This window comes from Alsobacter ponti (assembly GCF_024294805.1).
GTDB lineage: Bacteria > Pseudomonadota > Alphaproteobacteria > Rhizobiales > Beijerinckiaceae > Alsobacter > Alsobacter ponti.
In genome coordinates, this window is sequence record NZ_JANCLU010000004.1 from 57,672 (window position 1) to 283,422 (window position 225,751).

Annotated in this window: 205 protein-coding genes, 1 tRNA gene, 1 other RNA gene, 1 pseudogene and 2 riboswitches (1 of these 210 running past the window's edge); of the genes and pseudogenes, 112 read left to right on the forward strand and 96 right to left on the reverse strand. The window is 70.5% G+C overall.

Annotation, left to right across the window (positions count from 1 at the left end; genetic code table 11):
• The 8 genes from NK718_RS05425 to NK718_RS05460 all read right to left on the reverse strand — a co-directional run.
• Positions 1-130, reverse strand: partial view of a thiamine pyrophosphate-dependent enzyme gene (locus NK718_RS05425; protein WP_254739383.1) — the beginning only. It extends 2,015 nt beyond the left edge of the window; the window shows 130 of its 2,145 coding nt (coding positions 1-130); its start codon is at positions 128-130; the stop codon falls past the left edge of the window.
• A 147-nt stretch (positions 131-277) separates the two neighbouring features.
• Complete coding sequence (locus NK718_RS05430; protein WP_254739385.1) at positions 278-1,069, reverse strand: cyclase family protein; 792 nt, start codon at positions 1,067-1,069, stop codon at positions 278-280.
• A gap of 38 nt (positions 1,070-1,107) precedes the next feature.
• Entirely contained in the window at positions 1,108-2,481 is a 1,374-nt protein-coding gene (locus NK718_RS05435) for an FAD-binding oxidoreductase (protein WP_254739387.1), read from the reverse strand.
• A complete protein-coding gene (locus NK718_RS22085; RefSeq protein WP_254739389.1) occupies positions 2,478-2,993 on the reverse strand; it encodes a V4R domain-containing protein in 516 nt (171 codons plus the stop codon). Before NK718_RS22085 ends, NK718_RS05435 begins: the two co-directional genes overlap by 4 nt.
• Positions 2,990-3,826: an HpcH/HpaI aldolase family protein gene (locus NK718_RS05445; RefSeq protein WP_254739391.1), complete on the reverse strand. Its 837-nt coding sequence runs from the start codon at positions 3,824-3,826 to the stop codon at positions 2,990-2,992. The genes NK718_RS22085 and NK718_RS05445 overlap by 4 nt, the downstream gene beginning before the upstream one ends.
• 11 nt (positions 3,827-3,837) lie before the next feature.
• A complete protein-coding gene (locus NK718_RS05450) occupies positions 3,838-4,350 on the reverse strand; it encodes a flavin reductase family protein (protein ID WP_254739393.1) in 513 nt (170 codons plus the stop codon).
• Between the two features lie 2 nt (positions 4,351-4,352).
• Complete coding sequence (locus NK718_RS05455; RefSeq protein ID WP_254739777.1) at positions 4,353-5,447, reverse strand: LLM class flavin-dependent oxidoreductase; 1,095 nt, start codon at positions 5,445-5,447, stop codon at positions 4,353-4,355.
• Positions 5,447-6,190, reverse strand: a complete 744-nt coding sequence (locus tag NK718_RS05460) for a GntR family transcriptional regulator (protein WP_254739395.1) — start codon at positions 6,188-6,190, stop codon at positions 5,447-5,449. Before NK718_RS05460 ends, NK718_RS05455 begins: the two co-directional genes overlap by 1 nt.
• A gap of 278 nt (positions 6,191-6,468) precedes the next feature.
• Between NK718_RS05460 and NK718_RS05465 the strand changes: the two genes are divergently transcribed.
• From NK718_RS05465 to wrbA, 4 genes are all read left to right on the forward strand, one after another.
• Positions 6,469-7,005, forward strand: coding sequence for a MarR family winged helix-turn-helix transcriptional regulator (locus NK718_RS05465; protein ID WP_254739397.1), 537 nt, complete (start codon positions 6,469-6,471; stop codon positions 7,003-7,005).
• 59 nt (positions 7,006-7,064) lie between these two features.
• Entirely contained in the window at positions 7,065-9,080 is a 2,016-nt protein-coding gene (locus NK718_RS05470) for an ATP-binding protein (protein WP_254739399.1), read from the forward strand.
• A 143-nt stretch (positions 9,081-9,223) separates the two neighbouring features.
• Entirely contained in the window at positions 9,224-10,696 is a 1,473-nt protein-coding gene (locus NK718_RS05475; protein ID WP_254739401.1) for a hypothetical protein, read from the forward strand.
• A gap of 184 nt (positions 10,697-10,880) precedes the next feature.
• On the forward strand, positions 10,881-11,480 hold the full coding sequence (gene wrbA, locus NK718_RS05480; protein WP_254739403.1) for an NAD(P)H:quinone oxidoreductase type IV: 600 nt from the start codon (positions 10,881-10,883) through the stop codon (positions 11,478-11,480).
• A 29-nt stretch (positions 11,481-11,509) separates the two neighbouring features.
• On the opposite strand, the gene NK718_RS05485 is transcribed toward wrbA, so the two are convergent.
• The 3 genes from NK718_RS05485 to thiM are packed head-to-tail and all read right to left on the reverse strand — an operon-like array spanning position 11,510 to position 14,044.
• A complete protein-coding gene (locus tag NK718_RS05485) occupies positions 11,510-12,598 on the reverse strand; it encodes a TRAP transporter substrate-binding protein (protein ID WP_254739405.1) in 1,089 nt (362 codons plus the stop codon).
• Positions 12,595-13,224, reverse strand: coding sequence for a thiamine phosphate synthase (gene thiE, locus NK718_RS05490; RefSeq protein WP_254739407.1), 630 nt, complete (start codon positions 13,222-13,224; stop codon positions 12,595-12,597). Before thiE ends, NK718_RS05485 begins: the two co-directional genes overlap by 4 nt.
• Before the next feature lie 7 nt (positions 13,225-13,231).
• Positions 13,232-14,044, reverse strand: a complete 813-nt coding sequence (thiM, locus tag NK718_RS05495) for a hydroxyethylthiazole kinase (protein WP_254739409.1) — start codon at positions 14,042-14,044, stop codon at positions 13,232-13,234.
• Positions 14,045-14,090: 46 nt separating this feature from the next.
• Positions 14,091-14,188, reverse strand: a riboswitch (TPP riboswitch).
• A 150-nt stretch (positions 14,189-14,338) separates the two neighbouring features.
• Here thiM and NK718_RS05500 point away from each other — a divergent pair.
• Positions 14,339-16,816 (forward strand): sensor histidine kinase, encoded by a 2,478-nt coding sequence (locus NK718_RS05500; protein WP_254739411.1) that lies wholly within the window; start codon positions 14,339-14,341, stop codon positions 16,814-16,816.
• A 369-nt stretch (positions 16,817-17,185) separates the two neighbouring features.
• Here NK718_RS05500 and NK718_RS05505 read toward each other — a convergent pair whose 3' ends face one another.
• From NK718_RS05505 to NK718_RS22090, 4 genes are all read right to left on the reverse strand, one after another.
• Positions 17,186-17,785, reverse strand: a complete 600-nt coding sequence (locus NK718_RS05505) for a UdgX family uracil-DNA binding protein (RefSeq protein WP_254739413.1) — start codon at positions 17,783-17,785, stop codon at positions 17,186-17,188.
• A gap of 53 nt (positions 17,786-17,838) precedes the next feature.
• Positions 17,839-19,236 (reverse strand): serine/threonine protein kinase, encoded by a 1,398-nt coding sequence (locus NK718_RS05510; RefSeq protein ID WP_254739415.1) that lies wholly within the window; start codon positions 19,234-19,236, stop codon positions 17,839-17,841.
• 10 nt (positions 19,237-19,246) lie between these two features.
• Positions 19,247-19,987, reverse strand: a complete 741-nt coding sequence (locus NK718_RS05515; RefSeq protein WP_254739417.1) for a metallophosphoesterase family protein — start codon at positions 19,985-19,987, stop codon at positions 19,247-19,249.
• A gap of 64 nt (positions 19,988-20,051) precedes the next feature.
• The gene (locus tag NK718_RS22090; RefSeq protein WP_254739419.1) at positions 20,052-20,414 is read right to left on the reverse strand and encodes an Hpt domain-containing protein; all 363 of its coding nucleotides are present in this window, start codon (positions 20,412-20,414) and stop codon (positions 20,052-20,054) included.
• A gap of 306 nt (positions 20,415-20,720) precedes the next feature.
• Here NK718_RS22090 and NK718_RS05525 point away from each other — a divergent pair, with 306 nt between their 5' ends.
• The 4 genes from NK718_RS05525 (at position 20,721) to NK718_RS05540 (ending at position 26,059) form a co-directional block, all read left to right on the forward strand.
• The gene (locus tag NK718_RS05525; protein WP_254739421.1) at positions 20,721-21,545 is read left to right on the forward strand and encodes an inositol monophosphatase family protein; all 825 of its coding nucleotides are present in this window, start codon (positions 20,721-20,723) and stop codon (positions 21,543-21,545) included.
• 61 nt (positions 21,546-21,606) lie between these two features.
• Complete coding sequence (locus NK718_RS05530) at positions 21,607-22,656, forward strand: ABC transporter substrate-binding protein (RefSeq protein WP_254739423.1); 1,050 nt, start codon at positions 21,607-21,609, stop codon at positions 22,654-22,656.
• An 83-nt stretch (positions 22,657-22,739) separates the two neighbouring features.
• Positions 22,740-24,965 (forward strand): ABC transporter permease, encoded by a 2,226-nt coding sequence (locus tag NK718_RS05535; protein ID WP_254739425.1) that lies wholly within the window; start codon positions 22,740-22,742, stop codon positions 24,963-24,965.
• A 23-nt stretch (positions 24,966-24,988) separates the two neighbouring features.
• The gene (locus tag NK718_RS05540; RefSeq protein WP_254739427.1) at positions 24,989-26,059 is read left to right on the forward strand and encodes an ABC transporter ATP-binding protein; all 1,071 of its coding nucleotides are present in this window, start codon (positions 24,989-24,991) and stop codon (positions 26,057-26,059) included.
• Positions 26,060-26,066: 7 nt separating this feature from the next.
• Here the strand turns inward: NK718_RS05540 and NK718_RS05545 are convergent, their stop codons facing one another.
• The 6 genes from NK718_RS05545 to NK718_RS05570 are packed head-to-tail and all read right to left on the reverse strand — an operon-like array spanning position 26,067 to position 33,348.
• Positions 26,067-26,504, reverse strand: coding sequence for a RidA family protein (locus NK718_RS05545; protein ID WP_254739429.1), 438 nt, complete (start codon positions 26,502-26,504; stop codon positions 26,067-26,069).
• Entirely contained in the window at positions 26,501-27,694 is a 1,194-nt protein-coding gene (locus NK718_RS05550; protein ID WP_254739431.1) for an acyl-CoA dehydrogenase family protein, read from the reverse strand. The genes NK718_RS05545 and NK718_RS05550 overlap by 4 nt, the downstream gene beginning before the upstream one ends.
• A gap of 10 nt (positions 27,695-27,704) precedes the next feature.
• On the reverse strand, positions 27,705-28,544 hold the full coding sequence (locus NK718_RS05555) for an enoyl-CoA hydratase family protein (protein ID WP_371877222.1): 840 nt from the start codon (positions 28,542-28,544) through the stop codon (positions 27,705-27,707).
• A gap of 11 nt (positions 28,545-28,555) precedes the next feature.
• The gene (locus NK718_RS05560; RefSeq protein WP_254739435.1) at positions 28,556-29,344 is read right to left on the reverse strand and encodes an SDR family NAD(P)-dependent oxidoreductase; all 789 of its coding nucleotides are present in this window, start codon (positions 29,342-29,344) and stop codon (positions 28,556-28,558) included.
• Positions 29,341-31,659 (reverse strand): bifunctional salicylyl-CoA 5-hydroxylase/oxidoreductase, encoded by a 2,319-nt coding sequence (locus NK718_RS05565; protein ID WP_254739437.1) that lies wholly within the window; start codon positions 31,657-31,659, stop codon positions 29,341-29,343. The genes NK718_RS05560 and NK718_RS05565 overlap by 4 nt, the downstream gene beginning before the upstream one ends.
• Before the next feature lie 42 nt (positions 31,660-31,701).
• Entirely contained in the window at positions 31,702-33,348 is a 1,647-nt protein-coding gene (locus NK718_RS05570; protein ID WP_254739440.1) for a benzoate-CoA ligase family protein, read from the reverse strand.
• A 286-nt stretch (positions 33,349-33,634) separates the two neighbouring features.
• Here NK718_RS05570 and NK718_RS05575 point away from each other — a divergent pair, with 286 nt between their 5' ends.
• From NK718_RS05575 to NK718_RS05595, 5 genes are all read left to right on the forward strand, one after another.
• Positions 33,635-34,834, forward strand: a complete 1,200-nt coding sequence (locus tag NK718_RS05575; RefSeq protein ID WP_254739442.1) for a pyridoxal phosphate-dependent aminotransferase — start codon at positions 33,635-33,637, stop codon at positions 34,832-34,834.
• 44 nt (positions 34,835-34,878) lie between these two features.
• Positions 34,879-35,682 carry an ABC transporter substrate-binding protein gene (locus tag NK718_RS05580; RefSeq protein WP_254739444.1) on the forward strand — a complete coding sequence of 268 codons (804 nt, stop codon included), beginning with the start codon at positions 34,879-34,881 and terminating at the stop codon, positions 35,680-35,682.
• A 153-nt stretch (positions 35,683-35,835) separates the two neighbouring features.
• Positions 35,836-36,510 (forward strand): amino acid ABC transporter permease, encoded by a 675-nt coding sequence (locus NK718_RS05585; protein ID WP_254739446.1) that lies wholly within the window; start codon positions 35,836-35,838, stop codon positions 36,508-36,510.
• Between the two features lie 161 nt (positions 36,511-36,671).
• The gene (locus tag NK718_RS05590; protein WP_254739448.1) at positions 36,672-37,862 is read left to right on the forward strand and encodes a fumarylacetoacetate hydrolase family protein; all 1,191 of its coding nucleotides are present in this window, start codon (positions 36,672-36,674) and stop codon (positions 37,860-37,862) included.
• 22 nt (positions 37,863-37,884) lie between these two features.
• Complete coding sequence (locus tag NK718_RS05595; protein WP_254739450.1) at positions 37,885-39,333, forward strand: aldehyde dehydrogenase family protein; 1,449 nt, start codon at positions 37,885-37,887, stop codon at positions 39,331-39,333.
• Positions 39,334-39,427: 94 nt separating this feature from the next.
• Here the strand turns inward: NK718_RS05595 and NK718_RS05600 are convergent, their stop codons facing one another.
• The 4 genes from NK718_RS05600 to kdgD all read right to left on the reverse strand — a co-directional run bounded on the left by NK718_RS05600 (position 39,428) and on the right by kdgD (position 44,493).
• Positions 39,428-40,198 carry a FadR/GntR family transcriptional regulator gene (locus NK718_RS05600; protein WP_254739452.1) on the reverse strand — a complete coding sequence of 257 codons (771 nt, stop codon included), beginning with the start codon at positions 40,196-40,198 and terminating at the stop codon, positions 39,428-39,430.
• A gap of 69 nt (positions 40,199-40,267) precedes the next feature.
• Entirely contained in the window at positions 40,268-41,425 is a 1,158-nt protein-coding gene (locus tag NK718_RS05605) for an enolase C-terminal domain-like protein (RefSeq protein WP_371877223.1), read from the reverse strand.
• An 80-nt stretch (positions 41,426-41,505) separates the two neighbouring features.
• Entirely contained in the window at positions 41,506-43,449 is a 1,944-nt protein-coding gene (locus tag NK718_RS05610; RefSeq protein WP_254739454.1) for an ABC transporter substrate-binding protein, read from the reverse strand.
• A gap of 108 nt (positions 43,450-43,557) precedes the next feature.
• Positions 43,558-44,493 (reverse strand): 5-dehydro-4-deoxyglucarate dehydratase, encoded by a 936-nt coding sequence (kdgD, locus tag NK718_RS05615; RefSeq protein WP_254739456.1) that lies wholly within the window; start codon positions 44,491-44,493, stop codon positions 43,558-43,560.
• A 337-nt stretch (positions 44,494-44,830) separates the two neighbouring features.
• Between kdgD and NK718_RS05620 the strand changes: the two genes are divergently transcribed.
• From NK718_RS05620 to NK718_RS05640, 5 genes are all read left to right on the forward strand, one after another.
• Positions 44,831-46,504, forward strand: a complete 1,674-nt coding sequence (locus NK718_RS05620) for an ABC transporter substrate-binding protein (RefSeq protein WP_254739458.1) — start codon at positions 44,831-44,833, stop codon at positions 46,502-46,504.
• 118 nt (positions 46,505-46,622) lie between these two features.
• Entirely contained in the window at positions 46,623-47,561 is a 939-nt protein-coding gene (locus tag NK718_RS05625) for an ABC transporter permease (RefSeq protein ID WP_254739460.1), read from the forward strand.
• Positions 47,558-48,466 (forward strand): ABC transporter permease, encoded by a 909-nt coding sequence (locus NK718_RS05630; RefSeq protein WP_254739462.1) that lies wholly within the window; start codon positions 47,558-47,560, stop codon positions 48,464-48,466. Before NK718_RS05625 ends, NK718_RS05630 begins: the two co-directional genes overlap by 4 nt.
• The gene (locus NK718_RS05635; protein ID WP_254739464.1) at positions 48,459-50,483 is read left to right on the forward strand and encodes an ABC transporter ATP-binding protein; all 2,025 of its coding nucleotides are present in this window, start codon (positions 48,459-48,461) and stop codon (positions 50,481-50,483) included. Before NK718_RS05630 ends, NK718_RS05635 begins: the two co-directional genes overlap by 8 nt.
• A 48-nt stretch (positions 50,484-50,531) precedes the next feature.
• Positions 50,532-52,343 carry an ABC-F family ATP-binding cassette domain-containing protein gene (locus tag NK718_RS05640; RefSeq protein ID WP_254739466.1) on the forward strand — a complete coding sequence of 604 codons (1,812 nt, stop codon included), beginning with the start codon at positions 50,532-50,534 and terminating at the stop codon, positions 52,341-52,343.
• Positions 52,344-52,373: 30 nt separating this feature from the next.
• Here NK718_RS05640 and NK718_RS05645 read toward each other — a convergent pair whose 3' ends face one another.
• From NK718_RS05645 to NK718_RS05665, 5 genes are all read right to left on the reverse strand, one after another.
• Positions 52,374-53,132, reverse strand: coding sequence for an SDR family oxidoreductase (locus NK718_RS05645; RefSeq protein ID WP_254739468.1), 759 nt, complete (start codon positions 53,130-53,132; stop codon positions 52,374-52,376).
• A gap of 7 nt (positions 53,133-53,139) precedes the next feature.
• Positions 53,140-54,009: a carbohydrate ABC transporter permease gene (locus NK718_RS05650; RefSeq protein WP_254739470.1), complete on the reverse strand. Its 870-nt coding sequence runs from the start codon at positions 54,007-54,009 to the stop codon at positions 53,140-53,142.
• 11 nt (positions 54,010-54,020) lie between these two features.
• Positions 54,021-54,902: a carbohydrate ABC transporter permease gene (locus NK718_RS05655; protein WP_254739472.1), complete on the reverse strand. Its 882-nt coding sequence runs from the start codon at positions 54,900-54,902 to the stop codon at positions 54,021-54,023.
• An 80-nt stretch (positions 54,903-54,982) separates the two neighbouring features.
• Entirely contained in the window at positions 54,983-56,353 is a 1,371-nt protein-coding gene (locus tag NK718_RS05660) for an ABC transporter substrate-binding protein (protein ID WP_254739474.1), read from the reverse strand.
• 255 nt (positions 56,354-56,608) lie between these two features.
• Positions 56,609-58,024, reverse strand: coding sequence for a sodium:proton antiporter (locus NK718_RS05665; RefSeq protein WP_254739476.1), 1,416 nt, complete (start codon positions 58,022-58,024; stop codon positions 56,609-56,611).
• Positions 58,025-58,203: 179 nt separating this feature from the next.
• Between NK718_RS05665 and NK718_RS05670 the strand changes: the two genes are divergently transcribed.
• Positions 58,204-58,995 (forward strand): class II glutamine amidotransferase, encoded by a 792-nt coding sequence (locus NK718_RS05670; RefSeq protein WP_254739478.1) that lies wholly within the window; start codon positions 58,204-58,206, stop codon positions 58,993-58,995.
• A gap of 192 nt (positions 58,996-59,187) precedes the next feature.
• Positions 59,188-60,462 (forward strand): FecR family protein, encoded by a 1,275-nt coding sequence (locus NK718_RS05675; RefSeq protein ID WP_254739479.1) that lies wholly within the window; start codon positions 59,188-59,190, stop codon positions 60,460-60,462.
• 166 nt (positions 60,463-60,628) lie between these two features.
• Here the strand turns inward: NK718_RS05675 and tal are convergent, their stop codons facing one another.
• Positions 60,629-61,603 carry a transaldolase gene (gene tal, locus NK718_RS05680; RefSeq protein ID WP_254739480.1) on the reverse strand — a complete coding sequence of 325 codons (975 nt, stop codon included), beginning with the start codon at positions 61,601-61,603 and terminating at the stop codon, positions 60,629-60,631.
• A 251-nt stretch (positions 61,604-61,854) separates the two neighbouring features.
• On the opposite strand from tal, the gene NK718_RS05685 reads away from it, so the two are divergent.
• Positions 61,855-62,292, forward strand: coding sequence for an RbsD/FucU family protein (locus NK718_RS05685; protein ID WP_254739482.1), 438 nt, complete (start codon positions 61,855-61,857; stop codon positions 62,290-62,292).
• Between the two features lie 48 nt (positions 62,293-62,340).
• Complete coding sequence (locus NK718_RS05690; protein WP_254739484.1) at positions 62,341-63,177, forward strand: amidohydrolase family protein; 837 nt, start codon at positions 62,341-62,343, stop codon at positions 63,175-63,177.
• Positions 63,178-63,192: 15 nt separating this feature from the next.
• Here the strand turns inward: NK718_RS05690 and polA are convergent, their stop codons facing one another.
• Positions 63,193-66,195 (reverse strand): DNA polymerase I, encoded by a 3,003-nt coding sequence (gene polA, locus NK718_RS05695; RefSeq protein ID WP_254739486.1) that lies wholly within the window; start codon positions 66,193-66,195, stop codon positions 63,193-63,195.
• A 161-nt stretch (positions 66,196-66,356) separates the two neighbouring features.
• On the opposite strand from polA, the gene NK718_RS05700 reads away from it, so the two are divergent.
• From NK718_RS05700 to NK718_RS05720, 5 genes are all read left to right on the forward strand, one after another.
• Entirely contained in the window at positions 66,357-67,358 is a 1,002-nt protein-coding gene (locus NK718_RS05700) for an HlyD family secretion protein (RefSeq protein ID WP_254739488.1), read from the forward strand.
• Positions 67,348-70,083, forward strand: a complete 2,736-nt coding sequence (rbbA, locus tag NK718_RS05705) for a ribosome-associated ATPase/putative transporter RbbA (protein ID WP_254739490.1) — start codon at positions 67,348-67,350, stop codon at positions 70,081-70,083. The genes NK718_RS05700 and rbbA overlap by 11 nt, the downstream gene beginning before the upstream one ends.
• A gap of 1 nt (position 70,084) precedes the next feature.
• Positions 70,085-71,209, forward strand: coding sequence for an ABC transporter permease (locus NK718_RS05710; RefSeq protein ID WP_254739491.1), 1,125 nt, complete (start codon positions 70,085-70,087; stop codon positions 71,207-71,209).
• Positions 71,210-71,290: 81 nt separating this feature from the next.
• A complete protein-coding gene (locus NK718_RS05715; protein ID WP_254739492.1) occupies positions 71,291-72,811 on the forward strand; it encodes an ABC transporter substrate-binding protein in 1,521 nt (506 codons plus the stop codon).
• A gap of 185 nt (positions 72,812-72,996) precedes the next feature.
• Positions 72,997-75,369 (forward strand): xanthine dehydrogenase family protein molybdopterin-binding subunit, encoded by a 2,373-nt coding sequence (locus NK718_RS05720; RefSeq protein ID WP_254739493.1) that lies wholly within the window; start codon positions 72,997-72,999, stop codon positions 75,367-75,369.
• Between the two features lie 34 nt (positions 75,370-75,403).
• Here the strand turns inward: NK718_RS05720 and NK718_RS05725 are convergent, their stop codons facing one another.
• From NK718_RS05725 to NK718_RS05745, 5 genes are all read right to left on the reverse strand, one after another.
• Positions 75,404-76,795 (reverse strand): dipeptidase, encoded by a 1,392-nt coding sequence (locus NK718_RS05725; RefSeq protein ID WP_254739494.1) that lies wholly within the window; start codon positions 76,793-76,795, stop codon positions 75,404-75,406.
• A 28-nt stretch (positions 76,796-76,823) separates the two neighbouring features.
• Positions 76,824-77,894, reverse strand: coding sequence for an ABC transporter ATP-binding protein (locus tag NK718_RS05730; RefSeq protein ID WP_254739495.1), 1,071 nt, complete (start codon positions 77,892-77,894; stop codon positions 76,824-76,826).
• A gap of 4 nt (positions 77,895-77,898) precedes the next feature.
• Complete coding sequence (locus NK718_RS05735) at positions 77,899-78,705, reverse strand: ABC transporter permease (RefSeq protein WP_254739497.1); 807 nt, start codon at positions 78,703-78,705, stop codon at positions 77,899-77,901.
• Position 78,706: 1 nt separating this feature from the next.
• Positions 78,707-79,528: an ABC transporter permease gene (locus NK718_RS05740; protein ID WP_371877224.1), complete on the reverse strand. Its 822-nt coding sequence runs from the start codon at positions 79,526-79,528 to the stop codon at positions 78,707-78,709.
• Positions 79,529-79,613: 85 nt separating this feature from the next.
• The gene (locus NK718_RS05745; protein ID WP_254739499.1) at positions 79,614-80,648 is read right to left on the reverse strand and encodes an ABC transporter substrate-binding protein; all 1,035 of its coding nucleotides are present in this window, start codon (positions 80,646-80,648) and stop codon (positions 79,614-79,616) included.
• A 151-nt stretch (positions 80,649-80,799) separates the two neighbouring features.
• On the opposite strand from NK718_RS05745, the gene NK718_RS05750 reads away from it, so the two are divergent.
• On the forward strand, positions 80,800-81,759 hold the full coding sequence (locus NK718_RS05750; protein ID WP_254739501.1) for a nucleoside hydrolase: 960 nt from the start codon (positions 80,800-80,802) through the stop codon (positions 81,757-81,759).
• 344 nt (positions 81,760-82,103) lie between these two features.
• On the opposite strand, the gene NK718_RS05755 is transcribed toward NK718_RS05750, so the two are convergent.
• Entirely contained in the window at positions 82,104-82,589 is a 486-nt protein-coding gene (locus tag NK718_RS05755; protein ID WP_254739503.1) for an OsmC family protein, read from the reverse strand.
• A gap of 381 nt (positions 82,590-82,970) precedes the next feature.
• Between NK718_RS05755 and NK718_RS05760 the strand changes: the two genes are divergently transcribed.
• The 5 genes from NK718_RS05760 (at position 82,971) to NK718_RS05780 (ending at position 88,263) form a co-directional block, all read left to right on the forward strand.
• On the forward strand, positions 82,971-83,732 hold the full coding sequence (locus tag NK718_RS05760) for a transglutaminase-like cysteine peptidase (RefSeq protein ID WP_254739505.1): 762 nt from the start codon (positions 82,971-82,973) through the stop codon (positions 83,730-83,732).
• Positions 83,733-83,898: 166 nt separating this feature from the next.
• Positions 83,899-86,148, forward strand: a complete 2,250-nt coding sequence (locus tag NK718_RS22140; RefSeq protein ID WP_254739507.1) for an ATP-binding protein — start codon at positions 83,899-83,901, stop codon at positions 86,146-86,148.
• Positions 86,145-86,501, forward strand: a complete 357-nt coding sequence (locus NK718_RS05770) for an Hpt domain-containing protein (RefSeq protein ID WP_254739509.1) — start codon at positions 86,145-86,147, stop codon at positions 86,499-86,501. The genes NK718_RS22140 and NK718_RS05770 overlap by 4 nt, the downstream gene beginning before the upstream one ends.
• A gap of 116 nt (positions 86,502-86,617) precedes the next feature.
• Entirely contained in the window at positions 86,618-87,322 is a 705-nt protein-coding gene (locus tag NK718_RS05775) for a response regulator transcription factor (protein WP_371877231.1), read from the forward strand.
• Between the two features lie 218 nt (positions 87,323-87,540).
• Complete coding sequence (locus tag NK718_RS05780) at positions 87,541-88,263, forward strand: helix-turn-helix domain-containing protein (protein ID WP_254739511.1); 723 nt, start codon at positions 87,541-87,543, stop codon at positions 88,261-88,263.
• Positions 88,264-88,783: 520 nt separating this feature from the next.
• On the opposite strand, the gene NK718_RS05785 is transcribed toward NK718_RS05780, so the two are convergent.
• Positions 88,784-89,494 (reverse strand): ribonuclease activity regulator RraA, encoded by a 711-nt coding sequence (locus tag NK718_RS05785; protein WP_254739513.1) that lies wholly within the window; start codon positions 89,492-89,494, stop codon positions 88,784-88,786.
• Between the two features lie 156 nt (positions 89,495-89,650).
• Between NK718_RS05785 and NK718_RS05790 the strand changes: the two genes are divergently transcribed.
• Both NK718_RS05790 and NK718_RS05795 read left to right on the forward strand, forming a co-directional pair.
• Complete coding sequence (locus tag NK718_RS05790) at positions 89,651-89,917, forward strand: GlsB/YeaQ/YmgE family stress response membrane protein (protein ID WP_254739515.1); 267 nt, start codon at positions 89,651-89,653, stop codon at positions 89,915-89,917.
• Positions 89,918-90,010: 93 nt separating this feature from the next.
• On the forward strand, positions 90,011-90,400 hold the full coding sequence (locus NK718_RS05795; protein WP_254739517.1) for a DUF883 C-terminal domain-containing protein: 390 nt from the start codon (positions 90,011-90,013) through the stop codon (positions 90,398-90,400).
• Positions 90,401-90,417: 17 nt separating this feature from the next.
• Here the strand turns inward: NK718_RS05795 and NK718_RS05800 are convergent, their stop codons facing one another.
• A complete protein-coding gene (locus NK718_RS05800) occupies positions 90,418-91,044 on the reverse strand; it encodes a transglutaminase-like cysteine peptidase (protein ID WP_254739519.1) in 627 nt (208 codons plus the stop codon).
• Positions 91,045-91,316: 272 nt separating this feature from the next.
• Between NK718_RS05800 and NK718_RS05805 the strand changes: the two genes are divergently transcribed.
• The gene (locus tag NK718_RS05805) at positions 91,317-91,526 is read left to right on the forward strand and encodes a cold-shock protein (RefSeq protein WP_254739521.1); all 210 of its coding nucleotides are present in this window, start codon (positions 91,317-91,319) and stop codon (positions 91,524-91,526) included.
• A 235-nt stretch (positions 91,527-91,761) separates the two neighbouring features.
• Entirely contained in the window at positions 91,762-93,153 is a 1,392-nt protein-coding gene (hemN, locus tag NK718_RS05810) for an oxygen-independent coproporphyrinogen III oxidase (protein ID WP_254739523.1), read from the forward strand.
• Positions 93,154-93,163: 10 nt separating this feature from the next.
• On the opposite strand, the gene NK718_RS05815 is transcribed toward hemN, so the two are convergent.
• The 3 genes from NK718_RS05815 to NK718_RS05825 all read right to left on the reverse strand — a co-directional run bounded on the left by NK718_RS05815 (position 93,164) and on the right by NK718_RS05825 (position 95,104).
• A complete protein-coding gene (locus tag NK718_RS05815; protein ID WP_254739525.1) occupies positions 93,164-93,568 on the reverse strand; it encodes a hypothetical protein in 405 nt (134 codons plus the stop codon).
• A gap of 98 nt (positions 93,569-93,666) precedes the next feature.
• The gene (locus tag NK718_RS05820) at positions 93,667-94,506 is read right to left on the reverse strand and encodes an EamA family transporter (protein WP_254739526.1); all 840 of its coding nucleotides are present in this window, start codon (positions 94,504-94,506) and stop codon (positions 93,667-93,669) included.
• Between the two features lie 79 nt (positions 94,507-94,585).
• On the reverse strand, positions 94,586-95,104 hold the full coding sequence (locus NK718_RS05825; RefSeq protein ID WP_254739528.1) for a GNAT family N-acetyltransferase: 519 nt from the start codon (positions 95,102-95,104) through the stop codon (positions 94,586-94,588).
• 155 nt (positions 95,105-95,259) lie between these two features.
• Here NK718_RS05825 and lepA point away from each other — a divergent pair, with 155 nt between their 5' ends.
• On the forward strand, positions 95,260-97,065 hold the full coding sequence (gene lepA / locus NK718_RS05830; RefSeq protein ID WP_254739530.1) for a translation elongation factor 4: 1,806 nt from the start codon (positions 95,260-95,262) through the stop codon (positions 97,063-97,065).
• Positions 97,066-97,171: 106 nt separating this feature from the next.
• Entirely contained in the window at positions 97,172-98,038 is an 867-nt protein-coding gene (gene mepA, locus NK718_RS05835; protein WP_254739532.1) for a penicillin-insensitive murein endopeptidase, read from the forward strand.
• A 374-nt stretch (positions 98,039-98,412) separates the two neighbouring features.
• Here the strand turns inward: mepA and msrA are convergent, their stop codons facing one another.
• Both msrA and NK718_RS05845 read right to left on the reverse strand, forming a co-directional pair.
• The gene (gene msrA / locus NK718_RS05840; protein ID WP_254739534.1) at positions 98,413-99,072 is read right to left on the reverse strand and encodes a peptide-methionine (S)-S-oxide reductase MsrA; all 660 of its coding nucleotides are present in this window, start codon (positions 99,070-99,072) and stop codon (positions 98,413-98,415) included.
• Between the two features lie 81 nt (positions 99,073-99,153).
• Positions 99,154-99,474 (reverse strand): hypothetical protein, encoded by a 321-nt coding sequence (locus tag NK718_RS05845; protein ID WP_254739536.1) that lies wholly within the window; start codon positions 99,472-99,474, stop codon positions 99,154-99,156.
• 170 nt (positions 99,475-99,644) lie between these two features.
• Here NK718_RS05845 and NK718_RS05850 point away from each other — a divergent pair, with 170 nt between their 5' ends.
• The 5 genes from NK718_RS05850 (at position 99,645) to NK718_RS05870 (ending at position 103,698) form a co-directional block, all read left to right on the forward strand.
• Positions 99,645-100,046, forward strand: coding sequence for a hypothetical protein (locus NK718_RS05850; RefSeq protein WP_254739538.1), 402 nt, complete (start codon positions 99,645-99,647; stop codon positions 100,044-100,046).
• A 447-nt stretch (positions 100,047-100,493) separates the two neighbouring features.
• Positions 100,494-101,477, forward strand: coding sequence for an aliphatic sulfonate ABC transporter substrate-binding protein (locus NK718_RS05855; RefSeq protein ID WP_254739540.1), 984 nt, complete (start codon positions 100,494-100,496; stop codon positions 101,475-101,477).
• Between the two features lie 48 nt (positions 101,478-101,525).
• A complete protein-coding gene (locus NK718_RS05860) occupies positions 101,526-102,368 on the forward strand; it encodes an ABC transporter permease (protein WP_254739542.1) in 843 nt (280 codons plus the stop codon).
• Complete coding sequence (locus NK718_RS05865) at positions 102,368-103,153, forward strand: ABC transporter ATP-binding protein (protein ID WP_254739544.1); 786 nt, start codon at positions 102,368-102,370, stop codon at positions 103,151-103,153. The genes NK718_RS05860 and NK718_RS05865 overlap by 1 nt, the downstream gene beginning before the upstream one ends.
• A 32-nt stretch (positions 103,154-103,185) precedes the next feature.
• A complete protein-coding gene (locus tag NK718_RS05870) occupies positions 103,186-103,698 on the forward strand; it encodes an OsmC family protein (protein ID WP_254739784.1) in 513 nt (170 codons plus the stop codon).
• A 20-nt stretch (positions 103,699-103,718) separates the two neighbouring features.
• Here NK718_RS05870 and gshB read toward each other — a convergent pair whose 3' ends face one another.
• The 3 genes from gshB to rsmI all read right to left on the reverse strand — a co-directional run bounded on the left by gshB (position 103,719) and on the right by rsmI (position 106,075).
• On the reverse strand, positions 103,719-104,663 hold the full coding sequence (gshB, locus tag NK718_RS05875) for a glutathione synthase (protein WP_254739786.1): 945 nt from the start codon (positions 104,661-104,663) through the stop codon (positions 103,719-103,721).
• 105 nt (positions 104,664-104,768) lie between these two features.
• The gene (locus NK718_RS05880) at positions 104,769-105,146 is read right to left on the reverse strand and encodes a YraN family protein (RefSeq protein WP_254739546.1); all 378 of its coding nucleotides are present in this window, start codon (positions 105,144-105,146) and stop codon (positions 104,769-104,771) included.
• Positions 105,143-106,075 carry a 16S rRNA (cytidine(1402)-2'-O)-methyltransferase gene (gene rsmI / locus NK718_RS05885; RefSeq protein WP_254739548.1) on the reverse strand — a complete coding sequence of 311 codons (933 nt, stop codon included), beginning with the start codon at positions 106,073-106,075 and terminating at the stop codon, positions 105,143-105,145. Before rsmI ends, NK718_RS05880 begins: the two co-directional genes overlap by 4 nt.
• Positions 106,076-106,269: 194 nt before the next feature.
• Here rsmI and NK718_RS05890 point away from each other — a divergent pair, with 194 nt between their 5' ends.
• Positions 106,270-107,475, forward strand: coding sequence for a penicillin-binding protein activator (locus NK718_RS05890; protein ID WP_254739550.1), 1,206 nt, complete (start codon positions 106,270-106,272; stop codon positions 107,473-107,475).
• Between the two features lie 17 nt (positions 107,476-107,492).
• Here NK718_RS05890 and hemW read toward each other — a convergent pair whose 3' ends face one another.
• From hemW to rph, 3 genes are all read right to left on the reverse strand, one after another.
• Positions 107,493-108,656, reverse strand: a complete 1,164-nt coding sequence (gene hemW / locus NK718_RS05895) for a radical SAM family heme chaperone HemW (RefSeq protein WP_254739552.1) — start codon at positions 108,654-108,656, stop codon at positions 107,493-107,495.
• A gap of 82 nt (positions 108,657-108,738) precedes the next feature.
• The gene (gene rdgB / locus NK718_RS05900) at positions 108,739-109,368 is read right to left on the reverse strand and encodes an RdgB/HAM1 family non-canonical purine NTP pyrophosphatase (protein WP_254739554.1); all 630 of its coding nucleotides are present in this window, start codon (positions 109,366-109,368) and stop codon (positions 108,739-108,741) included.
• 2 nt (positions 109,369-109,370) lie between these two features.
• A complete protein-coding gene (gene rph, locus NK718_RS05905; protein WP_254739556.1) occupies positions 109,371-110,084 on the reverse strand; it encodes a ribonuclease PH in 714 nt (237 codons plus the stop codon).
• 143 nt (positions 110,085-110,227) lie between these two features.
• Between rph and hrcA the strand changes: the two genes are divergently transcribed.
• Both hrcA and NK718_RS05915 read left to right on the forward strand, forming a co-directional pair.
• The gene (gene hrcA / locus NK718_RS05910) at positions 110,228-111,307 is read left to right on the forward strand and encodes a heat-inducible transcriptional repressor HrcA (protein WP_254739558.1); all 1,080 of its coding nucleotides are present in this window, start codon (positions 110,228-110,230) and stop codon (positions 111,305-111,307) included.
• Between the two features lie 189 nt (positions 111,308-111,496).
• Positions 111,497-111,586 (forward strand) — tRNA-Ser (locus NK718_RS05915).
• A 432-nt stretch (positions 111,587-112,018) separates the two neighbouring features.
• On the opposite strand, the pseudogene NK718_RS22145 reads toward NK718_RS05915, so the two are convergent.
• A pseudogene (locus NK718_RS22145) lies at positions 112,019-112,291 on the reverse strand (hypothetical protein); the annotation flags it as partial.
• Positions 112,225-112,857, reverse strand: a complete 633-nt coding sequence (locus NK718_RS05920) for an NADPH-dependent F420 reductase (protein ID WP_254739560.1) — start codon at positions 112,855-112,857, stop codon at positions 112,225-112,227. The gene NK718_RS05920 and the pseudogene NK718_RS22145, both read right to left, overlap by 67 nt.
• Before the next feature lie 128 nt (positions 112,858-112,985).
• On the opposite strand from NK718_RS05920, the gene NK718_RS05925 reads away from it, so the two are divergent.
• The gene (locus tag NK718_RS05925; protein ID WP_254739788.1) at positions 112,986-113,867 is read left to right on the forward strand and encodes a LysR family transcriptional regulator; all 882 of its coding nucleotides are present in this window, start codon (positions 112,986-112,988) and stop codon (positions 113,865-113,867) included.
• 187 nt (positions 113,868-114,054) lie between these two features.
• On the opposite strand, the gene NK718_RS05930 is transcribed toward NK718_RS05925, so the two are convergent.
• Positions 114,055-114,381 carry a DUF6968 family protein gene (locus tag NK718_RS05930; protein WP_254739562.1) on the reverse strand — a complete coding sequence of 109 codons (327 nt, stop codon included), beginning with the start codon at positions 114,379-114,381 and terminating at the stop codon, positions 114,055-114,057.
• A gap of 109 nt (positions 114,382-114,490) precedes the next feature.
• Positions 114,491-115,153, reverse strand: coding sequence for a DUF1003 domain-containing protein (locus tag NK718_RS05935; RefSeq protein WP_371877225.1), 663 nt, complete (start codon positions 115,151-115,153; stop codon positions 114,491-114,493).
• Between the two features lie 96 nt (positions 115,154-115,249).
• Here NK718_RS05935 and NK718_RS05940 point away from each other — a divergent pair, with 96 nt between their 5' ends.
• From NK718_RS05940 to NK718_RS05950, 3 genes are all read left to right on the forward strand, one after another.
• Positions 115,250-115,573, forward strand: coding sequence for a hypothetical protein (locus NK718_RS05940; RefSeq protein WP_254739564.1), 324 nt, complete (start codon positions 115,250-115,252; stop codon positions 115,571-115,573).
• A riboswitch (cobalamin riboswitch) is annotated at positions 115,557-115,750 on the forward strand. Its footprint overlaps the gene before it by 17 nt.
• Before the next feature lie 112 nt (positions 115,751-115,862).
• Positions 115,863-116,048 carry a CbtB domain-containing protein gene (locus tag NK718_RS05945; protein WP_371877226.1) on the forward strand — a complete coding sequence of 62 codons (186 nt, stop codon included), beginning with the start codon at positions 115,863-115,865 and terminating at the stop codon, positions 116,046-116,048.
• 7 nt (positions 116,049-116,055) lie between these two features.
• Positions 116,056-116,754 carry a CbtA family protein gene (locus tag NK718_RS05950; RefSeq protein WP_254739566.1) on the forward strand — a complete coding sequence of 233 codons (699 nt, stop codon included), beginning with the start codon at positions 116,056-116,058 and terminating at the stop codon, positions 116,752-116,754.
• Between the two features lie 117 nt (positions 116,755-116,871).
• Here the strand turns inward: NK718_RS05950 and NK718_RS05955 are convergent, their stop codons facing one another.
• Positions 116,872-118,956, reverse strand: coding sequence for an ATP-dependent helicase (locus tag NK718_RS05955; RefSeq protein ID WP_254739568.1), 2,085 nt, complete (start codon positions 118,954-118,956; stop codon positions 116,872-116,874).
• A gap of 171 nt (positions 118,957-119,127) precedes the next feature.
• Between NK718_RS05955 and NK718_RS05960 the strand changes: the two genes are divergently transcribed.
• Positions 119,128-119,340 (forward strand): hypothetical protein, encoded by a 213-nt coding sequence (locus tag NK718_RS05960; protein ID WP_254739570.1) that lies wholly within the window; start codon positions 119,128-119,130, stop codon positions 119,338-119,340.
• A gap of 54 nt (positions 119,341-119,394) precedes the next feature.
• Positions 119,395-119,709: a c-type cytochrome gene (locus NK718_RS05965; RefSeq protein ID WP_254739572.1), complete on the forward strand. Its 315-nt coding sequence runs from the start codon at positions 119,395-119,397 to the stop codon at positions 119,707-119,709.
• A 7-nt stretch (positions 119,710-119,716) separates the two neighbouring features.
• On the opposite strand, the gene NK718_RS05970 is transcribed toward NK718_RS05965, so the two are convergent.
• A complete protein-coding gene (locus NK718_RS05970; protein WP_254739574.1) occupies positions 119,717-120,412 on the reverse strand; it encodes an NnrU family protein in 696 nt (231 codons plus the stop codon).
• A gap of 166 nt (positions 120,413-120,578) precedes the next feature.
• Here NK718_RS05970 and NK718_RS05975 point away from each other — a divergent pair, with 166 nt between their 5' ends.
• From NK718_RS05975 to NK718_RS06005, 7 genes are all read left to right on the forward strand, one after another.
• Complete coding sequence (locus NK718_RS05975; protein WP_254739576.1) at positions 120,579-121,760, forward strand: NnrS family protein; 1,182 nt, start codon at positions 120,579-120,581, stop codon at positions 121,758-121,760.
• 132 nt (positions 121,761-121,892) lie between these two features.
• Entirely contained in the window at positions 121,893-122,120 is a 228-nt protein-coding gene (locus NK718_RS05980; protein WP_254739578.1) for a DUF1289 domain-containing protein, read from the forward strand.
• A 105-nt stretch (positions 122,121-122,225) separates the two neighbouring features.
• Complete coding sequence (gene ccoG / locus NK718_RS05985; RefSeq protein WP_254739580.1) at positions 122,226-123,713, forward strand: cytochrome c oxidase accessory protein CcoG; 1,488 nt, start codon at positions 122,226-122,228, stop codon at positions 123,711-123,713.
• A 114-nt stretch (positions 123,714-123,827) separates the two neighbouring features.
• A complete protein-coding gene (locus tag NK718_RS05990; RefSeq protein WP_254739582.1) occupies positions 123,828-126,638 on the forward strand; it encodes a [protein-PII] uridylyltransferase in 2,811 nt (936 codons plus the stop codon).
• Positions 126,639-126,735: 97 nt separating this feature from the next.
• Positions 126,736-127,371, forward strand: coding sequence for a nucleotide exchange factor GrpE (grpE, locus tag NK718_RS05995; RefSeq protein WP_254739584.1), 636 nt, complete (start codon positions 126,736-126,738; stop codon positions 127,369-127,371).
• Between the two features lie 20 nt (positions 127,372-127,391).
• Entirely contained in the window at positions 127,392-128,024 is a 633-nt protein-coding gene (locus tag NK718_RS06000) for a trimeric intracellular cation channel family protein (protein WP_254739586.1), read from the forward strand.
• 57 nt (positions 128,025-128,081) lie between these two features.
• Positions 128,082-128,420 carry a hypothetical protein gene (locus NK718_RS06005; RefSeq protein WP_254739588.1) on the forward strand — a complete coding sequence of 113 codons (339 nt, stop codon included), beginning with the start codon at positions 128,082-128,084 and terminating at the stop codon, positions 128,418-128,420.
• Positions 128,421-128,424: 4 nt separating this feature from the next.
• On the opposite strand, the gene NK718_RS06010 is transcribed toward NK718_RS06005, so the two are convergent.
• The 9 genes from NK718_RS06010 to dnaK form a co-directional block, all read right to left on the reverse strand.
• On the reverse strand, positions 128,425-128,937 hold the full coding sequence (locus NK718_RS06010) for a GNAT family N-acetyltransferase (RefSeq protein ID WP_254739590.1): 513 nt from the start codon (positions 128,935-128,937) through the stop codon (positions 128,425-128,427).
• Positions 128,934-129,554 (reverse strand): 2,3-bisphosphoglycerate-dependent phosphoglycerate mutase, encoded by a 621-nt coding sequence (locus tag NK718_RS06015; protein WP_254739592.1) that lies wholly within the window; start codon positions 129,552-129,554, stop codon positions 128,934-128,936. The genes NK718_RS06010 and NK718_RS06015 overlap by 4 nt, the downstream gene beginning before the upstream one ends.
• 19 nt (positions 129,555-129,573) lie before the next feature.
• A complete protein-coding gene (dapB, locus tag NK718_RS06020) occupies positions 129,574-130,386 on the reverse strand; it encodes a 4-hydroxy-tetrahydrodipicolinate reductase (protein ID WP_254739595.1) in 813 nt (270 codons plus the stop codon).
• An 81-nt stretch (positions 130,387-130,467) separates the two neighbouring features.
• The gene (locus NK718_RS06025; protein WP_254739597.1) at positions 130,468-130,773 is read right to left on the reverse strand and encodes a DUF1330 domain-containing protein; all 306 of its coding nucleotides are present in this window, start codon (positions 130,771-130,773) and stop codon (positions 130,468-130,470) included.
• Positions 130,770-131,084, reverse strand: a complete 315-nt coding sequence (locus tag NK718_RS06030; RefSeq protein ID WP_254739599.1) for a DUF1330 domain-containing protein — start codon at positions 131,082-131,084, stop codon at positions 130,770-130,772. The genes NK718_RS06025 and NK718_RS06030 overlap by 4 nt, the downstream gene beginning before the upstream one ends.
• A 77-nt stretch (positions 131,085-131,161) precedes the next feature.
• Positions 131,162-131,872 carry an orotidine-5'-phosphate decarboxylase gene (gene pyrF, locus NK718_RS06035; RefSeq protein ID WP_254739601.1) on the reverse strand — a complete coding sequence of 237 codons (711 nt, stop codon included), beginning with the start codon at positions 131,870-131,872 and terminating at the stop codon, positions 131,162-131,164.
• A 76-nt stretch (positions 131,873-131,948) separates the two neighbouring features.
• Positions 131,949-132,860: a class I SAM-dependent methyltransferase gene (locus NK718_RS06040; protein ID WP_307730333.1), complete on the reverse strand. Its 912-nt coding sequence runs from the start codon at positions 132,858-132,860 to the stop codon at positions 131,949-131,951.
• Positions 132,861-132,943: 83 nt separating this feature from the next.
• A complete protein-coding gene (gene dnaJ / locus NK718_RS06045; protein ID WP_254739603.1) occupies positions 132,944-134,080 on the reverse strand; it encodes a molecular chaperone DnaJ in 1,137 nt (378 codons plus the stop codon).
• 211 nt (positions 134,081-134,291) lie between these two features.
• Positions 134,292-136,205 (reverse strand): molecular chaperone DnaK, encoded by a 1,914-nt coding sequence (dnaK, locus tag NK718_RS06050; protein ID WP_254739605.1) that lies wholly within the window; start codon positions 136,203-136,205, stop codon positions 134,292-134,294.
• A gap of 269 nt (positions 136,206-136,474) precedes the next feature.
• Between dnaK and NK718_RS06055 the strand changes: the two genes are divergently transcribed.
• Positions 136,475-137,413 carry a hypothetical protein gene (locus NK718_RS06055; RefSeq protein WP_254739607.1) on the forward strand — a complete coding sequence of 313 codons (939 nt, stop codon included), beginning with the start codon at positions 136,475-136,477 and terminating at the stop codon, positions 137,411-137,413.
• Positions 137,414-137,419: 6 nt separating this feature from the next.
• Here NK718_RS06055 and NK718_RS06060 read toward each other — a convergent pair whose 3' ends face one another.
• A complete protein-coding gene (locus NK718_RS06060; RefSeq protein WP_254739609.1) occupies positions 137,420-138,316 on the reverse strand; it encodes a methylated-DNA--[protein]-cysteine S-methyltransferase in 897 nt (298 codons plus the stop codon).
• A gap of 72 nt (positions 138,317-138,388) precedes the next feature.
• Positions 138,389-138,925, reverse strand: coding sequence for a DUF2244 domain-containing protein (locus tag NK718_RS06065; RefSeq protein WP_254739611.1), 537 nt, complete (start codon positions 138,923-138,925; stop codon positions 138,389-138,391).
• 42 nt (positions 138,926-138,967) lie between these two features.
• Between NK718_RS06065 and nth the strand changes: the two genes are divergently transcribed.
• Positions 138,968-139,774, forward strand: coding sequence for an endonuclease III (gene nth, locus NK718_RS06070; protein WP_254739613.1), 807 nt, complete (start codon positions 138,968-138,970; stop codon positions 139,772-139,774).
• 7 nt (positions 139,775-139,781) lie between these two features.
• Here nth and NK718_RS06075 read toward each other — a convergent pair whose 3' ends face one another.
• Entirely contained in the window at positions 139,782-140,597 is an 816-nt protein-coding gene (locus NK718_RS06075) for an undecaprenyl-diphosphate phosphatase (protein WP_254739615.1), read from the reverse strand.
• A gap of 201 nt (positions 140,598-140,798) precedes the next feature.
• Here NK718_RS06075 and NK718_RS06080 point away from each other — a divergent pair, with 201 nt between their 5' ends.
• The 3 genes from NK718_RS06080 to NK718_RS06090 are packed head-to-tail and all read left to right on the forward strand — an operon-like array spanning position 140,799 to position 143,469.
• A complete protein-coding gene (locus NK718_RS06080) occupies positions 140,799-141,491 on the forward strand; it encodes a glutathione S-transferase family protein (protein WP_254739617.1) in 693 nt (230 codons plus the stop codon).
• A complete protein-coding gene (queG, locus tag NK718_RS06085) occupies positions 141,488-142,609 on the forward strand; it encodes a tRNA epoxyqueuosine(34) reductase QueG (protein ID WP_254739792.1) in 1,122 nt (373 codons plus the stop codon). The genes NK718_RS06080 and queG overlap by 4 nt, the downstream gene beginning before the upstream one ends.
• Positions 142,606-143,469 carry an SDR family oxidoreductase gene (locus NK718_RS06090; RefSeq protein WP_254739619.1) on the forward strand — a complete coding sequence of 288 codons (864 nt, stop codon included), beginning with the start codon at positions 142,606-142,608 and terminating at the stop codon, positions 143,467-143,469. The genes queG and NK718_RS06090 overlap by 4 nt, the downstream gene beginning before the upstream one ends.
• Positions 143,470-143,472: 3 nt before the next feature.
• Here NK718_RS06090 and olsB read toward each other — a convergent pair whose 3' ends face one another.
• From olsB to NK718_RS06105, 3 genes are all read right to left on the reverse strand, one after another.
• Complete coding sequence (olsB, locus tag NK718_RS06095; protein WP_371877228.1) at positions 143,473-144,423, reverse strand: l-ornithine N(alpha)-acyltransferase; 951 nt, start codon at positions 144,421-144,423, stop codon at positions 143,473-143,475.
• Between the two features lie 151 nt (positions 144,424-144,574).
• The gene (locus NK718_RS06100; protein ID WP_254739621.1) at positions 144,575-146,722 is read right to left on the reverse strand and encodes an ATP-binding protein; all 2,148 of its coding nucleotides are present in this window, start codon (positions 146,720-146,722) and stop codon (positions 144,575-144,577) included.
• Positions 146,723-146,845: 123 nt separating this feature from the next.
• The gene (locus NK718_RS06105; RefSeq protein WP_254739623.1) at positions 146,846-148,366 is read right to left on the reverse strand and encodes a YifB family Mg chelatase-like AAA ATPase; all 1,521 of its coding nucleotides are present in this window, start codon (positions 148,364-148,366) and stop codon (positions 146,846-146,848) included.
• A gap of 237 nt (positions 148,367-148,603) precedes the next feature.
• Between NK718_RS06105 and NK718_RS06110 the strand changes: the two genes are divergently transcribed.
• Complete coding sequence (locus tag NK718_RS06110) at positions 148,604-149,683, forward strand: HD-GYP domain-containing protein (protein WP_254739625.1); 1,080 nt, start codon at positions 148,604-148,606, stop codon at positions 149,681-149,683.
• On the opposite strand, the gene mutS is transcribed toward NK718_RS06110, so the two are convergent.
• On the reverse strand, positions 149,680-152,412 hold the full coding sequence (gene mutS, locus NK718_RS06115) for a DNA mismatch repair protein MutS (RefSeq protein ID WP_254739627.1): 2,733 nt from the start codon (positions 152,410-152,412) through the stop codon (positions 149,680-149,682). The genes NK718_RS06110 and mutS overlap by 4 nt on opposite strands.
• 140 nt (positions 152,413-152,552) lie before the next feature.
• Between mutS and NK718_RS06120 the strand changes: the two genes are divergently transcribed.
• The 3 genes from NK718_RS06120 to hrpB all read left to right on the forward strand — a co-directional run bounded on the left by NK718_RS06120 (position 152,553) and on the right by hrpB (position 157,994).
• The gene (locus NK718_RS06120; RefSeq protein WP_254739629.1) at positions 152,553-154,844 is read left to right on the forward strand and encodes an NADP-dependent malic enzyme; all 2,292 of its coding nucleotides are present in this window, start codon (positions 152,553-152,555) and stop codon (positions 154,842-154,844) included.
• 2 nt (positions 154,845-154,846) lie between these two features.
• Positions 154,847-155,461, forward strand: coding sequence for an HAD family hydrolase (locus tag NK718_RS06125; protein WP_254739631.1), 615 nt, complete (start codon positions 154,847-154,849; stop codon positions 155,459-155,461).
• A gap of 67 nt (positions 155,462-155,528) precedes the next feature.
• Positions 155,529-157,994: an ATP-dependent helicase HrpB gene (hrpB, locus tag NK718_RS06130; RefSeq protein WP_254739633.1), complete on the forward strand. Its 2,466-nt coding sequence runs from the start codon at positions 155,529-155,531 to the stop codon at positions 157,992-157,994.
• A gap of 4 nt (positions 157,995-157,998) precedes the next feature.
• Here the strand turns inward: hrpB and NK718_RS06135 are convergent, their stop codons facing one another.
• Together NK718_RS06135 and NK718_RS06140 are read right to left on the reverse strand one after the other, a co-directional pair.
• Positions 157,999-158,394 carry a methylglyoxal synthase gene (locus tag NK718_RS06135; protein ID WP_254739635.1) on the reverse strand — a complete coding sequence of 132 codons (396 nt, stop codon included), beginning with the start codon at positions 158,392-158,394 and terminating at the stop codon, positions 157,999-158,001.
• Positions 158,395-158,415: 21 nt separating this feature from the next.
• Positions 158,416-159,285: a DUF1194 domain-containing protein gene (locus NK718_RS06140; RefSeq protein WP_254739637.1), complete on the reverse strand. Its 870-nt coding sequence runs from the start codon at positions 159,283-159,285 to the stop codon at positions 158,416-158,418.
• A gap of 180 nt (positions 159,286-159,465) precedes the next feature.
• Between NK718_RS06140 and NK718_RS06145 the strand changes: the two genes are divergently transcribed.
• Genes NK718_RS06145 through NK718_RS06185 form a run of 9 tightly spaced genes read left to right on the forward strand, consistent with a single transcriptional unit; the run spans position 159,466 to position 168,443 of the window.
• Positions 159,466-160,458: a BMP family lipoprotein gene (locus NK718_RS06145; RefSeq protein WP_254739639.1), complete on the forward strand. Its 993-nt coding sequence runs from the start codon at positions 159,466-159,468 to the stop codon at positions 160,456-160,458.
• Positions 160,455-162,014: an ABC transporter ATP-binding protein gene (locus NK718_RS06150; RefSeq protein WP_254739641.1), complete on the forward strand. Its 1,560-nt coding sequence runs from the start codon at positions 160,455-160,457 to the stop codon at positions 162,012-162,014. The genes NK718_RS06145 and NK718_RS06150 overlap by 4 nt, the downstream gene beginning before the upstream one ends.
• The gene (locus NK718_RS06155) at positions 162,011-163,111 is read left to right on the forward strand and encodes an ABC transporter permease (RefSeq protein WP_254739643.1); all 1,101 of its coding nucleotides are present in this window, start codon (positions 162,011-162,013) and stop codon (positions 163,109-163,111) included. The genes NK718_RS06150 and NK718_RS06155 overlap by 4 nt, the downstream gene beginning before the upstream one ends.
• A 3-nt stretch (positions 163,112-163,114) precedes the next feature.
• On the forward strand, positions 163,115-164,086 hold the full coding sequence (locus tag NK718_RS06160) for an ABC transporter permease (RefSeq protein WP_254739645.1): 972 nt from the start codon (positions 163,115-163,117) through the stop codon (positions 164,084-164,086).
• 1 nt (position 164,087) lies between these two features.
• Positions 164,088-164,516 (forward strand): cytidine deaminase, encoded by a 429-nt coding sequence (locus NK718_RS06165; RefSeq protein ID WP_254739647.1) that lies wholly within the window; start codon positions 164,088-164,090, stop codon positions 164,514-164,516.
• A complete protein-coding gene (locus NK718_RS06170; protein ID WP_254739649.1) occupies positions 164,513-165,349 on the forward strand; it encodes a purine-nucleoside phosphorylase in 837 nt (278 codons plus the stop codon). Before NK718_RS06165 ends, NK718_RS06170 begins: the two co-directional genes overlap by 4 nt.
• Entirely contained in the window at positions 165,342-166,106 is a 765-nt protein-coding gene (deoC, locus tag NK718_RS06175; protein ID WP_254739651.1) for a deoxyribose-phosphate aldolase, read from the forward strand. Before NK718_RS06170 ends, deoC begins: the two co-directional genes overlap by 8 nt.
• 3 nt (positions 166,107-166,109) lie before the next feature.
• Complete coding sequence (gene deoA / locus NK718_RS06180) at positions 166,110-167,447, forward strand: thymidine phosphorylase (RefSeq protein WP_254739653.1); 1,338 nt, start codon at positions 166,110-166,112, stop codon at positions 167,445-167,447.
• A 51-nt stretch (positions 167,448-167,498) separates the two neighbouring features.
• The gene (locus tag NK718_RS06185) at positions 167,499-168,443 is read left to right on the forward strand and encodes a 2-hydroxyacid dehydrogenase (RefSeq protein WP_254739655.1); all 945 of its coding nucleotides are present in this window, start codon (positions 167,499-167,501) and stop codon (positions 168,441-168,443) included.
• A 4-nt stretch (positions 168,444-168,447) separates the two neighbouring features.
• Here NK718_RS06185 and NK718_RS06190 read toward each other — a convergent pair whose 3' ends face one another.
• The 4 genes from NK718_RS06190 to NK718_RS06205 form a co-directional block, all read right to left on the reverse strand.
• Entirely contained in the window at positions 168,448-169,323 is an 876-nt protein-coding gene (locus NK718_RS06190; protein WP_254739657.1) for a C40 family peptidase, read from the reverse strand.
• Positions 169,320-169,670 carry a MarR family transcriptional regulator gene (locus NK718_RS06195; protein WP_254739659.1) on the reverse strand — a complete coding sequence of 117 codons (351 nt, stop codon included), beginning with the start codon at positions 169,668-169,670 and terminating at the stop codon, positions 169,320-169,322. Before NK718_RS06195 ends, NK718_RS06190 begins: the two co-directional genes overlap by 4 nt.
• Positions 169,671-169,748: 78 nt before the next feature.
• Entirely contained in the window at positions 169,749-171,140 is a 1,392-nt protein-coding gene (locus tag NK718_RS06200) for a leucyl aminopeptidase family protein (RefSeq protein ID WP_254739661.1), read from the reverse strand.
• A 36-nt stretch (positions 171,141-171,176) separates the two neighbouring features.
• Positions 171,177-173,039, reverse strand: a complete 1,863-nt coding sequence (locus NK718_RS06205; protein WP_254739664.1) for a glycosyltransferase — start codon at positions 173,037-173,039, stop codon at positions 171,177-171,179.
• 285 nt (positions 173,040-173,324) lie between these two features.
• Between NK718_RS06205 and NK718_RS06210 the strand changes: the two genes are divergently transcribed.
• From NK718_RS06210 to NK718_RS06220, 3 genes are all read left to right on the forward strand, one after another.
• The gene (locus NK718_RS06210) at positions 173,325-174,020 is read left to right on the forward strand and encodes a transporter substrate-binding domain-containing protein (protein WP_254739666.1); all 696 of its coding nucleotides are present in this window, start codon (positions 173,325-173,327) and stop codon (positions 174,018-174,020) included.
• 110 nt (positions 174,021-174,130) lie between these two features.
• Positions 174,131-175,849: a lysine--tRNA ligase gene (locus tag NK718_RS06215; protein ID WP_254739668.1), complete on the forward strand. Its 1,719-nt coding sequence runs from the start codon at positions 174,131-174,133 to the stop codon at positions 175,847-175,849.
• A gap of 1 nt (position 175,850) precedes the next feature.
• Positions 175,851-176,597 (forward strand): TSUP family transporter, encoded by a 747-nt coding sequence (locus tag NK718_RS06220; RefSeq protein WP_254739670.1) that lies wholly within the window; start codon positions 175,851-175,853, stop codon positions 176,595-176,597.
• Between the two features lies 1 nt (position 176,598).
• Here NK718_RS06220 and NK718_RS06225 read toward each other — a convergent pair whose 3' ends face one another.
• On the reverse strand, positions 176,599-177,231 hold the full coding sequence (locus tag NK718_RS06225; RefSeq protein WP_254739673.1) for a S24 family peptidase: 633 nt from the start codon (positions 177,229-177,231) through the stop codon (positions 176,599-176,601).
• A gap of 146 nt (positions 177,232-177,377) precedes the next feature.
• Here NK718_RS06225 and NK718_RS06230 point away from each other — a divergent pair, with 146 nt between their 5' ends.
• Positions 177,378-177,719: a DUF952 domain-containing protein gene (locus tag NK718_RS06230; protein WP_371877229.1), complete on the forward strand. Its 342-nt coding sequence runs from the start codon at positions 177,378-177,380 to the stop codon at positions 177,717-177,719.
• Positions 177,716-178,807, forward strand: coding sequence for a quinone-dependent dihydroorotate dehydrogenase (locus tag NK718_RS06235; protein ID WP_254739675.1), 1,092 nt, complete (start codon positions 177,716-177,718; stop codon positions 178,805-178,807). Before NK718_RS06230 ends, NK718_RS06235 begins: the two co-directional genes overlap by 4 nt.
• On the opposite strand, the gene NK718_RS06240 is transcribed toward NK718_RS06235, so the two are convergent.
• Entirely contained in the window at positions 178,804-180,159 is a 1,356-nt protein-coding gene (locus NK718_RS06240; protein WP_254739677.1) for an MATE family efflux transporter, read from the reverse strand. The genes NK718_RS06235 and NK718_RS06240 overlap by 4 nt on opposite strands.
• Before the next feature lie 4 nt (positions 180,160-180,163).
• The gene (locus NK718_RS06245) at positions 180,164-180,433 is read right to left on the reverse strand and encodes a DUF6460 domain-containing protein (RefSeq protein WP_254739679.1); all 270 of its coding nucleotides are present in this window, start codon (positions 180,431-180,433) and stop codon (positions 180,164-180,166) included.
• Positions 180,434-180,539: 106 nt separating this feature from the next.
• On the opposite strand from NK718_RS06245, the gene NK718_RS06250 reads away from it, so the two are divergent.
• The gene (locus tag NK718_RS06250; RefSeq protein WP_254739681.1) at positions 180,540-181,481 is read left to right on the forward strand and encodes an alpha/beta hydrolase; all 942 of its coding nucleotides are present in this window, start codon (positions 180,540-180,542) and stop codon (positions 181,479-181,481) included.
• Between the two features lie 17 nt (positions 181,482-181,498).
• Here the strand turns inward: NK718_RS06250 and NK718_RS06255 are convergent, their stop codons facing one another.
• Positions 181,499-182,143: a response regulator transcription factor gene (locus NK718_RS06255; RefSeq protein ID WP_254739798.1), complete on the reverse strand. Its 645-nt coding sequence runs from the start codon at positions 182,141-182,143 to the stop codon at positions 181,499-181,501.
• A 203-nt stretch (positions 182,144-182,346) separates the two neighbouring features.
• Between NK718_RS06255 and NK718_RS06260 the strand changes: the two genes are divergently transcribed.
• Together NK718_RS06260 and NK718_RS06265 are read left to right on the forward strand one after the other, a co-directional pair.
• A complete protein-coding gene (locus NK718_RS06260; protein ID WP_254739683.1) occupies positions 182,347-183,747 on the forward strand; it encodes a hypothetical protein in 1,401 nt (466 codons plus the stop codon).
• 141 nt (positions 183,748-183,888) lie between these two features.
• Positions 183,889-184,755: a tetratricopeptide repeat protein gene (locus tag NK718_RS06265; RefSeq protein ID WP_254739685.1), complete on the forward strand. Its 867-nt coding sequence runs from the start codon at positions 183,889-183,891 to the stop codon at positions 184,753-184,755.
• A gap of 6 nt (positions 184,756-184,761) precedes the next feature.
• Here NK718_RS06265 and NK718_RS06270 read toward each other — a convergent pair whose 3' ends face one another.
• Together NK718_RS06270 and NK718_RS06275 are read right to left on the reverse strand one after the other, a co-directional pair.
• Complete coding sequence (locus tag NK718_RS06270) at positions 184,762-185,625, reverse strand: prephenate dehydratase (RefSeq protein ID WP_254739687.1); 864 nt, start codon at positions 185,623-185,625, stop codon at positions 184,762-184,764.
• A 20-nt stretch (positions 185,626-185,645) separates the two neighbouring features.
• Entirely contained in the window at positions 185,646-186,392 is a 747-nt protein-coding gene (locus NK718_RS06275) for a 3-deoxy-manno-octulosonate cytidylyltransferase (protein ID WP_254739689.1), read from the reverse strand.
• A 242-nt stretch (positions 186,393-186,634) separates the two neighbouring features.
• Here NK718_RS06275 and NK718_RS06280 point away from each other — a divergent pair, with 242 nt between their 5' ends.
• From NK718_RS06280 to upp, 8 genes are all read left to right on the forward strand, one after another.
• Positions 186,635-187,192 (forward strand): c-type cytochrome, encoded by a 558-nt coding sequence (locus tag NK718_RS06280; protein ID WP_307730334.1) that lies wholly within the window; start codon positions 186,635-186,637, stop codon positions 187,190-187,192.
• Positions 187,193-187,444: 252 nt separating this feature from the next.
• Positions 187,445-189,316, forward strand: coding sequence for an extracellular solute-binding protein (locus NK718_RS06285; RefSeq protein WP_254739691.1), 1,872 nt, complete (start codon positions 187,445-187,447; stop codon positions 189,314-189,316).
• Positions 189,313-191,169: an extracellular solute-binding protein gene (locus tag NK718_RS06290; protein WP_254739693.1), complete on the forward strand. Its 1,857-nt coding sequence runs from the start codon at positions 189,313-189,315 to the stop codon at positions 191,167-191,169. Before NK718_RS06285 ends, NK718_RS06290 begins: the two co-directional genes overlap by 4 nt.
• 27 nt (positions 191,170-191,196) lie before the next feature.
• Positions 191,197-192,312 carry a microcin C ABC transporter permease YejB gene (locus tag NK718_RS06295; protein WP_254739695.1) on the forward strand — a complete coding sequence of 372 codons (1,116 nt, stop codon included), beginning with the start codon at positions 191,197-191,199 and terminating at the stop codon, positions 192,310-192,312.
• A 62-nt stretch (positions 192,313-192,374) separates the two neighbouring features.
• Entirely contained in the window at positions 192,375-193,508 is a 1,134-nt protein-coding gene (locus NK718_RS06300; RefSeq protein ID WP_254739802.1) for an ABC transporter permease, read from the forward strand.
• A 16-nt stretch (positions 193,509-193,524) separates the two neighbouring features.
• Positions 193,525-195,153, forward strand: a complete 1,629-nt coding sequence (locus NK718_RS06305; protein ID WP_254739697.1) for an ABC transporter ATP-binding protein — start codon at positions 193,525-193,527, stop codon at positions 195,151-195,153.
• Between the two features lie 2 nt (positions 195,154-195,155).
• Positions 195,156-196,385, forward strand: coding sequence for a phosphopentomutase (locus NK718_RS06310; RefSeq protein ID WP_254739699.1), 1,230 nt, complete (start codon positions 195,156-195,158; stop codon positions 196,383-196,385).
• Positions 196,386-196,492: 107 nt separating this feature from the next.
• Positions 196,493-197,122 carry a uracil phosphoribosyltransferase gene (gene upp, locus NK718_RS06315; protein WP_254739701.1) on the forward strand — a complete coding sequence of 210 codons (630 nt, stop codon included), beginning with the start codon at positions 196,493-196,495 and terminating at the stop codon, positions 197,120-197,122.
• 54 nt (positions 197,123-197,176) lie between these two features.
• Here the strand turns inward: upp and ggt are convergent, their stop codons facing one another.
• The 4 genes from ggt to NK718_RS06335 form a co-directional block, all read right to left on the reverse strand.
• On the reverse strand, positions 197,177-198,928 hold the full coding sequence (gene ggt / locus NK718_RS06320; RefSeq protein WP_254739703.1) for a gamma-glutamyltransferase: 1,752 nt from the start codon (positions 198,926-198,928) through the stop codon (positions 197,177-197,179).
• A 68-nt stretch (positions 198,929-198,996) separates the two neighbouring features.
• On the reverse strand, positions 198,997-199,770 hold the full coding sequence (locus tag NK718_RS06325; protein ID WP_254739705.1) for an ATP-binding cassette domain-containing protein: 774 nt from the start codon (positions 199,768-199,770) through the stop codon (positions 198,997-198,999).
• A gap of 1 nt (position 199,771) precedes the next feature.
• Entirely contained in the window at positions 199,772-202,042 is a 2,271-nt protein-coding gene (locus tag NK718_RS06330) for an ABC transporter permease (RefSeq protein ID WP_254739707.1), read from the reverse strand.
• A 78-nt stretch (positions 202,043-202,120) separates the two neighbouring features.
• Positions 202,121-203,203 (reverse strand): substrate-binding domain-containing protein, encoded by a 1,083-nt coding sequence (locus NK718_RS06335; RefSeq protein ID WP_254739709.1) that lies wholly within the window; start codon positions 203,201-203,203, stop codon positions 202,121-202,123.
• A 304-nt stretch (positions 203,204-203,507) separates the two neighbouring features.
• On the opposite strand from NK718_RS06335, the gene NK718_RS06340 reads away from it, so the two are divergent.
• The 4 genes from NK718_RS06340 to NK718_RS06355 are packed head-to-tail and all read left to right on the forward strand — an operon-like array spanning position 203,508 to position 206,791.
• Positions 203,508-204,272, forward strand: a complete 765-nt coding sequence (locus NK718_RS06340; RefSeq protein WP_254739712.1) for an SDR family NAD(P)-dependent oxidoreductase — start codon at positions 203,508-203,510, stop codon at positions 204,270-204,272.
• A 34-nt stretch (positions 204,273-204,306) separates the two neighbouring features.
• On the forward strand, positions 204,307-205,197 hold the full coding sequence (locus NK718_RS06345) for a 2-dehydro-3-deoxygalactonokinase (RefSeq protein WP_254739714.1): 891 nt from the start codon (positions 204,307-204,309) through the stop codon (positions 205,195-205,197).
• A gap of 47 nt (positions 205,198-205,244) precedes the next feature.
• A complete protein-coding gene (locus tag NK718_RS06350) occupies positions 205,245-205,889 on the forward strand; it encodes a 2-dehydro-3-deoxy-6-phosphogalactonate aldolase (RefSeq protein ID WP_254739717.1) in 645 nt (214 codons plus the stop codon).
• Positions 205,886-206,791, forward strand: coding sequence for a ribokinase (locus NK718_RS06355; protein WP_254739719.1), 906 nt, complete (start codon positions 205,886-205,888; stop codon positions 206,789-206,791). The genes NK718_RS06350 and NK718_RS06355 overlap by 4 nt, the downstream gene beginning before the upstream one ends.
• 33 nt (positions 206,792-206,824) lie before the next feature.
• On the opposite strand, the gene NK718_RS06360 is transcribed toward NK718_RS06355, so the two are convergent.
• From NK718_RS06360 to NK718_RS06370, 3 genes are all read right to left on the reverse strand, one after another.
• Positions 206,825-207,463 (reverse strand): TadE/TadG family type IV pilus assembly protein, encoded by a 639-nt coding sequence (locus tag NK718_RS06360; protein ID WP_254739721.1) that lies wholly within the window; start codon positions 207,461-207,463, stop codon positions 206,825-206,827.
• Positions 207,463-208,020: a TadE/TadG family type IV pilus assembly protein gene (locus tag NK718_RS06365; RefSeq protein WP_254739723.1), complete on the reverse strand. Its 558-nt coding sequence runs from the start codon at positions 208,018-208,020 to the stop codon at positions 207,463-207,465. Before NK718_RS06365 ends, NK718_RS06360 begins: the two co-directional genes overlap by 1 nt.
• A 122-nt stretch (positions 208,021-208,142) precedes the next feature.
• The gene (locus NK718_RS06370; protein WP_254739725.1) at positions 208,143-208,628 is read right to left on the reverse strand and encodes a pilus assembly protein N-terminal domain-containing protein; all 486 of its coding nucleotides are present in this window, start codon (positions 208,626-208,628) and stop codon (positions 208,143-208,145) included.
• 255 nt (positions 208,629-208,883) lie between these two features.
• Here NK718_RS06370 and NK718_RS06375 point away from each other — a divergent pair, with 255 nt between their 5' ends.
• The 9 genes from NK718_RS06375 (at position 208,884) to NK718_RS06415 (ending at position 217,517) form a co-directional block, all read left to right on the forward strand.
• Entirely contained in the window at positions 208,884-209,042 is a 159-nt protein-coding gene (locus NK718_RS06375; RefSeq protein ID WP_254739727.1) for a Flp family type IVb pilin, read from the forward strand.
• Positions 209,043-209,061: 19 nt separating this feature from the next.
• On the forward strand, positions 209,062-209,568 hold the full coding sequence (locus NK718_RS06380; protein ID WP_254739729.1) for an A24 family peptidase: 507 nt from the start codon (positions 209,062-209,064) through the stop codon (positions 209,566-209,568).
• Between the two features lie 124 nt (positions 209,569-209,692).
• Positions 209,693-210,475, forward strand: coding sequence for a Flp pilus assembly protein CpaB (gene cpaB, locus NK718_RS06385; RefSeq protein WP_254739731.1), 783 nt, complete (start codon positions 209,693-209,695; stop codon positions 210,473-210,475).
• Between the two features lie 28 nt (positions 210,476-210,503).
• Positions 210,504-211,949 carry a type II and III secretion system protein family protein gene (locus NK718_RS06390; RefSeq protein WP_254739733.1) on the forward strand — a complete coding sequence of 482 codons (1,446 nt, stop codon included), beginning with the start codon at positions 210,504-210,506 and terminating at the stop codon, positions 211,947-211,949.
• 40 nt (positions 211,950-211,989) lie between these two features.
• Positions 211,990-212,724 carry a CpaD family pilus assembly protein gene (locus NK718_RS06395; protein ID WP_254739735.1) on the forward strand — a complete coding sequence of 245 codons (735 nt, stop codon included), beginning with the start codon at positions 211,990-211,992 and terminating at the stop codon, positions 212,722-212,724.
• Entirely contained in the window at positions 212,724-213,977 is a 1,254-nt protein-coding gene (locus NK718_RS06400) for a CpaE/TadZ family protein (RefSeq protein WP_254739737.1), read from the forward strand. The genes NK718_RS06395 and NK718_RS06400 overlap by 1 nt, the downstream gene beginning before the upstream one ends.
• Positions 213,978-214,060: 83 nt before the next feature.
• On the forward strand, positions 214,061-215,524 hold the full coding sequence (locus NK718_RS06405; RefSeq protein WP_254739739.1) for a TadA family conjugal transfer-associated ATPase: 1,464 nt from the start codon (positions 214,061-214,063) through the stop codon (positions 215,522-215,524).
• Between the two features lie 18 nt (positions 215,525-215,542).
• Complete coding sequence (locus NK718_RS06410; protein ID WP_254739741.1) at positions 215,543-216,526, forward strand: type II secretion system F family protein; 984 nt, start codon at positions 215,543-215,545, stop codon at positions 216,524-216,526.
• A 13-nt stretch (positions 216,527-216,539) separates the two neighbouring features.
• Positions 216,540-217,517 (forward strand): type II secretion system F family protein, encoded by a 978-nt coding sequence (locus NK718_RS06415; RefSeq protein WP_254739743.1) that lies wholly within the window; start codon positions 216,540-216,542, stop codon positions 217,515-217,517.
• A gap of 16 nt (positions 217,518-217,533) precedes the next feature.
• On the opposite strand, the gene nudC is transcribed toward NK718_RS06415, so the two are convergent.
• Positions 217,534-218,472, reverse strand: coding sequence for an NAD(+) diphosphatase (gene nudC, locus NK718_RS06420; protein ID WP_254739745.1), 939 nt, complete (start codon positions 218,470-218,472; stop codon positions 217,534-217,536).
• 12 nt (positions 218,473-218,484) lie between these two features.
• The gene (locus tag NK718_RS06425) at positions 218,485-218,901 is read right to left on the reverse strand and encodes an HIT domain-containing protein (protein WP_254739747.1); all 417 of its coding nucleotides are present in this window, start codon (positions 218,899-218,901) and stop codon (positions 218,485-218,487) included.
• 123 nt (positions 218,902-219,024) lie between these two features.
• Here NK718_RS06425 and ffs point away from each other — a divergent pair.
• The 4 genes from ffs to recR all read left to right on the forward strand — a co-directional run bounded on the left by ffs (position 219,025) and on the right by recR (position 222,036).
• Positions 219,025-219,121, forward strand: an RNA gene (ffs, locus tag NK718_RS06430) — signal recognition particle sRNA small type.
• A 69-nt stretch (positions 219,122-219,190) separates the two neighbouring features.
• Positions 219,191-221,086: a DNA polymerase III subunit gamma/tau gene (locus NK718_RS06435; RefSeq protein WP_254739749.1), complete on the forward strand. Its 1,896-nt coding sequence runs from the start codon at positions 219,191-219,193 to the stop codon at positions 221,084-221,086.
• 19 nt (positions 221,087-221,105) lie between these two features.
• Positions 221,106-221,426: a YbaB/EbfC family nucleoid-associated protein gene (locus tag NK718_RS06440; protein WP_254739751.1), complete on the forward strand. Its 321-nt coding sequence runs from the start codon at positions 221,106-221,108 to the stop codon at positions 221,424-221,426.
• Between the two features lie 7 nt (positions 221,427-221,433).
• A complete protein-coding gene (gene recR / locus NK718_RS06445; RefSeq protein WP_254739753.1) occupies positions 221,434-222,036 on the forward strand; it encodes a recombination mediator RecR in 603 nt (200 codons plus the stop codon).
• Between the two features lie 19 nt (positions 222,037-222,055).
• Here recR and NK718_RS06450 read toward each other — a convergent pair whose 3' ends face one another.
• Positions 222,056-224,260: a CHASE2 domain-containing protein gene (locus NK718_RS06450; RefSeq protein WP_254739755.1), complete on the reverse strand. Its 2,205-nt coding sequence runs from the start codon at positions 224,258-224,260 to the stop codon at positions 222,056-222,058.
• A gap of 57 nt (positions 224,261-224,317) precedes the next feature.
• Positions 224,318-225,520, reverse strand: coding sequence for a FecR family protein (locus tag NK718_RS22065; protein ID WP_371877230.1), 1,203 nt, complete (start codon positions 225,518-225,520; stop codon positions 224,318-224,320).
• Positions 225,521-225,751: the final 231 nt, after the last annotated feature.

Consider the following 225,751-nt stretch of genomic DNA (forward strand, 5'->3'; position numbering starts at 1 on the left):
AGCCGCCGACATAGGACACGCCCGCCTGCAGCAGCGCCTTGGTGATGGCGAGGATGCCCTCGCCATGGAACTCGTCGCCATCGCCGAGATAGAGGCTCTTGACCTCTTCCTTGAAGGACCGTTCGGCCATCGTCGCAACTCTCGAACAGGGCTGGGCCTGACGGCCCCGGCCGCGGGGGAATGGAGGGGACGCCGCGCGGCGCCGCCGGTCGTCTCGGGAGCGCCGCGCGGGCGCTCCAGGCCCCGGGCGGCGCGCGCCCGGAGCCCGATGCAAGCCTCAGTCCACGTCGTCCTCGTGGACGAGCGCGAGCACGCGCAGCGGGCTGCCCGAACCGCGCTCGATCTTCAGCGGCGCGGCGATCAGCACCGCGCCGGTGGGCGGCAGCTTGTCGAGGTTGGTGAGGCTCGCGAGGCCGAACTTGTTGGCCCCGTGCATCAGCGCGTGCGCCGGGAAGGCGGGCTCGAACGAGAAGGCCTGGCCGGCGTCGGTGCCGACCGCCTCGACGCCCCAGCCGTTGACGTCGCGCTCCTCGATGAGGAAGCGCACCGCGTCGGCGTTCGGGCCGGGCACGTGCGGGCCGTCCTCCTTCATGTTGAGGAACTTCGCCGGGTCGGTGCGCTTCGACCAGTCGGTGCGCATCAGCACCCAGCACCCCTTCGGAATCTCGCCGTGCTCCTTCTCCCACGCCTTGATGTGCTTGGGGGTGAGCAGGAAGCGCTCGTCCTTGGCCGCCTCCTTCGAGCAGTCGATGACCACCGCCGGGGCGACGAAGCGCTGCACGTCGACCGTGTCGGTTGCGCCGTCGCGGTAGTCCTTGCCGGTCACCCAGTGGATCGGCGCGTCGAAATGCGTGCCGGTGTGCTCGCCGAGCGCGATGTTGTTCCAGTACCAGGCCGGGCCGCGGTCGTCGTAGCGCGAGATTTCGGAGATCTCGAACGGCTTGGTCGGCGCGAAGGGCGGCGGCAGCTGGATCACCGGCGTCGAGGGACGCAGCGTCTGCGTCAGGTCGACGATCTTGATCTTCTCCTTGGCGATGGCCTTGGCCAGCTTCATCAGCATGTCGGACATATGGCTCCCCTCCTGATTTCCATGTCTTGCGCCGCGCGTCAGAGCACGCGGCCGGGATTGAGAATGCCCAGCGGGTCGAGCGCCTGCTTGACGGTGGCCATCAGCGCCAGCTCGGGCCCGGTGCGGGTCATCGAGAGATAGGGCTTCTTCATCCGCCCGATGCCGTGCTCGGCCGACACCGAGCCGCCGAGCGAGGCGGTGAGGTCGTAGACGAGCTTCTCGATCTTCAGCTTCGCCTCCGGCGTGTAGCGCGGCGGCATCGCGTTGATGTGCAAATTGCTGTCGGCGACATGGCCGAACACCACCCAGATCACGCCATCGACCGCGTTCGGCATGTCGCGCCGCAGCGCCGCGACGGCCTCGGGCATGCGGTTGAGCGGGATCGACACGTCGAAGCCGATCTGCTTGGGCAGGTGCTTGCCGTACTCGTAGACGCTCTCGCGCAGCGCCCAGAGCTTGTCGCGCTCGGCGCGGGATTTGGCGACCACGGCGTCGCGCACCAGCCCCGCCTCGTACATCTCGCCGAGGAAATTTTCGAACGCCTCCGGCCCGGCGTCGCCGGTGGGGGCCTCGACCAACAGGTAAAGGTCGTGGCCGCGCTCGATCGGCGCGGGCACGCCGATCGTGGTCGTGGCGATGCCGTAGAACTCGCTCCACATCGCCTCGAACACCAGCAGCCCGCCCGGCAGCGCCTTCTCGGCGGCGCGCAGCACCTTGATGGCGTCGGAGACGTCCTTCACCGCCAGCACCGCGGTCTGGATGTTGCGCGGCCGCGCGTGCAGCGACAGCACCACCCGCGTCACCACGCCGAGCGTGCCCTCGGAGCCGATGAACATCTGCGTCCAGTCGTAGCCGGCGTTGTTCTTCATCATCTTGTTGAGCGAGCGCACGACCCGCCCGTCCGACAGCACCACCTCCAGCCCCAGCACGTTCTTGCGCGCCATGCCGTAGCGCAGCACCTGGTTGCCGCCGGCGTTGGTGGAGACGTTGCCGCCGATGGTGCAGGAGCCGCGCGCGCCGAGGTCGATGCCGCACATCAGCCCGGCTTCCTCGGCCGCCCGCTGGATCAGGTAGAGCGGCGTGCCGGCCAGCGCCGTCAGCGTGCCGGAGGCGGCGTCGACCTCCTCGATGCCGTTCATGCGCTCCAGCGACAGCGCCACCTCGCCCTCGCCGGGATGCGCGCCGCCGGCGAGACCCGTCATGCCGCCCTGCGTCACCACCGGCTGGCGGTGGCGGTGGCAGATGGCCAGCGCCTTCGACACGTCGTCGGTGGAGCGCGGCAGCAGCAGCGCCAGCGGCCGCTGCGGCTCCAGGCCCACCTGGTCGGCCCAGTTGCGCTGCGGAATGTCGTCGCCGACCTTGACGAGGTCGGGGCCGAGCGTGGCGAGCAGTTCCTGGACGGCTGCGTTCATAGCGGTCGGGCCTCGAAGCGGCAGAAGGGCGCGCCGGTCGCGGCGCACTGGGTCTCGATGACGGAGGCGGGGCGGTCGAAGATCAGCGTCGCGACCGCGCGCGCCATGCCGACAATGGCATGGCAGACCGGAATGGGCGAGGGGCCGAAGCCGGCCGCGAAGGGGCTGTTGCGCACCTCCAGCGCCATGGCGTCCGGCCGCGCGGCGAGGTCGAGCTCGAACCGCCAGATGCCCCAGCCGAGCTGCGGGGCGGTGGCGGCCACCACCTGCGCCAGCGCCGGGCCCTCGCCGCCGTGGCGGCGATAGGCGCGGGCGCTGTCGGAGCCCTGCTCGAAGATCGACGCGCCGAGCGCCTCCAGCGCCGGGCCGCGCATCGACTCGGGCAGGTTGCGGAACACGCCCATCAGCGCCTCGGGGCGGATCAGCATGTAGCGCCGCGTCTCGTCGAGAATCTCGCCCTTGGCGGCGTCCCAGACCAGGCGTTCGCGGAAGGGGGGCGGAGGCGTCGTCACGGGCGCGCCTCCCCGTTCAGCGCCGGCGGCGCGCCGTACACGCCGTCCGGCGGCAGCGCCGCGGCGGGGGCGGCTTTCTCGCGCGCCGCGAAGCCGGACGTGGCCTGCGCGAAGCCCTTGCCGAGCACGTCCATGTCGTTGGCGGTGACCACCATCCGGTAGCCGCGCTCGCGCTTGGCGCGGGCGGCGTCGAGCGAACCGGTGAAGGTGCCGCACAGCGTGTATTCCGCCTGGCAGGCGGCGTGGACCTTCGAGCACGCCACCTCGTGGCGCGCGTCGAAGTTCGGGAAGGTGCCGAGCGACAGAGCGAGGTCGCCGGTGCCGATGAACACCATGTCGACGCCCTCGACGGCGGCGATATCGCGGGCGTTCTTGACGCCCTTGGCGGTCTCCACCATCACGCACACCACGATGGCGCGGTCGGCGGCGTGGACGTAGTCGACGAAGTCGCCGAGCGGGCGGATGCCGCCGCCCGAGCGCGAGCCGCGCGGCGGGTAGCGCGCCGCGTCCACCGCCCTGCGCGCCTGCTTGGCCGTCTCGACCAGCGGCACGATGACGCCCTCGGCCCCGGCGTCGAGCGCCTGGCCGATGGCGACCGGGGAGTTCTCGGCGACGCGCACCAGTACCGGGATGTCGGAGGGCACGACGCCGATGGCGGCCTCCATCGAGGCGCGCTCCCACAGGCCGTGCTGGACGTCGAGCACGATGGCGTCCGGCCGGGCGCGCGCCGCGATCTCGGTGAGCGCGACGCTGCCGAGCGCCAGCCAGATGACGCCCAGCGTGTCGCCCTTGTCGAGGCGGTAGCGCAGGGTGGGGCGGTGGGGGTCGAGCATGGGGGATGTCCTCAGCCGGCGCTCAGGTAGCGGCCGTCGCCGTAGAGCAGGGGTTTGGCGTCGCGCCGCCCGGGATGCACGTCGATGACGCGCCCGACGACGATGTGGTGCGAGCCGTAGTCCATCACCTGGCCCACGACGCATTCGAAGGAGACGCGCGCGCCGTGCAGCACCGGCACGTCGTGCTCGCTGCGGCTCCATTGGCCGTAGACGAAGCGGCCGGCGCCCTTCACCGGCTTCTGCCCGCCGAAGGCCTGGGCCACGTCCTCCTGGTCCTCCGTCAGCACGTTGACGCTGAACTCCGCGTCCACCGCCAGCGCAGGGGCCAGCGCCGCGCTGCGGTTCACGCACACCAGCAGCGAGGGCGGGTCGGCGCTGAGCGAGCACACCGCCGTGGCGGTGAGGCCGGCGACCGTGCCCTGGTGGCCCTGCACGGCCACCACCGTCACCGCGCCGACGAGCGAGCGCATGCCCAGCTTGAAGGCGGCGGCGCCGGCGGCGCGGTGGGCGGGGGTGGCTGTCATGCTCAGTTCACGCGCAGCCCGGCCTGGCGCATCAGCGGCAGCACCCGGTCGCAGAAGAAGGGCAGCTCGTAGGTGTAGTTGACGAAGGTGAGCGCCGAGCCGGCATAGCCCTCGTCGGCGATGCGCAGCATGTCCTCGACGATCTTCTCCGGCGTGCCGACCAGCGGGTAGCTGCCCGCGCCGCCGGCGAAGCGCTGGCGGTAGAGGTCGTAGGCGTTCTTGTCGTGGGAGTTGGAGAACTCCTTCTTGCCCGCCATGTGGGCGTCGACGGCGGCGTGGTCGGCCTGGGCCACGGCGTATTTGTGGTAGTAGTCCTCCGCCTCCTTCTGCGTCTCGCGGCAGACGACGTGGCACACCGTGTAGATGCCCACCTCGCGGTGGACGCGCGCGGCGCGCTCGCGGATGTCGGCGACGTGGCGGCGGCCGTCCTCGATGTCGGTGAAGGTGGAGAACAGGAAGTCGCAGTTCTTCGCGGCGAAGTCGCGGCCCGGCCCGCCGAAGGCGGCGTTCATGGTGACGGGGCGCGGCACCTGCAGGCTCGCCGGGCGGCTCACCACGCCCTTGAGGTCGTAGTACTCGCCCTTGTAGTCGAACGGCTCGTTGGAGGAGTAGGCGCGCTCGATGATGTCGACCCACTCGGCCGCCTGCACGTAGCCCTTCTCGCCGAGCGAGACGCCGAACATGGCGAACTCCTGCGGGTTCCAGCCGCAGACGATGTTGAGCCCGGCGCGGCCCTTGCTGATGTGGTCCACCGTGGCCAGCGCCTTGGCGGCGTAGAGCGGATGCACGATGGGCACGTGGACGGTCATGAACAGGCCGATGTTCTCGGTGGCCGACGCCAGCCCCGCCGCCCAGGTGAACGTCTCGAACGACCACTCGCGCACGCGGTTCTTGCCGCCGAAGCCCTTCCACCGGGCGATGGGCAGGAAGAACTCCAGCCCCGCCCGGTCGGCGATGCCGACGGCGTTGAGGTTGTCGTCCCAGCGGGCGCGCCAGCGCTCCGGCACATCGGTGATGGCGAGCCCGCCGTCGGCGTTGGCGGAGAACACGCCGAGCTTGAACCGGTTGGGGCCTTTGAGCGGGTGGGGCTTGACGATCATCGCGTGGATTCCCGGGACGGGCTGGTCGAAGGGGGAGAGCGGCGCTCCGCCTCGAGCTGCGCCTTCCTCACCTTGAAGAAGGCCTGCTCGGCCGAAGCCATGAACTGCGTCATGCGGTCGGCGGCGACGGCGGGGTCGCGGCGCATGAAGGCGTCGTAGAGCGTCTCGAGCCCGTCGGCCACCACCTTGCGCGTCACGCGGTCGGTGAGCGTGCCGAGGCGGACGGTCTGCACGTGGTCGACGAAGCGGGCGATGGTGGTGGCGAGGCGCGCGTTGCGCACCGCGCCGAGCCAGGCGGCGCGGAAGCGGATATTGGCGCCGATCAGCCGCTCGGCGTCGTCGTCGGCCAGCGCGGCGCGGGTCTCCTCGATGGCCAGCGTCAGCTCGCGCCGCGCCGCGTCGTCGAGGTCGCGCGCGGCGTTGGCGGCGGCGCGCGGCTCCAGCAGGCGGCGCACCTCGAAGATGTCGCTGATGTCGTCCAGCGTCAGGCGCGGCACGGTGAAGCCGCGCGTGGTGCCCACCAGGTAGCCCTCGTTGGCGAGGCGCAGCAGCGCCTCGCGCGCCGGCATGCGCGAGGTGCCGTAGGCGGCGGCGATCTCGGTGTCGACGAGGCGGTCGTCGGGGCCGATCTCGCAGCGCTGCAGGCGCGCCCGCAGATCGCCGTGGATGCGCTCGCTCAGGCTGTCCGGCTTGCTCAGCCGGATCGGCGCGTCGCCGTTCGGCAGCGGCTTGCGGGGCATGGCGGGGGTCCCGGGATGCTCGATCCGAATACCGTATACGGTTGCCGCGCGGCCCGTCAATCGGCTGATCTCGCGCCGCATCATGCCTCGATCATGCGGCCCGATCCGGCGGCCGGCGCGGCGCTCCGGGCGCGGCTTGCGGCGTGAAAACCGGGCCCGTTCCGCCCTCCGCCGCCGGGCCGCGCGCCCGGCCTGGCGCGCCCGCATGAGGGGCGGTGTCGGCGCGGAGGTTTGACAGCGGCGTCGCGAGCGGCGAAGACCGTTGCGGAGACAACGCCATGACCGAGAGTCGGAACCGGGGCTCCGCGCGGGCCGCCCGCCGCGAGCCGATCATCGCCGAGGAGGGCGCGGCGGCGCTCGACCTGGAGTCGCGGCTGCGCGACGACCACCACCAGTCCGTGCGCCTGTGGCTGCGTCTGCTCTCCTGCACCAACATCATCGCGGCCGAGTTGCGCCGCCGCCTGCGCGAGCAGTTCGACTGCACGCTGTCGCGCTTCGACCTGATGGCCCAGCTCGAGCGCGCGCCCGAGGGGCTGTCGATGTCGGAGATCTCGCGGCGGATGATGGTGACCAACGCCGCCATCACGGGGCTGGCCGAGCGGCTGGTGAAGGACGGCCACGTCGAGCGCTCCGGCGACGCCGCCGACCGCCGCGCCGTCCGCATCCGCCTCACCCCCGCCGGCCGCGACTACTTCCTCGCCATGGCCCACCGCCACGAGGCCTGGGTCGTCGAACTCTTCTCCGGCCTCTCCGAAACCCAAAAAGGCCAGCTCCGCGACCTGACGGCCGAGCTGAAGACGCAGCTGAGGCGGTAGGGGGAATTTTTGCTTTAACCATTCATGGATTTCTAGCGTGCCGGATTTGGGGGTAAGTGATGTCGGATGCGCACTACAGGGTCCGAGTCGAAGGCGACCACCTGAAGAAGATTGCGAGCGCAAGGCCCAGCCAGGCAGTGGCTGAACTCATCTGGAACGCAGCTGATGCCGACGCCACTCGAATAGACATCGAGATCGAGACCGACGACATTGCCATGCGCTCGGTTACTGTCCGAGACAACGGCCACGGCATACCTTTCTCCGAGGTTGAGGCCGTATTTGGAAAGCTGGGCGGCTCCTGGAAGGCTCACGGAAACCGATCGAAGATAAAGGGCCGAATTCTTCACGGAAAGGAGGGCAAGGGACGCTTCAAGGCCCTCGCTCTGGGTCGCGTTGCGGATTGGACGGTTCGATACCGAGAGGGCGAAAAGCTGCTCGGTTACAAGATTACGGTGTTAAGAGACGACCTCGTGGACGTGCGCGTCACTAAGCCGAAGGAAGTGGACCTTGCGCTGGGAACGGGCGTGGAAGTCCGGGTCACGGAGCTCGACAGAAACTATCGCTCTCTCGATCCACAATACGCGGCCCAAGCCCTCTCTGAAATATTCGCACTCTACTTGACAGACTATACTGACGTAGGAATTTACGTCGAAGGGGAACGTCTTGATCCTTCCAAGCTGATTGCTGGACGCAAGGTGATCCATCTCGCGCCGATAGTAGATGAATCGAAAGAGTACCCCGCCGAGGTCGAAGTCATAGAGTGGACGTCGGCCGCAGAACGCTGGATTTTTCTCTGCGGTCCCGAAGGTTTCCCCTTCCATCGGGTAACGCCGAAATTCCATACGCCGGGTTTCCAATTCTCCGCTTATTTGAAGTCACCCTACGTCAGCGCTCTGCAGGAGCAGGGTATCTTAGACCTAGCGGAAATGAGCGCTCCACTTCAGGCGGCTTACGATGAGGCGTCCGCTCGCATCAAGGAGTACTTCCGCACAAAGGAGATCGCGGCTGCACAATCCGAAATCGAGCAGTGGAAAGCCGAGGAGATATACCCATATCGCACCGAGCCAGCGACAACCGTAGAAAAGGCTGAGCGACAGGTGTTCGACATCGTGGCGTTGAATGTCAACAAGCACCTCCAAGACTTTGCCGGGCAGAGCAAACGCACGAAGGCTTTTCAGCTTCGAATGCTCAGGCAGGCAATCGAACGCGGCCCAGACGAGCTTCAGCACATCCTCACTGAAGTGCTGGACCTGCCGGAGAGGACACAGAAAGAGCTGTCAAAGCTCCTAGAGGAGGCAGACCTCGCAAACGTGATCAGTGCATCAAAGCTGGTGGCTGATCGCCTCAAGTTCGTGCACGGCCTTGAAGCGGTGCTCTTTGAATCCGATAGCAAGAAACTCCTCAAGGAGCGAAGCCAGCTTCACAGAATTATCGCTGAAAACAACACTTGGATTTTTGGCGAGGAATTCAGTCTTACTGTTGACGATCAGTCCCTATCGGAGGTTCTGCGAAAGCATCGCAGTCTCATCGGTGATGCCACTATAATCGACCAGCCTGTCAAGCTCATCGACGGACGGGTGGGGATTGTTGACCTAATGCTCTCGAGGTCCGTTCCGCAGAACCATGCAGATGAGCGTGAGCACCTCGTGGTTGAACTCAAGCGCCCTTCTGTCAAGATCGGTGCCGAAGAGATCACCCAAATTCAAAAGTACGCATTCACGGTTGCGAATGACGAGCGATTTCGTCACCTGAACACCCGTTGGAGCTTCTGGGTCCTCTCCAATGACCTAGACGCATACGCCACTCATCAGACTCGGCAGATGGGCAAGGCAAAGGGCCTCGTGTATCAGTCCGACGACGGAAGAATTGAGGTCTGGGTGAAGACGTGGGCGGAGGTAATTGCCGCATGCAAGTCGCGGTTGAGGTTCGTTCAGGAGCACCTTCAAGCCAACGTGGATAGGGAAAGTTCCCTCAAGTACTTAAAGCGGACTTATGCAAAGTATCTTGCTGGTATTTCTGAGACGCCCGAAGGTGAGCGAACCGCTTCTGAGGTGGAGGAGGGAGTGGCACAATGACGCTCGGGAAGCTCAGGCCCCGATTATGACCGAAGAAGAATTTGCCGTGCGCCCCCCGGCGGGCCAACGCCGACGACCACGGAAGCCATAGGTTAGAGCTAATGGGTGATCACCGGAGACCTATTTAGAAGTTTGGAAAGCAAATGGGTGAAGCAAAGCGCAGGGCTATACAGCGAGAAAAGAGACATGCGTTAAGCCGCGCCATGAAACGGGAACGATTTGACCTATACGCGTTGGGCACACGACGTGCCTTGACGCGCTTGATGGGCGTCGAGTTGCAACATTGGAGCGACATCGGGGAACGCGTAATTGGTTCAGTTGTGTTGGATGTTACCGATCTTGATTTCGGCTGGGTTTTGCTCGCTAGGGACAAGATCGGACGATTCCGGTGCGTCGACTTGGAAACATCATTGACGTCGGAACAGGTTGCCGTGGACAAGCTCCGGGACAGGATCGGCCGCGCGGTCGAAGAAGGCGACTTTCTTGCCCTGGGTGATCAAGGTGATGAAACGAACTATCCAACGGACGTACTAGCCCTGCCGACAGGCACTGATCCAGATAAGCTCCACGCTTTCTTTAGACTGCTGCTCGACACACCCGGCCGCCATCCAGCGCGATCGGTGTTCAAGGAAATTGGCCCTTGGTTGGCCCCTACAGATCCTCATTTCGTGAGAGAGTTTCAGTTCACCCAATTCGACCAACGCCTTTGGGAGATGTACCTGTGGGCCGCTTTCCGGGAACTCGGATTTGATGTCACTCAACCGGAAGCGCCTGATTTTCTCTGCGAAGCGCCTGGGATTGCATTTACAGCTGAAGCCACGACCGTCAGCCCATCGACGAAAGGAGTTCTTGCTGAGCACCCCGATCCCAAAACCCCGGACGAGATGAAAAGTTTCTTGGCGGAATACATGCCGATGAAGTTCGGCTCAAGCTTAACGAGTAAGCTCGCCAAGAAGGATAAGGATGGCCGAAACTATTGGGAGCGGGGCGACGCTTCGGACAAACCTTTTCTGTTAGCCATAGCAGATTTCCATATCCCGGGCGGGGCGGACGAGATCGGATCAATGACCTACACGCACTCTGCTCTTTGGCCCTACTTATACGGGCATAGGGTCGAGTGGGAAATGATCGAGGGGCAACTGGTCGTTCGCGCGGTAAAGACACCGAATCATAGTTACAAGGGCAAGATCATTGAGACCGGCTTTTTCGATCTCGCCGGTGCCGAAAATATCTCAGCGATCATATTTTCGAATGCGGGCACTATTGCAAAGTTTGACCGCATGGGAATCGTCGCAGGTTTCATCCCAGAGGGGTTCAAATATATGCGGGCCGGATTCCGATTCAACCCAGCGCTAAACGCCGTGCACCCCACGCCTTTTATGGAAGAAGTCGGCAGTCCTGATTACGTCGAACACTGGTCGGATGAGCTCCAGATATTTCATAATCCCAACGCGAAGCGACCCTTGGACGAGAAAATTTTCGAAGGTATAACACAACACTTCTTCAGGGACGGCCAGCAGTACTCCCTCACGCCGGATGGTGTGGTTCTGGCTTCGCAGACAATTATCCTCGGTCCCAAAACCGGCGGCAAACAAGCTGCGCCGGACGGGAAGTGATGTGAATAGGCAGAGGCGGGAGGCGAACCCCTCGCGCAAGGTCCACCCAGCTCACGCCCACCCCCTTGGCATCGCCGCAAACTTTGCCTTGCGCGGGGGAGGGTTGTCCGGGGGCGCGAACGGGGCGATGTGAGGCGCATCGAGGCCGGGTTGCCCGGCGCGTTCGTTTCACCGGGAGTTTGCGATGACCAGGGTTCTCGTTCTCTATTATTCCGCCTACGGCCACATCGAGACGATGGCCAACGCCGTCGCCGACGGCGTGCGCGAGGCCGGTGCGGAGGCGGTCGTCAAGCGTGTGCCCGAGCTGGTGCCGCGCGAGATCGCCGAGAAGTCCCACTTCAAGCTCGACCAGCCCGCCCCCGTCGCCGAGCCCTCCGAGCTCGCCGACTACGACGCCGTCATCGTCGGCGCCGGCACGCGCTTCGGCACCGTCGCCAGCCAGATGCGCAATTTCTGGGACCAGACCGGCGGCCTGTGGGCGCAGGGCAAGCTGGTCGGCAAGGTCGGCGCGGTGTTCACCTCCTCCGCCACCCAGCACGGCGGCCAGGAATCGACGATTCTGGGCTTCATCCCCACCCTGCTCCACCACGGCATGGTCGTCGTCGGCCTGCCCTACAGCTTCGCCGGCCAGACCGGCATGGGCGAAATCCTCGGCGGCTCGCCCTACGGCGCGTCCACCATCACCGGCGGCGACGGCAGCCGCCAGCCCTCCGCCGTCGAACTGGACGGCGCCCGCTTCCAGGGCCGCCACGTCGCCACCGTGGCCGCGAAGCTGAAGGGCTGAGCGGCGGGCGGGGCCAAAGCCGGGGCGGACTATCCGCCCCGGATCGCCTGGGCCATGTAGCCCTGCACGCGGCCCCAGGCGCGGCCTTTCGCCGTCGACTGCCGCCACGAGGCGACGATCTCGCCGGCGAGCGGGGTCTTGCCCGCCATGCGGTCGATCACCGCGTCGGCGGCCTTGCGCGCGGCGGCCAGCACGTCGGGCGTGAAGGGCGTCGGCCGCGCGCCCTGCGCCAGCAGCTCGCCCAGCGCCTCGGCGTTGCCGCGCTCGGCGTCGGCGAGGCCGGCCTCGTGCTCGGCCATGCACGCGGTCTCGACGATCGCCCGCAGATCGGCCGGCAGGGCCTCCCACGCCTTCAGCGACACCAGCGCCTCGGCCGCGCCGTTCGGCTTGTTGAAGCCCGGCATGTAATAGATGGGCGCGACCTTGTGCAGCCCCAGCGGCAGGTCGTTGGCGGGAGACAGCAGCTCCACCGCGTCGATGACGCCGCGCTCCAGCGCCGGGTAGACGTCGCCGGGCGGGATCGCCTGCGGCGTCGCGCCGAGCTCCAGATAGACGTCGCCGCCCAGCCCCTGCACGCGGATGCGCAGGCCCTTGAGGTCGGCGGCGCTCCTCACCTCCTGCCGGAACCAGCCGCCCATCGACGGGCCGGTGTTGCCGGCGAGGAAGGCGCGCACGCCGAACGGCGCGTAGAGCCGGTCCCACAGCGCCTGCCCGCCGCCGAACAGCACCCAGGCGAGGTGCTCCGTCGGCCCCGGCCCGAACGGCGCGGTGGTGAACAGGGCCGCGCCGGGGGCCTTGCCCTCCCAGAAGAACGAGGCCGTGTGGCCCATCTCGGCGACGCCGTTCTGCACCGCGTCGAGCACGGCGAAGGCCGGCACCAGCTCGCCCGCGCCGAACAGGTCGACGACGAGCCGCCCGTCCGACATCGCGGCGATGCGCTCGGCCAGCCGGCGGGCCGAGACGCCCGGCCCCGGCAGGTTGCGCGGCCACGAGGTCGCCATGCGCCAGCGGCGCGGCGCGTCGGCGCGCGCCACGCGCGGGGCGGCGAGCGCGCCAATTCCCGCGCCGGCGAGCCCGGCCAGCGCGGCGCGGCGGCCGGGGCGGGTGTTATCGCTCATCGCGGCGCCCTCCCGGCGAGCCAGCGCGCCGCCGCCTCCGGGTCCGCCGCGGCGCAGATGGCGGAGACGACGGCGATGCCGTTGACCCCGGTCGCGCGCACGGCGGCGGCGTTGCTAGCCCCGATGCCGCCGATGGCGACCGTCGGCAGCGGCGCGATCCGCGCCAGCGCCGCCAGCCCCGCGACGCCGAGCGGCGGGTCGTGGTCGGGCTTGGTGGCGGTGGCGAACACCGGCCCGACGCCCAGATAGTCCACCACGTCCAGCGGCGCGGCGGCGAATTCCTCCGGCGTCCCCGCCGACAGGCCGACGATGGCGTCCGGCCCCATGCGCTCGCGCACTTGGCGCGGGTCGGCGTCGTCCTGGCCGACATGCACGCCGTCCGCGCCGATCCAGCGCGCCACCTCGACGCGGTCGTTGACGATCAGCGGCACGCCCAGCGGCCGCAGCACGGCGATGAGCGCGCGCGCTTGCTCGGCGAACACGTCGTCCGGCGAGGTCTTGTCGCGCAATTGCACGAGGCTGACACCGCCGCGCACGGCCGCGCGCACCAGCTCGGGCAGGTCGCGGCTGGCGGTCAGGCCGGGGTCGGTGACGAGGTAGAGGGAGAGGTCGAAGCGCGGCTTCATGGGCGTCTCACGGGGCGATGCGGGCGTCGCGGGCGAGGTCGTCGGGACCCAGCGCCGCGAGCGCGTCGAACAGGCGGACCTGGAAGGTCCCGGGGCCGACGTCCCCGGCCCCGGCGCGCTCGCCGGCCAGGCCGAACAGCACGAGGGCGGCGACGGCGGCGTCGAAGGGCGGCGCGCCGGCCCCCAGGCAGGCGGCCAGCACGGCGCCAAGCATGCAGCCCGTGCCGGTGACACGCGCCATCAGCGGATGGCCGTTGTGGACGTGCAGCTCGCGCTCGCCGTCGCTGACGAAGTCGACGAAGCCGGTGACGGCGACGACGCAGCCCTGCTCCTGGGCCAGCGCGCGCGCCGCCTCGCGCGCCGCCTCGCTGACGCCGGCTTCGGAGTCGACGCCCGCGCCGTCGGTCTCGCCCCAGGCCAGCGACAGGATCTCGCGCGCATTGCCGCGGATCACGGTGGGCCGCGCGCCGGCCAGCTCCCGGGCGAGGTCGTGGCGCCAGGGGCTGGAGCCGACGCCCACCGGGTCCATCACCCACGGGATACCGCCGGCGCGCGCGGCCGCGGTCGCCAGCCGCATCGCCTCGGCGCGCCAGCGCGTCGGCGTGCCGAGGTTGACGACCAGCGCCGCCGCGCCGGCGGCGATCCCGGCCGCCTCCTCGGGCGCGTGGGCCATCACGGGCGAAGCGCCCAGCGCCAGCAAAGCGTTGGCGGTGGAGTTCATGACGACGTCGTTGGTGATGCAGTGGACGAGCGGGCGCACGCGGCGCACGGCGGCGAGCGCGGCGGCGACATCGGGCTGGTGTGGGGCGGTGGCGGTCACGCTGTCCCTGCTCGATCTCGGCGCAGGGGGTGAGCCGCGGCCTCGCGGCCCTCGGCTCCGCCTTGTCCCTGCGCCGGCATTACCCGGATCCGGTTCGATGGGTCTGATCTCAGCCGCGTCGCCGCAGCACCCCATGGCGGACGGAATGTAGTCAGGACGGGTCGCCGCCGCAAGCGCGCGCCGCCGCGCTCAAGCCGGGAGCGGTTCAGGTTCCGCTTGCGGCTTGGGCTGCGCTTGTCTTAACTCGCTTGGGTTGCGTCCGGGGGCGGAGGTGGTCAGCGGTCCGGCATGGCGATGAACTCCTCACCGACGCGCGACGGCGGCCGGCCGCTACGCTCACACCTGATGTTCTATGGGCTGTCGATCGTCGTCCCGGTGCTGGTGTTCGCGGGCCTCGTCTTCATCCAGTTCGAGCGCACGGAGCACGAGCGGCTGCGCGAGCGGGTGCGCGAGGTTGCGACGAACGTGGCCGTGGACATCGACCGCGAGTTCGAGAACGCGATGGGCACGCTGACGGCGCTGGCCAGTTCCCCGGCGCTCGCCACCGGCGACATGGCGCGTTTCGACGAGCAGGTCCGCAGCGTGCAGCAGGCGACCGGGCTCAACTTCGTGCTGCGCGACATGACCGGGCAGCAGGTCGTCAACACGCGGCGTCCCTGGGGCTCGGCGCTGCCGCGCGTGCCGCTGATCGACATGGATTTCAAGGTCATCGCCACGCGCAAGCCGGTGGTGTCCGACATGATCGTCGGCGCGGTGCTGAACGCGCCGGTCTTCCTCGTCAACGCGCCGGTGTTCCGTGACGGCCAGCTCGTCTACCTGCTCAACATGGCGTTCGATTCGAACCGCTTCGTCGAGTTGCTGCGCCGCGAGTCGACGCCCGACGGCTGGGTCGTCACGGTCGCCGACGGCCAGATGAACATCGTGGCCCGCTCGCGCCTCAACGAGCGTTTCGGCGGGCGGAAGGTGCCGGAGGTCTATCGCTCCGCCATCGAGAGCGTCGGCGTGTGGGAAGCGACCGACCTCGAGGGCCGCCCGGTGATCGGCGCGACGGCGCGCCTGAACCAGGCGCGATGGTTCGTGTGGGCCGCCGCCCCGCGCGTCGCGCTCACCGCCCCGCTTTACGACACGCTGCTGCTGCTCGCCATCGCGGGCGCGGCGCTCACCGGCATGTCGCTCGTGCTGGCCGTGGTGCTGAGCCGCCGGCTGAGCAAGCCGGTGCGGGCGCTGGCCAGCCAGGCGTCCCGCATGGGGCGCGACAAGCGCGTGCATGCGCTCGACTCGCCGGTGCGCGAGATCACCGAGGTGTCGCGGGCGCTGGCCGACGCCGCCGGCGCGCTCGCCGCGCGCCGCCGCGAGCTGCGCGAGGCGGTGACGGAACTGGAGAGCCTCTACGGCACCGCGCCCATGGGCATCGCCCTGCTGGACCGCTCCGGCGTCGCGCTGCGCATCAACCGCTGGCTCGCCGAGGTCAATGGCGGGTCCGTCGAAGAGCTTCTCGGCCGCCCGATCTGGGACGTCTCGCCGGCGCTGCGCCCCGTCATCGAGCCGCTGGTCGCGCGCGTCTTCGCCACCGGCGAGGCCGTGCAGAACGTCGAGCTGTCGGGCGTGACGAGGACGCGTCCGGGCGAGCTGCGCCATTTCGTGGCGCATTGCTATCCGGCCAAGACGCAGGAAGGCGCGGTCGAGGCGGCCGGCGTCATCGTGGAGGACGTGACGGACCGCCGGCGCGCCGAGGCGTCGGCGCGCGAGAGCGACGCCCGCCTGCGCCGCCTGCTCGAGGCCAATCTGTTCGGCATGGTCACCATCTCCGGCGACCGCGTCGACACCGCCAACGAGGCGTTCCTCGCCATGGTCGGCGCGACGGCCGAGGACGTGGCTGCCGGCCGGCTCGACTGGCGGGCCATGACGCCGCCCGAATACGCGGCGGCGGACGAGAAGGCGCTGGAGGAATTGCGTGAGAGCGGCGCGTCCCGCCCGTTCGAGAAGGAGCTGATCCGCCCCGACGGGAAGCGCGTGCCGATCCTGATCGGCGCGGCCCGCCTCGACCGGCCGGACCACGCCATCTGCTTCGTCGTCGACCAGACGGAGCGCCGCGAGCGCGAGGCGCACCAGTTTTACCTGATGCGCGAGCTGACCCACCGGACCAAGAACATCCTCAGCGTCGTTCAGTCGATGGCGTTGCAGACGGCGCGCAACCTGCCCAATCTCGACGAGTTCCACCGCCGCTTCGCCGCCCGCCTCCAGGGCCTCGCCGGCTCGCACGACCTGCTGGTGCAGCAGGACTGGACGGGCGCCTCGATCAACGACCTCGTGCGCTCGCAGCTCGGCCACTGGGCGGACGCCATCGGCAGCCAGATCGAGGTGGGCGGGCCGCTGCTGCTGCTCACCCCCGAGGCGGCGCAGAACATCGGCATGGCCCTGCACGAGCTCTCCACCAACGCCGCCAAGTACGGCGCGCTGTCGATCCCCAGCGGGCGCGTGCGCATCTCCTGGGCCATCGAGAAGCGGCCGGACGGCGACAGGCTGGTGATGCACTGGACCGAGCGCGACGGCCCGCCGGTGACGAAGCCCGACCGCGAGGGCTTCGGCCACGTGGTGATGGCCCGCATCGTGGCCCGCGCGCTGGACGGCACGGTCGACCTCGACTTCGCGCCGGACGGCCTGCGCTGGACGCTGGAAGTCCCGGCCCGCTTCGCGCGGCCGTTCGGCCCGGTGGAACCCTCTGCCGCCGAGGCCAGGCCCAGTCCCGGCGCAGCCGCCGCCGGCGGATAGGGCCGCGTGCGCGGGCGGAGCCCGCCCGCCCCAAAGGGCGGACGCCAGTCCGCCCGTCCCCGGACTGCCGGAGCCCTTGGCGGAGGCAGATCCGGGGTCCAGCGCATGGATGATGCCGCGAAGCGGCGCTCCATGGAAAAGGCCGTCGGGACGCGCTTCGCGCGGCACATTCCGCTAGACCCCGGATACCCCTCCGCTGACGCTGCGGGGTTCCGGGGACGGGCGGGCCGGTGGCCCGCACTTTCGGGGCGGGCTTGCGCCCGCCTTGTAAGCTGTCGCTGCTCCGGGGGGCCGGGTACGAGCGGGGAGGCCCGCGCTCAAAATGGGCAGGCGTGTCCGCCCGTGGCCCGCCAGCCGCCCCGCCCCACTTCACACCACACCGGCGAGGCGGGCGGCTTCGCGCAGGTCGGCGACGAAGCGCGCCGTGTCGCGGCGGCGCGCCTCGGCGTCGGGCTGGCGCAGCAGGGAGGAGGGGTGGACGGTGACGAAGCCGGCGCGCCCGTCCGGCCAGCGCGTCGGCCCGCGCGACGCCGCGATGGTGAGGGCGCGCCCGGCGAGCGCCTGCAACGCCACCGCGCCCAGCGCGACGACGAGGCGGGGCCCGACCAGGGCGATCTCCTGTTGAAGCCACCAGCGCTCGCGGCTGATCTCGCCGGCTGTAGGGCGGCGGTGCAGGCGCTTCTTGCCGCGCTCGGCGAAGTGGAAGCGCTTCACCGCGTTGGTCACGAAAGCGTCGTCGCGCGCCACGCCCGCCTCGGCGAGCGCGCGGTCGAGCGCCTGCCCGGCGGGGCCGACGAACGGCCGGCCCTCCACGTCCTCGCGGTCGCCGGGCTGCTCGCCCACGAACAGCAGCGGGGCGCGCTCGCGCCCCTCGCCGGGCACGAAGCGGCCGACGCCGGGCCCGTTCGGCTCCAGGCCCGCCATGGACTCGTAGAGCCCGGTCAGGGTCGCCGGTTCGGCCTCTCTCATGCCGTCCTCCCGCACGCGGCGACAATTCTCCCGCCCATCGGGGGTTCCGGCGGTCAGGGCTGGGCGAGGCGCACCACCGTCACGGTGCAGGGGGCCTCGGCCACCACCTGGGCCGAGACGCTGCCGAGATAGCGGCGCAGCGCCGAATTGGCGCGCGCGCCCATGACGATGTGGTCGACCTGGTTCTTGCGGGCGTACTCGATCAGCGCCGCCGCCGCGTCGACCGCTTCCAGCACGTGGACGCTGACGCGCTCGTCGTCGAGGCCGATCGGCCGCGCCCAGTCCTTCAGCGCGATGAGGCGCTGCACGTAGAGATTGTTGCCCTGCGCGTCGACGCCCGACTCCACCTGCAGGAGCGCCGTCTTGAGGATGGTGACGCAGGCGAGCCGCGACTGCGGGTCGACGTCGAGCGCGCGCCGCGCGTGGATGCGCAGCAATTCGCCCAGCGCGTCGACGCCGTTGCCGAGGTCGACCGCCGCCATGACGATGGGCGCGCCGACCACCTGCTCGGAGATCGGCGGCTTGCGCTCCCAGCGCGGGTTGCCGGAGCGCAGCCAGCGGCGCAGCACGGTGAGCGGGCCATCGGCGCGCCACCTCTTGCCGCGCTCGGTCACCGTCACCTGGTCGGGGTGCTGCAGGGCGAACGCGACCTGCGCGGGGGTGGCGTAGCGCTGGTAGGGATCGACCTCGAGGCAGCGCAGCACGATTTCCTGCAGCCAGTCCGGGCAGGCGGGGTTGAGCTTGCGCGGCGGCGTCGGGTCCTTCCACAGCCGCCGCTTCATGCCGGCCTTGCGCTGCGGGTTGCCGAACGGCAGGCGGCCGGTGACCAGCTCGTAGAGGATGACGCCGAGCGCGAAGACGTCGCTGCGCGGCTCGGTGCGATCGCCCTCGATCTGCTCCGGCGCGATATAGGCGCCGGTGCCCATCGGCACGTCGGATTCCTCGCCCAGCAGGTCCGGCAACTCGTCGTGGCGGGACAGGCCGAAATCCAGGAACACCGCGTCGCCGCCCGGCCCGATCATGATGTTGGCCGGCTTGAGGTCGAGGTGCAGGACGCGCTGGCGATGCAACTCCTGCAATCCCCGCGCGATGCGCGCGCCCAGCTCCGCGACCCGCTCGGGCGGCAGCGGCGCGGCGTCGGCGATCTCGGCGAGGTTCTGGCCCTCGACTTTCTCCATGACGAGATAGGGCGTGCGCGAGAGGTCGGCCGCCGCCACGAAGCGTGGCACGTGCGCGCCCGTCAGGCGGGGCAGGATCATCCGCTCCACCTCGAAGCCGACGATGGCGGAGACGTCCTCGCCCTCCGCCAGGGACGGCAGCTTCATCACCATCGGCGTCGGGTCGCCGTCGCGGCTGACCAGCCACAGGCTGCTCATCGGCCCGTTGTGGATGCGGCGCTCCAGCCGGAATCCGTCGATGATGACGCCCTCGGCGGGCCTGATACTCGGCATCGATGCTCCCCTAGCGACCGTTGAGCAGGCGCGCGGCGAGCGACTCGGGAAGGCCGGCGGCGCGCACCCTGGCGGCCGCGGCGTCCGCGTCGTACGGCACGCGCGCCATCGTCAGTTCCGGGGGAGAATCGGACAGAAGGCCGTAGCAGGCGGCCGGGTCCCCGTCACGCGGCTGGCCCACCGCGCCGAGCACGGCGAGCCAGCGCCGCGTGCGGCTGAGCGGCACCGGCTTGTCGCGCGGCGGCAGGAACGCCACCGGCGGGCGCATCGGCGCCATGTGATAGAGCATCGGCGAGTGGGTGTGGCCGCACAGCGTGAGGCGGTAGGGCGTGGCGCGCAGGCTGCGCTCGGCGTCGATCTCGCTGCGCACATAGCCCCAGTCGCCCGGAGCCCAGCCATTGGCGTGCGTCCACAGCACGTCGTCCTCGACGACGGTCAGCGGCAGCGCGGCGAGGAAGGCCTTCTGGCGGTCATCGAGCTGGCCCCGCGTCCACTGGATGGCGCGGGTGGCGTCCGGGTTCATGCTGGCCTGGAGGTCGCCCACCGCCTCGTCGTGGTTGCCGCGCACGGCGAGCGCGCCGGCGGCGACCTCGGCGGCGACCGTGTCGACGCAGAAGCCCGGGTCCGCCCCGTAGCCGACCATGTCGCCGAGGAACACCAGGCGCTCCGCCCCACGCCGTCGCGCGTCGGCGAGGCAGGCGGTCAGCGCCTCGCGGTTGGCGTGGATGTCGGCGAAGATGGCCGTGAGCAAGGCGGACGTGACCTCCCGTTTGCCCACAGCATCGCGCCTGCCCGGCGCTCTGGCTAGAAAGACTTTATTCCGACGCCGCGCCGCCCCTGCCGCGCAGCTCGGCGATCAGCGCCAGCGTGCGGTCGCGCATCTCGGCGAGCGCCACCATCTCGCGCTCGACCTCCTCGCCGCGCCGGACCTTGTCGTGCAGCGCGCGACAGGCGCGGGCGAGGCCGGCGAAGCCCAGCATGCCGGCGGCGTTGAGGATCTCGTGGGCGTGGCGCGACAGCGCGTCGAGGCCCTGGTCGAACGCGCCCAGCCGCTCGGCGATCTGGTCGGCGAGCCGGCCCATCACGTCGGTCGTCTGCTGCCGCCCCAGGGCCTCGCTGATCGTAGCGAAGGCGTCGGGGTCGAAGAGGTCGGGGCTCGGGAGCTGTCGGTGGGTCACTCTGTCGCGTTCCGCGCGTCGGTGTGGAATGTCGGCTGGAGCTTGACCAAAGTCCAGTTTGGTTAGCATTGGCTGAATCCGTTCGGAATATCGCGGAATACGGCCTCCGAACCGTCAAGACATTGGAACGCATTTTATTCGACGCGACCATCGCGCCGAACACGGCGTGAAGAACCCGTTTCCACGCCGCCGTGGCGGGGGCTTTGGAACAACGAAGCGGCGCGAAGGCCGTTGACGACGGCGCGCCGCCGGTCCATCGCTGGAGCCGCCGGGCCGGGTCGCCCGGCCGTTCGGGGGCACTCAAAAATGACGACGACGACGCCGGCCACGGCCGGGAGGGAGGCGAATCCGCGCCTGCGCGCCGCCTGCGAAGTGGCGCTCGAGGCCGGCGCGCTGGCGCTGGCCCGGTTCCGCGACAAGGGCTCGATCCAGGTCTCCTTCAAGGGCCACCAGGACTACCTGACCGAGGTCGACGGGCTGGTCGAGCGCCTGATCATCGAGCGGCTCTCCGCCCGCTTCCCGGAGGACGGCTTCATCGGCGAGGAGGGCGGCGGTTCCGGCAGCGCGCGGGTCTGGGTCATCGATCCCATTGACGGAACCTCCAATTTCGCCCGCGGAATCGGCCATTTCTGCGTCTCCATCGCCTATGTCGACGATCGCGGGCCGGCCCTCGGCGTCATCTACGATCCCACCCGCGACGAGCTGTTCGCCGCCGAGCGCGGCGGCGGCGCGACGCTGAACGGCGCGCCCATCGCGGTGTCCGGAATCGCCGATCCGAGGCGCGCCTCCGTCGAGTGCGGCTGGAGCATGCGCCGCCCCATCGGCGACTACATCGCGCTGATGGGCCGGGTGGCCGAAATGGGCGCCGGGCTCTATCGCCTGGGCTCCGGCGCGCTCGGCATGGCCTATGTGGCGGCCGGCCGCACCGACGCCTATTGCGAGCTGCACATCAACTCGTGGGACGTGCTGGCCGGCCTCGTGATCGTCGCGGAGGCCGGCGGAGCGGTGAGCGATTTCACCGCCGGCGACTACCTGGCGAACGGGAATCCCGTGCTGGCCTGCTCGCCGGCCCTGGCCGAGAAGCTGGCCCGCGCCACCGGTATCCCCATGGATCGCGGACAGTCGTGTTGACGCCGCGTGCGGCGCGTTCCAATCTCGCGAGCAACAACAAGAACTTCCGGGGAGATATGACATGCATGTGACATCCAAGAGCGCCCGGCTGGCGGCGCTGTCCGCCGTCGCGTCGGCGACCGCCCTGTTGGCCGGCTCCGGCCCGGCCGCGGCGCAGGGCCAGCTCACCGTCTATTGCGGCGTGCAGGAGGAGTGGTGCCGGCCGATGGTCGACGCCTTCGAGAAGCAGACCGGCATCAAGGTCTCGATGACCCGCAAGAGCTCGGGCGAGATCTACGCCCAGGTGAAGGCCGAGTCGGCCAACCCGAAGGGCGACGTCTGGTGGGGCGGCACCGGCGACCCCCACATGCAGGCCGCCGAGGAGGGCCTGACCGAGGAATACAAGTCGCCCAAGCTCTCGGAGCTGAACGACTGGGCGGTTCGCCAGTGGGAGCAGTCCAAGGGCCGCGCTGTCGGCATCTATTCGGGCGCGCTGGGCTACGGCGTCAACACCAAGATGCTGGCGCAGAAGGGAATTCCCGAGCTGAAGTGCTGGGCGGACCTGCTCAACCCGAAGCTGAAGGACGAGGTGCAGGTCGCCGACCCGAACTCGTCGGGCACCGCCTACACGATGCTGGCGACCATCGTCCAGATCATGGGCGAGGACAAAGGGTTCGACTACTTGAAGGCGCTGCACAAGAACGTCAACCAGTACACCAAGTCGGGCGCCGCGCCGGCCAAGGCGGCGAGCCTCGGCGAGACCACGGTGGGCATCGCCTTCCTGCACGACCACGTGACCATGATCGTCGACGGCGCGCCGGTGAAGGCCGTCGCGCCGTGCGAGGGCACGGGCTACGAGATCGGCTCGATGTCGATCATCAAGGGCGCCCGCAACCTGGACAACGCCAAGAAGTGGTACGACTGGGCGCTGACGCCCGAGGCGCAGAAGCTCGGCGCGGCGGCCAAGTCCTTCCAGGTGCCGTCCAACAAGGCGACGCCGGTTCCCAAGGAGTCGCCCAACCTCGCCGAGATCAAGCTGATCAACTTCGATTTCGCGAAGTACGGCTCCTCGGCCGAGCGCAAGCGCCTGCTGGCGAAGTGGGACGCCGAGGTCAAGAACCTGCCGAAGTAGGACCCGGCCCGGCGCGCGTCCCCAAGGGCGCGCGCCTCGCCGACTTCCGCGCGTCCCTTCTCGAACGCTGACAGCGAGCCCGCGTGAAACGCACCACCTCGGCGCGCATCGACGCCGCCGGACTTACGATTGTCGCCTGGGCGGCCTTCGCGCTGGCGCCCTGGCACTGGCTCGACTTCTCGGGGGCGGGGCCGAACTGGTCGACCTATCCGCTCGGCGGCGCCGGCTCCGGGCTGGCGCTGGCTCTCGCCCCGGCGCTGGGATGGTCCGGCGAGTGGTGGCTGCTGCCGATCCTGGCCCCTCTGGCGCTCGCCTCGGCGGCGTCGCTCCCCGGGCGGGACGCCCGTGTCCGGGCGGGGCTGCTGATCGCGGCAGGGGCGCTCGGCCTCGCGCTGACGCTCGGGCAGGGCTTCGCGGTGGGACTGCGCGGGTGGAACGCGCAATGGCTCGCGGCCCTCTTCGGCGCACCCGGCCCGCGCCAGGAAGGCATGGGCCTGGGGGGCGTCACTGTTCTCGCCTGCTTCCTGTTCATGCTGTGCCGGGGCCTGGCGGGACGCGGCTGGTGCCGCGGCGACGCCTTCGTCGTCACCTCCATCGGCACCGTCGTCGCGCTGATCCTGCTGTTCGTGTTCTATCCGGTCGGCAAGATCCTGGTCAGCGCCGTACAGGACAATGACGGCGTGTTCGCGCCCTACGAGTTCGTCGCCAAGTTCGCCGACCGGTCGATCTGGGGGCTCGACTGCGTCGGCGGCAATCTGCGCTGCGGCGTCGCCTGGAACACGCTGCTGCTCGGCGTCCTCGTCGGGCTCGGCAGCACGGCGCTCGGCCTCGCCTTCGCGCTCATCGCGACGCGGTCCGGATTTCGGGCCAAGGGCGCGTTGCGCATCCTCTCCGTGCTGCCGATCATCACGCCGCCCTTCGTCATCGGCCTCGCGCTCATTCTGTTGTTCGGCCGCTCGGGAGTGGTCTCCACCACGCTGTCGGCGTGGTTCGACATTCCGCCGACGCGCTGGATCTATGGCCTGCCCGGCGTGCTGATCGCGCAACTCCTCGCCTTCACGCCGATCGCCTTCCTCGTCCTCGTCGGCGTCGTGCAGGGCATCAGCCCGTCGCTGGAGGAGGCGTCGCAGACGTTGCGGGCCGACAGCTGGACGACGTTCCGAACCATCACCCTGCCGCTGATGCGGCCCGGCCTCGCCAACGCCTTCCTGCTCGGCTTCGTCGAAAGCCTGGCGGATTTCGGCAACCCGCTGGTGCTCGGCGGCAATTTCGAGGTGCTATCGACCAAGATCTTCTTCGCGGTGGTCGGCGCGGCGACGGATCAGGGCCGCGCGGCGGTGCTGTCCATCGTGCTGCTCGGCTTCACGCTCGCGGCCTTCTGGCTGCAGCAGGTCTGGCTCGGCAAGAAGGTCTACACGACGGTCGGCGGCAAGGGCGATTCCGGCCTGCCGACGCCGTTGCCGCGCTTCGTGGCGTGGGCGTGCTACGCGACGGCGCTGCCCTGGGCGGCGTTTACCGCGGCGGTGTACCTGCTCATCCTCGTCGGCGGCTTCGTGCGCAGCCTGGGCCGCGACTACACGCCGACGCTGAACCACTACCTCACGGCCTTCCGCATCGACAGCGGCGCGTCCGGCCTGCGCTTCACCGGCAGCGCCTGGGACAGCTTCTTCGCCACCGTGCAGGTGGCGGCGCTCGCCGCGCCGGTGACGGCCGCCATCGGCCTGCTCACGGCGTGGCTGCTGACGCGCGAGAGCTTCAGCGGCAAGCGCGCCTTCGAGTTCGGCACGCTGCTCAGCTTCGCGATCCCCGGCACGGTCGTCGGCGTCAGCTACATCCTGGCCTTCAACGTGCCGCCTTTCGAGCTGACCGGGACCGGGCTGATCCTGGTGATCTGCTTCGTGTTCCGCAACATGCCGGTGGGCGTGCGCTCCGGCGTCGCCACGCTGAGCCAGATCGACAAGTCGCTCGACGAGGCGTCCCTGACGCTGGGCGCGCGCTCCTTCACTACCGTGCGGCTGGTGGTGCTGCCGCTGCTGCGACCCGCCATCGTCGCCGCGCTGGTCTATTCCTTCGTGCGCGCCATGACGGCGGTGAGCGCCGTCATCTTCCTCGTCTCGGCGCAGTACAACATGGCCACGACCTACATCGTCGGCCGCGTCGAGGCCGGCGAGTTCGGCCTCGCCATCGCCTATTCCTCCGCCCTCATCGTGGTGATGCTGGTCGTCATTCTCGGCATCGAGGCCGCGGTCGGCCAGCGCAGGCTGGGGCGGCGCGAGGCGACGCCGGTCGCCGCGGTGGCGGGCGGGTAAGTCATGCAGTCAGGATCGTCGCGATGAGCAAGGCCCCGGCCTCGGTGGAGTTCCGCAACGTCAGCAAGCGCTACGGCGCGGTGACGGCTGTGGACGACGTGTCGTTCGGCATCGAGCCGGGCACGCTGGTGACGCTGCTCGGCCCCTCCGGCTGCGGCAAGACCACCACGCTGCGGCTGATCGCCGGCCTGGAAATGGCGAGTTCGGGCACCATCTCGATCGGCGGCGTCGACGTGACGCGGCTGTCGGCGGCCGACCGCGACGTCTCGATGGTGTTCCAGTCCTACGCGCTGTTCCCGCACATGAGCGTGCTGGAGAACGTCGCCTACGGCCCGACGGTGCAGGGCGCGCCGAAGGCGCTGGCGCGCGAGATGGCGATGGAGAAGCTGGCGCTGGTCGGCCTTTCGGGGCTGGAGAAGCGCGCCCCCTCCGAGCTGTCGGGCGGCCAGCAGCAACGCGTCGCGGTGGCGCGCGCCCTGGTGCTGGAGCCGCAGGTGCTGCTGTTCGACGAGCCGCTCTCCAACCTGGACGCCAAGCTGCGCCGTCGCGTCCGCGAGGAGATCCGCGAGCTTCAGATCAAGCTCAACCTCACCGTCGCCTACGTCACCCACGACCAGGAGGAGGCCCTGGCCGTCTCCGACCGCATCATCGTGATGTCGAACGCCCGCATCGCGCAATCCGGCACGCCCTACGAGCTGTACGAGGAGCCGGCGAGCCTGTTCGTGGCCGATTTCATCGGCGACGCCAACATTCTCGACGCCGAACTGGTCGAGGAGCGCGGCCCGCGCGCCCTCGTCCGCCTCGGGCCGATGGAGTTGGATCTGCCGCGCCGCGGCGCCACGGCGGGGCCGATCAAGCTCGCCGTTCGCCCCGACGCGCTGCGGCTGGCCCCGGCGGACGGCGACGGCGCGGGGCGCGGCGTCGACGGACGGGTCGCCAAGGCGGCCTATCTCGGCAAGCAGCGCGAATACACGGTGGCGACGCCGGTGGGGGACCTCTTCATCGTCGACAGCGGCCGCACGCCGGCGCGGCTGGTGGACGCGCCCGTACGCGTCGCGTTCAGCGATTCCGGCATCGTGGTGCTGCCGCGCTGAGGCGGCGTCAGTCCGGCACCACCGCCGTCGCCTGGATCTCCACCAGCGCCTCGTCCTCGATCAGCCCGGCCACCTGCACCGCCGCCATCGCCGGGTAGTGCCGTCCGATCACGTCGAGATAGGCGCGGCCCAGTTCGCGGCGGCGGGCGACGTATTCCTTCTTGTCGAGCAGGTACCACGTCATGCTGACGATATGCTCGGGCCCCGCGCCGCCCTCGCGCAGGATGGCGACGATGTTCTCCAGCGTCTGGCGCGTCTGGCCCACGAGGTCGTGCGCCTCGAACACGCACTGGCCGTTCCAGCCGATCTGGCCGCCGAGGAAGATGGTGCGCCCGCGCGCCGCCACGCCGTTCGCGTAGCCGATCGGCTTGGCCCAGCCCTGGGGCTGAAGGATCACGTGCCCTTCGCGGGCTGTGTCGATGGCCGTCATGGTCTCGCCCTTCATCGGGGTCCCCCGTCCTTGAGCAGTTCGCGCGCGACGATGAGCTTCTGCACCTCGGTCGCGCCTTCGTAGATCCGCAGCGCCCGGATCTCGCGGTAGAGCCGCTCGACGATTTCGCCGGAGCGCACGCCGCGCCCGCCGAACATCTGCACGGCCCGGTCGATCACCGCCTGGGCGTTCTCGGTCGCCGTCATTTTCGCCATGGCGGCTTCGCGGGTCGTCGGCAGGCGCTGCACGTCGCGCCGCCACGCGGCGCGGTAGGTGAGCAGGGCGGCGGCGTCGACCTGTGTCGCCATGTCTCCGAGCGCCGCCTGGGTGAGCTGGAGATCGGCCAGCGTCGCCCCGAACATGCGGCGGGCCCGGGCGTGCGCCGTCGCCTCGTCGAGCGCCCGGCGCGCGAAGCCCAGCGCGGCGGCGGCGACCGAGGCGCGGAAGATGTCGAGGGTGCGCATGGCGATCTTGAAGCCCTCGCCCGGCGCGCCGATCCGCCGCGCCGCCGGGATGCGGCAGCGGTCGAAGCGGATGCGCGCGAGGGGGTGCGGCGCGATCACCGGAATGCGCTCGACGATCTCGAAGCCGGGATCGTCGCGAAACACGACGAACGCCGAAATGCCGCGCGTGCCGGGCGCCTCGCCGCTGCGCGCGAACACGGTGTAGACGTCGGCGATGCCGCCGTTGGAAATCCAGGTCTTCTCGCCGTGCAGCACGTAGTCGTCGCCCTCCGGACGCGCCTCGCAGCTCATCGCGGCCACATCCGACCCCGCCTCGGGCTCCGACAGCGCGAAGGCGGCGATCATCGCGCCTTCGGCCACGGCGGGCAGCACGCGCGCGCGCAGCTCCGGCGAGCCCGCGAGCGAAATGGCCCCTGAGCCGAGCCCCTGCATGGCGAAGGCGAAGTCGGCGAGCCCGTCGGCATAGGCCAGCCGCTCGCGGGCGATGCACAGCAGGCGGGAATCGATCTCATCTCGCGCGCCCCCGAAGGCGGCCGGCACGCAGGGGTCGAGCAGGCCGGCTTCGCCGAGCGTCGTCACCAGCGCGCGGCAGGCGGCGTCCGTGTCGTCGTGGTCGACGGCGTCGAGACCGCCCTCGACGATCCACGCGTCGAGGCGTTCGGCGAAAACGCGATGCTCCGGGCCGAAGAAGGGCCATTCCAGATGGGCGAGGCTCGGCCGTGGGGCGGAAGCGGGGTGCATGTCGATCGCCTCAGTCGCCCTGGAAGATCGGCTTCGCCTTGGCGGCGAAGGCCTCGAAGGCGCGGCGGAAGTCCTGCGTCATCATGCAGATGGCCTGCGCCTGAGCCTCCGACTCGACCATCTCCTCGATGCCCATCGCCCATTCCTGGTTGAACATCGTCTTGGTGATCCCGTGCGCGAACCACGGCCCGTCGGCGAGCCCGCGCGCCACGCCCTGGGCCTGGGCCAGCAAGTCTTCGGGCGCGTGCAGGGCGTTGTAGAAGCCCCACGCCTCGCCTTCCTGGGCGGTCATGGCGCGGCCGGTGAACAGCAGCTCCGCCGCCCGCCCCTGGCCGATGACGCGCGGCAGCAGGCCGCACGCGCCCATGTCCGCGCCGGCCAGCCCGACGCGCGTGAACAGGAAGGCGGTGCGGGCGCGCGGCGTCGCGTGGCGCAGGTCGGAGGCGAGGGCGAGGATCGCGCCGGCCCCGGCGCAGACGCCATCGACGGCTGCGATGATGGGCTGCGGGCACCGGCGCATGGCCTTCACCACGTCGCCGGTCATGCGCGTGAAGGCGAGCAGGTCCGGCATCGTCATGCGCGTCAGAGGCTCGATGATCTCGAACACGTCGCCGCCGGAGCAGAAATTGCCGCCCTCGCCGGCCAGCACGATGGCGCGCACGTCGCTGGCGTAGACGAGGCCGCGGAACAGGTCGCGCAGCTCGGCGTAGGATTCGAAGGTGAGGGGGTTCTTCTTGTCGGGCCGGTTCAGCGTCAGCGTCGCGACGCGGCCGTCCGCGTCGGTGCTCCACTGGAAGTGCCGCGCCTGGTAGTCGCGGAAGGGGCGCAGCGTCTCGCGCATCGTGTCCATCGTTTGCATCCTCATCCGGTCATGACTTCGCCGCCGGCGACGGCGATCGCCTGGCCGTTGATGGAGGCCGCGCCGGGCGAGCACAGCCACGCGACGGCGTCGGCCACCTCCTCCGGCGTCACCAGGCGGCCCTGCGGGTTGGCCCGGGCGAGCGCGGCGCGCGCCTCGTCGGGCGACCGGCTGGTCTTGGCCACGATGGCGTCCACCGCGCCCTCGAGCAGCGGCGTGTCCGTATAGCCCGGGCACACGGCGTTCACGGTGACCCCGGTCTTCGCGAATTCGGTCGCCAGCGCGCGGGTCAGCCCCACGACGCCGTGCTTGGCGGCGACGTAGGCGGCCACGTAGGGATAGCCCGTCAGACCGGCCGTGCTGGCCAGCATCACCACGCGGCCGTCGCGGCGCGCGGCCATGCCGGGCAGCGCCGCCTGCGCGCAGAGAAACGCGCCGGTGAGATTCACCGCCAGCGTGGCGTTCCAGTCGGCCAGCGAGACGCGCGCGAACGGCGCGCTCGGCGCGGCGCCGGCGTTGCAGACGAGGATGGCGAGCGGCCCGCGCGCCGCCTCGGCCGCGCGCACGCCCGCCGCCACGCTGTCTTGGTCGGTGACGTCCATCGTGACCGCCCCGTGAAGCTCGGCGTTGGCGAGCGTCCGTCGGGTCGCGTCCAGCCGGTCGAGCCGGCGGCCCGCCAGCGTCACGGCGGCGCCATCGGCGGCCAGACGCGCCGCGATGGCCGCGCCGATGCCGCTGCCCGCGCCGGTGACCAGCGCGTGGCGGCCCGCCAACGGCGGCGCGGCGCTCACTTCGGCCCCGCCGCGGCGCGCGCCAGGTTGGCCTCGTACTGGCCGCGCGCGGTGCGGTACTGCTTCGGCCAGGCGAGACCGCCATAGCCGATCTTCGCGGCCTCGTGCAGCGTCCAGGACGGGTCGGCGAGATGCGGGCGGGCGATCGCGCACAGGTCGGCGCGGCCCGCCGCGATGATCGAGTTGGCGTGGTCGGCCTCGGAGATCGCGCCCACCGCGACGGTCGGGATGCCGACCTCGTTGCGGATGCGGTCGGAGAACGGCGTCTGGTAGAGGCGGCCGTAGACCGGCTTGTCGCCCTTCAGGGTCTGGCCGGACGAGCAGTCGATCATGTCCGCCCCTGCCTGCTTGAACAGGCGCGCGAAGATAACCGCGTCGTCCGCCGTGTTGCCGCCGGGATACCAGTCGTGGCACGAGATGCGGACCGAGACGGGCTTGTCCTGCGGCCACCCCTCGCGCACGGCCCGGAACACCTCGAGCGGGAAGCGCGCGCGGTTCTCGTGCGATCCCCCGTACTCGTCGGTGCGCAAATTCGTGAGCGGCGAGAGGAAGCTGGCGAGCAGGTAGCCGTGCGCGCAGTGCAGCTCGAGCACGTCGAAGCCGATCTCGACGCCGTAGCGCGCGGCGCGCACGAAGTCCGCCTTGACGCGGTCCATGTCCTCGCGGTTCATCGCGCGCGGCGTCTGGCTGTGGGGAAGATAGGCGATCGGCGAGGCGGAGATCAGCGGCCACGCGCCCGCCTCCACCGGCTCGTCGCCGCCGCCCTCCCACGGGCGCTGCGTCGCGCCCTTGCGGCCGGCGTGGCCGAGCTGCAGCCCGGCGCGCGCGTCGGAATTCTGGCGCACGAAGTCGACCACGCGCCGCCACGCCTCGGCCTGCCGGTCGTTCCACAGGCCCAGGCAGCCATGGGTGATCCGCGCGTCCGGAGAGGGGCAGGTCATCTCGCCGAACACCAGCCCCGCGCCGCCCATGGCGCGCGCGCCGAGGTGGACGAGGTGGAAGTCGTTCGGCACGCCGTCCTCGGCGGAATAGACCGCCATCGGCGACACCACGATCCGGTTGGGGATGGTCACGCCGCGCAGCTTGAACGGCGTGAACATCGGCGGCGGCGGGGCGGAGCCGTCCGCCACCTCGACGCCGGCGCGGCGCGCGAACCAGCGCTCGTAGCCCTCCAGCCACTCCTTGTCGCGCAGCCGCAGGTTCTCGTGGCTGATGCGCTGCGAGCGGGTGAGCAGCGAATACATGAACTGCTCGGGCTCCAGCGTGTCGCAATAGCGCTCGCCGACGACCTCGAACCACTCCATGGCGTTGCGCGCCGCGTTCTGGATGCGCGCCACGTCGACTCGGCGGACCTCCTCGTAGGCGTCGAGCACGGCGGGGATCCGGTCAGCCGTATCGCCCAGGATCTTGAACTGGTTGACCAGCTCGATGGCGTCCTCCAGCGCCAGCTTGGTGCCGGAGCCGATGGCGAAGTGCGCGGTGTGGGCGGCGTCGCCCATCAGCACGACGTGGCTGCGTCCGTTGAAGGTCGACCAGCGGTCGCAGATAAGCCGGCCGAAATTGAGCCAGGCCGAGCCGCGCAGATGGCGCGCGTTGGTTTCGAGCCGCGCGCCGTCCAGCACCTCGGCGAACAGGTCCTCGCAGAAGGCGATGGACTGGTCCTGGTCCGCCTTGTCGAGCCCGTGGGCGCGGAACACCTCCTCCGTCGTCTCGACGATGAAGGTCGAGGTGGTGTCGTCGAACTTGTAGATGTGCGCCTGGAACCAGCCGTGCTCGGTCTTGCGGAAATCGAAGGTGAAGGCGTCGTAGAGCTTGCGTGTGCCGAGCCAGATGTAGCGGTTCGGCCGCATCACCATGTCGGGCCGGAACTCCGCCTCGTACTTCACCCGGATCCTGGAGTTGACCCCGTCGGCCGCGACGATCAGGTCGGCGTCCGGGTAGTCGGCGTCGCTGTCGACGTCGGTCTCGAACACCAGCTCGACGCCGAGTTCCTCGCAGCGCGCCTGCAGGATGTTGAGCAGGCGCTTGCGGCCGATGCCGACGAAGCCGTGCCCCGTCGTGCGCATCTTGCGGCCCTGGATGATGACCTCGATGTCGTCCCAGTGGTTGAAGGCCTGCTCGATGTCGGCCGCCGTCTGAGCGTCCCAGCGGCGCATGTTCTCCATCGTGGCGTCGGAGAACACGACGCCCCAGCCGAACGTGTCGTAGGGCCGGTTGCGCTCGACGACGCGGATGTGGTGCTCGGGGTTGAGCGCCTTCATGAGCAGGGCGAAATAGAGCCCAGCCGGACCACCCCCGATGCAGACGATGCGCATGCTCGTGTCTCCTGGCCGTGCGGCCGTGTGTCCCGCGCGAGGTCAGCCCGAATCGCGGGAGGAATTCGGTGTGGCGGAGGCGGCGGCCATGTCGCGCAGCGCCGCGCGCCTCAGCTTGCCGGTGTCGGTGCGCGGCAGCTCCGTGACGAACTCGATCACGCGCGGATACTTGTAGGGCGAGATCTCGGCCTTAACGTGCTCCTGCAGCTCGCGCGTCAGCGCGGCGTCCGGCGTCACGCCGGGGGCGAGCACGACATAGGCCTTCACCGCCTGGCCGCGGTCGATGTCGGGCTGGCCCACCACTCCGCACTCCTTCACGGCAGGGTGGGTGAGCAGGGCGGTCTCGACCTCCGGCCCGGCGATGTTGTAGCCGGACGAGACGATCATGTCGTCGGAGCGCGCCTGGTACCAGAAATAGCCGTCGGCATCCCGGACATAGGTGTCGCCGGTGATGTTCCAGCCGTTCTGCACGTAGGTGGCCTGACGGTCGTCGGCGAGGTAGCGGCAGCCCGTCGGCCCGCGCACGGCGAGCCGCCCTGGCGTGCCGTCGGGAACCTCCTTGCCGTGCGCGTCGATCACCTTCGCCACGTAGCCCGGCACCGGGCGGCCGGTCGCGCCGGGGCGCACGTCCTCCGGCGTCGAGCCGATGAAGATGTGCAGCATCTCGGTGGCGCCGATGCCCTCGACGATGGGCAGGCCGGTGGCCTCGCGCCAGGCCTCGAAGGTGGGGCGCGGCAGCGCCTCGCCGGCCGAGACGCACAGGCGCAGGCTCGAAATGTCACGGCCCGCCAGCATCGGGATCATGGCCCGGTAGGCGGTCGGCGCGGTGAAGCAGATGGTGGGACGGAAGGTCTCGATGCCGTCCAGCAGGTCCGGCGGGCCGGCTTTCTCCAGCAGCACGGTCGACGCCCCGGCGCGCAGGGGAAACAGCACCAGACCGCCCAGCCCGAAGGTGAAGGCGACGGGAGGCGAGCCGATGAACCGGTCCTCGGGGCGCGGGCGCAGCAGGTGCCGCGCATAGCCGTCGCAGATCGCCAGCATGTCGCGGTGGAAGTGCATGGTGCCCTTCGGCACGCCCGTCGTGCCCGAGGTGAAGCCGATCAGGCACACGTCGTCGTCGGCGCTGTCAAAGGCGGCGAAGTTCGGCGAGGCGGCGTCCGCCAGCGTCTCCAGGCTGTCCGGCCCGCCGTCGCCGAACGTCACGACGGTGGCGAGCTCCGGCACGGTCGCGCGGGCCTTGTCGAGCTCGGCGGTGAGGCGCGCGTCGCAGACCGCGAGCCCGATGCGCGCCTTCGCGGCGATCGTGGCCAGCTCGCGGGCCCGCAGCAGCGGCATGGTGGCGACCACGACGCCGCCGGCCTTGATGACGGCGAGATAGGTCGCGACCATCATCGGGTTGTTGGGCGCGCGCAGCAGCACGCGGTTTCCGGGCGCCAGGCCGAAGCGGTCGACCAGGACGTTGGCGATGCGGTTCACGCGCTCGGCCAGCTCGGCGTAGCTCCAGTTCACCCCCGGCGCGAGGATGCACGGGCTGTCGCCCCGACCCGCGGCGACCTGGTCGTCGACGAGCGCGACGGCGCAGTTGAAACGCTTCGGGTACTGGAACTCCGGGCGGTCGAGGAGGAACACGGGCCACTGCTCGCGCGGCGGAAGATTGTCGCGGGCGAAGCTGTCGACGGGCCTGGGCATTGGCGGGCCTCCACGGATCGCGAGCACGAGGTCGGCGGGCCGTCGCGGCGCGCCCGAACTATTTAACATCTAAAATAACCAGGAGGCGAGTTGTCAAGCGTGCGCCGGGGCTCTGGCCTCCCCGCGCGTCCTTGACAGGGCGTGAGATATTTTATCTGTTAAACAAATACGGAGACCGCCGGGGCTCCCGCCATGCCGGCGCGCGCAGCAGGATCGGGCTCTCCCGGCGGCCAGCGGCGGCGCGAAGGCCGCCCCGCCCGTCCCCGCGCGACGACAAGGACTCGCCATGGCCCCGCTGCTGCGTAACGCTCTCCCGGAAGACGCCCTGCGTCATGCCCGCCCCCAGATCCAGGACCTCTCCACCGAAAACATCGCGGAGCTGGCCGTGCGGGCGCGCGAACTGGGCGGGGTGATCCCGCTCTGGTACGGCGAAGGCGACCTGACCACGCCCGAATTCGTGCGCGACGCCGCCAAGGCGGCGTTCGACGAGGGCATGACGTTCTATATCCCCGACATGCGCGGCTACCCGCCGCTCACGGCGGCGCTGTCGGAATACCAGACCCGGCTGCACGGCCGCGCCATCGCGCCGGAACGCTCCACGGTCACGCCGAGCGGCATGCAGGCGCTGCTGATGGCGATGGAACTGGTCGCCGACGTCGGCACCAACATCGTCTATGTCGAGCCGCAATGGCCCAACATCCGCAACGTCATCCACCTCGTCGGCGCCGAGCCGCGCCCGGTGGCGCTCGATCTGGTCGACAACGACTTCCGGCTGGACCTCGACAAGCTGTTCGCGCGCTGCGACGCGCGCACCCGCGCCATCCTGTTCTCCACCCCGGCCAACCCGACGGGCTGGGTGTGCAGCCGCGAGGAGTTCGAGGCGCTGCTGGAGTTCAGCCGCAAGCGCGGCATCTGGATCATTTCCGACGAGGTCTACAACCGGCTCTATTTCCGCGAGCCCTTCGTGGCGCCGTCCATCCTGTCGCTGGCGGAGCCCGAGGATCTGGCCCTGTCGGTCAACAGCTTCTCCAAGGGCTGGGCGATGACCGGCTGGCGCGTCGGCTGGCTGACCCATCCCGCCTCGGTGGCCCCGCAGATCGCGCAGATGACGCAGCTCATGAACAGCGGCACGGCGGGACCCGTGCAGGCGGGCGCGCTGGCGGCGCTGACCAAGGGCGAGGGGCTGGTGACGACGATGCGCGAGCGCTGCCGCGCCGGCATCGACCTCGCCTACGGCATCCTGTCCAAGAACCCCACTTTCCAGCTTCCGGAAAAGCCGCGCGGCGGCATGTACGTGTTCTTCTCGCTGCCGGGCACACCCAACTCGCGCGAGGCCTGCATGAAGATTCTGGAGAGCTCGCGCGTGGGGCTCGCCCCCGGCTCGATGTTCGGGCAATCTTCGACGAGTTTCGTGCGAATGTGCGTGTGCCGCGACCCGGTGCAGCTCGAGGCGGCCCTGGAGCGCATGGCCCACGCGCTGAAGTGACGGACTGACGCAAAGCCCCGCAGTGGGCCTATGGGAGGGTGACGATGATCGCAGGACGCAGGACTTTCATGATGGCCGCGCTCGGCGCGGTGGGCCTCGCCGCCATCGCGGCGGGACCGGTCGCGGCGCAGCAGAAGCTGGCGGTGGGCGCGTACCCCTCGAACCCCCCGTGGGAGTTCAAGAACGAGAAGGGTGAGTTCGAAGGCTTCGAGATCGAAGTCGTCAAGGAAGTCGCCAAGCGCATCGGCGTGCAGACCGAGATCGCCGACATGGGCTTCCAGGCGCTGTTCGCCGCCACCAGCTCCGGGCGCATCGACGTCGCGGTGTCGTCGATCACCATCACGCCGGAACGCCTGAAGAGCCAATCCTTCACGCAGGCCTATTACGACGCCGATCTCGGCATGGCCGCCAAGAAGGCCTCGGGCCCGAAGACGCTCGCCGAGCTGAAGGGCAAGACGGTGGGCGTGCTCTCCACCTCCACGGGCGACAAGTGGTCCAAGGAGAACCAGGCCAAGTACGGCATCGCCAAGATCAACGGCTACAACGCCCAGAACGAGATGCTGCTGGACCTCGCCAACGGTCGCGTCGACGCGGCGATCAGCGACGTGCCGGGCATGGAGTACTCGTTCCTTAAGATGAAGGACCTGGCCGTCGCCGAGCGCATCAAGACCGGCGAGCAGTACGCGCTGATGATGCGCAAGGGCCATCCGCTGCTGGAGAAGGCCAACGACGCCATCACCGCGATGAAGAAGGACGGCACGCTCGCCGCCATTCACAAGAAGTGGTTCGGCACGGACGCCCCGGCCGATTCCTCCACGGCGCAGGTGCGCCCGATGCCGAAGGAGTAAGCGGCCACCGCCCTCGCGGGCCGCTTCTGAATCTTGCGGGTCCGGCTTCGTGCCGGGCCCGCCGCCCACCTCGCCCCGGCCTCCGTCCGCCCCGCCGCCAGGCGGCGATCCGTTTCCCGCACCCCGCTTCCCCCGCGCAACTCCCTGCCGCGCATGAGCCTCCTCGAAACCTTCTTCAACTGGGACGTGCTGGTCGCGACCATGCCGGCGCTGCTGCGCGGCGTGCTCACCACGATCGCGCTCGGCGTCGCCAGCATCGTGTGCGGCACCGTGCTGGGGCTCGGCGTCAGCCTGGTGCGTCTCTACGCCGCGCGGCCGCTGCGGCTCGCGGCGATGGTCTATATCGACGTGTTCCGCGCCCTGCCGATGTTGGTGGTGCTGATCATCATCTACTACGCGCTGCCGTTCGTGGGCGTGAGGCTGGATTCCTGGACGTCGGCGATCCTCGGCTTCTCGATGGTGCTCGCCGCCTATTCCGCCGAGGTGTTCCGGGCCGGCATCGAGGCCGTGCCGAGGGGCCAGTTCGAGGCCGCCGCCTCGCTCGGCCTGCATTTCATGATGACGTTGCGCAAGGTCGTGCTGCCGCAGGCGATGCGCCTGGTGGTGCCGCCGACGACCTCCAACTGGGTGTCGATGTTCAAGGACACCTCGCTCGCCTCGGTCGTGGCGATGCCGGAGCTGCTGAAAGAGGCGCAGGACGCCCAGGCGCTCAACGCCAATCCGACGCCGCTGATCGGCGCGGCGCTCGTCTACCTCGTGCTGCTCTGGCCGATGGTGCGGCTGGTCGGCCACCTCGAAGAACGCGCGCGCCGCCAGCAGGCCCGCTGAGCCCAAGCCGCGGCGGTTCCCCTCGCTGGACAGGGTCCGGCCGGCGGCGCAATACTGCGCGCCCTTTTCAACGCAGACCCTCGTCGACGGTAGCGCAACGCGCGCTGTCCTCTGCTAAACAGACGCCCGTACGACGACTATAAGACAGCCGGAGAGACGCCTTGGCCCATCTTGTGCTCGACACCGCCACCACCCTGCCGCGGGACGGCGCCGCCGGCGCGCTCGCCGGGCGGATCTGGCGGCCGGACCTCAACGGCCCCTCCGTGGTGGCGATCCGGCCGGCGGGCGGCGGCGTCGACGTGATCGACATCAGCCGGTCCTACGCGACGATGCGCGACTTGTGCGAAATGCCTGATCCCGCCCGCGCGCTGCGCGAATGCGACGGCGAACGCGTCGGCTCCCTGGACGACATCCTCGCCAACACGGCCGCCGAGGGCCGCGACGACAGCCGGCCATATTTGCTCGCCCCGGTCGACCTGCAGGCCATCAAGGCCGCCGGCGTCACCTTCGCCATCTCGATGCTGGAGCGCGTGATCGAGGAGCGCGCGCGCGGCGACGCCGCCGCCGCCGTCGAGATCCGCCGCGAGATCACCGCCCTCGTCGGCGACGACCTCTCCAAGCTCAAGCCCGGCTCGCCCGAGGCGATGCGCCTGAAGGAGGTGCTGATCGCGCAGGGCGCGTGGAGCCAGTATCTCGAGGTCGGCATCGGCCCGGACGCCGAGATCTTCACCAAGGCCCCGGCCATGGCGGCGGTGGGCACGGGAGCCGACGCCGGCATCCACCCGATGTCGACCTGGAATAACCCGGAGCCGGAGGTCGTGCTGGTGGTCGCCTCCACCGGCGCCATCGTCGGCGCGACGCTCGGCAACGACGTCAACCTGCGCGACGTCGAGGGCCGCTCGGCCCTGCTTCTCGGCAAGGCCAAGGACAACAATGCCTCCGCGACGCTGGGGCCGTTCGTGCGCTTCTTCGACGCCAGCTTCACGCTCGACGAGCTGCGCAAGGCCGAGCTGACGCTGGTGGTGGAAGGGCCGGAAGGCTACCGGCTGGAGGGTCATTCCAGCCTGTCGAAGATCAGCCGCGACTTCGCCGACCTCGCCGGCCAGATGCTCGGCAAGCACCACCAGTATCCGGACGGCGCGGTGCTCTACACGGGCACGCTGTTCGCGCCGATCGACGACCGCGACGCCCCGGGCAAGGGCTTCACGCACAAGGTCGACGACATCGTCACCATCGCCACGCCGAAGCTGGGCACGCTCGTCAACCGCATCCGGCACACGAACGAATGCCCGCCCTGGACGTTCGGCGCCTCTCACCTCATGCGCAACCTGGCCCGCCGCGGCCTTCTCTGATTCAAAAACACGAGGCTCTGACATGTCCGACCAGTTCAAGAACCTGATCGCCGGCGAGTGGGTCCAAGGGGCGTCCGTCAACGCCAACATCAACCCGTCCAACACCGGCGACGTCGTCGGCGAATACGCGCGCGCCAGCAAGGCGCAGGCCGAGCAGGCCATCGCCGCCGCCAAGGCCGCGCTGCCGGCGTGGGCGCGCTCCACGCCGCAGGAGCGCTATGAGATCCTGAAAAAGGCGTCGGACGAAATCCTCGCGCGCAAGGAAGAGCTCGGCCGCCTGCTGTCGCGCGAGGAAGGCAAGACCCTGCCGGAGGGCATCGGCGAGGCGACCCGCGCGGGCCAGATCTTCGCGTTCTTCGCCGGCGAATGCCTGCGCCTGAGCGGCGAGAAGCTGGCCTCGGTGCGCCCCGGCGTCGACGTCGACATGACGCGCGAGCCGGTCGGCGTCGTCGGCATGATCACGCCGTGGAACTTCCCGATCGCCATCCCGGCCTGGAAGATCGCGCCCGCGCTGGCCTATGCGAACACCGTCGTCGTCAAGCCCGCCGACCTCGTTCCGGGCTGCGCCTGGGCGCTCGCCGACATTCTGCACCGCGCCGGCCTGCCCAAGGGCGTGCTGAACCTCGTCATGGGCCGCGGCTCCGAGGTGGGCCAGACCATTCTCGACCACAAGGACGTCAACGCCATCACCTTCACCGGCTCGGTCGGCACCGGCCGCAAGGTGGCGCTCGCGGCCGTGTCCGGCCCGGTCATGAAGAAGCTGCAGCTCGAGATGGGCGGCAAGAACCCGCTCGTCGTCCTCGATGACGCCGACCTCAAGACCGCCGTCGAGTGCGCGGTCAACGGCGCGTTCTTCTCCACCGGCCAGCGCTGCACGGCGTCGTCGCGCCTCGTCGTCACCGCCGGCATCCACGACCGCTTCGTCGAGGCCGTGACGGAACGGCTGAAGGGCCTCGTCGTCGACGACGCGCTCAAGGCCGGCACGCATATCGGCCCGGTGGTCGACCAGGGCCAGCTCGACACCGATCTCAAATATATCGGCGTCGCCAAGGAGGAGGGCGCCAAGCTGCACTGGGGCGGCGAACTGCTCAACCGCGAGACGCCCGGCTACTACCTCCAGCCGGCGCTGTTCACCGAGACGACCAACGCCATGCGCATCTCGCGCGAGGAGGTGTTCGGCCCGGTCGCCAACGTCATCCGCGTCAAGGACTACGACGAGGCGCTGGCGGTGGCCAACGACACCGAGTTCGGCCTGTCGGCTGGCATCTGCACCTCGAGCCTGAAATATGCCTCGCACTTCAAGCGCAACAGCGAGGCCGGCATGGTGATGGTCAATCTGCCGACGGCCGGCGTCGACTATCACGTCCCGTTCGGCGGCCGTAAGGGCTCCAGCTACGGCCCCCGCGAGCAGGGCGCCTACGCCCGCGAGTTCTACACCACCGTCAAGACTGCCTACACCTTCCCGGGCTGACCCGGGCGGGACGCAGGCTGAAGCCGAGCGCGCGCGTCACCCGCGCGCGCTCTGGCTTTTTGGGGCCAGGCGCGCCGGTCTGGCGCTGCCGGGATCAGGCCTTGCGGCGGGGACGGCGGGGAGCGGGCTCGGGCAGCGTGGCGGCATCCTCGCCGAGGCGCAGGCGAAGGCGATAGCGCGAGCCGGAGAGGTGCTTTTCCATGGCGCGGCGGGCGGCGGCGGCGTCGCCCTTGGCGAGCGCGGTCTCGATCGCGCGGTGCTCCTGCTGCACGCGCTCGACATAGGCGCGGCGCGCGGCCGGGGTCTCGAACTCGATGCGGCGGCGCGGGATCAGCGTAACGCCGAGCGACTGCAGCAGCCGCGGGAAATAGGGGTTGCCGGAGGCCTCCGCCACGGCGACGTGGAAGTCGAAGTCGGCGTCGACGGAGTCGGCGCCGGCCTCGATCTGGCGGTCGAGCTCGGCCAGCGCCGCGCCGATGCGCGCGAGGTCGTCCGGCGAGCGCCGCTCGGCGGCGAGCGCGCAGGCCTCCATCTCGAGCGTGGCGCGCAGCTCGAGGATGTTGAGGATGTCCTTCAGCGAGGACGCCTCCTCCGGCGTCACCTGGAACGGCACGCCCGACGTCGTGGCCGTGACGAAGGCCCCGCGCCCCTGGCGGGTGTTGACGAGGCCCTCGGCGCGCAGCGCCGCGACGGCCTCGCGCACCACGGTGCGGCTGACGCCGTAGGTCTTCATCAGCTGCGCCTCGGTGGGGATCTGCGCCCCCACCGGCAGGCGGCCGCCGACGATCTCGGCCCTCAGCTGGTTCACGAGGCGGGCCGTGAGGCTCGGCGACGGAGTCAGCAGGTTGCGGTTCTCGGCGTTCATCGACGTGACGGCCCCCCATGCCGGTACGCCCGATACGTACAGCGTCCCGGGGGACGTGTCATGCCACGCTCAGGCTTTGACCAGATTGGCCTCGATATAGTCGAAGTCGATGTCCTCGCCGAGTCCCGGCTCGTCGCGCAGATGGACGTAGCCCTCCTGGTCCATCTCGTCGTCGATGCGCTTCATGTAGGCGGGCGGCGCGTCGTAGTCGATGTGCGGGTGCAGCAGGCCGCGCTCGTAGAACGTGGTGTTCTGGATGGCGGCCGCGACGGCGAGGTTGGCCGCGCCGGTGCCATGCACCTCGCAGCTCATGCCGAAGCTCTCGGCCAGCCGCGCCACCTTCATCGACGGGCCGATGCCGCCGACGTCCCACACGCCGGTGCGCACCATGTCGCAGGCGTTCTTGGCCACCCACTCGGCGCGGGTCCAGTGCTTCCCGAGCATGGTCTCGGGGCCGAGGATGTTGAGCTTGCCGAGATTGCCGGAGAGCCACTGGTAGGACGAGATGGAGGCCTCCTCCATCGGCTCCTCCATCCACAGGAAGCCCAGCTCCTCCAGCTTGTGGCCGAGCCATAGCGTGTCGGCGCGGCTGTACCAGTGGTTCGGATCGAGCATCAGCGGGATGTCCGGGCCCACCGCTTCGCGGACGGCCGCGCAGGCCAGGTAGTCGGACTTGACGTTGGGCGCGCCGGGGATGGGCGGCATCCAGGTGTGCAGCTTCACGGCCTTGTAGCCGCGCGTCTTCACCAGCCACTCGGCGAAGCGGCCGTAGTCCTCGGGGGTGGCCAGCCCGCCCTCGATGTCGTCGCCGCACATGGTCGAGCCATAGGCGAGGATCTTGTCGCGATAGCCGCCGAGCAGCTTCCACACCGGCTGGCCGGTGATCTTGCCGACGAGGTCCCAGAGCGCGAGGTCGACGGTGCACAGCGTGCGGTCGTCGAGAGCGAAGCCCGATCCGCGCTGCCACTTGTACAGCGCGTACCAGATTTTCTCCGTCCGCATCGGATCGGCGCCGAGCAGCACCGGGCGCACATAGGCGGCGAGCAGGTCCTCGCGGGCGTCGCGGGGGGCGACGGTGATGTGGCCCTGTTGGCCGTCGTCGGTGGTGATGGTGAACAGCGTGCGCCTGGCGTCCCGCCACGGGCCCGGATGGGAGTGGCCGTCGGAATCCTTCATCTGGTTCGTCTTGTAGACGAACGTCTTGGTGCTGACGTCGATGATCTTCACGGGAGGTCTCGCTGGGGTGGCGGGGCCGGCCCGCGCGGGGCCGGCCCGAACAGGAACGGGGGGAACATCCCCCCGCGAACTCAGGCGGTGAAGTACATCAGCTGCGTGCCGGCCGTGCCGGGGCTGCCGAAGCTCCACGAGTTGGGCATCTTCTGCGGCACGTTGCGCAGGTTGTTGCGCGCCACGCCGTTGGCGTTGACCGCGAGGCACACGCCGATGCTCTCGAACTGCTCCGCGGCGATGTCGAACACCTGCTTCATCAGCTCGCCGCGCTTCTTCAGGTCCGTCGTGCCGCTGGCCTCGGCGAACAGTTTCATGCGCTGCTTCTGGTGCTCTGGCGGCTCCTGCCCGTCCTTGCCGCCCGAGACGTACCAGAGCGTCCACGGGATCGCGTAGCGCGTGCCCTGCGGGTGCTGGGCGAAGAAGTCGCGCGGGTCGAGCATCGGGTCGAGCCCGCCCGGTCCGCCCCAGACGGCCGCGTCATGGTCGTTGTTGTCGCCGCGCGTGTAGTAGAGCGCGCGCTCGATGACGTTGACCTTCATGTCGATGCCGATCTGCTGCCAGTGCCGCTTCACCAGCTCCAGCGTGTCGATCTGGTAGGGGTTGGCGGGAATGACGTCGACGGTGATGAAGATCTTCTGGCCGTCCGGCCGCTGGCGGAAGCCCTGGCCGTCCTTCTTCCCGTAGCCGATCTTGTCGAGCAGCGCGTTCGCCGCCTTCGGGTCGTGCTCGGTGAACTGGCGGGCGGCCTTCTCGTGGTACCAGGGATGCTCGGGCCGGGGCCCGAACTGCCAGGGCTCCGACTGGCCGAGGAAGACGATCTCGATGATCTCCTTGCGGTCGATGCCTAGCGAGAGCGCCTGCCGGAACTCCCGGTTGGACAGCACCTCCCGCATCTTCGGGTCCTTGTGCGTGATGTTCAGATAGATCTGCACCATCTGGCTGTCGCTGTTGATCAGGTCGTACAGCCGGTAATTGCCCTTCTGGATGCCCTGCGACAGCGTCGGCTTGTTCTGGATGTTGTCGATGTGGCGGTCCTGCAGGTCCAGCCGGCCCGAAACGACGTCCAGCATCAGGGACTCGGAGTCCTGGTAGATGTTGAAGTTGATCCGGTCGACATAGGGCAGCTGCTGGCCGTCGGGGTCGACCTGCCAGAAATACGGGTTGCGCTTCATCGTCACGCGCGTCGCGCCGCCGGTGTAGGGCTCCTCGACGATCCACGCGTCGATGGTCGGCTTCTCGGGGTTGCCCCAGCGCGACGGGATCTCGATGTCGCCGCACTTGGCGCGGAACAGCGCCGCCCAGTCGTTATAGCCCGAAGCCTTGGCCAGTTCGCCGACCTTCGGGTTGAACTTGGGATGGAACTGCGAGCAGTAGTGCCGGGCCCACAGGGTCGGGTGCTGGCCCAGCGGCGTCGCGAGCTGTTCCAGGAACGTGCCGTAGGGGCTCGCGAAGCTGATCTTGACGGTGGTGTCGTCGACCTTGGTGGCCGTGCCCGCCTTGCCGTTGATGACGAGCTGCGAGGGGGGCGACTTGAACAGCTCGGTGTTCTTGGCGCAGTCCTCGATCGCGAACACGACGTCGTCGGCGGTGAAGGGCTGGCCGTCCGACCACTTCATGCCCTTGCGCAGCGTGAACACGTATTCCGTGGCGTCGGCGTTGACCGTCCACTTCTCCGCGACGTTGGGGCCGACCTCGGTGAATTGCGGGTTCCAGCGCACGAGGCCCTGATGGCCCACCATGCGCAGGATGCCGTTGTGGTCGGCCGAGCCGCGCAGGCCGCGCCGCAGCGTGCCGCCGTGGCGGCCGACCCCGTCGACCCCTTTCAGCACCAGCGGATTCTGCGGAAGGCGGTCGGCGAGCTTGGGCAGCTTGCCGTCCGCGGCCAGCTTGGCGAGCTCGGGCGACTCCTTGGCCGCGCCCTGGGCGAAGGCCGGGCCTGCGGCGACGGCCAGCGTGGCCGCTCCCGCGAATCCCTGCAGCACCTTGCGGCGATCGACGCCGCGCGTCCTGTCGTGTGTCATGGGCGATCCTCCCTGGATCGACTGGGGTGAAACCGATTGATCGGCGGCGGGCGCCTTTGGCTTGCCCGCCGGCGGAGGGGTTGGTCCCCTTCCGCCATCCTTGGGCCTTTACTCGGCGGCGACGCCGAGCGCGGGGAAGTTGCGTTCGAGCAGCGCGGCGAGGTCCGCCTCGTCCTTGGGCGTGAGGTCGATCAGCGGGGTGCGCACCGGCCCGGCCGGCTGGCCGATCAGCTTCAGCCCCGCCTTGATGATGCTCACCGCGTAGCCGGGGCGGCGGTTGCGGATCTCGAGGTAGGGCAGGAAGAACTCCCGCAGCATCCGGTCCAGCGCCTTCTGGTCTCCCGCGTGCAGGGCGCGGAAGAAGGAGAGGGCGAAGTCGGGGATGAAGTTGTAGACGGCCGAGGAATAGGTCGTGATGCCCATCGCCTTGCCGGCCAGCGCGTGAACCTCGGCGGTCGGCATGCCGCCGATATAGGTCAGCCGGTCGCCCAGCTTCTGGCGCACGGCCACCAGCAATTCGACGTTGCCGACGCCGTCCTTGAAGCCGACCAGGTTGGGGCAGGCCTCGGCGAGGCGCGCCACCGTGTCGGCGGTCAGCACGCAATTGTCGCGGTTGTAGACGATCACGCCGATCCCGATGCTGTCGCAGATGGCCTTGAAGTGGCGGAACAGCCCCTCCTGCTCCGCGCCGATCAAATATTGCGGCAGCACCAGCACGCCGTGCGCGCCGGCCTTTTCGGCGGCGCGCGAGAAGGCGATGGCGTTGTGCGTTCCGTAGCCGACGCCGGCGATCAGCGGCATCGAGGCGGGCATCGACTCCGCCGCCGCCTTCACGATGCGCGGATACTCCTCCAGCGTCAGCGAGAAGAACTCGCCGGTGCCGCCCGCCGCGAACAGCGCCGCGACGTCCTGCCCAGCCATGCGGGCGACGTGCTCGCGGTACGAAGCCTCGTCGAAGGCGCCGTCGGCGCGAAAATGCGTGACGGGAAACGACAGCAGGCCGGAGCCGACCTTGCCGCGCAGCGCGGCGTGGGAGAACGTCATGGGACCTCGCGAGGCGCGTCGCCGGCCGCATGGGGCCGGGGGTCGGCAGGGCTCATACGGTTATCGTACAACTACAAAGCCACGTCAATCCTGGGCCGGACGCCTGAGCCGGGCGCGGGCGGGCCCCAGGGGGATCGTTCGGCGGACGAGCATCCCGCCAGTTTGTCCTGAAGCTCCGGTTTCGCCGCCAGCGTGCCTCCGCAAGCCGACATTGGGCAGGCGAGGGGACCCGGCAAAGCAATCGCTTGTCGGCGGCATGATCAATGCTACGCTGAATTTTCCGGAAGCCGCTCGCCTTCGGGCCGCGGTACATAATCAGAAAGCGGGAGGGGAACCGATGACTGATCCGATGGAGCACCCGGTCCTGAAGGACGCCACGCGCGAGCTGCGGGAGGGCCGGCTGGACCGGCGCGCCTTCCTGCGCGTCGCCACGCTGCTCGGCGTCTCCGCCGGCGCAGCCTACGGCATGGCGGGTTTGCCCGCGCCCGCGCTGGCCCAGACCGCGCAGCCCAAGAAGGGCGGCACGCTGCGCCTCGGCATGCGCGTGCACGACCTGTCGAGCCCGCACACCTATTCGTGGATCGAGGCCGCCAACGCCGGCCGCCAGACGCTCGACTACCTCACCCAGACCGGCCCGGACAACGTCACCCGGCCGCACCTCGTCGCCAAATGGACAGCGAGCCCGGACCTCAAGGTCTGGACGTTCGAGCTGCGCAAGGACGTCAAGTGGCGCAAGGGCGGCCGCACCTTCAACGCCGACGACGCGATCTGGAACATCAACCGCGTGCTGGACGCCAAGACCGGCTCCTCCGTGGTCGGCCTGCTCAAGGGCTTCATTCTGGAGGAGTATGAAACGGGCGAGAAGGACGACAAGGGCGCGGCCAAGAAGTCGACCAGGCTGTGGGCGCCGAACGCTATCGAGAAGGTCGATGAGTTCACCTTCCGCCTCAACGGAAAGGCGGCGAACCTCGCCATCCCCGAGGCGCTCTATCACTATCCCTTCCTGATGCTCGACCCCGCCGAGGGCGGCAAGTTCGGCGTCGGCTCCAACGGCACCGGCGCCTACGAGCTGACGGAGCTCGAGATCGGCCGTCGCGCCGTGTTCACGGCCCGCAAGGACGGCTATTTCGCCGGCGGCCCGTGGATCGAGCGCTTCGAGATCATCGACATCGGCGAAGATCCCGCGGCCGCGGTGGCGGCGCTGGCCTCCAAGCAGATCGACATGGAGTACCAGGGCTCCATCGCGACTCTGCCGGCCATGGAGAAACTGACGCACCTGCAGATGTTCAAGGTCGACACCGCCTACACGGCGGTCGCCCGCGTGCATCCGATCAAGCCGTTCGACGACAAGCGGGTGCGCCAGGCGTTGCGCTACGCCACCGACACGGAGGCGACGCTGAAGGCGGCGCATCGCGGCCTCGGCCTGCCGGGCGACCACCATCACGTCGCGCCCGTGCATCCCGAGTACGCCCCCAACATCGCCCAGAAGCACGACGTCGCGAAGGCCAAGGCGCTGCTCGCGGAAGCCGGCTACCCCAACGGCATCGACGCGGAGATCGCCTGCCGCCCGCAGCCGGACTGGGAGCTCCTGGCCGTCCAGACCATGGTCGAGCAGTGGAAGGCGGCCGGCATCCGCGTGAAGATCAACGTGATGCCCTCGGCCCAGTACTGGGACGTGTGGACCAAGGTGCCGTTCGGCTTCACCACCTGGGCGCATCGCCCGCTCGGCACCATGGTGCTCGGCCTCGCCTACCGCACCGGCGCGTCGTGGAACGAGGCGAACTGGTCCAACGCGGAGTTCGACAAGCTCATCACCGAGGCCGAGGGCTATCTCGACGTCGAGAAGCGCCGGCAGGTGATGGCCAAGCTGGAGCAGATCCTGCTCGAGGACGGCCCGGTCGTCGTGCCGCTGTGGCGGGCGCTGTTCGCCCACGCCGACAAGAAGGTGAAGGGCTACCAGTTGCACCCGTCGGTCTACATCGACGTGTACAAGATCTGGGTCGAGGCCTGATCCGTCGCCACGCCCGTCCGCGCCGGAGCGCGGGCGGGCCGCCGGCCCGCCGCTCGCCGATGGGCGGCGTCTCGCCTGACGGCCGGCTTCGCGCCGGGCCTCCGGCCAGGGAGCATGGATGGCGCGCTACCTGCTGAAACAGCTCTTCAACATGGCGATCACCCTGTTCGCGGTGACGTTCATCGTGTTCGTGCTGAACGAGCTGACGCCGGGCGACGTCGTGCGCAAGCTGCTCGGCCCCTATGCGAGCGCCGACCAGGTGGAGAAGGTGACGCGCGAGATGGGCCTCGACCGGCCGGTTATGGTCCGCTACGCCGAATACATGGCCAACGCCGCGCGCGGCGATTTCGGCCAGTCCATCGTGTTCCGCCGCCCCGTCTCAGAGGTGCTGTGGGACAGGCTCGGCAACACGCTGCTGCTCGCCGGCGTCTGCTTCGCCATCATCGTGCCGTTCTCCGTGCTGCTTGGCGTGCTGGCCGGCATGCGCGAGCGCGGCTGGATCGACCGCTCGGTGTCGGTCTTCTCGTCGGTGTGCGCCTCCATCCCCGAGTTCGCGATGGGCGTGTTCCTGCTCGCCATCTTCGTCGTGCAGCTCGGCTGGCTGCCGGGCACCTCGCCGCTCCGCGACGACACGGGCTGGCCGATCTGGACCCAGCTCGTCCTGCCGGCGGCGGTCGTGGTGCTCTATGACGCGGGCTACCTGATCGCCATGATCCGCACCTCGATGGTGGAGGTGATGCGCCAGCCCTTCATCCGGACGGCGGTGCTGAAGGGCATGAGCTTCCGCCGCGTCGTGGTGAAGCACGCCCTGCGCAACGCGCTGATCGCGCCGTTCACGGTCATCCTGCTGCAGATCAACTATCTCGTCGCCGGGCTGGTGGTCGTCGAGATGGTGTTCGCCTATCCCGGCTTCGGCCGCATGATGCTGGAAGCGGCGCTGGCGAAGGACATCGCCATCGTCGAGGCGGGCACGCTGGTCGCCGTATCCGTGACCATGCTGACCCAGGTGGTCGGCGACCTCGGCTACCGCGCGCTCGACCCGAGGATCTCGATATGACGGAGACGGACCGCGCCGCGCCAGAGGGGCTTGCCGTCGCGCCTGTGCGACGGACCGGCCGCGCCTTCGCCGCGCGCGGGGCGAAGGGGCTCAAGGCCGCGCTCACCGCCTCCCCAATCGCCACGCTGGGCGGCGCGATCATCCTGTTCTGGGCGATCTGCGCGGTGCTGGCGCCGTGGCTCGCCCCCTACCCGCCCAACCAGCTCGATCCGATGGCGCTGGTCGATCCCTTCCCCTCGGCGCAGCACTGGCTCGGCACGGACCAGCTCGGCCGCGACATCCTGTCCCGCCTGCTGTGGGGCGCGCGCACGGTGCTCACCGTCGCCCCCGTCGCGGTGCTGGCGGCGGCGGTGGTCGGGACGCTGCTCGGGCTCGTCTCGGGCTATCGCGGCGGCGTCGTCGACGCCCTGGTGATGCGCGTCGGCGACGTCATGCTCGCCTTCCCGCAGATCATTCTCTACCTCATCGTCATCACCAAGTTCGGCGCGTCGGCGCTCAACATCGTGCTCGTCATCGCCGTCACCAAGGCGCCGATCATCGCGCGCATCGTGCGCGCCGTGACGCTCGACGTGCGCAACCGCGACTACGTGGCGGCGGCGCGCATGCGCGGGGAGAGCACGCTGCACATCCTGCTCGTCGAGATCCTGCCCAACGCGCGCGGGCCGCTGATCGTCGATATCTTCCTGCGCCTCGGCTACACGACCATCGCCATCGGCGTGCTCGGCTTCCTCGGCATCGGCCTGCCGCCGCCGGACCCGGACTGGGGTGGCATGATCAAGGAGAGCTACGGGCTGCTGTTCGTCTATCCGCACATGACGCTGATCCCGGCGGTGGCGGTGTCGTCCCTGGTGGTGGGCTTCAACTTCCTGGCCACCGGCATTCGCGAGGCGTCGTTCGATGTCTGACGTGCTGCGGATGGAGAATGTCGGCATCGACTACGCCAACCGTCGCACACGCATGCGCATCGTGGACGATGTCAGCCTGAGCATCGGCCCCGGCGAGGCGCTGGGCCTCGTCGGCGAGTCGGGTTGCGGAAAGTCGACGCTGGCGCTGGCGGCGCTGAGCTACCTGCCGCGCGGCATGCGGGTGAGCTCGGGGCGCGTCCTGTTCGACGGGCGAGACCTCGCGACGCTGGACGACGCGGCGCTGCGCTCGCTGCGCGGTAACCGCGTCGCCATGGTCTACCAGGACCCGATGAGCAGCCTCAACCCGGTGGTCACCATCGGCCGCCAGCTCGTCGAGGTGCCGATGCTGCACGGCGAGCGCAGCGCGGCCGCCGCCCGCGACCGCGCCATCGCCATGCTCGCCGAGGTGCGCCTGCCCGACCCCGAGCGCATGATGAGCCGCTACCCGCACGAGCTGTCGGGCGGCCAGCAGCAGCGCGTCGTCATCGCCATGGCGCTGATGGCCGAGCCGGCGCTGCTGATCCTCGACGAGCCGACCACCGGGCTCGACGTGACCATCGAGGCGGCGATCCTCGACCTGGTGCGCGAGCTGCGCCGGAAGTTCGGCACCGCCATCCTGTTCATCTCGCACAATCTCGGCACTGTGGCGCGCATCTGCGACCGCATCGGCGTGCTCTACGCCGGCCGGCTGGTCGAGACCGGCGACATCCGCGCCGTGTTCGGCGCGCCGGCGCATCCCTATACGCGCGGCCTGCTGGCGGCGCTGCCGCGCCTGGAGGCGGGGCGCGGCGGGGCGCGGCTGACGCCGGTCGCCGGCACGTTGACGGCGGCGGACCGGGCGCGGGTCGGCTGCGCCTTCTCGCCCCGCTGCTCCCACGCGCTGCCCGCCGCCTGCGACGCCGGGCCGGTTCCGATGCTGCCGGCCGACGCGGAGCCGGGCCACGTGGCGCGCTGCGCCCGCCTCGAGGCCGTGCGCGACAGCCGCCCGGCGACGCCGGCGGCCGAGGCGACGCGCGGGCGCGACGAGGACAGCCCGGTGCTGCTCGACGTGCGCGACCTGTCGATGGTCTACGCCATCGGGGGCGGGCTTTCGGGAGGGCCGCGCGCGGAGCTGCGCGCGCTCTCCGACGTCAGCCTGGCCGCCGACGCCGGCCGCACGCTCGCCGTGGTCGGCGAGTCCGGCAGCGGCAAGTCGACACTCGCCAAGCTCCTGTCCGGCCTCGTGACGGCGAGCGAGGGCCAGGCGCTGTTCGCCGGCGCCGACCTCGCCGCGCTCCCCGTCGACGAGCGGCCGGCCGACCTCAAGCGCCGCCTGCAGATGGTGTTCCAGAACCCGGATTCGACGCTCAATCCCAGCCACAGCATCGAGCACGCCGTGGTGCGGCCGCTGCGTCTGCTGCGCGGGCTGGGGCGGGCGCAGGCGAAGGAGGCCGCGGCGCGGCTGCTGGAGCGGGTGCGCCTGCCCGCCGATATGCTGCGGCGCATGCCGCACCAGCTCTCCGGCGGCCAGCGCCAGCGCGTGGCGCTGGCCCGGGCCTTCGCCGGCGACCCGCAACTCGTCATCGCCGACGAGCCGACCTCGGCGCTCGACGTGTCGGTGCAGGCCGCCATCGTCAACCTGCTGGCGGAGTTGCAGGACGCGTCCGGCATCGCGCTGCTGCTGATCAGCCACGACCTCGCCCTGGTCCGGCACATGGCCGACCGGGTCGCTGTGCTCTATCTCGGCCGCATCGTCGAATACGGGCCGGCCGACCTCGTCTTCGCGCCGCCGTGGCACCCCTACACCAAGGCCCTGCTGGCCGCCGCGCCCCGCCCGGACCCGGACGCGCCGGAGCCGGAGGTGATCCTGGGCGGCGTCATGCCGAGCCCCCTCGACCCGCCGAAGGGCTGCGTGTTCGCGTCGCGCTGCCCGCGCCGCATCGGGCCGGTCTGCGACACCACGCCGCCGCCGGTCCGCCACCCCGCGCCGGGCCTCACCGTGGCGTGCCATCTCGAGATCGCCGATCTGCCCTCCTGACGCGCCGCGAGGCTTGCGCGCGCCTGAGCGATCTGCCACTTCCCCGGCATGGCTTCTCCACCCATCCTTCTGCTGCAGGACATCCACCTCACCTTCGGCGGCACGCCGCTCATCGAGGGAGCTGAGCTGTCCGTCGCCCCGGGCGAGCGGCTGGCGCTGGTCGGGCGCAACGGCTCCGGCAAGTCGACCCTGCTGCGTATCGCCGCGGGCCTGATCGAGGCCGACAGGGGCACGCGCTTCGCGCAGCCCGGCGCGACGATCCGCTATCTGCCGCAGGAGCCGGACCTGTCCGGCTTTCCCAGCACGCTCGCCTATGTCGAAGCTGGCCTCGCGCCCGGCGACGACGCCTACCGCGCCGCCTATCTTCTGCGCGAGCTCGGCCTCACGGGCGAGGAAGACACGGCGCGGCTCTCCGGCGGGGAGGCGCGCCGCGCCGCGCTGGCCCGCGTGCTCGCGCCGGAGCCGGACATCCTGCTGCTCGACGAACCGACCAATCATCTCGACCTGCCGGCCATCGAGTGGCTGGAGAACGAGATCCGCACGATGCGCTCGGCGCTCGTGCTGATCAGCCATGACAGGCGCTTCCTGGAGAACCTGTCGCGCGCCACGGTGTGGCTCGACCGCGGCCGCACGCGGCGGATGGAGCAAGGCTTCGGCGCGTTCGAGGCGTGGCGCGACGCCGTGCTGGAGCAGGAGGAGCTGGACGCCCACAAGCTCGACCGGCGCATCGTCGCCGAGGAGCATTGGGTGCGCTACGGCGTCACCGCGCGCCGCAAGCGAAACGTGCGCCGGATGGCCGAGCTTTCGAAAATGCGCCAGGACGCGCGCGAGCGCCGCCGCGCCGCGGGCGCGGTGAAGCTCACCGTCTCGGACGCCGACATCTCCGGCAAGCTGGTCGTCGAGGCGCTGGGCGTGTCCAAGAGCTTCGGAGACCGCGCCGTGGTGCGCGATTTCTCCACCCGTATCCTGCGCGGCGACCGCGTCGGCCTCGTCGGCCCCAACGGGGCCGGCAAGACCACGCTGCTGCACATGCTCACCGGCGCGCTGGCGCCGGACTCCGGCACCGTGCGCACCGGCGCCAACCTGCAGAGTGTCACGCTGGAGCAGGGCCGCGACAGCCTCGACCCGGCGACAAGCCTCGTCGACACGCTGACCGGCGGCCGCGGCGAGACGCTGACGGTGGGCGGCGTGTCGAAGCACGTCATGAGCTACATGAAGGACTTCCTGTTCTCGCCCGAGCAGGCGCGCACGCCGGTGGGCGTGCTCTCCGGCGGCGAGCGCGGCCGTCTCGTGCTGGCCCGCGCGCTGGCGCAGCCCTCCAACCTGCTGGTTCTCGACGAGCCGACCAACGACCTCGACCTGGAGACGCTCGACCTGTTGCAGGAGATGCTGGCCGACTACGCGGGTACGGTGCTGCTGGTCAGCCACGACCGCGACTTCCTCGACCGCGTCGCGACTTCGGTGATCGTGTCGGAGGGCGACGGGCGCTGGGTGGAGTACGCCGGCGGCTATTCCGACATGGTCGCCCAGCGCGGCGAGGGGGTGACGGCGCGCGCCGCCGCCGCCGCGAAGCCGCGCGAGCGCGAGGCCGCCGCGCCGCCCCAGCCGCAGGCTCCTTCCCGCCGCAAGATGTCCTTCAAGGACAAGCACGCGCTCGAAACGCTGCCCGGCCGCATGGAGAAGCTGCAGGCCGACATGCGCGGCTGGCAGGACGAGCTGCACGACCCGGCGCTCTACACGCGCGACCCCGCCCGCTTCGCCAGGCTCACCGACGCCATCGCCAAGGCCCACGCCGACCTCGCCGCCATGGAAGACGACTGGCTGCGCCTCGAGATGCTGCGCGAGGAAATGGAAGGATAGGAGGCCCGGCGGGGCGCGGGCGACGCGCGGTCAGCGCCCGCCGGTGACCCGGTAGACCGCGCCGGTGACGTAGGCGGCGTCCTGCGAGAGCAGGAACAGGATGACGCGGGCGACCTCCTCGGCCGTGCCGCCGCGCTGCATCGGCACCATCGGCGCAAGGCGCTCGATGCGGCCGCCCAGCCCGGCGGTCTCGTGAATGTCGGTCTCGATCAGGCCGGGCGCGACGGCGTTGACGCGGATGTTCTCCGCGCCGAGCTCCTTCGACAGCCCGATGGTGAGCGAGTCGATGGCCCCCTTGGACGCCGCGTACCAGACGAAGTCGTTCGGCGCGCCCAGCCACACCGCGGCCGAGGAGAGATTGACGATGGCGCCGCCGGACCCGCCGTGGCGCGGCGACATGCGGCGGATCGCCTCGCGCGCCACCAGGATCGCGCCGGTGACGTTGAGGTCGATCACCCGGCGCACGTCGTCCGGCGGGGCGTCGTCCAGCCGGCTGGCGCGGCCGGTGATGCCCGCGTTGTTGACGAGATGGGTCAGCCGTCCGAGCTCGTGGTCGACGCGCGTGAACACGCGCTCGATGTCGGCCTCGTCGGACACGTCGCCGCGCACCGCGATGGCCTGCACGCCGTGGCCGCGGCACTCGGCGGCGAGCGCCTCGGCGGCGGCTTCCTCGCTGCGATAGTTGATGGCCAGGTCGTAGCCTTGGGCGGCGGCGAGGCGGCAGGTCGCCGCGCCGATGCCCCGGCTGCCGCCGGTGACGAGCAGGACGGGGCGGGGCGCGGCGGTCATCGCGGCCTCAGCTCTTGACCGCGCCGGCGGTGAGGCCGGACACCATGTAGCGGCGGAAGACGTAGTACACGGCGGCCGGCGGCAGCGCGTAGATGAGGCCCGTCGTCATCAGCAGCTCCCAGGGCGAGTCGTCGGCGGCCATGAAGTTGCCGAGCGCCACCGGCAGCGTCAGCGACGTGTCCTTGGAGAGCAGCAGGAAGGCGTAGAGGTACTCGTTCCAGGCCAGCAGGATGGCGTAGGTGCCGACCGCCACCAGCGAGGGGACCATCAGCGGCAGGTAGACGAGCCGGAACAGCTGCATCGCCGTCGCGCCGTCCATGATGGCGGCCTCGTCGAGCTCCACCGGCAGCTTGTCGGAGGCCTGCTTGAGCACCCAGATCGCGTAGGGCGAGGCGATCGTCATCATCGCGAGGATCAGCGACCACTGGCTGTTGAGCAGGCCGTACAGGCCCATCGTGCGGTACATCGGCACGGCCAGGAACGCGGCCGGAATGAAATAGGTGAACAGCGCCATGTTCAGCACGGTGCGCCCGCCGCGCACCTTGAGACGGCTGATCGCGAAGGCCGCGAAGGTGGCGACCACCAGCGTCAGCAGGCCGGTCATCCCGGCGATGAACACCGAGTTCCAGAGCTGCTGCCAGAAATGGCTGAGGAAGTAGTGCTTCTGGCCGAAGACGATCTCGAAATTGCGCAGGGTCGGGTTCGCCGGCCAGAGATTGCCGGAGAACGCCGACTGCTTGTCCGAGAAGGCGAACAGGCACAGATGATAGATCGGCAGCAGCGTCCAGATCAGCAGCGGCACGCCGACCAGCAGCAGCTTGGCCTCCTTGGAGGCGGCGCGCATGAAGTTGGTGCGGTTCATGGTGGTCGTGGTCATGGTCGCCCCGCTCACTTCGAGAGCCGCTTCATCATGAAGTAGACGAGCGGGAGGATCAGCGGCAGCGCGAACACGATCGTCGCCATCGACAGGTCCACCTCCGCCAAGCGCAGATAGCGGATGCCCAGCGTGGCCAGCACGTGGGTGAGGTCGGCCGGCCCGCCTCCGGTCAGCAGGTAGACGCTGTTGAAGTCGCCCAGCGACCAGATCGTCGACAGGATCAGGCAGGTCATGAAGAGCTGCTGCATCGACGGCCAGGTGATGAAGCGGAACTTCTGCAGCGTCGTCGCGCCGTCGACCGAGGCGGCCTCGTAGAGGTCCGCCGAAATGGCGAGGCGGCCGGAGACCAGGATCAGCGTCCAGAACGGCAGCGACTTCCAGATGTGGACGAGCGCCGCGAAGAACAGGCCGAGGGTCGGGTTGTTCAGCCAGTTCGGGCCGTCCTCGTAGGTCAGCCGGAAGATGGTCTGGTTGATCAGGCCCCACTCGGGGTTGAGCATGAACCGGACCGACAGGATGGTCGGGATCGACGGCACCGCCCAGGGCAGGATGAAGATGACCGCGAGGATCTTGATCCACCAGCGGTCGTTCAGGAAGAAGCCCGACAGGCCGAGCGCGACCGCCATCTTGAGGTTGATGGCGACGAACAGGAACACCAGCGTGTTGACGACGGAGCGGACGAAGATCGGGTCGTTGGCGAGCTTCACGTAGCTCTGCGGCTCGTGCGCCAGCCAGAACGCGTAGAACACCGGGTAGACGACGAACAGCGCGAAGACGAGCAGATACGGGACGACCAGGATCATCCCCCAGATCTGCCAGGAGGTCATCCGCGCCTGCGGCGGGCCGGCGGCCGGCGCGAGCGCCGGAGTGGACGTGCTGGTCACGGTCGACATGGGATCACCCCGGGGGGAAAACGGCCGCCCCAAGGGGCGGCCGCAGGAGTTTCGGGTGGGCGCGCGCCCGGTTTCGCGGCTCAGGAGCCGGCGACTTCCTTGATGCGCGCGATCATCTCGTCGACAGCCTTGTCGACCGGCACCTTCTCGTTCACGACGCGGTTGGCCGCCTTGGCCCACACGTTCTCATTGTTGAGGATCGTGAACTTCCAGTTCTTGGTGAACTCGAACGTCACCGTGCCGGACTTGTACTGGTTGTAGACGGACTGGCGATGACGGTCCGCCTGCCAGAACGGACGCTCCTGGCCGGCCGAGGTGACCGGGAACCAGCGGCCCAGCGCGCCTTCCACGTACGGGGTCAGGTTCTCTTCCTGCAGCAGGAAGGAGACGAACTCCTTGGCGCGCGCCTTGTTCTTGGCGTTCTCGAACACCACGCCGACCTTCACGGCGGTGCGGTACTGCATCTTCGAGCCGTCGGGCTTGTTGGGGAAGCCGGCGGTGCGGATCAGCTCCTCGTAGTTCTTCTTCGCCTGCGCGCGCTCGGCTTCCGACAGCGTCGCGTTGTTGGCGTCGTCGAGCCACTTGGCGGCGATCGAGATCGTCGCGTTGTGCGTCAGCACCGTCGTCTTGTTGTGGAAGGCGACGTTGTTGTCCGGGTCCTTCCAGCTCGTGGCGGAGGGCGGCACGCAACCCTTGATGTAGGGCTCGGTGTAGTCGGTCAGCGCGCCGATGAGTCCCTGCTTCACCTTGGGATCGTCGACCAGCAGCTTGCCGTTCTCGTCGACCATCTTGACGTTATAGGCGTCGGCGAAGGTCAGGAACGAATAGAAGCTGTCGGAGGAGTCGACGCCGAGCGGCTGGCCGATGCCGAAGTTGCGGGTGCCCGAGGCGCGGCGATAGGCCGGCTGCACCTTCTCGCACCAGAACGACCAGTAGCCCTTCCAGTCGGTCGGGATGTCGCTCTCCTTGAAGCCGGCCTGCTGCAGCATGTCGACCCAGTACTCGATATGCATGGTCTGCTGCTTGAGCGGGAAGGCGTAGTAGGCCTTCTTCTTGGCCTTGTCGTTATAGAGCAGCGTCGTCTCGACCGTGTTCGGGGCGAAATTGCCCTTGATCGGGTTGATGACGTCGGAAAGGTCCTCGAGGCGGCCTTCGAAGGCCCACTTGGCGGCGACCTGGAAGTCGTAAACGTCGGCGTAGGCCACGTCCGGCGGGGTGCCGGCGTCGAGCGCCGAGACCGTCTTCGGGATCATGTCCTGCACCGGGTACTGGGACAGATCGACCGTGACGCCCGTCTTGGCCTGGAACTTCTTGATGGCCTCGAACAGCGCGTCGTCCTCGGCCTTGTAGAAGCCCTTCACCCACCACACGGTGAGCTTTTCCTGGGCGTAGGCCTGGCTGACGGCCATGCCGGCAAACGCGGCGACGGCTCCGAGCAAGATCTTCTTCATTCGGTTTCCTCCCAATCAATTTCGTCGGTCAACCGGGGGCGGCGATCCGGCCGGATGTCTCTTGTCACGGATCGGCTTCGTCCCGGTTTGTATCCGGGAGTTTACGCAGGCCGTCCGCCGCGAGTCCAGCGGACGGGCCGCCCCGGGCAGAGGCGTTCAGAACAGGATTTTGCCGTCCGCGTCAAGAACCAGGGCATCTTCATCGATTTAAATGACCCGATTCGACCAGTTTGAGCGTTGCCGTGAGGGTCGGCGTCAGCGCACGAACAGCAGCGTGATGACCACGAAGAGCGGGACGAGGATGGCGCCGGACCACAGCATGAAACCGAAGAAGCTGGGCATGTTCACCCCCGCGCTGCGGGCGATGGCGTAGACCATGAAATTGGGCGCGTTGCCGATATAGGTGTTGGCGCCCATGAACACCGCGCCCATCGAAATCGCCGCCAGCGTGCCGCCGAGCGGGCCCATCAGCGTCGCGGGGTCGCCGCCGGCGAGCTCGAAGAAGACGAGGTAGGTCGGCGCGTTGTCGAGGAAGGACGAGAGCAGGCCGGTGAGCCAGAAATAGGCCGGCGGCGAGGGCTGCCCGTCCGGGCCGGTGACCAGCGCGACCAGCGGCGCGAAGACGCCGTGGGAGCCCGCCTGCAGCATCGCCAGAACCGGGATGATGCAGGTGAAGATGGCGGCGAACAGGATGGCCACCTCGACGATCGGCTCCCAGGTGAAGTCGTTCGCCTTGCGGTAGGTGCGCGGCGTCACCGCCAGCGACACCAGCCCCACGGCGATCATCGTCACGTCGCGCACGATGTTCTGCAGCGGCACCTCGACGCCGTGCACCGAGAACGACACGCCGGGCTTCCACAGGCCGCTGAGCAGGATGGCGCCGATCGCCACCGCGATCAGCACGAAGTTCGCCTTGCCGCGCAGGCGCAGCTTCTTGTCGGGCGTCGGGTCGCGCACGGGGCGCGCCGCGTCCTCGCGCCGGAACAGGACCGTGTCGATCACGAAGAACAGCCCCAGCAGCACCGCCGCCGCGAACAGCGTCTCCTTGTACAGCGCCTTGGCCGTCCAGAAGAAATCGACGCCGCGCAGGAAGCCGAGGAAGAGCGGCGGGTCGCCGATCGGCGTCAGCGAGCCGCCGATGTTGGACACCAGGAAGATGAAGAACACGACGACGTGGACGTTGTGCCGGCGCGCGTCGTTGGCGCGCAGCAGCGGCCGGATCAGGACCATCGACGCCCCGGTGGTGCCGATGACGCTGGCCATGCCCGTGCCGAGCGCCAGAAGCGCCGTGTTGGCGGCCGGCGAACCGTGGATGTTGCCCGCCACCATCACCCCGCCCGCCGCGGTGAACAGCGCGAACAGCATGACGATGAACGGGATGTACTCCAGCAGCATGGCGTGCAGGAACGCCTCGCCCGTCAGCGAAGGCCCGTGAATGGCGACGAGCGGAACCAAGAGCGCCAGCGCCCAGGCTGTCGCGACCTTGCCGTAGTGGCGGTGCCAGGCATGCGGCGCGACCAGCGGACCGAGCGCGATCGAGATCAGGATGCCGGCGAAGGGGAGCGCCCAGCCGAGCCCCAGCGTGGCGCCGTCGATGGCGTCGGCCGCCCGCGCGGGCGCGGCGGCCAGCACGGCGGCAAGGGTCGGGAGAGTGGCTCTGGGCAGTCGCATGCGGGGCTTCCGGAATGTGACGCGGGCGGGACGTGAGGCTTTCAGGTCGCACGTCGTGACGGCGCGCACAAGACGGCGACGCCTTGGCCCGCTTCACCGATTCAGGAACTGTTCACGATAGCGGTGATCAGTTACACGGCAGCGCAAGCTGCGGCGTCGCCGCTCACGGGGATTTGTCCATGTGCCGTTTCCTGGCTTACCGCGGAGAGCCGGTCTTCATGGAAGACCTGGTCTGCGCGCCCTGCCACTCGCTCATCCACCAGTCGCTGCACGCCGAGGAGGCCAAGACCGGCACCAACGGCGACGGCTTCGGCGTCGGCTGGTACGCGGCGCGTCCCCAGCCGGGCCTCTATCGCGAACTGCGCCCGGCCTGGTCGGACGAGAACCTGCGCTCGATCTGCGGGCAGGTGCGCTCGGGCCTGTTCTTCGCGCATGTGCGGGCGGCCACCGGCACGGCGACGACGCGCGCCAATTGCCACCCCTTCGCGCATGGACGCTGGATGTTCATGCATAACGGGCAGGTGGGCGGCTGGCCCCTGGTGCGCCGGAAGGTCGAGCAGCTGATCCCCGACACACTCTACGACAGCCGCTTCGGCACCACCGACAGCGAGGCGATCTTCCTGGCCGCGCTGGCCGATGGCCTCGAGGAGGATCCGGTGGGGGCGCTGGCGCGCACGCTGCGCCGGGTGAAGTCGATGATGGACGCGGCCGGCGTGCGCGAGGCGCTGCGCTTCACGGCGGCGCTCACCGACGGCGAGTCCGTCTACGCCGTGCGCTGGGCCTGCGACGCCAAGCCGGCGACGCTCTATTACCGCGAGACCGCCGAGGCGCTGCTGATCGTGTCGGAGCCGCTGGACCGGGCCCAGGACGGCTGGGTCGCCGTGCCGCGCGCCTGCGCGCTGGTCGCCCGGCCCGGCGCGGCGCTGAGCGTGGCGTGCATGGACGCCGAGATGGGCCGCGCGGCCGCCTAAGTCGGCGGTGAGTCGTCGCGAGTCGAGATGCGACAGGGACTCGAGCGACATACAACCTAAGCTTGCTCTTACGATAAAAATACAATCTGCAAGTTGGTTGTGGTCGCCTGTATTGCGTGGTTGAGTCCTGAAACCTTCAACGATTAGCGGTTGATCTCCGTGTATCGCCGGTTTCGGGCGCTCATTATCTTTTTGGCCTTGGGCCTCGCGATCGGCCTGATCCTGCGGCCGGGCGCTGCACGGGCGTCGTCGGTCGTCGGCGAGGTCACTTTCGTGCGCGCCGAGGCGGTGGCCCTGCTCGATGGCAGCGCGCGACGGCTGAGCAGCGGCGACCCGGTGCACCGCGACGAGGCGATCCGCACGGGCAAGGACGCGGCGCTCGTCATCACCTTCAGCGACAACACGACACTGGCCGTCGGGCCGGCCGCCGAGGTCGTGCTCGACACGTTCGTGTTCAAGGGCGAGCCCGAGCCCTGGCTCAGCTTCAACCTCATCCGCGGCGCGTTTCGCTTTATCAGCGGTTCGGGCTACCGGCCGCACCGCTACAACGTGCGCACGCCCAACGCGACCATCGCGGTGCGCGGCACCGCCTTCGACGTGCGGGTCGCCGGTCGCAATTCCGACGTGGCGCTGCACGACGGCGCCGTCTCGGTGTGCGGCGGCGGCGGCTGCCACGACCTCACGCCGGGCCTCGCCGTCGGCGCGCGGGGCGGCGGCCTGTCCGCGCCGCGCGGCATCGGCCAGCGCGACTGGACCTTCCTCGCCGCGACCACGCCGGCGCAGCGCGCGGCGTTGGCCGCCGCCGGCGCGGCGCTCGTCAACGCCGCCGTCAAGGCGGGCGTCAGCGTCCCGGCCGGCCTCTCGGTCCCCGGCGCGACGCCGGGCAAGAGCGGCGACGCCTCCGGCAAGTCGGGCGCCAGCAACGCGGGAGGCGTCGGCGCCGCCGCGAGCGGCAACGCCAACGCCGGGCCGGGCAACAGCAACGCCGGGGGGAACGGCGTCGGAAATGGCGCCGGCGGCGGCTTCGGCGGCGGCAGCGGGAACGGTAACGGCAACGGGAACGGCGGCGGGAACGGTAACGGTAACGCCGGCGGCAATGGCAACGCCGGGGGCAAAGGCAACGCCGACAGCGGCAACGGCAACGCCGGCGGCAACGGCAACGCCGGCGGCAACGGCAACGGCGGCGGTAATGGGAACGGCAACGCTGGCGGTAACGGAAACGGGAACGCCGGAGGCAATGGCAACGGCGGTAACGGCAACGGCGGCGGCAACGGCGGCGGTAATGGGAACGGCAACGCTGGCGGCAACGGAAACGGGAACGCCGGAGGCAATGGCAACGGCGGTAACGGCAACGGCGGCGGTAACGGCGGCGGCAACAACGGTAACGGCAACGGCAATGGCGGGGGCAATGGCAACGGCAGCGAAGGCCGCCGGGGCATGATCGTCGCACCGACCACGCTGGGCTGACGCGGCGGCGAGGGGCCAAAGGCTCGGTTCCGCCTCGGCCGGCGCGACGTCGCCGGCCGTCGGGTTCAAACCCCGCCGCCGGTACGCCCGCCGCTCGGTTCAGCCTTTGCCGACGCGACGCAGTCGGTCGCTGATTTCAACCTCCCCGCCGTGACGCGGGCCGCGCTCAGGCGGCGACCACCGCCTCCAGCTTCTCGGCGATCATGCCGCGCAGGGTGCGCAGGTCCTTGGCGAACATGCGGATGCCCTCGGCCAGCTTCTCGGTGGCCATGGCGTCCTCGTTGAGCGCGAAGCGGAAGCCGGCCTCGTCCACGGCGATACGCTCGCCGCCCGCCTGGGCGGCGACGATCGGGTCGAGCTTGCGCTCCAGCCGCGTCGTGTCGCGCGACAGCGCCTCCAGCAGCGACGGCGCGATGGTCAGCCGGTCGCAGCCCGCCAGCGCCTCGATCTCGCCGGTGCTGCGGAACGACGCGCCCATCACCACCGTCTTGTGGCCGTGCCGCTTGTAATAGGCGTAGATGCGCCGCACCGAGAGCACGCCCGGGTCTTCCTCGGGCTCGTAGCCGCGCCCTTCGGCCTTGGCGTACCAGTCGAGGATGCGGCCGACGAAGGGCGAGATCAGGAACGCGTTCGCCTCGGCGGCGGCCACGGCCTGGACCAGGCTGAACAGCAGGGTCAAATTGCAGTCGATCCCCTCGCGCTGGAGGATCTCGGCGGCGCGGATGCCCTCCCACGTCGAGGCGATCTTCACCAGGATGCGCTCGCGGCCGATCCCCCGCGCCTCGTAGGCGGCGATGATGGCGCGGGCCTTGTCCACCGTTCGCGCCGTGTCGAAGGACAGATCCGCGTCGACCTCCGTCGAGACGCGGCCGGGAACGATCCGCGTCAGTTCCGCGCCGAAATTCACCGCCAGGCGGTCGCCGATGGCGGCGACCACCGCCTCGCGCGAGCCGCCCTGGCGGCGGCCCCACGCCAGCGCCTCCTCCAGGATTTCCGCGTAGGCGGGCATCTGGGCGGCTTTCAGGATCAGCGTCGGGTTGGTCGTGCAGTCCGTCGGCCGGAAGGCGCGGATCGACTCGATGTCGCCGGTGTCGGCGACCACCACGGTCATGGTCTTGAGCTGGTCGAGCTTCGACGTCATCCCTGTCTCCGAATCGAGCGGCGCTGGCTTGGTCACGGCTGTCTCCGTTCCTAACACGCGGGGGAGGGCCCGAAAACATGGCGGCCCCGCCGGCGTCCTGTGGACAACGGCGAAACCCGGGCCGGGGTTTGCCGCGGGCGAATGCGTCGAGCCCCCGTGCGGCGCGGCTCCGCCCGGCTTAAGGTGCGTCGGGGCGGCGCGGTTCCGGCGCCCGCGCCGCCGTCGTTCCGACATGCTGACAGGATACACCCATGCTGAAATCGATCGACCCGCTTCTCGGCCCCGACCTGCTCGCCACGCTGCGGGCGATGGGCCACGGCGACGACATCGTCATCGCCGACGCCAATTTCCCGGCCGCCACGACGGGCCGGCCGCTGATCCGCCTGGACGGCGTCGACGCGGTGCGCATCCTCGACGCGGTGCTCTCCGTCATGCCGCTCGACACGTTCACGCCGGACGCCGCCTGGCGCATGGAGGTGGTGGGCGATCCCACCGCCGAGATGCCCATCTTCGGCGAGTTCCGCCGCGTCATGGCCGCCCGGGAGGGGGAGAGCTTCCGCCTCGCCTCGCTGGAGCGCTTCGCCTTCTACGAGCGCGCCCGCAACGCCTTCGCCGTGGTGGTCAGCGGCGAGCGGAGGCTTTACGGCAACATCATCCTGAAGAAAGGTATCGTCAGGCCGGAAGCGTGAGCGCGGCCTTCGCCACGCGCAGGCCGCATTGAGGGAGAGGCTGGGGGCATGACACTGCGAATCGACGCCCATCAGCACTTCTGGCATCTGGCGCGCGGCGACTACGGTTGGCTGACGCCGGAGCTGAAGCCGCTGTTCCGCAGCTTCGGCCCCGAGGATCTCGGCCCGTTGCTGGAGAAGGCCGGCATGCAGGGCACCGTGCTCGTGCAGGCCGCCCCCACCGTGGCCGAGACCGACTACATGCTCGGCATCGCCGACTCGACCGAGTTCGTGAAGGGCGTGGTCGGCTGGTGCGACTTCGAGGCGGCGGACGCCGTCGACGAGATCGACCGGCTGGCCCGCCACCCGCTGCTCAAGGGCATGCGGCCGATGATCCAGGACATCGCCGACGTCGACTGGATGTTGAAGCCGGAGCTCGACGCCGCCTTCCGCGCACTGATCGCCCACGACCTCGCCTTCGACGCGCTGACCCATCCCCGGCACCTGCCCAACCTGCTGCATCTGGCCGAGCGCTATCCCGAACTGCGCATCGTCGTCGACCACGGCTCCAAGCCAGCGATCCGCGACCGCGCGTTCGACGACTGGGCGCGCGACATGGCCCGGATCGCGTCGCGGACGCAGGCCTATTGCAAGCTCTCCGGCCTCGTCACCGAGGCCGGGCCGGAGTGGACCGTCGACGATTTGCGCCCGTACACGGACCACCTGCTCGACTGCTTCGGCGCGGGGCGGCTGATCTTCGGGTCGGACTGGCCGGTGTGCACGCTGGCCAGCTCCTACCAGCGCTGGGTCGACGCCGCCGAAACGCTGATGCAGGCGTGCGGCGCGGGCGAGCGCATCGCCGTGTTCGGCGGCAACGCGGTGGGGTTCTACCGGCTCAAGGTCTGAGCCGCCCCACCGCGCTCAGTGCGCCTCGTCCCAGTTGTGGGCGGCGCGCGCGTCCACCTGCAGCGGCACGGAGAGCGTCACCGCCGGGTGCGGCGCGTTTTCCATGACGTCGCGGATGATCGGGATGGCGCGCTCGACGTCGTCGTCGGGAACCTCGAACACCAGCTCGTCGTGCACCTGCAGCAGCATGCGCGCGTCCACCTTCGCGGCGTCCAGCGCCGGCTCCATGCGCACCATGGCGCGGCGGATGATGTCGGCGGCCGAGCCCTGGATCGGCGCGTTGATGGCGGCCCGCTCCATGAAGGCGCGCTCGGACGGGTTCTTCGAGTTGATCTGCGGGTAGTGCGCCTTGCGCCCGAACACCGTGCTGACGAAGCCGTTGGAGCGCGCGAACCGCCGCGTGCTCTCCATGTAGTCGCGAATCCCCGGGAAGCGCTCGAAATACTTGCGGATATAGGCCCCGGCCTCTTCGCGCGGGATGCCGAGCTGGTTGGCGAGGCCGAAGGCCGAGATGCCGTAGATGATGCCGAAATTGATCGCCTTGGCGCGCCGGCGCACGGCCGGGTCCATGCCCTTCACCGGCACGCCGAACATCTCCGAGGCGGTCATGGCGTGGATGTCGATGCCGTCGGCGAAGGCCTGGCGCAATTGCGGGATGTCGGCGATGTGGGCCAGCACCCGCAGCTCGATCTGCGAATAGTCGGCGGAGATCAGCTTGTGGCCCGGCGCGGCGACGAAGGCGGCGCGGATGCGCCGGCCCTCCTCGGTGCGGATCGGGATGTTCTGGATATTGGGCTCGGACGAGGACAGCCGGCCGGTCGTCGTCGACGCCATCGAGAAGCAGGTGTGGACGCGGTGCGTGCGCGGGTGGACGTAGCCCGGCAGCGCGTCCGCGTAGGTGGATTTCAGCTTGGCCAGCTGCCGCCATTCCAGGATGCGCGAGGGCAGTTCGTGGCCCTGCTCGGCCAGCTCGTCGAGCACGCCGGCGGAGGTCGACCACGCGCCGGTGGCGGTCTTCTTCGCGCCGGGCAGGCCCATCTTGCCGAACAGGATGTCGCCGAGCTGCTTCGGCGAGCCGAGGTTGAAGGTTTCGCCGGCAAGCTGGTGGATCTCCGCCTCGAGCCGCGCCATGCCCTGCGCGAACTCGCCCGACAGGCGCGACAGGATCTGCCGGTCGATGCTGACGCCGCGCGCCTCCATGCGCCCGAGCACGGTGACGAGCGGGCGCTCCAGCGTCTCGTAGGCCGCGGCCATGGCCTCGGCCGGCAGGCGCGGCTTCAGCACGCGCCACAGGCGCAGCGTCACGTCGGCGTCCTCCGCCGCGTATTCCGTGGCGCGCTCGATCGAGACGCGGGCGAAGCCGATGAAGCTCTTGCCCATGCCCGCCACTTCGCTGAACTGGATGGGGCGGTGGCCCAGCAGCTTCTCCGAAAGCTCGTCCATGCCGTGGCCGGTGCGCCCGGCGTCGAGCACGTAGGAGAGCAGCATGGTGTCGTCGGCCGGCCCGGCCTGGATGCCGTAACGACTCAGCACCTGCCAGTCGTACTTGAGATTGTGCGCGATCTTGAGGACGGCGCGGTCCTCCAGCAGCGGCTTCAACCTCTCCAGCGCCGCGCGCAGGTCGAGCTGTCCGGGCAGCAGGTCGGCCCCGCCGAACAGGTCGCCCTTGCCCTCGCCGCGGTGGCCGAGCGGGATGTAGCAGGCGCGGTTGGGCGCGGTCGCCAGCGACACGCCGACCAGCTCCGCCTGCATGGCGTCGAGCGAGGTGGTCTCGGTGTCGAAGGCGACGATCCCGGCCTCGGTCGCCTCGGCGATCCAGGCGTCGAGCCGGGCGAGGTCGCGCACCGTCTCGTAGCGCGAGCGGTCGACCGGCGTGGCGCGCGCGGCGGCCGCGGCGGCGCCGGCGGCGTGGGTGGGCGTCGGGCCCGCCGGCGCGGCGGGGCGCGACGGCGCGGCGGAGGCGGGATCGGCCGGCGAGGGCGGGCTGTCGAGGTCCGGCCCGCGCGCCGGCGCGACGGGCGCGCCGCCGGGAACCGCCCACACGCCGCCCGCGCCGGGGGAGGCGAGGGTTGCGTCGGCCTCGATGTCGCCGCTCTCCAGCCCGTAGGCGTCGCAGACGCGCCGGGTGACAGCGGTGAACTCCATCGCCTTCAGGAAGGCGACGAGGCGCTTCGGGTCGGGATCGTGCACGCCGACCGTGTCGAGCGGGTGGTCGAGCGGCACGTGCTTGTCGAGCAGCACCAGCTTGCGCGACAGGCGCGCCTGCTCGGCGTTGGCGACCAGCGTCTCGCGGCGCTTGGGTTGGCGGATTTCGCCGGCGCGCGACAGCAGGCTCTCGAGATCGCCGAACTCGTTGATGAGCTGCGCCGCCGTCTTGACGCCGATGCCCGGCACGCCCGGCACGTTGTCGACGCTGTCGCCGATCAGCGCCTGCACGTCGACGACCTTCTCGGGAGGCACGCCGAACTTCTCGATCACCTCGTCGCGGCCGATGCGCTTCTCCTTCATGGAGTCGTACATCGACACGCCGTTGCCGACGAGCTGCATCAGATCCTTGTCGGAGGCCACGATGGTGGTGGTCGCGCCGGCCTCGCAGGCGACGCGCGTATAGGTGGCGATGATGTCGTCCGCCTCGAAGCCCTCCTGCTCGACGCAGGGAATGTCGAAGGCGCGCACCGCCTCGCGGATCAGCCGGAACTGCGGCCGCAGGTCCTCCGGCGGCTCCGGCCGGTGCGCCTTGTACTGGTCGTACATGGCGTTGCGGAACGTGGTGGCCGAGTAGTCGAACACCACGGCGAGGTGGGTGGGCTTCTCGCCCGCCACGGAATCGCGCAAGAGCCGCCACAGCATGTTGCAGAAGCCCGCCACGGCCCCGACGGGCAGCCCGTCGGACTTGCGCGTCAGGGGCGGAAGCGCATGGTAGGCGCGGAAGATGTAGGACGAGCCGTCCACGAGGAACACGTGGTCCCCCTTGCGCACGGGGCGCTGCGGGCTGCGTCTGGTGGCGTCGTCGGACATGCGGCTTCCCGGTCGGCGAGTCGGAACAGGGCGCGGATATTGGCACGGGCGGGCCCGCGCCTCCACCCGCTCCCGCCATGGCGCGAGCTTTGCGGCGATGCGGCGGGGCGGCTAGTCTGTAACCGCCCGCCGCCGCGCCGGCCCCGCGAACAAGGACCCCCATGTCGATCCAGGCTCCCCGCATCGTGCCGCTCCTGGCGCTGGTCGCCGTCGCGGCGGCCGTGGCGGTGGGCGTGTTCGCCTGGCGGCGCTACGAGGCGCAGCGCGTGCCGGAGGGCTTCGCGCGGGCCAACGGCCGCATCGAGGTGGAGCGCGCCGACGTCTCGACCAAGTATCCCGGCCGCGTCGCCGAAATCCTGGTGCGCGAGGGCGACGCGGTGAAGCGCGGCGACGTCGTGGGGCGCATGGACGCCGCCGAGACGGTGGCGCAGGTCGCCGCCGCCCGCGCGGCGGTGCGGCGCGCCGAGGAGGGTGTCAGCCGCGCCAAGGCAGAGGTCGCCATCCGGGCGGCCGACCTCAAGCTGGCCGAGGTCGAGGTGGGGCGCACCGCCGAGCTGGAGCGCAAGTCCATCGCCGCCACGGCCGAGCTGGACCGCCGCACCGCCCAGCGTGACGTGGCGACCGCCAGCCTCGCCGCCGCCAACGCGGCGGTGAGCGACGCCGCCGCGGCCGTCGAGGCCGCCCGCGCCCAGCTGGCGCAGGTCGAGGCGGTGCTGAACGATTTGACCCTGCGCGCGCCGGTGACCGGCCGCGTCGAGTACAAGCTGGCCCAGCCGGGCGAGGTGATCGCCGCCGGCGGGCGCGTGGCGACGCTGCTCGACCTCAGCGACGTGACGATGACGCTGTTCCTGCCCACCGGGGAGGCGGGGCGCGTGGCGCTCGGCGGCGAGGGGCGCATCGTGCTCGACGCCGCGCCGAACTTCGTCGTGCCGGCGACGGTCTCCTTCGTCGCCGGCGAGGCGCAGTTCACGCCGAAATACGTCGAGACGGCGGACGAGCGCGAGAAGCTGATGTACCGCGTCAAGCTCGCCATCGAGCCGAAGCTGCTGGACACCTATTCGCGCTACGTCAAGGCCGGGCTCACCGGCGTCGGCTACGTCAAGCTGGCGCCCGACGCGCCGTGGCCGGCGGCGCTGGCGCCGAACCTGCCCGATGCCCGCTGAGCCGCTCGCGGCGCGCCTCGCCGGCGTCACGCACCGCTACGGCGCCACGCTGGCGCTCGACGCCGTCGACCTCGACGTGCCGGCCGGCCTCGCCACGGCGGTGATCGGGCCGGACGGCGTCGGCAAGTCGACGCTGCTGGCGCTGGTCGCGGGGGCGAAGCGCATCCAGCAGGGGACGGTGGAGGCGCTGGGCGGGTCGATGGCGCTGCCCCGCCACCGCGACACGGTGTCGCCGCGCATCGCCTACATGCCGCAGGGACTGGGCGCGAGCCTCTACGCCACGCTGTCCGTGCGCGAGAACATCGCCTTCTTCGCGCGGCTGTTCGGCGTGCCGGCGCAGGGCGAGCGCATCGACCGGCTGCTGCGCGCGACTGGACTGTCGCCGTTCCCGGACCGTCCGGCGGGCAAGCTCTCCGGCGGCATGAAGCAGAAGCTCGCTCTGTGCTGCGCGCTGGTCCACGAGCCTGACCTGCTGGTGCTCGACGAGCCGACCACCGGCGTCGATCCGCTGTCGCGGCGGCAGTTCTGGCGGCTCGTCGACGAGTTCCGGGCCGAGCGCCCGGGCATGACCGTGCTGGTCTCCACCGCCTACATGGAGGAGGCGGCGCGCTTCGACCGCGTGGTGGCGCTGGACGAGGGCAAGGCGCTGGCGCAGGGCACCCTGCCCGAGCTGCTGGCGCGCGCCGGCGCGGCGACGCTGGAGGCGGCCTACCGCTCGCTTCAGCGCCCCGAGCGGCGCGGGCCTGACGCGGCCTTCACGGTCGAGCCGCGCGTCCCGCGCGAGGGGCCGCCGGCCATCGACGCGACGGGGCTGACCAAGCGGTTCGGCGACTTCGTGGCCGTCGACCAAGTGAGCTTTCGCATCGAGCGCGGCGAGATCTTCGGCTTCCTCGGCTCCAACGGCTGCGGCAAGACGACGACGATGAAGATGCTCACCGGCCTGCTGCCCGCCAGCGAGGGGGAGGCGCACCTGCTCGGCGCGCCGGTCGGCGACGGAGACATCGAGGTGCGCCGGCGCGTCGGCTACATGTCGCAGTCCTTCTCCCTCTACGAGGAGCTGACGGTGCGCGCCAACCTCGCGCTGCACGGCCGGCTCTATGGGCTCCCGGGCCGGGAGGCGGACGCGGCCACGTCCCAGGCGCTCGAGCGTTTCGACCTCTCCCGCGTCGCCGACGCGCTGCCGGCCTCGCTGCCGCTCGGCATGCGCCAGCGCCTGCAGCTCGCCGCCGCCTGCCTGCACCGTCCCGAGGTCCTCATCCTCGACGAGCCGACCTCGGGCGTCGATCCGGGCGCGCGCGACCTGTTCTGGCGGCTGCTGCTCGACCTCTCCCGCCGCGAGGGCGTCACCATCTTCGTCTCGACGCACTTCATGAACGAGGCGGCGCGCTGCGACCGCATCTCGCTGATGGACGCCGGCCGGGTGCTGGCGGTCGGCGCGCCGGCCGAGCTGGCGGCCGAGCGCGGCGGAGGCGACCTGGAGGAGGCGTTCGTCGCCTGGCTGGAGGAGGCCGCGGCCTCGCGCGGGGAGGCGGCGGGGCCGGCCGCGTCCGACGCGCCGCGGGCCCGCCCGGCGGAGGCGCCGCCGCCTACGCCGATGGCCGCCTCGGGGGCGCGCATCGCCGCCTTCGCAAGGCGCGAGGCGCTGGAGCTGTGGCGCGATCCGATCCGCCTCGCCTTCGCCGTGCTGAGTCCGCTGCTGCTGCTCGTCACCTTCGGCTACGGCATCTCCTTCGACGTCGAGCGCCTGCCCTTCGCGGCGCTCGACCGCGACCGCTCGGCCGAGAGCCGGGAGTTCATCGCCGCCTTCTCCAGCTCGCGCTATTTCGACGAGCGCCGGCCGCTCGTGTCCGAGTTCGACATCGACCAGCGCCTGAAGGCGGGCGAAATCCGCCTCGCCATCGACATCGCTCCCAATTTCGGGCGCGACCTGATGCAGGGCCGCGCGCCGCAGATGAGCCTCTGGCTGGACGGCAGCAACACCTTCCGCGCCGAGACGGCGCGCGGCTACGCCCAGGGCGTGGTCATCTCCGCCCTGCAGGATCTGGCGCGGCGCTCCACCGGGCGCGGGCTGGAGGTGCTGCCGCTCTCCATCGAGCCGCGCTTCCGCTACAACCAGGCTTTCCGCAGCGTGTTCGCCATCACGCCGGGCATCATCATGCTGCTGTTGATGCTGATCCCGGCCATGCTCACCGCCGTCGGCGTGGTGCGCGAGAAGGAGATGGGCTCCATCGTCAACCTCGCGGTCTCGCCCGCCACGGTCGGCGAGTTCCTGCTCGGCAAGCAGGCCCCCTACGTCGCCATCGGCTTCGTCACCTTCATCACGCTCAGCCTGCTCGCCGGCCTCGTCTTCGGCGTGTGGCCGCGCGGCTCCCTGCTGGCGCTGGCCTGCGGGGCGCTGCTCTACGTCGCGGCGGCGACCGCCTTCGGCCTGCTCGTCTCCACCTTCGTGCGCACGCAGGTCGCGGCGATCTTCGCCACCGCCATCCTCACCATCCTTCCCGCCGTGAACTTCTCGGGCCTGTTGTACCCCACCGGAGGCCTGGAGGGCGTATCGCGCTGGATGGGCCTGCTGTTCCCGGCCTCGTGGTTCCAGTCGATCAGCATCGGCGTGTTCGCCAAGGGGCTGCCGCTGAACGCGTTCCTCGTGGATTTCGCGGCGCTGGGCGCCTTCGCCATGGCGTTCATGGCCGCCGCGCGGTTGCTGCTGCGCAAGCAGGAGGCCTGACATGAGCCGCTGGTTCGCCAACGTCTTCCGCCTCGGGCTCAAGGAGCTGGCCAGCCTGCGCCGCGACACGGTGATGACGGTGCTGGTCGTCTACGCCTTCTCGGTGGCGGTCTACTCCGTCGCCAACGGGACGCGGATGGACGTCCACAACGCCAGCATCGCGGTGGTCGACCTCGACCGCTCGATGCTGTCGGCGCGCATCCGCGACGCGCTGCGCCCGCCCTTCTTCCGCACCCCGGTGCTGATCGACGGCTCCGAGCTCGACGCCGGCATGGATCGCGGCGCGTACACCTTCGTCATCCAGGTGCCGCCGCGCTTCGAGGCCGACCTGCTGGCCGGCCGCAAGCCGTCGCTGCAGATCAATGTCGACGCCACGGCGATGACGCAGGCGCTGACCGGGGCGAGCTACATCCAGTCCATCGTCGCGCAGGAGTGCGCGGCGGCGCTGGGCATGGACGGGCTGCTCACGGCGGCGCTGGAGCCGACCTCGCGCGCGCTGTTCAATCCCAACCTCGAAGGCGTGTGGTTCACGGCGGTGATGCAGGTCATCGAGAACGTCACCATCCTGTCCATCGTGCTCGTCGGCGCGGCGGTGGTGCGCGAGCGCGAGCACGGCACCATCGAGCACCTGCTGGTGATGCCGCTGCGGCCGAGCGAGATCGCGGCGGCCAAGATCTGGGCCAATGGCGCGGTGATCCTGCTCGCGGCGGTGCTGTCGCTTCACCTCGTGGTGCGCCTCGCGCTCGGCGTGCCGATCCCCGGCTCGACCGCGCTGTTCACCGCCGGCGCGACGATCTACCTGTTCGCCGTCACCTCGCTCGGCGTGCTGATCGCCACCGTCGCGCGCTCGATGCCGCAGCTCGGCCTGCTGGCGATCCCGATCTTCGTGGTCATGAACCTGCTGTCGGGCGCGACGACGCCGCTGGAGACCATGCCGCAGGCGCTGCAATGGATCATGCAGCTCTCGCCCTCGACGCACTTCGTCGCCTTCGCCCAGGCCATCCTCTATCGCGGCGCAGGCATCGACATCGTCTGGCCGCAGATGCTGCTGATGGCCGGCATCGGCGCGCTGTTCCTCGGCGTGGCGCTGGCGCGCTTCCGCTCGATGCTCGAGGCGCAGTCCTGACCGAAGCGCGGGGATGGACCGGCCGGCCATGATCTGTTCAAAATGGACACCCACCAGTTCAGACCTGCCTCCGGGGTTCCCATGTTTCGCCAGCTCCTGAAAGCCTCGCTCGTCGCCTCGGTGGTGGCGTTCGCCACCGCCGCCTCGGCGCAGGGCGTGCATCTGCGCTTCGGCCTCGCCGATGACGCCGACGCGCTCGACCCGCACCTCAACCGCACCTCGGCGGCGGAGACGATCCTCAACGCGCTGTGCGATCGGCTGGTCATGCTCGACCAGTCCATGCAGTTCCAGCCGGGCCTCGCCACCCAGTGGACGTGGTCGCCGGACGGCAAGACGCTGACCATGACCATCCGCGACGGCGTGGTCTTCCACGACGGCACTCCGGTCAACGCCGAGGCGGTGAAGTACAACATCGACCGCGCCATGAACCTGACCGGCTCGGCGCGCCGCGCCGACCTCACCGCCATCGACAAGGTGACGACGGACGGCTCCAAGGTGATCGTGCAGCTCAAGGAGGCCAGCGCTCCGCTGCTCGCCAAGTTCGCCGAGCGCACCGGGGCGATCATCTCGCCCAAGGCGGCCGAGGCGGCGGGCGCGAATTTCGGCCGCGCCCCCGTCTGCTCCGGGCCGTACAAGTTCGTCGAACGCGTCGCGCAGGACCGCGTCGTGGTCGAGCGCTTCGCCGACTACTGGAACAAGGCCGCCTACCCGATCGACCGCATCACGTTCCGCGTCATTCCCGACGACACGGTGCGCCTGGCCAACCTGATGTCCGGCGACCTCGACATCATCGAGCGGCTGAGCCCGGCCGACGCGGTCACCGTGCAGAAGAACCCGCAGCTCAAGCTGCTGGCGGTCGACCCGCTCAACTACCAGAGCATCGTCGTCAACATCGGGAACTCCAAGGCCGCCGACAACCCGATGGGCCGCGACCCGCGCGTGCGCGAGGCGTTCGAGCTGGCGCTGGACCGCCAGGCGATCAACGAGGTCGCGTTCAACGGCCAGTACGTGGCCGGCAACCAGCCGGTGCCGCCGAGCTCCCCCTATTACGAGAAGAGCCTGCCGATGCCGCCGCGCGACGCGGCGAAGGCGAAGCAGATTCTCAAGGACGCCGGCTACACGCAGCCCGTGCCGTTCGAGCTGCTGGTGCCCAACCGGCCGCTGGCGGTGCGCGTCGCCGAGATGATGCAGTCGATGGCGAGCGAGGCCGGCTTCGACATGAAGCTGAAGGTCGTCGAGTTCGCCACCACGCTGAGCATGACCGAGCAGGGCGATTTCCAGGCCTGGGGGCCGATCGGGCCGCAGAACGCCAACGATCCCGACGCCGTGACCTACATGTCGCTGCACTCGGCCGGCAACCGCAACGTCGGCAAGTACGCCAACCCGCAGGTCGACCGCATCGCCGCGCTCACCCGCACCGAGACCGACCCCGAGAAGCGCAAGCAGGCCTTCCACGACCTCGCCAAGGCCATCGGCAAGGACCGCGCGGTGATCTATCTCTACCACCAGCGCCCGCTCTTCGCGCTCAGCGCCAAAATCTCCGGCGTCGAGGTGTCGGGCGACGGCTACGTGCTGTTCCGCAACATGAAACTGGCCAAATAGGCGGCCGGCGCCTCCCGCCCGCGCCGGCGCAGGCTTGCGCTGGCCGGGCAGGAGAAATGACGCGACCCCCCTCGCCCCGGCCAACCGACGCGCTAAACTGATCCAGGCCCCCGGCTCTCCCGGGCGTCGCCGCGGCCGCCTCGCGCCCGTCCGGCCCCGCCCCCCATTCGACCCATGGTGTGTACATGAACGTGCGGACGCCCCCCGACGATGTCGCCACGATGCAGTTCGGCATCGGCCAGCCCGTCAAGCGCCAGGAGGACCCCATCCTCGTGCGCGGCGAGGGCCGCTACACCGACGATGTCAGCCTTCCCGGCCAGCTCTACGCGGCCTTCGTGCGAAGCCCGCACGCGCACGGCGTGCTGAAGGGCGTCGACGCCGAGGCCGCCCGGGCGATGCCCGGCGTGGTAGCGGTCTACACCGCCGCCGACCTCGCTCCCATGAATTACGGCGCGCTGAAATGCGTCATGGGCTTCGCCAACCGGGACGGCTCGCCGATGACCAAGCCGGTGCGGCTGGCGCTGGCCTCCGACAAGGTGCGCTTCGTCGGCGACCCCGTGGCGGTGGTCGTCGCCAAGACGGCGCTGCAGGCGCGCGACGCCGCCGAGGCGGTGACGCTCGACATCGACGTGCTGCCGGCCGTCACCCGCGTCGAGGACGCCATCAAGCCCGGCGCGCCGCTGCTCTACGACGAGGCCCCGGGCAACCGCATCCTCGACTATCACTACGGCGACGCCGAGAAGGTGGCGGCCGCCTTCGCCAAGGCGGCGCACGTGACGCGCCTGTCGCTCCTCAACAACCGCGTCGTCGTCAACGCCATGGAGCCGCGCGCCGCGGTGGCGAGCTACGACCGCAAGTCCGGCCGCTTCACGCTCTACGCGCCGAGCCAGGGCGTGTTCGGAAAGCGCAACAACCTCGCCGACGCGATGGGCGTGCCGCACGACAAGATGCACCTCGTCACCGGCCATGTCGGCGGCTCGTTCGGCATGAAGGGCTCGGTGTTCCCGGAATATGTCTGCCTGATGCACGCCGCCCGCGAACTGCGCAAGCCGGTGAAATGGACCGACCAGCGCTCCGAGAGCTTCGTCTCGGACCATCACGGGCGCGACATGGAGGTCGTGGCGGAGCTGGCGCTGGACAAGCGCGGCCGCTTCCTCGCCACGCGCTTCACCGGCTACGGCAACATGGGCGCGTACCTCACGGCCGTCGGGCCGATGATGACGACGCTCAACATCGCCAAGAACTCGATCGGCATGTACCGCACGCCGCTGGTGGAGGTGAACACGGTCTGCGCCGTCACCAACACGGTGCCGATCGGCGCCTATCGCGGCGCCGGCCGGCCGGAAGGCAACTACTACATGGAGCGGCTGATCGACACGGCCGCCGCCGAGATGGGCATCGACAAGGTCGAGCTGCGCCGCCGCAACATGGTGACGCCGGAGCAGCTGCCCTGGGCGACGCCGGCCGGCACCGTCTACGATTCCGGCGACTTCCCCGGCCTGTTCGACCGCGCGCTGGAGGCGGCGGACTGGAAGGGCTTCACCGCGAGGCGGCGCGACAGCCACCGGCGCGGCAAGCTGCGCGGGCGCGGCATCGGCTGCTACCTCGAGGTCACCGCGCCGCCGAGCAACGAGATGGGCGGCCTGCATTTCGAGGCGGACGGCACGGTCACCATCGTCACCGGCACGCTCGACTACGGGCAGGGCCACTGGTCGGCCTTCGCCCAGGTGCTGCACGAGAAGCTCGGCGTGCCGTTCGGCCGCGTGCGCCTGCTGCAGGGCGACAGCGACAAGCTGATCGCCGGCGGCGGCACCGGCGGCTCCAAGTCGATCATGGCCAGCGGCGCGGCCATCGTCGAGGCGAGCGAGCTGGTCGTCGAGAAGGGCCGGCGCGTCGCCGCCTGGGTGCTCGAGGCCGGCGTCGCCGACATCGAGTTCGCCAAGGGCCGCTTCACCATCGCCGGCACGGACCGGGGCATCGACATCATGGATCTCGCGGCCCGGCTGAACGAGGGCCTCGACCTGCCGCCCGACCTGCCGAAGACGCTGAGCGTCGACCACGTGTTCAAGCAGGCCCCCTCCGCCTACCCGAACGGCTGCCACATCGCCGAGGTCGAGATCGACCCGGCGACGGGCGAGACCGAGGTGGTGAGCTACGTCATGGTCAACGACTTCGGCACCGTGGTGAACCCGATGCTGGTCGAGGGCCAGCTGCACGGCGGCGTCGTGCAGGGCATCGGGCAGGCGCTGATGGAGCAGACGCTGTTCGACGAGGACGGCCAGCTCGTCACCGGCTCCTACATGGACTACCGCCTGCCGCGCGCCGCCGACGCGCCGCCCGTGTTCACCTTCGAGAGCCGCCCGCGCCCGACGCCGCACAATCCGCTCGGCGCCAAGGGCTGCGGCGAGGCCGGCTGCGCCGGCTCGCTGCCCTCGGTGATGAACGCGGTGGTCGACGCGCTCTCCGGCTACGGCGTGCGCCACGTCGACATGCCGGCGACGCCGCTGGCGGTGTGGACCCTCATCCAGGAGGCCTCCCGCAAGGAGGCCGCCGAGTAGCGCGAACGCGGGCGGCCGCCGGGCCGCCCGTCCCTCACTTCGACAGCGCGTCGAGGATGCGCGCCCACGACCTGATGCCGTGGTGGAAGCTCGACAGGTCGTATTTCTCGTTCGGCGAATGGATGCGGTTGTCGAACCGCGCGAAGCCGACGAGCAGCGAATCCATGCCGAGCAGGCGCTTGAAGTCGCCGACGATCGGGATCGACCCGCCCGTGCCGGCGAGCGCGGCCTCGCGGCCCCATTCGCGGGTGAGGGCGTCGAGCGTCTTGCGCAGCACCGGGCTGTCGACCGGCAGCGCCAGCGCCGGGCTGCCGCCGTGTTGGTGGAACTCCACCGTGCAGTCGGCCGGGACCATGGCGCGCACATGGGCGCGGAAGGCGGCGCGGATCGTCTCGGGGTCCTGCCCCTCCACGAGGCGGAACGACACCTTGGCCGAGGCCTTCGACGGGATCACCGTCTTGAAGCCCTCGCCGATATAGCCGCCGACGATGCCGTTGACCTCGCAGGTCGGGCGCGTCCACACCTGCTCCAGCACCGAACGCCCGGCCTCTCCGGCCGGGATCGACAGCCCGACATCGGCCAGGAAGGCGGCCTCGTCGAAAGGCAGGCGCTCCCACTGCGCGCGGATTTCCGGGGCGAGCTCCTTCACGCCGTCGTAGAAGCCCGGCAGCGTCACCCGCCCGTCGGCGTCGCGCAGGCCGGCGAGGATGGCGGTGAGCAGGTGGATCGGGTTGCGCGCGGCGTTGCCGAACATGCCTGAATGCAGGTCGCGGCTGGCGGCGGTGATCACCACCTCCTCGCCCACCAGCCCGCGCAGCATCATCGTGATGGCCGGCGTCTCGCGGTCCCACATGTCGGTGTCGCAGACCAGCGCCACGTCGAGCGACAGCTCGTCCCGGTGCGCCTCCAGGAACGGCCGCAGACTCGGGCTGCCCGACTCCTCCTCGCCCTCGAACAGCATCGAGACGTTGATCGGCAGGCCGCCGTTCACCGCTTTCCAGGCGCGGCAGGCCTCCACGAAGGTCAGCAGCGCGCCCTTGTCGTCGGAGGCGCCGCGCCCGGTGATCCAGGTCTCGCCGTCGGGCTGCTTCTCCAGCCTCGGCTCGAACGGGTCGGAATGCCACAGCGCCAGCGGGTCGACCGGCTGCACGTCGTAATGGCCGTAGAACAGCGCGTGCGGGCCGGGCTTGCCCTTTCCGTCGGGGTCGTGCGCGACCACCATCGGGTGGCCGGGCGTGTCGCGCACCGAGGCGTCGAAGCCGATGGCGGCGAGTTCGGCGGCCAGCCATTCGGCGGTGCGGCGGCAGTCCGCCTTGTGCGCCGGATCGGTCGAGATGCTCGGGATGCGGATCATCGCGAAGAGCCGGTCGAGGCTCGCGTCGAGATCGGCGTCGATGCGGGCGAGAACCTGGTCGAGTGCGCTCACGCCTGGACTCCTTGTTGGGTGAAAAAGGTCAGCGCCGCCCGGCGTCGGGCAGGATGCAGCATTGCTGCGCGAGGGGCACGAGGCGCGCCGCCTGGCCTGTTTCCAGCGGCCGGTCGAGCGGGCCGTCGGCGACGAGCGCGCCGCCCGGCGTGCGGCACTGGTACTGATAGGCGCGGCCGAGATAGGTGCGCAAGCCCAGCGTCGCCGGGATGCCGAGTGGAGCGTCCGCGTCCGTCACGGCGAGGCCAGCCGGGCGCGCGCCGAGCACGAAGCGGTCCGGGACGCGGCCGAACTCGGCCTCCGGCAGGGCGAGCCGCGTGCCCTCCGCTCCCTCCGCGATCGCCACGCCGGCCTCGCGGCGCGTCACGGCGAGCGGAATCATGTTCTCGAACCCCACGAAGCGCGCCACGAACTCGGAGTTGGGTCGCTGGTACAGCGTCTCGGGCGTGTCGAGCTGCACGATCCTCCCGGCGTCCATGATGGCGACGCGGTCGGAGATCGAGAACGCCTCCTCCTGGTCGTGCGTCACGTAGACGGCAGTGGCCCCGTTGGCGCGCTGCAGCTCGCGGATCTCGACGCGCATGTCGACGCGCAGCTTGGCGTCGAGGTTGGAGAGCGGCTCGTCGAACATCAGCAGCTGCGGCTCGATGACGAGCGCGCGGGCCAGCGCGACGCGCTGCTTCTGGCCCCCCGACAGCGCCGCCGGGTAGCGGTCGGCCAGCGCGGCGAGGCCGACGCGCTCCAGCATGGCGGCGACGCGGCGGCCGCGCTCGTCCGGCGCGACGCCGCGCTGGCGCAGCCCGAAGCCGACATTGTCGGCGACGCTGAGATGCGGGAACAGCGCGTAGTTCTGGAACACCAGCCCGATGTCGCGCCGGTGCGCGGGCAGCCGCGTCAGGTCGCGCTCGCCCAGGCGGATCGTCCCCTCGGTCGGGGTCATGAACCCGGCGACGAGGCGCAGCGTGGTCGTCTTGCCGCAGCCGCTGGCGCCGAGCAGCGACACGAGCTCCCCGGCGGCGATGCGGATCGAGAGGTCCTCGAGCACCCTTGTGGTGCCGTAATGCGCGGTGACGTGGTCGAGGGCGAGGCTCTGGGTCACGGGACTACTTCGTGAAGGTTGTGAGGCCGAGCGTGCGCTCGACGGCGGCCATGACGGCCACGGTGAGGACCATGAGCAGCACCGAGACGGAGGCGACCGTCGGGTCGAAGAACTGCTCGACATAGGAGAGGATCTGGATGGGCAGCGTGCTCACCCCCGGCCCGGTCAGGAAGACGCTGATCGATACGTCGTTCAGCGAGGTGATGAAGGCCAGCACGAAGGCGGCGATGACGCCCGAGCGGATGTTCGGCAGCACGATGGTGACGAACGTCTTGAGCGGCGGCGAGCCGAGGCTGATCGCCGCCTCCTCGGCGCTGAAGTCGAACGCCGCCAGGCTCGCGCCGATCACCCGCACCGTGTAGGGCAGCACCAGCAGAGCGTGGCCGAGCAGCAGCGCCGCGACGACCGGCAGGCCGAGCGACACCTGCAGGAAGCGCAGCATCGAGAAGCCGGCGACGATCTCCGGGATCAGGATCGGCAGCACGAACATCACCGACAGCGCCTTCGGCAATTGCACCCGGTAGCGGCTCATCGCGTAGGCGGCCGGCACGCCCAGCAGCAGCGCCAGCCCGGTCCCGCCGAACGCCACCTGCATCGAGGTGACGAAGGAGGCGCGGAAGGCGGAGTTGGCGAAGGCGTTCTCGAACCAGCGCAGCGACAGGCCCTGCGGCGGGAAGGCGAGGAAGGTGGTGTTGCTGAACGCCGCGCCGAACACGATGACGAGCGGGCCGAGCAGGAACAGATAGACCACCGCCGTGGCGGCGATCAGGCCGGGATGGGTGCGATCGAGCGGAGAGCGGGGCGCGGCCATGTCACACCGAGGCGGGGTTGAGGCGGCGCGCCAGCCGGTTCATCAGCAGCACGACGATGACAGTCATCACCACCATGGCGCTGGCGATGGTCGACGCGCCGTTCCAGTCCAGCGTCACCATGGCCTTCTGGTAGAGCAGGGTGGCGAGCACGGTCTGCTCCTCGCCGCCGAGCAGCTGCGGCGTGGCGAAGGCGGTGAAGCTGCCGGTGAACACCAGCACCGAGCCGACGATCAGGCCGGGGGTGGCCAGCGGCAGCACGACCTGGCGGAACACCGCGCGGGGCGGCGCGCCCAGCGAGGCGGCGGCGCGCGGCAGGTCGGTGTCGATGTTCTCCAGCACGCCCACCAGCGACAGGATCATCAGCGGGGTGAACAGGTAGACGAGGCCGACCACCACCGCGAACTGCGTGTAGAGGAGCTGCACCGGCTCGCTCGTCAGGCCGAGCTTCAGCAGCGCGTCGTTGGCCATGCCGTTGCGCCCGAGGATCACCATCCAGGCGAAGGAGCGCACGACGGTTCCGGTCAGCAGCGGGAACACGGCGGCGACGATGAGCAGGCTCTTCAGCGCGGCCGGCGCGCGCGACACCACGTAGGCCGCCGTGAAGCCGAGCGCCAGCGAGACCAGCGTCGTCACCGAGGCGACCTGCAGCGTGCGCAGGATGACGCCCTGGTTGTAGGAGCCGAAGAAGAAGCGCTGGTACAGCGAGGCGGCGCGCCCGGAGGCGAACGGCATCACGCCGGTGTTGAGCACCGGCGCGAGCAGCACCACGACGACGAGCAGGAGGCCCGGCGCCAGCAGCAGCCAGGGTGTCAGGCGACGCATGGGGGAACCGGGGACAAGGCGGCCGGGGGACGGGCGGGGCGGCGGACCGCCCCGCGAGGCGTGGAAAAGGAAGGCGCGGGCGCGGTCACTTGCCGAAGACGTCGTTCCAGCGGTCCTGCCAGTCCGGCTTCGCCTTGTTCAGCTTGGCGTAGTCGATGCGCTTGAGGCTGGAGATCACGCCGGCCCCGTAGGTCCACGGCGCGGCCTGCTCGGGCGTCAGCTCGACCTTCATGTTGGCGGGCGCGTCGGTGCCGGCCACGGCGAGGTTCTTCTGCACCTCGGGGGAGAGGTGGAAGTTGATGAACTCCTCGGCGAGCTGCTTGTTCTTGGTCCCGACGACGATGCTCACCGTGTTGAACGTGGCGAAGGCGCCGTCGCTGAGGTCGGCCCACTTGGCGGTCGGCACGGCGGCCTTGACCTGCGGGAAGGTGAAGTCCTGCGCCGCCGCGGCGACGATCTCGCCGGTCGAGAACAGGTTCACCATCTCGGAGCCGGTGTTGTAGCTCTTGACGATGTTGGGCTTCAGCTCGGTCAGGCTGGCGAAGGCGCCGTCGGGGTTGGCGTAGGCGTCCACGTTCTTGCGCGCGGCGGCGACCAGCACCGTCACCGGCCCGGCGGTGGTGTTGAAGCCGGGGATGGAGACGCGCTTCTTCAGCTCCGGCTTCCACAGGTCGGCCCAGGAGGTGATGTTCACCTTGGCGCTGTCGTAGATGATGCCGTAGCGGCCGAGCGTGTAGGCGATGCCCATGCCCTCGCCGAGCGGCGCCTGGGCGGCGGGATAGATGTCCTTGAGGTTGGGGATGCGGCTGCTGTCGATCTTCTCGAACAGCTTGTCCTCCAGCCCGACCTGCGCGAACACGTCGGAGAGATAGATCAGGTCGACGCCGCCGCCGCGGATCTTGACCTTGTTCAGCCGGTCGCCGGCATTGCCGGTCTCGAGCACGATGTCGACGTTGTGCTTCTCCTTGAACGGCTTGAACAGGTAGGCCTCGAGCTTGTCCCCGTTGAAGCCCCACATCGAGATGGTGAGGGTCTTCTTCTCCTGCGCGGGCGCGGGGCCGGCGGCCAGCGCGACGCCCAGCACGGCGGCGGCGCAGGCGAGAAGGGAACGGGTCGTCATCGCAGGTCTCCGTCGATTTTGGCGCGGGTCGTCCGGGGCCCGGCGCGCGCAGGCAGGAAAGCGGGTCCGCCGCGCGGGCGGCGTCACGGCTGGCAAGACTCATGCTAAAGCGGCGGAAGTCAACTCCGGGATGTGGGTAGAAAGGTCAGCCATGAGCGAAACGCGCGGCGCGCCCGTCATCATCGACACCGACCCCGGACTGGACGACGCGCTGGCGCTGTTCCTGGCGTTCCGATCCCCGGAACTCGACGTGCGGGGCGTGGTGACGGTCGCCGGCAATATCGGCATCGACCACACCACGCGCAACGCCCGCGCCTTGCTGCGCGTGGCCGGCCGGGAGGATGTGCCGGTGGTGCGCGGGGCGGCCCGCCCGTTCGCCCGCGAGCCGTTCCACGCGCCCGGCATCCACGGCGAGGACGGGCTGGGCGGCATCGACGTGCCCGAGCCTCGCGCGCCCGAGCACCCGGCCGCGGCGCTCGACTGGCTGGCCGACGAGATCGACTCCCACCCCGCCGGCGCGGTGCGCATCCTGGCGCTGGGGCCGCTGACCAACGTCGCGCGGCTGATCGTCGAGCGGCCGGAGCAGGCGCGGCTCATCGGCGGCGTCGTCGCCATGGGCGGCGCGGTGCGCGACCGGGGCAACGTCACTCCCCATGCCGAGTTCAACATCGCCGCCGACCCGGAGGCGGCCGCCGTCGTGCTGGCCTCCGGCGTTCCGGTCACGCTCGTTCCGCTCGACGTGACGCGGCAGGTCGCGGCGGACGAGGCGTGGGCCGAGCGGCTGGCGGCGCGCGGCGGCGCGCTCGCGGCGCTGACGCGGCAGCTGCACGGGGCCTATCTCGACAACATCGCCGCTTTGCGCGCCAGCCTCGGCGTCGCGGAGGCCGAGCGCCGCCCGCACGCCTTTCCGCTGCACGACCCGTGCGTGATCCTGCACGCGGTCCGGCCCGAGCTGTTCCACCCGGAGCGCCTGCGCCTGCGCGTCGTCCGCGACCGTTCGGAGCGCGACGGCGCGACGGTCATCGACCCCGCCGGCGACGCGGCCGACGTGCTCACCGGCGCCGACGCCCCCGCCGCGCTGGCCTTCGTCGCCGACCGCCTCGCCGGCTGAGGCTAGCCGGCGCGCCGAGCCATTTCCCGCAGCCCAAAGGGCGGGCGAAGCCCGCCCGTCCCGTCCCCGGGATGCCGGAGCCTTGGCGGAGGCAGGCCCGGGGCCCAGCGCATGGATGCTGCCGCGAAGCGGCGCTTTATCAGCCTTTTCCATTCAGACGCGCTGCGCGCGAGCAGATTGCGCTGGCCCCCGGATGCGGTTCCGCTGTCGCTGCACCGCTCCGGGGCCGTGCGGGCTGGGAGCCCGCACTTTCGGGGGCGGACTGGCGTCCGCCTTTGCGCTGGCGCTGCACCGGGCCGGGGACGGGCGGGCCGGAGGCCCGCGCAGCTCGATGGGCGCGCCATCTACGCCCCCGCGCGCGTCCAGGTCTCGACGATCCGCGTCCCCGCCTGCCGCAACAGCGTGTGGAGGGGCGAGAAGCGCGGCAGGTCCTCCCGCCACACCGCCAGCCGCGCGTCGTCGGCGTCGCTGTCCACGGCGACGCGCAGGCGGACCTCGATCCACGGCAGGTCGACGGGCTCGGCGAGCCAGACGCCGCGACGGTCGAGCACGGCTTCCAGTTCGACGCCGACATGGCGGATGGCGACGCCGTCGCGCGCGCCGAGGCGGCGCAGGATGACGTTGGTGACGCCGGCCAGCGAGCACAGGAACATCTCGGTCGGCGCGGGCCCGAGGTCGCCGCCGCCGCGCTCCGGCGGCTCGTCGATCTGGACCGCGTGGCCGCGTACCCGCACGACGCTGTGCGCGTAGCCTCGCCCGTCGGCGGAGACGCGCATCGTCACCGGAGTGAGCAGGGCGGGGTCGACCGGCAGAACGCCGCGTTCGGTCATGGGCGCGATCCTTGGCGCGATTTTAGGCGCGGTTGCCTGGGCGTGAGGCCGCGCGTCGGCGGACATCGGGAGGACATCTCCGTTCGCCGTGGTCGTCGCAATCCCGCGAAGTGTCAACCGGGGACACATTTCATGAGTCTCTGTTTCGCCCGCTGACGCTTGCAACCATTTGCAACGCCGCCGTGCCGCTCGCGCGAGCCGTCCGAGGGGCGGCTGTCCGAAGTGCCGCACCCGGCCGGCGGCCTTCACGTCGGTCGATGACTCCGGGGACCGTCGCAAGCCTTGCCGCGAACGGGAAACAACTCGCGCCCAAAAGTAACGCCGGGGCGGGAACGAACGAAACACTGGCCTGAGAACGTATCCCGCAGCGGGGGTTCGGCCATGATGTTCGTTCAGCGCAAGCAGAAGCAATCGGTTAACCTTGCGGAGAACGCTGGAGCGGCGGTTCGCCGCGTCTTCGCCCGCCCGGCGGTGATGCTCGCCGCGCTGGCGGCGCTGGCGCTGGCGGTTGCGGCGACGCCGGTCTCCGCCGAGCAGGCCTGGAGCGGCGCATTCGGCGCGCCGGTCGTCAAGGTCGCCTCGGTGCGCATGTCGGCGCGCTGGAAGGAAATCCTGGCGGAACGTCCGGAATTGCTGTTCTCCGGCGCGTGCGGCGAGGCCGCCGCCTGCGACGACCCTCTGGTCCAGAAGTGGCGGGCGCTGCGCGCGCGGCAGGCGACCGGGCTGGTGAGCGAGGCCGACGCCATCCAGGCGGTGAACGCGATGGCGAACCAGGGCGTCCGCTTCGTCGAGGACGACCGCCTCTACGGCGTCGCCGACTACTGGGCCTCGCCCGCCGAGACGCTGCGCAAGGGGGCGGGCGACTGCGAGGACCTGGCCATCCTGAAATGGGCCATGCTCGTGGCGCTGGGCGTCGACCCCGAGGGCCTGCGCCTCGACATCGGCGTCGACACCAACCGCCGGCAGGGCCATGCCGTGCTGGTGGCCGACGCTGACGGCGCCCGGCTGGTGCTGGACAACCTGGCCGACGCGGTGCGGCCGGATACGGAGAGAAAGGGATTCCAGCCGCTCTACGCGCTGGGCGTCAACGGCGCGTGGCTGCACGGGGCCGTGCGCCGGCAAGACAAGATCGCCGCCTTCTGAGCATAACAAAAGATAAGCTTTAAATTGTTTGCTCGAATTGCAAAGTCGACGTTTACTTTTCTTAGCACGATTGCTGTGTTGTCTGGATTGTGGTGATCACGGATTGAGGTGTCACTCGTATTAAGTTAACCCCAGACAGGCGACGTTCTCGCCGCTGGAGATCTCCGTGCCGAGTGGACAGGCCGAACAGACGAACGCCGCGCCCGCGCGGCCACGCCACGTGGGGCGATACGGGTCGGTTTCGCTGATTCTCGGCGGCTCTGGCGCGGCCATCGCCATGCTCGTGGTCATCGCCGCCGCGTTCCTCGTGTCGGAGGCGCGGCGCGATAGCGTCAACCAGTGGCGCAACACGCTGGTGCAGTTCGCGCGCGTGCTGGCCGGCCACGCCGACCAGGCCCTGCGCGCCGCCGACCTCGTGATCGTCGCGGCGCGCGACGACGTCTCGCAGATGAGCGGCGGCGACGCCGACCAGCTGAAACGCATGCGCAGCGACCGCGAGCTGGCCAACCGCCTCACCGAGATCGCCGCCACCTCCGGCAATGTCGGCGCGATCGCGGTCTACGACCGCGACGGCAGGCTGCTCGGGGCCTCGGGCTCCGACGTTCCCCCCTCGGAGTTGACGGAGGGCGCGGACGTGCGCGCCGCGCTGGCCGCGCCGTACGACAGCTTCTTCATCGGCGACGCGGCGGTCAGCAAGATCACCGGCAAATGGCGCGTGCCGCTGGCGCGGCCGCTGTTCGACCAACACGGCTCCGTCATGGGCGCGATCAGCGTGACCATGCGCGACCAGTTCTTCACGGATTTCTACAAGAACCTCGACCTCGCCGCGACGGTGACGCTGGCGCGGCAGGACGGCGTCGTGCTGGCGCAATACCCGCAGCGCGAGAACATCGTCGGCAAGTCGCTGGGCCCCAGCACCGCCTTCAAGCGCTTCCGCGAGCTCGGCCCCGGCGCGTGGGAGGTCACCGAGCCGCGCATCCTCGCCGACAACGAGGTGTCGACGCGCATCGTCGCGGCGCAGGGCGCGGCGACCTATCCGGTGATGGTCTTCGCCACCACGCTGGACGGCGTCTACCTGTCGCGCTGGCAGTCGATGGTGGAAATCATCGGCATCGGCGCGGCGGCCGGCTGCGCGCTGGTGCTCGGCTTCACCTATGTCGTCGTGCAGCTGCAGTCGGCGCAGCGCCAGCTCGCCGCCGAGCTGGAGGCCGGCATGGTGGCGGCGGAGGCCGCCAGCCGCGCCAAGTCCGACTTCGTCGCCATCATGAGCCACGAGGTGCGCAACCCGCTCAACGTGGTGTTCGGCATGGCCGAGCTGCTGCGCCTGTCGCGCCTCGATCCCGAGCAGCGCCGCCACGTCGAGGCGATCCAGAGCACGTCGAAAGGCCTCGTGGCGCTGCTCAGCGACGTGATGTCCCTGTCGCGGCTGGAGGTCGGCCGCTCGGAGGTCAAGCGCGTGCCCGTGCTTCTCGGACGCCTGGTGGAGAGAACCGTCGAGCAGGGGCTGATCCTGGTGAAGGGCCGGCCCATCGAGGTCGTCGGCGAGGTCGCCCCCGACCTGCCGGAGAGCATCGTCGGCGATCCCGAACGCCTGCAACAGGTGCTGCTCAACCTCGTCGGAAACGCCGTCAAGTTCACCCGCAGCGGCCGCGTGACGGTGCGGGCGCGGCTGGCCGACAGCCGCCCCGGCGCGCCGCCGGCGCTGCGGCTGGAGGTGCAGGACACCGGCCCCGGCGTCGAGCCGGAGCTGCGCGACCGCCTGTTCGAGCCCTATGTGCAGGGCTCCGGCGACGCCACCGTCCGGGCCGCCGGGTTCGGGCTGGGCCTCACCATCTCGCGCTCCATCGTGTCGCTGCTCGGCGGCGAGATCGGCTTGGCGGCCTCGGGCGAGCCCGGCGCGCTGTTCTACATCGAGGTGCCGTTCTCGCCCGCCGAGGCCCGCCCCGCCGCCGTTGCGGAGCCCGCCGCCGTCGCGCCATTTCCAGCGCCGACGCCCGCCGAGAATGCGCTGCGGGTGCTGGTGGCGGAGGACGAGCCGCTCAACCGCAGTTTGGTGCAGATGCTGCTGCAGCGGCTCGGGCACGACGCCGTGCTGGTCGAGAACGGCGCGCAGGCGGTGGCCCGTGTCGAGGAACAGCCGCCCTTCGACGCCATCCTGCTCGACATCCAGATGCCGGTGATGGACGGGCTCGCCGCCGCGCGGCGCATCCGCGGGCTCGGCGGCCCGCGCGGCGCGGCGCGCCTCGTCGCCATGACGGCGCAGGTCGGCAAGCCGGAGTTGCAGCGCGCCGCGCAGGTCGGCTTCGACGATGTGCTCGCCAAGCCCTTCGCGCTGACCGAGCTGCAAGCGCTGCTCGACCCCGCCACGCCGAAAGGCGCGTACCTGCGAACGCTCGCCGAGGGAGACGCCGCATGACCCCGCACGGACCGGCGGTGGACGCCGCCCATCTCGCCTCGCTCAGGGCCCTCTACGGCGCCGACAACTTCGCCCGCCTTCGCGGCATCTTCCTCGACGAGACGCGCGACCGCGTCGCCGAGCTGCGCGGCGCGGCGGCGGCCGGCGACGGCGCGGCGGTGAAGCGCGTCGCCCACCGCATGGTCAGCCTGCTCGGCGCGTTCGGCGCGCGCGCCCCGGCCGAGATGGCGCGCGCGGTGGCCGATTCCGATTCGGGCGACGTGGCGGAGGGCGCCGAACCGCTCGCTTTGGCGACCGAGGCGGCGCGCGACGCCGTGCTAGAGCTGGGTGACGCGGGCGACGGCAGCGTGTAACAAGGCGGTGGATTCGTAACTTCGGCAATGTTGTCGTCGTTATTCGTGATTATCGTCAAGTCCAAGCTGGATTTTAGTGTCACGGTTAGGGAGAAGTGGGAGACAGTTCGGTGCGAGTGTTGCTCATCGAAGACGAGCCTCTGACCCGCGAGAGCATGGCCCTGTATCTCCGTTCCGAAGGAATGGACGTTCAAGAGGCGCAGAATCTTGCCGATGCCGGGCGGAAACTGTCACGCGACAAGCCCGACGTGGCGGTCGTCGACATCATGCTGGGCGACGGCAGCGGGTTCGATCTCATCAAGTCGCTGTCCAGCTCCGGGGTCGGCATCATCGTCGTCTCGGCGCGCGGCTCGGCGCTCGACCGCGTCCTCGGGCTGGAGCTCGGGGCGGACGACTACGTCACCAAGCCGGTCGAGCCGCGCGAACTGGCGCTGCGGATTCGCAAGCTGCACGCGCGCATGGCCCCGGCCGGCGCGCCGGGCCGCGACCGCGGCGTGTACGAGTTCGCCGGCTTCGAGCTCGACACTGTCTCGCAAACGCTGCGCGACGCGCAGGGACATTCCGTCGAGCTGACCGGGGCGCAGTTCCGCCTGCTGGAGCTGCTGGCGCAGAGCCCCAACCGCGTCTTCGAGCGCGACGCCATCGCCGAGCACATTCACGGCCGGCAGTGGATCGCCGAGGGTCGCGCGGTGGACGTCCTCGTCAGCAAATTGCGCTCGAAGATCGATCCGCCCAACGCCCCGTCGCTGATCCGAAGCGTGCGCGGCGTCGGCTACCTCTTCGCCACCGAGGTGCGCCGCAAGAGCGTCCGGGCCGAGTGAGCCGGCCTCCCCGCGGCCACCTTTGGCCGGGCGCATAAGCACAGATTTCGTTTGTAGATTGGAAACAAAACGACCCACTTCTTCGCAAGTGGAAACTTGAGCAAAGCAGGGCGCGCGCGCACAAAGGATTGAGCGGTAGTCAACATTGGCTATTCGAAAAACTACTTATTACCCCGGTTCTGACGTGAAATCGTCATGCCGGCAGCGCGGAGATTGCCATGCGCCCCGAGGACGTCGCCCGAATCAAGACGCTCCCGCTATTCAAGGACGCCAACGAGGACACGCTGCGGCAGGTCGCTTCGGTGGGCTTCGTCCAGGTCTTCCCGTCCGGCGTGATGCTGCAGGAGCAGGGCACGAGGCCAGACTCCCTCTACGTCGTGATCGAGGGCTCCGTCGAGGTCGCCGGCCATCATCGCGGCGTCGACGCGACGGTCGAGGTCATTCGCGCGCCTCTGCCGGTGGTGCTGTCGGCCGTGATCGCCGACGAGGCGCTGCTCGCCTCGGTGACGACTCTGACCCGCTCCACCCTCTTGATGACGCCGGCGCAGATCGTGCGCAACGCCATGACGACCGATGTCGGCTTCGCCGCCGCCGTGGCGCGCGAGCTGTCGGACCAGTGCCGACGCACGATCCGCGAGCTGCACAATCAGAAGCTTCGCACCGCCACCGAGCGCCTCGCCAACTGGGTGCTGGCCGCGCATCTCGAGGCGCACGAGTCGGAGGTCATCGAGCTCCCCTTCAAGAAGCGCGTGCTCGCCTCGCTGCTCGGCAGCTCGCCGGAGAGCCTGTCGCGCAACATCTCGGCGCTGGAGCGCCACGGCGTCGCCTTCGAGGGCAGCCGCATCCGTATCGCCGACCGCGACGCCCTGTTCGCCCTGGCCTGCCCGACGCCGCTGATCGACGCCTTCACGCCCGAGACCGCGGGCATGCGGCCCTCCTGAGGGGCGCTTTACAGGCCTTTTGATAAGGACGCGCTTCGCGCGCCCTATTGCGCTGGCCCCCGGATGCGGTTCCGCTTCGCTGCACCGCTCCGGGGACGGAGCCTTGGCGGAGGCAGGCCCGGGGCCCAGCGCATGGATGCTGCCGCGCAGCGGCGCTCAATTGGAAAACCCCATCAGGACGCGCTGACGCGCGCCATAGTGCACTGGCCCCCGGATGCGGTTCCGCTGTCGCTGCACCGCTCCGGGGACGTGCGGGCTGGGAGCCCGCAAACGAAAAAGGGCGGGCCTTCGCCCGCCCGTCCCGTCCCCGGGATGCCGGAGCCTTGGCGGAGGCAGGCCCGGGGCCCAGCGCATGGATGCTGCCGCGCAGCGGCGCTCAATTGGAAAACCCCATCAGGACGCGCTGACGCGCGGCATATTGCGCTGGCCCCCGGATGCGGTTCCGCTGTCGCTGCACCGCTCCGGGGACGTGCGGGCTGGGAGCCCGCACTTTTGAGGGCGGGCTTTCGCCCGCCTCGCGTCAGGCCTTCTGGCTGCCGAAGGCCGCCTGGTAGCGGGCTTTCGTCTCGGCGTTCATGGGGTAGAGGCCGGGCAGCTGCACGCCCTTGGCGACCTCGTCCATGATCCACGCCTCCATGCGCTCCTGCTCGGGGGCCTCGGCCAACACCGCGTCGAGCAGGGCGGCCGGGATCAGCACCGCGCCGTCGGCATCCACAACCACCACGTCGTCCGGGAACACGGCGACGCCGCCGCAGGCGATCGGCTCCTGCCAGTTGACGAAGGTGAGGCCGGCGACGGAAGGCGGGGCCGCCTGGCCCTGGCACCACACCGGCAGGCCGGTGCCGAGCACGCCGGCGAGGTCGCGCACCACGCCGTCGGTGACGAGCGCGGCCACGCCCTTCTTCGCCATGCGGGCGCACAAAATGTCGCCGAAGATGCCGGCGTCCGTCACGCCCATGGCGTCCACCACCGCGACGCAGCCTTCCGGCATCGCCTCGATGGCGGCGCGCGTCGACTTCGGCGACGACCACGATTCCGGCGTCGCCAGGTCCTCGCGGGCCGGCACGAAGCGCAGCGTGAAGGCGCGGCCGACGACGCGCTTCTGGTCCGGACGCAGCGGCCGCGTGCCGCGCATCCAGACGTTGCGGAGCCCCTTCTTCAGCAGGATGGTCGTGACGGTGGCCGTCGACACGGCGGAGAGGGTTTCAACGATCTTGGGGTCGAGGGTCATGCCGGTCTCCGGGCCCAGTTTGCAGCGCTGAGCCGGGTTAGTGCGCCCCCCGCGCGGATGCAAGAGTGTTGGCAAGACTTTTGGCGCAAGCGGGGCCGCGATGAAACTCGGCCCGAGCGCCTGCAACTTTCCCGCGAGAGCCCGCGTTGTGCCGGCATGAGCATCCTGTGGACTATCATCATCGGCTTCGTCGCGGGCGTCATCGCCAAGTTGATCATGCCCGGCGACAACGAGCCTTCCGGCTTCATCCTCACCACGATCCTCGGAATCATCGGGGCTTTCGTGGCGACCTGGCTTGGTCAGGCCATCGGCTGGTACCACGCGGGCGAAGGCGCCGGCTTCATCGGCGCGATCGTCGGCGCGGTCATCGTCCTGGCTATCTGGGGCGCGATCGCGGGCCGGCGGACGCGTCCGACCGTCTGACGACGTCGCCCGGCCCGCCCGGGCGACGTCCTTTCCCTTCTCCGCTCCGTCGCCGTCGCGCGCCGGCGGGTCCCATTCGCTGTCGAGGCGTCGATGTCAGCAGGCCAGAACCAGGCCACCTCCGGCCAAGTCACCTCCGCCTTCTTCGCCAGCCAGGCGGCCGCCAGCGAGGCCGTCAACCGGCTGACGCGGGCGGGCTTCCGCGACCACGAAATCGAAATGAATCCGGTGACGGGCGGGCGGGGCGTCCGCCTCACCGTCAGCGCCGAGGGCGACCGCCTCGGCCACGCCATGCGCGTACTGGACGACGACGCGCTGATCCGTCAGGACGAACGGGACGCCGCCCGCCGCGCGGAGCGCTGGCTGCCGGACCTCGGCCAGCCCGGCGGGATGAGCGAGTACGTGCGGGACAATCCGCTGCTGTCAGTGGGGCTCGCCTTGCTCGTCGGCGTCGCCGTCGGCGCGCTGGCGCGCCGCGTGTGACGGCCGGCCGGAGCCGGTCAGCGGCTCGAGGCCACCAGCGCCGGCGCGTCGGCCGGCGTTTCGACGGCGGCCCACGCCATCTCGTTCTCGACCGACTGGCGCTTGAGGAACTTGTAGCCCGTCTCCGTCCACGGCAGCACGGCGTCGCGCAGGTTGTCGAGCACGAAGTCGCCCCGGTCGGTGCGCACGGTCAGCACGGCGTGGCCGTCACCGTGCGTGTCCAGCACCACCGTGATCAGCAGCGAGGAGCGCGGCAGGCCGAGCGCTATGGCCGCGCGGCGCTTCAGCAGCACGTAATCCTCGCAGTCGCCGCGCCCGTCCTCGGCGAAGTCCCAGCGCTCGACCACGCCCCAGTGCTCGTTGTCGGGCACGCCGACGATGACGTCGTTGAACGTCTGGTTGATGGCGACGATCAGCCGCCAGGTCTCCGGGGTCAGCGGGATCGGGGCGGCGTCGGCGCGGACGCGGGGGTGGTTGCACTCGCTGGCGTAGCGCTGGCAGAAATCCGCCCAGCCGCTGGGGCCCGACGTGGCCGCGCCCGTCGCGGTGGCGCTCGCCAGCCGCACGGGAAACGCCTGCTCCGCGCTGGCCGGCGCGGCGGCGAGAAGGGCGCCCAGAAGCGCGAAAACGACGGCTCTAGCCATGGGGGACAGCTCAGGCGGGCGCGATTCGGTTCGTTTTCAGCCTAAACTGCACGGGTAGGTTGTACATCGGGGAAATTACGAGGTCGGCGTGCGCGGCGCTCGCGGCGGCGTCCGCGCGGGCGTCGGCGTTTCAAGTAAAATTCTAGATGTATGATGACCCGACGCCTTAACTTGCGCTCAAGCTTGCAATTTCGCGAAAAGCTCCGTTTGATGTCGTTAGCCGTAAGGGCGAATAGTTCGCCATCTTATCGGGCTTGGAATTGAGAGAGACGATGGCGACGGGTACCGTGAAGTGGTTCAATGCCACGAAGGGATATGGCTTCATCCAGCCGGATAGCGGCGGCAAGGACGTGTTCGTCCACATCAGCGCCGTCGAGCGTTCGGGCCTCAGCAACCTGAACGACGGACAGAAGATCTCCTACGACGTCGAGCCCGACCGCAAGACCGGCAAGGAAGCCGCGGTCAATCTGCGTATGCCGTGATCTTCCGGCGCGGGAGGGGCTCGCCGCTCCCGCCCTGACCTTCGAGCATCCGGGTCGCCCCGCGATCCGGATCCTCCTCCGCCGCGCCACCGCGCGGCGCGCCCCGGACGAGCCGCTTCCCGGAAAAGCGCGGCGACCTTGATCGATCACAAATCGGACCGCCCTGGGGCGGGGTAGAAGGACCACGATCCGGCGCGCGCGCCGGCCGTCGATCCCCTGCCCCCGAGGCCCGACCATGAACCAGCATGTCCAGCCCAGCGCCGACCGCACGGACGCCGACCACGCCATCGCGCTGCGCTACGGCGAGGAGCGCCTGCCGCGCTACACCAGCTATCCCACCGCGCCGCAATTCGCGCCCGCCGTCGACGAGGCGACCTATCGCGCCTGGCTGGCGGCGCTGCCGGAGCGCGCTTCGGCCTCGCTCTACCTGCACGTGCCCTTCTGCCGCTCGATGTGCTGGTATTGCGGCTGCCACACCACCATCACCAAGCACCAGGCGCCGATCTCCGACTATCTCGAGGTGATGCGGCGCGAGATCGGCCTCGTCGCCGACGCGCTGCCGCGCCGGCTCAGCGTGCGCCACGTCCATTTCGGCGGCGGCACGCCGACCATCCTCGAGCCGGCCGAGTTCATCGCGCTGATGGGCCTGCTGCGCGAGCGCTTCGCGCTGGAGCCCGACGCCGAGGTGGCCATCGAGATCGACCCGCGCACGCTGAAGCCGGCGATGATCGCCGCGCTCGGCGAGGCCGGCGTCAACCGCGCCAGCCTCGGCGTGCAGAGCTTCGATCCCGTCGTGCAGCGCGCCATCGCGCGCATCCAGACCGAGGCGCAGACGCTGGCGGCGCTGCGCGGCCTGCGCGACATCGGCGTCACCGGGGTGAACTTCGACCTCATCTACGGCCTGCCGCACCAGACCGTGCAGTCCTGCCTCGATACGGTGGCGCGCTGCGTCGCCATGCGGCCGGACCGGTTCGCCGTGTTCGGCTACGCGCACGTGCCCTCGTTCAAGAAGCACCAGCGCAAGATCTCCGAGGCCGACCTGCCTGACACGGCGGAGCGCCATGCCCAGGCCGAGGCCATCGCCGCCGCGCTCGTCGCCGCCGGCTATCGCCGCATCGGCCTCGACCATTACGCCCTGCCGGAGGACGCGATGGTGAAGGCGCAGGAGGCGGGCGAGCTGCACCGCAACTTCCAGGGCTACACCACCGACCCCGCCGACACGCTGATCGGCTTCGGCGCGTCGTCGATCGGCAAGCTGCCGCAGGGCTACGTGCAGAACGAGGTGCAGCTGCCGCGCTACGCCGAGCGCGTCGCCGCCGGCGAGCTGCCCGTCGCCAAGGGCTACCGCCTGACGGCGGACGACCGCCTGCGCGCCGACATCATCGAGCGGCTGATGTGCGACTTCGCGGTCGATCTGGACGAGGTGTGCGCGCGCCACGGCGCGTCGGCGGCGGCGCTGCTGGCGGCGACGCCGCGCCTCGCCGCGCTGCGCGACGACGGCGTCGTCGGCCTCGACGGCGCGCGCCTGACCGTGACCGACGCCCGCCGCTTCCTGGTGCGCACCGTGGCGTCGTGCTTCGACGCCTATCTCGGCGCCTCCGGCCGGACACATAGCCGCGCGGTGTAGGCGGAACCGCTCAGTTGCCCGGGGCGGCGCGGTCCTCGCGCCAGGTCAGCGCGCCGAGCACATTGCCGACGACCTTGCCGTTGTCGACCAGCAGGAAGCGCGGCGTGCCGCCCTTGTCGGAGAACTGCGCCAGCAGCGGGCGCAAATCGTCCGGCCACTCGGCGGCGACGCGGATGTCGCCGAACGAGGCGACCTCGACCACGCGGAAGGGCACGCCCCTGGCAGCGCAGCGCGCCGCGAAGGCGTCGCGCTTGGTGGCGTTCCACTCGCGGCAGATCGGGCAGTTGCGCGCGCTGATATAGACGACCGTCAGCCCCTTCGCCGAGGCGGCGGCGCGCGCCTCGCCCCCGGGCAGACCCAGGGCGGCGGCGAGGGCCGCGCCGGAGAGCAGCAGGCGACGGCGGTGCAGGTGCATGACGGCCTCCCGGCGCGGACGGCGGCGCGCCCGGCGAAGCATACTACGCCAGCCCTTGATGAAACGGAAAACGACGAAACGGAAGACGCCGCCGGACGCTACGAGAGCCGCAGCAGCGCGATGCCGGCCACCGCCATCGCCGCCGCGCACCAGCGCAGCCAGCCCACCTTCTCGTGCAGCACGGTGGCGGCGAGCAGCATGCCGATGAACAGGCTCGTCTCGCGCAGCGCCGACACCGCGCCGGAAGGTCCGTGCGCGTAGCCGTAGAGGATGAACAAGTAGGAGCCGGTGGAGGCCATCGAGGCGAGGAAGCCAAAGCCGCCCTCCTTGCGCAGCATGCGCGGCACGTCGACGCCCTCGACCGCCAGCATCGCCGCCATGCTCAGCGAGTTCACGATGCAGACGGTGAAGCCGTAGGTCAGCGCGTCGCCGGTGGCGCGCACGCCCTGCGCGTCGCTGACCACGAACAGCGCGTTGAACACGCCGGCGAACAGCGCCAGCGCCAGCCCGACGCGGTCGAAGGTCACGCCGCGGCGCGCCGATTCGCCCAGCAGCAGCACGCCGGCCGAGATGGCGGCGATGCCGGCGATGGCGAGCGGCGAGGGCGTCTCGCCGAACACCGCGAAGCTGATGCCGGCCACCCCGACCGGCGCGACGCCGCGCACCAGCGGGTAGCCGACGGCGAAGGGCAGGCGGCGATAGGTGGCCATCAGCGCGCGCATGGTCAGCATGTTGGTGACCATGCCCATCGCCAGCCATTTCCACGCTGTCATCGGGGGCGGGCCCCAGGCGATGGCGAAGGGCATCGCCAGCACCCCGGCCATGATGACCACGCTCGCCACGGCGTGGCCCGGGTCCGGGCGCGTCCGCGCGGCGGCGTTCCAGCCGGCGTGCAGCAAGGCGCTGGCGAGCCCCGAGAGAAAGACGAGGAGGGTCAAGGACGGGCCGTGGACGGAGGACGCGAAGCCGTTGGCGTAGCGGATCGCGATGCCCCGCGCCAGTGGCGGGGCCGCGCGGTCAGTCCAGCACTTTCTGCATGAGCACGAGGTCGAGCCAGCGGTCGAACTTCCAGCCCACCTCGGTCAGCCGCCCGGCCTCGACGAAGCCGAAGGTGCGGTGGAAATGCAGCGAGGCGGCGTTGCCGGCGTCGATGCCGCCGATGATGGCGTGCTTGCCGAGCTTGCGCGCCGCGTCGATCAGCACCGGCATGAGCTGCTTGCCGACGCCCTTGCCGTGGTGGTGGTGGTGAACGTAGATCGTGTGCTCGACCGTGTGGGCGTAGCCGTCGCCCTTGCGGAACTCGCCGAAGGTGGCGAAGCCGATCACCTCGCCGGCGATGGTCGCCACCACGAACGGATAGCCGTGAACGCGGCGCTCGTGCAGCAGCAGGCGGCGGCTCTCCAGGTTCACCGCGTGGGTGGTGAAGGTGGCCGTCGTGTTGAGGATGGCGTCGTTATAGATGTCGAGGATGGCGGGAAGGTCGCTCTCCTCCGCGTCGCGGATGTCTATTCCGTGGGCAAGGGAGGCTGGTTCCACCGCTCTTCGCTCGTTTCGTCTCGGATTCTCTGGCGCGCCACTGTAGCGGGCGGCGGCGCTGGCGCAAGCGCGGCGCGGCGAGCCGGGCCGCCGGCGGCGGCCCCATTCCCCGCTGCGCGCTTGGAAAAGCCACGCCCTGCTGCTATCTCCCGCGCATGACCACGCACCCCATCGACAACATCCGCAACTTCTCCATCGTCGCGCATATCGACCATGGCAAGTCGACGCTCGCCGACCGGCTGATCCAGACCACCGGCGGGCTGGCCGAGCGCGACATGGTGGAGCAGGTGCTGGACTCGATGGACATCGAGCGCGAGCGCGGCATCACCATCAAGGCCAACACCGTCCGCCTGGAATACAAGGCGAAGGACGGCAAGACCTACATCCTCAACCTCATGGACACGCCCGGCCACGTCGACTTCGCCTACGAGGTCAGCCGGTCTCTGGCGGCCTGCGAGGGCTCGCTGCTGGTGGTCGACGCCTCGCAGGGCGTCGAGGCGCAGACGCTCGCCAACGTCTACCACGCGCTCGACGCCAACCACGAGATCGTGCCCGTCCTCAACAAGATCGACCTGCCGGCCGCCGACCCCGAGCGCATCAAGGCGCAGATCGAGGAGGTGATCGGCCTCGACGCGTCCGACGCCGTGCCGATCTCCGCCAAGACCGGCATCGGCATCGACCTCGTGCTGGAGGCCATCGTCAACAAGCTGCCGCCGCCCAAGGGCGACGAGACCGCGCCCCTCAAGGCGCTGCTGGTCGACAGCTGGTACGACGCCTATCTCGGCGTGGTCGTGCTGGTGCGCGTCGTCGACGGCGCGCTGCGCAAGGGCTCCGAGATCACCATGATGGGCACCGGGGCCCGCTACCAGGTGGACCGCATCGGCGTGTTCAAGCCGAAGATGGCGGACGTCGCCCAGCTCGGCCCGGGCGAGGTCGGCTACATCACGGCGCAGATCAAGCAGGTGGCCGACACGCGCGTCGGCGACACCATCACCGAGACGCGCCGGCCGACGGCGAAGGCGCTGCCCGGCTTCAAGCCGGCCCAGCCGGTGGTGTTCTGCGGGCTCTTCCCGGTCGACGCGGCGCAGTTCGAGGATCTGCGCGCCGCGATGGGCAAGCTGCGCCTCAACGACGCCAGCTTCTCGTTCGAGATGGAGTCCTCCGCCGCGCTCGGCTTCGGCTTCCGCTGCGGCTTCCTCGGCCTGCTGCACCTCGAGATCATCCAGGAGCGGCTGGAGCGCGAGTTCAACCTCGACCTCATCGCCACCGCGCCGTCGGTCATCTACCGCATCAAGCTGCGCGACGGCGAGGAGATCGAGCTGCACAACCCGGCCGACATGCCGGACCCGATGAAGATCGAGGAGATCGCCGAGCCCTGGATCCGCGCCACCATCCTGACGCCGGACGAATATCTCGGCTCCATCCTCAAGCTGTGCCAGGACCGGCGCGGCTCGCAGGTGGACCTCAACTATGTCGGCGCCCGCGCCATGGTGGTGTACGACCTGCCGCTCAACGAGGTGGTGTTCGACTTCTACGACCGCTTGAAGTCCATCTCGAAGGGCTACGCCTCGTTCGACTACGCGATCACCGACTACAAGCCCGGCGACCTCGTGAAGATGTCGATCCTCGTCAACGCCGAGCCGGTGGACGCGCTCTCCATGCTGGTCCACCGCACCCGCGCCGAGAGCCGCGGCCGGGCCATGTGCGAGAAGCTGAAGGAGCTGATCCCGCAGCACCTGTTCCAGATCCCGATCCAGGCGGCCATCGGCGGCAAGATCATCGCCCGCGAAACCATCTCGGCCCTGCGCAAGGACGTGACGGCGAAGTGCTACGGCGGCGACATCTCGCGCAAGCGCAAGCTCCTCGACAAACAGAAGGAGGGCAAGAAGCGCATGCGCCAGTTCGGCCGCGTCGAAATCCCCCAGGAAGCCTTCATCGCCGCCCTCAAAATGGACAGCTGAGGGCGCTCAGGCGTCGGGCTCGTCGCCGTCCGGATCGACGGGCTCGCCGGCCAGGAAGGCCCGGCCCGGCATGGACAGTCTATCCACCGCCGTGCATGATTCGGCCATGCCTGCATCCGCCTTCGCGCGCGGCCTCGCCGCCTTGGGACTGTCGCTTGTGGTCGCTTCGCCCGCTGTTTCGGCGGAGCCGGCGGCGCGGGATTTGTTCGGGGCGGCGGGGCGGCCGGCGGCGTTGCGGGAGGGGGCGATCGGCTCCTACGCGCGGGGGTGCCTCGCGGGCGGGGAGATGCTGCCGGCGGAGGGGCCGCACTGGCAGGCGATGCGCCTGTCGCGCAACCGCAACTGGGGGCATCCCCGGCTCGTCTCGTTTCTCACCGCGTTCTCGGCCAGGGTTCCCGCGCTCACCGGCTGGCCCGGCCTGCTGGTGGGCGACATCGCCCAGCCGCGCGGCGGGCCGATGAGGAGCGGACACGCCTCGCACCAGATCGGGCTCGACGCCGACATCTGGCTCACGCCGATGCCGCCGCGCGTGCTGTCGCGCCAGGAGCGCGAGGACATGGAGCCGGTGAACCTGGTCGCCGCCGACGGCAGGGACGTGATCCCGGAGCGCTGGACGCCGGCCCACCGCGCGCTCATCCGCGCGCTGGCCGAGCAGCCCGGCGTCGAGCGCGTCTTCGTCAATCCGGCGATCAAGAAGGCGCTGTGCCGCGAGGCGGGGACCGACCGCGACTGGCTCGGCAAGGTGCGACCGATCTACGGGCACAACTACCACACCCATGTCCGCCTCGCCTGTCCGGCCCGCGAGGCGGGCTGCATGAGGCAGACCCCGCCGCCCGGCGGCGACGGCTGCGGCGCGGAGCTGGCGTGGTGGTTCACCGACGAGGCGATGCACCCCAAGCCGAGCAAGCCCGCCCCGCCGCTGACCCTCGCCCAACTCCCCCCCGCCTGCCGCATCGTCCTCTCCGCGCCGTAGGGGGGAGGGCTGGGCTGAACGCCGCGCGGGCCTCCGGCCCGCCCGTCCCCGGCCCGGTGCAGCGACTGCGGAACCGGAGCCGGGGCCCAGCGCAATATGTCGCGCGTTAGCGCGTCCAAATGAAAAGGCTGATAAAGCGCCGCTTCGCGGCATCATCCATTCGCTGGGCCCCGGGCCTGCCTCCGCCAAGGCTCCGGCATCCCGGGGACGGGTTGCGGCTTGCGCCGCACCGATCCAGAGCGGATGCGGGGTTCCTGGAACGGGACGGGCGGGCGTCCGCCCTTTCCGCTCCGGGAGATGGCTCCGGGAACGGGACAGGCGGACTGGCGTCCGCCCTTTCAGCTTCGCCGCGGGCGTCCGAAACCCGGCCCCGCTCACCCCGCGCTGGCGACGCCGAGGCCGATGGGGCAGGAGACGCCGGTGCCGCCGAGGCCGCAATAGCCGCGCGGGTTCCTGGCGAGATATTGCTGGTGGTAGTCCTCGGCGAAGTAGAACGGCCCGGCGGGGGCGAGCTCGGTGGTGATCGGGCCGAGGCCCCTGGCGGCCAGCGCCTGCTCGTAGGCGGCGCGCGAGCGCGCCAGCGCGTCGCGCTGGGCGTCGCTCGTCCAGTACGCCGCCGAGCGGTACTGCGTGCCGACGTCGTTGCCCTGCCGCATGCCCTGTGTGGGGTCGTGGCTTTCCCAGAACGTCTTGAGCAGCGTGTCGTAGGAGAGGCGCGAGGGATCGTAGACCACCATCACCGCCTCGGTGTGGCCGGTGAGGCCGGTGCAGGTTTCCTCGTAGGTGGGGTTCGGCGTCGCGCCGCCCATGTAGCCGACGGCGGTGACGATGACGCCCGGCAGCGTCCAGAAGGCGCGCTCCGCGCCCCAGAAGCAGCCCAGGCCGAAATAGGCGATCTCCGCGCCCGGGGGGTAGGGGCCCTTGAGCCGCTCGCCGTTGACGAAATGGCGCTCGGCCGTCGGCAACGGTTGCGGCCGCCCAGCCAGGCTCTCCTCGGGGGTGGGGACCGTCAGGCGCTTGCGCATGGAGAACATGGGGTACCTCGCTCGTGCCGTCCCAATGTGGCGATGCCGGCCCGGATTGGCGAGCCCCCGCGCATCAGGATCGCGTGAGGGTCAGGCCCGCGTGTCGAAGCCGATCTCGGGCTCGCGCCGGCGCAACGCGACGACCAGCAGCACGCCGGGAACCGCGAGCGCCAGCGCCAGCGGCACCGCCAGCACCGACGCCGCCACCGGGTCCCACAGCACGGGCGAAAGCTGCGAGACGGCGCCGCGCATGGCCGGCACGAGCGCCGGCCATGCCTTGTCGAGCGCCGCCCGCAGCGAGGTGGCCGCCACGGCGGACGAGGCGATGGAGCGCGTGCCGTCGACGACGAGACTGACGAAGGCGCCGGCCAGCATGACGTAGCCGAGCGCGACGAGAAGAAAGCGGGTCATCGAAAATCCGGGCGTCGCGAGCGCGCATGATAGGCAGGCGGCGGGCGCGCCGCAATCGAAGGGCGGGCCGCAATTGTCAGCGGGAATATTGCAATCTTGGATTGTGGAACCCGCAACGCGGTGAGACACTGGCCAAGTCCGATAACCCCCGTGCGTCGGAGGTCCCCCCAATGAAAGCGTCGTCTCTGAGCTTCCAGGCCGCTGTCCTGCTCGTCCTCGTGGGCATGGGATGGGGCCTCGCCATGGCCATCTCCGGCGACCACGTGACCCATCCCGGCCACGCCCACCTCAACCTGCTGGGCTGGGTGTCGCTGTTCCTGATGGGCATCTTCTACCACCTTCACCCGGCCCTCGACCGCACCCGCGTCGCGGTGGCGCAGGTATGGGTGTGGATCGTCGCGACGGTGATCATGGCGCTGGGCGTCGGCCTGGTGCATTCGGGCCGCGACGCCGCCGAGCCGCTGGCGGCGATCGCCTCGCTGCTCATCTTCGCCGACATGATCCTGTTCGCCTGGATCGTCTTCCGGCGCGACCGGATGGTCGGCGTGCCGACCGGCATGCCGGCGGAATGACGAACGGCGCGGCCCGGCCGGCCGCGCCTTTTCAATTTCTTCGACCCTCTTTTCCACGGAAGTCCCGATCGCGGCGGACCACCGCATGCGATGATCGGATCGTGGCCCATTTCCGCGCCGTGTTCGGCGCGGAAAATGGGCGTTTATCGGGCCTGATTCGAACGAAAACCTCGCTCCATGGTCCTCTCCGGCCTTTCCGCGCGGCATATTTACAGAAAAGTTTGTGAATAGAAGATGCGGCATTTTCCTGCCGTATTTTGTTTGACATAAAGAACGCGTCGATCTACAAAACAAACACGCGCCGATTTGAGCGAGCAGCTTGCTGGGCGCGAAGGTGGCCGGAACGGGTCCGGTCGCCTGGACAAATGCAGCTAAAGCGCCGCGGGCGTTCCGGTTTCTCCGGCCTGGCCCTCGACCGCGTCCCTGCAGCGTGGAACTGGAGGACCGATGTTCACGATCAACCGCCGCATCACCCTGGGCCTGCTGGCCGCCCTCGGCCTGACCCTGCCGCTGGGCGTGACCGCCGCCCGGGCGCAGGCCGTCAAGGAAATCCGCATCGACTGGGCGACCTACAATCCGGTCAGTCTCGTCCTCAAGGACAAGGGCCTGCTCGAAGAAGAGTTCAAGAAGGACGGCATCTCGATCCGCTGGGTGCAGTCCGCCGGCTCCAACAAGGCGCTCGAATTCTTGAACGCCGGCTCGCTCGATTTCGGCTCGACCGCCGGCGCGGCGGCGCTGGTCGGCAAGATCAACGGCAATCCCATCCAGTCGATCTACGTCTACTCGCGGCCGGAGTGGACGGCGCTGGTCACCAAGGGCGACAGCGCCATCAAGACGGTCGCCGACCTCAAGGGCAAGCGCGTCGCCGTCACCCGCGGCACCGATCCCCACATCTTCCTGGTCCGGGCCCTCGCCGAGTCCAAGCTGACCGAGAAGGACGTCAAGCTCGTCCTCCTCCAGCACGCCGACGGCCGCCTCGCCCTGGAGCGCGGCGACGTCGAGGCCTGGGCCGGACTCGACCCGATCATGGCGTCGGCCGAGATCGAGGGCGGCGCCCGCCTGTTCTACCGCAAGCCGGAGGCCAATACCTGGGGCGTGCTGAACGTCCGCGAGGAGTTCGCCGCCGCCAACCCCGAGATCGTCAAGCGCGTCCTCAAGGTCTACGAGCAGGCCCGCAAGGCCTCGCTCGCCAACCCCGCCGACCTGACCAAGACGCTGGTCGCCGCCACCAAGCTGCCGGACGCCGTCATCGCCCGCCAGCTGGAGCGCACCGAGCTGACCCACGGGCCGATCGGCAAGCCGCAGGCCGACTCCATCCTCGCCGCCGGGCTCGCCCTGCAGGAGGCCGGCGTCATCGAGTCGGGCGTCGACGTCAAGGCGAGTGTTGCGGCGCTGATCGAACCGAAGTACCTCCCGTCCACCACGCAGTGAGGACGCAGGTTCGGGCCCGGCCCGGCAGCAGCGCGAGACTCTAGACCCATGAACGCTCCGTCGACCTCCCCTCTGACGGATGTCGTCGACGCGGCGCCCCCCCAGGCGCCGCGCTCGCGCGTTCACGCACCCGGCCGCTGGCTGATCGGGCTGGCGCTGCCGCTCGCGCTGGCGCTCGGCTGGGAGCTGGCCGTCCGCTTCGGCCTCGCCCAGGGCCGGCTGATGCCGCCGCCCTCGCGCATTTTCGCCGCCCTGACGGCGCTGGCGCGGTCCGGCGAGCTGACCACGCACATCATCGCCACGCTGATGCGCGTGCTCGCGGGCTTCGCGCTGGGGGCGGTCGCCGGCACGCTCATGGGGGCGCTCGCCGGCGCGTCCGAACTGTCGCGCCGCATCTTCGATCCCACGCTGCAGGCCCTGCGCGCGGTGCCGTCCATCGCCTGGGTGCCGCTGTTCCTCCTCTGGCTCGGCATTTTCGAGGCGTCCAAGGTGGCGCTCATCGCCGTGGGCGTGTTCTTCCCCGTCTATCTCGGCGTCGCCGGCGCCATCGAGGGCATCGACCGCAAGCTCCTGGAAGTCGGCCGCGTCTTCCGCCTGTCCCAGGCCGGGATGGTGCGGCGGGTGATGCTCCCGGCCGTCCTGCCGGAGTGGCTGATCGCCCTGCGCTCCGGGCTCGGGCTCGGCTTCATGTTCGTCGTGGCGGCCGAATTCATGGGCGCCTCGGAAGGGCTCGGCTACCTGCTCGTCGACGGCCAGCAGATCGGCAAGCCGGACCAGATCCTCGCCGCCATCATCACCTTCGCGGTGCTCGGCAAGATCTGCGACGCGGTGCTCGTGGCCGCCACGCGGCCGCTGGTGCGCTGGCAGGACACGGCGCGGAGCAGCCTGTGATGTTCACCATCGAGCGTCTCACCAAGACCTACGCCGACGGCACCCGCGCCCTCTCGGACGTCTCCATCGCGCTCGAGGCGGGCGAAATCCTCGGAGTCGTCGGCGGCTCCGGCTGCGGCAAGACGACGCTGCTGCGCCTCGTCGCCGGGCTCGACCGCGCGACGGGCGGGCGCATCGCCGTCGACGGCGAAACCATCGAGGGGCCGCACCCGGCCGTGGGCATCGTGTTCCAGGAGCCCCGCCTGCTCCCCTGGCTCAGCGTCGCCGACAATGTCGGGTTCGGCCTGGTGGACCGGCCGCGCGCCGAGAGGCTGGAGCGGGTGGCGGACGCGCTCGCGCGGGTCGGGCTCGCCGACTACGGCGCGCGCTGGCCGCGCGAGCTCTCGGGCGGCCAGCAGCAGCGCGTCGCCATTGCCCGCGCCTTCGTCACCAGCCCCAAGGTGCTGCTGCTCGACGAGCCCTTCTCCGCCCTCGACGCCTTCACCCGCGCCAGCCTGCACGAGCACCTGCTGTCGCTGTGGGAGGCGGGCCGGCAGACCATCGTCATCGTCACGCACGACGTGGAGGAGGCCGTCACGCTGGCCGACCGGGTCGTCGTGATGCGCCCGTGCCCCGGCCGCGTCTACGAGACGATCTCTGTCCATGCCGAGCGTCCGCGCGACAGGCTCGGCGTGGGATTTGACAAGGCCAAGCGGCGCGTGCTCAACGCGCTGGACAGATCGCTTCGCGCGCCCGACGTCGAACGGGACCGCGCGGCCGCCCAGGGCGACGCGCTCTGGTGGTGAACACCCCCGAAGGAGACCCATCCATGGACGCCATCGACGCCGACGCCCTGCGCGCCCTCCAGGCTCCCATCAAGTCGAAATACCGGGAGAACCCGGAAGCGGCGGTCATCACGCTGCGCGCCACCGGCGAGCTGGACGAGTCGAAGATCGCCTGCAAGGTCGAGACCGGCCGGGCGCTCGCCGTGGCGGGGTTGCATCCGGCCTCCGGCGGCACGGGCCTGGAGCTGTGCTCGGGCGACATGCTGCTCGAGGCGCTGGTGGCCTGCGCCGGCGTGACGTTGAAGGCGGTCGCCACCGCGCTCGAGATTCCGCTGCGCAAGGGGACGGTGCGGGCCGAGGGCGACCTCGACTTCCGCGGCACGCTGGGCGTCGACCGCGAGGCCCCGGTCGGCTTCCGCGAGATCCGGCTGGCGTTCGACATCGACACCGACGCGCCGCAGGACAAGATCGACACGCTGCTGAAGCTGACGGAGCGCTACTGCGTCGTGTTCCAGACGATCAACCGCAAGCCCGAACTCACTGTCACGGTGAACCGGGCCGCCTGACAGGAGGGAGCGGCGCGCCCTCAGCGCGCCAGCTTGTCCTCGATGCACTCCCAGATCGACATGGCGAGATCGGGGCCGCCGAGGCGCTTGATGGCGCGCAGACCGGTGGGGGAGGTGACGTTGATCTCGGTGAGGTTGCCGGCGATCACGTCGATGCCGACGAAGATCAGCCCCATCTCGCGCAGCGCCGGGCCGATGCGCGAGCAGATCTCGCGCTCGCGGTCGCTGAGCTGGGTCGTCTCGGCCGCGCCGCCGCGCACCATGTTCGAGCGGATGTCGTTGGCGGCGGGCACGCGGTTGACCGCGCCCAGCGGTTCGCCGTCGACCAGGATGATGCGCTTGTCGCCCTCGCTCACCTGCGGCAGGAAGCGCTGGACGACCCAGGGCTCCCGGAAGGTGACGGAGAACAGGTCGTAGAGCGAGCCGAAGTTCGGGTCCTTTTCCGCCACCTTGAACACCGCCGCGCCGCCGTTTCCGTACAGCGGCTTCATCACGATCTCGCCGTGCTCGGCCCGAAACGCCTCGATCTCCGCCTTGTCGCGGGTGATCAGCGTCGGCGGCATCAGGTCCGGGAACTCGGTGACGAAAATCTTCTCGGGCGCGTTGCGGACATGCTGGGGATTGTTGACGACCAGCGTTCGCGGATGAACGCGCTCCAGCAGGTGGGTGGTGGTGATGTAGGCGAGGTCGAAGGGCGGGTCCTGCCTCAGCAGCACCACGTCGACCTCCGCCAGATCGCGCTTCTCCGGCTCGCCGAGGTCGAAATGCGCGCCCTTCACGTCCTGCACCGTGACGTGCCGCATGGTCGCGGTGACGCGGCCGTCGCGCATCGAGAGCTGGTCCGGCGTGTAGTAGTGCAGCCGGTGGCCGCGCGCCTGGGCCTCGAGCATGAGCGCGAAGGTCGAGTCGCCGGCGATGTTGATCTTGTCGATGGGGTCCATCTGGACGGCGACGTTCAGCGTCATGGGCGGCTCCCCGAAGCGGGCGGTGTCGATGCGGCGCACCATTGCCCGCTTCGGCCCCGCGAGGCAACCGTGACGCCGGCAGGGCTGCCGGGCGCGCGGCGACGCTCAGGCCGGAAGGCCGAACGCGTCCTCGACATGGCGGGGCCAACGCGCCGGGGCGACCAGCACGGCGTCGCAGCGCAGCGTGAAGCCCGTGCTCCACGGATGGCGCGCCCGCCAGTGGTCGACCGCGCGGGCGAAGCGCCGCTGTTTCTCGGGCGTGATCGCCCAGCCGGCGGCGAGCAGGTCTGCGCGCGCCTTCACCTCGACGAAGACGACCGTGTCGCCCCGGCGCGCCACCAGGTCGATCTCGCCGCCCCCGCCGGAATAGCGGCGCGCCAGGATGCGATAGCCCTTGAGCGTCAGCACGGCGGCGGCGGCGAACTCCGCCCAGTGTCCGCGGCGCAGCGCGGCGCGGCGCTGCGCCGGGGCGCGGGCGCTCATCGCTTCACCAGCGCGACGGCGCGCGCGTAGACGCGCTTGCGCGGCAGGCCGGTCTCCTGGGCCGCCACGTCGACCGCGTCCTTCACCGAAAGCGTCTCCAGAAGCTCCGCCAGGCGGGCGTCGAGGTCGGCGTCGCTGGCGCGCGGGGCCGCGTCCTCGCCGGGGGGGCCGATCAGCACGACGATCTCGCCTTTCGGGGTCGGCTCGGCGGCGAACTGCGCGGCGAGCGCGTCCAGCGGGCCGCGCCGCACCGTCTCGAACATCTTGGTCAGTTCGCGCGCCACGGCGGCCGGGCGGGGTCCCAGCGCCTCGGCGGCGTCGGCCAGCATCTCGGCGACGCGGCGCGGCGATTCGAAGAACACCAGCGTGCCGGGAATCGAACGCAGGGCCTCCAGCCGTTCGCGCCGCGCGCCGGCTCGTGGCGGCAGGAAGCCCTCGAAGAAAAACCGATCCGTCGGCAGTCCCGCCACCACCAGGGCGGCGAGCACGGCGGACGCGCCCGGCACGGTGGAGACGCGCAGCCCCTCGGCCTGGGCCGCCTCGACCAGCTTGAAGCCGGGGTCCGACACCAGCGGCGTGCCGGCGTCCGAGACGAGGGCGAGCCGCTGACCCTCGCGAAGCCGCTGCAGCACGCGCGGGCGCATCTCGGCGGCGTTGTGCTCGTGATAGGCGACGAGCGGCGTCGCGATGCCGTAATGGGCGAGCAGCGTCTTCGTCACCCGCGTGTCCTCGGCGAGAATCGCATCGGCGGCCGCCAGCGTCGACAGCGCGCGGAACGAAATGTCGCCCAAATTGCCGATCGGCGTCGCGACGACGTGCAGGCCGGGGGCGAGCGGCGTCGCCTCGGCGCGGATTCCGAAGGCGGTGAAGGAGGAGGGCGCGTGCGTCGACCGGCGGGACGCGGCGTGCGGGTCGTGGGGTTGGCTCATGACGGCTCCGGTGAGTTTCGACCTTCGCACGCGAGCCAGAGCTTCGCCAAGCTTTGCAGCGCCCGATGCATCGGGTTTAATGAGAATGAAAGACAAGTTTCGTCGAATAACGCCGGATTTTATTGGAATTCGGGCGGCCACGCGCAACCTTCGAAGCGCGCCCGCGCCGCCCCGCCTGCAGGAGGATCGCTGACGTGCCGTTTCAAGCCATGACACGCGGATGGACGGACGAAGCGCGGCGCGCGGCGCGGATCGCCGCGGCGGGCCTCGTGGCGGGGATCCTGGCCGCCTGCTCGGGCGGGCCGAACATTCCCGGACTGAGCAATCTGGGCGCGAGCCCGACGCCCCAGGCGGAGGCTCCGCCGCCGGTGCCGGGCGGACTGCGCGTGGGCGTCATCCTGCCGGTCTCGGCGGCCGGCAATGTCGGGGCGGCGGGCGTCGCGATGCGCAACGCCGCCGAGATGGCGGCGGCCGAATTCAACAATCCGAAGGTGCAGCTGCTGGTCAAGGATGACGGCGGCACGCCCGACGGCGCGCGCGCCGCGGCGCAGCAGGCGCTGGCGGAAGGCGTCGACGTCATCGTCGGCCCGCTGATCGCGCCGTCCGTGCAGGCGGTCGGGCAGGTGGCGCGCGGGGCCGGCAAGCCGGTCATCGCCTTCTCCACCGATTCCAGCGTCGCCGGACCGGGCGTCTACCTGCTGAGCTTCCTGCCGGAAACCGAGGTGGACCGCATCGTCGAGTACGCCAGCTCGCGCGGCAAGAAGTCGATCGCCGCCCTCGTGCCGAACACGGCCTACGGCAACGTGGTCGCCGCCGCCTTCCAGGAGTCGGCCGCCCGGCGCGGCGTCCGCGTCGCGGCGATGGAGCGCTACACGACGAACGACCGCGCCGCGCTGGCGGCCTCCGCCCAGCGCATCGCCGCGATGGGCGACCTCGTCGACGCGCTGTTCCTGCCCGAGAACGGCGACGGCATGGCGGCGGCGGCCGGCGCAATCGCGGCGGCGGGCCTCGACGGGCGCAAGGTCCAGCTCCTCGGCACCTCGGCGTGGGACGACCCGCGCGTCACCTCGATCAAGACCGTCCAGGGCGGATGGTACGCCGCGCCCGACCGGGCAGGGTATGGCGGCTTCGCGTCGCGCTACCGCGCCAAGTTCGGCGGCGATCCGGTGCGCAGCGCCAGCCTCGCCTACGACGCGGTGTTCCTGGTGGAGGCGCTGTTCGCCAAGTCCGGCGTGGCGGGGCTGAGCGAGGCGACGCTGACCAACCCGGACGGCGTCATCGGCACCGACGGCCTGTTCCGCTTCCGGCCGGACGGCGTCAACCAGCGCGGTCTTGCCGTGTATCAGGCCGGCGGCGGCGTGCTGAGCCCGGCTCCGCGCGCCTTCGCGGCGGGCACCTGACGCGGCGGCCTGGCGGCTCAGGCCGCCAGGTCGGCCACGATGGCGTCGAGCACCGGGAAGCCTTCGCGGGAGACGCGCAGGCGGCCGTCGGTCAGGCTCTCCACCAGGCCCTGGGCGCGCAACTCGCGCAGGCGCGCCTGGTCGATGCGACGGCCCGACAGGCGCGCGAAGCGCTCGGGGTCGATCCCCTCGGTCAGCCGCAGCCCCATGAGCAGGAATTCGTCCCCCTCCGCCTCGGGCGACAGGCGCTCGGTCTCGACGATGCCGTGGCCGACCGTCTCGACGCGCTCCAGCCAGGCTTCGGGGGACAGCTCCGTGGAGAGCGCCAGCCGGCCGGAGTCGGTCACCAGCCGCGCGTGCGCGCCCGGCCCCACGCCGGCGTACTCGCCGTAGCGCCAATAGACGAGGTTGTGCCGGCACTCCGCGCCCGGACGGGCGTGGTTGGAGATCTCGTAGGCCGGCAGGCCGTGGCGCTCGCAAACGTCCCGCGTCGTGTCGAACAGGGCGCGCGCCACCTCCGGCTCAGGCGTCACGAGCTTGCCGGCGTCGCGCAGGCGCTCGAACACCGTCCCCGGCTCGATGGTGAGCTGGTAGAGCGACAAATGCTCCGCCGCGCGGCGGATGGCCTCGTCCAGTTCCGCCGCCCACGCCGCCGGCGTCTGACCCGGGCGGGCGTAGATCAGGTCGAACGAGGTGCGCCCGAACACTGAATTGGCGGTTTCCACCGCGTGCATCGCCTCCTCGACCGAGTGCAGCCGCCCGAGGGCGCGCAGGTCCACGTCGTTCATGGCCTGCACGCCCAGCGAAACGCGGTTGACGCCGGCGGCGCGGTAGCCGCGCAGACGGCCCGCCTCGACGCTGGTGGGATTGGCCTCCAGCGTCACCTCGACGTCGGGGGCGACCGTCCAGTTCGCGGCGATGGCGTCCAGCACGGCCGCGACGGTGCCGGGCTGCATCAGGGAGGGCGTGCCGCCGCCGAGGAAGATGCTGCCGACGGTGCGCCCCCGCGTCATTTCCGCCTGGTGCGCGATCTCGCGCGCGAACGCCGCCGCAAAGCGCGGCTCGTCGACGCGCTGGAAGCGGACATGGCTGTTGAAGTCGCAATACGGGCACTTCGACGCGCAGAAGGGCCAATGGACATAGACCCCGAAGCCGGCGTCGAAGGGCGGCAATGTGCTCATGGCGCCTGTTTGGGGGCTCGACGCCGCGAAAGCAAGGGAAAGGCGCGGACGGCCCGGCTGCGGCCGACGCGATGGTTTCCGGTCAGTCGCGCCCGTTGAGACAAGCCGAGGCGAGCATCAGGAAGGCCCGCGCCCGGTGCGACAGGCCGAGGCCGCGCGGCGGCAGCCCGTGCTTCTCGTCCGAAGTCATTTCGCCGAAGGTGCGCGAGTGGCCCTCCGGCAGGAACGCGGGGTCGTAGCCGAATCCGGCGTCGCCGCGCGGCGGCCACACCAGCACACCGTCGACGCGCCCCTCGAACTCCTCGACATGGCCGTCCGGCCAGGCAACGCAGAGCGCCGACACGAACCAGGCGCGCCGGTCGTCGCCGCCCTTGTCGCGCACGGCGTCCTCGACCGTCCGCATGGCGTGGGCGAAGTCCTTGTCCGGCCCGGCCCAGCGCGCCGAGTAGATGCCGGGCGCGCCTTCCAGCGCCGCCACGCACAGCCCGCTGTCGTCGGCGATGGCGGGAAGTCCCGTCGCGTCGGCGGCGGCGCTCGCCTTGATGCGCGCGTTGGCGAGGAAGCTGTCGCCCGTCTCGTCAGGCTCCGGCAGGCCGAGTTCGCCGGCCGAGACGGCCTCGACGCCGTGCGGGGCCAGCAGCTCGCGCATTTCGCGCAGCTTGCCGGAGTTGTGCGTGGCGATGACGACCTTTCCCGCGAGCTGGCGCGCCATGGTCACATCACCGCCAGCTTCTGCAGCTCGATGAGCCGGCCGACGCCCTGCCGCGCCAGGCGCAGCATGGCCAGCAGCTCCTCCTCGGAGAACGGCTTGCCCTCGGCGGTGCCCTGCACCTCGACGAGGCCGCCCGCGCCCGTGATGACGAAATTGGCGTCCGTTTCCGCGCTGGAATCCTCGGCGTAGTCGAGGTCGAGCACCGGCACGCCCTGCGCGACGCCGCACGAGATGGCCGCCACGTGGTCGCGCAGCGGATTGCCGGAGACCATGGAGCGCCCGCGCATCCATTGCAGGCAGTCGTGCAGCGCCACCCAGCCGCCGGTGATGGCGGCGGTCCGCGTGCCGCCGTCCGCCTGCAGCACGTCGCAGTCGATCACGATCTGCTTCTCCCCGATCGCCGCCAGGTCGACGACGGAGCGCAGCGAGCGGCCGATCAGGCGCTGGATCTCCTGCGTTCGGCCGGAGGGCTTGCCGGCCGTCACCTCGCGGCGGGTACGCTCGTGGGTGGCGCGCGGCAGCATGGCGTATTCCGCCGTCACCCAGCCCTTGCCGGTGCCGCGAAGCCACGGCGGGGCGCGCTCCTCCAGGCTGGCCGTGCACAGGACGTGGGTTTCGCCGAACTTCACCAGGCACGAGCCCTCGGCATAGCGGGCGACGCCGCGCTCGAGGCTGACCTTGCGAAGCTCGTCGGCGGCGCGTTTGGACGGGCGCATGGCCTCTCCGGGAAGGTGTCGATCAGGGAAGGGGGTTCTAGGCCCGCCGGCCCGAGACCGCAAGCCGGCGTCTTGATCGCGGGCGGGTCCATGCCCACACTCAAGGTTGGAACCGGGCCGATTCCGGGCTGCTGTCGGATGAGATGATCAAGGACGTCTTTCCCCACGCCGGCGGGACGCTGGTGGATATCAACGATCGTTCGCGGGAGATCTTCCGGCGCATCGTCGAGAGCTATCTCGCGACGGGCGACCCGGTCGGCTCGCGCAATCTATCGCGCATCCTGCCGATGTCGCTGTCGCCCGCCTCCGTGCGCAACGTGATGGCCGATCTCGAGGCGGCGGGGCTGATCTACGCGCCGCACACCAGCGCCGGCCGCCTGCCCACCGAGGCGGGGCTGCGCTTCTTCGTCGATGCGCTGCTGGAGGTCGGCGACGTGTCGGCCGAGGACCGCCTGCGAATCGAGGCCGAAGTGAAGGCCTCCGGGCAGAACAAGACCACCGAAGGCATCCTCGCCGAAGCGTCGGCCCTGCTCTCGGGCCTGTCGCGCGGGGCAGGCGTGGTGGCGACATCCAAGGCGTCGGCCCGGCTCAAGCACATCGAGTTCGTGCGGCTCGAGCCCGCCAAGGCGCTCGCCGTGATAGTCGCCGAAGACGGCGCGGTGGAAAACCGCATCGTCGACCTGCCGCCCGGCCTGCCCTCGTCCGCGCTCGTGGAGGCCTCGAACTACCTGTCGGCGCGCATTCGCGGCAAGACGCTGGCCGATCTCGGCGCGGAGATCGCCGCCGAGCGCGGCCGCGCCGAACAGGAGTTGGACGCGTTGACCGCCCGGCTCGTCGAAAGCGGGCTGGCGAGCTGGGGCGGCCAGGCGGAGAGCCGGCAGCTCATCGTGCGCGGCCAGGCCAACCTGCTGGACGACCTCAAGGCCATCGAGGACCTCGAGCGCATCCGTCTGCTGTTCGCGGACCTCGAGACGAAGAAGGACGTCATCGACCTGCTCGCCCGCGCCGAGCAGGGGGAGGGCGTGCGCATCTTCATCGGCTCCGAGACCAAGCTGTTCTCGCTCTCCGGCTCCTCGCTCATCGCCGCTCCGTTCCGCGACGCCAGCCAGAAGATCGTCGGCGTCGTGGGCGTCATCGGCCCCACCCGGCTCAACTACGCCCGCATCGTGCCGATGGTCGACTACACCGCCAAGGTCGTGAGCCGCCTGCTCAACGGGCGCTGAGCGCCGCGAGGGTTTACGGACTTGCGCGCGGGCCGTCGCCGGTCGTTCTGCGTGGATCCCTGCCGACGTCGTCGCCCTGATTTTCGCCCGCCCGCGCCTCCCGAGTGGCTTGGGGAGCGCGGCGAAACCTCGCTTGCGCTCACCGCGCCGTCCGCTATAAGGGCTCGCGCCCGCCGAATGGCGTGCCGTGGAGGGGTGGCCGAGTGGCTGAAGGCGCACGCCTGGAAAGTGTGTATACGGGAAACCGTATCGCGGGTTCGAATCCCGCCCCCTCCGCCATTACCCAGAATTGCGAACAACTGCGCAGGATCCCGCTCCACCCCGTAGGAGCGGACGAAATCTGATCAGATGCGGCAGCTGCAAACTGTATCCCGGGTGATCGCTGCGCTTGTAGAAGTCGGGGTCAGCGCCCCAGCGCCTGCACGATGAGTTCCGCGGCGGGCCCGCCTGAGAATTGCTGCTGACCGGTGATGAGGTTGCCGTCGCGCGCCGCGAAGGGCTTGAACATGCCCGAGACGATGAAGTTTGTGCCTTCGATTTTACTCGCCTCCTCCTCGATCCAGAAGGGCTGGATCTTTGGCCGACCCAGGCGTCCGCATAGGCCTCCTCGCTGTTGGCGAAGCCGGTCCAGGTCTTGCCTTTGACCAGAAGATCTCCGTTCGACAGGCGAGTCTTCAGCAAGATGCATGTGCCATGGCACACGATGGAGATGATCTTCCCCGCTTCGTAGGCTTTCGCCAGGAAGGTGTGCAGGGCTGTGTCGTCGATCATTGTGACCATCGGTGATTGTCCGCCCGCGAGGACGATGGCGTCATAGGCGGTAGGGTCCACTTCGGTGATGGACTTCGTCCCCTTGAGACCTTGCGGCGCACGAGAATGGTCACCGGAGCACTGGCCTCCGAGAGTTGCGCCATGGCTTAGCCCGCGACGGCCGCGAAGGCCCAGTTGCGGCCCTTGCCGCGGAACATGGCCTGGTTGATCCACAGCATGCCGAAGGGTTCGAGCAGGCGGGCCTTGGTGAGACCGCCTGCATCGAGCGGTTCGAAGCCGAGATCGGCGAGGAGGCTCGCCGCCTGTTGCTTGGCGGCTTCGCTGTCTCCCGCCATGAACATCACCGGGCGGTGGGGCAGATGACCGTTCTTCGCCATGATCTCGGCGCCCACCTGGTTCAGCGTCTTGACGACATGCGCGCCAGGGAGCCAGCCTGCCACGGTCTCGCCGCCGCTGGTCGTATGGCCGACAGTGAGACCGAGCGCGCCGCCCGACATGCCCAGCGGGTTCATGCAGTCGATCACGATCTTGCCCGACAGGTCGCCAAGCGACTTGATTGCCGTCTCGGCGGCGCCCCAAGGCAGGGCGAGGATGACGACGTCTGCTACCCTTGCCGCCTCGGCGGGCAGGGTTGCCATTGCGCCGGTTTCGGCGGCAAGCGTGGCGACTTCGCTGTTCCGCGCATCCCGCGCGCCGAGCGTCATGGCGTGGCCCTTGCCCTTGAGTCCACGGGCGATGGCGCTGCCGACATTGCCGGTTCCAATGATGGCCACCCGCATTCGAGTTTCTCCTTGCTTCATCCTCATGAGCAAAGATATTCAGGGCCGCATAGAAATCCCAATGAATTACGATCATGTCTGAATTAAGTGATACTGAACTGAGGCGACTGGACCTCACCTTGCTGCTGGTGTTCCTTGGCCTCATCCGGCACCGCAAGGCGCTGAATGTGGCGGTCGACCTGGGCCTGACGCAATCCGCGATCAGCCAGGCGCTGAAGCGCCTTCGCGAAATCTTCGGTGACGACTTGTTCCTGCGCCGCCCGCATGGATTGGACCCCACCGCTACTGCCCTGGCACTCGAGGCGCCCGTCGCCCGGGCGGTAGATGCCCTGCGTGGCGCACTGGGCGTCGCACGGGCCTTCGACCCTGGCCAGGCCTCCGGTGTCCTGCGGATTTCAGCGCTGGACGCCGAACAGGCCGTGCTCATCCCGCCGCTTGCAGCGCGTCTGCGCGGACGCGCGCCCGGCGTCACCCTCTCGGTCTTGCCGCTCGGACGAGGCGCGGCGATGGAGGCGCTGGCGGAAGGGCGGGCCGATCTGGCGCTTGGCTTCGTCTGGGATGTGCCGGAGGCCATCTCCGGTGAAAAACTCTATGAGGAGTCTTTTCTTGTTGCCGGCCTGCCGAAGGTGTTGCCGAGGGCGCCGCGCCTCAGCCTCGCGGCCTATTGCGCAGCGGACCATGTGCTGATCTCGCCCGGCGGCGATCTTCGCGGCGTGGTCGACGACCGGCTTGAGGCAATGGGCAGGAGCAGGCGGATCGTGCTCGGCCTTCCCGCCTTTCTGCCCGCCCTCGCCGCCGTTGCGGCCTCAGGCGGGCTGGTCACGCTTCCGGCGCGGCTGGCGCTGGCCTTCGCGGGCGGCTTCGGCCTCGTGACGGCAAAGCCGCCCGTCGAGATCCGCAGCTTCCCGGTCTCGGTCTTCTGGCACCGCCGCAATGATGCTGACCCACGTACAGTCTGGATGAGGCAGCAGGTGAAGCTGTCGGTCATTGAGCGGCGGGTAGAGGCGTAATGCTGCATGAAAGAGGTTGGAGATCAGTTTCCGCAATCGTACCAAGGGTTGCGCTGCATCCCGGCGAGAGAGTTTGCGCTCAGCCCCTTTCCCTCCTCCACCTGACATCTGAAATCGGGATCGAGACGGCGTCGCTCCGTTGCTTTGTTTTCGATGCTAGGCCGAGACACATCGCGGCGCTCGCCTGCTAGATGGCGTCGATCCCAACAGCGAGGTCGCGCAGGGTCGAGGGGATAGGAAACCCATACCCTTTCTCGTTTTCGTATGCCCGCAGACGTCCTTCCTGGTGATAGGTGCTCGAATAGAGCTCGGCGCCAATCATTTGAAGCGCCAGAACCAGCGCCTGAAGGGCGTCGTACCCTGCCGACGCAAAGACCCTTTTACCTTCCGGCCAGTCGATGTCGTACTGGCATGACCAGACCTTGCCCCGTTTTTCGGGCCGGTGGATGTCGATGGAAACGGGCGACTCGCCGTCCGCGTTTCTCAAATAAATCGTATGCGACACAATGATCATCACACGCCTCAATGATCTAAAAACGGAAGTTCGGAGATCGGCAAAGCAGCTGGATTGACGCAATAGACCCGAGGAACGAACGCGCCGGATGGCCCTAACGTAGCATCGTTCAGCCGTTCCGACGCTCGCCCACCAGGGACTTCTGGTCCGGGGCCGAAGGGGACTCTCCCCCGCGCTCGGCCGATGCGCCCGATGGCACCTCGTCGCCGGGCTCGACAGGGCCTTCGCGGGTCGCCTCGATCTCGTCGAGCACGGCTTCGGGGGCCACGTCGCGCTCGATTTCGCGGATTTCCGGGTCGACCGCCGCGTCGATGCCCATCCGGCCGGCGATGGCGGTCAGCAGCGACGCGAGGCGGGTGATCTCGTGTTCGGCCAGCAGGCTGATCTGCAGGTCGAGGTCGGCCCGCTTGTCGGCGGCCGCGGACATCCGGTTCTGCGCGATCATCACGAAGGTCGACAGGAAGATCGCCTCGACCGAGGCCATCATGCCCAGCATGACGAAGGAATCGTCCCAGGCCCGGACGCCCGGGATGAGGCCGAAATTGGCGGCGAGCCAGAACCCCACCGCGGCGACGTGCAGGTAGACGAACAGCATGCTGCCGGTGAAGCGCGTGATCGCCGCCGCGAAGCGCTCCTCCCGCGTCGCCTGGGCGTCCTCGCGCCGTCGCCGTTCGCTGAGCGACTGGATGTTGCGGGCAAGCACGGAACTGAGGCCGTTGGAGTCGGCTGATCCGGTGTCGGCGGCCCTGTCGCGGGCCCGAGGGGACGTCATGGTCGATCTCTCGCGCGTCGCTTGGCAACGTCTCCGCCGCGCTTTCGGTTCGCGGCTGGGTGACGCCGCTCCGGCCGGGGTGGTAGCGTCACCCGCATGAGCGACCCGCGCGCGCCCTCCTCTCCCGCCGACGCTGCCTGGCTGTGGCGGGACGACGTCGACGCCCTCGCCTTCCGTCCGCCGGGCCGCGCCGGGCTGTGCTTCGTGCATCGGCTTGCCTTCCGCGCGCTTTTGCGCGCCGAGCCCGCGCCCGTGGCGTGCCTGGCCTTCTTCCGGCGCCACGCGGCGGCGTTTGAGGCGGCGGCTTTGGCCAAGGCGTCGGCCCGTGCCCTGCCCGACGACGCGAACTTCCACCTGACCAGCCGCGACGTGGCGCGCCGGTTGACCGTGGCGAAGGCCGAGTCTACGGTCGAGCCGTGACGGTTCCCATCCGGGATCAAAAGGGAACGCCGTGAAGCCGCGAGGCCGAGGCGGCGACTGCCCCCGCAACTGTGAGCGGCGAGCTCTCCAGTCAACACGGCCACTGGGCGACCGGGAAGGCGGACTGGGAAGCGGCGACCCGCAAGTCAGGACACCTGCCGTCACGTTGGACCGACGACCGGGCGGGGTGTCCCGAGAGCAGTCATGGGCAGCAAGCCGGCGCGGTCGCCGGGGTCGCTTCTCCTGCCTCTCTCCACGACTCCCGGGCCGGGGCAGACAGGAGAGAACCGTGCACGCCGCCCAGACTTCCGCCTCGGTTTCCACCGGCATCCGTTCCGCCAGCGCCACCATGCAGGCCGTGCTCGCGCTCGTGTTCGGCATCTTCATCGTGGGAATGGTCGGCTTCTCGCACGCGAGCACGATCCATAACGCCGCGCACGATGTGCGCCACTCGGCGGGATTCCCCTGCCACTAAGTCCCTGATGTCCGTTTTCCGGTCCATCGTCTTTTCGGCCGCCCTGGCCGGGCTCGTCGTCGGCGGGGTGGTGACGCTCGTCCAGCATCTGCTGACGACGCCGCTGATTCTCCAGGCCGAGCAGTACGAGAGCGCCGGCGCCGCGCCGCCGGCCGCTCACGAGCACGCCGGCGCGGATCATGCGGCGCACGAGCACGGCGAGGCGGCATGGCAACCCCGGGACGGCCTGGAGCGCACGCTCTACACGGCCGGCGCGAACGTGCTGAACACCACGGGTTTCGCCTTGATGCTGCTGGCGTTCTACACGCTGCGGGGCGGCAGAATCGGCTGGCGGCAGGGACTTCTGTGGGGTCTGGCCGGCTTCGCCGCCTTCAGCCTCGCCCCGGCGCTCGGCCTTCCCCCGCAATTGCCCGGCGCGGCCGAAACGCCGCTCGGGCCTCGCCAGCTCTGGTGGGTGGCGACGGCGGCCGCCACGCTCGGTGGCCTGGGCCTGGTCGGGCTCCTGCGCACGCCGCTGGCCATCGTCGCGGGCCTGGCCCTGATCGCCCTGCCGCACCTGATCGGCGCGCCGCAGCTCGCCGAGGCGGGGTCCAGTGTCCCGCTGGCGCTGTCGCGCCAGTTCGTTCTTGCGGCGCTCGCCACCAGCTTCGTGTCCTGGGTGATGCTGGGCTGGCTCACGGGCCTGCTGCACGCCCGCTCCGCCTGAGGCGTGCCGAAACGCACCGACGCAGACGGGCCCCGCGCGCCCTCATCCGCCGGTGGGGTGCATTCCTCCCTCACACAGACTCGAGCCGCCGAGGGCCTCGGCGGCTCTTTTTCGGGCTCAGGCGCCCCACATCCCTCTCACGCGCGCGCCGATGTCGACGGTGGCCATGGCCGGTCGTGACGCCGCGCGCGGGTCTGACGCGGCAGGCCAGCCGCGCGTCTCGAACAGGCCCAGCAGGCCGGCAGGGATGAAGCGCGTGCGAGAGGCGAACACCGATCGATCGCCGCCGCGCGCCTGCTGCGCCACGTAGAAGCGCTGCGGCGTGACGAGGTGCAGGGAGTCGCGGGCCCGCGTCATGGCGACGTAGAGCAGGCGGCGCTCCTCCTCGATCTCCTCGCGCCGGCCGGTGGCGAGGTCGGAGGGCATGCAGCCGTCAATCACGTTGAGGCAGTAGACATTGGTCCATTCCTGCCCCTTGGCCGAATGGATGGTGGACAGGATCAAATAGTCCTCGTCGAGCAGCGGCGGGCCGGCCTCCGCGCTGGTCGCGTCCGGCGGATCGAGCGTCAGTTCGGTCAGGAAGCGTTCGCGCCCCGGGTAGGAACCGGCGATCTGCTCGAGTTGCAGCAGGTCGCCGGCGCGCATCGCGGCGTCGTCATAGCGCCTTTCCAGGTGCGGCTCGTACCAGGCGCGCACGCGCTCGATCTCGGCCGGCCAGCCGAGCCCGTCGGCGTCGAGCCCGGTGAGGAGTTCAACGAGGCCCGGCCAGTCCTGCGCGGCGGCGGCGGGCGGCCGCAGCCCGGCCAGGCCCTCGCGCAGGCTCGCCGCATCCGCGACGGCGTCGAGCATCCGCCCCGCGGTGGCCGGACCGACGCCCGGAAGCAGTTGCAGCACCCGGAACCCGGTGACGCGGTCGGCCGGGTTGCCGGCGAAGCGCAGGACGGCGAGCACGTCCTTGACGTGCGCGGCCTCGAGGAAGCGCAGCCCGCCGAACTTCACGAACGGGATGTTGCGCCGGGCCAGTTCCACCTCCAGCGGCGCGCTGTGGTGCGAGGCGCGAAACAGCACGGCCTGGGATTTCAGCCGCACGCCGGCCTCGCGCGCCTCCAGCACGCGCTCGGCGACGTAGCGGGCCTGGTCGGCCTCGTCGCGCACGGTCACCAGCAGCGGGCGCTGCGCCGAGACGCGTTCGCTGCGCAGGTTCTTGGTGAAGCGCTCGGCGGCGAGGCCGATCACGGCGTTCGAGGCGGCGAGGATGGGCTGGGTGGAGCGGTAGTTCTCCTCCAGCGTCACGACCCGGGCGGGAGGATCGAACTGGCCGGGAAAATCGAGGATGTTGCGCACGGTGGCGGCGCGGAACGAGTAGATCGACTGGGCGTCGTCGCCGACCACGGTGACGCCTCGCCCGTCCGGGCGCAGCCCCCGCAGGATGGCGGCCTGCAGCCGGTTGGTGTCCTGGTATTCGTCGACGAGGACGTGGTCGAACTGCCCGGCGATCTCTCCGGCGACCTCGGGAGCGTCCATCACGCGCGCCCAGTAGAGCAGAAGATCGTCATAATCGAGGACATTCTGCGCCTGCTTCGCGTCGACATAGGCGGCGAACAACGTCTTCAACTCCTCGACGAATGCGGCGCACCACGGAAACGAGTCCGCCAGGACCGGCTCGAGCGCCGACTCGGCGTTCACGGCGCGCGAATAGATCGCCAGGCACGTGCCCTTGGCCGGGAAGCGGGTCTCCTTGGCCGACAGGCCGCGCTCGTGCCGGACCAGGTTCATCAGGTCGGCCGAGTCCTCCCGGTCGTGGATGGTGAAGGCGGGCGACAGCCCGATCCGGTCGGCCTGCTCGCGCAGGATGCGCGCGCCGACCGCGTGGAAGGTGCCGGCCCAGGGCAGGCCCGCGCGCACCGAGGGATGGTCGGGCCCCAGCACCTTGGCGGCTATGCGTTCGGCCCGGCGCGTCATGTCCTGGGCGGCGCGGCGGGAGAAGGTGAGCAGCAGGATGCGGTAGGGATCGGCCCCGTCGGCGAGCAGACGGGCGACGCGGTGCGCGAGCGTGTTCGTCTTGCCCGATCCCGCTCCGGCGATGACCAGTAACGGCCCCGGCGCCGGGTCGCCGCGTCCATGCTCCACGGCGGCGCGCTGGGCCGGATTCAGCCGCGCGAAGGGATCGTCCTGCGTGGTCTTCGCCAGCGATTCGCTCATGAAGAAACACAACCATGTTTCTCATTTGTTCGGAAGGCCTGCGCAATCGCCCCCGGCGCGGGGTGCGGCGTCCCGCCCCACGGGTGCAGGTCGTGAATCGTTTGTCGGTCCGGAACCGTTCGTTGCCGCAGGCGTCAACCTGCACGCGGCGGTCAGATGCGGAGCCCGACGATGCCCATCATGGAAGACGATTTCAGCCCCGCAGCGGGCTGTTCGTCAGACGACGCCGCCTTCATCATGCGGCGTCTCGGGCGCGCCCTCGCGCCCGCGCTGGACGACGTTGTGGAGCAGAGCCTGCCGCCCCCGATGCTGCAGATGCTGAGCCTGCTGGAACGCGTCGAACGTCAGCGGCGCGACCGCGAAGGCGGCGACGAGGCGGCTTAGCCTTGACCCGGGCCACCGCCCGGCTTCTATCATCGGGGCATGAACCTCGCCCGAATGCTCCGCGCGGCCTCCCGCGCCGCTCTCCCCGCCGCGTTCGCCGTGGTCGTCTCGGCGCCGCTGTCCGCCCAGCAGGTCAAGCAGCCTGTCGGCATCGAGGCCTGCGCGCCGTGCCACGGCTACGACGGCATCGCCAAGGACGTGGAAGTGCCCCATCTGGCGGGGCAGAACGTGGTCTACCTCTACAACCAGCTGCGCGCATTCCGCACCGGCGAGCGGAAGCACAAGGAGATGCGCTACATGTCGCGCCATCTCTCCGCCAAGGAGCTCGAGGCCTTCGCCGAATACTACGCCTCCCTGCCGCGAATCTGACCCGGGCCTACCCGAAGAAGGCGCGCAGGCCCGACCACGGATCGGGACCGATCAGCCAGGCGTGGCCCGCCAGCAGGAACCACGCGTAGAACGCCAGGGACGCGAGCAGCGCGGCCGCGAAGGCCGGGGTCGGCCGAAGCCTCGCGCGGCCCGCCAGCATCGCGGCGAACGGGATCGACGACGCGCCCAAGTTGAGCCGCCGCCATTCCGCCTCCCCGAGCCGCGCGCGCGCCTTGCGGTCGAGCAGCGGAAGCCCGGCGGCGGCCAAAGCGGCCATGCTGCCGAACAGGATCAGCGGAACGAGGCGGCCGTTCGGCGGCACGTGGGCGAGCGCCCAGATGAGAAATCCCCAGGGCAGCGGGTGCCGCGTGATGGCGATGACGGCCGCCGGCCGCTCGCCCTGGAGCAGGCTGATCGACAGGGGATTCGGTTCGACCAGCCCGGTGAAGATGAGAGCCAGCGAAATGGGCATGGCGACCACGGGCGCGAGCCACTGCCAGGCCGCCGGCGCCCAGAGCTCCACGACGTCGGCCCGTCCGGCCGCCACGACGATCCAGCCGAGGAGCACGAGAGACAGGATCGAATAGACGGCCAGATAGGCCGTGCGCCCGGCCGTCGCGACCAGCCGCGCGCGCACGCCGGGCAGGGCGGGCACGAGGTGCGCGACCATGAAGGCGGAAAGGGCGAGAACAAATTCGGTCATGGAGGAGATGTCGGCGATCCGCTGGGCGGCGTCCTTGTCGTACGGCAAGGAGGGCGTCGCGTCCTTCTACTGAGAGTTTGCGCCGGCGCAACAAGCAAGCGTGGGGATGGGCGTATCCGTCTGGCATAGGCCCCGAGCCTTACGGTCCCGAACACAGGAGCGACCCATGGCTGCGATCCCCCGCACGCGCCCCCACGCCGGGCCGGACATCCTGTCCTATGGATTCCGGCCGTTCTTCCTGCTCGCCTCGTTATTCGCCGGGGCCGCGATCCTCGTCTGGCTGCCGGCCTTTTTCGGCGAAATCGAGATCCCCACCGCCTTCAACCCGCGCGACTGGCACGTCCACGAAATGCTCTACGGCTTCCTGCCGGCGGTCGTCACGGGCTTCCTGCTCACAGCGATCCCGAACTGGACGGGCCGCCTGCCGCTGCAGGGACGGCCGTTGCTGCTGCTCGTGCTCGCATGGTCGGCCGGGCGATTGGCGGTGTTCGCCTCGGCCTGGATCGGCGCCGGCGTCGCGGCGGCGGTGGACCTGAGCTTCCTGGCGCTGGTTCTGGCGGCGGCTGGGCGCGAGATCGTGGCCGGGCGCAACTGGCGCAATCTGCGCGTGCTGGCCATCGTCTCCGTGATGCTCGTCGGCAACGCCGTGTTCCACTGGGAGGCCGCCTGGCACAGCGCGGCCGAATACGGCGTGCGCATCGGGCTGGCCGGGGCTTTGCTGCTCATCATACTGGTGGGCGGCCGCGTCGTGCCGAGCTTCACGCGCAACTGGCTGGCGCGCGAGAACCCGGGCCGGATGCCCGTCGCCTTCAACCGGCTGGACGCCGCCGCGCTGATCGTCGCGGGTGTGGCGTTGCTGGCGTGGATCGTCGCGCCTGAGGCCGCCGCGACGGGCGTGCTGCTTTCGGTTGCCGCGATCCTGCAGGCCGTGCGTCTGGCGCGCTGGGCGGGCGACCGCACATGGCGCGACCGGCTCGTGCTCATCCTGCACGTGGCCTACGCCTTCATTCCACTCGGCTTCGCGCTCGAGGCGGCGGCTGCCTTCGGGGTCGTGCCGGCGAGCGCGGGCATTCACGCCTGGACCGCCGGCGCGTTCGGGTCGATGACGCTCGCCATCATGTCGCGCGCCAGCCTCGGCCACACCGGCCGGGCGCTGGTGGCCAGCCTGCCGGTGCAGATCGTCTACGGCCTGCTGGTGCTCGGCGCCGTCGCCCGCGTCTGCGCGGCCCTGCGTCCTGACTGGAGCGTGGCGCTGCTGCACGTCGCCGCCTTGTCCTGGTCGGCGGCCTTTCTGGGCTTCGCCGGCGCCTACTGGAAAGTGTTCACCGGCCCGCGGATCGGGCGATAGGTCGCGCGCTTGCCGGGCCGGTCCGCCGCGCCGACGCGGCCACGGAAGACCGAACGAGAGATCAGGAGCATACCGGATGCAACCATGAGGCGCGAAAGCGTACGGTGCGGCCGCTGAATGGAGTCCCCCGCCATGGCCGTCGCTTCCCCGTGCGTGCGCGTTTGCGCCATCGATGTCGATACCGGGCTGTGCATTGGCTGCGGTCGCACGCGCGACGAGATCTCCTCCTGGCCGGCGCTGACGGACCCTGAAAGGCTGGCGGTGCTGCGGGCCGTGGTCGGGCGTCTGCGCGAGTCGTCCGGCGCGGTCGACGTCATGGACTGCGCCGCCTGCGGCCTCTGCGCCGGGCGTCACGGCTGAACCGATCCTTCCGTCTTTCGGCGCGGTGTTTGCGCGCCGACAAAAAACGCCTGCGCCGGAGCGGCTAGGTGTCGGGGGACGTTTCGTCGATCCCCCGGTGTCTTCATGGTCGCTCTCGATATCTCCCATTCCCGCCCGCGCCCGCTTGCCCGCACGCAGGAGGGCGGCGGCGGCCAGCCCTCTGTCCAGGGCAAGGCCCGCGCGGCGACGCGGCGCGGCCCCGCCGGCGGGCCCGTGGTGCCGCAGTCGGTGCGCGGCCGGTTCCGCCGGATCAAGTGGACGACCCTCGCCTTGGCCCTCGCCGTCTTCGGCCTGTTGCCCTTCCTGCGCTGGGACCGCGGGCCGGGCGAGCCGGACCAGGCCTTCCTGTTCGATCTGGTGAAAGGCCGCCTCTACCTTCTCGGGGTCGGGCTGTGGCCGCAGGAGCTCTATTACCTCACGGGCGCGCTGGTGCTCGCCAGCCTCGTCCTCATCCTTCTCAACGCGGTGGCGGGGCGCGTCTGGTGCGGCTTCCTGTGCCCGCAGACGGTGTGGACGGACCTCTTCCTCGCCGTCGAGCGTCTGGTCGAGGGCGACCGGCGCGAGCAGCTGAAGAAGCGCGGCGCGCCGCTGTCCGTTCGCCGCGCCGCCGAGCTGGGCGTCAAGCACGCGGCCTGGCTCGCCATCGCGGCGTGGACCGGCGCGAGCGCCGTGTTCTACTTCGTCGACGCTCCCACCGCCTTGCGCGAGATGGTCTCGGGCCAGGCCTCCGTGCTCATCTACTCCTGGGTCGGCATCGGCGCCGCGCTCACCTACATGCTGGCCGGCTTCGCCCGCGAGCAGGTCTGCACCTGGATGTGTCCCTGGCCGCGCCTGCAGGGCGCGATCTGGGATCCCGAGGCGCTGACGGTCAACTACCGCGACTATCGGGGCGAGCCGCGCGGCTCCGCCAAGAAGGCGGTCGAACTGCGCGCCGCCGGCGAAAAGGCGGGCGATTGCGTCGACTGCCTGCAATGCGTGGTCGTTTGCCCGATCGGCATCGACATTCGCCAGGGGCCCAATTTCGCCTGCATCAACTGCGGCCTGTGCGTCGACGCCTGCGACACGGTGATGGTCAAGCTCGACCGCCCGACAGGGCTGATCGCCTATGAGAGCTGGACGAACATCGAGCGCGGGCGGCGCGGCGAGGCCCCGCGCCGGCGCGTGCTGCGGCCCAAGACGATCGGCCTCGCCGCGGCGGCGGTGGCGCTGGCCGGCGGCATGGGCGTCGTCCTCTCCGGCCGCTCCATGGGCGGCCTCACCGTGCAGCACGAGCGCAACCCGATGGCGGTTCGCCTCTCGGACGGCCGCACCCGCAACGTCTACACGCTGCGCATCGCCAACAAGACGGGCGCCGAGCGCCGCTACGCGGTGGAGGCGGAAGGACTGCCGGGCCTCCAGCTGGCGATGGTCGGCCCCGCCGAGGTCGTCGTCGGGCCGGACGCCACCGCGGAAGCGCGCGTCACCCTCACCGCGCCCGCCCGGGAGGAAGGCGCGGTGCGTTTCGTCGTGCGCGCCGACGAGCAGAGCTATTCCGCGCAGGACGTCTTCGTGGGAGCGACGATGCCCCAGTGAGCGGAACAGGCGCGGCCGTTCCGCCGCAGCCTTCGCGTCCCGCCCCAGCCTGGGCGAATTGACGGCCAGGGCGAAAGGGGGCAAGCACGCGCGATGGTTCTCCGGGACGCGCCCATGGCCTCGACCTCGCATCCGACCCCGGCCGACGCGCCGGATCGCGCCGCCCTCGAGCGCGCGCTGCGCGATGCGGTCGCCAAGGCGGGCAGCGACGCCGCCGCCCAGCGCGTCGCGGTGGTGGCCATTCTGCGCGACCTGCTGACGGAGGGCCGCGAAGCCGCCCGCGCCGAGCTGGAGAGGGAGCGCGACGGTTTGCGCTGCGCCACGCGGCTCTCTGACCTGATGGACCTCGTCGTGCGTCTCCTGCACGGCGTCGCGGTGGGCATGTCGGGCGGCGGGGCCCAGCCGCTCGCCTCGGAGCGACTGGCGGTGGTTGCGGTCGGCGGCTATGGCCGTGGCACGCTGGCGCCCGGTTCGGACGTCGACCTGCTCTTCCTGCTGCCATGGAAGGCGACGCCGTGGACCGAAGGCGTCGTCGAAACGATCCTCTACGCGCTATGGGACCTGAAGCTCAAGGTCGGCCATTCGACCCGCACGGTCGACGAGTGCATCCGCGAGGCGCGGGCGGACATGACCATCCGCACGGCCCTGCTGGAGGCGCGCTTGCTGCTGGGCGACGCGCAGCTCTTCAGCGAGCTCCAGGATCGCTACGATCGGGAGGTCGTCCAGGGCTCGGCCGCTCAGTTCGTGGCCGAGAAGCTTGCCGAGCGCGAGCGCCGGGTGAACCGGGCGGGCTCGTCGCGCTACCTCGTCGAGCCGAACGTCAAGGATGGCAAGGGCGGGCTGCGCGACCTGAACACGCTGTTCTGGATCGCCAAGTACGTCTACCGCGTCCGCGACACGGCCGATCTCGTCCAGGCGGGCCTGTTCGACCGCGAGGAGCGCGAGCTGTTCCGCCGCTGCGAGGAATTTCTGTGGCGCGTCCGCTGCGAGATGCACTTCGTCACCGGCCGCGCCGAGGAGCGCCTGACCTTCGACCTGCAGCGCCAGATCGCCGAGCGCATCGGCTACGCCGGCCATGGCGGCCTGTCGTCCATCGAGCGCTTCATGAAGCGCTACTTTCTGGTGGCCAAGGACGTCGGCGACCTCACCGCCATTGTCTGCGCCGCGCTGGAGGCGCGCCACGCCAAGCCGCGCCCGATGCTCGACCGGCTGGTCGGGCGGCTGCGCCGCAAGGGCAAGTCGATCGCCGACACGGCGGACTTCGTCATCGAGAACGAGCGCCTCACCGTGGCCCGGTCCGACGTGTTCGCGCGCGACCCGGTGAACCTGCTCCGGCTGTTCCGATACGCCGACAGGCTGAACCGGGCCATCCACCCGGACGCCACCCGCCTCGTCACCCGCTCGCTCAAGCTCGTTGACAGCCGCCTGCGCAACGACCGGGAGGCGAACCGCATCTTCCTGGAGCTGCTGACATCCCGCAACGCGCCGGAAACCGTCCTGCGCCGCATGAACGAGTCCGGCCTGCTGGGCCGTTTCGTGCCCGAGTTCGGCCGCGTCGTCGCGATGATGCAGTTCAACATGTACCACCACTACACGGTAGACGAGCACCTGCTGCGCTCCATCGGCGTGCTGGCCGAGCTTGAGGCGGGGCGGCTGAAGGACGAGTTGCCGGTCGCCCACGAGATCCTGCCCAGCGTGCGCAACCGCCTGGTGCTGGCGGTGGCGCTGTTCATCCACGACATCGCCAAGGGCCGCCCGGAGGACCACTCGACCGCCGGCGCGCGCATCGCGCGCCGCCTGTGCCCGCGCCTCGGCCTCTCCGAACCCGAGACCGACACGATCGCCTGGCTCGTCGAGCACCACCTGCTGATGTCGACCGTCGCGCAGAGCCGCGACCTGTCCGACCCGAAGACGATCGAGACGTTCTCGGCCGTGGTGCAGTCGCTGGAGCGGCTGAAGATGCTGCTGGTGCTCACCGTCTGCGACATCAAGGCGGTCGGCCCGGGCGTCTGGAACGGCTGGAAGGGGCAGCTCCTGCGCACGCTCTACTGGGAGACGGAGATCGTGCTGGCTGGCGGGCATTCGTCCATCGACCGCGCCCAGCGCGTCAAGCGCTCCCAGGAGGAGCTGCGGCGCGCCTTGCCGGCCTGGTCGGACGCCGAGATCGACGCCTATGTCGCCCGCCACTACCCGGCCTATTGGCTCAAGGTGGACCTGCCGCGCCGCGTCAAGCACGCCAACTTCCTGTTCGGGGCGGAGCGCGAGATGCGCTCCCTCGCCACCGAGGTCGCGACCGACCGGTTCCGGGGCGTCACCGAGCTCACCGTCACCGCGCCCGACCATCCGCGCCTGCTCGCCATCATCACCGGCGCCTGCGCCGCCGCCGGCGCGAACATCGTCGACGCGCAGATCTTCACGACGACCGACGGCATGGCGCTCGACACCATCTTCATCCGCCGCGCCTTCGATCAGGACGAGGACGAATTGCGCCGGGGCGCGCGGGTGGCGCAGCACATCGAGCGGGCGCTGAAGGGCGAGATCCGCATCGCCGAGGCCGTCGCCGCGCGCTCCACCGAGCGCGCCGGGAACCTCAAGGCGTTCCAGCTCGCGCCCGACGTGCTGCTCGACAACGCCCTGTCGAGCCGCCACACCGTGATCGAAGTGAGCGGCCTCGACCGGCCCGGCCTTCTCTACGAGCTGACCACCGCGCTCGGGAAGCTGAACCTCAACATCGCCTCCGCGCACATCGCCACCTTCGGCGAGAAGGCCGTCGACGTGTTCTACGTGACCGACCTCACCGGCTCCAAGGTCACTCACGCGAGCCGGCAGGCGACGATCCGGCGGCAGCTGCTCGAGGTCCTGCACGGGCGGGAGGGCCACGCGCCGGCTCATCCACCACGGCCGGCGCGCGCCGCATCCCGTTGAGGACGCGCCCGAATCGGCCTTCCGGCCTTGATTTTTGCGCGCAGGACCCTGATATCCGGGCCGACAGTCCGGTGACGACAGCAACACCAAGAGCGCCATGACCGACCACAACGCGACCGATCCGAACCAGAGCGCCCCGCAGGCCGACCCGAACGCCGCCCAGGCGCAGCCGGACGCCGGCGCGCCGGAGGCCGCCGACGAGGCCGCCAAGCTGCACGGGATCATCGAGGCGCTGAACGCCGAAAGCGCGCAGCTCAAGGACAAGGTGCTACGCACCCTGGCCGAGATGGAGAATTTGCGCCGCCGCACCGAGAAGGAAGTGGCGGACGCGCGCGCCTACGCCACCACCAATTTCGCCCGCGACATGCTCACCGTCGCCGACAACATGCGCCGCGCGCTGGAGAACGTCGCCGGCGAGGCCCGCGAGGCGGCCGACGGCGCGCTCAAGGCGGTGCTGGAAGGCATCGAGCTGACCGAACGCGACCTGCTGAAGACGCTGGAGCGCCACGGCATCCGCAAGATCGACCCCAAGGGGGAGAAGTTCGACCCCAATCTCCACCAGGCGATGTTCGAGGTGCCCGACCCCTCGGTCCCGAACGGCACGGTCAGCCAGGTGGTCCAGTCCGGCTTCGTCATCGGCGACAGGGTGCTGCGCCCCGCGCTGGTGGGAGTCGCCAAGGGCGGTCCCAAGCCGACCCCCGCCAACGGAGCGGGCGTCGACAAGGAGGCCTGACGGCCGCATGATCCGGCCCCATGGAGGGGGCGAGCCTCATCGCTGAATATGTGGGCGTCGGCGTGTTCGCGCTGACCGGCGCCATCGTGGCCGCGCGCAAGGGCATGGACCCGTTCGGCTTTGCGCTGCTCGCCACGGTCACCGGGGTCGGCGGCGGCAGCGTGCGCGACATGCTGCTCGGCGTCCCTGTCTTCTGGGTGCACGAGCCCGTCGACCTCGCCGTCTGCCTCGGCGTCGGCCTGCTCACCTACCTGGCCGGCTCGCGCATCCCGGGCGCGATGACGGGGCAGCGGCCTCGCACGGCCCTGCTCTGGGCGGACGCGCTCGGCCTCGCCATCTTCAGCACCACTGGCGCGCTGAAGGCGTTGTCCAACGGTGCGCACCCCTTCGCCGCCGTCGTGCTGGGCACACTCACGGCGAGCTTCGGCGGCATCATCCGCGACATTCTCGCCGGGGACGTGCCGCTTGTGCTGCACCGGGAGATCTACGTCACCGCCGCCGTGGTGGGCGCGGCCGTGTTCGTCCTTGGGCTCGGAGCCGGGCTGCCGCCCGCGCTGGCCGCCGGCTTCAGCATCCTCGCGGCGTTCACCCTGCGCGGCTTCGCCATCCAGCGCGACTGGTCGCTGCCGCCGTTCCGCCCCCGCGCCGAGTAGGGAACAAGCGCGCCGGTCGGGTGTTGGCGTGGTCGCCACCGGAGCACGCCCACCGCCATGCCGCTTCACCCCGCGCCACTCGCCGCCGCCTGTCTCCTCGCCGCTTGCGCGGCCGCCTCGGCCCAGAACCCGCCGCCAAGCCCCGAGATCGAGGCATGCCGCGCCTCGGGCCTCGTCGCCTTGCAGGAGAAAAGCCCATCGGTGAAGGACATTACCTTCGACGTCGAGGGCCTCACCGTCGCCAAGGCCGACACGCGCGTGGAGGACACGCCCATCCGCACCGTGGTGATGGGCGAGGCCTATCTGCAGCGCGACAAGTCCGACAAGGCCTATCAGTTCGTCTGCCTGATCGGCGACAAGGGCAAGGTCGTGCTGACCTTCTTCACCCAGCGCTGAGCGGTCAGATCTGCTTGTAGAAGAACACCGTGTCGCAGGGGCGTCCGTCCGGCCACAGGGCGTAGCCGGGGATCGTTCCGATGGCCTGCCAGCCGAGCCGGCGATAAAGGCGGTCGGCGGCGTCGCCTTCCTGCGTGTCGAGCGTCAGCAGCGACTTGCCCAGGCTCTTCGCGTGGGCCTCGGCGGCGCGCATCAGCCGCTCTCCGTGCCCGGCCCTGCGCGCGTCGCGGTGGACGAGCATCTTGGCGATGTCGCAGCGATGCGGCTGGTTGGGCTTGTCGGCCGGCCACAGCTGCACGGTCCCGACGAGGTGGTCTCCCTCGAAGGCGGCGAAGAGATAGGCCTGCCCGGCTTCGACCGCTTCCACGACATCCGCATAGAAGCCGACGGCCTCGGCCATCGAAAACCCGTCCATGAAGCTCACCGACGCGCCACCCTCGACGCAGTCCAGGAGAACGGCGGCAAGGTCGGGGATCCGCCGGCGCGCCTCCGCCGGCGCGAGCAGGCGGACGCTCATCCGGCGAGCACCTGCTTGGACGCCACGGTGGAATCGGCGTTGAGGCGGTAGACGAGCGGCACGCCGGTATCCAGTTCCATCGAGGGGATGGTCTTGGGGGTCAGCCGGTCCAGCACCATCACCAGCGCGCGCAGCGAGTTGCCGTGGGCGGCGACGAGGACGCGCTCGCCGCGCAGCACCCGGGGCAGGATCTCCTGGCAGTAATAGGGCAGCACGCGCGCGACCGTGTCCTTCAGGCTTTCGCCGCCGGGGGGCGAAACGTCGTAGGAGCGCCGCCAGACATGCACCTGCTCCTCGCCCCAGCGGGCTCGGGCGTCGTCCTTGTTGAGGCCCGACAGGTCGCCGTAGTCGCGCTCGTTGAGCGCCTGGTCGCGCACGGTGGCGAGCCCGGTCTGGCCCAGTTCCTCCAGGATCAGCGTGCAGGTGTTCTGGGCGCGGGTCAGGGCCGAGGTGTAGGCGACATCGAAGGACAGGCCGAGGTCCTTCAGGCGACGCCCGGCGGTGCGCGCCTCATCGACGCCCTTCTCGGTCAGGTCCGGGTCCTTCCAGCCGGTGAACAGGTTCTTCAGGTTCCAGTCGCTCTGGCCGTGGCGGACGAGGACGAGCAGGCGGTCCATGGGCGGTCTCCGGTTGAAATCAGTCGTCGAGGCCGAGCACGTCGGCCATGGAATAGAGCCCGGGCTTGCGGCCCTTTCCCCACAGTGCGGCCTTGACCGCGCCGCGGGCGAAAATGCCGCGATCCTCGGCGGCGTGCGACAGCACGATGCGCTCGGAGGGGCCGGCGAAAATGGCGCTGTGCTCGCCGACCACGGTGCCGCCGCGCAGCGAGGCGAAGCCGATGGCGCCCGGCTTGCGCGCCCCCGTGATGCCGTCGCGCCCGCGCTCGGAATGGTCCTTGAGGGACACGCCGCGCCCCTGCGCGGCGGCCTCGCCCAGCATCAGCGCGGTGCCGGAAGGGGCGTCCACCTTCATGCGGTGGTGCATCTCGACGATCTCGATGTCGAAGTCCTCGTCGAGCGTCCGGGCGACGCGGCGCACCAGCGCGGCGAGCAGGTTCACGCCGAGGCTCATATTGCCCGAGCGGACGATCACGGCATGGCGCGCCGCGGCGTCGAGCGCGGCGAGGTGCTCGTCCTCCAGCCCGGTGGTGCCGACGACGTGGACGATGCGCGCCTGCGCCGCGAGGCCGGCGAATGCGACGGTGGCGTCGGGGCTGGTGAAGTCGAGCACGCCGTCCGCCTTGGCGAAGACGGGCAGCGGGTCGTCGGTGATGACGACATTGGCCTTGCCCGTGCCGGCGAGCAGGCCCGCGTCCTGCCCGAGCGCGATGGAGCCTTCGCGCTCGATCGCGCCGCACAGCGTTGCGCCCGGCATGTCATGGATCGTGCGGATCAGCATCCGCCCCATGCGTCCGGCGGCGCCGACCACGACGAGCCGCATTTCCGTCATGACACTCTCCCCAGTTCGCAGGGCGGTATAACGCGCCCGCGCCGGGGACGGAAGCGGCGGTTCGGTTCGCCGCCCCCCGGCTCAGGCCGGCTGCGGCCCGTCATAGCCCTCGATAATGAGGAGGTCGGCCGTCGCAACGTGCTGGCGCAACGTCAGGGCGCGCTTGTACTCGGGCGAATCGTAGCAGGCGGAGGCGGCCTCGAAGCTGGGGAACTCGATCACCACGTTGCGTGCGCGGGCGCTGCCTTCCCGCGTCTCGTAGCGGCCACCGCGCACCAGGAACTTCGCGCCGTACTTCGCGAAGGCTTCGGCGTTGGCTGCGACATAGGCCTTGTAGGCCTCGGGGTCCGACACGTCGACGCGGACGATCCAGTAGCCCTTGCTCATGTCACGCCTCCCGGCTGCTCTCCGTCGAAGCCCTCGACCAGCACGAACTCGCCCTTGCTGCCGTTCACGCGGTGCTTGCGCGCGGCCTGGTACTCCGGGGAGTTGAAATACTTCTTCGCCTGCTCGTAGCTGTCGAATTCGAGGATGACGTTGCGCTGACGCGCCTCTCCTTCCAGCGCTTCCGACCTGCCGCCCCGCGCCAGGATGCGCGCCCCGTAGATCCCCATCGCCTTGAACGCGCCCCGCGCGTACTCGGCGTAGGAATCCGCGTCGTCGACGGACACGCGCGCGATGATGTAGCCCTTCGGCATGAGTGCTGCCTCTCCCTCAAAGGCGGCCAGCGAACTCCATCCCGCGCCGCCGGTCAACTCGCTGGCGACCGCCGGCTTCAGGCGGATGCGATCTCCACGACAATGGCTTCGGCCGCCGCGCGCGGGTCCGCCGCCTGGGAGACGGGGCGTCCCACCACCAGCCGGTCCGCGCCGACGGCGATGGCCCGCGCCGGCGTCATCACGCGCTTCTGGTCGCCCGCCTCGCCGCCGGCCGGGCGAATGCCGGGCGTCACGAGATCCATGCCGGGACCCACCGCCTCGCGCATGGCGGCCACCTCCTCGGCGGAGAGGATGAGCCCGTCGATCCCGGCCTCGCGGGCCTGCAGGGAGCGGCGGCGCACCAGCTCTTTGACGCCCATGGCGTAGCCCGCGGCGGCGAGGTCGGCGTCGTCGTAGCTGGTCATCACCGTCACGGCGAGCAGCCGGAGCCCGGAACCGGCGCGGCCTTGCGCGGCGGCCCGCATGGTCTGGGGGAAGGCGTGGACGGTGAGGTAGGTGGCGCCGAGGTCGGCGACCTGTTCCGTTGCGCGCTGCACCGTGTTGGGAATGTCGTGGAACTTGAGGTCGAGGAAGACCTGCTTGCCGGCCGCGATCAGGTCGCGCGCGAAGGGAAGCCCGCCGGCATACACGAGCTCGAGCCCGACCTTGTAGAAGCTGACGCTGTCGCCGAGCTTCGCAACCAGCGACTCGGCCGCCGAGACGCTGGGTAGGTCGAGCGCGACGATCAGGCGGTCGCGCGGGGCGAGGGAGGCGGGCTTGGCGCTCATGGCAGGTCTCCGATTCGCGAGAGCTTCGGCCCGGTGGAGCACAGGAGCGCGGCCCCGGTCAAAGCGGCGGTCGGCGTCAGCGCCGCCGTGTGCGCCGCGCCTCAGCGTCGGCGCGAGCCCGCAGGTCCCGATCCGCCTCGCGCGGCGCGTCCGGCCCCTCGAGATGCTCGCCCAGCCGGCGCAGCAGGTCGATCGTGGGGCGGATCGCCGGCTCGTCCAGCGCCTTGCCGCGCAAATCGCGCCAATCGCTGCGGACCTTCTCGGTGCGCTCCAGCAGCTCGTCGCGGACCTTTTCGGTCTGGCGCTTGAGCCGGTCGATCAGGTCCGGTTCGAGGCGGTGCACGGAGGGCGCGTCGGCGCTGCCGTCCCGGCGGTACACCCACACGCGCGCCGGCGGCAGGTTGAGCCAGATCGGCGGAGACACGTCGGCGGTGAAGCCCCCCGCCTCGCGCGGAACGGGCGAGACGAGCCCATAAGTGAACTGGACGAAGGGCGCGCCGGGGCTGAGCAGCCGGAATGCGTCGGCGAGCAGGGCGACACGGTCAGGCTCGGGCCGCGTCAGCAGTGGCAGGCTCGACACCACGGCCGCGGCCGGCTGGTGCAGCACGCCCTTCAGCGTCTGCGCCAATGCGTAGGCGTCGCCGCGCACGATCCGCGCGCGGGGAAAGCGCCGGGCGAGAAGCCGGCAGAACTCGGGGTCGAACTCGACGAGCACCAGCCGGTCCTGCGCCACGCCGCGACGCAGCAGCGCCTCGGTGACCGGGCCGGTCCCTGGTCCCAGCTCGACGACCGGACCGGGGCGCGACGGATTGACCTCCCGCGCCATGGCCCGGGCCAGCGCCGGGCTCGACGGCATGATGGCGCCAGCGACCTTGGGGTTTTCCAGCCAGCTCTTGAGGAAGCGCGCCTCGTCCTGCAGGCGCTCCGCGAATTTCGGCCCGTCGCGGCCGCGCGGCGGCTTCGCGTTCGGTCCTCTGGCGTGGAGCATCTGGAAGCCCTTCCCAGCTCAAAGGTCGGAAGGAAAATAGGCCGCGCCGCTCGGGCCGGTCAACCGGGCGCGGGGCATTACTCCTATTCCGCGCTTCCGGCGAAGAAGTCGCGCACCTTGGAGAAAAAGCCGTGGCTTTCCGGCTGCGTCTCCTTCGAGCTCTCCTGGTCGAACTCCCGGAGCAGTTCGCGCTGACGGGGGCTCAGCTTCTGCGGCGTCTCGACGACCACCTGGATGTAGAGGTCGCCGACGTCGCGCGAGCGCAGGATCGGCATGCCGCGCCCGCGAATGCGGATCTGCTTGCCGGTCTGGGTGCCTTCGGGAATCTTGACGCTGCAATCCTGCCCGTCGAGCACCGGCACCGTGACCTCGCCGCCGAGCGCCGCCGTGACCATCGACACCGGGACGCGGCAGAACAGGTCGGCCCCGTCCCTCTGCAGGAAGGCATGCGCCTTCAGCGACAGGAAAATGTACAGGTCGCCCGCCGGGCCGCCGCGCAGCCCGGCCTCGCCTTCGCCGGCGAGGCGGATGCGCGTGCCGTCCTCGACGCCGGCCGGGATGTTGACCGAGAGCGTGCGCTCCCGCGTCACGCGGCCCGCGCCGCCGCAGGAGCGGCAGGGGTCGTCGATCGTCTCGCCGCGCCCCTGGCAGGCCGGGCAGGTGCGCTCGATCGAGAAGAAGCCCTGGCTGGCGCGCACGCGGCCATGGCCGCCGCACGTGGCGCACTGGCGCGGCTTGGAGCCCGGCTTGGCGCCGGTGCCCGAGCACGCCTCGCACGCGATCGAGGTCGGCACCTTCAGCGTGGCGGTCTTGCCCTTGTAGGCTTCCTCGAGCGTGATCTCGAGGTTGTAGCGCAGGTCGGAGCCGCGCTCGCGCCCGTTCGGGCCCCGCTGGCCGCGACGGCCGTTCATGTCGCCGAACAGGTCTTCAAAGATGTCGGCCATCGACGACGCGAAGTCGTTGCCGAAGCCCGGGCCCGGCCCCATCCCGCCATTCTCGAACGCGGCGTGGCCGAAGCGGTCGTAGGCGGCCCGCTTCTGCGGGTCGGACAGCGCCTGATAGGCTTCGTTGAGCTCCTTGAACTTGGCCTCGGCGTGCTGGTCGCCGGGGTTTTTGTCCGGGTGGTGCTTCACCGCCATCTTGCGGAAGGCGGATTTCAGCTCCGCCTCGGTGCAAGTCCGGCTCACGCCGAGCAGCTCGTAGTAGTCAACCTTGGCCATGGGGGTCCGGCGCTGTCGGGAGGGGCGGACATCGGGGCCTGGCGAGCGCGACGACGCCGGCGCCGGAGCCCGCCTGGCCGCAACCGGCCGCGTCGGCCCCCGAGTCCGGCGTCACGTCCTCACATCGGCCCGGCGACGTCGCCGCCAGGAAACCTACGGTTCAACGACGAACACCCCCGGGTCAAGCCGGGGGTGCTCCACTCTCGCGCGGTCAGGCGCGCTTCTTCTTGTCGTCGTCGCCGACCTCGCGGAAGTCCGCGTCGATCACGTCGTCCGACTTCTTCTCGTCCGTCTCGCCCTCGGCTCCGCCGCCGGCGGCCTGCTGGGCCTCGTACATGGCCTGGCCGAGCTTCATCGAAAGCTGGACCAGCTCCTCGGTGCGAGCCTTGATCGCCTCGACGTCCTCGCCGCCGAGCGCCGACTTGAGTGACTCGATGGCGCCCTCGATGGCCGACTTGTCGGCCGCGGCCGCCTTGTCGCCCAGCTCGGTCAGCGTCTTCTGCGTCGAGTGGATCAGTCCCTCGCCCTGGTTGCGGGCCTCGACCAGCTCGCGCCGCTTCTTGTCCTCGGCGGCGTGGGCCTCGGCGTCCTTCACCATCTTGTCGATGTCGGTTTCGGAGAGGCCGCCCGACGCCTGGATGCGGATCTGCTGCTCCTTGCCGGTCGCCTTGTCCTTGGCCGACACCTGCACGATGCCGTTGGCGTCGATGTCGAAGGTCACCTCGACCTGCGGCACGCCACGCGGTGCCGGCGGCAGGCCGACGAGGTCGAACTGGCCGAGCAGCTTGTTGTCCGCCGCCATCTCGCGCTCGCCCTGGAACACCCGGATGGTCACGGCCGTCTGGTTGTCCTCGGCGGTCGAGAAGACCTGGCTCTTCTTGGTCGGGATCGTGGTGTTGCGGTCGATCAGGCGGGTGAACACGCCGCCCAGCGTCTCGATGCCCAGCGACAGCGGGGTCACGTCGAGCAGCAGCACGTCCTTGACGTCGCCCTGCAGCACGCCGGCCTGGACCGCCGCGCCGATGGCCACGACTTCGTCCGGGTTGACGCCCTTGTGGGGCTCCTTGCCGAAGAACTGCTTCACCACGTCCTGGACCTTCGGCATGCGGGTCTGGCCGCCGACGAGGATCACCTCGTCGATCTCGGCCGCCGTCAGGCCGGCGTCCTTGAGCGCCTTGCGGCAGGGCTCGATGGTCTTCTGGATCAGGTCGTCGACCAGCGCCTCGAACTTGGCGCGGGTCAGCTTCAGCGTGAGGTGCTTCGGCCCGGAGGCGTCGGCGGTGATGTAGGGCAGGTTGATCTCGGTCTGCTGAGCGGAGGAGAGCTCGATCTTGGCCTTCTCGGCCGCCTCCTTCAGGCGCTGCAGCGCGAGCTTGTCCTTCTTGAGGTCGATGCCGCTTTCCTTGCGGAACTCGTCGGCGAGATACTCGACGAGGCGCATGTCGAAGTCCTCGCCGCCGAGGAAGGTGTCGCCGTTGGTCGACTTCACCTCGAACACGCCGTCGCCGATCTCCAGGATCGACACGTCGAAGGTGCCGCCGCCGAGGTCATAGACCGCGACCACGCCGGATTTCTTCTTGTCGAGGCCGTAGGCCAGCGCGGCGGCCGTCGGCTCGTTGATGATGCGCAGCACCTCGAGGCCGGCGATCTTGCCGGCGTCCTTGGTGGCCTGGCGCTGGGCGTCGTTGAAGTAGGCGGGGACCGTGATGACGGCCTGCGTGACGGGCTGGCCGATGAACGCCTCGGCCGTCTCCTTCATCTTCTGCAGGATGAAGGCGGAAATCTGCGAGGGAGAATAGGTCTTGCCGTCCGCCTCGACCCAGGCGTCGCCGTTGCCGGCGCGCGAGATCTTGTAGGGAACGAGACCCTTGTCCTTCTGCGTCATCGGGTCGTCGTAAGTGCGGCCGATGAGGCGCTTGATGGCGAAGAAGGTGCGCTCGGGGTTCGTCACCGCCTGGCGCTTGGCCGGCTGGCCGACGAGGCGCTCGCCTTCGTCCGTGAAGGCCACGATGGACGGCGTCGTGCGCGCGCCCTCCGCGTTTTCGATGACCTTCGGCGTCGTCCCTTCCATGATGGCGACGCAGGAATTCGTGGTGCCGAGGTCGATACCGATGACTTTAGCCATATGACTGTCCTCTTTCGCGGCGAGACCGCCAGGCCCCGAAGGCGCTCCGGTTCAGCCGTCCAACCCTGTTTCGCAACGCGGGCCGGCCGGTCGGTCCCCAAGGATTTGCGGGTATTTCCCGCAGGTCAGCGGGTATATAAGGACCGGTCTTCGGGGCCGCAAGGCGCATTGGAGCCCGATCTCGGCCAACTCTCCGGCGACGGTCGCGGCGGGGCTGGCCGGCGGCGCGCGGCATGGTAAAAGGCGGCCCGGAAACCTTCGGGGGTAGGATGAAGCTGACCGTTCCGATCGCCGTGCTCGGATGGGCTGGGCTGGCCTTGGGCGTCGCCGGGCCGGCGAGGGCGCAGCTGATGCTGCCGAATGCGTCCGGCCCCGCCCCCGGACAGGAGGGCGTGGTGACGGCGCCGGCCGCGCCGCCGCGTCCGCCCGCTCCCAAGATCGCCTCCGAGTCGTCGGTCATCGGAAAGACGCTGTACCTGAACGGCTCGAAGGGCAAGCTGGTCATCGACCGGAAGGGCCCGTCCGGGCTGCAGGCGAGCCTCGTCGCGGTGGGAGATCGCATTTCGAACCCCACCGAGAGCTGCGGCCTCGACCTCGGCGGGGGCAAGCCGCTCGACATGACGCCGGTCGGCCGCGCCGCCGGCGCCCCGCGCTACGAGATTCGAATCCCCTCGTGCCCGATTACGGTGGACATCCTCGAAGGGGCGGCCCTCGTCTCCAACCCGGAGCAGGCCTGCGTCTTCCCGGAGGGCGACTGCAAGGTCAACGCGACGGGCCTGTGGGGCCCCACGCCGGCCTCGCTGGAGGGGCAGGCGGCGTCGATCGAGAAGGATCGCGGCCGGGCCGACCGCGTGGTCATCGAGAGCTACAAGGCGCTCTACGCCCGCACGAAGGACCGCAACGAGATCAAGAAAATCGCCGCCGAGCAGGCCGATTTCTCCTCGGCCCGCGAGACGATGTGCCGCGACTATGCCCGCGAGGCGGTGCACGGCTTCTGCGCGACGCGCTTCACCGAGCTGCGGGCCACCGAGCTGGTCGAGCGAATCAGCAAGATGGACGGCCGCGAGTTCGTGCCGGAGAGCACCCGGCCCCGCGCGCCCCGGCCGCCGGCCGACGTCGACCAGCAGCAAGCGCCGCCGCCGGTGGCGGCCGCGCCGCCACCGCGCCGGGAGCAGTCCGGCTTCTGGCTCTTCAACCTGTTCCGCTAGGACGGCTCAGGCGGCCCCGACCCCGGCTTCCCAGCCGAGGATGGCTTGCTTGCGCGTGAGGCCCCAGTGATAGCCGGTGAGCGCGCCGGAGCGGCCGAGCACGCGGTGGCAGGGGACCACGAACGACACCGGGTTGCGCCCCACTGCGGCGCCGACGGCGCGAGCGGCCTTGGGCTTGCCGAGGTGGCACGCGATGTCCGAATAGGTCGTGGCGCGGCCGAACGGGATGCGCAGCAGCGTCTCCCAGACGCGCACCTCGAAATCCGTGCCGATCATCACAACGCGCAGTGGCGTGTCGGGCCGCCATGTCTCGCGGTCGAAGGCGCGACGGGCCAGCGGAGCGGTCGCCCCTGAATCCTCCACGAACCGCGCCTTCGGCCAGCGCCGGCGCATGTCGCCAAGGGCGGCCGCGCGGTCGCCGTCGTCGACGAAGCCGAGCCCGGCGAGCCCGCGCTCGGTCGCGACCACGATGGCTTCGCCGAACGGTGAGGGATGGAAGCCGTAGCGCAGCAGCAAGCCCTCGCCGCCGGCCTTCCATTCGCCCGGGCTCATCGCCTCGTGGGTCACGAACAGGTCGTGCAAGCGGCTCGGCCCCGACAGGCCCACCTCGAACGTCGTCTCGAGAACGCTCGCCGAGTCGCGCAGAAGGGCCCGCGCGTGGTCGAGCGTGAGCGCCTGCAGGAAGGCCTTCGGGGTCAGTCCCGCCCAGCGACGGAAAACGTGATGCAGGTGCGAGGGGGACACGCCGAGCGCGGCGGCGATCTCCTCGTGGGAGGGCTGGTCGCGCCAGCGCTCGGTCATGAAGGCGAGGGCCCGCCGGACGTGGTCGTAGTCCGAGCCGGCGGCGGGGCGCGCCGCGTCGAGCGCGTCGGCGGCGAGGGGGGGAGCGAAATTGTGGGTCATGGCGGTGTTCCCGATCATGCCGCCACAATAGAACTCGCCGCGCCGGCTCGACACCCGAAAGCTGCGGCGGATTCAGGAGTGGTCGTAGACGGGCCCGCGCCGCGCATCCGACAACGCGACGCTGAGGCGGTCGCCGAAACGTTCCTTTTCGTCCGGCGACAGGAAGTGGCCGACCGGGACGGCCAGGCCGCGCGACACCAGCGACAGGCGCTGGACGCCGAACTCGGCGTGAATATCGCGCCGCAGCCGGGTCCATAGCGGATTGAAGCGCCACTCCGCCGCCGCGCCGCGAACCGGAACCTTGCGGACCAGCAGCTCCACCGGGCTCACCACGATTTCCTCGTAGGACCGCGCCTGGTCGAGGTTGCCGCGCAGGGCGAAGAACAGCAGCAGCACGTCGAGCCCATAGAATCCGGCCACCGGCCAGAACCCCATCACGATGAAGGGAATGCTCGCCACAAGGCTGGCGAGGCCCACCAGCACCAGCACGAGCTTGACCCCGCGCACGCCCATGGAGCGGTGCGGGCGAATGGTGGCGCTGAACAGCGGACGCGCCGCGGCGTCGTGTTCGTGGCCTTCGGGGTGCCCGGGCGGGGGATGCGCGTCCATCGTGACCTTGCCGGTGTCGAGCGTCGCAATCTATAACCGGGCATGCCTCCGACAAAGCCGGTATCCCGATCCGCCGCCAGCAAACCCGCCGCCGAAAAAGCGGCGCGGGGAGCCGCCGGACAGGGCAAGGAACGTTCCTCGAAGTCCGCCGTTCCGCCCGTGCTGCCGAAAGGGCGCAAATCGGCCCCGGGCGCGGCCGTCAGCCCCAAGCCGCTCGAACCGGCGCTGGTGCGCGAGGTGTTCTCACGATTTCGCGAGGCCAACCCCGAGCCGAAAGGCGAGCTGGAGCACGTCAACCCGTTCACGCTGCTCGTCGCCGTCGTCCTCTCGGCGCAGGCGACCGACGCCGGCGTGAACAGGGCGACGCGCGCGCTTTTCGAGGTCGCCGACACGCCGGAGAAGATGCTGGCGCTCGGGGAGGACACGGTCCGCGACTACATCAAGACGATCGGCCTGTTTCGCAACAAGGCCAAGAACGTCATCGCGCTGAGCCGCAAGCTCGTCGAGGAGCACGGCGGCGAGGTGCCGCGCGATCGCGAATCGCTGGAGATGCTGCCGGGCGTCGGTCGCAAGACCGCCAACGTGGTGCTCAACATCGCCTTTGGTGAGGAGACGATGGCCGTCGACACGCATGTCTTCCGCGTGTCGAACCGCATCCCGCTCGCCCCGGGCGCGACGCCGCTGGAGGTGGAGCTGGGCCTTTTGGACATCGTGCCGGCCGAATTCCGCCTGCACGCGCACCATTGGCTGATCCTGCACGGGCGCTATGTCTGCCTCGCCCGCAAGCCGGACTGCCCGCGCTGCATCATCAGCGATCTGTGCCGCTACGAGCCCAAGACGAGGCTGTGAGCGGGCGTCAGCCCCAGACCCACAAGGCCGCCAGCCCCGCCGAGCCGACCAGGATTCGCCACCACGCGAAGGTCGCGAAGCCGTGGCGCGACACGAAGGTCAGCAGCCCCTTCACGACGAACAGGCCGGACACGAAGGCGGCGGCGAATCCGATCGCGATCAGGCCCGCGTCGCTCGTGTCCAACGTCTTGTAATTCTTGAACAAATCGTAGGCGAACGCGCCGGCCATGGTGGGCATCGCCAGGAAGAACGAGAACTCCGCCGCGGCGCGCTTGTCCGCCCCCAGCGCCATGGCCCCGACGATGGTCGCGCCGGACCGCGACACGCCGGGAATCATGGCGAGGCACTGGAGCAGGCCGATCTTGAAGTACATCGAGAGGGGGAAGGCGGTGGCGTCGTCGTAGCGCTGGCGCAGGGGGAGGACGTCGACGACCAGCAGGATGAAGCCGCCGACGATCAGCGCCACGCAGACGATCAGCGGGTTGAACAGCACATCCTTGATGAAGCCGTGCAAAACGGCGCCGATCACCGCCGCCGGCAGGAAGGCGATCAGCACGCCGAGCGTGAAGTTACGGGCCTGCGGGCTGGTCGGCAGGGCGATGAAAATCGTCAGAAGTCGACGGAAATAGACCAATAACAGCGCCAGAATTGAGCCGAGCTGGATCAGAACCGCGAATGTCTTGTCGAACTTGTCGTCGTGGAAGCCCAGTCCGAGAATGTGCTCGGCCAGCAGCAGGTGTCCCGTCGACGACACCGGCAGATATTCGGTGAACCCCTCGAGCGTGCCCAGGATGAGGGCCTTGAGCGCGGCGGCAAGCTCCATGCGGGTTCCTCGAACATTCGGTCGTGAAAGTGTACAACCGCGAATCGTGGTTGTCGGTCGCGCGAACGGGTTTTATACGGGTCGCCCGGCTTTCGCCATCGCCCGCCGGTTCGGGGCCGCCACGGTCTCGCCGCACTCGTCCGCTCGCTGTCTCGCCGCGGGTCTTTCCTCCCGCGTTGCTCGGAGTCCGATCCGCTGCCCATGGCGACGCTGTACCATCACCCATTCTGTCCGCATTCGCGCTTTATTCGCCTTGTTCTGAGCGAATTCGGCATGGAGCCGCTGCTCGTCGAGGAGCGGACTTTCGAACGTCGCGAGGAATTCCTGCAGATGAACCCGGCGGGGACGACCCCGGTGTTCACCGAGGACCAGATCGGCGCGGTGCCGGGCGCGTCGATCATCGCCGAGTATCTCGACGAGACGCGCGGCCTCGCGCTGGGCGACCGGCGCATGCTGCCCTCCGACCCCGCCGGCCGGGTGGAGGTGCGCCGGCTGGTCGAATGGTTCAACGGCAAGCTGTTCGACGAGGTCAGCTCGTATTTGGTGACCGAGAAGGTCTTCAAGCGCTATATGCCGGCCAACATGGGGGGCGGCGCGCCGGACATGGCGGCGATTCGCGCCGCGCGCTCCAACATCCGCTATCATCTGGCCTATGTCGGCTGGCTGATCGGCAGCCGGAACTGGCTGGCGGGCGACAGGCTGAGCTATGCCGACCTCGCCGCCGCGGCGCAGATCTCGGTGGCGGACTACCTGGGCGATGTGCCGTGGCACGAGAACGAAATGGCGAAGAACTGGTACGCGCGCGTGAAGTCGCGCCCGTCGTTCCGGCCGCTGCTGGCGGACCGCGTTCCGGGCATGGAGCCCGCGCCGCACTACGCGGACCTGGACTTCTGACCGGCGCGTCGCTGCGCGCCGCCGTCGAGGCCGCCGCGCGGCGGGAAGGGTTCGACCAGGTCGGCTTCACTACGCCCGACGCCATCCCCGAAGCCGCCGAACGCCTCGCCGCCCACCTCGCCGAGGGCCGCCATGGTGACATGGCGTGGATGCAGGAGACGGCGGAGCGCCGCTCCTCGCCCTCGCTGCTCTGGCCTGAGGTGCGCGGCATCGTCATGCTGGGCATGAGCTATGCGCCGGAAGCGGACCCGCTCGCCGTCCTCGGTCGGCCCGACCGCGCCGCCGTCTCGGTCTACGCCCGTTCGCGCGACTACCACGACGTGGTCAAGGGCAAGCTGAAGCAGGTCGCCTCCGCGCTGGCCCGTCACGCCGGCTGCGAGGTCAAGGTGTTCGTGGACACCGCGCCGGTGATGGAAAAGCCGCTGGCCGCCGCCGCCGGACTGGGATGGCAGGGCAAGCACACCGTGGTCGTATCGCGCGAGCACGGGTCGTGGCTGTTCCTCGGGGCGATCTTCACCACCGCTGAGCTGCCGGCCGATCCGCCCGCGCGCGAGCGGTGCGGCTCCTGCACGCGCTGCCTCGACATCTGCCCCACCGACGCGTTCCCCGCGCCCTTCCAGCTCGATTCGCGCCGCTGCATCGCCTACCTCACGGTCGAGCATCGCGGGCCGATCCCGCGCGACCTGCGCGCCGGCATCGGCAATCGCGTGTTCGGCTGCGACGATTGCCTCGCCGTCTGCCCGTGGAACAAGTTCGCCGCCGCGACGCGCGAGACCAGGCTGAAGGCCCGCGACGATCTGGGCGAGATGAAGCTGCGCGACCTGGCGCGGCTCGACGACGCCGCCTTCCGCGCGCTGTTCGCCGGAACCCCCGTCAAGCGCACGGGGCGTGACCGTTTTCTGCGCAACGTGCTGATCGGCATCGGCAACTCCGGCGACCCGTCGCTGGCGGAAGAGGCGCTGCGCCTGCTGGCGGATGCGTCGCCGCTGGTGCGCGGGGCCGCCGTGTGGGCGCTGTCGCGCCTGTTGCCCGAGCCCGAATTCGCCGCGCTCCGGTCACGGCATGCGCGGGACGAGCCGGACGCCGACGTCCGTTCCGAATGGGAGCCCGCTGCATGAACCTCGTGATCCTCGGTTACGGCTACACGTCGCAGGCCTTCGCGCGGCGGGTGCGCGGCCGTTTCGCCCGCATCGTCGGGACCGTGCGTTCGCCTGAACGCGCGGCGGCGCTGGGCGGCGACGGCGTCGAGGTGCGCGCGTTCGACGATCCCTCCATCGCGGCCGAGATCGAGGCGGCGGACGCCCTCCTCGTCTCGATCCCGCCCGACGGCGAGGGCGACGTGGCGCTGCGCCGCTTCGCCGACGCGCTGGCCCGCGCGCCGCGGCTGCGCTGGATCGCCTATCTCTCGACGGTGGGCGTCTATGGCGACCACGGCGGCGCGTGGGTCACGGAGAGCACGCCCCCGCGCCCGACCAGCGAGCGCTCGGTGCGGCGCGTGGCGGCGGAAGCCGACTGGCTGGCCTTCGGCGAGCGCGCGGGAAAGACGGTGCAGGTGTTTCGGCTGGCGGGCATTTTCGGCCCGGGCCGCAACGGCCTCGTCAACCTCGCGGAGGGCTCGGCCCGGCGGGTGATCAAGCCCGGCCAGGTCTTCAACCGCATCCATGTCGACGACATCGCCGGCGTGCTGGAGGCGGCGATGGAGCGGCCGCGCGCCGGGGCGATCTACAACGTCTCCGACGACGAGCCGGCCCCGCCGCAGGACGTGGTGACCTTCGCCGCCGATCTGCTCGGCGCGGCCGCCCCGCCCGCGGTGCCGTTCGAGGAGGCCGAGATGTCCGCGATGGCGCGCAGCTTCTACGGCGAGAACAAGCGCGTCTCGAACGCCCTGCTGCGGGGCGAGCTCGGCTATCGCCTGCTCTATCCCACCTATCGCGAGGCCTACCGCGCGCTGGCGGCGTCAGGCGAAGGGCAGGCGTGACGCTCAGGCGGCGTGGCGGCTGGCGTCCGCGCCGAAATAGCCGATGTAGCGCGGGTTGATGTGGCTCACCGGCAGCACGACGAGCACGTCGGTGGTGCCGAAGCGGCGATCGGCCACGGCTCCTTCGCCGATGCTCGCGCCGACCCGGAGATAGCCCTTGATGAGCGGCGGCAGATCCGACAGGGCGCGCCGCGCGGCGATCTCGTTCCGGGGCGCGTGCCGGACGTCCAACGTTCGGTGGGGCAGGGCGGACGCGCGCCACTCGGGGGCGGCGAGCGCGTGCTCCCGCAGGAAGCTCAGCGGCGCTTCGAGCGCGGCGGGATCGAGCGTGTCGAAGCTGGCGCAGCCGAACATGACGTCGACGCGGTGGTGGAGCACATAGGCCCAGATGCCGTGCCACAGCAGCTCGACGGTGCGCTTGTCGCGGTAGGCCGGCATGACGCACGAGCGACCCAGCTCCAGGAAGCGCTTGCCCGGGTGGCGCGCCAGCAGCGGGGCCACGTCGAACTCGTCTTGCGTGTAGAAACCGAAGTGGCGCTCGGCGACCTCCTGCCGCAGCAGGCGGTACGTGCCGACGATGCGGGGCTTCGCCGCGCCGCCGTCGCGGGAGGCCCCGGCCGCGTGATCGATCACCAGCAGGTGGTCGCAGATGGAATCGAACGGGTCGACGTCGAGGCGCCTGAGCCGGTTCATCGCGCCAGCCATGGCGTTCATCTCGCGGAAGAAGACATCGTAGCGCAGCCTCTGGGCGCGCCTGATGTCCTTGCGTGAGCGGGCGAGGCGCACCTCGAGGGAGCCGATTCGCCCGAGCGGTCCGTCGATCCCGGCGTTCGGGCGTGGCGGTCGCGCGCGGAGTGGGACGGCGCGTGGCGCGGTCAGCGCGGCGACGACGCGCGCCAAGCGGGAGCGGCCGTCGTGGGAGGCGGGTACCGGCAGGTCGAGCATGGAGAGCATGGGTCGTCCGCTTCCGGCGGCTCGGGACAGTCGCGACATCGCGCGCCGAACCGCATTCGCGGATTCTCTATCGGTCGCGCCGGCGACACTATCATGACGGGCGCGGCCCGCGCGAGACGCGCCGCGGCCACGCCGCACCGAAATGCGCCGGTCAGGCGCTGCGGGCGCGGGGTTCGGCCCCGACCGGGGCGGCCGCCAGCGTCTCGGCCAGCCGTGCCTCGCTCACCGGCTTGGCGATGGTGTCGTCCATGCCCGCGGCGAGCGCGAGGCGGCGGTCCTCCTCGAAGGCGTTGGCGCTGAGCGCCACGATGCGCGTGCGGGGCCGTCCCAGTTCGGCCTCGATGGCGCGGATGCGTCTCGTCGCATCGTGGCCGTCGAGCCCGGGCATGCGGACGTCCATGAGCACGAGGTCGAACGGCGGGACGAGGCCGTCGCAGCAGGCGCGGAACTTGTCGACCGCGGCGAGTCCGTCGCGCGCCCATGTCACCTTCGCCCCGTGGCGCTCCAGCAGCTTGGTGGTGAGCAGGGCGTTGATGTCGTTGTCCTCCGCCAGCAGCACGTGCCGCTCCGGCCCCGCCGGACCGACGAAGGCGGACGGCGGCGGGACGGCGACCGACGCGCCGTGCCGCTCCATGCCCGGCGCGCGCAGGCGGGGCGCCAGCGCGCGCTCGCGCACCGGCTTGACGAGATAGCCGTCGAAGCCGACGGCCGTCGGCGGCCCGAAGGCGCGGCGCTCGAACGGCGAGAGCATCACCAGCCGGCGCGGGACGCCCAGCCGCTGCCCCTCGTTGGCCAGCGTGCGGGCGGCGTCCTCGCCCATCCCGCCGTCGACGACGAGCAGGTCCATCCGCTTCACCCGCAGCGCGGTGACGGCCGAGGCGACGTTCGGAACGAGGTCGACGTCCATCCCGGCGGCCTGCAGCCGCTGGCGCAGGAACGGCGCCTCGAACGGCGACTGCGACACGATCAGCGCGGACTGTCCGCGCACGCCCGCGTCCACGCCCCAAGGCTGGCCGGCGTCGGGGGCGGGAACGATCGGCAGGGTGAAGGAGAACGTCGAGCCGTGGCCGGGCTCGCTGGTGACGCTCAGCTGCCCGCCCATGCCGGCGACGAGACGGCGCGAGATGGCGAGGCCGAGGCCGGTGCCGCCGTAACGGCTGGCGCTGTGGCCTTCGACGCGCTCGAACTCGTCGAAGATGCGGCCGATGCGGTCGTGCGGGACGCCGACGCCGGTGTCGCACACGGCGAAGCGCAGCCGGTCGCCTTCGCGGGTGACGCGCACGCCGACGCCCCCCTTGTCTGTGAACTTCACGGCATTGCCGGCGAGATTGGTGAGCACCTGGCGTAGCCGGGCGGGGTCGCCCATCAGGCGGGTCTCGACGTCCGGCGAGATGAGACTGGCGATCTCCACGCCCTTGCCCTGGGCGCGCGGGGCCAGCAGCTCGATGGTGCCCTCGACGAGGGCCAGCAGGTCGAACGGCTCGTGCGAGAGTTCCAGCCGCCCCGCCTCGATGCGGGAGAAGTCGAGGATCTCCTCGATGATCGACAGCAGCGCCTCGCCCGAGGTCTTCACCGCCCGCACATAGGTGGTCTGCTCCGGCGTGATGCCGGTGCCGAGCAGCAGGTCGGCCATGCCGAGCACGCCGTTGAGCGGCGTGCGGATTTCGTGGCTCACCGTGGCGAGGAAGCGCGACTTCGCCTCGTTGGCCGCCTCGGCGCGCAAGCGCGCCTCCGCCAGCTCCGCCTCCACCTGGCGGCGGGCCGTCACGTCGCGCCCGACCACCTGGATTTCGTGCCCGTTGCGGCCCGAGCCGACGCGTGTCTCGACCCACGAGATCCAGCGCTGGCCGGCGGCCGACAGCACCGACTGGTCGTAGGTGACGGAGCCGTCCTCGCCGGTATGGCGCGGCATCGTCTCCCGCGCCGGCAACTGGAACACCAGGCCGATCAGGGACTCGGGCGGGCGGCCGGCGGCCAGCGCGAACGCCTCGTTGACATAGGTGAGGCGGTTGCGCTCGTCGCGCCGGTAGATGAGGTCGCCCTGCGCCTCGATGAGGCTGCGGTAGCGTTCCTCGCTCTCGCGCAGCATGGCGACTTCTTCGTTGAGGGACTCGATGCGCGTGGCCTGGCTACGCGCTCGGCGCTCGAGCCCGAAGTGGTCGCGCAGCAGCATCACGCACATGGTCAGCGCGAACACCGCGACGGACCCGAGCACGAAGGTGAGCGCCGACGGCGCGGCGAAGGCGACGGATTCGAAAATCCCGCCCCGCAAATCCATTCCGCCTTCGAACAGCGCCATGCAAGCCTCCGCCGGAAAGCTTGGGCGCGAGGCATTGATTTTTGGTGAGTCGGCCTTTGTGGCCGCCCCCGGATGCGCGGCATCCTGCGCTTTAGATTAACGATCGGTTGGCGACGCGGCGGCTCAGTCGGCGCGGGTGCGGTAGAGCAAAGCCTCGCTGAGGTGGATGCGCCCGACCTTCGCGTCCCCGTCGAGATCGGCGATCGTGCGGGCGACCTTCAGCGTGCGGTGATAGCCGCGCGCGGTGAGCCGCATGCGGTCGGCGGCGTCGCGCAGCATGGCGAGCGCGCCCGGGTCGAGCTGGACGGCGTTCTCCACCGCCGAGGCCGGGCAGGCGGCGTTGGTCGTCACGCCCGTCAGGCCCAGGGCGGCGTAGCGGTCCGTTTGGCGGCGGCGCGCGGCGGCGACCCGGGCGGCGACCTCCGCCGAGCCTTCGGCGGGGGCCGGGAGAATGAGGTCGGCCGCGCTCACGGCCGGCAGCTCGACGACGATGTCGACGCGGTCCATCAGCGGCCCGGAGATGCGCGCCTGGTACTGCGCCATGCAGCGCGCGTTCGGCCCCATGCGGCAGGCGTAGCCCGGCTCGGCGCCCCGCCCGCACCGGCACGGGTTCATCGCCGCGACGAGCTGGAAGCGGGCCGGATAGCAGACCCGCCGGTTGGCGCGGGCGATGTGGACTTCGCCCGTCTCCATCGGCTGGCGCAGGCTGTCGAGCACCTGCGGCTGGAACTCCGGCAGCTCGTCGAGGAACAGCACGCCGCGATGGGCGAGCGACACCTCGCCGGGGCGCGCCTGGATGCCGCCGCCCACCAGCGCCGCCATCGAGGCGGAGTGGTGCGGGGCCCGGAAGGGCCGGCGATCGGTCAGCGCGCCCTCGGCGAGCAGCCCGCCGACGGACTGGATCATCGACACTTCGAGCAGTTCGGCGGGGGTCAAGGGCGGCAGGATGGACGGGAGCCGGGCCGCCAGCATCGATTTGCCCGCCCCCGGAGGGCCGTTCATCAGCAAAGAGTGGCCGCCCGCCGCCGCCACCTCCAGCGCGCGCTTGGCGCTCTCCTGTCCCTTGATGTCGCGCAGGTCCGGCAGGGACGGCCCGTCGACACGAATGGACGGCTCGGGCGGAGACAGCACCTGGACGCCGCGCACGTGGTTGGCGAGCTGGATCAGCGAGCTCGGGGCCAGGATCCGCATGTCGCGGGCGGCCCACGCGGCCTCCGGCCCGCAGGCCTGCGGGCAGATCAGCCCGTGTCCGCGCGCATTGGCCGCGATGGCGGCGGGCAGCACGCCCGCCACCGGGTTCACCGCGCCGTCGAGCGCCAGCTCGCCCAGCACGGTGTAGCCGTCGAGCGCGTCGGCCGGGATCGCGCCGATGGCCGCCATGATGGCGAGCGCGATGGGCAGGTCGTAATGGCTGCCCTCCTTGGGCAGGTCGGCCGGGGCGAGGTTAACGGTGATCCGCTTGGCCGGCAGCGCCAGGCCCGAGGCGACCAGCGCCGCGTGCACGCGCTCGCGCGATTCCGCCACCGCCTTGTCGGGCAGCCCGACGACGGTGAACACCACCCGCCCGGGCATGATCTGCACCTGAACGTCGACGGGACGGGCCTCGATGCCCTCGAAAGAGACCGTTGCGACGCGAATTGCCATGTGGCGACTTTGCAGTCGAGGACAGGAAAAGAAAAGGCCCGTCGTACGTTCAACTTCAGGTCGCAATATTATTTCGCGCGACTTGAAGATGTAATGTTCCATCGAAACGCAGTATAGCGCTGATAATCCGAATACTGATAAGACAATCTTTACAAAAATGTCATCTGTTCAAACGGCGGGATGGGGGAGATCCTGAGGTCATCTTTAGGATGACCCCAACAGCGTTTGAGACGGATGATGCATCTGAGGATTTTGGCGGGGGACGAGGCGCGGGCGCGCGACCTTGCTTCCCAACTGCCGCCCGAGGTGACGTGCCGCCTGCTTCCGCCGGCCGGACCGCTGTCCGACATCGAGCCGGACGAAAGCGTGCTGGTCGACATCGACCTCGGCAATTCCTGGGTGACGGCCGAGCTGCGCGACGGGCTGCGCGCTCTGCGTCGGGCGCGGCGCGTGCTCGCCTTCGCCATCGACGGCGCGTCGCGCGCGCAGCACGCCGCCGCCTCCTCGATGGGGGCGACCCACATCCTCTCGCGCCCGCTGTCGGCCGGCAAGCTGCTCGACCTGTTCCGGGAGGCGTCGCAACCCGCCCTGGCCCGCATCGGGCTGCCACCGGAGATCCAGGCCTCGTTCGAGACGAACGGCGCGATGCTGGCCAGGCTGCTCAACGGCGGGCAGGCCCCGCAAGGCACCCGCCTGCAGGTCGAGACCGCGACGGACGAGACGATCGAGGCCATCGCGCAAGCCGGTCTCGCCACGTGGATCGAGGCGGTGAAGTGCCACCACGACGCCACCTTCCGCCACTGCCTGCAGGTCAACGGCCTCGCCATCGCGTTCGCGCGGACGCTGGGCTTCAGCCGGGCCGACATCAGGCGTCTCGGAGTGGCCAGCGCCGTCCACGACATCGGCAAGGCGCGCGTGCCGGTGAGGATCCTGGACAAGCAGGGCCGGCTGTCGCCGGAGGAGATCGACATCGTCAAGCTGCACCCCCGCTGGGGCGCTGACATCCTCGGCGAGGCGGCGGAATTCGAGCCCGAGGTCGTCGACGCCGTGCTGCACCACCACGAGATGCTCAACGGGTCGGGCTATCCGGACGGCATCTGCGGCAGGGAGATCGGCGACCTCACCCGCCTCGTCACCATCGTCGACATCTTCTCGGCGCTGCTCGAGGAACGCGCCTACAAGCCGTCTTTTCCCCCCGAGAAGGCGTTCGAGATGATGCTCGGCATGGGCGACAGGCTCGACGGGCCGCTCGTGCGCGCCTTCCGCCCGATCGTCGAGGCCCTGCAGGCGGCCATGGTGGGCCGGGCGGCCTCCTAGTCCGCCGCCCCCGCCTGCTTGAGCCGGTAGAGCGCGTCCAGCGCCTCGCGCGGCGACATGGCGTCGGGGTCGAGGCCGTCCAGCAGCACGCGGACGGGGTCGGGTTCCGGCTCGCGCTCCGCCGCCGGCGGCGCCTGGCGAGACGCCGCGGCGAACAAAGGCAAATCGTCGATCATCCGCTCGACCGGGGCGCGCCGGTCGGAGGCCTCCAGCTCGTCGAGGATCACCCGCGCGCGCTCCACCACCGCGCGCGGCAGGCCCGCCAGCTTGGCCACCTGGATGCCGTAGGATCGGTCGGCGACGCCGGGGACGACCTCGTGCAGGAACACGACGTCGCCCTGGAACTCCGTCACGCGCACTGTCGAGGTGACGAGGCGCGGCAGGCGGCGGGCCAGCGCGGTCAGCTCGTGGAAATGCGTCGCGAACAGCGCCCGGCAGCGATTGGCCTCGTGCAGGTGCTCGATTGCGGCCCAGGCGATGGAGAGTCCGTCGAACGTCGCGGTGCCGCGCCCGATCTCGTCGAGGATGACGAGCGAACGCGGCGTCGCCTGGTTGAGGATCGCCGCCGCCTCGATCATCTCGACCATGAAGGTCGAGCGTCCGCGCGCCAGGTCGTCGGCCGCGCCGACGCGGGAGAACAGCCGGTCCACCACGCCGATATGGGCGCGTCGCGCCGGCACGAAGCTGCCCATCTGCGCCAGCACGGCGGCGATGGCGTTCTGGCGCAGATAGGTCGACTTGCCGGCCATGTTGGGGCCGGTGACGAGCGCGATGCGGCCGCCCGCGCCGCCGGGCGGGGCCGACAGTTCGGCGTCGTTGGCGACGAAGGCCTGCCCCTCGCGCTTCAGGGCGGCCTCCACCACGGGGTGGCGCGCGCCTTCCAGCGCGAAGGCGAGGCTGTCGTCGACGGTCGGGCGCACCCAGCCGCCGGCGTCCGCCAGCTCCGCCAGCGCCGTCGCCACGTCCACCACGGCGAGCGCGTCGGCGACGCCCTTGATCGGGTCGCCGAGGGCGACCGCGGCCGCGGCCAACCGGTCGAAATGGCTAAACTCGATGGCGAGCGCCCGTTCGCCCGCCGACGCGATGCGGCTTTCCAGGTCCGCAAGCTCGGCCGTGGAAAACCGCATCGCGCCCTGCATCGTCTGGCGATGGATGTAGCGGGCGTTGAGCGGGGGCCGCAGCAGCTCCTCGCCCGCCGCCTGCGGCGTCTCGATGAAATAACCGAGGAAATTGTTGTGCTTGACGCGCAGCGTCCGGCAGCCGGTCTCCTCGGCGTAGCGGGCCTGCAGGTCGGCGACCACCCGCCGGCTCTCGTCGCGGAGCGCGCGGGTCTCGTCGAGCGCGCTGTCGCAGCCTGCCCGGATGAAGCCGCCGTCGCGGCGGTTCAGCGGCAGCTCGTCCGCCAGCGCCGCCGCGAGGTCGGCTTCAAGCGCCGGGTCGACGCCGGCCAGCGCTTCGGCCGCGCGCGCCAGCTCCGCCGGCGGCAGCGCCGCGCCGGAGAGGGCCGCGCCGATGGCCCGCCCGGCGGCCAGTCCGTCGCGCAAGGCGGCGAGGTCGCGCGGCCCGCCGCGCTGAAGCGTCAGCCGCGCCAGAGCGCGGGCCAGGTCCGGCGCGCCCTTCAGCGCCTGCCGCAGCGCCCCGCGCAGCACCGGGTCGTCGACGAACCACGCGACGGCGTCGAGCCGCTCGTCGATGGCGGCGACGTCGGTGAGCGGGCCGGCCAACCGCTCGGCCAGCAGCCGTCCGCCGCCCGGCGTCAGCGTGCGGTCGATGGTCGCGAGCAGGCTGCCGGCGCGCTCGCCCCCGAGCGTGCGCGAGAGTTCGAGGTTGGCGCGCGTGGCGGCGTCGATCTGCACGCAGGCGCCGGGTTCGGCGTGGCGGGGCGGCGACAGCGGCGGTCGCGCGCCGAGCTGCGTGCGCTCCACATAGGCGACGACGGCCGCCGCGGCCGCGATCTCCGCCCGGCTGAACGCGCCGAAGCCGGCCAGCGTGCCGACACCGAAAAAGGCGCATAGCCGCCGCTCGCCCGAGAGGGGGTCGAGGCCGTCGCGGCCCATCGGCGTCACGGCGGCGCGCGTCTCCCGCCACAGCGCCTTCAGCGCCGGCTCGTCGAGCGCGCTGTCGGGGACCAGGATTTCGCGCGGCTCAAGGCGGGCGATCTCGGCCTGCAGCCCCGCCGCCCCAGTCTCGCGCACGGTGAAGACGCCGGTGGAGATGTCGACGGCGGCGAGCCCGTAGACCCACTCCGCCTCGGAAGCGCGCACGCGCGCCACGGCGGCCAGCAGGTTGGCGCGGCCGGGCTCCAGCAGCGTGTCCTCGGTGATCGTGCCGGGCGTGACGAGGCGGACTACGGCGCGACGCACGACGGACTTGCCGCCGCGCTTGCGCGCCTCGGCCGGGTCCTCGGTCTGTTCGCAGACGGCGACGCGATGGCCGGCGCCGATCAGCCGATTGAGATAGTCCTCGGCGCGCTCCACCGGCACGCCGCACATGGCGATATCCTCGCCCAGGTGCTTGCCGCGCTTGGTCAGCACGATGCCCAGCGTGCGCGAGGCGATCTCCGCGTCCTCGAAGAACAGCTCGTAGAAATCGCCCATGCGGTAGAACAGGAGGCAGTCCGCGTTGGCGGCCTTGATCTCCATGTACTGCGCCATCATGGGCGTGGCGCGCGCGTCCCCCGCCGCGCGGGCGGACGAATCGGGGGTGGGTTCGACGGGGAGCGCGCTCATGGCGCGGACGCTAGCAAAGCCGCGCCGCCATGGCACGGCCAGGATAACGTGCGCGGCGGCTTATCCGCAGCGTTTCCGCGCTTGAGCCCGCCCCCCCGCGCTGCTTAAGTTGCCAGCCCCGCCTCTTTCGGACACCCGCCATGGCCAAGCCCGACGACAAACCCAAGCGCACCCGGCCCACGATCAGCGATCAGGAGGCGCTTCAGTTCCATCAGGCCGGCCGGCCGGGGAAGATCGAGATCGTCGCCACCAAGCCGATGGCGACCCAGCGCGACCTGTCGCTGGCCTATTCGCCGGGCGTCGCGGTGCCCGTGCTCGCCATCGCCGAGGACGCCAGCCGGGCTTACGACTACACCGCAAAGGGGAATCTCGTCGCCGTCATCTCCAACGGAACGGCCATCCTCGGCCTCGGCAATCTCGGAGCGCTCGCGTCGAAGCCGGTGATGGAAGGCAAGGCGGTGCTGTTCAAGCGCTTCGCCGACGTCGATTCGATCGATATCGAGGTCGACGCCGAGGACCCGCAGAAATTCATCGACGCGGTGCGCTACCTCGGCCCGTCCTTCGGCGGCATCAACCTGGAGGACATCAAGGCACCCGAGTGCTTCATCATCGAGGAGAAGCTTCGGGAGCTGATGGACATCCCGGTCTTCCACGACGACCAGCACGGCACGGCGATCATCGCCACCGCCGGCATCCTGAACGCGATCCAGCTCACCGGCCGGGACATCAAGACCACCAGGCTCGTCTGCAACGGCGCCGGCGCGGCGGGCATCGCCTGCCTCGAACTCATCAAGGCGATGGGCTTTGCGCCCGAGAACGTGTTGCTGTGCGACACCAAGGGCGTCGTCTGGCGCGGCCGCACGGAGGGCATGAACCAGTGGAAGTCCGCCCACGCGACGGAAACCTCGGCCCGCACGCTGGAGGACGCGATGCAGGGCGCGGACGTGTTCTTCGGCCTGTCGGCCAAGGGCGCGCTGTCGGCCGAGATGGTGCGCGCCATGGCGCCCAACCCCATCATCTTCGCGATGGCCAATCCCGATCCCGAGATCACGCCTGAGGAGGCGCACGCGGTGCGCGACGACGTGATCATCGCCACGGGCCGCTCGGACTATCCCAACCAGGTCAACAACGTCCTCGGCTTCCCCTACATCTTCCGAGGCGCGCTGGACGTGCGCGCCACGACCATCAACATGGAGATGAAGATCGCCGCGGCGCTGGCGCTGGCGAAGCTGGCGCAGGAGGACGTGCCGGACGAGGTCGCCGCCGCCTACCAGGGCGCGCGCCCGCGCTTCGGCCGCGAATACATCATCCCGGTGCCGTTCGATCCGCGCCTCATCCACACTATTCCGCCGGCGGTGGCGCAGGCGGCGATGGACACCGGCGTGGCGCGCCGCCCCATCGTCGACATGAACGCCTACAAGGCGCAGCTCTCGGCCCGGCGGGACCCCATCGCCGGCACCCTGCAGCGGACCATCGAGCGCGTGCGGCGCTATCCCAAGCGGGTCGTCTTCGCCGAGGGCGAGGAGGAGCAGGTCATCCGCGCGGCGGTGTCCTTCGTCAACCAGGGCCTCGGCACCGCCATCCTGGTCGGCCGCGAGGACCGCATCTTCGAGACGGCGGCTTTCGCCGGCATCGACATCGAGGCGCGCGACGGCATCGAAATCCGCAACGCCCGCCTCTCCCACCGCAATTCGGCCTATGCGCAGTACCTCTATGACCGGCTGCAGCGGAAGGGCTACCTGTTCCGCGACTGCCAGCGCATGATCAACCAGGACCGCAACCATTTCGGCGCGGCCATGGTGGCGCTGGGCGACGCCGACGCGATGGTGACCGGCGTCACCCGCAACTTCTCCATCGCGCTGTCGGACGTCCGCAACGTGATCGACACGCGCCCGGGCCACAAGCTCATCGGCGTGTCGCTGGTGGTGGCGCGCGGGCGCACCGTCATCGTCGCCGACACGGCGATCACCGAGATGCCCACGGCCTCCGAGATCGCCGAGATCGCCACCGAGGCCGCCGGCGTGGCCCGCCGGCTGGGCTACGAGCCGCGCGTCGCGATGCTGGCCTTCTCCACCTTCGGCCATCCGCCGGGCGAGCGTTCGGCCAAGGTCATCGAGGCCGTGCGCATCCTCGACCAGCGCCGCGTCGACTTCGAGTACGACGGCGAGATGGCCGCTGACGTGGCGCTCAACAAGGAGCTGATGGCGCAGTACCCGTTCTGCCGGCTGTCCGACACCGCCAACGTGCTGGTGATGCCCGCCTTCCACTCGGCCTCCATCTCCACCAAGATGCTGCAGGCGCTGGGGGGATCGACGGTCATCGGGCCGCTGCTCGTCGGCCTCGACAAGGCCGTGCAGATCGTGCCGCTGGGCGCGAAGGACAGCGACATCGTCAACATGGCCGCGCTGGCCGCCTTCAACGTAGGCGGGTGACGATGCAGCGTCCGCCCCGCGTCGTCGTCTTCGACATCGGCAACGTCCTGCTCGACTGGGACCCTCGCCACCTCTACCGGCGCGTGTTCGACGACCATGCGCGCATGGAGTGGTTCCTGTCCGAGGTCTGCACCCCGGCCTGGAACCTCGAGCAGGACCGCGGCCGCCCGTTCGCCGATGCGGTGGCCGAGCGCATCGCGCTGTTCCCCGACATGGCGGCCGAGATCCGCGCCTATGACGAGCGCTGGCTGGAGACGCTGGCCGGGGCGATCCAGGGCTCGGTCGACATCCTGCTGAGGCTGCGCGCCGCCGGCGTGCCGAACTACGCCATCACCAACTTCTCGGCCGAGAAGTTCGTCGACGCCTGCCTGCACTACCCGTTCCTGACCGGCTTCGACGGCGTTGTCGTGTCGGGCGCGGAGAAGCTGATCAAGCCGGCGCCGGAGATCTACGGGGTGCTGTTCACCCGCTACGGGCTGGACCCGGCCGAGTGCGTGTTCATCGACGATTCCGAGAAGAACGTGGTCGCCGCGCGCGAGGTCGGGATGCGCGCCATCCACTTCACGAGCCCGGCCGCCCTGCGCGACGAGCTGGCCGCGCTGGGCTTTCCGGTCTGAGAGTCGGGAGCCCGCCGCGCCGCGCGGCGGGCTTGCCTTCGCCGCGCGCCCCCGTACAACGCCGGCCATGGCCCGCTTCCCAACCGAACTGCCGATCGACGAGGCGCTTCCGGCGCTGACGGACGCGCTGCGGGCGCGCAACGCCGCCGTGCTGGTCGCGCCGCCCGGCGCGGGAAAGACCACGCGGGTGCCGCTCGTCCTCCTCGACGAGCCCTGGGCCGAGGGCGGCCGCATCCTCGTGCTCGAGCCGCGGCGGCTCGCCGCCCGCGCCGCCGCCGAGCGGATGGCGACGCTGCGAGGCGAAAAGGTCGGCGACACGGTCGGCATCCGCGTCCGCATGGGCTCGAAGGTGGGGCCCAGGACGCGCGTCGAGGTCGTCACCGAAGGCGTGTTCGGGCGGATGATCCTGGACGACCCGGAGCTGACCGGCGTGCGCGCCGTGCTGTTCGACGAATTTCACGAACGCTCGCTCGACGCCGATCTCGGCCTGGCGCTGGCGCTCGACTGCCAGTCCGCGCTGCGGGAGGATCTGCGCCTGCTCGTCATGTCCGCCACGCTGGACGGCGCGCGCGTCGCGGCGCTGCTCGGCGACGCGCCGGTGATCGCCAGCGAAGGCAGGGCCTATCCGGTCGAGACCCGCTATCTCGGCCGCGACACGCGCCGGCGGATCGAGGAGGAGGTCGCCGCCGCCGTGCTGCGGGCGCTGCGGGCCGAGACCGGCTCCATGCTGGTGTTCCTGCCCGGACAGGCGGAGATCCGGCGCACCGAGGCGCTGCTGCGCGAGCGGATCGACGACCACGACGTGGACCTCGCGCCGCTCTACGGCGCGATGGACCAGCGCGCGCAGGACCTCGCGGTCGCACCCGCCCGGCCCGGCCGCCGCAAGATCGTGCTCGCCACTTCCATCGCCGAGACCTCGCTGACCATCGAGGGCGTGCGCGTCGTCGTGGACAGCGGGCTCGCCCGCGTGCCGCGCTTCGAGCCGTCGATCGGGCTGACGCGCCTGGAGACGGTGCGCGTGTCGCGCGCCGCCGCCGATCAGCGGCGCGGCCGCGCCGGGCGCACCGAGCCGGGCGTCTGCTACCGTTTGTGGGAGGAGGCGGGCACCGGCGCGCTCGAAGCATTCTCGCGGCCCGAAATCCTGTCGGCGGACCTGTCCGGCCTCGTGCTCGACTGCGCCGCCTGGGGCGTCACGGACCCGCGCCGCCTCGCCTTCCTCGACCCGCCGCCCGAGCCGGCGTTGAAGGAGGCCGTCGCGCTGCTGCGCGAGATCGACGCGCTCGACGCCGATGGCCGGCTGACCGACGAGGGCAGGGCGATCCGCGCGTTGCCGCTGCCGCCGCGCCTCGCGCGCATGCTCGTCGACGCCGGGCGGCGCGGGCAGGCGCGGCTGGCCGGCGACATCGCGGCCATCGTCACGGAGCGCGGCCTGGGCGGCGATTCCACCAGCCTCGTCGACCGCCTTCACGCGCTGCGCCGCGACCGGAGCCGCCGCGCCGAGGAGATGCGCCGCCTGGCGCGCGGCTGGGCCGAGGCCGTGGGCGGCGACGGCGATCCCGGCGATCCGGCGCAGGCCGGCGCGGTGCTGGCCCTCGCCTATCCCGACCGGGTGGCGAAGGCGCGCGGCGGGCAAGGCGCGTTCCTGATGGCGAACGGCCGGGGCGCGGCGCTGGAGCCGGGCGACCCGCTGGCGCGCGAGCCGTTCCTCGCCATCGCCGAGATCGCCGGCGGCGCGGCGTCCGCCCGCGTCCTGCTCGCCGCGCCGATCGCGCTGGAGGAGATCGAGGCCGAGTTCGCCGGGCGGATCGAAACCCGCGAGGAGGTCGCGTTCGACAGGGCCGCCGCCGCGCTGCGGGCGCGCCGCGCGCGCCGCCTCGGCGCGCTCGTGCTGGCCGACCGCACGCTGCCCACGCCGGAGGGGCCCGAGGCGGCGCGCCTGCTGGCCGAGGGCGTGGCCGCGCTCGGCGTCCACCGCCTGCCCTGGACCAGGGCGCAGTTGCAGCTGAGGGCGCGCGTCGCCTTCCTGCGCCGCGCCGATCCGTCGTTCCCGGACCTCTCCGACGCCGCGCTCGCCGCCGCCGCCGCGGCCTGGCTTGCTCCCTTCGTGGAAGGGCGCGCCAGCCTCGCCGCCATCACAACCGACGATCTCGGCCAGGCGCTCGCCGCGCTGCTGCCCTGGGACCTGGCGCGACGCCTCGACGCCGAGTGCCCGACGCATTTCGAGGCGCCGACGGGGCAGCGCCACGCCATCGACTACGAGGCCGAGGGCGGCCCGGTGCTCGCCGTCCGCGTGCAGGAGCTGTTCGGGCTGCGCGACCACCCGGCCGTGGCCGGCGGCCGGCTGCCGCTGGTACTGCACCTTCTGTCGCCGGCCCACCGGCCGATCCAGATCACGCGCGACCTGCCGGGCTTCTGGCGCGGCTCCTGGGCGGCGGTGAAGGCCGAGATGAAGGGGCGCTACCCGCGCCACCCCTGGCCGGACGACCCCGCCAGCGCCGCGCCGACCACCCGCGCCAAGCCGCGCGGGACGTGAGCCGCTAGGCCCTGCGCCGGAACGCGGCCTCGAAGCCGGCCACGACGAGGTCGGCCGTCGAGGGATTGCAGGCCATCGGGATGTCGTAGACGAGCGCCAGGCGGGTCAGCGCCTTGACGTCGACGTCGTGCGGGTGCGGCGACAGCGGGTCGACGAAGAACACGAGCCCGTCGAGCTGGCCCTCGGCGATCAGCGCGCCGATCTGCTGGTCGCCGCCCAGCGGGCCGCTCTTGAAGCGCGTGATCCGCAGCTCGGGGCAGCGCTCCAGCACGCGCGCGCCGGTGGTGCCGGTGGAATAGAGGTCGCACAGGGCGAGCTTGCGCCGGTGCCGCTCGGCCCACTCCACCATGGCGGCCTTCTTCTGGTCGTGCGCGATCAGCCCCAGCCTGAAACGAGCCATACGCCCCTCGAAGTCATCGGTTCAGTTGCCCCAGCGCTGCTGCCAGGAGCGTTCGCCGAACGTGCAGCTCGACGACGGCGCCTCCGGCGTCGCCTGCGCGGGGATCACGTTGTGCGGGCGTTCACGCTGCGGCGCAAGCGCCACTTCGAGCAGGATCTTGGTGCGGATGGCGTCGACGAACTGGCTGCGCTCGCGGATCGGGATGGTGAAGGCCGCCGGCCCGCCGATCACGCAGTCGGTGTAGTACTGGTCGAGGTGGGCGACTTCGGGATAGCCGAAATTCGGCCTGTTCAGCATGATCGGCAGGCCGTTGATGGTGATCCCGGCGGCGAGCGCGTCGTCGCGCGCCTGGGTCACCGGCCGTCCCTGGTTGTTGGAGCCGTCACCGGAGACATCGATAACGCGCTTCAGGCCGCGATAATTGTTGGTCTCGAACATCGAGACCGCGAAGTCGAGCGCCCCGGAGATCGAGGTTCGGTAGAGCCGCCGGATCGGCCTGGCGGCGAGCTTGGCGGCGAACTCCTGCGCCGTCTCGATCCCGTCGATCACCTGCCAGTCGACCACGACGTCCTGGTTGCCGGTGCCCGCCCATTCCATGTAGGCGACGGCGATGCGCCCGTTCACGCCCTTCGAGATGGCGTCGAGGATGACGGGGGATCTGAACGCCTCGACATAGCCCTGGCGCTGCAGGGCCTGCTCCTCCGGGTCCATGGAGTAGGAAATGTCCACGGCGAGGACGAGCTCGACGTCCACCTCGATGGAGCCGTCCCGCGCCAAAGCGGGTCGGCCGCTCGCGGCGAGGAGGGCCGCCAGCGCGGCCAGCCCGGCCAGCGCCGATCGAACGCCCGTGTGCGTGCGTGACGAGAAAACCGTGGACGCAAGATGGAACATGCCGTCCTCCGTGGTCTCCGAGAGGCCAGTGTGCCACTGCAGCGCGCGAACGCCAATGGCCGCACGCCGCCTCAAGCGCCACTTCACCTGCGCCGGTGCTCGTGCCATCTTGGCCGCAGTGCGTCCGGCCGCCGGCCAACGGCGGCGCGACGAGGGTTTTCGAGACGGGAGAGCACGGCGATGCGCGGGTGGATCTTGGGGGTGGTGGCGGCGACGGCGATGGGCGGCGCGGCCTGGGCGCAGGAGGTGAAGCCCGCCATCGTGTACGACCTCGGCGGCAAGTTCGACAAATCCTTCAACGAGGGCGTCTACAACGGGGCCGAGCAGTTCAAGAAGGCGACCGGGATCGAGTACCGGGACTTCGAGATCCAGAACGACGCGCAGCGCGAGCAGGCCCTGCGCCGCTTCGCCCGCGACGGCTTCTCGCCCATCGTCGCCGTCGGCTTCAGCCAGGCCAGCGCCGTCGAGAAGGTCGCCAAGGAGTTCCCCAACGCCAAGTTCACCATCATCGACATGGTGGTCGACGCGCCGAACGTGCAGTCCGTGGTGTTCAAGGAGCACGAGGGCTCGTTCCTGGTCGGCCTTCTCGCGGCCAAGGCCTCGAAGACCGGCAAGGTCGGCTTCGTCGGCGGCATGGACATCCCGCTGATCCGCAAGTTCGCCTGCGGCTACGTGCAGGGCGTCAAGTTCGCCAACCCCTCGGCCGAGGTGTTCCAGAACATGACGGGCACCACGGGCGCGGCCTGGAACGACCCGGTGAAGGGGGCGGAACTCGCCAAGGCGCAGATCGACCGCGGCGCGGACGTCATCTATCACGCCGCCGGCGGCACCGGCATCGGCGTGCTGCGCGCCACCGCGGACGCCGGCAAGCTCGGCATCGGCGTCGACTCCAACCAGAACGGCCTGCACCCGGGCAAGGTGCTCACGTCCATGCTGAAGCGGGTCGACACCGCCACGGTCGCGACCTTCACCCAGGCCAAGGACAACAAGTGGAAGGCGGGCGTCAGCGTGCTCGGCCTCGCCGAGGGCGGCGTCGGCTGGGCGCTGGACGACAACAACAAGGCCCTGATCACCGCCGACATGAAGGCCGCAGCCGACAAGGCGGCCGCGGACATCATCTCCGGCGCCATCAAGGTTCACGACTACATGTCCGACCAGAAGTGCCCGGGTTGAGCGCAGGCGGCGAGGGCGCGGGCTCCCCGGAGCCTGCGCCGTCGCTCGAACTGGTCGGAATCGACAAGCGGTTCGGGGAGGTCCACGCCAACAAGGCGGTGGACCTCGTCGTCCGGCGCGGCTCCATCCACGGCATCGTGGGAGAGAACGGCGCCGGCAAGTCGACGCTGATGTCCATCGTGTACGGCTTCTACGAGGCCGACGCCGGCGAGATCCGCGTCAATGGACGCCCGGTCCGCATCCGCGCTCCGCGCGAGGCGATCGCGGCCGGCATCGGCATGGTCCACCAGCACTTCATGCTGGTCGAGCCGCTGAGCGTGCTCGACAATGTCATGCTGGGCGCGGAGGGCGGAGCGCTGCTGCGCGCCGGCGCGCGCAAGGCGCGGGCCGAGCTGGAGCGGCTGTCGACCGAGTACGGCCTCGCCATCGACCCCGACGCCATTGTCGGCGACCTGCCCGTCGGGTTGCAGCAGCGCGTCGAGCTTCTCAAGGCGCTGGTGCGCGGGGCCGACATCCTGGTCCTCGACGAGCCGACGGCGGTGCTGACGCCGGAGGAGGCCGACCACCTGTTCCGCCTGCTGCGCGTGCTGGCGAGCGAGGGCAAGACGGTCATCCTCATCACCCACAAGCTGCGCGAGATCATGGCCGTGACGAGCCGCGTCTCGGTGATGCGGCGCGGCGAGATGGTCGCCACGCTTGACACCGCCGACACCTCGCCGGGCCAGCTCGCCGAGCTGATGGTGGGCCGCCGCGTGCTGCTGCGGGTCGAGAAAGGCCCGGCGCGGCTCGGCGCGCTCCGCCTCCAGGTCCAGAACCTCACCGTGGTCGACGCGAAGGGCACGCCCCGCGTACGCGACGTGAGCTTCGGCGTCCACGCCGGCGAGATCGTCGGGGTGGCCGGCATCTCCGGCAACGGGCAGAGCGAATTGCTGGAGGCGCTGGCCGGAATGCGGCCCATCGCCGGCGGCCGCATCACGCTCGGCTCCACCGAGATCGGGCCCGAGCTGCGCGACCCGCACGTGCTGCGCCGGCGCGGCCTGCTGCACGTGCCGGAGGACCGGCTGCGCATGGGCCTCGTACCTCCGTTCGAGGCCTGCGAAAGCGCCATCCTCGGCTTCCACGAGGAGGAGCGCTATCGCGCCGGGCCGCTGCTGAGCCGCGACGCCGTCATCGAGGACACGCGCGAGAAGATGGAGTCCTACGACGTGCGCCCGCCGGCCCCGCTGCTGCGCACCTCCAAGTTCTCGGGCGGCAACCAGCAGAAGCTCGTGCTGGCCCGCGAGATCGAGCGGTCCCCCAAGGTCCTGCTGGTCGGCCAGCCGACGCGCGGGGTCGACATCGGCGCCATCGAGTTCATTCACCGCCGGCTCGTCGCGCTGCGCGACGCGGGCGTCGCCATCCTGCTCGTCTCGGTCGAGCTGGACGAGATCATGGGCCTCGCCGACCGTGTCGTGGTGATGTGCGGCGGCCGCGTCACCGGAGAGCGGCTGACGTCGGAGACCGACGAACGCGAACTCGGCCTCCTGATGGCCGGGGTGTCGGAGCAGGCGGCATGAGCGCGCCCATCGAGGTTCCGCGCTGGGTCGACCTCGCGCTCGTCCCGGCGCTGGCGGTCGTCGCCGCTTTCCTGGTCGCCGGGCTGGTCGTGCTCGCCATCGGCGAGAACCCGTTGTCGGCGACGCTGATCCTGCTGCGCGGCGCGCTCGGCAGCGGCGAGGGCCTGGGCTTCACGCTGTACTACGCCACCAACTTCATCTTCACGGGGCTGGCCGTGGCGGTGGCGTTCCATGCCGGCCTGTTCAACATCGGCGGCGAGGGCCAGGCGACGCTCGGCGGGCTCGGCGCGGCGCTGGTCTGCCTGCGGCTCGATTTCCTGCCGGCCTGGGCGCTGGTTCCGCTCGGCGCATTGTCGGCGGCCGCCTTCGGGGCCGCCTGGGCGTTCATCCCCGCCTGGCTGCAGGCGAGGCGTGGCAGCCACATCGTCATCACGACCATCATGTTCAACATGCTGGCTTCGGCGCTGCTGGTCTATTTGCTGGTCAACGTCATGGGCAAGCCGGGCTCCATGTCGGTGGAGACGCGGGTGTTCGCCCCGGCGGCGCACGTGCCGTTCGTGCACGAGCTGGCCGCCCAGTTCGGCGTCCCGATTCCAGCCTCGCCGTTGAACCTCTCCTTCGTGCTCGCTTTGGCGATGGCGGCGTTGATGTGGGTTGTGCTGTGGCGCACGCGGCTCGGCTACGCCATCCGCACCGTCGGCGCGAGCCCGACGGCGGCGGCCTATGCCGGCATCTCCAACACCCGGGTCATCGTGGTCGCCATGCTGATCTCCGGCGGGCTGGCGGGGCTGGTCGCGGTCAACGAGATCATGGGCGTGCAGGAGCGGCTGCTGCTGGAGTTCACCTCCGGCGCGGGCTTCATCGGCATCGCCGTGGCGCTGATGGGCCGCTCGCATCCGTTCGGAATCGTGCTGGCGTCGATCCTGTTCGGCGTGCTCTACCAGGGCGGCACGGAGCTCGCCTTCGACATGCCCTCGATCACCCGCGACATGGTGGTGACGATTTCCGGCCTTGTCATCCTGTTCGCGGGCGCGCTGGACGGGCTGTTTCGCCGGCCGCTCGCCGCCGCCTTCGCCGGCCGTGGGAAGGGGGCGTAGGCGATGGACGTTTTCGGTTTCGGCATCGCCATCTTCGATTCGGGCGTGCGGCTCGCCGTCCCCCTGCTGTTCGCGTGCCTCGCCGGGCTGTGGTCGGAGCGCTCGGGCGTGGTCGACATCGGGCTCGAGGGCAAGCTGCTGGTCGCCGCCTTCGCGGCGGCCGCCGCCTCGCACCGCTTCGACAGCGCCTGGGTGGGACTCGCCGCCGGCATCGCGGCCTCCATCGCTTTTGCCCTCGTCCACGGCTTCGCGGTCATCAGCCAGCGCGGCAACCAGATCGTCTCGGGCGTCGCCATCAACATGCTGGCGGCGGGCCTGACGGCGCTCGTCGGTAACGCCTGGTACGGGCAGGGCGGCCGCACTCCGCCTCTCGAAGGCGCGATGCGCTACCAGCCGCTGACGCTGCCGGGGGCCGAGCAGGCCGCCGCGGTCCCGGTGGTCGGACGCCTCTACGCCTATGTCGTCTCCGGCCACTCCGTGCTGGTCTACGTCGCCATCGCGGCGGTGGTGGCGACGTCGTTCGTTCTGGCGCGCACGCGCTTCGGCCTGCGGCTGCGCGCGGTGGGCGAAAACCCGGCCGCCGTCGACACGGCCGGCATCTCCGTCACCGGCCTGCGCTACGCCGCCGTGGTGATCGCCGGCGTTCTGTGCGGCATGGGCGGGGCCTATCTCTCGCTGGACCAGGCGGCGGCATTCCTGCCGCTGATGACGGCCGGCAAGGGCTTCATCGCGCTGGCCGCGCTCATCTTCGCCAAGTGGCGCGCCTGGCCGGCGTTCTGGACCTGCCTGCTGTTCGGCCTTCTCGACGCCGTGGCCATCCGCCTGCAGGGCGTCGTCGTGCCGGGCGTCGGCCAGGTGCCGGTGCAGGCGATCCAGGCGCTCCCCTACGCGTTGACGGTGATCCTGCTGGCCGGTTTCATCGGCCGCGCCATACCGCCCCGCGCCTCCGGGACGCCCTATGTGAAGGAACGCTGACATGTCCGAGCAGGACGCTCCCGCCGACCTCGTCGAGGCCGCGACCCTCGTGCGCGACCGGGCCTACGCGCCCTATTCGCGTTACAAGGTCGGAGCGGCGCTGCGCGCCGCGTCGGGCCGGGTCTATGCCGGCGCCAATGTCGAGAACGCCGCCTATCCGGTCGGCGTCTGCGCCGAGGCGAGCGCGATCTCGGCCATGGTCGCCGGCGGCGACACGCGGCTCGTCGAGATCGCCGTCGTCGCCGAGGGCGGCGCGCTGGTGACGCCGTGCGGCGGATGCCGCCAACGTATCTTCGAGTTCGGCGGGGCCAAGGCGGTGATCTGGGCGGCGGACTTGCGCGGGCGTCGCCGCCGCTTTACCGCAGACGAATTGCTGCCGCTCGCCTTCGGGCCGGATTCGATGGCGGCGTCGGAGACCGCGCCGTCATGACCCCAGCCCACGACCAGGCCGCCTTAGACGCGCGATGCGAGGACGCCGTGGCGCGTCTCGCGCCGCTGCTGGGACGGGTGTCTGTCGGCCTGGTGCTCGGCACCGGGCTCGGCGCGGTGGCGGACGCGGTCGAGGACAAGGTGGTCGTGCCCTACGCCGACATTCCGGGCTTTCCGGAGAACTCGGTGTCCGGCCATGCCGGGCGCATCGTCGCCGGCACCCTGGCGGGCCGGCGCGTCGCCGTGATGCAGGGCCGCGCCCACTATTACGAGACGGCGGACTCCGCCGCGATGCGCGTGCCGCTGGAGACGCTGCGCCGCCTCGGGGCCGGGACGCTGGTGCTGACCAACGCGGCCGGCTCCTTGCGGCCGGACCTCGCGCCCGGCCGGCTGTGCCTGCTGACGGACCACCTCAACCTCTCGGGCACGAACCCGCTGCTCGGCGACCGCGGCGACGGGCGCTTCGTGTCGATGACCGACGCCTACGACCCAGGCCTGCGCCGCGCCTTCCATGCGGCGGCGCGCGCCTCCGGCGTCGACCTCGACGAGGGCGTCTATTGCTGGGTGTCCGGACCCAGCTTCGAGACGCCGGCCGAGATCCGCATGCTGCGCATTCTCGGCGGCGACGTGGTCGGCATGTCGACCGTGCCCGAGGTGATCCTGGCCCGACGCCTGGGCCTACGCGTCGCGGCGGTGTCGACGGTGACGAATTTCGGCGCGGGCATCGAGAACGCGAGCCCGTCGCACCACGAGACCAAGGACGTGGCCGCGAAGGCCGGCGCGGCGCTGTCGCGCCTGCTGATCGCCTTCCTCGGGGGACTCGACGATGCCTGACGACGCCGCCCTCGCCCGCCGGCTTCTCGGCCTTCTGGACCTGACCAACCTGGAAGCCAATTGCGGGCCGGCCGAAATCAAGGCGCTGTGCGCCCGCGCCGTCGGGCCGCACGGCAAGGTCGCCGCCGTGTGCGTCTGGCCGCAATTCGCCGGTGACGCGGCGCGCGCCCTCAAGGACACCGGCGTCCACGTGGCGACGGTGGTGAACTTCCCGGCCGGCGGCGAGGACGTGGAGCGCGTTCTCGACGACATGGGCGAGGCGCTCGGCGACGGGGCCGACGAGATCGACCTCGTGCTGCCCTACCGCGCCTTCCTGCGCGGCGACGCGGCCGTCGCCGGCGACATGGTGCGCGAGGCCAGGCAGATGCTCGCCCCACGCCAGCGCCTCAAGGTGATCCTCGAGACCGGCGCGTTCCCGGACCGCGACGCCATCGCGGCGGCGAGCCGGCTCGCCATCGAGGCCGGGGCAGACTTCCTCAAGACCTCGACCGGAAAGATCGCCGTGTCGGCCACGCCCGAGGCGGCCGAGACGATGCTGACGGCGATCCGCGACTCCGGCCGTCCGGTCGGCTTCAAGGCCGCCGGCGGCATCCGCACGCTGGCCGACGGGGCGCTCTACCTGGAGCTCGCCGAGCGGGTTATGGGCGCGGGCTGGGCGACGCCGGACATGTTCCGCATCGGCGCGAGCAGCCTGCACGCGGCGCTGGTCGCGGCCATCGACGGCGCGGCGGACGCGCCGGGCGGGGAAGGTTACTGACCCATGCTGCCGCAGGAGATCATCCGCAAGAAGCGCGACGGCGGCGAACTGGCCGCCGCCGAGATCGAGTTCCTGATCGAGGGGCTGACGGCCGGCCGCGTCACCGAGGGGCAGGCGGCGGCCTTCGCGATGGCCGTTTTCTTCCGCGGCATGACGATGGAGGAGCGCGTCGCACTCACCCGCGCCATGGTGCGCTCGGGCGCGACGCTCGACTGGTCGGACCTGTCCGGCCCGGCGCTCGACAAGCACTCGACCGGCGGCATCGGCGACAATGTCAGCCTGATGCTCGCCCCCGCCGTCGCCGCCTGCGACGGCTTCGTCCCGATGATCTCGGGCCGGGGGCTCGGCCACACGGGCGGCACGCTCGACAAGCTGGACTCGATTCCCGGCTACCGCTCGCAGCCGGACATCGCGCTGTTCCGCAAGGTGGTGCGCGAGGTTGGCTGCGCCGTCATCGGCCAGACGGCGGACCTCGCCCCGGCCGACAAGCGCCTCTACGCCATCCGCGACGTCACCGCGACGGTCGAGTCGATCCCGCTCATCACGGCGTCGATCCTGTCGAAGAAGCTGGCTGCGGGGCTCGACGGCCTGGTGATGGACGTGAAGACAGGTTCCGGCGCGTTCATGCCGAGCTTCGAGGGCTCGGCCGAGCTCGCGGAAAGCCTTGCCATGGTCGCCACCGACGCCGGCCTGCCGACCACGGCCCTGATCACCGACATGAACGAGCCGCTCGCCAGCGCCGCCGGCAACGCCGTCGAGGTGATGAACGCCATCGACTATCTGCGCGGCGTGCATGTCGACCCGCGCCTGCACGAGGCGGTGGTCGCGCTCGGCGGCGAGATGCTGCTGCTGGGCGGCATCGCCGAGAGCATCGAGGACGGCTGGGCGATGATCGACGCCGCCATCGGCTCGGGGCGCGCGGCCGAGCGATTCGGCCGCATGGTCGCGGCGCTTGGCGGGCCGACCGACCTGATGGAGCGCCCCGCCGCGCATCTGCCCAGGGCGGCGATCACGCGGCCGATCCTGCCGCACCGCGCGGGGTTCGTGGCGAAGGTGGACGCGCGCGCCATCGGGCTGGCCGTCATCCAGGTCGGCGGCGGCCGCACGCGGGCCGAGGACGCCATCGACCATGCCGTCGGGTTCACCTCGCTGGCCGGCCACGGCGACCCGGTCGGCCCCGACGCGCCGCTCGCCATCGTTCATGCCCGCGACGAGGCGCACGCCGATCTCGCCGAGGCGGCGATCCGCGCCGCCTACACGGTGGCCGACGACGCCGCCGAGCGGGGCCCTGTCGTTCTGGCGCGCTTCGCCGCGGCGGAAGACGGGCCCGACGCCGCGTGACGCCCCGGCCATGCCGCGCCTCGTTCCCGTCACCCGCATCGGACCCTACGCATGACCCTGCTCGTCGCCCTGCGTGAATGGGACCTCGCCGCCTGGGTGGCGCGGTTCCGGCGCGAATTGCCCGGACGCGAGATCGTCGCGCTCGGCGATCCGTTCGACCGCCGCGCGGTCGAGTACGCGGTGTCGTGGAAGCACCCGCCCGGCTCGCTCGCCGGGCTGCCGAACCTCGAGGCGATCTTCTCGCTCGGCGCCGGCGTGGACCACCTGATGGGCGACGATCGGCTGCCCGACGTGCCCGTCGTGCGCGTCGTCGACCCGGACCTCACCAGCCGCATGAGCGAATATGTCGTGCTGCATGCGCTCAAGATCCTGCGCCAGCAGATGCGCTACGTGCGCCAGCAGCAGGAGCGAGTCTGGCAGGACGATCGCGACCAGCCTTCCGCCGCCGACGTGCGCGTCGGCGTGATGGGCCTGGGCGTGCTCGGCCTCGACGCGGCGCGCAAGCTGCGCGTCATGGGCTTCGACGTGGCGGGCTGGAGCCGCTCGCCGAAGGAGAGGCTGGACTTCCCCGCCTTCTCGGGCGCGGACGGGCTCGCGACCTTCCTGGCCCGCACCGACATCCTCATCTGCCTGCTGCCGCTGACGCCCGACACGCGCGGCATCATCGACCGCAAGCTCTTGGGCGGGCTGGCGCGCGGCGGACGGGTCGGCGGCGCGCACCTCGTCAACGCCGGACGCGGCGGGCTGCAGGTCGAGGCCGACATCCTCGCCTGCCTCAAGGACGGCACGCTCGCCAGCGCGACGCTCGATGTGTTCGAAACCGAGCCGCTGCCGCAGGCCTCGCCGCTCTGGGACCACCCGCGCGTGACGGTGACGCCGCACAACGCCGCCATGTCGGACCCGGTGACCATCGCAAGGCTGATCGCCGAGCAGATCCGTCGGGTGGAGGCCGGAGAGCCGTTCCAGAACGTGGTCGACCGGACGCGCGGCTACTGAAGCGTCAGCCGGGCAGCCGCCGCACCGTGGTCACGCCGGCGCCGGTCTTGGCGAGGATGCGGGCGCAGGCCGCGTCGAAATCCTCGCTTTCCACCAGCATGTGGTGGCCGTTGGCGTGCAGCAGCGTGTCGGCGTCGCGCAGCATGCCGACATGGCCCTTCCAGAACACCAGGTCGCCGCGCCGCCGTTCGGCGCGCGGCAGGTCGGCCGGGAGCGCCGCGCCGACGGTCGCCTCCTGCATGTCGCTGTCGCGCGGAACGGCGACGCCGCACATGGCGAGCGAGAGCTGTACGAGGCCCGAGCAGTCCAGGCCCAGGCTCGTCTTGCCGCCCCACAGATAGGGAACGCCGACGAAACGCTCGGCTACGGCCACGAAATCCGCCTCGGTCTCGGCGAGCGGGCGCAGATGCTGGGCGAAGACCGCGCCGAGCGGCGTCACCGCGAAGTCGCCCTGCATGCGCAGCACCTCGACCTCGCTGCCGAGCGACAGCGCCGCCACCGGGGGCAGCTTGATCGACGGTCCGGGGTAGACGAAGGTCCGCAGCGCGTGAACGCGGTGGGTGGGCGCGGGCGCCCCCTCGATCAGCGCGGCGGCCGGCATCCAGCCCACGTAGGAATCGCGGGCAAGCTGGCCCCACACCCAGCCCTCGGCGTCGAATTCGTAGGCGGTCACCGCCTCCCCGTGCAGGGCCTCGGTGTCGAGCGCGCCGCCGGGCGAGGGCTCGCGGCGCACGGCGGCCGAGGCCTCCAGCACGCGCATCGCCCGGCCCTCGACATAGCGAGCCGCCTCGACGACGCCCCGCAGATGCGCCGCGGCGAGGTCGGGCCGGGCCGGGGTGAGGCGGCGGTCGAACGAGCGGGGAGCAAGGGTCTGGCTCATCGGGGGACTGTCCTCAGTCGGGCGACGATGGCGTCGCCGAGTTTCTCCACGTGGAGCGCGCCCTTGACGGTGCGCTGGACGACCACGTTGCGGCGGTCCGCCTCGTCGCGGCGGCGCGACACCAGGTCCAGCTTGCCCATCGTGTCCAGCGCCCGCGTGATCGCCGGCTTGGTGACGCCGAGCTTGGCGGCGAGCCCGCGCACCGTGTGCGGCGGCGTCTCCAGGTAGACGGTGAGCAGGATGGCGGTCTGCCGCGCGGACAGATCCTGCTCGCCGTCCCGCACGAGGTCGAGCGTGACGTCGTGCCAGAGCCTCAGGGCCTGAAGAGGGCGCAGCGCGACGGACATGCCACCTGGGAGCAGATCGTTTCGGAGCCGTATTATTCGCGACGCCGCCCGATCCGGCAAGTGGTTTGCCGCGCCACGTCAGCGAGCGTAGCGCTCCTGCAACAGCGCGAAGACCAGCCGCGCCGCCTGCGGCTCGCCGCCGAACGGCCGGCCGGGCTTCTCGGCCGGCGTCCAGCCGTAGATGTCGAAATGCGCCCACGCCTTCGCCTTCTCGACGAAGCGGCGCAGGAACAACGCCGCCGTCACAGAACCGGCGAACCCGCCCGTGGTGACGTTGTTCATGTCGGCGATCTTCGAATCGAGCATGGCGTCGTAGGGCTTCCACAGCGGCATCCGCCACACCGGGTCGTTTACGGCGGCGCCGGTTCGCGCCACGTCCGCCGCCAGGGCTTCGTCGTCCGTGTAGAAGGGCGGAAGGTCGGGGCCCAGCGCGACGCGCGCCGCCCCGGTCAGGGTCGCGAAGTCGACGAGCAGGTCGGGCTGCTCCTCGTCCGCCAGCGCCAGGGCGTCGGCGAGGATCAGCCGGCCCTCGGCGTCGGTGTTGCCGATCTCGACCGTCAGCCCCTTGCGGCTGCGCAGCACGTCGCCGGGGCGGAAGGACGTCCCGGAGATGGCGTTCTCGACGGCCGGCACGAGCACGCGCAGGCGCACCTTCAGCCGGGCCTCCACCACCATCTGGGCGATGGCGAGCGCCGTGGCCGCGCCGCCCATGTCCTTCTTCATCAGGAGCATGCCGGCGTCGTTCTTGATGTTCAGCCCGCCCGTGTCGAAGCAGACACCCTTGCCGACCAGCGTCACCTTGGGCGCGGACTCCTCGCCCCACGTCAGGTCCAGCAGGCGCGGCGCGCGGCTCGAGCCGCGGCCGACGGCATGCACCATCGGGAAGTTGGCGGCGAGCAGGTCGTCGCCGACGGTGACGGCGAGCGCGACGCCGCGTGCCTGCGCCCAGTTGCGCACGGCCGTCTCCAGCTCGGCCGGACCGAGATCGGAGGCCGGCGTGTTGATGAGGTCGCGGCCCATGGCGACGGCCTCGGCGACACGGCGCACGGCGTCGCCGTCGACGCCGTCCGGCATCACCAGGCGCACGGCGCGCGGGGCGGGCCTGGCGCGGTAACGGTCGAACCTGTAGCCGCCGAGCGCGAAGGCGAGGGCGGCGAGAGTGGCGTCGCCGCCGAAGCCGTCAAGCCGGTAGACGCCCTCGGGCAGTTGCGCCAGCTTCGCCGGCAGGAACGGATCGGACGGGCGGACGCCGTCGCCGACGCCCCACAGCACCGCGGCGGGCTTGCCGCCGGCCCCGGGCGCGAAAGCGGTCTGTCCGGCCTTGCCCTCGAAACCCTGGGCCTGGGCGAAGGCGGCCACGCCGTCGCCCAGCGCGTCGGCCCGGCTTCGCCAGTCGGCGGCGGACACGCACAGCACCGGCGTTGCGCCGGCGGCGGCCGGATCGGAAGGATCGACGAGGGAAAGAGCCACGGCGCGGTCTCCGTTCAGGAACAGGATCGACCCGTGCTAGTGCATTTCGACCGCCGATGACAACCGCGCGGGGCGGTGCGGGGTCTTGTTCCAATGGAACGGGGCGACGATGAGCTCCCAAAGCGCTACCCAGGAGGCGGCCGTCAGCAGCAGAAGATAGGGAATGGCGCAGAGCGCGTCGGCGAAGCGGAGGCGCAGCCCCCGCGTCCGCGCGGCGCGCAGGATCGGCCACAGCACCGAGATCGGACCGAGCGCCAGGACGGCGGTGGACAGGCTGAAGGTGAGGGCGGGCTTGATCCCCGGATGGGATGCCGCGTCTCCCGTCGCGAGCTTCCAGACGAAGATCAGCAGGAACAACGGCCCGCCGAGCGCGGCCAGCAGCGTCGCCAGCGTGTGGGTCGCCACGGCGAGGCTGCCGCCGAAGCCGAGCCGGACCCAGGTGTCGCGGCCGAGGCGGCTGTGCACGACGGCCGTCTGCATCCAGCCCTTCATCCAGCGCCGCCGCTGCATGAACCAGTCGCGCAGGCGGGTGGGCGCTTCCTCGTAGGTGGCCGAATCGAGCGCGCCGACGCGCAGGCCCAGCTCCGCCAGCCGCAGCCCCAGGTCGGCGTCCTCGGTGACGTTCCAGGCGTCCCACGCCAGCGCCGCGTCGAGCGCCCGCGTGCGGAAGTGGTTGGACGTTCCGCCGAGCGGAATGGGCAGGCCGAGCAGGGCGTAGCCCGGCATGACGGCGTCGAACAACAGCGCGTATTCCAGCGAGAACATCCGCGGCAGCCAGCCCTCGTGCCCGTTGTCGATCGCCAGCGCGCATTGCAGGCAGGCAAGATCGTCGGGGCCGTCTTGAAACACGGACGCCGCCCGGCGCAACTGGTCCGGGGCCGGCCGGTCCTCCGCGTCGAACACCACGACGAGGTCGCCGCGCGCGAAGCGCAGACCGATGTTGAGGGCTCGCGGCTTGGTGCGCGGCTCGCCGGGCGGGCAGACGACGACTTCGAACGGCGCGTCCGGCGCGACCTCGCGGGCGACCCGGATGGTCTCCTCGTCGTGCGCTTCCACCAGCAGCTTGATGTCGAGCTTGGCGCGCGGATAGTCCAGCGCGCGCAGATGCGCCACGAGGGACGGCAGGATGCCGGCCTCCCGATAGAGCGGGACGAGCACGGTGTACACCGGCAGGTCGGCGTCCTCGATCGGCCCGCCGGCCACACGGCCCAGCCTGTAATGCGTGTCGACCGCCGCCAGACGCAGAACGAGGGCGAGCAGGAATACGACCGAGCACGCCAGGCTGAACGCATCCAGCGCATGGGCCGGGTGCAGCGCAAGGCCGAGCGCCGCCGCCACGGCCAGGGCGACGAGCGCGACCAGTTGCGGGTCGCTCGGCGCGTCGCGGAACGAGGCCCGCGGCCGCTCGCTCGGCAGGCGGTTCACGGCGTCACGTGCGGCGCGCCCGCCGAACTCGCGCAGCAGCTCCGCGTCGAGCCGCGCCGGCGTCGTCAGCGAGAGAGAGGCGGGAGCGCCCGTCGGCCAGTGACGCAGCAGCCAGCCGATCTGCGCGCCCCGCGGCGCGGCCACCCAGCGCGCCGGGCCGGGGCCGGCCAGGAGAGCCAGCCCGCTGCGCGCCGCATCGCGGGGCTCGAAACGCGCCGGCGTGAAGGGAACCGAAAGGAATTGCAGGCCGAGCCGGCGCGCCAGCGCGGCGTAGAACGCGTCGCTGCCGATGACGCCCTCCGCGATCAGCACCCGGTCGGCGGTCGACCCGATGCGCCGCGCCGTCCGGACGGCTTCCGCCAGCGCGAAAGGCGACACGCCCTCCTCCAGCAGGAACGCGAGATCCGCGACGACAAGCTCGTCGTCGGGCAGGCGGGCGCGGCCTATCGCGGCCATCGCATCCCAGTGGCGCATGGCGTGGTTCCGTTCGGGGCATGGAACTGCTAGACATGTACTGCCCAGCCGATGCGCGAAACGAAGTCGCCGCGTGGGGGCGCGCCGAAAATCGGCCTCGTTTCCGCGTCTCGAGCGATTCGGCATGCCGACATGAAGCTTGTCAACAGAATTTTAACGCTCCTTTCCGCTGGATTGCTTGGAGTTGCTTTTGCAATTCCCGGTAGCGCCCGTGCGGAAGACGCCGTCTTCACACCGAATTATTTCGATAATTCCCAGCGCATTGAAAAACCGGATCTGTCCGGATTGCGCGTCGTTCGCTTTCTCACCGACGACGACTACCCGCCCATGCATTTCCAGGCGGAGGACGGACGGCTCAGCGGCTTCAACGTCGACCTCGCCCGCGCCATCTGCGAGACGCTCAACGTCTCCTGCACCATCCAGGCGCGGCGCTGGGACACGCTGCTGGATTCGCTGCGCGAGAACCGGGGCGACGCGGTGATCGCCTCGATCCGGCCGACGCCGGCCCTGCGGGCGGAGTTCGCGTTCAGCGCGCCCTATCTGCGCACCCCGGCGCGCTTCGTGGCGCGCGCGGCCGGCGCGCCGCCCTCGCCGGAGACGATCGCGGGCCGCACGGTGGCGGTGGTGTTCAACTCGGCCCACGAAGCCTATCTGCGGACCTTCTTCCCGAAGGCGTCGATCAAGGGCTTCGACGACCTGGAGCGGGCCCGCAACGCGCTGGCGCGCGGCGAGGTGGACTATCTGTTCGGCGACGGCCTGACGCTGGCCGTGTGGCTCAACGGCTCGGACGCGGCCGGCTGCTGCACCTTCGCCGGCGGGCCCTACACGGAGAGCCGGTACTTCGGCGAGGGCGTGGCGATCGCCATGCGGCGCGGCGACGCGCCGCTGCGGCGGGGCATCGATTACGCGCTGCGGCAGCTCTCCGCCAAGGGCGCGCACGCGGAGCTTTACCTGCGCTACTTTCCCGTCGGTTTCTACTGAGCGGCGCGGCGACGCGCCCGTTTCCCCTCGCGCGGGAAATCGTCTAAATGTGCCGCCGCGGCCGCCCGGCGGCCGGCCTCCACCCGATAAGACCGCCCGAAAGACACGACATGACTGCGTCGCCCGCGACCGCCGAACCCCTTTCCCTCCCGCAGGCCGCCGGGCAGTCGCCCGCCTGGCCGTTCGAGGAGGCGCGCAAGCTCGTCGCGCGGGCGGAGCGGACCGGCCAGAAACAGGTGCTGTTCGAGACCGGCTACGGCCCGTCGGGCCTGCCGCACATCGGCACGTTCGGAGAGGTGTGCCGCACCACCATGGTGCGCCACGCCTTCCGCGTGCTCACCGAGGACCGTATCCCGACGCGTCTCGTCGCCTTCTCGGACGACATGGACGGCCTGCGCAAGGTGCCTGACAACATCCCGAACAAGGAGCTGGTCGCCGCCCATCTCGGCAAGCCGCTGACGCGCGTGCCGGACCCGTTCGGGACGCATCCGAGCTTCGGCGAGCACAATAACGCCCGCCTGCGCGCCTTCCTCGACCATTTCGGCTTCGAGTACGAGTTCGTGTCGTCGACTGAGGCCTATCGCTCCGGGCGCTTCGACGACACGCTGCTGCTGATGCTGGAGCGCTACGACGCGGTGATGGAGGTGATGCTGCCGTCGCTTCGGCAGGAGCGCGCGCAGAGCTATTCGCCGTTTCTGCCCATCCACCCGGTGACCGGCATCGTCATGCAGGTTCCGGTCGACGAGATCAGGAAGGCTGCCGGCGCCATCGTGTGGCGCGACCCCGCCACCGGCGAACGCTACGAGACGCCGGTGACCGGCGGTCATTGCAAGCTCCAGTGGAAGCCCGACTGGGCGATGCGCTGGGTGGCGCTCGGCGTCGACTACGAAATGGCCGGCAAGGACCTCATCGACAGCGTCAAGCTCTCGGGGGAGATCTGCCGCGCGCTCGGCGCGACGCCGCCGGAAGGCTTCAACTACGAGCTGTTCCTCGACGAGAAGGGGCAGAAGATCTCGAAGTCGAAGGGCAACGGCCTCACCATCGAGGAGTGGCTGGCCTATGGCAGCCCGGAGAGCCTGTCGCTGTTCATGTACAACAAGCCGCGAGAGGCCAAGCGGCTGCACTTCGACGTCATCCCGCGGGCAACGGACGACTACCTGACCTTCCTCGAGAAGTATCCGAAGCAGGCGCTGCGCGAGCAGCTCGGCAACCCGGTGTGGCACATCCACGCCGGCGAGCCGCCCGAGCCGGAGACGGTGCGCAGCGCCGACGGCTCGGCCCCGGCCACCACCATCTCCTTCGCCATGCTCCTCAACCTCGTGGCGGTCGCGAACTCCGAGGATCCGCAGGTGCTGTGGGGGTTCATCCGCCGCTACGCGCCGGGCGTCACGCCGGAGAACCACCCCAAGCTCGACAAACTGGTCGGCTACGCCGTCGCCTATTTCCGCGACTTCGTGCGGCCGTCCAAGGTCTACCAGGAGCCCGGCGAGGCGGAGAGCGCGGCGTTGCGGGATCTCGCGGCGGCGCTCGCCCCGCTGGAGGGCTCCACCGACGCCGAGGCCCTGCAGGCTGTGGTTTACGAGGTCGGCCGAACCCATTTCCCGGACCTGTCGGGCAAATCGAAGAGTCCGGACGGCCGGCCCGGCGTGCTGCAGGCGTGGTTCCAGACGCTCTACCGCATCCTGCTGGGGCAGGAGCGCGGCCCGCGCTTCGGCTCCTTCGCGGCGCTGTATGGCGTGGCGGAGACGCGGGAGCTGATCGCCAAGGGGCTCTCCGGCGCGCTGCGCGCCGAGCACGAGGCGTTCCTGGCCGGGCGCAAGGCCGGCTGAGGTGGTGGGGCCGCTGCTGGCGGCCGCCCTGGCCGCTGCCGTCCTCGCGACGTCCTTCCTCTCCGGCATTTTCGGCATGGCCGGTGGGATGATCCTGCTCGGCGTGCTGCTGCTGATCCTGGACGTCGCGCCGGCCATGGTGCTGTTCGGCGTCACCCAGTTCGCCTCGAACGGCTGGCGCGCCGTGCTGTGGCGGCGGCACATCCAGTGGGGCATCACGGCGCAATACGCGCTGGGCTCCGTGGCGACCTTCGGCCTGATGAAGCTCGTCGCCTTCGTCCCGGACAAGGCCACGCTCTATATCGGGCTGGGGATGATGCCGTTCCTGGTCGACCGGCTGCCTCCGTCCCTGCAGCCGGACATCACGCGGCGTTTCGCGCCGTTCCTGTGCGGATGCGTCATCATGGTGCTGCAGTTGCTGGCCGGCGCGGCGGGCAACGTGCTCGACGTGTTCTTCCAGCAGAGCCAGCTCGACCGCAAGACGATCGTGGCGACCAAGGCCGCCACGCAGGCGCTCGCCCACGTGCTGCGCGTGCTCTATTTCGGCTCCTTCGCCGTGACGCTGCACGAGACGCTGCCGCTGTGGGTGTTCGCGCTGGCCATCGCCGTCGCCTTCACGGGGACGTCGCTCGCCGCGATGGTGCTGCACCGCATGAGCGAGGCGAATTTCCGGCGCTGGAGCAAACTCCTCATCCGCACCGTCAGCGCCTCCTACGTGCTTTACGGAGCGTGGCTGCTGGCCCGCTGAGCTACTGGCTCGCCCACATGATCCGCGCCAGCCACTCGACGTCGGCGAGCGGCAGCACGCGGTCGGCGTGATCGGGGTTGAGCGACGACAGCTCCACGGTTTTCGCGGTGCGCCGCTTCAGCTCCTTCACCATCACCTCGCCGTCGCGGGTCTTCACCACGACGCGGTCGCCGCGCCGCACGGCGGCGGCGGGCGAGCAGATGATGACGTCGCCGTGGCGGTAGAGCGGCTTCATGCTCTCGCCGCTCACCTCGAGCGCATAGACGTGCGGGTCGCCGAGGTCGGGGAACTCCACCTCGTCCCAGCCGCCGCCGACGGGAAAGCCGCCGTCGTCGAAGAAGCCGCCCGTCCCGGCCTGCGCGAAGCCGAGCAGCGGGATCGCCCGGTTGGCGGCTTCCGGCTGGCGCGCCGTGATCAGCGACATGAACTCGTCGAGGCTCGCCCCCGTCGCCTCCAGCACCTTCGCCACCGATTCGGTGGACGGCCAGCGCAGGCGGCCGTCGGGCGAGACGCGCTTGGACTTGTTGAACGTCGTGGGGTCCAGCCCCGCCTTGCGGGCAAGTCCCGACGCGCTGAGGCCATAGCGGCTCGCCAGCCGATCCAGCGCGGCCCAGATCTGATCGTGTGTCAGCATCGTCATATCCCGCACAAAGGATCACGGTCCGATTGCAGGAAATAAAGCCTTTAAGGCGAAAAAGCAACCGGGTTCCGCGTCCCGTCCGCGCTGTCCGGTTGATCGGTGTCGCCGCCCGGCCTAAGAGGCATCGACGGAGGCGCGGCGTGCTCATCTACAAGATCTGTCCCGAGGCGATGTGGCGGCAGGCCGAGGCGGCGGGCGTCTTCGCCGGCGCGCCTGTCGACCTCGCCGACGGCTACATCCATTTTTCGACGGCGGCGCAGGCCCGCGAGACGGCCGCGAAGCACTTCGCCGGCCAGCGCGACCTCGTGCTCGTGGCGGTCGAGGCCGAGGCGCTCGACGAGGCGCTGAAATGGGAGCCGTCGCGCGGCGGAGCGCTGTTTCCGCATCTCTACGCTCCGCTCCCCGTCTCGGCGGCGCGCTGGGTGCGCCCGCTGCCGCTCGGCTCCGACGGGGCGCATCGCTTTCCGGAGGACATGGCGTGAGCCTTCGCGACCTCGTCAGCCGGGCCGGCGCGTTCGCGTTGCCGGTGCTGCGCCGCTTCGACGCCGAGACCGCGCACGGCATGACCATCGCGGCCCTGCGCGTCATGCCGCCCGTCGAGCCTGCGAAATCGCCGCGCGAGCTGGCCGTGCGGGCGTTCGGCCTCGATTTCCCCAATCCGGTGGGCATGGCGGCCGGCTTCGACAAGAACGCCGAGGTCCCCGACGCGCTATTGGCGCTGGGCTTCGGCTTCGCCGAGGTCGGCACGCTGACGCCGCTCGCCCAGCCCGGCAACCCTAAGCCCCGCATGTTCCGCCTTCCGGAGGACGAGGGGGTCATCAACCGTCTTGGCTTCAACAACGAAGGGCACGCGGCGGCGCTGCGCCGCCTGCGCGAGCGGACGGGGCGGGGCGGCGTCGTCGGCGTCAATATCGGCGCCAACAAGGATACGGCGGACAGGGCCGCCGATTACGTGAAGGGCGTCGAGGTGTTTGCGGAGCTGGCCTCCTACTTCACCGTCAACGTCTCCTCGCCCAACACGCCCGGCCTGCGCGACCTGCAGCACGAGGCGGCGCTGGACGACCTGCTGGCGCGCGTCATCGCGGCGCGCGACGCGGCCCGCGTCCGCCGCCCGGTGCTGCTGAAGATCGCGCCCGACCTGACGCTCGGCGACCTCGACGGCGTGGTCGCGGTGGCGCGCCGGCGCGGCGTCGACGGGCTGATCGTCTCCAACACCACCATTTCGCGCCCGCCCACCCTACGCGATCCCGCGAGGGCGGAGCAGGGCGGCCTGTCCGGCAAGCCGCTGTTCGCGCTGGCGACGCGCATGCTGGCCGAGACCTTTGTGCGCGTCGAAGGCGCGTTCCCGCTGGTCGGGGTCGGCGGCATTCACTCGGCGGAGAGCGCGCTGGCCAAGATCGAGGCCGGGGCGACGCTGATCCAGCTCTATTCCGCGATGGTCTATCGCGGCCCGGCGCTGGTCGACGAGATCAAGGCGGGGCTCGGCGCCGCGGCGCGCCGCGAGGGAGGCCTCGCGCCGCTGGTCGGCCGGCGCGCGGCGGCCCTGTGCGCCGCGCCGTTCCCGGTCTAGCGCGCCTTGCGGAAGGCGCGCCGCGTCATCGGCGTGAAGGTGAGCGCCTGCCCAATCCCGCGCGATCCGAGGAAAACAAGGAAGGCCGTCCACAGGCCGGCATTGCTCCAGCCGCGCGCCGCGTAGAACGTCGCGAGGTAGAGCGCCAGCGAAATCAGCATCAGGTTGCGCATGGCGCGCGTCCAGGTCGCGCCGATGAAGATGCCGTCGAAGGCGAAGGCCGTCGCGCCGACCAGTGGCGTCAGTGCCGCGAAGAGGAGATAGGCCGCCGCTTCGCGGCGCACGTCGGGGTTGGTGCTGACGAAGTCGATGAAGGCGGTTCCCCCGGCCAGCAGGATCAGCGTCACCGCTGCGCCCGCGCCGACGCTGAGCGCGAGAACCGACCGCGCCGCCTTGCGGAAGCCGCCCTCGTCCCGCGCGCCGATCGCCTGCCCGCATAACTGCTCGGCCGCGGTGGCGAAGCCGTCGAGGAAATAGCTGCCGAACAGGAACAGGTTATAGAGCACCGCGTTCGCCGCCAGCGTCAGGTCGCCGCTGCGCGCGCCCTGCGCGGTGAAGAACCCGAACGCGGTGAGCAGCGCGAGGGTGCGGATGGCGACGTCGCGGTTGACGGCCAGCATCCGCTTCAGGGCGCGGGCCTCCAGCACCTCGGCGAGACTGATGCCGCGCGGCAGCGCGCCAATGCGCGCCAACAGCGTGAGCCCGGCCGCCGCGCCCAGGATTTCGGCGATCACCGTGGCGGAAGCCGCGCCGGCGATGCCCCAGCCGAGCCCTGGCACGAAGGCGAGGGTGAAGCCGATCTTGCTCAGATTGATGAACACTTGCAGCCCGAGCGCCAGGTCGGTCCGCGCCCGCCCGACCAGCGAGCCGAGCACGGCGTAGTTGGCGAGCGCGAACGGGGCCGACCAGATGCGGATGAAGATGTAGACGCGCGCCGCCTCGGCCACCGGCGGGCTGGCCTCCATCAGCCGCAGCGTCGCCGCGGCGATCGGAACCTGGAGCGCGATCAGGGCCGCGCCGAGCAGTCCCGCCAGAGTCAGGGCGCGCGCCATGGCGCGGGCCACCTCGCGATCGTCGCCGGCCCCATAGGCCTGGGCCGTGAGTCCCGCCGTGCTGAGGCGCAGCGAGCCGAGGCCCCAGAACAGCACGTCGAACACGATCGCCCCGATGGCGACGGCCCCGAGCAGATGAACCTGTCCCAGCCGCCCGATGACGGTGGCATCGACGAGGCCGAGCAACGGCTCGGTCAGGTGCGCGAGCATCACCGGGGCGGCCAGGCGAACGATGACGCCGAGGCGCGCGTCGACGGCGCGGGCGCGGGGCGCGTCCACCGGGGGCTGGGTGTCGTTCACCGGTTCAGCGCCGGCCGCCGAACAGACGCGCCAGCAGCCAGATCGGCACCACGATCACCGCGCCGTAGACCAGGTACTGGAAAACCTCGCGCACCGCGCCGAAGCCGAGCGCCCACAGGCGGTGGAACAGGTTCTGGATGCCGCGCAGCAGGTCGGGCGGAGTCAGCCCGAACAACGACAGGAAGGCGCCGACCAGGATCGACATGAACACCAGCTTCAGCACCACCGCCCCCGGCGAGCCGCCGAGCCAGCGCGATAAATCCGAATTGGCCATGCAAGACTCCAACGTGACGCCAAGGACCTCTGGACCCGGTCGGGCCGACGCTGTTTCATGGCCCGTCGTCCCCCGGATGGCAACTCCGTCGCGCCCAGGACCGCCCATGCATCTCGATCCCGCCTGCTTCCTGCCCGCCTCCGTGTCCGAGGAGACGAAGGCCCTCAACGCCTCCATCGTCGCCAAGCTCGCCGCTCTGCCGGACCAGTGGTCGGTTCCGCCCGCCGTGATCCGCGAGCGCCGCCGCCAGGGCCTCGGGCCGTTCCCGTCGGAGCAGCCGAGCCCGCGCGCCCGCACCGAGACGATCGACGGCCCGGCGGGTCCGCTCGCCTTGCGCGTCATCGCGCCCGACGCGCCGCGCGGCGTCTATCTTCACATTCACGGTGGCGGCTGGACGTTCAACACCGCCGACATGCAGGACGAGCGGCTGGAGCGCATCGCGCGAAACTGCGGGCTGGCCTGCGTCTCGGTGGAATACCGCCTCGCGCCCGAGGATCCGTATCCCGCCGCGCCCGACGACTGCGAGGCGGCGGCGCTGTGGCTGGTGCGCCAGTCGAAGGCGCTGTTCGGAACCGACTGGCTGGCCATCGGCGGCGAATCGGCCGGCGCGCATCTGGCCGCGGTGACGATGCTGCGGCTGCGCAACCGCCACGGGCTGACGCCGTTCCGCGCCGCCAACCTCGTGGCCGGCTGCTACGACCTCGCGCTGACGCCCAGCGTGCGCCGCTGGGGCGACGAGAAGCTGGTGCTCAACACGCGCGACATCTGGATGTTCGCGCAGAACTTCCTGCGCCTGCGCGGCGACGTGCGCGATCCGGACGTGTCGCCGTTGCATGCCGACCTGACGGGCCTGCCGCCGGCGCTGTTCACGGTGGGCACGCGCGACCCGCTGCTCGACGATTCGCTGTTCATGGCGGCGCGCTGGGAAGCCGCCGGAAACGCCGCCGAACTCGCGGTGTGGCCGGGCGGGGCGCACGTGTTCGTCGCTTTTCCGGGCGCGCTGACCGAGCAGGCCCTGGCGCGGATGGACGCTTTCCTGTCGCGCTGAAAGGGGTGGCCGAGCCCTTACTCGGAGCCGAGCGGCAGCGGCTGGCCCGCCGCGATCTTCGAGGCGGCGATGACCGCCTGGGTGCGGCTCTCGACGCCGAGCTTCTGCAGGATGGCGGAGACGTGCGCCTTGACGGTCGCCTCCGAGACGCTGAGCTCGTAGGCGATCTGCTTGTTGAGCAGCCCTTCCGACAGCATCATCAGCACGCGCACCTGCTGCGGCGTCAGGCTGCCGAGGCGCTTGACGAGGTCGCTCGTCTCGCGGTCCACCGGCGCGGACAGGTCGACGTCGCTGGGCGTCCAGGCCCCGCCGTCGAGCACCTCGCGGATTGCGCCGCGCATCGTGTTCACATCGACCGATTTCGGGATGAACCCCGACGCGCCGAACTCGATGCAGCGCCGGATGACGCCGCGGTCCTCGTTGCCCGAGACGACGATCACCGGCGTCCCCGGGTGCTGCGCGCGCAAATACATCAGGCCGGAGAAGCCCTGCACGCCCGGCATGGTGAGGTCGAGCAGCACGAGGTCGACGTCGGCCCCCTTGCCGAGGTGCTCGGTCACGTCGTCGAAGGTGCCGGCTTCCAGAATCGAGACGCCCTGAACCAGTCCGGAGACGGCTTCACGCAACGCGCCGCGCACCAAAGGATGGTCGTCGGCGATCATGATCCGGGTCTGCGACGCGTCCAAATGACAATCCCCCTCGGCGGCAGCGTGTCGTTCGCTCTTGTCGTTGGTTTTCATCATTCTGCGACTCCGCGTGCCGCGCAAGCGATTCATGGCAATCTCGGCATGGGTGCTTGCACGTATGCCCGGCATCCGCAAGCTTGCGCTGTCGGGGCGGATTTCGCCCCTGTTCGAGCGCTCTCATGACAGCATCGTCCGCCCGCGCCGTCTTTTTCGCCGCCTCCTGCGCCGCCGCGTGGCTCGCCAGCGTGGGGCTGGCGGTCGTGCTGGCCCGCATCGGCCTGTCGCCGCAGATCATGGTGGCGCTGCTGGCGGGCCTCCTCGTCGCCGGCGCGGCCTTGGGCGGCGCGCTGGGCGGAACCATGCGCTTCGGCGTGTTCCTCGTGGGCGGCCGCGCCTTGCCGCCCGTGCCGCTCGGCCTCGCCATGGCGACGGGCTGGGCGGCGCTGGCGACCGGCCCGGCCGGACGGCCCGCCGGCATGCTGGGCCTCGGGCTCGGCCTCGCGCTCGTGCTGGCGCTCGTCGGGCCGGCGATCCGCCGGTCCGGCGCGCCGACGCTGCCGATGTTCCTGCGCCACGCCTTCCGCAGCCCGGCGCTGAGGGCGGTCGCGGCGGCGGTGGTGGCCAGCGCCGGCGTGCTGCTCGGCGCGGAACGGCTGCTGTCGTTCTACGACGCGGCCGCGCCGCTGTTCGGGCTCGGCCGCGCCGCCTCCGGCGTGCTGCTGTTCGCGCTGATCGCCACGATCCTGGCGCCCGGCGGCGCGCGCGGGCTGGCGCTCGCCCTGCTGGCGCTGGGAACGGCGGGGCTCGTCGCGGTGGCGAGCATCGCCTGGTGGCGGGGCGGGGCCGGTCTGGCCACTCCGGCCGCCTGGACGGCGGGGGGCTTGGACTGGACCGTCACGCAGGCCGCCGCCGCCGCGATGACGGTCGCAGCCCCGCACCTCGCCACGCTCGCGGGCTCGGCTCGGCATCCCGCCGACCTGCGCCGGGCTCTCGTTCCGGCGCTGCTGGCGGCGCTGGCGTTCGGCGCCGCGGCGGCGCTCGCCGGCCCCGGCGCGACGCTGGGGCCGACGCTGGCCCTCGCTCTGCTCGAACTGGCGCTCGACCTCGCCTGCGCCGCCGGCCTGCTGCTCGCGGCGGGCTCGGCGCTCGGGTTCGACCTGCCGGGACGGGCGAAGCCCCGTCGCCGCTCGCTCTCGGCGCGCTTCGCCTGGCTTCGGCTGGCGACCCTGCTGGTGGCCGGGGCGGCGGCCTGGATCGCCGCCTCCCGGCCGGACCTCGTGCGCGGCCTGTCGGCCGCCGCCGCCGCCGTGCTGGCCGCCGCCCTGGCGCCTCCGGCGCTGCTGGCGGCGCTGCGGCCGGGCTCGTCTCCCGGCTCGGGGCTGGCGGCCTGCCTCGCCGGGTTGGCGACCGCGCTCGCCTTGCTCGACGGACGGGTCGCGGCGCTCGGCGAGGTCGCGGCGTGGCTGGCGGCGGAACCGGGCGCGGCGGGGCTCGTGGTCGGCTTGGCCTGCGGCGGCGCGGTGGCGCTGGCGACGGCGCGTCGACCGCCGCGTCCGCCGATCGAGGACGAGGCGTTCTGACCCGTCGGCGAGGGGGCTCGCTCGGGACGTGGCGAAGGCCCGTGTTAACCCGGCGTTAGTGTTAACGGCTTATTGCTGAGGCCATGCCGCGAGCGCCCGGGCGGTCCGCCCGGCCTCCTTTTCCGCAGCGGGAGTTCGCCGATGGGCCCGTCCAGCCCGATCCCCAGCCCTGTCCTCGTTCCGATGCCGCGCGCCGCGAGGCTCGCCGCCGCCGCCGTGGTCGCGCTCGCGCTCGCCGGGTGCGTGGGAGCCGGCGGACCGGACTCCACCGGCTCGCTCAAGGCCAGCGCCGCCTCCGGCACCGCCGAGGGCTGGAAGGCCTACGCCGAGGAGTGGGGCAAGCGCTACGAGGCCAACCCCGGCGAGAAGACGGCGTCGCTCAATTATGCCCGCGCGCTGCGCGTGCTCGACAACAAGCAGCAGGCCGTCGCGGTGCTCGAGTCGGCGGCGATGAAGGCGCCCAACGATCCCGACGTGCTGGGGGCCTACGGCAAGGCGCTCATCGATGTCGGCCAGCTCGCCCGCGCGCAGGACGTTCTGAGCCGCGCCCACTCGCCCGACCGGCCGGACTGGCGCATCCTCTCCGCCCAGGGCGCGGTGGCCGACCAGCTCGGCGAGCACAAGCGCGCCCAGGGCCTCTACCAGGCCGCGCTCAAGCTGCAGCCCGACGACCCCGGCGTGCTGTCCAATCTCGGCCTCTCCTACGCGCTCGACCGCCGCCTGCCCGAGGCGGAGGTGACGCTGCGCAAGGCGGTGGACCAGTCGGGAGCGGACCCGCGCGCCCGGCAGAACCTCGCCCTCGTGCTCGGCCTGCAGGGGCGCTTCGCGGAAGCCGAGGAGATGGCGCGGCGCGACATGACGCCGGTCGAGGCGGCGCAGAGCGTCGCGGCGATGCGCCAGATGGCGTCGCGCTCCGGCGCGACCGGCCTGAAGCCGGCCGGCAAGCCGGCCCGCGCCGCCGCCCAGCCGGCGGAGGAGCCGTCCGTCACCGCGGAACTGCGCGGCTGAGCGGCCCTATTCGGCCGCCGGCTGGCTTTCCAGCCGGTAGGGATGGGCGCGGTAGCAGCCCAGGATGCGCACTTCCTTGGAAAAGAAGGCGAGCTCCTCCAGCGCGAGCTTGAGGCGCGGGTCTTCCGGATGGCCGTCGACGTCGGCCAGGAACTGCGTGGCGGAGAACTCGCCGTCGACCATGTAGCTCTCGAGCTTGGTCATGTTGACGCCGTTCGTCGCGAAGCCGCCGAGCGCCTTGTAAAGCGCCGCCGGGACGTTGCGGACGCGGAACAGGAAGGTCGTGACGAGCGGGCCCTCGTCGAGCGGGGCCCAGCTCGGCGTGCGCGACAGCACCACGAAGCGCGTGGTGTTCGAGGACTCGTCCTCGACGTCCTCGGCGAGCGTTTCCAGGTTGTAGATCTCTCCCGCCAGCCGCGTCGCCAGCGAGGCGCGGGTCGGGTCGCCCCACTCGGACACCTCGCGGGCCGAACCGGCCGTGTCGCCCGTGATGACGGGCTTGAGGCCGAGCTTGCGGATGATCTTGCGGCACTGTCCGAGCGCGTGGACGTGGCTGTACACGGACTTGATGGTCGCCAGCGACGCTCCCTTGATGGCGAGCAGCTGGAAGTGGATCGGCAGGAAGTATTCGCCGATGATGTGCAGTCCCGAGGCCGGCAGGAAATGGTGGATGTCGGCGACGCGCCCGGCGATCGAGTTCTCGATCGGGATCATGCCCAGCGTCGCGGCGCCGTCCTTGATCGCCGCGAAGGCGTCCTCGAACGTGGCGCAGGGCATGGGCTCCCAGTCCGGATACATGTCGCGGCAGGCGATGTCGGAATTGGCGCCGGGCTCGCCCTGGTAGGCGATGACCTTCTTGCGGTCGGGCATGATGCTGTCCTGTCGGGGTTTCAATGGGTGCGCGGGCGGGCCGCCAGAATGGCGCGCGCGCGCTCGAGATCGTGCGGCGTGTCCACTCCCAGCGGCACGTCGTCGACCACGACGACGTCGATCCGCATGCCGTTCTCCAGCGCCCGCAACTGCTCCAGCCGCTCCCGCTTCTCCAGCGGCGAGGGCGGCAGCGCCACGAAGCGCGCCAGCGCCTTGCGGCGATAGGCATAGAGGCCGATGTGATGATACAGCGGCCCCTCGCCGGAAGGGGCGGTGGCGCGCGTGAAGTAGAGGGCGCGCATCTGGCCCGCGACGGTGGGCGTGGCGACCGCCTTGACGACGTTGGGGTCCGTCCGCTCCTCCTCACGCGCGATCACCGCCGCCAGCGTGGCGATGTCGACGGCTGGGTCGGCCAGCGGCAGCACCGAGGCCTGCACGGCGCGCGGGTCGATGGTCGGCAGGTCGCCCTGCACGTTGATGACCACGTCGTGGCGGCCCTCCGGGTCGAAACGCTCGACGGCCTCGAAGATCCGGTCAGAGCCCGACGGGTGGTCGGAACGCGTCATCACGGCGATGCCGCCGGCCCCCTCCACGGCCTCGACGATGGCCGGCTCGTCGGTGGCCACCACCACTGGCCCGAGGCCGGTCTCCATGGCGCGCCGCCAGACGTGGACGATCATCGGCTCGCCGAGAATGTCGGCGAGGGGCTTGCCGGGCAGGCGCGTCGAGGCCATGCGCGCCGGGATGAGAATGACGGGGTCGGACATCGAGGCGGGAACCTGTGGGGCGAAGGGCGCGCCGGGCCTTGCGGTCCGGGGCGAAAGTATCGTGCTGAAATGCGCTTATACGAGTTGCCAAAGGCGCGGCAAAGCGGGTAATCATCCGCCGCCCGGCCGCGGCAGCGCCCGGGATTCCGCCCGGCTGCGCCGCGTGTCGCGCCGGTCCCGGATTTCGGAGAAATCTAATAGCCACACCGGCACGCCCGGCTCGGCCGTTCGGAGAGGTTCGCATGTTCGGGATGGATTCCTTCGAGTTCAACAAGATCGCGGGCGCGGTCCTCGGGACCCTCCTGTTCGCGATGGGCCTCGGCATCCTGGCCGAGACGCTGTTCTCGCCGCGCCACCCGCCCGTCGCCGGCTACGCGCTGCCGGCCGGCGAGGAAGCGCCCGCCGAAACCGGCAAGCCGGCCGCCGCAGCCGTGCCGCTGCCGCAGCTCCTCGCCAAGGCCGACCCGGCCAAGGGCCAGGCCACGGCCAAGGTCTGCACCTCCTGCCATTCCTTCGATAAGGGCGGCGCCAACAAGATCGGTCCCGCGCTGTACGGCGTGGTCGAGCGTACGCCCGCCTCGCACGAGGGCTTCAACTACTCGGCCGCGATGAAGGAGAAGGGCGCCAAGGGCGAAAAGTGGACGTTCGAGGCGCTCGACGCCTTCATCGCCAACCCCAAGGGCGCGGTGCCCGGCACGGCCATGAGCTTCGCCGGCCTCAAGGAGCCGGAGAAGCGCGCCGACGTCCTCGCCTATCTGCGCACCCTCTCCGACAGCCCGGTCGAGCTGCCCAAGCCCTGAGCCTCCGGCGACGGCGACCGCCCAATTCGGCTGACCCGCGACGACCCGAGCGCCGTCGCGCCGCCGGCCCCCGTCGGGGCCGGCTTTGTCATGTCCGGGGCCGTGGAGCGCCGCTCGCCCGCGCGCGCCGGCGACCGCCTTCGTCCCCGCCGCGAGCCACGCGCCTTCCCGCCGTGGCCGGACGGGTGGCCGGCCGGCCAAAATGCGACATAATCGGTTGCACTGTGGGCGTGTCGGCGCGTGGGAGGTGACATGAGGTGGAGCGCGAAGGGGCCGCGGGCCCTCGTCGTGGCGGCGGTGGCGCTGGCGGCCTTGTGGGTCGCCGCTCCGGCGGCGCGGGCCGCGGACCCGGAATGGCGCATCGGCCTGTCGCTGATGGGCGCGCCCAAGTACCAGGACGGCTTCACCCACTTTGACTATGTGCGCCCCGACGCTCCCAAGGGCGGAACGGTGCGCCTCGGCCGCCAGGGCGCGTTCGACAATTTCAACCTGGTCGTGGCCGGGGTGAAGGGGCAGATCGAGGGCGGCGTCGGGCTCGTCTACGAACAGCTGACGGAACAGGCGCTCGACGAGGTGTCGACCGCCTACGGGCTCCTCGCCGAGGCGATGCGCCATCCCGACGACTTCTCCTCCGTCACCTATCGCCTGCGCGCCGAGGCGCGATGGCAGGACGGCAAGCCGGTGACGCCGGAGGACGTGATCTTCTCCTTCGACGCCTTCAAGGCCAACAGCCCGCAATACGCCTTCTACTGGCAGCACGTGGTGAAGGCCGAGAAGACCGGCGAGCGCGAGGTGACGTTCCGGTTCGACCAGCCGGGCAACCGCGAGCTGCCGCAGATCGTCGGCCAGCTCACCGTGCTGCCGAAGCACTGGTGGGAGGGAACCGGGCCGGACGGCCGCAAGCGCGACATCACGCAGACGACGCTGGAGCCGCCGCTGGGCTCCGGCCCCTACCGCCTCAAGGCCTTCGACGCCCAGCGAAACGCGGTCTACGAGCGCGTGAAGGACTATTGGGGCGAGAAGCTGCCGGTTCGCGTCGGCACCAACAATTTCGACGAGATCCGCTTCGAGTACTACCGCGACTCCACCGTGCTGTTCGAGGCGCTGAAGGGCGACCAGTACGATTTCCGCATCGAGAACAGCGCCAAGAACTGGGCCACCGGCTACGACTTCCCCGCCGCCAAGGACGGCCGCGTGCTGCGCGAGGAGTTCGCCGAGCGGGCGTCGGGGCGCATGCAGGCCTTCGCCTTCAACCTGCGCCGGCCCAAGTTCCAGGACGCAAGGGTTCGCCGGGCGTTCAACCTGGCCTTCGATTTCGAGGAGCTGAACAAGCAGCTCTTCTACGGCCAGTACCAGCGCATCAAGAGCTATTTCGAGGGCACGGAACTGGCCTCCTCCGGCCTGCCGGAGGGCAAGGAGCGCGAGATCCTGGAGAGCGTGCGCGACAAGGTGCCGCCGGAGGTGTTCACCACGCCGCACGCCACGCCGGTCAATGGCGGCCCGCAGGCCGTGCGCGACAATCTGCGCGAGGCGGACCGCCTGCTCAAGGAGGCCGGCTGGGAGATCAAGGGCGGCAAGCGCGTCAACGCGAAGGGCGAGCAGCTCGCCGCCGAGTTCCTGGCCTACGACCCCACCACCGAGCGCTATGTGCTGTTCTACAAACCGGCGCTCGAGAAGCTGGGCATCGGCGTGTCGCTGCGGGTCGTCGATCCCTCGCAATACGAGAACCGGATGCGGGACTTCGACTTCGACATCACCACCGAGCTGTGGGGCCAGTCGCTGTCGCCCGGCAACGAGCAGCGCGACCTCTGGGGCTCGGCCAGCGCCAACCGGCCGGGCTCGCGCAACACGCTCGGCGTGCGCGACCCTGGCGTCGACGCGCTGATCGACAAGGTGATCTTCGCCCGCGACCGTGAGGAGCTGGTGGCCGCCACCAAGGCTCTCGACCGTGTGCTGCTGGCGCACGACTACGTGGTGCCGCAGTGGACCTACCCGTTCACCCGCACGGCGCGCTGGAACCGCTTCGGCCGGCCCGAAACCATGCCGAAATACGCCGCCCCCGCCTTCCCGACCATCTGGTGGTGGGACGCGGAGCTGGCGAAAAAGACGGGGTCCGGCCGATGACCGACCGCCGCGACGTGCTGCTCGCCGGCGCGGCGGCCCTCGCCGGCCTGGCGCTGCCGCGCGCGGCCCGCGCCCAGGCGGGGGCGGCCGAACGGCACGGCATGTCGACCTTCGGCGACCTCAACTATGGTCCCGACGCACGGCATTTCGACTACGTGAACCCCGCCGCGCCGAAGGGCGGCGTCGTGTCGCTGCAGATCTCGTCGACCTTCGGCAACCAGGCCTTCGACACCTTCAACACTCTCAACGTGTACGTGCTCAAGGGCGACGGCGCCGCCGGCATGAACATGACGTTCGACAGCCTGATGAGCCGCGCGCTGGACGAGCCCGACGCGCTCTACGGGCTGCTGGCCCGGAGCGTCGCGACATCGGCCGACGGCCTGACCCAGACCTTCCGCCTGCGGCCCGAGGCGCGGTTCCACGACGGCTCGCGGGTGACGGCGCACGACGCCGCCTTCTCCCTGACCGTGCTCAAGGAGAAGGGCCACCCGCTGATCTCGCAGACCATCCGCATGATGGCGGCCGCGGAGGCGCTCGACGACGCCACCCTGGTGGTGCGCTACGACAAGGGCCGCTCGCGCGACCTGCCGCTCACCGTCGCACAGCTGCCGATCTTCTCGAAGGCGTACTACGCAAGCCGCCCGTTCGAGGAGGCGACGCTGGAGGCGCCGCTGGGCTCCGGGCCGTACAAGGCGGCGCGGTTCGAGCAGGGGCGGTTCATCGAGTTCGCCCGCGTGCCCGACTACTGGGGCCGCGACCTCGCCGTGAATGTCGGCCAGAACAATTTCGACCGCGTCCGTTTCGAGTACTACCGCGACCGCCAGGTGGCGCTGGAAGGCTTCAAGGCGGGTACGATCACCTTCCGCGAGGAGTTCACCTCGCGCGACTGGGCGAGCGCCTACGACATCCCGGCGGTGCGCGAGGGCCGCGTCAAGCGGGAGACGATCCCCGACGAAACGCCCTCGGGCGCGCAGGGCTGGTACTTCAACCTGCGCCGCGACGCCTTCAAGGACCGCCGCGTGCGCGACGCCCTCGGCCAGCTGTTCGACTTCGAGTGGACCAACGCCAACATCATGTTCGGCGCCTACCGGCGAACCGCCTCGTGGTTCGAGAACTCGCCGATGAAGGCCGAAGGGCCGCCCTCGCCGGAGGAACTGGCGCTGCTCGCGCCGTTCCGGGGGCGGGTGCCCGACGAGGTGTTCGGCCCGCCCTTCACGCCGCCGGTGACGGACGGAACCGGGCAGGACCGCAACCTGCTGCGTCGCGCCGACGCGCTGCTGCGCGAGGCCGGGTGCCGGCGCGAGGGCGCCACGCTGCGCCTTCCCGGCGGGCAGGCCTTCGAGGTGGAGTTCCTCGACTTCTCCGGCTCGCTGCAGCCGCACACCGCCTCGCTCATCAAGAACATGAAGCTGCTCGGCATCGAGGCGCGCTACCGCATCGTCGACGCGGCCCAGTACCAGCGCCGGGTCGACGCGTTCGACTTCGACATCATCACCCGGCGCACCAGCATGGGCGTCACGCCCGGCGAGGGCCTGCCGCTGATGTTCGGCTCGCGCGCCGCCGCCATCCAGGGGTCGAGCAACATCGCCGGCATCGCCGACCCGGCGGTCGACGCCATGATCGCCGCCGCGCTCGCCGCCGACACGCGGGACGAGCTGACCACCGCCTGCCGCGCGCTCGACCGCGTGTTGCGCGCCGGCCGCTACTGGATCCCGATGTGGTACAAGCCCGAGCACTGGCTGGCCTACTGGGACATGTTCGGCCGCCCGGACACGAAGCCGAAATATGACCGCGGCGCACCCGGCACGTGGTGGTATGACGAGGCGAAGGCGAAGCGAATCGGCAAGGCCTGAGACGAGCAGGGGAGAGCAGTCCGCTTCATGTTCGCTTACGTCGCCCGCCGCGCGCTGCTGATGATCCCGACGCTGTTCGGGATCATGCTGATCTCCTTCCTCATCGTGCAGTTCGCGCCGGGCGGCCCGGTGGAGCGCGTGCTGGCGCAGTTGCAGGGCAACGACACGTCGGCCACCTCGCGCATCGCGGGGGGCGGCGGCGGGGATTTCGCCGGCGGCCAGCAGCAGCCGGGCGGCGGGGCGGCGGAAACCACCTCGAAATATCGCGGCGCGCAGGGGCTCGACCCCGCCTTCATCAAGCAGCTCGAGGCGCAGTTCGGCTTCGACAAGCCGCCGATCGAACGCTTCGGCCTGATGCTGTGGAATTACGCGCGGTTCGATTTCGGCAAGAGCTATTTCCGCGACGTGCCGGTGCTGCAGCTCATCAAGGAGAAACTGCCCGTCTCCATCTCGCTCGGCCTGTGGATGACGCTGCTGTCCTACGCCATCTCGATCCCGCTCGGCATCCGCAAGGCGGTGAAGGACGGGTCGACCTTCGACACCTGGACCTCGGCGGTGGTCATCGTCGGCTACGCCATCCCCGGCTTCCTGTTCGCCATCCTGCTGATCGTGCTGCTAGGCGAAGGCTCGTCCTTCCTGCCGATCTTTCCGCTGCGCGGCCTGACCTCGGAGAATTTCTGGCAGCTGCCCTGGTACGCCAAGGCGGCCGACTACCTCCGGCACATCTTCCTGCCCATCCTCGCCATGGCGCTCGGGGCGTTCGCCACGTCGACCCTGCTGACCAAGAACTCGTTTCTCGACGAAATCCGCAAGCAATACGTGCTGACGGCGCGGATGAAGGGCCTGAGCGAGCGGCAGGTGCTGTACGGCCACGTCTTCCGCAACGCCATGCTGATCGTCATCGCCGGCTTTCCGGGCGCGTTCATCAGCGCCTTCTTCACCGGCTCGCTGTTGATCGAGACGGTGTTCTCGCTGGACGGGCTGGGCCTGCTGTCCTTCGAGTCCATCGTCAACCGCGACTACGCCGTCGTGTTCGCCAACCTCTACATCTTCTCGCTGCTCGGCCTGGTGGTGAACCTGCTCTCCGATCTCACCTATACGTGGATCGACCCGCGCATCGACTTCGAGACGCGGGAGGTGTGAGCGTGACCGAGCTCGCCGACGCCCGCGCCGCCGCTCCCCTCGCCCCGCCCCGGGGCGAGAAGCTGGCCCCGCCGCTGCCGCGCAAGGGGCTGTTCCGCCTGTCGCCGATCAACGAGCGCCGCTTCGCCAATTTCCGCGCCAACCGCCGCGGCTACTGGTCGTTCTGGATCTTCTCCATCCTGTTCGTGCTCTGCCTGTTCGCCGAGTTCCTGGCCAACGACCGGCCGATCCTCGTCAGCTACAAGGGCGAGCTGCTGGCGCCGGTGTTCGTCGACTATCCCGAGGAGAAGTTCGGCGGCTTCCTGGCGCGGACGGACTACCGCGACCCGGTGATCGCCCGCGAGATCGCCGACAACGGCTGGGCGCTGTGGCCGCCGATCCGCTTCGCCTCCAACACGATCAATCTCGACCTTCCCACCGCCGCGCCCTCGCCGCCGACCTGGCGGCTGCCCGAGGACGTCTGCAAGCCGATCGCCGAGAAGCGCGGCGCGCCGCCCGCCACCGCCTCCTGCCGCGACCTCGAATGGAACTGGCTCGGCACGGACGACGGCGGCCGCGACGTGCTGGCGCGCGTCATCTACGGGTTCCGCATCTCCGTGCTGTTCGGCCTGCTGCTGGCGGGCGTGTCGTCCGTCATCGGCATCCTGGCCGGGGCCGTGCAGGGCTATTTCGGCGGCCGCATCGACCTGTATTTCCAGCGCATCATCGAGATCTGGTCGGCGATCCCCTCGCTCTATCTGCTGATGATCCTGTCTAATTTCTTCCAGCCGTCCTTCTTCACCCTGCTCGGCATCCTGCTGCTGTTCTCGTGGGTGGCGCTGGTTCATGTCGTGCGCGCCGAGTTCCTGCGCGCGCGCAATTTCGACTATGTGCGGGCGGCGCGCGCCCTGGGCCTTTCGGACGCGACCATCATGGTCAAGCACGTGCTGCCCAACGCCATGGTCGCGACGATGACGTTCCTGCCGTTCATCCTGAACGGCTCGATCACGACCCTCACCTCGCTCGACTTTCTCGGCTTCGGCCTGCCGCCCGGCTCGCCCTCGCTCGGCGAGCTGCTGCTGCAGGGCAAGAGCAACATCTCCGCGCCGTGGCTGGGCCTGACCGGCTTCACGGTGATCGCGGTGATGCTGTCGCTGCTCATCTTCATCGGCGAGGCGGTCCGCGACGCCTTCGACCCGCGCAAGACGTTCGGCTGAGGGGGCTGCCCGCCGCATGACCGCGCCACTGCTGTCCGTCCGCGATCTCTCCGTCGCCTTCCGCCAGGGAGGGAAGGAGACGCTCGCCGTCGACCGCGTCTCGTTCGAGGTCGGGCGCGGCGAAACCGTGGCGCTGGTCGGCGAGTCCGGCTCGGGCAAGTCGGTGACGGCTTTGTCCGTGCTCAAGCTGCTGCCCTATCCGCCGGCCTTCCACCCCTCGGGCGAGATCGCCTTCGACGGGCGCGACCTCATGCGCGCCTCCGACGACGAGATGCGCAAGGTGCGCGGCAACGACATCACCATGGTGTTCCAGGAGCCCATGACGTCGCTGAACCCGCTGCACACGATCGAGCGGCAGATCGGCGAGATCCTGTCGCTCCACAAGGGCCTGTCGGGCGAGACGGCGCGGCGGCGCACGCTGGACCTGCTGAAGCAGGTGGGCCTGCGCAACGCCGAGGACCGCCTGGGCGCCTATCCGCACGAGCTCTCCGGCGGCCAGCGCCAGCGTGTGATGATCGCCATGGCGCTCGCCAACGAGCCCGCTCTGCTGATCGCCGACGAGCCGACCACGGCGCTGGACGTCACCGTGCAGGCGCAGATCCTGCAACTGCTCGCCGAGCTGAAGTCGCGGCTCGGCATGTCGATGCTGTTCATCACCCACGACCTCGGCATCGTCCGCAAGATCGCCGACCGCGTCTGCGTGATGACCGGAGGCCGCATCGTCGAACAGGGGCCGGTGGAGGACGTGTTCGAACGGCCGGCCCACGCCTATACGCGCAAGCTGCTGGCCGCCGAGCCGAAGGGGCAGCCCGAGCCGCCGCGCGAGGACGCGCCGGTGGTGATCAGCACGGACGACCTCAAGGTCTGGTTCCCCATCCGCAAGGGGTTCTTCAAGCGCGTGGTGGGCCACGTGAAGGCGGTGGACGGCATCAGCGTCAGCGTCCGCGAGGGCGAAACGGTGGGGGTCGTCGGCGAATCCGGCTCGGGCAAGACGACGCTCGGCCTCGCCATGCTGCGGCTCATCTCCTCCCAGGGCCCGGTGGTCTATCTCGGCCGGCGGCTCGACGGCCTCTCGCAGAAGGACATGCGCCCCCTGCGGCGCGACCTTCAGGTCGTGTTCCAGGACCCCTACGGCTCGCTGTCGCCGCGCATGTCGGTGGCGGAGATCGTCGCCGAGGGCCTGACGGTGCAGGGCCGCGATCTCTCCTACGAGGACCGCCGCGAGGTCGTCGCCCGGGCGCTCCTCGACGTCGGCCTGGAGCCGACGGCGATGGACCGCTACCCGCACGAGTTCTCCGGCGGCCAGCGCCAGCGCATCGCCATCGCCCGCGCCATGGCGCTGGAGCCGCGCTTCGTGGTTCTGGACGAACCCACCTCGGCGCTCGACATGTCGGTCCAGGCGCAGATCGTCGACCTTTTGCGCGACCTGCAGAAGCGGCGCAGCCTCGCCTACATGTTCATCAGCCACGATCTGCGCGTCGTCCGCGCGCTGGCCAACCACGTCGTGGTGATGCAGAACGGCAAGGTGGTGGAGCAGGGCCCGGCCGCCGAGCTGTTCGCGCGGCCGCGCACCGACTATACGCGCGCTTTGTTCGCCGCCGCCTTCCGGCTGGAGACGGCGGACGCCGGCATCGTGCGGGAGTGAGCATGGGACGCGCCTTCCTCATCGTGCTGGACTCGGTCGGCTGCGGCGCGGCGGAGGATGCCGCCGCCTACGGCGACGAGGGCGCCAACACGCTTCTGCACATCGCGCAGGGCTGCGCGGACGGGCGCGGCGACCGCCCGGGCCTGCGCGCCGGCCCGCTTCGCCTGCCCGTCATGGGCGGGCTCGGCCTGTCGCTCGCCGTCGCCGCCTCGTGCGGCGAGGCGATGCCCGGCCTGCCGAGCCCGGACCGGGCGCGCGGCATGTGGGGCTACGGCGTCGAGACCTCGTCCGGCAAGGACACGCCTTCGGGACACTGGGAGATCGCCGGCGCGCCGGTCGCCTCCGGGTGGGGCTACTTCCCGGACACGCGGCCGAGCTTCCCGCCCGACCTGACGGCGGCGCTGATCGCCGAGGCCGGGCTGCCCGGAATCCTTGGGGACCGCCACGCCTCCGGCACCGCCATTCTCGACGAGCTGGGTGAGGAGCACATCCGCACCGGCAAGCCGATCTGCTACAGCTCGGTCGACAGCGTGCTGCAGATCGCCGCGCACGAGGAGAGCTTCGGCCTGGAGCGGCTTTACGACGTCTGCCGCGTGGCGCGCCGCCTGTGCGACCGCCTGCGCATCGGCCGAGTCATCGCGCGGCCCTTCCTCGGAGACGCGGCGTCGGGCTTCGTGCGCACGCCGCGCCGCAAGGACTTCGCAATGCCGCCGCCGGAGGGCAACGTGCTCGACCGCGCCGCCTCCGCCGGCCGCGACGTCGTGACCCTGGGCAAGATCGGCGACATCTTCGCCCACCGCTCCACGGGCCGCGAGGTCAAGGCTCCCGGCAACATGGCGCTGTTCGACGCGCTGCTCGCCGAGACGGCGAGCCTGCGCGACGGCGGCTTCCTGTTCGCCAATTTCGTCGATTTTGACACCGAGTTCGGCCACCGCCGCGACGTGCCGGGCTACGCCGCCGCGCTGGAGGCGTTCGACGCGCGGCTGCCGGCCTTTGTCGCCGCCCTGCGCCCCGGCGACATCGCCATCGTCACCGCCGACCACGGCAACGACCCCACCTTCCGCGGCACCGACCACACGCGCGAGCACACGCCCATCCTGGCCTTCGGCCCCGGGCTGCCGGGGGGATCCATTGGCCGGCGCGAGACGCTGGCGGACATCGCCGAGACGGTGGCCGCGCATCTCGCCCTGCCGTCCTCGGGGCCGGGACGGAGCTGGCTCGCCGGGCGTTAGAAGCCGCGCCGGCCCAAAAACGCGTGGATGGCCCCGGCGGGGCGCTGCCCTCGCGTCGGCGACGGCGCTAGAGTGGCGCACGTCCAGCGTCTGTCGAGGAGCGTTCCATGGAAGCCGTCACCGTCGTCGCCCACCCGCTCGTGCAGCACAAGCTGACGCTGATGCGGGACAAGAAGCGCTCGACCAAGGGGTTCCGGCAGCTCCTGAACGAGATCGGCATGCTGCTCGCCTACGAGGTGACGCGCGACCTGCCGCTCGAACTGGTCGAGACGGAAACTCCCCTGACCACGATGATGGCGCCGACCATCGCCGGAAAGAAGCTGGTCTTCGCGCCGATCCTGCGCGCCGGCGTCGGCATGCTGGACGGCATGCTCTCGCTGGTGCCCTCCGCGCGCGTGGCCCATATCGGCCTCTACCGCGACCCCGAGACGCTGACCGCCGTGGAGTACTACTTCAAGGCCCCGTCCGACGTGGCGGAGCGGCTGGTCGTGGTCATCGACCCGATGCTCGCCACCGCCAACTCGGCCGTGGCCGCGATCGACCGGCTCAAGGATCGCGGCGCCAGGGATATCCGCTTCGTCTGCCTGCTGGCCGCGCCGGAAGGCATCCAGCGCCTCACCTCGGCCCACCCCGACGTGCGCATCTGGACGGCGGCCATCGACACGCACCTCAACGACCACGGCTATATCGTCCCCGGCCTCGGCGACGCCGGCGACCGTATGTACGGCACGCGCTGAGCGCGAGGCGCGGACGCCGGTCCGCGCCGCCCGGCGGCTCCGGCGTTCTCGGCCTCAATCGCCGATGGCGACGCCTTCGCGGCGGGAGTCCGCGCCGCCGATGAAGCCGGTCGGGGTGAGCACGATGGCCTGGATGCCGGACGTCATCTCGATGGCCCGGACCTCGTGGCCCTTGGCCTCGAGCGCCGCCTTCCAGCCCGCCGCCTCCGTGCCGGCCTCGATCTCGGTCGGGCCGTTGCGGTTGCCGACATTGGGCAGGTCCACGGCCTGCTGCGGGTCCATCTTCCAGTCGAGCAGCGCGACCAGCGTCTTGGCGACGTAGCCGATGATCTGGCTGCCGCCGGGCGAGCCGGTGACGGCATAGAGCCGGCCGAAGGCGTCGAACACGAGCGTCGGCGACATCGAGCTGCGCGGGCGCTTGCCGGGCTCGACCCGGTTGGCGACCGGCTTGCCGTCCTCGGTCGGGGCGAAGTTGAAGTCGGTCAGCTCGTTGTTCAGCAGGAAGCCGCTCTTGGTCATCAGCCGCGCGCCGAAGCCGTCCTCGATGGTGGTCGTCATCGACACGGCGTTGAGCGCGGCGTCGACGATGGCGACGTGGCTGGTGCCGTGCTCGATGCCGTCCGACGGCGCGAACAGGAAGGCCTTCTTGCGCGGCGGCTCTCCCGCCTTGGCGCGTCCCATCGCCTTGTCGGTGGCGATCAGCTCCGACCGGCTCTTGACGTAGTCGGGATCGATCAGCCCGGCGAGCGGCACGTCGACGAAGCCGGGGTCGCCCAGATAGAGCGCGCGGTCGGCGAAAGCGAGCTTGCCGGCCTCGGCCAGCAGGTGCGTGGCGTCCGGTCCCTGCTTGATGCGCGCCATGTCGAAGCGCTGCAGCATGCCCATGATCTGCTGCACGGCGACCGCCCCGGAGCTCGGCGGGCCCATGCCGCACAGCGTGAAGACGCGATAGGCGCCGCATACCGCCGGACGCTCGACGGGCTTGTAGCCCGCGAGGTCGGCCAGCGTCATGTCGCCGGGGTTCGTCTTGTGGCCGGTGACGGTGGCGACGATGTCCTGCGCGATCTCGCCCGTGTAGAAGGCGTCCGCGCCCTTCTCGGCGATGGCGCGCAGCGTCGCGGCGAAGGCGGGGTTCTTCAGCACCGTCCCCACCGCCTTCGGCTTGCCGTCGGCTTCGTAGAAATAGGCGCGCGCGCGCTCGTCGTTGCCGGCCAGGAACTTCTCCTGTCCGAGCAGCCCGTTGAGCCGGGGCGACACGGCGAAACCGTTCTCGGCGAGCGCGAGGGCGGGCTGGAACAGCCGCGCCCAGGGCAGCTTGCCCCATTTGCGGTGGGCAGCTTCCAGCATGCGCAGCGTGCCCGGCACGCCGACCGAGCGGCCGCCCACCACCGCGTCGTAGAACTTCATCGGCTTGCCGTCGGGGCCGAGGAAGCGTTCCGGCGTGGCGGCGGCCGGCGCCGTCTCGCGCCCGTCCATCGTGGAGACCGAGCGGTTCGCCTGGTCCCAATGGACCATGAACGCGCCGCCGCCGATGCCGGAGCTCTGCGGCTCGACCAGGTTGAGCACCATCTGCACGGCGATGGCGGCGTCGACGGCGCTGCCGCCGTCGCGCAGGATCTCGCGCCCGGCGGCGGCGGCCAGCGGGTTGGCGGCGGCGACCATGTACGAGCGCGACTCGCCGAGCGCGCGGGCGGAGCGCCCGGTCGCGGCTTCGGGCGCGGCGGTTTGCTGGGCGAAGGCGGGCCCGCTCCAGGCGAGCGGCGCGGCGAGCAGGGCGGCGAGCGCCAGGCGGGGCAGGGCTGACATCGGGAGGCTCCTCCGGTTGTCCGGGAAGCGTAGCGCGGGCTTTGGCCTTGCGCCAAGCCCGCGCAGCGTCAGGCCGCGCGGGCCAGCGCCTCGTCGGCGGTCAGCGCCGTCTCGGGGGTGCCGGAGACGATCAGCTCCAGCACCTCGTGCTCGTTGGTGTTGCGGACGTAGCGGTCGCCGACGTTCTCGCCGCGCTTGAGCACCATCACGCGGTCACCGACCTCGAAGATGTCGGTGAGCCGGTGGGAGATGATGATCTGCGCCACGCCCTGCTTCTTCAGTTCCGCCATCGTCTCGAGCAGGCGCTCGGTGGCCATGACCGAGAGGTTGGCGGTGGGCTCGTCGAAGATGACGACGCGCGGGTTGAAGGAGATGGCGCGGGCGATGGCGACCGATTGCTGCCGCCCGCCCGACAGGCTCTCGACCTTCTGGTAGACGGAATTGACGTCGACCTTGAGCCGCTTCAGCACGGCCTGCGCCTCGTCGTACATGCGGGCGCGGTCGACGAACAGTCCGTAGCGGCGCGGCCAGCGCCCCAGAAAGATGTTCTGGCCGACGTCCATGTTCCCGCACAGCGCGAAGTCCTGGTAGATCATTTCGATCCCGGCGTCGCGGCTCTCCTGCGGGCTGCGGAAATGAGTGGGGCGCCCGTCGACGAGCACCTCGCCGCCGTCGCGCTGGTAGGCGCCGGTCATCGTCTTCATCAGCGTCGACTTGCCGGCGGAGTTGTCGCCCACCAGCCCGAGGATCTCGCCGGGCATCAGGCGGAAATTGACGTTGCGCAGCGCGTGCACCGCGCCGAAGTGCTTCTGGATGCCGCGCATCTCGACGATGGGGGTCATGTCAGGCGTGTCTCCCGGAGGCTGAGCGGGACGAGAACAGGCGGCCGAGGATGTTCTCCTGCCGGATCCAAATGTCGCCGACGACGGCGCCGATCAGGATGAGGCCGATGAAGACGTTCATCCAGTGTTGCGGCAGCACGAAGGACGAGCCGTCCGGCATGATGATCTGAAGCGACAGCAGCGAGCGGATGAGGGTGATCGCCGCCGCGCCGGCGAGCGAGCCGACGATGGTGCCGAAGCCGCCGAAGATGGAGCCGCCGCCGATGATGACGGAGGCGATGCCGTCGAGCTCGCGCAGCGTGCCCGCCGACGGGTTGAACGAGCGCAGATAGGCCACGTAGATGATGCCCGCGGCCGAGGCGCACATGGCGCTGAACACCAGCGACCACAACCGCACGGCGTCGGTGCGGATGCCGGCGTAGCGCGCCGCGCGCTCGTTGCCGCCGACCGCGTAGACCATCTGGCCGATCACGGTGCGGCCGAGCGCCACCGCGGCGACGAGCGCCACGACGCCGAGCAGCAGCGTCTGCGTGCTCACCGCCTTGGCCACCGCCAAACCGAGCCCCCCCGACGGTTCCAGCCCGAAATAGGCCAGCAGCTCGAAGAGGTTGCGGCCGAGCAGGTTGAAGCTCTCCGGGAAGCCGGACAGCTGCCGCCCCGCCACCAGCCACGCGCCGAGCCCGCGCGCGATGTAGAACATGCCGAGCGTCGCCACGAAGGCCGGCAGCCCGTAGCGGATGGTGAGCACGCCGTTGACGAGCCCACACGCCGTGCCCGCCGCGAAGGCGATGGCGGCGGCGAGCCAGGGGTCGACGCCCAGCTCCTTCATCAGGAAGGCGGCCGTCGCCCCGGCGAAGGCCAGCACGGAGCCCACCGAGAGGTCGATGTCTCCATTCGCGATGACGAAGGTGAGCCCCACCGAGACCAGCGCGATCTCGGTGAAGGCGAGCAGCAGGTTGAACGAATTGTCGAGCGATCCCCAGAAGTCCGGCCGCAGCGCCATGCCCACCAGCCACAGCGCGACAACGAGGATGATGGCGGCGGCGTCGCGGCGGGCGAGGAAAGCGCGCAGCCCGCGCGCGCCCATCGCCCTCGCGTCCGAACGCGCGCCCTTGGTCTGCGCCCCGACGATGGCGGCTTCGCCCCGGTCCGGGGCGGGCGGGGCCTCGTGGCCGCGCAGCCGGGCCCAGACGCGGGCCGCGCCGCCGCCCTTGATCGCCCATGGCTCGATCAGCACGGCGGCGAGCAGGATGATGCCGAGGAAGGCCTGCACCGCTCCGCCGGGGAGCTGCGCCATGGCCTGGACCTCCATCTTGATCCCGCCGACGTCGATGGTGCGGGTGATGGGCACGCCCTCGCGCAGCACCTTGTCGATCAGCACGACAAGCGCCGCGCCCATGCACGCGCCGAGCACGCGGCCGCGGCCGCCGGCGATCGACGCGCCGCCGACGATGACGGCGGCGATGACGATCAGCTCCGCGCCCTGGCCGTATTGCGAAGTGATGCCCTTGTCCTGGGCGACGTTCATCAGCCCGGCCAGCGTCGCCGCGAGCGCGGTGAAGAGGTAGGCGCGCAGCCGCACCCAGCGGGCCGGGATGCCGGCATAGGTGGCCGCCTGCTCGTTGCCGCCCACCGCGTAGGTCTGGTAGCCGGTGCGCGTCTTGGCCAGCACGACGGCGCCCAGCGCCGCGACGGCGAGGAAGATCAGGATCTGGGAATTGAATCCGAGCGCGTTGGTCTCGCCGAGCGAGAAGAACCACGGGTCGTCCGCCGCCTTGCGCTCGTAGGCGATGGTCTTGCCGCCGGTGAGGCCGAGCACCAGTCCGCGCCCGATGAACAGCATGGTCAGCGTGGCGATGAAGGCCGGCACCTTGAGCCGCGTCACCAGCAGGCCGTTGACGAGGCCCGCGAGGACGCCCGTCACCACCGCGCCGAACACCGCCCAGCCGACGCCGGCGTCGACATGCGACGGCGCGTAAAGGATGGAGAACACCGTGGCGACGAGGCCGAGCACCGAGCCGACCGACAGGTCGAGCTCCTTGTTGACGATGACGAAGGTCATCGCCACCGCCATCACGCCGAACCGCGCGGTGTCGCGCAGCACGGCCGAGAACGCGTCCGTCGAGCCGAAGAAGGCCGGATTGATGTACACGCCCGCCCCGTAGAGCAGGACCATGAAGAGGAGGAGCCCGGCCTCCCAGCCGCCCACCAGCTGGAGCGGGAGCCTGGACGGGGCCCGGGCCGCCGGCGGGCTCGTGGCGATGCTGCTCATCGGTCGGGTCGTCTCCGCGAAGGGGGCGCGGGGGAGCGGGCGGGACGGCGTTGGCGCCGCCCCGCCGCCGCGTTCGCGTCAGTTCTCGAAGCGCTTGCCTACCTTGTCGACCGACTCCTTCGTCACGAGCTGGGCGCGCGTGTCGAGGTTGGCGGCGGAAACGCCGCGGTCGATCTGCAGGTAGAGCTGGGCCACCGGCCAGAAGCCCTGCAGGAAGGGCTGCTGCCCGAGCGAGCCGGTGAGCGCGCCGGTGCGGATCTGCTCCTGCTGCTTGGGACCGAGGTCGAAGCCGAAGGCGCAGATCTGGCCGTTCTTCTTGAGCTGGCTGATGGCGTCGCCGAGCGCCGGGGTCACGAAGCCGTTGGCGGCGAAGGCGCCGACCACGTCCTTGCGGCTCTCGATCAGGTTCACCACCGAGTTGACGATGCTGTCCTTGTCGACGTCGATGCCGATGTTCTGCGGGCCGGCGTCGACCTTGAAGTCCTTCAGCTTGCCCGCGGCGTTCAGCGACTTCACCGTGGCCTCGAAGGCGGCCTTGATGCGGTTGTTGACCTCCACGTTCCCCAGCGTCGTGGTGTTGGGGAAGATGATGGTGCCGCCCTTGACGTTGTTCTTGATCAGGCAGGCCGCCAGCGCCTCGCCGCCGATCGCCGCCGCCGAGGCGTCCTGCCCGGTGTGCGAGATCGCGTTCCGGTTGAGCAGCTTGCCGTCGTAGGAGTTCGTCGTCGCGACCGGGATGCCGCGCTCGGTGAGCTTCTTGACGAGATCGTCATAGGCGCCCGACTGCGGCGTGGTCATGATGACGCCGTCGATGGTCGGGTCCTGCACGATCTGGTTGAGGATGGCGATCTCGCGCGGGATGTCGTCGACCGGGGCTTCGGAGCCGAGCATGATCAGGTTGACGCCGAACGCCTTGGCCGCGACCTGCGCGCCGACATAGGTCGGGTCGAAGAAGCCGTTGCCGGCGGTGTGGGTGACGATGGCGAAGGTGAGCTTGCCGTCCTTGGAGTTGAAGTCCTTCGTCGCGGGCGATTCCTTCGCGGCGTCCTCGAACGAGTAACCGCCGACCGCCTTGTTCAGCGTGCCCGACTGGGCGTGCGCGGCGACGCTCGCCAGCGAGATTCCCGCGGCCAGCGCCGCGAGCCGGATGACGCTCCTCATGGGTCCTTCCTCCCGAATGCTCGTTCCGCCGCGCTGCCGAGAGCGGTCCGCGGCGATAGGGCGACGTTAGCGCGAGGCCGAAAAAAATCAAAGGCCGAAGCTGATGGGCGAACATGGTTCCGCTCGCGTTGAACAGCGGAAATGAGTTCAGCGACAAGGAATAAGAAATGAGGTGCGCACGTCTTTTTGCACCTGCCGCCTCTTGCCGCCGCGGCGCGCGCCCGTGTAGACATAGCCGACAGGACCGAACCGCCCCACGCCAGACCAAAGCCGACGAGGGCGGCATCACAGGAGGACACGCTCCATGGCTCAAGGCGCCATCTATCCCGATCTGGAAGGCAAGGTCGTCATCGTCACGGGAGGCGGCAGCGGCATCGGCGAGGCGATCGTCCGCCACTTCGCTCGGCAGAAGTCCCGCGTGGCGTTCCTGGACATCAACGAGCAGGCCTCCGCCCGCCTCGTGGCCGACCTCGAGGCGGCGGGCACGCCTGTGCTGTTCGAGCGCTGCGATCTCACCGTGATCCCGGACCTGCAGGCCGCCTTCAAGCGCATCCGCGCCGCGCTCGGCCCGGTCGGCGTGCTCATCAACAACGCCGCCCACGACGAGCGCCACAAGACCGAGGAGGTCACCGAGGCGTACTGGGACGGCCGCATCGCGGTGAACCTCAAGCACCAGTTCTTCGCCGCGCAAGCGGTGCTCGACGACATGAAGGCGGCGCGCGCCGGCGCCATCGTCAATTTCGGCTCCACCTCGTGGATGGTCGGCCAGGGGGGAATGGCGGCCTACACGGCGGCCAAATCGGCCGTGCTGGGGCTCACGCGCTCACTGGCGCGCGACTTCGGGTCTTACAACGTCCGCGTCAACGCCATCGCTCCGGGCTGGATCATGACGCAGCGCCAGCTCGACCTGTGGCTCACCCCCGAGGGCGAGCAGGAGCTGATGCAGCGCCAGTGCCTGAAGCGCAAGATGATGCCCGATGACATCGCCAAGTTCACGGTGTTCCTCGCGTCGGACGAGGCCAGCGGCTGCACCAACCAGCAATACGTCGTCGACGGCGGTTGGGTGTGAGGCTACAGTCCCGGCCCGTTTGCCGGAGGCTGTCATGAGCGCACCCAAGCTGATCGCCGTCGACTGGGGCACGACGCGCCTTCGCGCCTGGCTCGTCGACGCCGACGGCGGCGTGCTGGCCCGCGCCGGCGCGGACGAGGGCATCATGGCGGTGCCGCCCGGCGGCTTTCCCGCCGCCCTGCGCCGGCAGGTCGGCCCGTGGCTCGGCGCGCATCCAGGCCTGCCGGTCGCCATGGCGGGCATGGTCGGCAGCCGCAACGGCTGGGTCGAGGCGCCCTATGTCGAGTGCCCGACCACCGTCGCCGGCATCGCCGCGAAGCTGGCGCGGGTCGATCTTGGAGACGGTGTCGAGGGGCTCATTGTCCCGGGCCTGGCGGCGCGCGACAGCTCCGGCGCGCCCGACGTCATGCGCGGCGAGGAAACCAAGCTCGCCGGCTGCGACGTCACCGACGGCGCGGTCGTCATGCCCGGCACCCACGCCAAGTGGGCGCGCGTCGGCGACGGCGAAATCCGCGGCTTCTCCACCTTCATGACCGGCGACTTCTACGCAGCGCTGACCGAGCACACGATCCTGGGCAAGCTCGCCGAGGAGCCCGAGGATGAGGCGGGGTTCCTGCGCGGCGTGCAGGCGTCGCGCCGGCCGGGCGGCCTCACCCACCAGGCCTTCTCCGCCCGCACGCTCGTGCTGATGGGCGAGATGCCCGGCGCGCAGGTGAAGCCCTACGTCTCCGGCCTGCTGATCGGCGGCGAGGTGGCGCAGGGGCTCGCCATGAGCGACGACAAGGGCGGCGTCACCGTGGTGGCGGACGGGCCGCTCGGCCGATTCTACGAGCTGGCGCTGGCCGAGCACGGCCGCGAGTGCCGGCTGCTCGCCCCCGAGGACGTGTTCGTCAGGGGCCTGCTGCGCATCCTCGACGCCGCCTGAGCGTTCACGCCGGGGGCCGAGGGCCCGAACCCACCGGGAGATCCGCCATGTCCCATCGCGACGACTTCGACGCCGCCTTCGCCCGCTGTCCCCTCATCGCCATCCTGCGCGGCGTCGAACCGCGCGAGGCGGTGGCTGTCGGCGAGGCCGTGGTGGCTGCGGGGATCGCCATTCTCGAGACGCCGCTGAACTCTCCCGAGCCGTTCGAGTCGGTGCGTCTCATGGCCGCCGCCCTGAAGGGCCGGGCGGTGATCGGCGCGGGCACCGTGCTGCGGCCGGAGGACGTCGACAAGGTGGCGGAGGCGGGCGGCACGCTGGTCGTCTCGCCCAACATGAACCCGGCGGTGATCGCGCGCGCCAAGGCGCTGGGGCTGGTCTCGGCGCCCGGCGTGATGACGCCGACCGAAGCCTTCGCCGCGCTCGACGCCGGAGCGGACGTGCTCAAGCTGTTCCCCGGCGAGATCATCTCGCCGGCGGCGGTGCGCGCCATCGCGGCTGTGCTGCCCAAGGCGGCCCGGCTGGTGCTGGTCGGCGGCGTCTCGCCGGAAAGCATGAAAGGCTACGCGGCGACCCCGGTTGCCGGCTACGGCATCGGCTCCGCCCTGTACAAGCCAGGCCTGAGCCCGGAAGATGTCGGCGCGCGGGCGCGCGCCTTCGCGGCGGCCTGGCGCGATCTGGGTTCGCGCGCATGATCGTGGTGTTCGGCTCCGTCAACGTCGATTTCGTCACCCGCGTGGCGCGCATTCCGCGCCCGGGCGAAACGGTGCTGGGGCCCGGCTACGAAGTGATCCCGGGCGGCAAGGGGGCGAACCAGGCGCTGGCGGCGCGGCGCGCCGGGGCGGAGGTGGCGCTGGTCGGCGCGGTCGGCCGCGACCCGTTCGCCGACATCGCGCTCTCGCTGCTCGCCGAGGACGGCGTCGACCTGTCGCGCGTGGCGCGAGCGGCCGCGCCGACCGGTGCGGCCTTCATCAGCGTCGACGACGCCGGCGAGAACGCCATCGTCGTGGCCTCGGGAGCGAACGCGGCGGTGTCCGCCGCGCAGCTCGACGGCCTGCGCCTCGGCGCGCGCGACACGCTGCTGCTTCAGCGCGAGGTTCCGGAGGGCGAGGCCGCCGAGGCGGCGCGGCGCATGCGAGAGGCCGGCGGCCGCGTCATCCTCAACGCCGCCCCGGCCGGCGCGATCGCGCCGGAATTGCTCGCCGCGCTCGACATTCTCGTCGTCAACGAACACGAGGCGGCGATCGTCGGCGCGGCGCTGGGCATCTCGGGCGAGCCGGACGCCATCGCCCGGGAGATCGACGCGCGTCGGGGTGTGGCCACCATCGTCACGCTCGGTGCGGAGGGGGCCATCGGCTGGACCGGCGGCGTCCGCCGGGCGGCCCCGTCGCTGCCGGTCACGCCAGTCGACACCACGGCGGCTGGCGACACGTTTTGCGGAGCGTTCGCCGCCGGGCTCGACGCCGGCTTCGGCTTCACGACGGCGCTCGCGAGGGCGGCCGCGGCGGGCAGCCTGGCCTGCACCAAGGCGGGCGCGCAGCCCAGCATTCCGCGGCGCGAGGCGATCGACGACGCCGTCGCGGGCTTCATGGCCTGAGAAGGGATCGCGCCGGGCGAAAAGCCCGCGGCGTCACACGCAGGGGCCGGGCGAGGGGCTCGGCTTGCCGAGGCTCGCGGCGTCGGACTTCTCCACGTACTGGATGTTGCGCGGGTTCATCAACTGCCCCGAGCGCAGCACGAAGGAGCCGGTCAGCAGCACGGCGATCGGCGGGGTGTAGGGATATTCCACCTGGGAGAGGATGAACGACACGTTGCTCTGGGCCCGCATGGCGGCCGGCACCAGCGTCGTGTCGAGCACCGTGCCGCGCGCGTAGGTGGTCCAGTTGCTGGCGTAGCTCCAGCACACGGTGGCCGTGGCGGTGGAGCCGGTGCCGGAGATCGAGATGCTGGTCAGCCGGACGCGCGTCGCTCCGGCTGGAAGCGGCGACAGCACGGCGCTGCCGGCGGCCACCATGCCGGCGAGGTCGGCGTCCTTCACCTTGCTGGCCTGCGAGGCGAGGTCGGCCAGGGTCGCGCCGAGCAGCGTCACCCGCCGGTCGGCGGTGAGCAATTGGGTGGTCTCGACCGTGCCGACATAGAGCGTCAGGAGGATCGGCAGGATCAGCGCGAATTCGACCGCCGCCACGCCGCGCCGGTCGCGCCCGAAGCGGCCACGCCCGATGGCGCGCGCCAGTGCTCCGAGGCGGGCGAGGGCGAGGCGCGCGCGCATCAGAACGCCTCGTTCTTGAAGGCGGCCGAGGCCATGATCAGCATTTTGTTGCCGTTGAGATTGGCCATCGACGTGCCGATCATCGGCAGCACCAGCGGGTAGGAGATGGCGGTGCGCAGCACCACCACCGAGCCGCCCGTGCCGAGATTGAAATTGGTCCCGAAGGTGGTGGTGTCGATCTGGCCGCCAACCACCGGCACGCTGGGCGCGGGGGCGCTGGCGAACGAAGAGTACGACTTCACGTCGACCAGTAGCATCGACTGGCAGTTGAACGTTACCGTGATGCGGCTGCAGATGGCGTTGCGGAAGTCCGCCGCGGTCATCGCCTTGGCCTGGCCGGTGCGCACCAGCCGCGCCACGTCGGTGACGGCGGTCTGCATCATCGAGCCGCTGACATAGACCATTGCGGTCTGGAACACGGCGAAGATGACGGCGAGGAAGGGAATGGCGATGAAGGCGAATTCGAGCGCCGTGTTGCCGCGCCGGTCCTTCGCAAACCGCACGACGAGGCGTCGCAGCTTGCCGCCGTCACGCCGTTTCGCTGCGCCAGGGCTCACGGCCGATAACTCCCCCAGGTTGCCGGTAACTCTTGGCGCAGCTAAGCACCAGCTCCAGAAGATCGTCTGAATGGGATGCCTAAAATTCGAGGGATCGGACGGCGCGGCGCGGGTTCTGGCCGTTACTTGGCGAGCCCGTTGCGCACGTTGGCCTGGTTGGCTGTCGCCTCGAAGAACTTGGGAACGTCGCCGAGGCTGATCGTGGGCTGGCAGCGCGGCGTGCAGGAATAGGTCTCGCGCTCGAGGCCGCGCTGCACCAGCACCTGCCCGTCCGTGGCGGGCTCGACATGGATCAGCCGCTCCGAGATCACCGAACCGGTGGCGTCCTGCGAGATCAGGTTGGTGGTGCCGTAGGCCTTTCCGGTGATCACCACCGAGCCGTTCTTCTGCACTGAGATGTCCGCGATCGACGGATTGCCGACGATGACGGTGGTGGTGGAGGGCGGCAGCTTCAGCACGGCGGCGCGGTCGGTGAGCACCGTCACGCTGTCCAACGCGAAGGCCGGGGCCGCAAGCGCGAGCGCGCAGGCGGCGAGGGCGGCGGAAAAGGCCGGTCCACGGCGGCGCGCCGGACGGCAGGGCAGCGGAGACGGGGGCACGAGCGACATCCTCTTCACCGGGGCAAGTCTCGCGTGAAGGTTGCGCTTGATTGGTATACAATCCGTGAACGCAGCGGCGGCTCCAACCGATCGTTAACCCTGCCCTTAACCGATCCAATTGTCGCGGGCCGCGAGACTTGCGCTTAACCGCTCCGAAAGGCCGGCGGCCTAGCGTCGGACCTGTCGGCCGCGGCGTCCAACGGGACGCGGACGGGCGGGCGCCGGGCGCCCGGCCTGGGCGGCCCTTCGGCGGGACGACGCGCAATGCTGGCACTGCTTTCACGGTTCGCGGGCGACGAACGGGCGAACACGACGGTCGAGTTTGGCCTCATCGGCGGCATCATCATGATCGGCCTGATCGGGGCTTTCGCATCGCTGCGCGGCAACTTGCAGATGACGTTCCAGCCCAAGACGTTTCCGTGACGCGGACGGCGGCGGCGCGATGACGGACCTGCTCATCCTCCTGCTCTTCCCGGCGCTGATGGCCTACGCGGCGACCAGCGACCTGATCTCCATGACGATCTCCAACCGCGTCTCCCTGCTGCTGGCGGCGGGGTTCCTGGTCGTCGCGCTGGCGCTCGGCATGCCCGCCGGCGCATTTGCCTGGCACGTGGCGACGGGCGCGTTCGTGCTGCTCGTCACCTTCGGCATGTTCGCGGCCGGTTGGATCGGCGGCGGCGACGCCAAGCTGGCGGCGGCGACGGCGCTGTGGATGGGCTCGGAGGCCGTGGTGCAGTACCTCGCCTGGTCGTCGGTGTTCGGCGGCGTGCTGACCTTGCTGCTGCTCCAGTACCGGGCGCATCCGATGCCGCGGATGGCGCTCGGCGTGCCGTGGCTGGTCCACCTGCACCAGCCGCGCACCGGCATTCCGTACGGCATCGCACTGGCGGCGGGCGGGCTCACGGCATATCCGGGGTCGCCTTTATGGACCCTGGCAAGCTTGCATTAGCCGCTTACCAAATGAATGCTCGCCCCTTGGTTGTAGTGAAAACGATTTGTTAACTGTAAGTAGAAGATGTTGATGCCTGTTTCAGGGACGCACGACGTCGTGCATCCAGGAGTGGGACAGGCGCATGAATCCGCTACGCCTCGTAGTCTTCGCCGTGGCGCTCGTCGCCGGCGGCATTGCGGCCTACCTCGCCGCCAGCCCCGGCCAGGGGCCCGCCACGACCCAGTTCGCCCCAGTCGCGCCAGCGGCGGAAGTGCTGGTCGCCGCCACTGACATCCCGGTCGGCGCCACCGTCTCGGCGCGCGAGGTGAAGTGGCAGGCCTGGCCCGGCGACGGTGTCGGGCCGGGCATGATCACCCGCGCCTCCCAGCCCAACGCCGTTCAGGACTTCACGGGCGCGCTCGCCCGGACCACGCTGATGACGGGCGAGCCGATCCGCAACGAGCGGCTCGTCAAGGCCAACCAGGGCGGCGTGATGTCGGCCCTGCTTCCGGCCGGCCAGCGCGCGCTCGCCATCACCATCGACAATCGCGGCAGCAACTCGGCCGGCAACTTCATCCTGCCGAACGACCGCGTCGACGTGATCCGCATCTTCAAGAACGACGACGCGAGCCACGCCGAGCAGCGCGAGGTCTACGCCAGCGAAACGCTGCTGCGAAACGTCAAGGTGCTGGCCATCGGCCAGAACATCCAGGAGCGCAACGGCGAGAAGGTCGTGGTCGGCGAGACGGCGACGCTGGAGCTCGATCCGGGCCAGGTGGAGCTGGTGCTTCTCGCCCAGCGCGTCGGCCAGCTCTCGCTGGCGCTGCGCAGCCTGCAGGACATCGCCAAGGCCGACGAGCCGGTGAAGCGGCCCGACGACAACAGTCTCACCATCGTACGCTACGGCGCCGCCACGCAGCGCTGAGCGTCGGCGGACAGCGAGGAACACTGGAATGACACGCTCACCCGAACGGCTCCGGCGTTTCCTGCCCGCTCTCGTCATGCTGGGCGGGGCCGCCTTGTTCGTCCCCGGCGTCGCCGTCGCGCAGATGACCGAGACGCAGATCAGCATGACGGACGGCCAGGCGCGCCGCCTCGACATGGGCATCGGCAAGTCGGTGATCGTCGACCTGCCGCGCGACGCCAAGGAAGTCTTCGTCGCCAACCCGAAAGTGGCCAACGCCATCGTCCGCTCGACGCGCAAGCTGTTCGTCATCGGCCAGGCCGACGGCCAGACCAGCGTCGTCGTGATGGACACCGAGGGCCGGCAGATCGCCACGCTCGACGTTAATGTCGGGCGCGACCTCAACCTGCTGCGGCGCACGCTGAAGGCGGCGGTCCCCGCCGGCGCGATCAACGTGGTGCCCGTCGGCGACACCATCGTCCTCACCGGTACGGTCAACTCGCCCGGCGACGCGCTGCAGGCGATGGACATCGCCAAGGGCTTCGTCGCCACCAGCGCGATCGGCGCGACCGCGGTGACCGGCACGGTGGTCAACTCGTTGACGGTCCGCAACAAGGACCAGGTGATGCTGAAGGTCACCGTGTCCGAGATCCAGCGTTCGGTGCTCAAGCAGCTCGGGATCAACACCAGCGGCCAGTGGCAGGTGGCGGGCGCGAGCGGCAGCTTCCTCACCGACACGCCGTTCTCGCTGGCGCCGCAGGCGCTCGCGGCCACGGCGATCACCGGCGGCAGCGGCCTCGGCCCGCTGCCCAACGTCACGCTGCGCGCCGCCGAGCGCGCCGGCGTCATGCGCACCCTCGCCGAGCCAACGCTGACCGCGATCTCCGGCGAGAGCGCCCAGTTCACGGCGGGCGGCGACGTGCCGGTGCCCTCGGGCGAATCCTGCACGGCGGGCCTCGTCGGCACCACCTGCACCACCTCGATCACCTATCGCCAGGTCGGCGTGGTGCTGAACTTCACTCCGGTCGTGCTCTCCGACGGGCGCATCAGCCTGCACGTCTCCACCGCGGTGACGGACGTCGACTACGAGAGCCAGATCCGCATCTCGGCCGGCGCCTTCGCGCCGGGCTTCAAGACCCGCAAGATGGACACCACCGTCGAACTGCCTTCCGGCGCGTCGCTGGTCTCGGCGGGCCTGATGCAGCAGGGCAACGCGCAGGCCGTCAACGGCGTGCCCGGCCTGATGAACCTGCCGGTGCTCGGCGCGATGTTCCGCTCGCGCGACTACCAGCGCAGCGAGACCGAACTGCTGATCACGGTGACGCCCTACATCGCCAAGGCGACGTCGGAGCGCAACGTGGCCCGGCCCGATGACGGCTTCGCCGACGCCAGCGATCCCCAGACCGTGCTGCTCGGCCGGCTCAACCGCCTCTACGGCCCGCCCGGCGCGCGTCCCGTCGCGTACCGCGGCAAGGCCGGCTTCGTGATCGATTGAGCCCATGCGGACCGCGACAGCGACACCAGGAGCCACGCAGATGCCCGCCGCTCTCCACTCTCTCGCCGCCCGCCCGCTCGCGCGGGCCGCGGCCGCCCTCTCCCTGCTGCTGGCGCTGGGCGCGTGCCGCTCGGAGATCGCCCAGCCCGATCTCGGCTACCCCAACGACTACCGCGTCCGCCATCCCATCGCGCTGGCTTACGCGCCGACCGAGCTGGACCTGTTCCTCGGCCATAACGGCTACGGGCTGGACGAGCGCCAGGCGCGCGATCTCCAGCAGTTCCTGCAGGACTACCGCGAGCACGGGCGCGGCGGCATCCTCGTCCTGGTGCCGGTGACGGGCGGCAAGGGCGGCGGCGGCGCGCAGTCGGTGCGCGCCTCGCTCGCGTCGGCGGGCCTGGCGGGCCACCAGGTCCGCTACCAGAACTATTCGACGCCGGACGCGGCGCTCGCCTCGCCGGTGCGGCTCAGCTTCACCAAGATGCAGGCCAAGGTGCTCGGCGCCTGCGGTGACTGGCGGCAGGACCTCAACGGCGAGGCCGCGAGCGTCGAGGGCTGGAAGAACAAGCCCTATCCGAACATGGGCTGCGCCTACCAGACGGCGCTGGCCAACCAGGTCGACGACCCCGTCGACTTCGTGAGGCCGCGCGCCGAGACGCGCTCCGACATCGCGCGCCGTATGAAGGCGATCGACGATTTGCGCAAGGGCCAGGACCCCTCGACGAACTGGAAGTCGCAGGCCGCCGACGTGTCGACCGCAGTGGGGAGCAACTGATGGACGGGGGCTGGACCGGAGGGGGCGCGCCGGATCGCGTCGTGATGCCCGTGCCGCGGATTTCCGTGCACGCGTTCTGCGAGACGCAGCCGGTGGCCGCGCTCGTCGAGGCGGCGGCGCGCGACCGGCGCATGGACAAGGCGCAGGTCGTCGTGTCGATGGGCGGCGCGCCGGCGGCGGTGGAGATGTTCCGCACCGCGCCCACCCCGAACCTCATCGTCATGGAGTCGCTCACCGGCGACGGGAACCAGTTGCTCGGCCTGCTCGACGCGCTGGCCGAGACCTGCGACCCCGGCACCAAGGTGCTGGTGATCGGGCACATGAACGACGTGCTGCTCTATCGCGAGCTGATCCGCCGCGGCGTCTCCGACTACCTGATCGCCCCGCTCGACCTGATCGGCCTCATCCAGGCGATCTCGGACCTCTACAGCGGCGCGGAAAGCGGGCCGCTCGGGCGCACCATCGCCGTCACCGGCGCCAAGGGCGGCGTCGGCGCGTCGACCATCGCGCACAACCTCGCCTGGAGCCTGTCGGTCAGGGTCGGCACGCCGACCGTGATCGCCGACCTCGACCTGCCGTTCGGCACGGTCGGCCTCGACTTCAACCAGGATCCGCCGCAGGGCATCGCCGACGCGGTGTACTCGCCGGACCGCCTCGACGCGAACTTCCTCGACCGCCTGCTGTCGAAGTGTTCCGAAAACCTGCACATGCTGGCCGCGCCGGCCACGCTGGACCGCATCTACGACCTCGATGAAACCAGCTTCGACCTCACGGTCGAGCTGCTGCGGGCCTCGACGCCCTGCGTCGTGCTCGACCTGCCGCACCAGTGGAACGGCTGGACGCGCCGCCAGCTCGTGACGGCCGACGACATCGTCATCGTCGCGGCGCCCGACCTCGCCAATCTACGCAACGCCAAGGTGATGATGGACGTGCTGTCCAGCGCCCGTCCCAACGACCGGCGGCCGCGCGTGGTGATCAACATGACCGGCGTGCCCAAGCGCCCGGAGATCCCGGTGCTGGAGTTCGCCAAGGCGCTCGGCGGCGACCCGGAGACGGTGATCGCCTTCGACCCGCAGCTGTTCGGCACGGCGGCCAACAATGGCAAGCTCGTCGTCGAGTCGCAGCCGAACGGCAAGGTCGCCGAGGCGCTCGAGACCCTCGCCGCGCGGCTCGTCGGGCGCAGCGAGGCCAAGTCGCAGAGCCGCGCCTTCCTCAAGCCGTTGCTCAACCGGCTGAAGCGGGCGCGCGGGTGATGCCGGGGCGACAACCTCCGGTCGGTCCGGGCGGGGGTTGCGCAACGTAAATGTAAGGTCTTGTCGGGGACACTCGGGACGCCATGTTCGGAAAACGAGCTACCATCGGAACGCCGCAAGCCGCGTTCGGCAAGACGTCCCCGGCGACCGGATCGGTCGTCGGGCCCGCCCCCGTGCTCGGCCCCACGCCGCCGCCGGCCTCGCCGGGTTCGCCGATGGCCGACCCCGCCGCGCTCGGCCTGCCCGGCCGCTCGGAGGAGTACTACCAGACCAAGAGCATGGTGTTCGGCGCGCTGATCGAGGCCATCGATCTGTCGCAGCTGAGCCGCCTCGACGCCGACGCGGCGCGCGAGGAGATCCGGGACATCGTCACCGAGATCATCGCGCTCAAGAACCTCGCCATGTCGATCGACGAGCAGGAGGATCTGCTCGACGATATCTGCAACGACGTGCTCGGCTACGGTCCGCTCGAGCCGCTGCTGGCGCGCGACGATATCGCGGACATCATGGTCAACGGGCCGTCGCGCACCTACATCGAGGTGGCCGGCAAGATCCAGCTCACCAATGTGCGCTTCCGCGACGCGTCGCAGCTGATGAACATCTGCCAGCGCATCGTGAGCCAGGTCGGCCGTCGCGTCGACGAGGCCTCGCCGATCTGCGACGCGCGCCTGCCCGACGGGTCGCGCGTCAACGTCATCGCGCCGCCGCTGGCCATCGACGGCGCGGCCCTCACCATCCGAAAGTTCAAGCGCGACAAGCTCACCCTCGACCAGCTCGTGCGCTTCGGCTCGGTCTCGGCTGAGGGGGCGCAGTTGCTCCAGATCATGGGGCGGGTCCGCTGCAACGTCGTCATCTCGGGCGGAACCGGCTCGGGCAAGACGACGCTGCTCAACTGCCTCACGCGCTACATCGACAACGACGAGCGCATCATCACCTGCGAGGACGCGGCGGAACTGCAGTTGCAGCAGCCGCACGTCGTGCGCCTGGAGACGCGCCCGCCCAACCTCGAGGGGCAGGGCGCCATCACCATGCGCGACCTCGTCAAGAACTGCCTGCGCATGCGGCCCGAGCGCATCATCGTCGGCGAGGTGCGCGGACCGGAGGCGTTCGACCTGCTGCAGGCGATGAACACCGGCCACGACGGCTCGATGGGCACGCTGCACGCGAACTCGCCGCGCGAGGCGCTGTCGCGCATCGAGTCGATGATCACGATGGGCGGCTACTCGCTGCCGTCGCGCACCATCCGCGAGATGATCTGCTCCTCCGTGGACGTGATCGTCCAGGCGTCGCGCCTGCGCGACGGGTCGCGCCGCATCACCCACATCACCGAGGTTCTGGGGATGGAAGGCGACACCATCATCACCCAGGACATCATGCTCTACAAAATCACCGGCGAGGACGCCAACAATCGGCTGATCGGCCGCCATGTCTCGACCGGCATCGGACGCCCGAAAATGTGGGAGCGCGCGCGCTACTACAACGAGGAGCGCCGCCTCGCCACCGCGCTCGACGCCATGGAGGTGATCGACGATGCGAACCTGGGCTGATCCGCACGGGACGCGCGCATGGACCTGAGCAAGCTGGCCATCGGCGCCCTCGCCGCCGTCGCCGTGGGCGCGGCGGCCTACGCTCTTCTGTACCCCACCCTGTCGGGAACCGGCCGGGCCGCGCAGCGGCGCAAGTCGCTCGTCGGAACTGGTGCGCGCACCACGGAGGCGCGCGGCGCCGCCATCGCCGCGCAGGCGCGGCGCGACAAGATCAGCACCAGCCTGAGCGAGATCGAGCAGCGCCAGAAAGAGGCGAACACCGTCAACCTCGATAAGCGCCTCGCCCAGGCGGGCCTGTCATGGAACCGGCGCCGCTATTACCTTGTCAGCGCTGTCATGGGCTTCGTCACCGCCGTGCTCGTGCTGGCGGGCAGCGGCCATCCGGCCGGCTTCGCGATGGGCTTCTTCGTCGGCTTCCTCGGCCTGCCGCGCTGGATGATCGCACGCATGCGCAAGAAGCGCATGGCGCGCTTCACCGACGAGTTGCCCAACGCCATGGACATCATCGTGCGCGGCATCCGCTCCGGCCTGCCGCTCGGCGACTGCCTGCGGCTGATCGCCAACGAGGCCGTCGAGCCGCTGCGCACCGAGTTCCGCGTGGTGATGGAAAGCCACACGATGGGCATGCCGATCGGCGAGGCGGTGGGCAAACTCTACGAGCGCGTGCCGGTGCCCGAGGCCAACTTCTTCGCCATCGTCATCAACATCCAGCAGAAGTCGGGCGGCAATCTCTCGGAAGCGCTGGGCAACCTCTCCCGCGTCATCCGCGACCGCAAGAAGATGCGCGGCAAGATCAACGCGATGAGCATGGAGGCGAAGGTCTCCGCCATCATCATCGGCATCCTGCCGGTGGCCGTGGGGCTGATGGTCTACGGCACCAGCCCCGACTACATCCGCCTGCTCTGGACGACGATGAGCGGCCGGCTGTGGATGGCCGGCGGCGCCTTCATGATGGTGGCCGGCACGCTGGTCATGAAGAAGATGATCAGCTTCGATATCTGAGGGAACGGTCGCGATGCTTTCCGCCCTGATGGCCAAGGTCGCCGACCCGCACTTCATCGTGATGGCGCTCGCCGCCATCGCGGCGGCGGCCACGGTGCTCACCCTCGCCATGCCGCTGGTGGAGGGCGACGTCCTCAACAAGCGCATGAAGGCGGTGGCGCTGGAGCGCGAGCAACTGCGCGCCCGCGAGCGCGAGCGCCTCGCCCGGCAGGCGGACAGGCCCTCGCTGCGGCAGGCCCCCAAGGCCTACATGAAGCAGATCGTCGACCAGTTCCAGCTCGGCCGCTGGCTGGGCGCGGAGCACGCCAAGTCGCGCCTCACCATGGCCGGCTATCGCGGCCCGCAGGCGGAAGTCGGCTTCCTGTTCTTCCGCCTCGTCACGCCGATCGTGCTGGCGCTGGTGGCGCTGGCCTACGCGTTCCTGCTGTGGGACACGAAGCAGCCCTTCATCGTCAAGATGGGCTGCGGCATGGTGGGCGCGTTCGTCGGCATCAAGCTGCCGGAAGTGTTCATCAAGAACCAGATTCTGAAGCGGCAGCAATCGATGCGCCGCGCCTTCCCCGACGCGCTCGACCTGCTGCTGATCTGCGTCGAGTCGGGCATGTCGATCGAGCAGGCGTTCCGCCGCGTCTCGCAGGAAATCGGCACCCAGTCGGTGCCGCTGGCGGAGGAGCTGTCGCTCACCACCGCCGAGCTGTCGTTCCTGCAGGACCGACGCCTCGCCTTCGAGAACCTCGCCGCTCGCACCGGGCTCGAACCGGTGAAGAGCGTCTGCCAGGCGCTGGTCCAGGCCGAGAAATACGGCACGCCGGTGGGTCAGGCGCTGCGCGTGCTCTCCCAGGAAAGCCGCGACGAGCGCATGATCCAGGCCGAGAAGAAGGCGGCTTCGCTGCCGCCCAAGCTCACCGTGCCGATGATCCTGTTCTTCCTGCCGGTGCTTCTGATCGTGATCCTGATCCCGGCCGCGATCCAGGTGTTCAAGTGGCCGTAAGCCAGGGGCTCGGTCTCTAGGGCTCCTGCCCGTCGACCGCCCAGGCGCGCATGATGTGGTGCGCGATGGCGATGGGCGGCGGGCAGCCGAGGCCGGCGGGGTGCGTGCCCTCGAGCATGGCGCGCGCTTCCTCCCGCGTGAACCAGCGCGCGTCCTCCAGCTCGTTGGAGTCGACCGTCAGCTCGTCCGAGGTCGCGAGCGCCAGGCAGCCGATCATCAGCGAGGCCGGGAACGGCCAGGGTTGGCTCGCCAGGTAGCGCACCCGCGAGGTGCGGACGCCGGCTTCCTCGTGCAGTTCGCGCCGGACCGCGTCCTCCACCGTCTCGCCCGGCTCGATGAAGCCGGCGAGGCAGGAATACATCATCGGCGCGAAGCGGGCCTGCCGCCCCAGAACGCAGCGATCGCCGCGTACCGCCAGCATGATGGCGACGGGGTCCGTGCGCGGGAAATGCTGCGCCCCGCAGCCGGGGCACTCGCGCCGCCATCCGGCGGCCGCGCTCGCGGTCGGCTGGCCGCAATGCGCGCAGAAGCGGTGGCGCTGGTGCCAGAACAGGAGGCTCTTGGCCTGGGCCAGCCGGCCCAGCGCCGGCGGCGGCAGCAGGCCCTGCACGGCGAGCGTCCGCAGGTCGATCGACACCAGCGCCGACTGGCCCTGGTCGTCCGGCGCGCGCGCGTCGAGCAGCGTCGCGAACACCGGCGCGTCGCCGTCGAGGCCGAGGAAGGCGGTCTCGCGCAGCTGCCCCAGCTCCTCCGCCTCCGCTAGGTGGAACAGCGCGTCGAGCCCGTCGCCGGCCCGGCGCAGCAGCGGGATGTCGCCGGCCACCACCACGGTGCGCGCCAGCGGGGAGGCGCGAAGCCCCTCCATGCGCGCGGCGTCGTCGCGGTGTTCGGCCAGCCGGTCGAGCCCGTTCTGGGCGTAGCCGAGCCGGGCGGAGAGTTCGAGGGGGAGCGTCATGGCGGGTCCGGGTCAGAGATGGCCGAGGGCGGCGGAGAGGCGGGCCGTCTCCGCCGCCAGCGCGTCCGGCGCGTAGGGGCGGGCGGTCCCGAAGCCGAACACCGGCGCCGGCCAGGCGGCGTCGGCGGCGAAGCGGGCGACGATATGCACGTGCAGCTGCGGCACCCTGTTGCCGATGGCGCAGGTGTTCAGCTTGTCGGGCTTATACAGGGCCTGCACGACCCGCGAGACGTCCAGGATCTCCCGCCACATCGTCGCCTGATCGGGCTCCGACAGCTCGATGAATTCGCGGATGCCGGCGCGGCGGGGCGTCAGGATCAGCCACGGGAAGCGGCTGTCGTTCATCAGCAGCACGCGCGACAGGCCGAGGTCGCCGACCGGCGCGGTGTCCCCGGCGAGTTGGGGATGCAGGGAAAACGGCTCGCTCATGGGCGGACTCTCGGGAAGGGCGTTCGGGCCCACTGAGGCTAGAGGAGTCGCGGCCGCGATGCACCCCTCGCGACGCGCGCCTTGCGGCTTGTAATCCGGGGTCCGATGTCCGATATAGGGCGCGGGAGGTTGGCGGTGGACGTTCCACTCGCCAACCGGGTCAGGTCCGGAAGGAAGCAGCCCTAACGAGATCGGGCGGGTCTCTGTCCAGCCTCCCACCTCATTCGAACGATCGCAGCCTGCCGATCCGCCGCTCGGGACGCGATCCGGGCCGAGACGACAGGGCCCGATGACCGACCAGCCCACGCTCGATCACGCCGCCGTCTCGGCGGATACCGACGGACCCGGCCTGCCGGGCCTTGCGCCGCCGCAAGCCGCGTCGCAGGGCGGCTATCGCGTGCTGGCGCGCAAGTATCGTCCCCAGAATTTCGACGACCTGATCGGCCAGGAAGCGATGGTGCGCACGCTGCGCAACGCCTTCGCCACGGGCCGCATTCCGCAGGCCTGGATCCTCACCGGCGTGCGCGGCGTCGGCAAGACGACCACCGCCCGCATCCTGGCGCGCGGGCTCAACTACGTGCGCGAGGACGGCTCCGGCGGCCCCACGGTGGAGCTTCGCGACGAGGGCGTCCACTGCCGCGCCATCATGGAATCGCGGCACGTCGACGTGCTGGAGATGGACGCCGCCTCCCACACCAGCGTGGAGGACGTGCGCGCCATCACCGACGGCATCCGCTACGCCCCGGCCTCGGCGCGCTACAAGGTGTACATCATCGACGAGGTCCACATGCTGTCGGAGAAGGCGTTCAACGCCTTCCTGAAGACGCTGGAGGAGCCGCCGCCGCACGCCAAGTTCGTGTTCGCCACCACCGAGATCCGCAAGGTCCCGGTGACCATCCTGTCGCGGTGCCAGCGTTTCGACCTGCGCCGCGTCGACGCCTCGCTGCTGGTGAGCCACCTCGAGTCCATCTGCCGGCAGGAGGGCGTTTCGGTCGAGCCCGAGGCGCTGGCGATGATCGCGCGCGCCGCCGAGGGCTCGGTGCGCGATTCGCTGTCGCTGCTCGACCAGGCCATCGCCCACGGGGCGGGGCGCGTCGACGCCGAGACGGTGCGCGCCATGATGGGGCTCGCCGACCGGGCCCGCGTCATCGACCTGTTCGAGGCGGTGATGAAGGGCGACATCGCCACGGCGCTCAAGGAACTGCGCGACCAGTACGATTCGGGCGCCGACCCGGCCGTCGTGCTCACCGACCTCGCCGAGTTCGTGCATCTCGTCACCCGCCTCAAGGTCGTGCCCGAGGCTGCGCGCGAGGCCAGCGTGACCGAGGTGGAGCGCGTGCGCGGCGAGGCCTGCACGACGCTGTCGATGCGGGTGCTGTCGCGCGCCTGGCAGATGCTGTCGCGCGGCATCGCCGAGGTGCAGTCCTCGCCCAAGCCCGTGGCCGCCGCCGAGATGGTGCTGGTGCGCCTCGCCTACGCCGCCGACCTCCCGACGCCGGACGACGCGCTGCGCCTGCTCTCCCAGCAGGGCGGCGTGAACGGCGCGGGCGGCGGTTCCGGCCCGGCCCCGGGCGGCGGCGGCGGAGCCCGCGCCGTCGCCAACGGCGCGCCGCGCGCCGACCAGCGCGCCGACCCGGGCCTCGGGCAGCCACGCGTCGGGGCCAGCCTGTCGGTCGCCTCGCGGGCGGAGCCGCAGGCCCGCGCGCCCTCGCAGACGCCTGCCGGCGCGCCGGCGGTGCGGGTGGCGCGGTTCGAGGATCTCGTGGCGCTCGCCGCCGAGAAGCGCGACATCGCCGCCAAGATGGCGCTGGAGCGCGACGTGCGGCTGGTCCGCTTCGAGGACGGGCGGCTGGAATTCGCCGCCGGCGAGAACGCCTCGCCGACGCTGGCCGGCGACCTCTCCAAGCGTCTCGCCGATTGGACGGGACGCCGCTGGATCGTCGCGCTGTCCTCGGAGGAGGGGCAGCCGACCCTGCGCGAGAAGGCGGACGCCGAGGCGCGCGAGCGCATGACGGGCGTGCGGGCGGACCCGCTGGTGCGCGCCGCGCTGGAACGCTGGCCGGGCGCGCAGATCACCGCCATCCGCGACATGGAGGCCGCCGCCCCCGCGCCCGCCGAACCGGACGAGGATGCCCAGGTGGCGGACGCGCCTTTCGATTTCGACGGCTTCGACGACGATTTGTGACGGACGATTGGAGATCCCTATGAAGGACATCATGGGCATGATGAAGAAGGTCCAGGAGATGCAGGCCAGGATGGCCGCGCTCCAGGACGAGCTCGAGTCCATGGAGGTCGAGGGCGCGGCCGGCGGCGGCATGGTCAAGGTGACGATGACGGCCAAGGGCGCGGTCAAGGGCGTCGCCATCGACGACAGCCTGATGAAGGTCGACGAGAAGGACATCCTGGAGGATCTGCTGGCCGCCGCCGTCAACGACGCGCGCGGCAAGGCCGATCGCGTGGCGCAGGACAAGATGTCGTCGATCACCGCCGGTCTGCCGATTCCGCCCGGGATGAAGCTGTTCTGAGCGGACCATGGCGTCCGTTACCGGCCCTGAGATCGAGCGGCTGATCCAGCTCCTGGCGCGCCTGCCGGGGCTCGGCCCCCGCTCGGCCCGCCGGGCGGCGCTGCACCTCATCAAAAGGCGGGAGCAGTTGCTGGCCCCGCTGGCCGAGGCCATGCGCGTGGCCAACGAGACGGTGCGCGTGTGCTCGTCCTGCGGCAATGTCGACACCAGCGATCCCTGCACGATCTGCCGCGACCCGCGCCGCGACGAGTCGATCCTGGTGGTCGTCGAGGACGTGTCGGATCTCTGGGCGCTGGAGCGGGCCGGGGTGGTCAATGCCCGCTACCACGTGCTGGGCGGCGTGCTGTCGGCGCTCGACGGGGTGGGGCCGTCCGACCTCAACCTCGACCGGCTGCTCGCGCGCGTCACCGACAGCCCGGTGAAGGAGGTTATCCTGGCGCTCAACGCCACGGTCGACGGGCAGACCACCGCGCATTACGTAACGGACCTGCTGGCCCCCACCGGCGTCGCCGTGTCGCGGCTCGCCCATGGCGTGCCGGTGGGCGGCGAGCTGGACTATCTCGACGAGGGCACGCTGGCGGCGGCCCTGCGCTCGCGCACGCGCGGCTGACTCCGCCTCTGGCGCCGCGTCAGGCGTTGGCGACGCGCAGTTCCGGCCGCGCCGCCGGTTCGGGCGCCAGGCGCTCGCGGCACTTTTCGTAGAACAGGTCGAGCATCGGGAAATCGCGGCTCGCGATGCGCGCGCACGCGACGAGGCGGCGCTCGATTTCGTCGACGTCGCCCGTCTCGCTGGCGCGCACCAGGCCGGCATGCTCGCGCGCCAGCTGGTGGAAGGCGTCGCCCTGCGCGACCGCCTCGTCGCCGACCAGGATGAACATCCGGGTCTGCTCGTGCCGGCCACGCAGTTCCACCTCGCCCGCTTCCAGCCAGGCGAAGGCGGGGACCTCGGAATGCACGGTCTCGGTGACGAGGCAGTCGACGCCGAGCTCCTTCGTGAGCCCCTGGACGCGGGCCGAGACGTTCACGGCGTCTCCCACCACCGAGTAGTTGAAGTGGTGCTCCGAGCCCATGTTGCCGACACAGGCGCTGCCCCGGTTGATGCCGATGCCGATGCGGATGTTGGGGCTGGCGTAGCCCTTGCGATGCAGGCCGAAGGCGTCGCTCGCGTTCAGTTCGGCCAGCCGGTCGCGCAGGCGCAGCGAGGCCAGGCAGGCGAGCTTGGCGTGGTCGGGCACGTCCAGCGGCGCGTTCCAGAACGCCATGATGGAGTCGCCGATATACTTGTCGATGGTGCCGGCCTGGTCGACGATCACCTCGCTGAGCTGACCGAGCACGCGGTTGAGGAATTCGATCAGCTCGGTCGGCGACAGGGTTTCGCTGAGCGAGGTGAAGCTGCGGATGTCGAGGAACAGGATGGTGAGGTCGCGCTCCTCGCCGCCCAGCCGCAGCGCCTGCGGGTTCTCCTCCAGGCGCGCCAGGATGGCGGGCGAGACGTAGCGGCCGAAGGCCCGGCGCACGAACCGCTTGTCGCGGTCCGTCACCAGGTAGCGGAAGCTGGTCAGCGAGAAGTGCAGCACCAGCGACGATCCCAGCGCGAACACCGGGTCGATCAGCAGGCCGAAGGCGCTGAACGCGAACCAGGAGCCGGCGCACAGGCCCAGCGCCAGCAGCCCGCCGAGCCCCAGCGCCAGCATCGGCCCGCCCAGCGTCACCGCGACGGCGACCGATATGCCGAACACGACGACCAGCAGGGTCTCCAGCGGGTCCACCCAGTCCGGACGCAGCAGGAACTTGCCGCTCAGCGCCTGTTCGAGCACCTGGGCGTGCACCGAGACGCCGGGCACGGTTTCGCCCAGCGGCGTGGTGCGCACGTCGAGAAGGCCCACCGCCGACGTGCCGATGAAGACGATGCTGTTCTCGACGAGCGGGCGCAGCGACTCGTCGGGCGGGTCCTGCAGGAACCGCGCGATCGAGACGTAGCGCTCTGGCGTCTCGCGCGTGAAATAGACCCGGAATTCGCCGCGCGCCGTCGTCGGCGCCTCGACGTCCCCGGCGCGCACCGAGAGGGCGGCCGCCGGCTCGCTCGGCGTTGAGCGCACCAGCAGCGTGTCGACGCCCTGCGCGACGCGCAGCGCCTCCAGCGCGAGGCTCGGATAGACGCGCTGGCCGTCGCTCCAGATCAGCGGCACCTGACGCACGATGCCCTGGTTGTCCTGCGGCGAGATCGAGATGGCGCCGAGCCCGGCGGCGCTCTCGTCCAGCGCGGGCAGATTGTCCACGGCGGCCCCGAACCCGACGATGGAACGGGCCGGGTCGAGGCCGGTGAAGGCGAGCCCGCCCTTTTTGGGCGGCCGCGTCGCGTTCTCCCCGGGCAGGATGCCGAAGCCGAGGACGACATTGCTGCCCTCGATCGCCTTGGCGAACACCGCGTCGTTATCGGGCAGCTTGCTTTGCAGGGCGTCGGCGACGGCCGGGCCCACCACGTCGCGCACCTCCGGTCGCGCGCCGAGGGAAGCCGGCGACAGCCGGTCGGGTTCGGCCAACACCATGTCGAACGCCACCGAGGCGGCGCCCATTTCGCGCAGCCGCGTGACGATCTTGGCGAGGGCGTCGCGCGGCCACGGCCATTGGCCGACCGTCGCCAGCGACGCCTCGTCGATGTCCAGAATGCGGATGGGCAGCGGCTCGTAGGCGCGCGGCTGGAGACGCTGGTACTGGTCGAACAGCAGTTCGCGCGCGATCCGCGCCGGCATCGGGTCGGCGACGCGCAGGCCCGCGCACAGGCCGACGAAGATCGCGCCGACCGCGAGCGCGGAGATGTGCAGGCGGTTCATGCCCGGCGCGTCAAGACGAACCCGCAGCCCGGCCGCTCGCGGCCGGGCGCGCCGGGATCAGTTGCGGCCATTGCCGTTGCCGTTGCCGCCCGCGTTGCCGTTTCCGTTGCCGCCGGCGTTGCCGTTGCCATTGCCGCGGCCTCCACCGTTTCCGCCGCCGTTGCCAACGCCGCCGTTGCCGCCATTGCCGCCGTCGCTCGCCGCGGCGGAGCTGCCGCCCGACCTGCCGCCGCCATTGCCGCCGGCGCCGCCGGTGCCGCCGCCGGAACCGCCGCCGCCGATCGTATCGAGGCTGAAGCTCGTCGTCGTGATGGCCTGGCCACCGCCGCCGCCACCGCCGACGCCGCCCCGGCCCTTGACTCCGTCATTGCCGAAATTGCCGCCGCCGGGCGTCTCGCCGGCCTTGCCCACGGGCTTGCCGTTGCCGGGGTTGGCCGGCAGGGCCGGCGGGGGAGGCGGAGGCGGGGGCGGTTCCACCGGCGGAGGCGGCGGGGGCGGCGGCGGGCGCACGGCCGCGACGGCCTGAGGAGGCGGTGGTGGGATCGGCTTGCCTTCGAGCACGGCCCGCTGGTCCGAGCACGAGGAGGTCTGCGCCCGGAAGTCCTGGCGGACCGTGGCGTTCTGGTTGCTGATGTAGGGGAAGTCCGCCTTCAGACGCCGGTCGCGGTCTTCCATCGAGGTGATCTGGCGCGGCGAGCCGCCGCGCGGGATCTCGATCATGCTGCAGGCCTGCGTCGCCTCGATGCAGGAGCCCGCGCCGCAAATGGTCGCCGCGCCGCTGAGCAGCACGAACTGCGTCTGGCCGTTAGGGCGGACGTTGAGGTCGAATTCCGTGCCGCGGATGCCGATCGTCGCCGTCGGCGTCTTGATGGCGTAGGACGGCTTGGGGCTGTCGCCGGTGATGAACCGGAAGGTGCCGCGCAGCGCGTTGATCGAGAACCGGCTGACCGTGTTGGTGCTGGCGCTCTGGAGCAGATACTGCTCGAGCATCAGGCTGGAGCCCGGCCCGACCACCAGCCTCGTCTCGTCGCTGAAGAGTAGCTGGGCCTGGCCGACAGGTCCCGTCTGGATTCGGTCGCCCATGTACACGGGCTGCATCGCCACGACGTTGCGAACGTTGCCCCCGCGCGCGGCGGCGACGTCCGGAAGCACCTCGACGGCGCGCCCGCTCACGTCCTGCGCCTGGACCGCCGTTCCCGCCAGCCCGAGGAAGACCGCGCCCAGCAGTCCGGCGCGCAGCCTGTGCCCACTCCCGCTCACAGACCCACTCCGTTTTAATCGTTAATGATGTGTTTAATTAACACATGAGTAACAATTTGCCGAGTCACGGATTGAGTAGTTGTGCGGGCGCGCACGCTTGATGCTCAAGGGAAATTCCGGCGGATGCGACCCGCAGCTTAACCATATTCGCGAATTCCGGGACAAAAGCGGGGCTGGTCGCGGGCTATAGGGGGATGCGGGCTCCAACCACCGACGGCGGACTTTGGCCAT

Coding starts and splice junctions, on each gene's coding strand:
- NK718_RS05430 (WP_254739385.1), bottom strand. CDS start 1,069: ATGTCCGACATGCTGATGAAGCTGGCCAAGGCCATCGCCAAGGAGAAG.
- NK718_RS05435 (WP_254739387.1), bottom strand. CDS start 2,481: ATGAACGCAGCCGTCCAGGAACTGCTCGCCACGCTCGGCCCCGACCTC.
- NK718_RS05445 (WP_254739391.1), bottom strand. CDS start 3,826: ATGCTCGACCCCCACCGCCCCACCCTGCGCTACCGCCTCGACAAGGGC.
- NK718_RS05450 (WP_254739393.1), bottom strand. CDS start 4,350: ATGACAGCCACCCCCGCCCACCGCGCCGCCGGCGCCGCCGCCTTCAAG.
- NK718_RS05460 (WP_254739395.1), bottom strand. CDS start 6,190: ATGCCCCGCAAGCCGCTGCCGAACGGCGACGCGCCGATCCGGCTGAGC.
- NK718_RS05465 (WP_254739397.1), top strand. CDS start 6,469: ATGACCGAGAGTCGGAACCGGGGCTCCGCGCGGGCCGCCCGCCGCGAG.
- NK718_RS05470 (WP_254739399.1), top strand. CDS start 7,065: ATGTCGGATGCGCACTACAGGGTCCGAGTCGAAGGCGACCACCTGAAG.
- NK718_RS05475 (WP_254739401.1), top strand. CDS start 9,224: ATGGGTGAAGCAAAGCGCAGGGCTATACAGCGAGAAAAGAGACATGCG.
- wrbA (WP_254739403.1), top strand. CDS start 10,881: ATGACCAGGGTTCTCGTTCTCTATTATTCCGCCTACGGCCACATCGAG.
- NK718_RS05485 (WP_254739405.1), bottom strand. CDS start 12,598: ATGAGCGATAACACCCGCCCCGGCCGCCGCGCCGCGCTGGCCGGGCTC.
- thiE (WP_254739407.1), bottom strand. CDS start 13,224: ATGAAGCCGCGCTTCGACCTCTCCCTCTACCTCGTCACCGACCCCGGC.
- NK718_RS05500 (WP_254739411.1), top strand. CDS start 14,339: ATGAACTCCTCACCGACGCGCGACGGCGGCCGGCCGCTACGCTCACAC.
- NK718_RS05505 (WP_254739413.1), bottom strand. CDS start 17,785: ATGAGAGAGGCCGAACCGGCGACCCTGACCGGGCTCTACGAGTCCATG.
- NK718_RS05510 (WP_254739415.1), bottom strand. CDS start 19,236: ATGCCGAGTATCAGGCCCGCCGAGGGCGTCATCATCGACGGATTCCGG.
- NK718_RS05525 (WP_254739421.1), top strand. CDS start 20,721: ATGACGACGACGACGCCGGCCACGGCCGGGAGGGAGGCGAATCCGCGC.
- NK718_RS05530 (WP_254739423.1), top strand. CDS start 21,607: ATGCATGTGACATCCAAGAGCGCCCGGCTGGCGGCGCTGTCCGCCGTC.
- NK718_RS05540 (WP_254739427.1), top strand. CDS start 24,989: ATGAGCAAGGCCCCGGCCTCGGTGGAGTTCCGCAACGTCAGCAAGCGC.
- NK718_RS05545 (WP_254739429.1), bottom strand. CDS start 26,504: ATGAAGGGCGAGACCATGACGGCCATCGACACAGCCCGCGAAGGGCAC.
- NK718_RS05550 (WP_254739431.1), bottom strand. CDS start 27,694: ATGCACCCCGCTTCCGCCCCACGGCCGAGCCTCGCCCATCTGGAATGG.
- NK718_RS05555 (WP_371877222.1), bottom strand. CDS start 28,544: ATGGACACGATGCGCGAGACGCTGCGCCCCTTCCGCGACTACCAGGCG.
- NK718_RS05565 (WP_254739437.1), bottom strand. CDS start 31,659: ATGCGCATCGTCTGCATCGGGGGTGGTCCGGCTGGGCTCTATTTCGCC.
- NK718_RS05570 (WP_254739440.1), bottom strand. CDS start 33,348: ATGCCCAGGCCCGTCGACAGCTTCGCCCGCGACAATCTTCCGCCGCGC.
- NK718_RS05575 (WP_254739442.1), top strand. CDS start 33,635: ATGGCCCCGCTGCTGCGTAACGCTCTCCCGGAAGACGCCCTGCGTCAT.
- NK718_RS05580 (WP_254739444.1), top strand. CDS start 34,879: ATGATCGCAGGACGCAGGACTTTCATGATGGCCGCGCTCGGCGCGGTG.
- NK718_RS05585 (WP_254739446.1), top strand. CDS start 35,836: ATGAGCCTCCTCGAAACCTTCTTCAACTGGGACGTGCTGGTCGCGACC.
- NK718_RS05595 (WP_254739450.1), top strand. CDS start 37,885: ATGTCCGACCAGTTCAAGAACCTGATCGCCGGCGAGTGGGTCCAAGGG.
- NK718_RS05600 (WP_254739452.1), bottom strand. CDS start 40,198: ATGAACGCCGAGAACCGCAACCTGCTGACTCCGTCGCCGAGCCTCACG.
- NK718_RS05610 (WP_254739454.1), bottom strand. CDS start 43,449: ATGACACACGACAGGACGCGCGGCGTCGATCGCCGCAAGGTGCTGCAG.
- kdgD (WP_254739456.1), bottom strand. CDS start 44,493: ATGACGTTCTCCCACGCCGCGCTGCGCGGCAAGGTCGGCTCCGGCCTG.
- NK718_RS05620 (WP_254739458.1), top strand. CDS start 44,831: ATGACTGATCCGATGGAGCACCCGGTCCTGAAGGACGCCACGCGCGAG.
- NK718_RS05625 (WP_254739460.1), top strand. CDS start 46,623: ATGGCGCGCTACCTGCTGAAACAGCTCTTCAACATGGCGATCACCCTG.
- NK718_RS05630 (WP_254739462.1), top strand. CDS start 47,558: ATGACGGAGACGGACCGCGCCGCGCCAGAGGGGCTTGCCGTCGCGCCT.
- NK718_RS05635 (WP_254739464.1), top strand. CDS start 48,459: ATGTCTGACGTGCTGCGGATGGAGAATGTCGGCATCGACTACGCCAAC.
- NK718_RS05640 (WP_254739466.1), top strand. CDS start 50,532: ATGGCTTCTCCACCCATCCTTCTGCTGCAGGACATCCACCTCACCTTC.
- NK718_RS05645 (WP_254739468.1), bottom strand. CDS start 53,132: ATGACCGCCGCGCCCCGCCCCGTCCTGCTCGTCACCGGCGGCAGCCGG.
- NK718_RS05650 (WP_254739470.1), bottom strand. CDS start 54,009: ATGACCACGACCACCATGAACCGCACCAACTTCATGCGCGCCGCCTCC.
- NK718_RS05655 (WP_254739472.1), bottom strand. CDS start 54,902: ATGTCGACCGTGACCAGCACGTCCACTCCGGCGCTCGCGCCGGCCGCC.
- NK718_RS05660 (WP_254739474.1), bottom strand. CDS start 56,353: ATGAAGAAGATCTTGCTCGGAGCCGTCGCCGCGTTTGCCGGCATGGCC.
- NK718_RS05665 (WP_254739476.1), bottom strand. CDS start 58,024: ATGCGACTGCCCAGAGCCACTCTCCCGACCCTTGCCGCCGTGCTGGCC.
- NK718_RS05670 (WP_254739478.1), top strand. CDS start 58,204: ATGTGCCGTTTCCTGGCTTACCGCGGAGAGCCGGTCTTCATGGAAGAC.
- tal (WP_254739480.1), bottom strand. CDS start 61,603: ATGACGTCGAAGCTCGACCAGCTCAAGACCATGACCGTGGTGGTCGCC.
- NK718_RS05685 (WP_254739482.1), top strand. CDS start 61,855: ATGCTGAAATCGATCGACCCGCTTCTCGGCCCCGACCTGCTCGCCACG.
- NK718_RS05690 (WP_254739484.1), top strand. CDS start 62,341: ATGACACTGCGAATCGACGCCCATCAGCACTTCTGGCATCTGGCGCGC.
- polA (WP_254739486.1), bottom strand. CDS start 66,195: ATGTCCGACGACGCCACCAGACGCAGCCCGCAGCGCCCCGTGCGCAAG.
- NK718_RS05700 (WP_254739488.1), top strand. CDS start 66,357: ATGTCGATCCAGGCTCCCCGCATCGTGCCGCTCCTGGCGCTGGTCGCC.
- rbbA (WP_254739490.1), top strand. CDS start 67,348: ATGCCCGCTGAGCCGCTCGCGGCGCGCCTCGCCGGCGTCACGCACCGC.
- NK718_RS05710 (WP_254739491.1), top strand. CDS start 70,085: ATGAGCCGCTGGTTCGCCAACGTCTTCCGCCTCGGGCTCAAGGAGCTG.
- NK718_RS05715 (WP_254739492.1), top strand. CDS start 71,291: ATGTTTCGCCAGCTCCTGAAAGCCTCGCTCGTCGCCTCGGTGGTGGCG.
- NK718_RS05720 (WP_254739493.1), top strand. CDS start 72,997: ATGAACGTGCGGACGCCCCCCGACGATGTCGCCACGATGCAGTTCGGC.
- NK718_RS05735 (WP_254739497.1), bottom strand. CDS start 78,705: ATGGCCGCGCCCCGCTCTCCGCTCGATCGCACCCATCCCGGCCTGATC.
- NK718_RS05740 (WP_371877224.1), bottom strand. CDS start 79,528: ATGCGTCGCCTGACACCCTGGCTGCTGCTGGCGCCGGGCCTCCTGCTC.
- NK718_RS05745 (WP_254739499.1), bottom strand. CDS start 80,648: ATGACGACCCGTTCCCTTCTCGCCTGCGCCGCCGCCGTGCTGGGCGTC.
- NK718_RS05750 (WP_254739501.1), top strand. CDS start 80,800: ATGAGCGAAACGCGCGGCGCGCCCGTCATCATCGACACCGACCCCGGA.
- NK718_RS05755 (WP_254739503.1), bottom strand. CDS start 82,589: ATGACCGAACGCGGCGTTCTGCCGGTCGACCCCGCCCTGCTCACTCCG.
- NK718_RS05760 (WP_254739505.1), top strand. CDS start 82,971: ATGATGTTCGTTCAGCGCAAGCAGAAGCAATCGGTTAACCTTGCGGAG.
- NK718_RS05770 (WP_254739509.1), top strand. CDS start 86,145: ATGACCCCGCACGGACCGGCGGTGGACGCCGCCCATCTCGCCTCGCTC.
- NK718_RS05780 (WP_254739511.1), top strand. CDS start 87,541: ATGCGCCCCGAGGACGTCGCCCGAATCAAGACGCTCCCGCTATTCAAG.
- NK718_RS05785 (WP_254739513.1), bottom strand. CDS start 89,494: ATGACCCTCGACCCCAAGATCGTTGAAACCCTCTCCGCCGTGTCGACG.
- NK718_RS05790 (WP_254739515.1), top strand. CDS start 89,651: ATGAGCATCCTGTGGACTATCATCATCGGCTTCGTCGCGGGCGTCATC.
- NK718_RS05795 (WP_254739517.1), top strand. CDS start 90,011: ATGTCAGCAGGCCAGAACCAGGCCACCTCCGGCCAAGTCACCTCCGCC.
- NK718_RS05800 (WP_254739519.1), bottom strand. CDS start 91,044: ATGGCTAGAGCCGTCGTTTTCGCGCTTCTGGGCGCCCTTCTCGCCGCC.
- NK718_RS05805 (WP_254739521.1), top strand. CDS start 91,317: ATGGCGACGGGTACCGTGAAGTGGTTCAATGCCACGAAGGGATATGGC.
- hemN (WP_254739523.1), top strand. CDS start 91,762: ATGAACCAGCATGTCCAGCCCAGCGCCGACCGCACGGACGCCGACCAC.
- NK718_RS05815 (WP_254739525.1), bottom strand. CDS start 93,568: ATGCACCTGCACCGCCGTCGCCTGCTGCTCTCCGGCGCGGCCCTCGCC.
- lepA (WP_254739530.1), top strand. CDS start 95,260: ATGACCACGCACCCCATCGACAACATCCGCAACTTCTCCATCGTCGCG.
- mepA (WP_254739532.1), top strand. CDS start 97,172: ATGCCTGCATCCGCCTTCGCGCGCGGCCTCGCCGCCTTGGGACTGTCG.
- msrA (WP_254739534.1), bottom strand. CDS start 99,072: ATGTTCTCCATGCGCAAGCGCCTGACGGTCCCCACCCCCGAGGAGAGC.
- NK718_RS05845 (WP_254739536.1), bottom strand. CDS start 99,474: ATGACCCGCTTTCTTCTCGTCGCGCTCGGCTACGTCATGCTGGCCGGC.
- NK718_RS05850 (WP_254739538.1), top strand. CDS start 99,645: ATGAAAGCGTCGTCTCTGAGCTTCCAGGCCGCTGTCCTGCTCGTCCTC.
- NK718_RS05855 (WP_254739540.1), top strand. CDS start 100,494: ATGTTCACGATCAACCGCCGCATCACCCTGGGCCTGCTGGCCGCCCTC.
- NK718_RS05860 (WP_254739542.1), top strand. CDS start 101,526: ATGAACGCTCCGTCGACCTCCCCTCTGACGGATGTCGTCGACGCGGCG.
- NK718_RS05865 (WP_254739544.1), top strand. CDS start 102,368: ATGTTCACCATCGAGCGTCTCACCAAGACCTACGCCGACGGCACCCGC.
- gshB (WP_254739786.1), bottom strand. CDS start 104,663: ATGACGCTGAACGTCGCCGTCCAGATGGACCCCATCGACAAGATCAAC.
- NK718_RS05880 (WP_254739546.1), bottom strand. CDS start 105,146: ATGAGCGCCCGCGCCCCGGCGCAGCGCCGCGCCGCGCTGCGCCGCGGA.
- rsmI (WP_254739548.1), bottom strand. CDS start 106,075: ATGAGCCAACCCCACGACCCGCACGCCGCGTCCCGCCGGTCGACGCAC.
- hemW (WP_254739552.1), bottom strand. CDS start 108,656: ATGAGCACATTGCCGCCCTTCGACGCCGGCTTCGGGGTCTATGTCCAT.
- rdgB (WP_254739554.1), bottom strand. CDS start 109,368: ATGGCGCGCCAGCTCGCGGGAAAGGTCGTCATCGCCACGCACAACTCC.
- rph (WP_254739556.1), bottom strand. CDS start 110,084: ATGCGCCCGTCCAAACGCGCCGCCGACGAGCTTCGCAAGGTCAGCCTC.
- hrcA (WP_254739558.1), top strand. CDS start 110,228: ATGATCAAGGACGTCTTTCCCCACGCCGGCGGGACGCTGGTGGATATC.
- NK718_RS05920 (WP_254739560.1), bottom strand. CDS start 112,857: ATGCGGGTGGCCATCATTGGAACCGGCAATGTCGGCAGCGCCATCGCC.
- NK718_RS05930 (WP_254739562.1), bottom strand. CDS start 114,381: ATGATCATTGTGTCGCATACGATTTATTTGAGAAACGCGGACGGCGAG.
- NK718_RS05935 (WP_371877225.1), bottom strand. CDS start 115,153: ATGACGTCCCCTCGGGCCCGCGACAGGGCCGCCGACACCGGATCAGCC.
- NK718_RS05940 (WP_254739564.1), top strand. CDS start 115,250: ATGAGCGACCCGCGCGCGCCCTCCTCTCCCGCCGACGCTGCCTGGCTG.
- NK718_RS05950 (WP_254739566.1), top strand. CDS start 116,056: ATGTCCGTTTTCCGGTCCATCGTCTTTTCGGCCGCCCTGGCCGGGCTC.
- NK718_RS05955 (WP_254739568.1), bottom strand. CDS start 118,956: ATGAGCGAATCGCTGGCGAAGACCACGCAGGACGATCCCTTCGCGCGG.
- NK718_RS05960 (WP_254739570.1), top strand. CDS start 119,128: ATGCCCATCATGGAAGACGATTTCAGCCCCGCAGCGGGCTGTTCGTCA.
- NK718_RS05965 (WP_254739572.1), top strand. CDS start 119,395: ATGCTCCGCGCGGCCTCCCGCGCCGCTCTCCCCGCCGCGTTCGCCGTG.
- NK718_RS05970 (WP_254739574.1), bottom strand. CDS start 120,412: ATGACCGAATTTGTTCTCGCCCTTTCCGCCTTCATGGTCGCGCACCTC.
- NK718_RS05975 (WP_254739576.1), top strand. CDS start 120,579: ATGGCTGCGATCCCCCGCACGCGCCCCCACGCCGGGCCGGACATCCTG.
- NK718_RS05980 (WP_254739578.1), top strand. CDS start 121,893: ATGGCCGTCGCTTCCCCGTGCGTGCGCGTTTGCGCCATCGATGTCGAT.
- ccoG (WP_254739580.1), top strand. CDS start 122,226: ATGGTCGCTCTCGATATCTCCCATTCCCGCCCGCGCCCGCTTGCCCGC.
- NK718_RS05990 (WP_254739582.1), top strand. CDS start 123,828: ATGGCCTCGACCTCGCATCCGACCCCGGCCGACGCGCCGGATCGCGCC.
- grpE (WP_254739584.1), top strand. CDS start 126,736: ATGACCGACCACAACGCGACCGATCCGAACCAGAGCGCCCCGCAGGCC.
- NK718_RS06000 (WP_254739586.1), top strand. CDS start 127,392: ATGGAGGGGGCGAGCCTCATCGCTGAATATGTGGGCGTCGGCGTGTTC.
- NK718_RS06005 (WP_254739588.1), top strand. CDS start 128,082: ATGCCGCTTCACCCCGCGCCACTCGCCGCCGCCTGTCTCCTCGCCGCT.
- NK718_RS06010 (WP_254739590.1), bottom strand. CDS start 128,937: ATGAGCGTCCGCCTGCTCGCGCCGGCGGAGGCGCGCCGGCGGATCCCC.
- NK718_RS06015 (WP_254739592.1), bottom strand. CDS start 129,554: ATGGACCGCCTGCTCGTCCTCGTCCGCCACGGCCAGAGCGACTGGAAC.
- dapB (WP_254739595.1), bottom strand. CDS start 130,386: ATGACGGAAATGCGGCTCGTCGTGGTCGGCGCCGCCGGACGCATGGGG.
- NK718_RS06025 (WP_254739597.1), bottom strand. CDS start 130,773: ATGAGCAAGGGCTACTGGATCGTCCGCGTCGACGTGTCGGACCCCGAG.
- NK718_RS06030 (WP_254739599.1), bottom strand. CDS start 131,084: ATGCCGAAGGGCTACATCATCGCGCGCGTGTCCGTCGACGACGCGGAT.
- pyrF (WP_254739601.1), bottom strand. CDS start 131,872: ATGAGCGCCAAGCCCGCCTCCCTCGCCCCGCGCGACCGCCTGATCGTC.
- NK718_RS06040 (WP_307730333.1), bottom strand. CDS start 132,860: ATGCTCCACGCCAGAGGACCGAACGCGAAGCCGCCGCGCGGCCGCGAC.
- dnaJ (WP_254739603.1), bottom strand. CDS start 134,080: ATGGCCAAGGTTGACTACTACGAGCTGCTCGGCGTGAGCCGGACTTGC.
- dnaK (WP_254739605.1), bottom strand. CDS start 136,205: ATGGCTAAAGTCATCGGTATCGACCTCGGCACCACGAATTCCTGCGTC.
- NK718_RS06055 (WP_254739607.1), top strand. CDS start 136,475: ATGAAGCTGACCGTTCCGATCGCCGTGCTCGGATGGGCTGGGCTGGCC.
- NK718_RS06060 (WP_254739609.1), bottom strand. CDS start 138,316: ATGACCCACAATTTCGCTCCCCCCCTCGCCGCCGACGCGCTCGACGCG.
- NK718_RS06065 (WP_254739611.1), bottom strand. CDS start 138,925: ATGGACGCGCATCCCCCGCCCGGGCACCCCGAAGGCCACGAACACGAC.
- nth (WP_254739613.1), top strand. CDS start 138,968: ATGCCTCCGACAAAGCCGGTATCCCGATCCGCCGCCAGCAAACCCGCC.
- NK718_RS06075 (WP_254739615.1), bottom strand. CDS start 140,597: ATGGAGCTTGCCGCCGCGCTCAAGGCCCTCATCCTGGGCACGCTCGAG.
- NK718_RS06080 (WP_254739617.1), top strand. CDS start 140,799: ATGGCGACGCTGTACCATCACCCATTCTGTCCGCATTCGCGCTTTATT.
- NK718_RS06090 (WP_254739619.1), top strand. CDS start 142,606: ATGAACCTCGTGATCCTCGGTTACGGCTACACGTCGCAGGCCTTCGCG.
- olsB (WP_371877228.1), bottom strand. CDS start 144,423: ATGCTCTCCATGCTCGACCTGCCGGTACCCGCCTCCCACGACGGCCGC.
- NK718_RS06100 (WP_254739621.1), bottom strand. CDS start 146,722: ATGGCGCTGTTCGAAGGCGGAATGGATTTGCGGGGCGGGATTTTCGAA.
- NK718_RS06105 (WP_254739623.1), bottom strand. CDS start 148,366: ATGGCAATTCGCGTCGCAACGGTCTCTTTCGAGGGCATCGAGGCCCGT.
- NK718_RS06110 (WP_254739625.1), top strand. CDS start 148,604: ATGCATCTGAGGATTTTGGCGGGGGACGAGGCGCGGGCGCGCGACCTT.
- mutS (WP_254739627.1), bottom strand. CDS start 152,412: ATGAGCGCGCTCCCCGTCGAACCCACCCCCGATTCGTCCGCCCGCGCG.
- NK718_RS06120 (WP_254739629.1), top strand. CDS start 152,553: ATGGCCAAGCCCGACGACAAACCCAAGCGCACCCGGCCCACGATCAGC.
- NK718_RS06125 (WP_254739631.1), top strand. CDS start 154,847: ATGCAGCGTCCGCCCCGCGTCGTCGTCTTCGACATCGGCAACGTCCTG.
- hrpB (WP_254739633.1), top strand. CDS start 155,529: ATGGCCCGCTTCCCAACCGAACTGCCGATCGACGAGGCGCTTCCGGCG.
- NK718_RS06135 (WP_254739635.1), bottom strand. CDS start 158,394: ATGGCTCGTTTCAGGCTGGGGCTGATCGCGCACGACCAGAAGAAGGCC.
- NK718_RS06140 (WP_254739637.1), bottom strand. CDS start 159,285: ATGTTCCATCTTGCGTCCACGGTTTTCTCGTCACGCACGCACACGGGC.
- NK718_RS06145 (WP_254739639.1), top strand. CDS start 159,466: ATGCGCGGGTGGATCTTGGGGGTGGTGGCGGCGACGGCGATGGGCGGC.
- NK718_RS06155 (WP_254739643.1), top strand. CDS start 162,011: ATGAGCGCGCCCATCGAGGTTCCGCGCTGGGTCGACCTCGCGCTCGTC.
- NK718_RS06160 (WP_254739645.1), top strand. CDS start 163,115: ATGGACGTTTTCGGTTTCGGCATCGCCATCTTCGATTCGGGCGTGCGG.
- NK718_RS06165 (WP_254739647.1), top strand. CDS start 164,088: ATGTCCGAGCAGGACGCTCCCGCCGACCTCGTCGAGGCCGCGACCCTC.
- NK718_RS06170 (WP_254739649.1), top strand. CDS start 164,513: ATGACCCCAGCCCACGACCAGGCCGCCTTAGACGCGCGATGCGAGGAC.
- deoC (WP_254739651.1), top strand. CDS start 165,342: ATGCCTGACGACGCCGCCCTCGCCCGCCGGCTTCTCGGCCTTCTGGAC.
- deoA (WP_254739653.1), top strand. CDS start 166,110: ATGCTGCCGCAGGAGATCATCCGCAAGAAGCGCGACGGCGGCGAACTG.
- NK718_RS06185 (WP_254739655.1), top strand. CDS start 167,499: ATGACCCTGCTCGTCGCCCTGCGTGAATGGGACCTCGCCGCCTGGGTG.
- NK718_RS06190 (WP_254739657.1), bottom strand. CDS start 169,323: ATGAGCCAGACCCTTGCTCCCCGCTCGTTCGACCGCCGCCTCACCCCG.
- NK718_RS06195 (WP_254739659.1), bottom strand. CDS start 169,670: ATGTCCGTCGCGCTGCGCCCTCTTCAGGCCCTGAGGCTCTGGCACGAC.
- NK718_RS06205 (WP_254739664.1), bottom strand. CDS start 173,039: ATGCGCCACTGGGATGCGATGGCCGCGATAGGCCGCGCCCGCCTGCCC.
- NK718_RS06215 (WP_254739668.1), top strand. CDS start 174,131: ATGACTGCGTCGCCCGCGACCGCCGAACCCCTTTCCCTCCCGCAGGCC.
- NK718_RS06225 (WP_254739673.1), bottom strand. CDS start 177,231: ATGCTGACACACGATCAGATCTGGGCCGCGCTGGATCGGCTGGCGAGC.
- NK718_RS06245 (WP_254739679.1), bottom strand. CDS start 180,433: ATGGCCAATTCGGATTTATCGCGCTGGCTCGGCGGCTCGCCGGGGGCG.
- NK718_RS06250 (WP_254739681.1), top strand. CDS start 180,540: ATGCATCTCGATCCCGCCTGCTTCCTGCCCGCCTCCGTGTCCGAGGAG.
- NK718_RS06255 (WP_254739798.1), bottom strand. CDS start 182,143: ATGATCGCCGACGACCATCCTTTGGTGCGCGGCGCGTTGCGTGAAGCC.
- NK718_RS06260 (WP_254739683.1), top strand. CDS start 182,347: ATGACAGCATCGTCCGCCCGCGCCGTCTTTTTCGCCGCCTCCTGCGCC.
- NK718_RS06265 (WP_254739685.1), top strand. CDS start 183,889: ATGGGCCCGTCCAGCCCGATCCCCAGCCCTGTCCTCGTTCCGATGCCG.
- NK718_RS06270 (WP_254739687.1), bottom strand. CDS start 185,625: ATGCCCGACCGCAAGAAGGTCATCGCCTACCAGGGCGAGCCCGGCGCC.
- NK718_RS06275 (WP_254739689.1), bottom strand. CDS start 186,392: ATGTCCGACCCCGTCATTCTCATCCCGGCGCGCATGGCCTCGACGCGC.
- NK718_RS06280 (WP_307730334.1), top strand. CDS start 186,635: ATGTTCGGGATGGATTCCTTCGAGTTCAACAAGATCGCGGGCGCGGTC.
- NK718_RS06285 (WP_254739691.1), top strand. CDS start 187,445: ATGAGGTGGAGCGCGAAGGGGCCGCGGGCCCTCGTCGTGGCGGCGGTG.
- NK718_RS06290 (WP_254739693.1), top strand. CDS start 189,313: ATGACCGACCGCCGCGACGTGCTGCTCGCCGGCGCGGCGGCCCTCGCC.
- NK718_RS06295 (WP_254739695.1), top strand. CDS start 191,197: ATGTTCGCTTACGTCGCCCGCCGCGCGCTGCTGATGATCCCGACGCTG.
- NK718_RS06305 (WP_254739697.1), top strand. CDS start 193,525: ATGACCGCGCCACTGCTGTCCGTCCGCGATCTCTCCGTCGCCTTCCGC.
- NK718_RS06310 (WP_254739699.1), top strand. CDS start 195,156: ATGGGACGCGCCTTCCTCATCGTGCTGGACTCGGTCGGCTGCGGCGCG.
- upp (WP_254739701.1), top strand. CDS start 196,493: ATGGAAGCCGTCACCGTCGTCGCCCACCCGCTCGTGCAGCACAAGCTG.
- ggt (WP_254739703.1), bottom strand. CDS start 198,928: ATGTCAGCCCTGCCCCGCCTGGCGCTCGCCGCCCTGCTCGCCGCGCCG.
- NK718_RS06325 (WP_254739705.1), bottom strand. CDS start 199,770: ATGACCCCCATCGTCGAGATGCGCGGCATCCAGAAGCACTTCGGCGCG.
- NK718_RS06330 (WP_254739707.1), bottom strand. CDS start 202,042: ATGAGCAGCATCGCCACGAGCCCGCCGGCGGCCCGGGCCCCGTCCAGG.
- NK718_RS06335 (WP_254739709.1), bottom strand. CDS start 203,203: ATGAGGAGCGTCATCCGGCTCGCGGCGCTGGCCGCGGGAATCTCGCTG.
- NK718_RS06340 (WP_254739712.1), top strand. CDS start 203,508: ATGGCTCAAGGCGCCATCTATCCCGATCTGGAAGGCAAGGTCGTCATC.
- NK718_RS06345 (WP_254739714.1), top strand. CDS start 204,307: ATGAGCGCACCCAAGCTGATCGCCGTCGACTGGGGCACGACGCGCCTT.
- NK718_RS06350 (WP_254739717.1), top strand. CDS start 205,245: ATGTCCCATCGCGACGACTTCGACGCCGCCTTCGCCCGCTGTCCCCTC.
- NK718_RS06355 (WP_254739719.1), top strand. CDS start 205,886: ATGATCGTGGTGTTCGGCTCCGTCAACGTCGATTTCGTCACCCGCGTG.
- NK718_RS06360 (WP_254739721.1), bottom strand. CDS start 207,463: ATGCGCGCGCGCCTCGCCCTCGCCCGCCTCGGAGCACTGGCGCGCGCC.
- NK718_RS06370 (WP_254739725.1), bottom strand. CDS start 208,628: ATGTCGCTCGTGCCCCCGTCTCCGCTGCCCTGCCGTCCGGCGCGCCGC.
- NK718_RS06375 (WP_254739727.1), top strand. CDS start 208,884: ATGCTGGCACTGCTTTCACGGTTCGCGGGCGACGAACGGGCGAACACG.
- NK718_RS06380 (WP_254739729.1), top strand. CDS start 209,062: ATGACGGACCTGCTCATCCTCCTGCTCTTCCCGGCGCTGATGGCCTAC.
- cpaB (WP_254739731.1), top strand. CDS start 209,693: ATGAATCCGCTACGCCTCGTAGTCTTCGCCGTGGCGCTCGTCGCCGGC.
- NK718_RS06390 (WP_254739733.1), top strand. CDS start 210,504: ATGACACGCTCACCCGAACGGCTCCGGCGTTTCCTGCCCGCTCTCGTC.
- NK718_RS06395 (WP_254739735.1), top strand. CDS start 211,990: ATGCCCGCCGCTCTCCACTCTCTCGCCGCCCGCCCGCTCGCGCGGGCC.
- NK718_RS06400 (WP_254739737.1), top strand. CDS start 212,724: ATGGACGGGGGCTGGACCGGAGGGGGCGCGCCGGATCGCGTCGTGATG.
- NK718_RS06405 (WP_254739739.1), top strand. CDS start 214,061: ATGTTCGGAAAACGAGCTACCATCGGAACGCCGCAAGCCGCGTTCGGC.
- NK718_RS06410 (WP_254739741.1), top strand. CDS start 215,543: ATGGACCTGAGCAAGCTGGCCATCGGCGCCCTCGCCGCCGTCGCCGTG.
- NK718_RS06415 (WP_254739743.1), top strand. CDS start 216,540: ATGCTTTCCGCCCTGATGGCCAAGGTCGCCGACCCGCACTTCATCGTG.
- nudC (WP_254739745.1), bottom strand. CDS start 218,472: ATGACGCTCCCCCTCGAACTCTCCGCCCGGCTCGGCTACGCCCAGAAC.
- NK718_RS06425 (WP_254739747.1), bottom strand. CDS start 218,901: ATGAGCGAGCCGTTTTCCCTGCATCCCCAACTCGCCGGGGACACCGCG.
- NK718_RS06435 (WP_254739749.1), top strand. CDS start 219,191: ATGACCGACCAGCCCACGCTCGATCACGCCGCCGTCTCGGCGGATACC.
- NK718_RS06440 (WP_254739751.1), top strand. CDS start 221,106: ATGAAGGACATCATGGGCATGATGAAGAAGGTCCAGGAGATGCAGGCC.
- recR (WP_254739753.1), top strand. CDS start 221,434: ATGGCGTCCGTTACCGGCCCTGAGATCGAGCGGCTGATCCAGCTCCTG.
- NK718_RS06450 (WP_254739755.1), bottom strand. CDS start 224,260: ATGAACCGCCTGCACATCTCCGCGCTCGCGGTCGGCGCGATCTTCGTC.